Consider the following 227,272-nt stretch of genomic DNA (forward strand, 5'->3'; position numbering starts at 1 on the left):
CCCGCGTTGGTGATCCACCGCTTCACACCGTTCAGCACCCAGAAGTCCCCGTCCCGCACCGCCCGGGTCTTCATCCCCGCCGCGTCCGAACCCGCTTCCGGCTCCGACAGGCAGTACGAGAACATCCCCTCACCACGCGCCAGCGCCCCCAGATACCGCGCCTTCAGCTCCTCCGAACCCGACAGCTGCACCGGCAGCGACCCCAGCTTGTTCACCGCCGGGATCAACGAGGACGACGCACACACCCGCGCCACCTCCTCGATCACGATCACCGTCGCCAGCGCGTCCGCCCCCGCACCGCCGTACTCCTCCGGCACGTGCACCGCATGCAGGTCACTGCCCTGCAGCGCGTCCAACGCCTCCTGCGGGAACCGCCCCTGCTCGTCCACCTCCGCCGCGAACGGAGCGATCTTCGCCTCGGCCAGCGAACGCACCGCCTCACGGAGCATCTCGTGCTCCTCGGAGATCCGGAAGAGATCGAAGTCAGCCGCCCCTGCGCTGCCCGCCATGATGCCTGCCTCGTCGTTCAGTGACCAACGCCCGAGCGAGGTCCGATCGACGCCCGGTGCGAGTCGAATCCGCGGTTAACTACCGTTCAGTAGAGATCCTAGGGCGCGGGCCTGCGGCTGCCTAGCGTCCCAGCCGTGCAGGTGATCCGTGCGTGCTCCCCGCGGGCGGATAGCATCAGGGCATCTGTACTGGTCGCGTCCGCATCCAAGGAGAACCCGTGACCCTCCGCATCTCCGTGATCGGCACCGGCTACCTCGGCGCCACGCACGCCGCCGCGATGGCCGAGTTCGGCTTCGAGGTGCTGGGTCTGGACATCGACCCGGACAAGATCGCCATGCTGACCGCGGGCCGCGTCCCGATGTACGAGCCCGGGCTGTCCGAACTGCTGCTCAAGCACGTGGCCGGGCACGAGGGTTCGACCGGACGGCTGCGCTTCACCACCTCCGCCCAGGAGGCCGCCGAGTTCGGCGACGTGCACTTCGTCTGCGTCAACACCCCGCAGCGCAAGGGCGAGTTCGCGGCCGACATGTCGTACGTCGACACCGCGATCGACGAGCTCGCGCCGCACCTGACCCGCCCCGCCCTGGTGGTCGGCAAGTCCACCGTCCCGGTCGGCTCGGCGGCCCGGCTGGCCGAGCGGCTGGCCGCGCTGGCACCGGTCGGCGAGGGCGCCGAACTCGCCTGGAACCCGGAGTTCCTGCGCGAGGGCTTCGCCGTGCAGGACACCCTGCGGCCGGACCGGATCGTGGTCGGCACCCAGAGCGAGCGGGCCGAGCGGCTGCTGCGCGAGGTGTACGCGGAGCCGATCGCGGCCGGGGTGCCGTTCATGGTCACCGACTTCGCGACGGCGGAACTGGTCAAGGCGGCCGCCAACTCCTTCCTGGCCACCAAGATCTCCTTCATCAACGCGATGGCCGAGGTCTGCGAGGCGGCCGGCGCGGACGTCACCCAGCTCAGCAAGGCGCTCGCCTACGACGAGCGGATCGGCGGCAAGTTCCTCAACTCCGGCCTCGGCTTCGGCGGCGGCTGCCTGCCGAAGGACATCCGCGCGTTCATGGCCCGGGCCGGCGAGCTCGGCGCCGACCAGGCGCTGACCTTCCTGCGCGAGGTCGACTCGATCAACATGCGGCGCCGCTCCCGGATGGTCGAGCTGGCGCGCGAGCAGTGCGGCGGCGGCTTCCTGGGCCGCCGGGTCGCCGTCCTCGGCGCCGCCTTCAAGCCCAACTCGGACGACATCCGGGACTCCCCCGCCCTCAACGTGGCCGCCCAGATCCAGCTCCAGGGCGCCCAGGTCACCGTCTACGACCCGAAGGCCGTGGACAACGCCCGCAAGATGTTCCCGTCCCTCACCTACGCCCACTCCGCCCTGGAGGCCGCCGAGGGCGCCCATGTCGTCCTCCACCTCACCGAGTGGTCCGAGTTCCGCGAGCTGGATCCGGCCACCCTCGGCTCCGTGGTCGCCGAGCGCCGCCTGCTCGACGGCCGCAACGTCCTGGACGCCGACGCCTGGCGTGCCGCCGGCTGGACCTACCGCGCCCTGGGCCGCCCGAGCTGAGGCGCCCGCCCGCACACCACGGAAGCGCCCGTCCCCGACCTCGGGGGCGGGCGCTTCCGCGTTCCCTGGCACAATTATTTGAACATGTTCAACTCTCGTGCGAGGATCGGGCCGTCCGCCATGCACGGTGGTCCGGAGACCGGGGGGCCTTCATGCGCAAGCTGCTCGTCGGCCCGGGTCGAGCTCCAGGCCTTCGACGTCCGACCGGCCGGAATCCCACGCGCCCGGGCGTCGTTGGTAGCGGCATGACGAGCTACGGCGACGAAGCGACGGTCCGCGGGATCCTCACCGGCGCGGGCGACACCTGGGCCGTGGTGGGCCTGTCCAACAACACCGCCCGGGCCGCCTACCGGGTGGCCCGGGTCCTCCAGCAGTACGGCAAGCGGATCGTGCCCGTGCACCCGAAGGCCGAGACGGTCCTCGGCGAGCAGGGCTACGCCTCGCTCGCCGAGATCCCCTTCCAGGTCGACGTCGTGGACGTGTTCGTGAACAGCGCGCTGGCCGGCGAGGTGGCCGACCAGGCGGTGGCCGCCGGGGCGAAGGCGGTCTGGTTCCAGCTCGGCGTCGTCGACGAGGCCGCCTACGAGCGGACCAGGGACGCCGGGCCGGCCATGGTGATGGACCGGTGCCCGGCCATCGAGATCCCGCGGCTCGGCTGAGGCTCAGCCGTCCAGCCGCGCGATGGTGGCGATGGACGGGCGCCGCTCGGCACGCAGCCGGGCGGCCACCGACTCGGCGTCGCGCAGGACGCGGACGGCGTTGTGCCAGGTGAGCTTGGCCAGGTCGGCCTCCGACCAGCGGCGGTCGAGGAGTTCGGCGACCAGGTTGGGGTAGCCGGCCACCGAGTCCAGGCCGTCGGGCAGGAAGGCGGTGCCGTCGAAGTCGCCGCCGATGCCGATGTGGTCGATGCCGGCCACCTCGCGCATGTGGTCGAGATGGTCGGCGACGGTGGCCGGGGTGGCGATCGGGCGCGGGTTGGCGGCCTCGAAGGCGCGCTGGCGCTCCATGGCCGGCGGGGTGGTGTCCAGCGGGTGGAAGCCGTGGGCGCGCATGTTCTCGTCGGCCTCCCGGGTCCACTCGATGGCGGCGGGCAGGATGAACTTCGGCACGAAGGTCGCCATCGCCACGCCGCCGTTGGCGGGCAGCTGGGCGAGCACGTCGTCCGGGATGTTGCGCGGGTGGTCGCAGACCGCGCGCGAGGAGGAGTGCGAGAAGACGACGGGCGCCTCGGTGACCTGCAGGGCGTCGCGCATGGTGTCGGCGGAGACGTGCGAGAGGTCGACCAGCATGCCGAGCCGGTTCATCTCCCGGACGACCTCCTCGCCGAACCGGGTCAGCCCGCCGGCCACCGGCTTGTCGGTCGCGGAGTCCGCCCACGGCACGTTGTCGTTGTGGGTGAGCGTCAGGTACCGCACGCCCAGTTCGTACAGGGCGCGCAGGGTGGCCAGCGAGCAGTCGATGGAGTGGCCGCCCTCGGCGCCCATCAGGGAGGCGATCCGGCCCTCGGCGCGGGCGGCCTCCATGTCGGCGGCGGTACGGGCCAGGCGCAGCCGGTCCGGGTAGCGCTCGACCAGGGCGTGGACGAAGTCGACCTGCTCCAGGGTGGCGCTCACCGCGTGGTCGCCGGCCAGCGAGGAGGGGACGTAGACGGACCAGAACTGCGCGCCGACCCCGCCCTCCGCGAGGCGGGCGAGGTCGGTGTGCAGGCGGTCGCTCTGGTCGGCGGCGAGGTCGAGCGCGCCGAGGTCGTACCCGGCCTGCTCGCGCATCGCCCAGGGGAGGTCGTTGTGGCCGTCCACCACGGGGGCGGTGCGCAGCAGGGCGCGGGCGCGGTCGAGCGGGGTGGGGGAGGAGTCCGTCCGAGAAGTCATACGGGCTGTTCTACCCCACCCCCACCAGCGGGATTACTTGCCGAATCCGAAGGAGGAGGAACCGGCCACCTTGGCGCGCAGCTTGGCGCCCTTCTCGGTGGCCTGGTTGTTCAGCTCGGTCTGGAAGTCGGTCATCTTCTCGGTGAGCTCGGGGTCGAAGGCGGCGAGCATCCGCACCGCGAGCAGGCCGGCGTTGCGCGCGCCGGCCACCGAGACGGTCGCCACCGGAACGCCGGCCGGCATCTGGACGATCGACAGCAGGCTGTCCATGCCGTCCAGGTAGCGCAGCGGCACCGGCACGCCGATGACCGGCAGCGGGGTGACGGAGGCGAGCATGCCCGGCAGGTGGGCCGCGCCGCCGGCGCCGGCGATGATCGCCTTCAGTCCGCGCTCGTGGGCCCGCTCGCCGTACGCGACCATCTCGCGGGGCATCCGGTGGGCGGAGACGACGTCCACCTCGTAGGGGACCTCGAACTCGTCGAGCGCCTGGGCGGCGGCCTCCATGACCGGCCAGTCGGAGTCCGAGCCCATCACGATGCCAATGAGCGGAGAGGTCATTCGGTGATCGTTCCTCGCAGGTAGGCGGCCGCGTGGCGGGCGCGCTCGCGGACGTCTTCGAGGTCGTCCCCGAAGACGTTGACGTGGCCGACCTTGCGGCCGGGCTTCACGTCCTTCCCGTACATGTGGATCCGCAGCCCGGGGTCGCGGGCCATGCAGTGCAGGAAGGGGTGGTACATGTCGGGGTAGTCGCCGCCGAGGACGTTGACCATGACGGTCCACCTGGCGCGCGGGCGGGGGTCGCCGAGCGGGAGGTCGAGGACGGCCCGCAGGTGGTTCTCGAACTGCGAGGTGACGGCGCCGTCCTGGGTCCAGTGCCCGGAGTTGTGCGGGCGCATGGCCAGCTCGTTGACCAGGATGCGGCCGTCCCGGGTCTGGAACAGCTCGACGGCGAGGTGGCCGACGATGCCGAGGTCGCCGGCGATCCGCAGGGCGAGCTGCTGGGCCTCGTCGGACAGGGCCGGGTCGAGGTCCGGCGCGGGGGCGGTGACCTCGGCGCAGACGCCGTTCTCCTGGACGCTCTCCACCACCGGGTAGGCGACGGCCTGGCCGCTGGGCGAGCGGACCACGTTGGCGGCCAGCTCGCGGACGAAGTCGACCTTCTCCTCGGCCAGCACCGCGACGCCGGCCAGGAACGGGGCCTGCGCCTGCTCCTCGTCGTCGACGACCCAGACGCCCTTGCCGTCGTAGCCGCCGCGGACGGTCTTCAGGACGACGGGGTAGCCGGAGCCCTCGTTCGCGAAGGCGGTGACGTCGGCCGGGTCGGCGACGATGCGGTGCCGGGGGCAGGGCACGTCGATGGAGTCCAGCTTGGCCCGCATCACGCCCTTGTCCTGGGCGTTGACCAGCGCGTCCGGGCCGGGGCGGACGGCGATGCCGTCGGCTTCCAGGGCCCGTAGGTGCTCGGTGGGGACGTGTTCGTGGTCGAAGGTGATCACGTCGCAGCCGGCGGCGAAGGCGCGCAGGGTGTCGAGGTCGCGGTAGTCACCGAGGACGACGTCGGAGACCACCTGCGCGGCGGAGTCCTGGGGCGTGTCGGCGAGGAGTTTGAACCTGACCCCGAGCGGGATGCCCGCCTGGTGTGCCATGCGGGCCAGCTGCCCGCCACCGATCATGCCCACCACTGGAAAATTCACATTGCCCGGGGAAGTCACGCGGCCCAGGATATCCGGGCCGGTCGGGGGCGGTGGAGCCGCCGGTGGGGCCTCCGGAGCGGACGCGCGTAGATGTCAACCCCCACCCCGGACGGCTGAGCCGTTCGATGGAAGCGGGTAGCCTGAACGGCCAGGTCCTCGTCCGCGCGGTCGGATCATGTGCGTGCACGCAGGGCTCAAGGGGTGTCCCCGGCCCAGTGGGACACCGCTTTTCCCCGCAGGTACATGGAGGCCACCCGGTATGGCGACGACCGCAGCTTCGAACCCCTCGCTCATGCAGAAACTGCGTGGGCTCAGGGGTGAGGTGGTGAAGTTCGCCATAGTCGGCGTGACCGGCGTGATCGTCAACGCCGGGGTCTTCTGGGTCTGCCTCAAGACGACCGGTCCGATCAACTCCTTCTCGGGCTACATCGCCACCAGCGTGGCGATCGGCACCAACTACCTCGGCTACCGCTACTGGCTCTACCGCGACCGGGACGCGGCCTCGCGCAAGCGCGAGATCACCCTCTTCCTGATCTTCAGCGGCATCGGCATGCTGATCGAGAACGGCATCAACGCCTTCTCGGTGCACGTGCTCGGCTACTCCTCGCCCACCAGCCAGCTGATCGCCAAGAACGTGATCGGTCTGATCGCCGGCACCACCTTCCGGTTCTTCTCCTACCGGACGTGGGTCTTCAAGGCGCTGCCGGAGACCGAGCAGGAGGTCACCGCCGACGGCCGGGAGCTGGCCGCCCAGGCCGAGCTGATGCTGGCCACCGAGCGGATCCGCTACGCCCAGGCCGAGTAGCCGCCCCTCCCCTCCCCTTGCCGGGCCCGCCCCCGCGGGCGGCGCCCCGACACGCCCTAACCCTCGTGGCTGCGCCCGAGGAAGAGCGCGAACACCGGCGGCTTCAGCGAGAGCAGTTCGAGCCGCCCGCCGTCCGCCTCCGCGAGATCGCGGGCGACGGCCAGCCCGATGCCGGTGGAGTTGCGCCCGCTGACCGCGCGCTCGAACACCCGGTTGCCGAGGTCCGGCGGCACTCCCGCGCCCTGGTCCTGGACCTCGACCACCACCGAGGTGCCGGACGGCCGTACCCGCAGGGTGATCGTCCCGGCGCCATGCATCAGCGAGTTCTCGATCAGGGTGGCCAGCACCTGGGCCACCGTCCCCGGGGTGCCGACCGCGGTGACCCCGTGCAGCCCCTCCAGGGAGAGCACCCGGCCCTGTTCCCGCAGCGTCGGGCCCCACTCCTCCACCTGCTGTTTGATCACCTCGTCGAGGTCGAAGGCGACGGCGGTGGGGCTGCGCGGGTCGCGCTGGGTGGTGAGCAGCCGCTGGACCACGTCGGTGAGCCGCTCGACCTGCTGGAGGGCGATGGTCGCCTCCTCCTTGACCGTCTCCGGCTCCTCGGCGAGGGCGGTGATCTCCTCCAGCCGCATGGAGAGCGCGGTGAGCGGGGTGCGCAGCTGGTGCGAGGCGTCGGCGGCGAGCCGGCGCTCGGCGGTGAGCATCCGGGCGATCCGCTCCGCGCTGGTGTCCAGCACCTCGGCGACCCGGTCGAGTTCGGGCACCCCGTAGCGGCGGTCGCGCGGGCGCGGGTCGCCGGAGCCGAGCCGCTCGGCGGTCTCGGCGAGGTCGGTGAGCGGCCGGGCGAGCCGCTTGGCCTGCCAGACGGCGAGCGCCACCGCGGCCTGGACGGCCAGCAGGGCGACCACGCCGAGCAGCAGCAGGTTGTTGGCGATCTCGTGGTCGACGTCCTCGCGGGACTGCTCGACGGTGACGGTCTCGCCGCTGTTGCCGCGCTCGACGGCCTTCAGCAGGTGGTTCCCGGCCGGGCGCTCGCCCGCGGAGACCACCGGCTGGCCGGGCACCTGCACCTCGACGTAGCTGCCCTCGGTGACCTGGCTCTCGAAGGCCCGCCCGGTGACCGGCTCCCCCGCGGCGAGCCGGCTCTCGACCAGGGCGAGCACCCGGACGGCGGCCGCGTCCACCCGGTCCTGGGCCGAGTTGACGATGGTCCGCTTCTCGACCAGGGCGAGCGGCACGCAGAACACCACGACCACCACCAGGACGACGCCCAGCAGCGAGTTGATCATCCGGCGTTTCACGCTGCCGCTCCCCGAGGTGTTCCGCTGCCGCGGGCCGAGGGCCCGCCTGGGGCCCGATGTCGTCAGGCGCTAATTCTTCTCGAACCGGAACCCGACTCCGCGCACGGTGGCGATGTAGCGCGGGTTGGCCGCGTCGTCGCCGAGCTTCTTGCGGAGCCAGGAGATGTGCATGTCCAGGGTCTTGGTGGAGGTCCACCAGGTGGTGTCCCAGACCTGCCGCATGATCTCCTCGCGGGTGACCACCCGGCCGGCGTCCCGGACCAGGACCCGCAGGAGCTCGAACTCCTTGGCGGAGAGGGTGAGTTCCTCGTCGCCGAGCCAGGCGCGGTGGGACTCGATGTCGATCTTCACCCCGTGCGCGCCGGTGGTGAGCTGGTCGACGTTGCCGCGGCGGAGCAGGGCCCGGACGCGGGCGAGCAGTTCGGCCAGGCGGAAGGGCTTGGTGACGTAGTCGTCGGCGCCGGCGTCCAGGCCGACCACGGTGTCCACCTCGTCGGCGCGGGCGGTGAGCACCAGGACGGGGCAGCTCTTGCCGTCGGCGCGCAGGCGACGGCAGACCTCCAGGCCGTCCATCTCGGGCAGACCGAGGTCCAGGACGACGAGGTCGACCTCCTCGGTGAGGCCGGCGGACAGTGCGGTCGGACCGTCCTCGCGGACGAGCACCTCATAGCCCTCGCGTCGCAGGGCCCGGGCGAGCGGTTCGGAGATCGCCGGATCGTCCTCGGCGAGCAGCACACAGGTCATGTGGTGATGGTAGTCCGCCCGGGTATGGCCGGACGCCCTGTGAGGTAGTTCACAGAGCGTGATCGTTATATAAGCCCTTGATCACGCCCAACACGACAGGGCAGACCGGCCGTTCAGCGAAGAATCCCCACTTGCATCTTGAATCCGAAGGAAGACACGCCCATCTACCATCGATAGATCGGGCAGATCCGTTGCCAACATGGCCATTCCCACACCTGATTCAAGGCTTTTGTCATCTGATAAAGCCAAATGTCGCCACGTAGAGTGGTTTCGTCCACGTCCGCCGCCACCCCCCTAGGCGGACGCTGTCAGGCAAGGAACAACTATTCATGGCGTCGAAGACCCTGGACGCCGACAAGACGTCGGCCTCTCCCAGCGGCAAGACCTTCCTCGGTCACCCCCGAGGTCTCGCCACCCTGTTCATGACCGAGATGTGGGAGCGCTTCTCCTACTACGGCATGCGCGCCCTGCTGATCTACTACCTGGTCTCCGGTGGCGCCGACGCCGCCGTGGGCAGCCAGGGCGGTGGCCTCGCCAAGTCGGCGGCGCTGGCGACGGCGGTCTACTCCGTCTACGTCTCGATGGTCTACCTCATGGCCTACCCCGGCGGTTGGTTCGGTGACCGGGTCTGGGGTGCCCGCAAGACCGTCGCCATCGCCGGGTTCGTGATCATGTTCGGCCACATCGCGCTGGCGATCCCCGGACAGGCCGCATTCTTCCTCGGCCTGCTCCTGGTCGCAGTCGGCTCCGGGCTCCTGAAGGCCAACATCTCCACGATGGTCGGCCAGCTCTACAACGGCCCCGAGGACCCGCGCCGCGACGGTGGCTTCACCGTCTTCTACATGAGCATCAACCTCGGTGCCTTCGTCGCTCCGTTCATCATCGGAACGATCGGCAAGGAGTACAACTGGCACCTGGGCTTCGGCATCGCCGCCGTCGGCATGGCCTTCGGCCTGGTGCAGTTCCTGCTGGGCAGCCGCCACCTGTCGCCCCGTAGCAGCGAGGTCCCCAACCCGCTGAAGCCCGCGGAGCGCAACAGCCTGCTGAAGAAGGTCGGCCTCACGGTCGTCGGCGCGGCCGTGTTCTACGGCGCCATCGTCGCGATGGGCGTCTACACGCTGAACTGGGCCCTCGTCCCGCTCACCGTGGCCGGCCTGCTGATCCCGGTGACCGTGCTGGTCCGGATCAAGCGCGACAAGGACCTGACCGCCGGCGAGCAGTCCAAGATGTCCGCGTACATCTGGTTCTTCGCCGCGGCCGCCATCTTCTGGATGATCTACGACCAGGGCGGTTCGACCCTCTCCCTGTTCGCGGACAAGAAGACCGCGGACAACCTGTTCGGCTTCGGCTTCTCGGCCACCTGGTACCAGTCGCTGAACCCGCTGTTCGTGATGGCGCTCGCCCCGGTGTTCGCCTGGCTGTGGCTGTGGCTCTCCCGCCGCAACAAGGAGCCGAACACCATCGTGAAGTTCTCGATGGGCCTGCTCCTGGTCGGCGCCTCGTTCTTCATCTTCATCGTGCCGATGAACATGGCGGACGGCGGCACCATGGTCTCCCCGATGTGGCTCGTCTCGATCTACCTGATCCAGACCATCGGTGAGCTGTGCCTCTCCCCGGTCGGCCTCTCGGTCACCACGAAGATGGCACCGCGGAAGTACGCCTCCCAGATGATGGGCGTCTGGTTCCTCGCCGTCACCGCCGGTGACTGCACCACCAGCCTGCTCTCGCTGGCCGGCGTCAGCCTCGACGGCACCGGCATCATCGCGATGCAGGCGTCGCTCGCGGTCCTCGCCGGACTCGCCATCTTCGGGTACCGCAAGCGGGTCCAGGCCCTCATGGGCGACGTGCACTGACCGACCCGCCTCCGGCTCACGACTCCGGGGCCGCCGTGGATTCCTGAGATCCACGGCGGCCCCGGTCGTCTTTTCCGGCCCGGCCGCCCGGGCGTCGGGTGCTCGGACGTCGAACGCTCGACAGAGGCCCGGCGGCCGTGCCTATGGTGCCCGGCATGACGACCCCCTCCTTACCCCGTCAGCTGGCCCGCACCCGGCGGTTCACCCTGGGCGTCCCCGTCCAGCCGGAACCCTCGCCGGACGGCACCACCGTGCTCTTCCTGCGCGGCCGGACCGGCACCGACCCGCTCGCCTGCCTCTGGGCCCTGGACACCGCCACCGGCGCGGAACGGCTGGTCGCCGACCCGGCCGTTCTCGGCGCCGACGAGGGCATCGCCGCGTACAGCACCGACGCCACCGGGACGCTCGCCGCCTTCGCCCTGGCCGGCGCCCTGTGGCTGGCCGACACCGCCGACGGCACCGTCCGCGCCGTCCCCGTCCCCGGCCCGCCGCGGGACCCGAGGCTCGACCCGACCGGCCGCCGGATCGCCTACGTCCTCGGCGGCGCCCTGCGGGTGGTCGGCGCCGACGGCACGGACGACCGCCCGCTCGCCGAACCCGAGGCCGAGGACGTCGCCTACGGGCTCGCCGAGTACGTCGCCGCCGCGGAGATGTACCGGGACCGCGGCCACTGGTGGTCCCCCGACGGCACCGCGCTGCTGGCCACCCGGGTCGACGACCGCCCGCTCACCCGCCTCTTCCTCGCCGACCCCTCCGACCCGCACCGCCCACCGCTCGCCGTCCGCTACCCGCTGGCCGGCACCGCCAACGCCGAGGTCTCGCTGCGGCTGCTCGGCCTCGACGGCACGGACACCGAGGTCCGCTGGGACCGCGCCGCCTTCGAGTACCTCACCGCCGCCGGCTGGGACGCCCACGGCCCGTACGCCGCCGTGCAGAGCCGCGACCAGCGCACCGTCCGCACCCTGGCGATCGGACCGGACGGCACCACCCGGGTGCTGGACGAACGGCGGGACGCGCACTGGATCGAACTGCTCCCCGGCCTGCCGGCCCGCACCGCGGGCGGCGCCCTGGTGGACACCGCCGACCTGGGCGACACCCGGCACCTGACCGTCGACGGCGAGCCGGTCACCCCGCCCGGGCTCCAGCTGCGCGCCGTGCTCGGCACGGACGGCGAGCAGGTGCTGTTCACCGCCTCCGACGAGCCCACCGAGACCCACCTGTGGACGTACGGACCCGACACCGGCCCCCGGCGGCTGAGCGGCGGCCCCGGTCTGCACACCGGGGTGCGGCGCGGCGGCACGCTGGTGCTCACCACCCGCGCCCCCGGCCACCCCGGCGGCCGCTCCACCGTCCTGCGCGAGGGCCGCCCGGCGCTCCCGCTCGCCTCCCGCGCCGAGCCGCCGGCCCGCACCGCGGCACCCGAACTGCTCCGGCTCGGCCCGCGCGAACTGCGCGCCGCGCTCTTCCTGCCCGCCGGCCACCGCCCCGGCGACGGCCCGCTGCCCGTCCTGCTCGACCCGTACGGCGGGCCCGCCCTGCAGAAGGCCACCACCGGCGGCTTCTGGTGGGACCAGGTCTCCCAGTGGTTCGCCGACCAGGGCTTCGCGGTGCTGGTCGTGGACGGCCGCGGCACCCCCGGACGCGGGCCGCGCTGGGACAAGACGATCCACGGCGACAAGGCGGAGCCCGCCCTCGGCGACCAGGTCGAGGGCCTGCGGGCGGCCGACCGGCTGCGGCCCGGGCTGCTCGACCTCGACCGGGTCGGCATCCGCGGCTGGTCCTACGGCGGCTACCTCGCCGCCCTCGCCGTGCTGCGCCGCCCGGACGTCTTCCACGCCGCCAGCGCCGGGGCCGCCCCCACCGACTGGCGGTTCTACGACACCCACTGGCAGGAGCGCTTCCTCGGCCACCCCGACGAGTATCCCGAGCACTACGACGGCGGCTCGCTGATCGCCGAGGCGCCGAAGCTCAGCCGCCCGCTGCTGCTGATCCAGGGGCTCGCCGACGACAACGTCCACCCGGCCCACACCCTGCGGCTGTCCGCCGCCCTGCTCGCCGCCGGCCGCCCGCACGAGGTCCTCCCGCTGCGCGCCACCGGCCACCAGCCCACCGACGAGGCGGTGGTGGAGCACCTGCTGACCCACGAACTGCACTTCCTGCGGCGCTCGTTGGGCCTGGCATGAACGCAGGCCCGCCCCCCGGCCGGGGGGCGGGCCTGCGCGGCCGGGCCGTCAGACCTCGCGGACGCCCGCCCGCCAGACCGCCGCCGTCAGCGGCACGCCCGGCCGGTACGCCAGGTGGACGTGCGAGGGCGCGTCCAGCAGCAGCAGGTCGGCCCGCGCGCCGGGCGCGACCACACCGACGTCCGTGCGCCGCAGCGCCCTGGCGCCGCCCGCGGTGGCCGCCCAGACCGCCTCGTCCGGGGTCATCCCCATCTCCCGCACCGCGACCGCGATGCAGAACGCCATCGAACTCGTGAAGCTGGAGCCCGGGTTGCAGTCGGTGGACAGCGCCACCACCGCGCCCGCGTCCAGCAGCCGGCGCCCGCTCGGGTACTCGGCCCGGGTGGAGAACTCCGCCCCCGGCAGCAGGGTGGCCACCGTCCGCGAGCCGGCCAGCGCCGCCACGTCCTCGTCCGTCAGATGGGTGCAGTGGTCCGCCGAGGCGGCCCCCAGCTCGACGGCCAGCTGCACGCCGGGCCCGTACGAGAGCTGGTTGGCGTGCACCCGGGGGGTGAGGCCGCGCTCGATCCCGGCGGTCAGGATCGCCCGGGCCTGCTCCCCGTCGAAGGCGCCCTGCTCGCAGAACACGTCCACCCAGCGGGCGTGCGGGGCGCAGGCGTCCAGCATCTCGCCGGTGACCAGGTCCACGTACCCGGCCGGGTCCTCGGCGTACTCGGGGGCGACCACGTGGGCGCCCAGGTAGGTGGTCTCCGGGGTGTGCGCGGCGGCGATCCGCAGGGCGCGCGCCTCGTCCTCGACCGTCAGCCCGTAGCCGGACTTGCACTCGATGGTGGTGGTGCCCTGGCGCACCGCCTCCCGGACGAACCGGGCCAGGTTGGCGTCCAGTTCGGCGTCGCTCGCCGCCCGGGTGGCCGCCACCGTGGTCCGGATGCCGCCCGCCGTGTACGACTGCCCGGACATCCGGGCGTTGAACTCGGCGGTGCGGTCGCCGGCGAACACCAGATGGGCGTGCGAGTCGACGAAGCCGGGCAGCAGGGCCCGGCCCTCGGCGTCGAAGCGCTCGTCCGCCGCCGGGGCGTCGGCGGCCGGGCCGACCCAGGCGACGGTGCCGCCGTCGACCACCACGGCCGCGTCGGTCAGCAGGCCGAGCGGCCCGGCGCCCTGCCCGGGGTCGTTGGTGACCAGGCTGCCGATGCCCGTGATCACAGTGGTCCTGGTGGTCCTGGCGTTCAAGGGGAGGCCTTCCGAGGGGAGTTGGGGAATCTCTGGGTCAGCAGTCCAGCGCGCCGATCGCGGAGCGCAGGGCGCCCGGCACGTCGGCCACCAGCCGGTGCTCGCCGTCCCGGACGACGTGCCGGCCGCCGACCACCACGTGCCGCACGTCCGCCGCCGAGGCCGCGAAGACCGCGATCTCGGCGCCGAGCCGGGGCGGCGGTCCGGCCGTCCGGACGGTGTCCAGCGCGATCACCGTGAAGTCGGCGAGCGCCCCCGCCTCGATCCGTCCGGCCTCCGGCCAGCCGAGCGAGGCGTGCCCGTCCTCGGTGCCGGCCCGCAGCAGGGCGCCGGCCGTCCAGTGGCCGCGGGTGCGGGTGCGCAGCCGCTCGTCCAGCTCCAGCGCCCGGGCCTCCTCGAACGGGTCGATCACCGCGTGGCTGTCGCTGCCCAGGGTGATCGGGGTGCCCGCCGAGGCGAGCCGGCGGGCCGGGCCGATGCCGTCCGCGAGGTCCCGCTCGGTGGTGGGGCACATGCAGACCGTGGTGGAGGATTCGGTGAGCAGCCGGACGTCCTCGTCGGTCAGGTGGGTGGCGTGCACGGCCGAGGTGCGCGGGCCGAGCGCGCCGTGGTCGGCGAGCAGCCGGGTCGGGGTGACGCCGTGGGCGGCCAGGCAGGCGTCGTTCTCGGCGGTCTGCTCGGACAGGTGGACGTGCAGCGGCGCCCCGCGCGTCGCCGCCCAGTGCGCGACGGTGCCCAGCTGCTCGGCCGGGACGGCCCGCACCGAGTGGATGGCGGCGCCGATCCGGGCGTGCTCGCGCGGCTTGAGCGCGTCCGCCCGGGCCGCCCAGGCCTGCGCGTCGCCGTCGCTGAACCGCTGCTGCGGCTCGGTCGGCTCGGCGCCGAAGCCGGAGGAGAGGTAGCAGGTGTCCAGCAGGGTGATCCGGATGCCGGCCCGGGCGGCGGCCTCGATCAGCGCCTCGCCCATCGCGTTCGGATCGGTGTACCGGGCGCCGCCGGGCGCGTGGTGCAGGTAGTGGAACTCGCCGACGGCGGTGATGCCGGCCAGCGCCATCTCGGCGTAGACGGCGGTGGCGAGTTCCAGGTAGCGGTCCGGGTCCAGCGCGCCGGCGAACCGGTACATGGTGTCGCGCCAGGTCCAGAAGGTGCCGGAGCCGACCTGGACGTGCCCGCGCAGCGCCCGGTGGAAGGCGTGCGAGTGGGCGTTGGCCTGGCCGGGCAGCAGCAGCCCGTCGAGCCGGACGACGCCGGGCGGGCAGGGGCCGCTGTCCGGGGTGACGGCGGCGATCGTCCCGCCGGGGCCGGTGGTGATCAGCACGTCCTGCCCGACCGCCGGCCCGTCGTCGTGCGGCAGCCAGGCGTACTGCGCCCAGTACGTCGTCGTGGTCACTGACACGCCAGGTCCTCCAGTACGTCGGCGAGGGCGGCGACCCCGGCCAGGCAGTCGTCCCGCTCGGCGTACTCGGCCGGGGAGTGCGAGACGCCGGTGGGGTTGCGCACGAACAGCATGGCGGTCGGGACGGCGGAGGCCAGGATGCCGGCGTCGTGCCCCGCGCCGGTGGGCAGCACCGGGGCGTCCAGCAGCTCGGCCATCCGGTCGCGCAGCGGCCCGTCGAAGTCCACCACCGGGGTGTAGGACTCGCGGGTCAGCTCGACCCGGACGCCGTCGCGTTCGCCGCGCTCGGCGGCGGCCTGCTCGATCTCGGCGACCAGCGCGGTGAGGGTGCGCTCGTCGGCCGCCCGGGAGTCCAGCCAGCCGCGCACCAGCGAGGCGATCGCGTTGGTGCCGTTGGGTTCGACGGCGACCTTGCCGAAGGTGGCCAGCGCGCCCGCCAGCCGGGCCTTCTTGCGGGCGGCGAGCACCGTGTTGGCGTAGGTCAGCATCGGGTCGCGGCGGTCCTCGATCCGGGTGGTGCCGGCGTGGTTGGCCTCGCCGTGGAAGTCGAACCGCCAGCGGCCGTGCGGCCAGATCGCGCCGGCCACGCCGACCGGCTGCCCCTCGGCGAGGAAGCGGCCCTGCTCGACGTGGAGTTCGACGAAGGCGCCGATCCGGGCCAGCCGGTCGTCGTCCGCGCCGATCGCGGTCGGGTCGTAGCCGGCCTTCTCCATCGCGTCGGGCAGCCGGACGCCGTCGGCGTCGCGCAGCCCGTACGCCTGCTCGCGGCCGAGGACGCCGGCGGTCAGCCGGGAGCCGATGCAGGCCACGCCGAACCGGGCACCCTCCTCGTCGCCGAAGTTGACGATCGCCAGGGGCTTGGTGAACTCGGCGCCACGGGAGCGCAGTTCGTCCAGCGCGGCGAAGGAGGAGACCACGCCGAGCGGGCCGTCGAAGGCGCCGCCGTCCGGGACGGAGTCCAGGTGCGAGCCGGTGACGACCGCCCCCTGCCCGTTCGGGTCGCCCAGCCAGGCCCACTGGTTGCCGTTGCGGTCCAGCTCGTACGCGAGGCCGCGGCCGCGGGCCTGCTCCTCGAACCAGGCGCGGCACTCGGCGTCGGCGGAGTTCCAGGCGAAGCGGCGGTAGCCGCCGGAGGAGGCGGAGCGGCCCACGGGGAGCAGCTCCGCCCACATCTCCTCGAACCCGGATGTCACAGCTCGCCCATGGGGCTGTGCTGGTTCATGGGGATGTGGACACCACGCTCGGCGGCGACCTCGGCGGCCCGGTCGTAGCCGGCGTCCACGTGCCGGATGACGCCCATGCCCGGGTCGTTGGTGAGCACCCTGCGGATCTTCTCCCCGGCGAGGGCCGTGCCGTCGGCGACGGTGACCTGGCCGGCGTGGATCGAGCGGCCGATGCCGACGCCGCCGCCGTGGTGGATGGAGACCCAGGAGGCGCCGGAGGCCACGTTGACCATGGCGTTGAGCAGCGGCCAGTCGGCGATCGCGTCGGAGCCGTCCAGCATCGCCTCGGTCTCCCGGTACGGGGAGGCGACCGAGCCGCAGTCCAGGTGGTCGCGGCCGATGACGATCGGGGCGGACAGCTCGCCGGAGGCGACCATGTCGTTGAAGCGCTCGCCGGCCTTGTCGCGCTCGCCGTAGCCGAGCCAGCAGATCCGCGCCGGCAGGCCCTGGAAGTGCACCTTCTCCTGGGCCAGCTTGATCCAGCGGGCCAGCGACTCGTTCTCCGGGAAGAGGTCGAGGACGGCCTTGTCGGTCTTGTGGATGTCCTGCGGGTCGCCGGACAGCGCCGCCCAGCGGAACGGGCCCTTGCCCTCGCAGAACAGCGGGCGGATGTACGCCGGGACGAAGCCCGGGAAGGCGAAGGCACGGTCGTAGCCGGCCAGTTGGGCCTCGCCGCGGATCGAGTTGCCGTAGTCGAAGACCTCGGCGCCGCGGTCCAGGAAGCCGACCATCGCCTCGACGTGCCGGGCCATCGACTCGCGCGCCCGCAGGGTGAACTCGGCGGGCTTGGCGGCGGCGTAGTCCGCCATGTCCTCGAAGGCCACGCCGACCGGCAGGTAGCTGAGCGGGTCGTGGGCGCTGGTCTGGTCGGTGACGATGTCGATCGGCGCGTCCATCGCGAGCAGCTGCGGGACCAGCTCGGCGGCGTTGCCCAGCACGCCGATGGAGAGCGGCTGCTTCCTGTCGCGGGCCGCGGTGGCGAGCTCCAGCGCGTGGGAGAGGTCCTTGGCCTCGACGTCCAGGTAGCGGTGCTCGATCCGGCGGGAGATCCGGGACGGGTCGCAGTCGATGCAGATCGCCACGCCGCCGTTCATGGTGACGGCCAGCGGCTGGGCGCCGCCCATCCCGCCGAGGCCGGCGGTGAGGGTGATGGTGCCCTCCAGCGAGCCGTTGTACCGCTTGTTGGCGACGGCGGCGAAGGTCTCGTAGGTGCCCTGGAGGATGCCCTGGGTGCCGATGTAGATCCACGAGCCGGCGGTCATCTGCCCGTACATGGTGAGCCCGAGGCTCTCCAGCCGGCGGAACTCCTCCCAGTTGGCCCAGTCGCCGACCAGGTTGGAGTTGGCGATCAGCACCCGGGGCGCCCACTCGTGGGTCTGCATCACGCCGACCGGGCGGCCGGACTGGACCAGCATGGTCTCGTCCTGCTTCAGCCCCTCCAGCGTCCTCACCATGGCGTCGAAGGACCGCCAGTCCCGCGCCGCCTTGCCCGTGCCGCCGTACACCACCAGCTTGGACGGGTGCTCGGCCACCTCCGGATCGAGGTTGTTCATCAGCATCCGCAGGGCCGCCTCCTGCTGCCACCCCTGCGCCGTCAGCCCCGTCCCACGCGCCGCGCGCACCTCACGCGGCCCGCTCACCTGCTGCTGCACCATGTCCCGGCCTCCCTGCGGATGGATTCATTCAAGCTTGGTTCGGCTGAATATATCCAAACAATCAATTCTCGACCAGACCCCGAAACAATCCGATCAGCCACGGCGTCGGTCGACTTGCCGCGCTAGCCTGAACCCGGCGAACACCAGCCACTCGGCCCAGCACCAGGGAGCGGAGGACAGGATGACGGCCATCACCATGCGGCCCGGCAGACTCCGGGATGTGGCGGAGGAGATCGAGCGGAGCACAGGACTTCGCGTCCAGATCATCGGAGGAACCCTGGTGATGTCCCCGACACCCCGCGGCAAGCACGCGGGGACCACCAAGCGCCTGTCCCGCCAGCTCGACGCCGGACTCCCCGACAGCCTGGGCGCCTACGAGGTCTCGTCGATCACCATGCCCGACAATGCCGAGGACTATGCGACACCCGACCTCGTCGTCCTGCCGCGTGACTGGGAGGACGACGACGAGTGGCTGGCCGACCCGCACGATGTCGAATTGGCCGTGGAGGTTATTTCGACCTCCGAGCGGGTCAGCCTCATCGCCGCCAAGACCAGCTGGTACGCGGTCGCAGGCGTGCCGACCCTCCTCACGGTCGACCCCCGCAAGGGCGCCTGGACACTCCACACCCGCCCCCGCGACGGCGAGTACCAGGGCGTCCTGCACGGCAAGTACGGCGAGCCCGTCCCGCTGCCCGCGCCACTGCCCGCCGAGCTGGACACCTCCGGCCTTCCGCTGTACGCGCCCCGCGACTGAATCAGGCCGCCGCGCCGCCGTCCCAGTCGATGCCGATCTCGGCGAGCCAGCGGCGGTCGTCGGCGTCCGGGGCGGGCGGGGACGGCGGACGGGGGATGTTCTGGACAGGGCCGAGGCCGTACTTCTCGGCGGCCGCGGCGGCGCGGGCGTCGTGTTCGATGACGCCGACGTGGACGGCCGACTCGTCGCCCGGGTCGAGGACGGTCAGTTCGAGGTCGGGCAGGCGCCGCAGGGTGACGCGGCGGCCGCAGGTGGGGCAGGACCACTCGTCGGCGCCGGAGGACAGGCGGGCGACGAACTTCATCTCGTGGATCACGCGCATGGGTGACACCCCCTGTAGGAGGGGATGCCCGGGTCCGTGACGGCTACTCCCCCGCCCCGCCACTACTCCAGGAACAGCCCGCGCGCCGCCGCGGACTGCTCGATCGCCTCCAACCTGGCTTCGGCGCCCGGGAGTTCGTCGCACATGGACTGCAGCAGCACCCGGCCGAGCATCATCGGCGCGCACGCGGTGTCGAAGACCAGCCCGGTGCCTACGGCGGCCGGCAGCATCAGGTCGGACAGCTTGGCGACCGGCGCGAAGGCGCTGTCGGCCACGGTGAGCACCGTCAGCCCGCACTCGCGGGCGACCGTCAGCGCGTCCATCAGCTCCCGCGGGTAGCGCGGCAGCGCGAAGCAGAGCAGCGCGCTGGCCCCGGCCGCCCGGGCCTGTTCCAGCCGGTCGGCGAGCATGCTGCCGCCCTCGTCCAGCAGCCGGATGTCCGGGTGCACCTTGGCCGCGAAGTAGGCGAAGCCCCGCGCCTGCGCCGAGGCGGCCCGCAGTCCGAGCACCGGCAGCGGGCGGGAGGCGGCGAGCAGCCGGGCGGCCCGGGTGATCGGCTCCGGGTCGGCGAGGAGTTCGGCGAGGTGGCGCAGGTGGGCGATCTCGGCGAGCACGGCCTGCTGGTGCTCGTTGCGCACCGCGTCGTCCGGGCTCTCCGGCGCGCCCTGGTCGCCGCCGCCGAGTTCGCGCAGCTGCTTGCGCAGCGCGGGGTAGCCGTCGTACCCGAGCGCGACCGCGAAGCGGGTGACGGACGGCTGGCTGACGCCCGCGAGTTCGGCGACCTCCACGCTGGACAGGAACGGCGCCTCGGTGGCGTGCCGCACCAGCGAGTGGGCGATCCGGCGCTGGGTCGGCGTCAGCCGGTGCCCTTCGAACAGCTGGAGCAGCCGGGCGGAGGGTCCGACGCTGCCGGTCTCGTCGGTGGCGGTCATCAGCGGTACCTCCGGGTGCGAGCGGTTCGGACGACGACTGTGCAGGAGCGGGCCGCGGCTGGCAAAGACGTCTCGTACGGCGGGACGTCCGGTGAGACGTCCCGCGGTTCGGTTGGTTCGGGAGCCGCGGCGGTCCGGCGGCCCCGCCGGGTTCGGGGCGCCCCTTGGGGGAACCCTGATTTGTCCCTGAGCCCGCCCGGATTCCTCCCGCGAACGGATGGACCGGACGTCCCGGCGGCCTCACGCTTGCTCCATGGACACTCGTCAGGACGAACTGCGGCGCGACCTCGACGCCACCCTCCAGGCCCGCAAGGAGCTCGGCAAGGAGTACGAGGACGCACTCGTCGACTCCTTCGTGAAGCGGCTCGACGCCCGGCTGGACGCCCGGGTCGACCGGTCGGTGGCCGAGCGGATGGACGACTACGAGCCGTCCCACCGGGGCCGGGGCGGGCGCCGGGACCGCGACCGCCCGTCGACCTCCGGCCGGGCCGGCAACCGACTGGCGGTGGTCTCGCTCGCTCTCGGCATCCCGCTGACCGCGATCGCCGGCAACCCCGAGACCGGTGGCTTCGCCGGCCTGCTGGCCTGCTGGGCGGGCATCGTCGGGGTCAACTTCGCGGCCGCGCTGGGCAACCGCCGCGACCGCCGGGACGAGCGGGACCGCCGCCCGCGGGGGGACTGGGACTGAGCCCCGGTCACCCCCGCGGAGGCGGCACCGGCTCAGGCCAGCGGGCCGGTGACCCGCTCGACCGCCCGCACCAGCGCACCGGAGGCGACCAGCTCGGCGGCCGCCTCCAGGTCCGGCGAGAGGAAGCGGTCGCGGCCGGCGCCGCCGACCCCCGCCTCCCGGGCGGCGGCCAGCGCGGCCGCGGTGGCCGGGGCGAGCCCGGCGACCCCGTCGGCCTGCTGACGGATCTCCAGCGCGCGGGCGGACGCGGTGAGTTCGACGGCCAGGATGCGGCCGAGGTTGGCCACCGCCTGGCGCAGCTTGCGCGCGGCCGACCAGCCCATCGACACGTGGTCCTCCTGCATCGCGGAGGAGGGGATCGAGTCGACCGAGGCCGGGACGGCGAGCCGCTTGTTCTCGCTGACCAGCGCCGCCTGGGTGTACTGGGCGATCATCAGGCCGGAGTCCACGCCCGGGTCGTCGGCCAGGAAGGCCGGCAGGCCGTGCGAGCGGGCCTTGTCGAGCAGCCGGTCGGTGCGGCGCTCGGAGATCGAGCCGAGGTCGGCGGCGGCGATGGCGAGGAAGTCCAGCACGTACGCGACCGGGGCGCCGTGGAAGTTGCCGTTGGACTCCACCCGGCCGTCCGGCAGCACCACCGGGTTGTCGACCGAGGCGGCCAGCTCGCGGTCGGCGACCAGCCGGGCGTGCGCCAGGGTGTCCCGGCCGGCACCGGCGACCTGCGGGGCACAGCGGATCGAGTAGGCGTCCTGGACGCGCGGGGCGTCGTCCTGGTGGTGGCCGGTGAGCCCGGAGCCCTTGAGGACGGCGAGCATGTTGGCGGCGCTGAGCGCCTGGCCCGGGTGCGGGCGGATCGGGGCGTGCAGTTCGGGGGCGAGCACCTTGTCGGTGCCGAGCAGCGCCTCCAGGCTCATCGCCGCGGTGATGTCGGCGGTGGTGAACAGCCGCTGGAGGTCGGCGATGGCCATCACCAGCATGCCGAGCATGCCGTCGGTGCCGTTGATGAGGGCGAGGCCCTCCTTCTCCAGCAGCTCGACCGGCGCTATCCCGGCGGCGGCGAGCAGTTCGGCGGCGGGCTTCTCCACGCCGTCCGGGCCGGTGGCGGTGCCTTCGCCCATCAGGACCAGTGCGCAGTGCGAGAGCGGCGCGAGGTCACCGGAGCAGCCGAGCGAGCCGAACTCCCGCACCACCGGGGTGATGCCCGCGTTGAGCAGGGCGGCCATGGTCTGCGCGACCAGCGGCCGGACGCCGGTGCGGCCGGAGGCCAGCGTCTTCATCCGCAGGAACATCAGCGCGCGGACCACCTCGCGCTCGACCGCGGGCCCCATGCCGGCGGCGTGCGAGCGCACCAGCGACCGCTGCAGCTGGGCGCGCAGTTCGGGGCTGATGTGGCGCACGGCGAGCGCGCCGAAGCCGGTCGACACGCCGTAGACGGGACGCGGCTCGGCCGCGAGGGCGTCGATCCGCGCGCGGGCGGCCGCCATCTCGGCCTGCGCGTCGGGGCCGATCTCGACCCGGGCGTCGCCCCGGGCGACGGACAGGACGTCCTCGGCGCTGACGTCGGCCTTGCCGACCAGGACCAGCGGAGCGTCGGGGGCCACAGCACTGTGCATATCCATATACACCATCACATCAGGTGAATGAAGATATGACAACAGGTGCTCGCCATCCGGATTCTCCGCCCTCCGGATCGACATCGCACGCCGTGGCCCCCGTCGGCCCCGCACTCACTTCACGAGTTCCGCCTCGATCAGGTCGACCGCCCGGACGGTGCCGCCCTCGGCCCGCCCGGCGGCGGACAGCTCCCGCAGCCGCTCGGCCACCGCCGGGTCGCCGACCAGCTCCAGCAGCGCCGCGCGCAGCGCCTCCGGGGTGGCCTGCTCGGTGTCCAGCCGGCGGGCGACACCGAGGCCCACCAGAGCGTCCGCGTTGGCGAACTGGTCGACGGCCTGCGGCACCGCGATCATCGGCACCGCATGGAACAGCCCCTCGCTGGATCCGCCCATGCCCGCGTGGGTGACGAAGGCGTCCGCCTGGGAGAGCACGGACAGCTGCGGCACCCACCGGTGCACCTCGACGGTGTCCGGCACCTCGCCGAGCTCGGCCGGGTCCGTGTGCGCGCCGATCTGCAGCATCGTGTGCCAGCCCGGCAGGTCGCCGAAGGCCTGGACGCAGGCGCGGTAGAACGCCGGATGGTGGGTGAACGCCGAACCCAGCGAGACCAGCAGCACCTTCTCCGCGCCGGCCGGCCGCTGCCACCGCCCCTGGTGGGCGCGGTCGCCGAAGCAGGGCCCGACGAAGCTGATCCGCTGTTCGTCGACCCGGTCGGCGTTGGGCTGCAGGGCGCGCGGGACGAGCGCGATCGCCCGCTCCGGACGGCCCTTGAAGGCCTCCACGTCGCGCTGCACCGCGCCGGCCTCGACCAGCCAGTCGGCGAACCGGCGGTGGTGCTCGGGGCCGCCGGGGCCGGTGCGGATCGCCTCGAAGACCTCGGCCATGTCCTCCTCGACGCCCTCCCAGCCGACGAAGGTGGACGACAGCTGCACCACCGGCACCCCCAGCCGCTCGCCGAGCGCCCGGCCGGCGAAGCCCGCGATGTCGTAGAGCACCAGGTCGGGGCGGTCGTCCTCGAAGGCCTCCAGCAGGACGGACCACGCCGCCAGCGTGTCGTCCAGGAAGACGTCCTGGATCGCCACCGGGTCCACCGGCCAGCCGCCGGGGTCGTCGGTGAGCGGCAGCTTCGTCGGGTACGGGACGAGGGCGGCTCCGGTGGACTCGACGGTCTCGCGGAAGGAGGGGTCGTTGAGGTAGCTGACCCGGTGGCCCCGGGCGACCAGCTCGGCGATCACGGCGAGGCTCGGGTTGACGTGCCCGTGGGCCGGTACGGAGACCATCAGGATGTGTGCGGGGCGGTTCACGGGCACCTCCGGGATAGCGAATGAGACGAGACGTTCCGTCTCGCATGTCTTGAGAAGACAATACGTCTCGTCTCGTCATTCCGCATAGACTTTTCCCCATGGCTTCCAGAACCGCCCCCGACCCCGCCCGCCGCAGCGAGCGCGCCCGCGCCGCCGTCCTCGCCGCCGCCACCGAACTCGTCGCCGAAGTCGGCTACGGCAAGCTGACCATCGAGGCGATCGCCGCCCGGGCCGGCGTCGGCAAGCAGACCATCTACCGGTGGTGGCCCTCGAAGGGCGCCGTCGTCTTCGACGCCTTCCTCGCCGTCGGCGAGCACGACGGCGGCCTCGCCCTCCCCGACACCGGCGACCTCGCCGCCGACCTCCGCGCCGTCCTGCGCCCCACCAGCGACGAGCTCCGCGACCCGGGCACCGACCGCACCTACCGGGCGATCGTCGCCGAGATCCTCAACGACCCGGCGCTGCACACCGAGTACCGCACCCGCCTGCTGGACCCCCTGCTGGAGGTCACCCGCGACCGCCTGCGCAGCGCCCGCGAGGCCGGCCAGATCGCCGCCGACGCCGACCTCGACCTGGCCGTCGAACTGGTCTACGGCCCGATCTACTACCGCTGGCAGTACCGGCTCGGCCCGCTCACCCACGAGCACGCCGACCGCCTGGTCGACGCCGCCCTACGGGCCCTCAACCCGCCTGTGAACGGAGCCGGCTCCGACGCCTGAACCAGAACACCGCCAGCACCACGGCCAGCACGCAGAGCAGCAGGACGACGCCGAACCAGGTGAACAGCCCGCCGAACCCGCCGTGGGAGCCGTGCCGCACCGTGCGCTTCCTCGACTTCGACACGGACAGCGTGGACTCCGTGATCCGGTGCGCCGCCTCGGAGGCCCGCGGCTGAGGCGCCCGCTCGGGCGCCGTCCGCACCGCCCCGGCCGTCCGCACCGCCCCGGCCGTCCGCACCGCCCCGGCCGCCCGCACCGCCGGCACCGCCGACGCCGGGGCGGCCCCCGCCACCGCGCCCCCGAGCACCAGCACCCCGGCCACCGCCGCACCCGCCCACCGTCCACCCACGGCCGAACCCCCCGTTCCCCGGAAAACCGTCGCCCCACCTTCCACCACCCCGCCCGCCCCCGGCATCCCCCGGGCGCCGACCGCGACCCGCCCGGGACACCCCCGTCACCGAATCCGCACACGGCGGCGGCCGGACCCGGACCCGGGCCGGGGCCACCGGCCGGCGGGCCTCAGGGCGAACCGCCCGCCTCACACCACCGGCGGCGAGGCCGGCCCCGACAGGGCGACCGAGACCAGGGCGCGCATGGCGCAGGCGGCCTGGCCCAGCGGCAGGGTGGCGTCGTCGGCGAAGAGCTCCACCAGCCAGCCGCCCGCCGGGTTCTGGCCGCCGGCGGCGACCATGCCCCGGTAGCCGGAGACGACCAGCATCGCCTCCTCCGCCGGGTCGTTGCCGGCCGCGCCCGCCCGCAGGGCGAAGGCGCCGCCGCGGACGGCCCGGCGGGTCATCGGGTAGTGCCGGAGGTCGAAGACCGCGTCGGGGGCCTCGATCTGGGCCCGCTGGGTCTCGGCGCGGACGCTGCTGGGGCCGCTGGTCATCCGGTAGACGGCGTGCTGGGAGGTGCGCATCAGGTGGGAGCCGGGCGGGACGTACGAGACCCACCAGCCGACGGCGTCCAGCAGCCGGGCGGAGGCCTCGGCGACCACGACCAGCTTGCCGAGGGTGTCCGCCGGGTGGACGGCCCGGGTCAGGGCGGCCTGGTCGAGGGAGGCGAGCACCGCGGTGAGCAGCTGCCCCGGGTCGGCGCTGCGGGCGGCGCCCCGGAACCGCCGCCGGTCGCCCGCGCCGGCCCGGCCGCCCGGCGCGCGCCGCCCGTCCGCCCGGTGGTGCGGGTCGGCGGCGTCGGCGAGCAGCACCGTGGGGTCGGGCGAGAAGCCGGGGCCGTGGCTGCGCCCGGCGACCACGGGGTGGGCGGCCCGGGCGGCCTTGGCCCGGTACTGGGCGGCGTCGGCGAGCCGGAACAGCCGGTCGGGGGTGGTGACGGGCCCGATCGAGTCCCCGGTGGAGGCGACCCCGCAGGCCACGCCCTCGCCCTCGGAGAGCGCGAGCGCCCGGGCGCACAGCTCCTCGGCGACGGCGACCACCTCGTCGGCCTTCTGACCCTCCACCAGCAGGCAGAACTCGTCGCCGCCGAGCCGCGCGGCGAGGCTGCCGGGGAGCTTGGCGGCGGCCAGCGAGAGCTGGTGGGCGAACCGTTCCAGCAGCCGGTCGCCCATCTCGTGGCCGAGCTGGTCGTTGACCCGCTTCAGTCCGTTGACGTCGCAGACCACCAGCGAGACCACGGTGCCGTCCCGGTTGTGCGCCTCCAGCGCGCTCTCCAGCCGGGCGTCGACGGCCCGCCGGTTGGCCAGGCCGGTGAGCGGGTCGGAGAAGGCGAGCCGGCGCAGGTCGGCGAGGCGCTCGGTCTGCGCCAGCCCGGCCGAGACCTGGGCGGCGAGCAGCGTCGCGTAGTCGGCGTCGGCCTCGGTGAACTCGGGCATCCCGGCGGACCGGGCGAGGTACAGCTCGCCCCAGGCCTGGCCGTGCAGCACGATCGGCGCGACCACGCAGCAGGCCCGCCCGCGCCGGCGCAGCGCCGCGGCGCGCTCCTGGCAGTACGCGCCGGCGGTCGGGTGCGCGTGCCCGGCGTGCGGCTCGCTGTTCTCGGCGCTCTGCAGCCAGGCGCGCGGCAGCCGCCCGGTGGTCCAGCGCTCCTCCAGGTACGTGACGATCTCGGGGAAGTCGGCGACCGGGTACGACTCGTCCTCGGGCAGCTCCTCCTCGCCCGGGGCGAGCTCGCCGTGGTTGACCAGGACCCGCAGCCGGCCGGACTCGCGGTCCCAGACCGAGACGGCGGCCATGGTGGCGCCGAGCGCCTCGGTGGCACGGGCGGCGGCGGCCCGGACGGCCTCCAGCGGGGTGAGTGCGGCGGCCATGTCCTGGGCCAGCTCGACCACGGACTGCAGCCTCAGGTCGGGCAGCGGCTCGGGGTGCCGCGGCCCGCCGCGGTCGCAGTCGCAGCCGCGGTCCGTCATGATCGCCTCACTGCTCACCGGCTCGCCTCGCTCCCTGTGCTCGGTCCTGCCAGACCCCCGTCGGCCGGCCGCACCCGACCGGTCGCTTGCACCAAGACTATGGCGGTTTCATTCGGTTATGCCCTGTTTGCCCGGACGGACCGCGGCGCCGTCGGAACGCCCGCCGCCGGGCCCCACCCGTACGGCGCCCGGAGGACCGAACCCACCACGGGGAGGCGCACCCGCGAACGACCGCACCGCGGACGGCTTCCTCCACCCGCACGCCTTCCCCGCCGGCGGGCCGCTATTCGACCTTCAGCCGCCGGGTGAGCAGCCACGGCTCGACCAGCCCGAGCCCCCGCACCGGCCGTCGCCACATCGGCTGCAGGTGGAAGCGGGCCCCGGTGTCCGGGGCCGGCATCGGCAGTCCGGAGGCGGGCATCCCGGCCGCGGCCGACAGCGCCTCGGCCAGGCCGGGCCCCTCCGAGTCGGCCGGGGCGACGCTGCCGTTCTGCTCCAGCGCGGCGGCGAACTCGCCGTCGATCAGCACGGCGTCCTTGGGCGCGATCGAGGTGAGCCGGCTGGCCAGGTTGACGGTGGTGCCGAAGACGTCGCCCATCCGTGAGGTGACCGTGCCGAAGGCCATGCCGACCCGCAGCGGCGGGATGGTCTCGTCCCCGGCCAGCGCCTCGATCAGGCTCAGCGCGATCTCGGCGGCGGTCGCCGGGTCCTCGGAGACGTAGAGGATCTCGTCGCCGAGGGTCTTGATCACCCGGCCGCCCTGGCCGGCGATCAGATCCGAACAGGTGTTCTCGAAGGTCTCGACCAGCTCGCCGAGCTCCTCCTCCTCCAGCCGCCGGGACAACCGGGTGAAGCCGACCAGGTCGGCGAAGCCGACGGCGAGCCGCCCGCTGGTGATCTCGTTGTCCTCGGCGGCCTGCACCACCCGGCCGGTGACCGCCGCCAGCTGGCGCCGCCAGACGTACACCAGGAACTGCTCCAGCTCCGGCAGCAGCAGCTCGACCAGCGGGTACGCGACGTCGGCGCGGGTCAGCCCGGGCTCGACGGACTGGGTGAGGTTCTCCAGGAAGGTGTCCATCTGCCAGCCGGCCAGCCGGGCCGTGGTCTGGCCGGTGGACCGGGCCACCTGGATCGCCATCGACTCGCTGAGCAGCCCGGACTCCACCAGGCCGGCCAGGCGCCGCAGCGCGATCACGTCGCCGTCGGTGAGCGCCCTGGACTGGCCGATGTCGGGGAAGCCCATGGCGCGCCAGAACCGGGTGGCCAGCTCCATCGGGACGTCGGCGGCACGCGCCGCCTGGTACGGGGTGTAGCGGCGCGGCGCGTCCAGGATCAGGCGTTCCAGTTCGAGCGCGACCGTGGGGTCGTTGCTGCCCGCCGTCGCGCCGCTGCTGCCGTCCTCTGCCACCGGTCCGTCCCCGTGCGCTCGCCGCACTCGCCTCGTGTCCTACGTGTCCGGGCGCGCCGTCCGCCACCCGGGCGGACAGTGGCGCGCCTCACACCGCTGCCAGGTGGAATGTTCGCACGGAATCGTCGGATCCGGGGCATCAGCCCGGGTCAAGGGGAGGTGAAGACTGCCGTTCAGCGGGGCTCGGGGCGCACGTGGACCACGTCGCCCGCGCCGACCGCCCGGCGTACGCCGTCGGGAGTACGGACCACCAGTCGCCCGTCGCCGTCCACCGCCACCGCCTCGCCGACCAGCTCGCGGTCGCCCGGCAGGTGCACCTTCACCTGGCGGCCCAGCGTGCTGCAGCGGTCCACGTAGGCGCGCAGCAGGTCACTGGCGTGCGGGTCGCCCGCGGCGGCCGTCCAGTCCCGGTAGAGCTCGGCGAACTCGCGCAGCAGGGCGCGCAGCAGGGTGCCCCGGTCGGTGGTCGAGGCGCCGGCCAGCGCGAGCGAGGCGGCGGTGGGGACGGGCAGCTCCGACTCGCGCAGCGAGACGTTGAGGCCCATGCCGACCACCACCGCGCCGCCGGCCAGCTCGGTGAGGATGCCGCCGAGCTTGCGCTCCGCGCCGTCGATCTCCACCTGGAGGTCGTTGGGCCACTTCAGCCCGACCTCGACCCCGGCGACCCGGCCCAGCGTGCTCGCCGCGGCCACCCCGACCAGGATCGGCAGCCAGCCGTACCGCTCGACCGGCACCTCCTCGGGGCGCAGCAGCACGGACAGGAACAGCCCGGAGCGGGGCGGGGCCGTCCACCGCCGGTCCAGCCGGCCGCGGGCGGCGCTCTGCGCCTCGGCCACCAGCACCGCGCCCTGCCCGGCGCCCGCCGCGGCCCGGGCGGCGAGGTCACTGTTGGTGGAGCCGGTCTCGGAGACGACGTCCAGGGAGGTCCACAGGCCGCCCGGGACGAGCAGGTCGTGGCGCAGCGCCTCCTCGTCCAGCGGCGGACGGTCCAGGTCGGTCCAGGGCGACGGTCCGGCGTGGCCGAAGCCGCGCAGCCCGCTACGGCGGGGGGTCTCGCGATCGGTCATGGGGAAACCCTAGATCGGGTACGGGACGCAGGCCGCCCCATCGTCCCGGCCGGTCATGGGGAAACTCCTGATCGGGCACGGGACGCAGGCCGCCCCATCGTCCCGCAGAACGGGCGGGGACACACTGTGTTGATGGCCATAACGCCAGGACATGACGTATCGCCCTCCGCGCTGGCTACGCTACCCAGCGGTAGTTCGTAGCGCCGCCCTGCCCTCATGCGCGGGCCCACCACCCGGCCCCGCGCGCACTCGAACAGGTCGCGGCCATGGATCAGGGAGAGCCACCGGATGACCGAGGCGCCGTACGACCCCCACACCACCGCCGGCAAGCTCGCCGACCTGCGGCGCAGGCTGGACGAGGCGGTGCACTCCGGCTCCGCGAAGGCCGTGGAGAAGCAGCACGCCAAGGGCAAGCTGACCGCCCGTGAGCGGGTCGTGGAACTGCTGGACGAGGACTCCTTCGTGGAGTTCGACGAGTTCGCCCGGCACCGCTCGACCAACTTCGGCCAGGAGAAGAACCGGCCGTACGGCGACGGCGTGGTGACCGGCTACGGCACCGTGGACGGCCGCCAGGTCGCCGTGTTCGCCCAGGACTTCACCGTCTTCGGCGGCTCGCTCGGCGAGGTCTTCGGCGAGAAGATCGTCAAGGTGATGGACTTCGCGCTGAAGACCGGCTGCCCGGTCATCGGCATCAACGACTCCGGCGGCGCCCGGATCCAGGAGGGCGTGGTCTCGCTCGGCCTGTACGGCGAGATCTTCCGCCGCAACGTGCACGCCTCCGGCGTCATCCCGCAGATCTCGCTGATCATGGGCCCCTGCGCGGGCGGCGCGGTGTACTCCCCCGCGATCACCGACTTCGTGGTGATGGCCGACCGGACCTCGCACATGTTCATCACCGGCCCCGACGTGATCAAGACCGTCACCGGCGAGGACGTCGCGATGGAGGAGCTGGGCGGCGCGCGCACCCACAACACCAAGTCGGGCAACGCCCACTACCTGGCCGCGGACGAGAAGGAGGCGATCGAGTACGTCAAGAGCCTGCTCTCGTACCTGCCCTCCAACAACCTCAGCGACCCGCCGTCCTACCCCGAGCAGGCCGACCTCACGGTCACCGAGGAGGACCTCGAACTCGACACCATCGTGCCGGACTCGGCGAACCAGCCGTACGACATGCGCAAGGTGATCGAGCACATCGTCGACGACGGCGAGTTCCTGGAGACCCAGCCGCTGTACGCGGGCAACATCATCACCGGCTTCGGCCGGGTCGAGGGCCAGTCCGTCGGCATCGTCGGCAGCCAGCCGATGGACCTGGCCGGCTGCCTGGACATCAACGCCAGCGAGAAGGCCGCCCGCTTCATCCGCACCTGCGACTCCTTCAACGTCCCCGTGCTGACCTTCGTGGACGTGCCCGGCTTCCTGCCCGGCACCGAGCAGGAGTGGGACGGCATCATCCGGCGCGGCGCCAAGCTGATCTACGCCTACGCCGAGGCCACCGTCCCGCTGATCACCGTGATCACCCGCAAGGCCTTCGGCGGCGCGTACGACGTCATGGGCTCCAAGCACCTGGGCGCCGACCTCAACCTGGCCTGGCCGACCGCGCAGATCGCCGTGATGGGCGCGCAGGGCGCGGTCAACATCCTGCACCGCCGGGAGATCGCCGAGGCCGAGGCGGCCGGCACCGTCGAGGAGAAGCGGGCCGAGCTGATCGCCTCGTACGAGGACACCCTGCTGAACCCCTACCTGGCGGCCGAACGCGGCTACGTGGACGCGGTGATCGCGCCGAGCGAGACCCGCCGGCACATCGTCCGCGGCCTGCGGGCGCTGCGCGGCAAGCGCGAGGTGCTGCCGCCGAAGAAGCACGGCAACATCCCCCTGTAGGCCCCGTCCCTGTCGGGAGAGAACCAGCCATGTCCCCGATCCACGTACTGCACGGGCAGCCGACCCCCGAGGAGCTGGCCACCGTCCTGGCGGTGGTCCAGGCCCGGGCCGCCGCCGCGCAGGCCGCCGCCGAGGCGGCGCGCCTGGCCGGTGTCGGCCCGGCCTCCCCCTGGAGCGACCGCGCCCGCCTGCTGCGCCCCGCCGTCCGCCCGGGCGTGAACGCCTGGCGGACCTCGGGCTGGGCGCACTGACGTCCGCCGCGCGGGGCGGGAAGCCGGTCGGCTTCCCGCCCCGCGCGCTGTCCGGCGCCCGCTTTGCCCGGAACCTGAGTACGGATACTCAGGCGCCCGCACCCCTGTGCGACGCACCCTGGACGGGTGCTCTGGTCAGATCCCCGTGACGAGCCCTCGCCCGAGGCCCGTCGGATGCAGGAGCGGATGCAACGGGCCGGCAAGGTGCTCGCCGCGCTGGTGCTCGTCGGCGCCGTGCTGATGATGCTCTCCCGCCCGTTCAGCTGAGCCGTTCACCCGAACGGCGGATAGTGGGACCCCCTACCCTGGTGGGCATGACCGACCAGCGCGCCCTCGTCCTCGCCTCCGCCTCCCCCGCCCGCCTCGGGCTGCTGCGCCAGGCGGGCCTCGACCCGCGCGTGGTGGTCAGCGGCGTCGACGAGGACGCGATCACCGCCGCCACCCCCGCCGAGCTCGCGCTCGTCCTGGCCGAGGCCAAGGCGAAGGCCGTCGCCGCCGAGCTCGCCGACGGCGAGCTGGTGATCGGCTGCGACTCCGTCCTGGAGCTGGACGGCCTGGCCCTCGGCAAGCCCGCCGACGCCGCCGAGGCGCTGGCCCGCTGGCAGTCGATGCGCGGACGCGCCGGGGTGCTGCGCACCGGCCACTGCGTGATCGACACCGCGACCGGCTGGCAGTCCTCGGCCACCGCCTCCACCACCGTCCGTTTCGGCACCCCGGACGACGCCGAGATCGCCGCGTACGTGGCCTCCGGCGAACCGCTGCACGTGGCCGGGGCGTTCACCCTGGACGGTCGCTCGGCGCCGTTCGTCGACGGCATCGACGGCGACCCGGGCAACGTCATCGGCCTCTCCCTGCCGCTGCTGCGCCGGCTGCTCGCCGACCTCGACGTCCGCATCACGGACCTGTGGACCCGTACCGGAAGCTGACCGGACGGTCCGGATCCGACAAAAACCGCGCGGCAGACCTGGGTCAACCGACCGACGACAGCCGCAGCCCTCCCTCCATAAGCTGGCCGAGGTCTCGGACGGGGAAGGAGGACGGCGGTGACCGACAGCGTGCTCAACGTGGTGCTCGGCCTGGTGGCCAGCGCGATCAGCGCCGGCCTCGGCTGGCTGGCCCAGGTGCTGCGGCGGCGCCGCAGGACCGAGCGGGTTCGGGAGTTCTTCGGGCTGCCGGGCGGCAGCGAGTGCCTGATCGTGGTGCCGCGCAGCATCGGGACGGGCTCGCACGAGCACACCGTCACCCGGCGCGACGCCTACGCGCTGATGTGGCTGGCCGGGCTGGTCGAGGAGTGCGGGGCGCGGCCAGAACTGGTCGCCCACGACGCCGCGCACCGCGGCCTGGGCGCCAAGACCGAGCTGTGTCTGGGCGGTCCGGTCAGCAACGAGCGGATGGCCGCGCACGTGGCCTGGGGTCTGCCCGGTGTGCTGATCACCTCCGGTCCCGAGCGGGGCAGCAACGTGATCGTGGTCGGCGAACGGGACTTCACCGCCGACCGCGACCAGACCCACACCCTGCTCGCCCGGCTCGCCACCCCGGACGGCGGCCGCCCGGTGTTCCTGGTCTCCGGCCAGACCGGCACCGCCAACCAGGCGGGGGTGCGCTACCTGGTCGCCCACCACCGCGAACTCGCCCGGAAGTACGGGCAGGACGGCACTTTCGCGCTCGTCCTACGGGTGGTCAACCCGGAGGCGTACGGGCCGGACATGGTCGAGGTGGCGGCGGACGTGACGGCCGAGGCGCTGCGGCGGCCGGCCGCCCGTTCCGGCGCCGCTTGAGCGGCCCGCGCGAGACTGTGTCCCATGCCACTTCCCGCCACGCCGCCGCCCGGTCACCCGCCGTGGCCCCCACCGCTCCGGCCGGACCGGCGCCGACCTGCGGCGTCGTCCGCGGGGCCGCCCGCCGGGCCTCGGTAGCCATCACCGAGCGTGTGGGATAGTTCACAACCTGGGGCTACTCGCCGGTACTGCCCAGGAATCCATAAACTCAACGAGGTTCAAGAAGGGAGCCACAGTGCGCAAGGTGCTCATCGCCAACCGCGGGGAAATCGCCGTCCGCGTCGCCAGGGCCTGCTCGGACGCCGGTATCGCCAGCGTCGCCGTCTACGCCGAGCCGGACCGGGATGCGCTGCACGTCCGCGCGGCCGACGAGGCTTACGCGCTGGGCGGTGACACCCCCGCTACCAGCTACCTGGACATCGCCAAGGTCCTGAAGGCGGCCGCCGACTCCGGCGCCGACGCCGTCCACCCCGGCTACGGGTTCCTGTCGGAGAACGCCGACTTCGCCCAGGCCGTCATCGACGCGGGTCTGATCTGGATCGGCCCGCCGCCGCAGGCCATCCGCGACCTCGGCGACAAGGTGACCGCCCGGCACGTCGCCCAGCGCGCCGGCGCCCCGCTGGTCGCCGGCACGCCGGACCCGGTCTCGGGCGCCGACGAGGTCGTCGTCTTCGCGCAGGAGCACGGCCTGCCGGTCGCCATCAAGGCGGCCTTCGGCGGCGGCGGCCGCGGCCTCAAGGTCGCCCGCACGCTCGAGGAGATCCCCGAGCTGTACGAGTCCGCGGTGCGCGAGGCCGTCGCCGCGTTCGGCCGCGGCGAGTGCTTCGTCGAGCGCTACCTCGACAACCCGCGGCACGTGGAGACCCAGTGCCTGGCCGACAAGCACGGCAACGTGGTCGTCGTCTCCACCCGTGACTGCTCGCTGCAGCGCCGCCACCAGAAGCTGGTCGAGGAGGCGCCCGCGCCGTTCCTGACCGCCGAGCAGAACGCCGAGCTGTACCGCGCGTCCAAGGCCATCCTCAAGGAGGCCGGCTACCAGGGCGCCGGCACCTGCGAGTTCCTGGTCGCCGTCGACGGCACGATCTCCTTCCTGGAGGTCAACACCCGTCTGCAGGTGGAGCACCCGGTCACCGAGGAGGTCACCGGCCTCGACCTGGTCCGCGAGATGTTCCGCATCGCCGACGGCGAGGAGCTCGGCTACGACGACCCCGAGGTGCGCGGCCACTCCTTCGAGTTCCGCATCAACGGCGAGGACCCGGGCCGCAACTTCCTGCCCGCCCCCGGCACCGTGACGCTGTTCGCCCCGCCGTCCGGCCCGGGCGTGCGCCTGGACTCCGGCGTGGAGTCGGGTTCGGTCATCGGCCCGGCCTGGGACTCCCTGCTGGCCAAGCTGATCGTCTCCGGCCGCGACCGCAAGCAGGCCCTGGAGCGGGCCCGCCGCGCGCTGAGCGAGTTCAAGGTGGAGGGCATGGCCACCGCCATCCCGTTCCACCAGGCGGTTGTCACCGACCCGGCGTTCGCGCCCGAGGTCCACGGCAGCGACGAGCCGTTCTCGGTCTTCACCCGGTGGATCGAGACCGAGTTCGACAACACCATCCCGCCCTTCGCCGGCACGGCCGGTGACGGCGAGGAGGCCGAGACCCGGGAGACCGTGGTCGTCGAGGTCGGCGGCAAGCGCATCGAGGTCTCCCTGCCGTCCTCGCTCGGCGTCGCGGCCGCCCCGGCCGCCGGTGCGGCGGGTGCCACCAAGGCCAAGCGCCGGGTCGGTGCCAAGAAGGCCGGCTCGGCCGTCAGCGGTGACACCCTGGCCTCGCCGATGCAGGGCACCATCGTCAAGGTCGCCGTGGAGGAGGGCCAGGTCGTCGCCGAGGGCGAGCTGATCGTGGTCCTGGAGGCGATGAAGATGGAGCAGCCGCTGAACGCCCACAAGGCCGGCACCGTCTCCGGCCTCAAGGCCGAGGTCGGCGCGAGCGTCAGCAGCGGCGCCGCGCTCTGCGAGATCAAGGACTGACACCAGCCCTGACCCTCGGACCGGTCCGTACGCCCTTCGGGGGTGTGCGGACCGGTTCGCGTTTCCGAGGCCGTCCTGCGAGGACCGTACGGGCTCAGCGCCCGCGCGGCAGGCCCATCTCGGCCAGCCGGGCCGGCATGCCGCCCGGGCCGGCCGGACCGCCGTGCGCGCCGGGGCGGCGCTGGCCGGGCAGCGGGGCGCCGCCGGGGGGCGGGCCGCCGCGGCGGGCCATCGGGCCCGGCTGGGTCTGGTGCACCGGGCCGCTGCCGGTGCCGTGCACCGGGGCGTCGCCGCTCGGGCCCGCGCCCAGCGGGGCCAGGTCGACCTGCACCCCGCAGTCGGCGAGCGCGTCCAGTTCGCGGACGGTGCCGTCGTCCGCGGTGGCCTGCTCGTCGGTGACCAGCCGGGTGATGGTCTCGGTGGCGACGGTCTGGAACATGCCGGCCGCGCCGAGCTTGGTGTGGTCGGCGAGGACGATCACCTCGGCGGCCGCCAGCACCATTGCCCGGTCCACGCTCGCGGACAGCATGTTCGCCGTCGACAGCCCTCGTTCGGCCGTCAGCCCGCTGCCGGAGATGAAGGCCTTGGTGACCCTCAGCCCCTGCAGCGACTGCTCCGCGCCGCTGCCCACCAACGCGTAGTTGGAGCCGCGCAGGGTGCCTCCGGTCATCACCACCTCGACCCGGTTGGCGTGCGCCAGCGCCTGGGCGACGAGCAGCGAGTTGGTGACCACCGTCAGCCCGGGCACGCGGGCCAGTCGGCGGGCCAGCTCCTGGGTGGTGGTGCCGGCGCCCACCACCACGGCGTCGCCCTCCTCCACCAGGCCGGCGGCGAAGTCCGCGATGGCGCTCTTCTCCGCCGCGGACAGATGGGTCTTCTGCGGGTATCCGGGTTCGCGGCTGAAGCCGCCGGGGAGCACCGCGCCGCCGTGCCGGCGGTCGAGGAGCCCTTCTGCCTCCAGCGCCCGCACGTCACGGCGCACGGTCACTTCGGAGGTCTGGACGACGCGGGCCAACTCCCGGAGCGAGACGGCTCCGTTGGCGCGCACCATTTCGAGGATCAACTGGCGACGTTCTGCAGCAAACACAGAACCGACGGTAACCTGCGTGACCGTCTGCTTTCAGGCGTTTGCAGCTGGTAGCGGGAATTGCTCACGCACGAGCGGCGCGTGACCGTACAATACGCGCCGTCGGCGCCCCCGGAACTGCGCCCGCCGTCCGGGTGACGGCCGTGCCCACGCGAAGGGCGGCCGCCGATCGGCAGCCGCCCTCAACTGTGCGCCGAACGCTCAGGATTCGCCGTCGGCCCGCTTGCGGACGTGCAGCTGCCGGGCGGCCTCGGCGGTCGAGCCGGAGACGGACGGGTAGACGGTGAAGGCGCTGGCCACCTGTTCGACCGTCAGATTGGCGTCCACCGCGAGCGCGATCGGGTGGATCAGCTCGCTGGCCCGCGGGGCGACGACGACGCCGCCGACCACGATGCCGGTGCCCGGGCGGCAGAACAGCTTCACGAAGCCGTCGCGGATGCCCTGCATCTTCGCCCGCGGGTTGCCGCGCAGCGGGAGCTTGACCACGACGGCGTCCATCTTGCCGCACTCCACGTCGGCCGCCGTGTAGCCGACGGTGGCGATCTCCGGGTCGGTGAAGACGTTGGAGGCCACGGTCTTGAGGTTCAGCGGCTGCACCGCGTCGCCGAGCGCGTGGTACATCGCGATCCGGCCCTGCATGGCCGCCACCGAGGCGAGCATGAAGACGCCGGTGCAGTCGCCCGCCGCGTACACGCCGGGGGCGGTGGTGCGGGAGACCCGGTCGACCTGGATCTGGCCCCAGTCGTTGAGCTTGACCCCGGCCTCCTCCAGACCCATGTCGGAGGTGTTGGGGATCGAGCCGACCGCCATCAGGCAGTGGGTGCCCTCGATCACCTTGCCGTCGGCCAGCATGACCTCGACCCGGTCGCCGATCCGCTTGACGCTCTCGGCGCGCGAGCGGCCCATCACGTTCATGCCGCGGCGGCGGAAGACGTCCTCCAGCACCTCGGCGGCGTCCGGGTCCTCGCCCGGCAGCACCCGGTCGCGGCTGGACACCAGGGTCACCTTGGAGCCGAGCGCCTGGTAGGCGCCGGCGAACTCGGCGCCGGTCACACCGGAGCCGACCACGATCAGCTCGCGGGGCAGCTCCTCCAGGTCGTACACCTGGGTCCAGGTGAGGATCCGCTCGCCGTCCGGCTGGGCGTCCGGCAGCTCGCGCGGGTGGGCGCCGGTGGCGATCAGCACCGCGTCGGCGCGCAGCGACTGCACGGTGCCGTCGGGGGCGTCCACCAGCACCTCGCGGGAGCCGTCCACGGCCTGCCCGCCGCCGCCGAGCCGGCCGCGGCCGCGCAGCACGGTGACGCCGGCCCGGGTGACGGACTGGGTGATGTCGTGGGACTGGGCGATGGCCAGCCGCTTCACCCGTCGGTTGACCTTGCCCAGGTCCACGCCGATCACCCGGGCGGCCTGCTCGACGGGCGGGGTGTCGTCCGCGACCAGGATGCCCAGTTCCTCGTACGAGCTGTCGAAGGTGGTCATCACCTCCGCGGTCGCGATCAGGGTCTTCGACGGAACGCAGTCCGTGAGCACCGCCGATCCGCCCAGACCGTCGGTGTCGACGACGGTCACCTCCGCGCCGAGCTGTGCGGCGACCAGGGCCGCCTCGTAGCCGCCGGGTCCGCCACCGATGATCACGATCCGAGTCACGTTCCCCATTGTCCCGCACGCCGGGACCGCCGCCACGCCGGGGTCCGGGCTTCCGTACCTTCGTCCAGTAGCCGCGGCCCGCCCGCCGCCCGGGCTACGCTGGCCCCCATGCCCCTTTACGCCGCGTATGCCACCAACCTCGATGCCCGGCAGATGACCCGCCGAGCCCCGCACTCCCCGCTGCGCGGCACGGGGTGGCTAGCCGGCTGGCGGCTCACCTTCGGTGGCGAGCAGCTCGGTTGGGAGGGCTCGCTGGCCACCGTCGTCGAGGACGAGAAGGACCAGGTCTTCGTCTCGCTGTACGACGTCGCGCCGATGGACGAGGAGGGCCTGGACCGCTGGGAGGGCGTCCAGCTCGGCATCTACCGCAAGATCAAGCTGCGCGCGCAGACCCTGGACGGGGACATCCCGGTCTGGACGTACGTGCTCAACGACTACGAGGGCGGCCTGCCCGCGGCCCGCTACCTCGGCCTGATCGCCGATGCCGCGGAGAGCGCCGGCGCCCCGCACGACTACGTGATGGACCTGCGCCGCCGCCCCTGCTGAAGGGGTGCGGGTACGGAGGGTGCGTAACACCGTCCGTGGGGAAACCGAAGGACCGGTAGGCCCGGAACCACCGCCGAGCTGTGTTTTCGGGCCAACCGGGTAACGATCCGGCATGCCGCGGCCGAATTTCTACGCGCGTAGCCGATTCCCGTCTATCCTCGGACCCGTGAACGCTTCTCCTCAGTCGGTCGTCTCCGCCGACCCCTACGCCGCCGCCCAGGCCGCCGCCGAGCGCCTGCGCGAGCTGACCGGTGCCGAGCGGCACGACGTCGCCCTGGTGATGGGCTCCGGCTGGGTGCCGGCCGCCGACGCCCTGGGCGAGACCGTGGCCGAGTTCCCGGTCACCGAGCTCCCGGGCTTCCCCGCCCCCGCCGTCGCCGGCCACGCCGGCACGATCCGCTCGGTGAAGATCGGCGACAAGCGCGCCCTGATCTTCCTCGGCCGCAACCACTACTACGAGGGCCACGGCGTAGCCACCGTCGTCCACGGCGTGCGCACCGCCGCCGCGGCCGGCTGCGGCATCATCGTGCTGACCAACGGCTGCGGCGGCCTGCGCCACGGCTGGACCCCGGGTCAGCCGGTCCTGATCAGCGACCACATCAACCTGACCGCCGACTCCCCGATCGTCGGCGCCAACTTCGTCGACCTCACCGACCTGTACTCCAAGCGCCTGCGCGCGCTGTGCCGCGAGGTCGACCCGTCGCTGGACGAGGCCGTCTACGTCCAGTTCCGCGGCCCGCACTACGAGACCCCGGCCGAGGTCAACATGGCCCGGGTGCTCGGCGGCGAGCTGGTCGGCATGTCCACCACCCTGGAGGCCATCGCCGCCCGCGAGGCCGGCGCCGAGGTGCTCGGCATCTCCCTGGTCACCAACCTGGCCGCCGGCATGACCGGCGAGCCGCTCAACCACGCCGAGGTGCTGGAGGCCGGCAAGGCCTCCGCCGAGCGCATGGGCGAGCTGCTGGCGAAGGTCCTTGAGCGGATCTGACGCCCGCGAGGCGCAGAATCATGGCTGACGGGGCCCACGGGCGGCGTGATCCGCTGATCACGCCCTCCCGTGGGCCCCGTCCGCATGTGCACCCCCTTCCGTACGGAACCCTCCGGTCACAGCTGAAACCCCGATGGAGCTGGCATGACGCAGGCACTCAACCCCGACCTCCTCGCCCGGGCCCGGACCTGGCTGGCCGAGGACCCCGACCCGCAGACCCGCGAGGAGCTCACCGCCCTGCTGGCCCGGGCCGAGGGCCCGGAGGCCGAGACCGACAGCAAGCTCGCCTGGGCGGAGATCGCCGAGCGCTTCTCCGACCGCCTCCAGTTCGGCACCGCCGGCCTGCGCGGTGAACTCGGCGCCGGCCCGATGCGGATGAACCGCGCCGTGGTGATCCGGGCCGCCGCCGGCCTGGTCGCGTACGTCAGGCAGCAGGGCCTGGGCGACCTGGTCGTCATCGGCTACGACGCCCGCCACAAGTCGTACGACTTCGCCCGCGACACCGCCGCCGTGGTGGTCGGCGCCGGCCTGCGCGCCGCGCTGCTGCCGCGCCCGCTGCCGACCCCGGTGCTCGCCTTCGCCGTCCGCCACCTGGGCGCGGCCGCCGGCGTCACCGTGACCGCCAGCCACAACCCGCCGCAGGACAACGGCTACAAGGTCTACCTGGGCGACGGCTCGCAGATCGTCCCGCCGGCCGACGCCGGGATCGCCGCCGAGATCGACGCGATCGGCTCGCTGGACGAGGTCCCGCGCGCCGAGGAGGGCTGGGAGGTGCTCGGCGAGGACGTCGTCGAGGCGTACCTGGCCCGGGCCGTCTCCATCGTGGACCCGCACAGCCCGCGCGACCTGGACGTCGTCTACACCCCGATGCACGGCGTCGGCCGCGACACCCTGGTCGCCGCCTTCCGCCGGGCCGGCTTCCCCGCGCCCACCGTGGTCGCCGAACAGGCCGAGCCCGACCCGGACTTCCCGACCGTGGCCTTCCCCAACCCGGAGGAGCCGGGGGCGATGGACCTCGCCTTCCGCACCGCCGCCGCCGTCGGCCCCGACATCGTGATCGCCAACGACCCGGACGCCGACCGCTGCGCGGTGGCCGTCCCCACCAACGGCAACGCGGCCGGCGGCGGCCAGGGCGCGGCCGGCTGGCGGATGCTGCGCGGCGACGAGGTCGGCGCGCTGCTCGGCTCGGCCCTGGTCGCGAAGAAGGCCGAGGGCACCTTCGCCACCACCATCGTCTCCGCCACCCTGCTCGGCCGGATCGCCGAGGCCGCGGGCCTGGACTACGCCGAGACGCTGACCGGCTTCAAGTGGCTCTCCCGCGCCGAGGGCCTGCGCTACGGCTACGAGGAGGCGCTCGGCTACTGCGTCGACCCGCAGGGCGTCCGGGACAAGGACGGCATCACCGCCGCCCTGCTGGTCGCCGAACTCGCCGCCACCCTCAAGAAGTCCGGCCGCACCCTGTCCGACCTGCTGGACGACCTGGCGCTGGAGCACGGCCTGCACGCCACCGACCAGCTCTCCGTGCGGGTCCAGGACCTCTCGCTGATCGCCGACGCCATGCGCCGCCTGCGCGAGCGGCCGCCGACCGTCCTGGCCGGTCTGCAGGTCACCCGCGCCGACGACCTGTCGGCCGGCTCCGCCGAGCTGCCGCCCACCGACGGCCTGCGCTACTACCTGGCCGGCGAGGGCGTCCGCTCCGCCCGCATCGTGGTCCGCCCCTCCGGCACCGAGCCCAAGCTCAAGTGCTACCTGGAGGTGGTCCTCCCGGTCGCCTCGGCCGCCGACCTCGCCACCACCCGCGAGCGCGCCGCCGAGCTCCTCGCCACCGTCAAGCGGGACCTCGCCGAGGCCGCCGGCATCACCGCCTAGGGGGCGTGTACCCGAAGGGCCCGCCGGTCACGACCGGCGGGCCCTTGGCGTACGTGCCGCGGTGTCAGACCGCGATGACGGTGACCAGCGCGACCAGGCCGAGCAGGGTGGGGGCGATGACCCACCAGCACCAGCGGACCTCGACCGGGCCGGCCGCCGTGGGGCGGGCGGCGTTGCGCTCGGCCGCCTCCTGGAGCACGGCGGCGACCTGGTCGGACCAGGCGCGGGTGGGGTCGGGCGAACCCTGGACGACCGGGTTGGTCCGCTTGGCCATGCCCAGCCCCAGACCGGTCCTGGCGGCGTGCTCGGCGGCACCCGAGCGCTGCGCCCGGGTGGCCCGCTTGCGCTGGCGCAGCGACACCGGCACCGCCCAGACCTGGTACTTCTTCCCGCCGGCGAGCAGTTCGACCGAGTACCCCGCGCGCAGCGCGTCCACCGAGGCCCACGGCGCCACGACGGTCCGCCACGGGTTGCGCACGACCAGCCTGTCGCGGCCGGCCGTCACGACCGGGCGCAGCGTGTACGCGATCACCGGGAAGGCGAACACCGGCACCGCCGCGAGCGCGACGTACGGGGTCTTCCCCGTCCCGCTCACCACCGCGTCGCCGATCAGCCAGGCCGCGACGAGCAGCAGCAGCACTCCGGAGATCACACCGGGGACAGAGCGGTACACGCGGTCCGTGTACGCGGGCTCCCCGTCGGGGGCGGCCGGGCCCTGGTGGGGCTTGCCGTCGGAATCGGTCATGGCGTCGATTCTGCCCCATGCCCCTCGCGCCGAGGTCTCGGTCCGGCCACGAATGGCAGGCGCTCTGGCGGCCCACTACGCGCGTAGATATGCTGGTCTGGTGACTATGTCCACTGTTGCAGCCAATGCCCTCGGCGTTGCGGGCAGCGGCCTTCAGGACGTTGCGGCGTCCGAGGCCTCGCTCCGCCGGTTCCTGCACGGCCTGCCCGGCGTCGACCAGGTCGGCCTGGAGGCGCGTGCCGCCGCTCTCGGTACCCGCTCGATCAAGACCACGGCGAAGGCGTACGCCATCGACCTGGCGATCTCGATGATCGACCTGACCACGCTGGAGGGCGCGGACACGGTCGGCAAGGTGCGCGCGCTGTGCGCCAAGGGCAGGACCCCCGACCCGACCGATCCGACCACCCCCCGCGTCGCCGCCATCTGCGTCTACCCGGACATGGTCGCCACCGCGAAGGCCGCCCTGAAGGGCACCGACATCCAGGTCGCCTCGGTGGCCACCGCCTTCCCGGCGGGCCGCGCCGCCCTCCCGGTCAAGCTGGCCGACACCGCCGACGCGGTGGCCGCGGGCGCCGACGAGATCGACATGGTGATCGACCGAGGCGCCTTCCTCTCCGGCCGCTACCTCGACGTCCACAACGAGATCGTGGCCGTCAAGGAGGCGTGCAAGCGCCCGGACGGCACCTCCGCCCACCTCAAGGTGATCTTCGAGACCGGCGAGCTGCAGACCTACGACAACGTCCGCCGGGTCTCCTGGCTGGCGATGCTGGCCGGCGCCGACTTCATCAAGACCTCCACCGGCAAGGTCGCCGTCAACGCGACCCCCCCGGTCACCCTGCTGATGCTGGAGGCGGTCCGCGACTTCCGCGCCGCCACCGGCGTCCAGGTCGGCGTCAAGCCCGCCGGCGGCATCCGCACCACCAAGGACGCCATGAAGTACCTGGTGATGGTCAACGAGACCCTCGGGGACGACTGGCTGACCCCGCACTGGTTCCGCTTCGGCGCCTCCAGCCTGCTCAACGACCTGCTGATGCAGCGCCAGAAGCTGGCCACCGGCCGCTACTCCGGCCCCGACTACGTGACGGTGGACTGATCACCATGGCCAAGAAGAAGAACACCGAGGAGCCCGTGGCCAAGCCCGCCGGCGGCCTCTTCGCCTACGCCCCGGCCCCGGAGTCCCCGGCCGCCGCCGGCGACATCGCCACCTCCTACGGCCACTTCATCGGCGGCGAGTTCGTCGACTCCTCCGGCAACGAGGCCCTGAAGACGGTCAACCCGGCCACCGAGCAGGTGCTCGCCGAGTTCGCCCAGGGCACCGAGGAGGACGTGGACCGCGCGGTCGCCGCCGCCCGCAAGGCCTTCGCCGACTGGTCGGCGCTGCCCGGCAGCGAGCGCGCCAAGTACCTGTTCCGGATCGCCCGGATCATCCAGGAGCGCAGCCGCGAGCTGGCCGTGCTGGAGTCGATCGACAACGGCAAGCCGATCCGCGAGACCCGCGACGTCGACCTGCCGCTGGTCGCCGCGCACTTCTTCTACTACGCGGGCTGGGCCGACAAGCTGGACTACGCCGGCTTCGGCGCCAACCCGAAGCCGCTGGGCGTGGCCGGCCAGGTCATCCCGTGGAACTTCCCGCTGCTGATGCTGGCGTGGAAGATCGCGCCCGCGCTGGCGACCGGCAACACGGTCGTGCTGAAGCCGGCCGAGACCACCCCGCTGACCGCGCTGCGCTTCGCCGAGATCTGCCGCCAGGCCGGTCTGCCGAAGGGCGTCGTCAACATCGTCACCGGTGACGGCCGCACCGGCGCCGCGCTGACCTCCCACCCGGACGTCAACAAGGTCGCGTTCACCGGCTCCACCCCGGTCGGCCGCGCCATCGCCAAGCAGCTGGCCGGCACCCGCAAGAAGCTCTCGCTGGAGCTGGGCGGCAAGGCCGCGAACATCGTCTTCGACGACGCGCCGATCGACCAGGCGGTCGAGGGCATCGTCAACGGCATCTTCTTCAACCAGGGCCACGTCTGCTGCGCGGGCTCGCGCCTGCTGGTCCAGGAGTCGGTCCAGGACGAGCTGCTGGACGCCCTCAAGCGCCGGATGGCCACCCTGCGGGTCGGCGACCCGCTGGACAAGAACACCGACATCGGCGCCATCAACTCGGCCGAGCAGCTGGCCCGGATCACCGCGCTGACCGAGGCCGGCGAGGCCGAGGGCGCCGAGCGCTGGTCGCCGGCCTGCGAACTCCCGGGCACCGGCTTCTGGTTCAAGCCGACCCTGTTCACCGGCGTGAGCCAGGCCCACCGGATCGCCCAGGAGGAGATCTTCGGCCCGGTCCTGTCGGTGCTGACCTTCCGCACCCCCGCCGAGGCGGTCGAGAAGGCCAACAACACCCCGTACGGCCTCTCCGCCGGCATCTGGACGGAGAAGGGCTCGCGCATCCTGTGGATGGCGAACCGGCTCCGGGCCGGCGTGGTCTGGGCCAACACCTTCAACAAGTTCGACCCGACCTCGCCGTTCGGCGGCTACAAGGAGTCGGGCTACGGCCGCGAGGGTGGCCGCCACGGTCTGGAGCCCTACCTGAATGTCGAGGCCCGAGATGTCTGATGTCGCAACGCGTCTTGACGTCCTCAAGACCTACAAGCTGTACGTCGGCGGGAAGTTCCCGCGCTCCGAGAGCGGGCGGGTGTACGAGGTGACCGACGCAAAGGGCGAGTGGCTCGCCAACGTCCCGCTGGGCACCCGCAAGGACGCCCGCGACGCCGTCGTGGCCGCCCGCAAGGCGGTCAAGGGCTGGTCCGGCACCACCGCGTACAACCGCGGCCAGGTGCTGTACCGGGTGGCCGAGATGCTCCAGGGCCGGCGCGAGCAGTTCGCCGCCGAGGTGTCCGTCTCCGAGGGCATCGGCCCGAAGAAGGCCGCCGCGCTGGTGGACGCCGCGATCGACCGCTGGGTCTGGTACGCGGGCTGGACCGACAAGGTCGCCCAGATCGCGGGCGGCGCCAACCCGGTCGCCGGGCCGTACTTCAACCTCTCCACCCCGGAGCCGACCGGCGTGGTCGGGATCGTCGCCCCGCAGGCCGGGTACGGGCACTCGCTGCTCGGCCTGGTCTCGGTGATCGCCCCGGCGATCGCCACCGGGAACACGGTCGTGGTCGCGGCCGCCGCGGACGCCCCGCTGCCCGCGCTGTCGCTGGGCGAGGTGCTGGCCACCTCGGACGTCCCGGGCGGCGTGGTCAACATCATCTCGGGCCGGACCGCGGACATCGCCCCCACCCTGGCCTCGCACCAGGACGTCAACGCGGTGGACCTCACCGGAGCCATCGCCGTCGACGGTCCCGGCGCGGCGCAGGCGCTGGAAGCCGCCGCCGCGGATACCCTGAAGCGGGTGGTCCGTCCGGTACTGGACCCGTTCGCCCAGGACTGGACCAATGCACCCGGTACCGACCGGCTACTCTCGTTCCTGGAGACGAAGACGGTCTGGCACCCGATGGGGATCTGACCTCCCCGCTCCGAGTAACAACTCCACAGACTGGCCGTCCCCAGTGCCCTCACCCCCCCAGGGCCCGGACGGTCACAGGACGGACCCGCGCCTCTCCCCCCCTGGCGCGGGTCCGTCGGCGTTCCGGCGGTTCCCGCCGCGGGAGTTGCGGACCGACCGGTTTCGGCAACCGGCCGGGATGCGTCAGACTGGTGTCCCGTGAGTGACTCCCCCATGAACCCCGCACCGACCGGGCATGCCCGGGTGATCCTGCTCTCCGGGCCCTCCGGGTCGGGGAAGTCCTCGCTCGCCGAGCGCAGCGGCCTGCCGGTGCTCCAGCTCGACGACTTCTACAAGGACGGGGACGACCCGACCCTGCCGCGGCTGCCGGACGGCGCCGTCGACTGGGACTCCCCGCTGGCCTGGCACCGCGACCAGGCGCTCGCCGCGATCCGCGCCCTGCACGAGCGGGGCCGCGCGGACGTCCCGGTGTACTCGATCCCGGACAACGGCCGCACCGGCACCCGCGGCCTGGAGCTGGGCGGGGCGGCCGCGTTCATCGCGGAGGGCATATTCGCCGCCGAGATCACCGCCGACTGCGCCGACCAAGGCCTGCTCGGCGACGCCCTGTGCCTGCGCAACGGCGCGCTGACCACGGCCTGGCGCCGACTGCGCCGGGACGTCCGGGAGGGCCGCAAGTCGCTGCCGGTACTGCTGCGCCGGGGCCTGCGGCTGATGCGGGCCGAACGGTCCATCGTCAGCCGGCAGGTCGCCCTCGGCTCGTACGCGTGCGCCGGCCCCGAGGCCGAACGGCGGATCCGCGCCGCGGCCAGGACGACGGAGCTCTCCGCCGCCTGACCCCCGGTACGACCCGGCCCCGGACACGACGCGGGGCCCGGTGCGTCTCCCCCGCACCGGGCCCGCGCCTTCCCCGAACGATCCTCGGCTCCCCCACGGGCGTGCTCCCCCGAGCTGCTGCCCCCGGACCGTGACCGTCCGCTTCCCGTCCCCCGACGGGAGTCCTCGTTACGCGACCAGCTCGCCGAACGCCCGGACGGTGTCGCCCGACTTGTTCAGGTGCTCGTCCTCGCGCAGCCGGCGCAGGGCGCGCCAGATGCTGCTCTTGACCGTGCCGACGCTGATCCCCAGCACGTCGGCGATCTCCGGGTCGGTCTTGCCCTCGTAGTACCGCAGCACCAGCATGGTGCGCTGGTTCTCCGGCAGCTTCGCCAGCGCCTGCCAGAGCACGGTGCGCAGCTCGGTGCCGCCCATCGCGTCGGTGTCGCCGGCCGTCTCCGGCAGCTCCTCGGTCGGGTACTCGTTGACCTTGCGGCGCCGCCAGGCGGAGATGTGCAGGTTGGTCATGGTGCGGCGGAGGTACCCGCCGACCGCGGCCTTGTCGGTGATCCGGCCCCAGGCCCGGTAGGTGCTGAAGAGCGCGCTCTGCAGCAGGTCCTCGGCCTCGTAGCGGTCACCGGTCAGGTGGTACGCCGTGGCGTACAGGGAGGCGCGGCGCTCGCGCACGTACGCGGTGAACTCCTTGATGTGGTCCTCCGCGACGGCCGGGTGCTCCCCCTGCGCGCCTCCCTGCCCGGCCTCGGTGGTGCGGGCCGCGGCGGGGTTCAACCGCAGCAGCGTCGCACCGGCGGCCTCGCGACCGGTCGGCTCCCCCGAACCGACCGTCCGCAGACCGTTCCCCCCGGTACCCCGGTTGTTCCCCGGGACGTCCTTGCCCTCGACGCGGACGGGGAGGATGCCCCGCAGCGTGAGGGTGTTGGAGGAGTCGGCCGAACTCCCCAGACGGCCGATCCCGTACAGCTCCCCCGTCCTGCCGCCGCCGCTCACCCGACGGGCGCCAGGGTTTCCACCGGTGCTGTGCGCGCACCCCCGCACGGTCACGGCACCGGAGTTCTCGTCGGTCCTGACCTCGTACCGGGTCCGGTGGGACGTGGCTGACGAACGCGCGGTGCGGACAGCCGGGTTGGTCCGGGTCTGAAGCATGGCGTTCATCGTGCGCCCCCTGGGTCGGTACGAGCGGTTCCGGTAGCCGCCCTTCAGCCGGCCTTGCGGCCCGCTGTCCTGCGGCGACATGGAAAATCCTGCCCGCCGGTTGTGATGGCGCTGTCCGCCGACTGTCACAGGGGTGTCACAGGAGCGGGCCGAATGTCCCGGTCCGCCTCCCTCCGTACCGGACGCCGGTGGCGCGCGTTCCGGTTCCCGAGGGGACGGCAGACCCTCCGGGGGGTGATTCGGGGCTGCCGGTGGGCCAAAATGGGGCCGTGCCTTTCCTCCTACTGATCGAGGACGACGACGCCATCCGCACCGGCCTCGAACTCGCCCTCACCCGCCAGGGCCACCGCGTGGCCACCGCCGCCTCCGGCGAGGACGGCCTGAGGCTCTTCAAGGAGCAGCGGCCCGACCTGATCGTGCTGGACGTGATGCTGCCCGGGATCGACGGCTTCGAGGTGTGCCGGCGGATCCGCCGCACCGACCAGCTGCCGATCATCCTGCTGACCGCCCGCTCGGACGACATCGACGTGGTGGTGGGCCTGGAGTCCGGCGCGGACGACTACGTGGTGAAGCCGGTGCAGCCCCGCGTGCTGGACGCGCGGATCCGGGCCGTGCTGCGGCGCGGCGAGCGGGAGAGCTCGGACTCCTCGGCCTACGGCAGCGTGGTGATCGACCGCGCGGCGATGACCGTCACCAAGGACGGGCAGGACCTCCAGCTCACCCCGACCGAGCTGCGGCTGCTGCTGGAGCTCAGCCGCCGCCCCGGCCAGGCGCTCTCCCGCCAGCAGCTGCTGCGGCTGGTCTGGGAGCACGACTACCTCGGCGACTCCCGCCTGGTGGACGCGTGCGTGCAGCGGCTGCGGGCCAAGGTCGAGGACGTGCCGTCCGCGCCGACGCTGATCCGCACCGTCCGCGGGGTGGGCTACCGGCTGGACCCGCCGGCCTGACCGGGGGCGCCCTCGCCCCGCCCCTCCCCGACCTCTGAACTCCCGTACCACGACAGGCTCTTGTGACTGACCATCAGACGACTGCCCGGCGGTTCTCGACGGGCCGGTGGCGTCGGCTGCGCTCCCTGCGGGTGCGGCTGATCGCGGTGTTCGCGGCCGTCGCGCTGCTCGCCGCCGTCTCGGCCTCCGGCATCGCGTACTGGCTGAACCGCGACGCGGTGCTCAAGCGCGCCCAGGACACCGCGCTGAACGACTTCAGGGTCTCGCTCACCCGCAACGTCTCCGAGCTGCCGCTGAACGCGAGCTGCCCGGAGCTGGCGACGCTGGCGTCCAACGTGGCCAGCTCGGGGCTGACGTACGACGTGGTGGTCGTCGACCCGGCGCACCCGGAGTGCCCGGCCTCCTCCGACCCGGCGAACTTCACGCTGGCGGACGTCCCGGCCGCGCTGCAGTCCACCGTCGCCAAGCCGCGCGAGATCACCGAGAACAACCCGTACCCGTACCACCTGTACTGGCAGCGGCAGAACCTGGACGGCCGGCCGTTCGTGATCGGCGGCACCAAGGTGGTGCCGAACGGCCCGACGGCGTACATGTTCAAGTCGCTGGAGAACGAGCGGGCCGACCTCAACACCCTGGGCTGGTCGCTGGCCATCGCGACGCTGCTCGCGCTGATCGGCTCGGCGCTGCTCGCCCAGGCCGCCTCGGCGACGGTGCTGCGGCCGGTCAAGCGGCTCGGGGACGCCGCCCGGCGGCTCGGCCAGGGGCACCTGGACACCCGGCTGGAGGTCGAGGGCTCGGACGAACTCGCCGACCTGGCGCGGACCTTCAACCGGGCCGCGGAGTCGCTGCACGAGCAGGTCGAGGAGCTGAGCGCGCGCGAGGCGCAGAGCCGGCGGTTCGTCGCCGACATGTCGCACGAGCTGCGCACCCCGCTGACCGCGATGACCGCCGTGACGGACATCCTGGAGGACGAGGCCGAGTCGCTGGACCCGATGATCGAGCCGGCCGTCCGGCTCGTGGTCAGCGAGACCCGCCGACTGTCCGACCTGGTGGAGAACCTGATGGAGGTGACCCGCTTCGACGCCGGCACCGCCAAGCTGGTCGCCGACGAGGTGGACATCGCCGACCTGATCATGTCCTGCATCGACGGGCGGGCCTGGTACGACGCGGTCGAGGTGGACGCCCCGCGCGGCATCCTGGCCGTGGTCGACCCGCGCCGGCTCGACGTGGTCTTCGCCAACCTGATCGGCAACGCGCTGAAGCACGGCGGCTCGCCGGTGCGGGTGAAGGTCCGCCAGGACGGGGAGTCGGTCGTGGTCGAGGTCTCCGACAGCGGCCCGGGCATCCCGGAGGACGTGCTGCCGCACGTCTTCGACCGCTTCTACAAGGCGGACCGGGGGCGGGCGCGCTCGGAGGGCAGCGGCCTCGGGCTGTCGATCGCGATGGCCAACGCGCAGATACACGGGGGAACGATCACGGCGGCGAACGGGGAGGTCGGCGCGGTGTTCACCCTGACCCTGCCGTCGGCCCCGCCGCCTCCGCCGTCCGCGGACGAGGCCGAGGGCGGCCCCGTCGGCGACGCCGCCCAGGACAAGGACGCCACGTGACCACCCCCACCGACACCGCTGCCCCCCGCACCGTCCTGCGCCGCGGCGCCGGCGTGCTGCTGCTGATCGCCCTGGCCTCCGGCTGCGGCATCCGGCCGACCGCCGTACCGGTCGACGCCGGCGCGCCCGCCAGCCGGACGGCCTGCCCGACCACCCCGCACATACCGGCGGCGCTGGCCACCCCGCCGGGACCGGCCCCGACCATGACCCCGGCCCGCGGCGCCAAGGCGTCCGCGAGCCCGAGCCCGTCGCCCACCCCGGTGACGCCGGGCAGCCCGCCGCCGGACAACGTGTTCGGCGCGGTGCCGACGGCCTCGCCCTGCAAGTAGGCCGCCGGGAAGGGCGCGGAGAGGGGCGTGGAGCGGTTCGGGGGCGTGTTTGGGAATGTTCACGCCGGGTGTGGAACCGACGTGGCGTCGGACCACGTCCTTCCCCCCGTGCAGCGAGATGGCACCAGGACACGCGACGAGCGTTCCGGCGCGGGGAACGAGAAGAGCCCGGCGGCGGCCGTCCACCGTCCCCTCCGGTGGGCCGGGCTGGCGGGTCTCACCGGCCATCTGGCGCTGGTCCTCTGGCTGGTGCTGAGACCGCTGCCGGTGGCCTGGGTGTACGACGCCAACCTGACGCCGCTCGCCTCGCTCCGCTCCTCCAGCGGCTGGCAGGTGGTCGGCGAGCTCCTGCTGCTGGCCCCGCTCGGGGTCCTGCTGCCGCTGGCCGGCGGCCGGCTCCGGGCCCCCTGGCTGCCGTCCTTCCTGCGCACCACCGGCGTCTCCGCGCTGCTGGCGACCGCGCTGGAGTTCCTCTCCTCCTGGGCGCCCGGGCACGTCCTCAACGTGGACCACATCCTGCTCGCCGTGGCCGGCGTGGCCGCCGTCCACCTCGCGCTCGTCCCCGGCCTGCGGCACCTGCTGCGGGACCGGCGGCCGCGGGCGCCCCGGCTGACGGTGCTCTCCGTGCCGCCGGTGGCCGCCGCGTCGGCCGTGGCCGTGGCCCCGCTCGCGGCCGTCGCACCCGCCGCCCGCCGACGCGCCTACGCGGAGCCGACCCCGCCGGTCGGCTGAGCCGGGCGCGGGGTGCGGACCACCCGGCCGCCGACCTCGACCAGCCCGCCCGGACGCGGTCCGGCCAGCAACTGCGAGCCCCGCCCCTGGGTGACGGTCAGCGCCCGGCCGAGGCGCGCGGCCAGCAGCAGGGCGGCCGCACCCGTCGCCTCGTCCTCGTCGATCCCGTCCCCCCGCCCGGGGAAGGCCCGGGCCCGCACGGTACCGGCCGCCTCGTCCTGCCAGGCCCAGGCGTAGACCCACTCCCCCGGCGGCGGCACCTCCAGGGCCTCCACCTCGGCCGCCGAGCCGTACTGCCGCAGCGTGCGCGGCGGGGCCCACTCCGGGCGGGCCTCGATCCGGGTCAGCCCACCCTCGCGCCGCACCGCCACCTCGCCGGCCGCCGTGACCAGCCGGTCCACCCCGAGCAGCCAGGCGGCGCCCACGCACGGGTGGCCGGCGAACGGCAGCCGCACCGACGGGGCGTAGATGTCGATCTCCCCGCGCTCCGGGTCGTCGACGAACACCGTCTCGCTGAAGCCGAGTTCGTGTGCGATCCGCTGCCGGTCCGCGCGCTCCGGCACGGCGGCGCCGTCGCGCACCACTCCGAGCGCGTTCCCGTGGCTCCCGTCCGGCCCGCAAAAGACCCGCAGCACCTCAAACTCCGTCATTTCCCACCTCGTCCACTCCCGTTCCGGCACAGCGCAATGACACCGTGACGCAAAGGCGGAGGCGAATGTCGGCCGCCTCCAGTACTGTGCGCTCTCGTCCCCGAACGGTGCCCACCGTTTTCCGTCTTCCCCTCCCCAGGAAACCCCCTTGAACAATCTCGACTTCAGCGGCCAGCCGCTCTTCTCCTGGTACGTCGTGCTGCTGGCGCTCAGCGGCGTCATCATGGTGGCCCTCGGGGCCGTCTCCGGCGGACTGAAGGCCGGCCTGCGCGTCCTCAACGTGGTCATCGGCCTCGGGCTCCTGGGGTACGCCTACTACCTGCTGTTCGTCTTCGAGGGCGGCACGTACACCATCTTCTTCAAGGTGTTCATCCTGCCGATCGGCATGATCGTCGCCTCGGTGAAGGCGATCGTCGAGCGCAGCAACGCCAAGCAGCAGCCCGCCCAGGCGGCGGCCCCGTTCGACCCCAACGCGCCGCAGGGGGCGTTCAACCCGGGCGCGCCGTTCAACCCCAACGCCCCGCAGGCGCCGTTCAACCCGGGCGCCCAGCAGGCCCCGTTCAACCCCAACGCCCCGCAGACGCCGTACGCCCAGCAGCCGGGTGCGCCCGTCCCGCCGGTCGCGCCGCAGGCCGCCCCGCCCGCGACGCCGCAGGCCGCCTCGCCGTACCAGCCGGGCGTCCCGCCGCAGCCGGTGGCCGACAACCCGTACGCCCAGCCGCAGCCGCCGCAGAACCCGGTCGGCTGACGCGCCGCACCCTCCGTACGGACGCCGGAAGGCCCGTCCGTCACCCGCTGCCGAGCGGTGACGGACGGGCCTTCCGGCGTCCTCGGGTCAGTTCCCGGTGCCGCGCCGCACGCGGTTGCGGCGCCACGCCACCACCAGGATGCCGAGGCCGAGGGCGATCGCGGTCGCACCGGTGATCGCCATCGGCTCCGTCGAGCCACCGCCGGTGGAGGCCAGCCGGGGGTCCGCGACCGGGGCCGCGGCGGCGACCACCGGCGCGCCGACCGCCGCCGGGCTCGGCGCCGCGGCGGTGGCCTGGGCGACCGGGAGGACCGGGGCGCCCGCGGTCTCGGACTCGGTCGACACCGGGGCCACCGGGGCCGCGGAGGTGGGCCCCGGCGTCTGGGTGGCACTGGGAGCCGCCGCGGTCACGATCGTGAAGTCGGCCTTCTGGCTGGACACCACGGTCGCGCTCTCGCCGGGGCCGGGCAGGCTGCCCGCCATGGCCACCAGCGACTCGAGACGGGCCGACGCGTCCTTGGTGAAGGACAGCCGGACGTTGATCGTGTGGGTAGCGCCCTTCGGCAGGGCGAACTCGTCCGAGCCCGTGTCGCCCGGCCGGAGGTTCATGTAGAGCCAGGTCGGGTGCTCCGAGTTGCCGCCGGGACCGCCCGGCAGCCAGGCCCCGTCCGGCCCCTGGTACTCGAACCGGACCGTCTCGAAGGGGAGTTCGGTCACCCCCTGGAAGACGACCGTGGGCATGACCCGGAGGTTCTTGCCGCTGGTGTTGGTGAAGACCAGCTTGAACGGCTTCGCCTCGCCGCCCGCCGTGAAGGTGGTGGGCACCCCGACGAGCCTGACGTCGGCCGCGGCGGCGGGTGTGGGCGCCGGCGTGGTCGGCGTGACCGCCGGAGCGATCACCGTGTTCGTCCGCTCGCTCTGGGCGAAGCTGCTCCGCTGCTCCCGCGGCAGGGTGGGGTCATCGACGTTGGCGTTGAAGCCCAGACTCACCCGGCCGGCCGGGGCCTCGGCGGCGACGGTGAGCCGCAGCCGGTAGACCGCCTCGACGCCCGCCGCCAGGTGCAGCGTGGCCGACCGGTCGATCTCCCAGAAGGCGCCGACGCTCGCGGCGTTCACCGTGGCGTCCTGCCACTGCGCGCCGCCGAGCGACTGGTACTCCAGCTTGAAGTGGCTCTGCCTGGTGCCGGCGCCGGTGTCCCCGACGACGAAGGCGGAGGACAGCACGTCCACCTGGTGGTCGGCGGTGTTCCTGAGCCTCGCGGTGAACTCCACCGGCGCGCCACCCGCCTTGACGGTGGCGGGCGCGCCGCCGAGCACGACCGTGACCGGCGAGGGCTGGATCTGGGTGCCCCGCACGAGCGCGACGGCCTCCGAGGCGGCGAAGACGGCCGGGGCCTCGACGACGGCCAGGCCGGAGGCCAGCGAGACGGCGGCGGCCGCGGCCAGGAATCTGCGATGCCGCATGCGAAATCCAACCTCACGAGAGAATTCGGACAGAACCCAACAGGACGTGAAATCGCTTGCAGGAGAGGTTTTCCGCAACAAAGTCGGGCTTTTCGTCCGCCCCCCGGCCGACCGCGATCGGCAGCATCCTACCGAGCCCCGTCCGGGGGTCCGGACGGGCCCGGCCGGATATTCGGCCCGCCCCTCGGGGTGACCCTGAGGACGACCCCGACTTCCGGCTACGACTCCCCGGTGACCCTTCGGGGTGGGGAATCACCTGCCGGGCGGAGGATCGGGGGCCGCCGGCGGCGGAGTATGGAAACAGCCCGCCGGACCGGCCGGACCGGGCCGCCACCGCCGCAGGGAGAGAACCATGAGTGCCCGCCTCGCCCGTCCCCGCCACAACCGTGTCATCGCCGGCGTCTGCGCCGGGATCGCCGAACGCTTCGGCCTGACCCCGTGGACCGTCCGGCTGATCTTCCTGCTCTCCTGCCTGCTGCCCGGCCCCCAGTTCCTGCTCTACCTGGCCCTCTGGGTGCTGCTCCCCCAGGAACCGTGAGCCTGGCGGCCCAGCACGCGGCGACGGGCCGCCCGCCCCGGAGATCCCCGGGGTGGGCGGCCCGTCGCCGTGCGGTGGCTCAGCCGGTCAGGCCGGGGAGGGCCGGGAGGGTGCCGGCCAGCCCGCCGAGCGGGGTCTTGTCCAGACCCGGGACGGTCGGGAGGGCGCCGCGCTGCTGGGTGACGCCGGCCACCGCGGTGTCGCCGGCCGGGACGGCCTGGCCGACGCTCGGGGCGAGGGTGCCGAGCGTCTCGGTCACCTTGCCGGTGGCGGGCAGCTTGGCGGCGGTGTCGGCGACCGCACTGCTCACGGCCGGGTTCGTCAACACGCCGGTGGGCAGCCCGAGGCCGCCGGCCGCCTGGCCGTCGACCGCGGAGGCGGTACCGGCGCCGACCGCCGCGATGGCGATGCCGAGCGCCGCGGTGCCCGCGGCCTTGAGAGCCTGCTTCATGGTTGGTCCCCTTTGGGTCCTCGTCGGTGGCCGACTGCACGCTCGGAACCGGCGAACGGGCGACCGCCGCCGTGACGTGTCGGCAATGACGGGCACACCGTAGTGAGCAGGTCGCGTGGGAACCAAAGGGCGTTCACTCACCCGAGTGAGTAGTCGGATGAACGCCAACTCCCTTGAGGGAGCGGGCCGTTCATCCGACCGACCGCGCCGGGAGCGTCGCCCCGACGGCTCAGTTGCCGCCGGTGCCCGCGCTGAACAGCCACTCCGCCTTCAGCTCGGCGTAGCCCGGCTTGATCACGTCGTTGATCATCGCCAGCCGCTCGTCGAAGGGCAGGAACGCGGACTTCATCGCGTTCACCGTGAACCACTCCAGGTCGCCCAGGGTGTAGCCGAAGGCCTCCACCACGTGGCCGAACTCCCGGCTCATGCTGGTACCGCTCATCAGCCGGTTGTCGGTGTTCACGGTGACCCGGAACTTCAGCCGGCTGAGCAGCCCGATCGGGTGCTCGGTGTACGAAGTGGCGGCACCGGTCTGGATGTTGGAGGTCGGGCACATCTCCAGCGGGATGCGCTTGTCGCGCACGTACGCGGCCAGCCGGCCGAGCTCGACCGCGCCGTCCTCGCCCACCGTGATGTCGTCGACGATCCGCACGCCGTGGCCGAGCCGGTCGGCGCCGCAGCACTGCAGGGCCTCCCAGATCGACGGCAGGCCGAAGGCCTCGCCCGCGTGGATGGTGAAGTGGTTGTTCTCGCCCTTGAGGTAGTCGAAGGCGGCCTGGTGGCGGGTGGGCGGGTAGCCGGCCTCGGCACCGGCGATGTCGAAGCCGACCACGCCCCCGTCCCGGTGACGGTTGGCCAGCTCGGCGATCTCGGTGGAGCGCGCGGCGTGCCGCATCGCGGTCAGCAGGGTGCCGACGCGGATCCGGTGGCCGGCCTCACGGGCGTTGGCCTCGCCGAGGCGGAAGCCCTCCTGGACGGCCTCGACGACCTCGTCCAGGCTCAGTCCGGCCTCCAGGTGCTGTTCCGGGGCGTAGCGGACCTCGGCGTACACGACACCGTCGGCGGCCAGGTCCTCGGCGCAGTCCGCGGCGACCTTGACCAGCGCCTCACGGGTCTGCATCACGGCGCAGGTGTGCGCGAAGGTCTCCAGGTAGCGGACCAGCGAGCCGGAGTCGGCGGCCTCGCGGAACCACTCGCCGAGCTCCTTGGGGTCGGTGGTGGGCAGGCCCTGGTAGCCGCAGGCGGCGGCCAGTTCGACCACCGTCTCCGGGCGCAGCCCGCCGTCCAGGTGGTCGTGCAGGAGGACCTTCGGCGCGCGGCGGATCTGGTCGGCGGTGGGGATGCGCGGGCCGGTGCCCGCGGTGGTGACGGGGATCTGCTGTTCCATTGCGGAAATATAGCCCCTACGCGCGTAGACCGACCACCACGAACACCGCCGGATGGTCCAAACTCCATCCGGAATTCCACCGACCGGTCCATACGATCCACCAAAGCGCCGCACCACCGCGGCGACGGCGTCAGTCGTGCTGCAGCAACCGCCCGCGCCGGGACAGCACGAAGTCCCGGAACGCCCGGGCCGGCGGGGTCAGCGGCCGCCCCGCCGCCCAGGCCAGCCCGACCGCCCGCCGGGGGCGCGGCGCCGTCACCTCCAGCTCCACCACCCCCGGCCGCGGCACCAGGGCCGGCGGCAGCAGCGCCACCCCCAAGCCGGCCGCCACCAGCCCGCGCAGCGTCTCCGCCTCCTCCCCCTCGAACGCCAGCCGGGGGACGAACCCGGCCTGCGCGCAGAACCCGTCCGTGATCACGCGCAGCCCGTAGCCCTGCTCCAGCCCGACGAACGGCTCCTCGGCCACCTCCGCCAGCCGGATCCGCCGCCGCCCGGCCAGCCGGTGGTCCGCCGGGACGACCAGGTGCAGCAACTGCTCGTCCAGCGGGCGGGCGGTGAACGCCGGGTCGTCCGGCAGCGGCGCCACCAGGCAGAGGTCCAACTCCCCGGCCCGCAGCCGCTCCAGCATCGCCGCGCCGTAGTCCTGCACCAGCTGGAACCGCACCCGCGGGTGCGCCGCGCGGAAGCCGCGCAGCAGCGCCGGCACCGCGTCCGGCCCCATCGTGTGCAGGAAGCCGAAGGCCACCAGGCCCACCTCCGGGTCCGCCTCCGCCCGGGCCGCCGCCGCACCCCGCTCGACCTCGGCCAGCGCCCGCTCCACCGAGGCCAGCAGCAGCCGACCCGCCCTGGTCAGCCGGACGGTACGGCCCTGACGGGCCAGCAGATCCACCCCCAGCTCCTCCTCCAGCCGGGCCACCGCGCGCGACAGCGTCGGCTGCGGCACCCCAAGCAGCGCGGCCGCCTGGGTCACGTGCTCCAACCGGGCCACCGCCGCGAACTGCGCCAGCCGGGGCGCCAGCAGCACGGCCGGCTCCTCCGGCCCCAACTCGGCCACCCGGTACCGCTGCTCGCCGCCGTCCACCGCTTCCGGACCGGACATCCCGCCACCACCTCGACTCATGCACCAGTGCATCGATCATCCACGCTTCATGCATTGGACGCATCAACGACGGCAGGCCTACGGTCGACGTCATGCAGCCCTCCGATACCAGGGCGTCCGTGACCTCCCCGGACGCCCCCGCCACCGCCCCCTCCCCCGCCGCCACCGCGGACGACCGCCACCGCCCCGGCCAGCGCGCCTTCCGCCGCGCCAACCTCGCCCTGTTCGCCGCCGGGGTCGCGACCTTCGTCCTGCTCTACTCCACCCAGGGCCTGCTGCCGGTCCTCTCGGCCGACCTCGACCTCACCCCCGGCCAGGCCAGCTGGACCGCCTCCGCGGCCACCCTCGGCCTCGCCCTCGGGCTGCTCCCGGCCAGCGCGCTCTCCGACCGCCACGGCCGCACCGCCGTGATGACGGCCTCCACCCTCGCCGCCTCCGCGCTCGCCCTCGCCCTGCCCTTCGCACCGGACCTCACCACCCTCGTCACCCTGCGGGTCCTCCAGGGCATCGTCCTCGCCGGGCTCCCGGCCACCGCCATGGCCTACCTCGCCGAGGAGGTCCACCCCAGCGCGCTGCCCTCCGCGATGGGCCTGTACGTGGCCGGCAACAGCATCGGCGGGATGGGCGGCCGGCTGCTCTCCGGCTGGACCGCCGCCGGGCTCGGCTGGCGCTGGGGCCTCGCCGCCTCCGCCGTCCTCGCCCTGGTCGCCACCCTCGCCTTCCGGCTGCTGATCCCCGCCGCCCGGCACTTCACCCCGGCCCCGGTGGACGCCCGCGCGCTCGCCCGGACCGTCGGACGGCACCTGCGCAACCCGCTGCTGGTGCGGTTGTACGCGCTCGGGATGCTGTTCATGGCGGTGTTCGGCGCGGTCTACAACACCGTCGGCTACCGGCTGATCGCCGCGCCGTTCCACCTGCCGGAGTCGATCGCCGCCTCGATCTTCGTGGTCTACCTGGTCGGCACCGGCACCTCCGCCGCGGCCGGACGGCTCTCCGGTCGGCTCGGCCGGCGCGGCGCCCTCTACGTCTCCATCGGCGTCACCGCGGCCGGCCTGCTGCTCTCCCTCGCCGGGTCCCTGCTCTGCGCGCTGCTCGGCCTGGTCCTGATCACCGCCGGCTTCTTCGCCGGCCACGCCACGGCCTCCTCCGCGGTCGGCCGCACCGCCACCGAGGGCCGCGCCCAGGCCTCCGCCCTCTACCTGATCGCCTACTACCTCGGCAACAGCCTCGGCGGCACCCTCGGCGCCGACGCCTACCACGCCACCGGCTGGCCCGGCGCCGCCACCGTCGGCCTCGCCGCCATGGCCCTGGCCACCGCCGTCACCCTCCACGCCACCCGCCGGGCCCACACGGCCCGACAGGCGGTCGCGAACGCTTGACAGCAGCCGCGGATACACTCCGGAACATGAGCATCGATCCTGCTGCGTATGCCCGGCTGCTCGAGATCGCGGATCAGCTGCCGAAGGTGCCGGGGATAGGGAAGATCGAGATCGCCGACGGCCAGATCGTCATGATGGTGTCGCCCGTGAAGCGCCACGAACTCGCCGTGCTGCGCCTCTCCCGACAGCTCAACGCCCAGTTGCCCGTCACTCACCCCGGCCACATCGCCTACCACGGTGCGGATCTCCAGGATGCGGGGCTCGGCCAACTGCGCGACCCGGACCTGATGGTGTTCCCCGAGGCGACCTTGGAGGGCGAGCAGCGGGCCGTCCTCCCGCACGAGGTTCTGCTGGTCGTGGAAGTCGTCTCCAAGTCCAACCCGGAGAACGACTACCACGACAAGGTCCGCGACTACGCGGCCATGGGGATTCCGTTCTACCTGCTCGTCGATCCCCGTACGGGCACGGGCATCGTGCACTCGGAACCCGGTTACGAGGCCCGGGAGAAGTTCGCCTTCGGCGACCGGATCGCCGTCGGTCCCTGGACGCTCGACACCAGCGGTCTGCTCACGTACGCCTGATCCGGCGTACGTGAGCAGACCTCACCACCCTCAGGCGATGCGGTCGAGGACGATCGGGTTCGGCGTGAACGCCGTGCCCGCCGGGGCGACCACGACGGCGCCGGCCAGGGCCTCGACGGCGTAGTCGAAGCGCTCCGGGGTGTCGGTGTGCAGGGTCAGCAGGGGCTGGCCGGCCACCACGGTGTCGCCGGGCTTGGCGTGCATCTCGACGCCGGCGCCGGCCTGGACCGGGTCCTCCTTGCGGGCCCGGCCGGCGCCCAGGCGCCAGGCGCAGACGCCGACGGCGTAGGCGTCCAGCGTGGTGAGAACGCCGGAGGCGGGCGCCGGGATGACGTGCTGCTCGCGGGCGACCGGGAGCGGGGCGTCGACGTCGCCGCCCTGGGCGGCGATCATGCGGCGCCAGTGGTCCATCGCGGAGCCGTCCCGCAGCGCGTCCGCCGGGTCCTTGCCCTGCACGCCGGCCGCGGCGAGCATCTCGCGGGCGAGCGCGAGGGTCAGCTCGACGACGTCGGCCGGGCCGCCGCCGGCGAGCACCTCCAGGGACTCCCGGACCTCCAGCGCGTTGCCCGCGGTGAGGCCGAGCGGGGTGGACATGTCGGTGAGCAGGGCGACGGTGTTGACCCCGGCGGTGGTGCCCAGGCCGACCATGGTGCGGGCGAGTTCGCGGGCGTCGTCCAGGTTCTTCATGAACGCCCCGGAGCCGACCTTGACGTCCAGGACCAGCGCGCCGGTGCCCTCGGCGATCTTCTTCGACATGATCGAGGAGGCGATCAGCGGGATGGCCTCGACGGTGCCGGTGACGTCGCGCAGCGCGTACAGCTTCTTGTCGGCCGGCGCGAGGCCGTCGCCCGCCGCGCAGATCACCGCGCCGGCGTCGCGCAGCACGTCCATCATCTCGTCGTTGGAGAGCAGGGCGCGCCAGCCGGGGATGGACTCCAGCTTGTCCAGGGTGCCGCCGGTGTGGCCGAGGCCGCGCCCGGAGAGCTGCGGGACGGCGGCGCCGCAGGCGGCGACCAGCGGGGCGAGCGGCAGGGTGATCTTGTCGCCGACGCCGCCGGTGGAGTGCTTGTCGCTGGTGGGCAGCGGCAGCGAGGAGAAGTCCATCCGGACGCCGGAGCGGATCATGGCGTCGGTCCAGCGGCTGATCTCGCGCGGCTGCATCCCGTTCAGCAGGATCGCCATCGCCAGCGCGGACATCTGCTCGTCGGCGACCTCACCGCGGGTGTAGGCGTCGATGACCCAGTCGATCTGAGCGTCGCTCAGCTCTCCGCGATCGCGCTTGGTCCTGATGACGGAGATGGCGTCCATGCGTGCTCCAAGAGGGGTTTCAAAAGCGAAGAGTGTCGCGAGATGACCGGGTTCCGGCCCACTCGCGACACTCTACGCGCGTAACAGAAAGGGAAGCTAGAGCCGCTCCGGCCCGAACGCGTCGGGCAGGACCTCGCTCATCGGCTTGATGCCCGAGGGCAGTTCGACCAGCAGCCCGGGACCGCCGTGCTCGTACAGCAGCTGGCGGCAGCGCCCGCACGGCATCAGCAGCTCGCCGGCGCCGTCCACGCAGGTGAAGGCGACCAGCCGGCCACCGCCGGAGGAGTGCAGCGCGGACACCAGCCCGCACTCGGCGCACAGCGCGAGCCCGTACGAGGCGTTCTCCACGTTGCAGCCGGTGACCACCCGGCCGTCGTCCACCAGCGCGGCCGCGCCGACCGGGAACCCGCTGTACGGCGCGTACGCGTGGCCCATGGCCTCGCGCGCCGCCGAGCGCAGCAGCTCCCAGTCGATCGCGGACGGCACCGCGGCCGCGGAGGCGGTCACTTGCCCTGGCCCTTGCGGTAGATCTGGCCGTCCGCCTTCGGCATCCGCAGTCGCTGCGAGGCCAGCGAGAGCACCACCAGGGTGATCACGTACGGCGTGGCGACGATCAGCGGGCGCTGCACCTCGTCGGTGAGCGAGTACCAGGCGATCAGGCCGCCGGCCACCACGAAGGAGATCACCGTCGCGGTGTACTTGCGGCGGTACAGCTGCCACAGCGCGAGCAGGATCATCGCGATGCCCACGGTCAGGATCAGCACGTGCACCGACTCCGGGTCGCGCAGCTGGAGGCTGTCGGTGAAGCCGAACAGGCCGGCGCCCATGGCGAGGCCGCCGGGCATCCAGTTGCCGAAGATCATCGCCGCGAGGCCGATGAAGCCGCGGCCGAGGGTCTGGCCGTCCTTGTAGAAGTGCGCCGCGACCAGCGAGAGGTACGCCCCGCCGAGGCCGGCGAAGGCGCCGGAGGCGACGACCGCGAGGTACTTGTACTTGTAGACGTTGACGCCCAGCGACTCGGCGGCGGTCGGGTTCTCACCGCAGGAGCGCAGCCGCAGGCCGAACACCGTGCGCCAGAGCGCGAAGTAGCTGACCACGATCAGCGCGCCGGCCAGCAGCACGACCACCGAGATGTTGGTGACCAGGCCGCCGAGCACGCCCGCGATGTCCGAGACGAAGAACCAGTGGTGGCTCTCGATGTCCTTCAGCCAGGAGGACAGGCCCGGGATGGTGATGTACGGCAGCGGGTCCGCCGGCGGGGACTGGTTCTGGCCGGCACCGACCGAGATGTAGTCCTTGTAGTAGATCCGGTTGACGTACGCGCAGATGCCGGGGATCAGCAGGTTGATGCCGACGCCGGAGACGATGTGGTCGACGCCGAAGGTGACGGTGACGACCGCGTGCAGCAGACCGCCGAGCGCCCCGCCCAGCATGCCGGCCAGCAGGCCGACCCACGGGTTGACCAGGTAGCCCGCCCAGGCACCGCAGAAGGTGCCGGCGACCATCATGCCCTCGAGGCCGATGTTGACCACACCGGCCCGCTCGGACCAGAGACCGCCCAGACCGGCCATGCCGATCGGCACGGCGGCGCTGAGCGCGGCGGTGACCTGCCCGGAGGAGGTCAGCGAGTGGTTGCCGGTGGCCATGCCCACGGCGGAGAACAGCACCAGGGCGCCCGCGATCAGCAGGAGCACCACCGGCCAGGACAGCTTGCGCTTCTTCGCGGGTGCGCCCGACGCCTTCGGACGGGCAGCCGTTGCCGTGCTCATGCGGACACCTCCTTCTTCTCGTTGGCCGCGGCAGCCTGGGCGGCGAGCTGGGCGCCGACCTTCTGCTGCTGGCGCTTCAGCCCGTAGCGGCGCACCAGCTCGTACGCGACGACGACGCAGATGACGATGGTGCCCTTCATGACGTCGACGATCTCGAAGGGGAAGCCGCCCTTGAGCGGCAGCTGGGAGCCGGCGGCGTCCAGGAAGGCGAACAGCAGCGCCGCGAAGGCCATGCCGATCGGGCTGTTGCGGCCGAGCAGGGCGATCGAGATGCCCAGGAAGCCCAGGCCGGGCTGGAAGCTCTGGCCGAAGTAGTACGAGTTCTGCATCAGCTCGGGCAGGCCGATCAGACCGGCGATCGCGCCGGAGACCGCCATCGAGATGATGACCATCTTCTTGACGTTGACGCCGGAGGCGGTCGCGGCGGACTCCGAGCGGCCGGTGGCGCGCAGGTCGAAGCCGAAGCGGGTGCGGGTCAGCACGACCTGGAAGACCACGCCGACCAGGGCGGCGACGAAGATGAAGCCCCAGAGGGTGCCACCGTTCGTCTCGAACGCGAAGAAGTGGCTGGACTGCGAGATCGGCTCGGTCTGGATCGAGTTGCTGGTGCCGCTGACCTTCGGCGCGAATATGCCGGGGACGAGCAGCAGACCGATGATCGCGACCGCGATCGAGTTCAGCATGATGGTCGAGATGACCTCGCTGACGCCGCGGTAGACCTTCAGCAGACCGGCGATGCTCGCGTACAGGCCGCCGACCAGCATGGCGGTGACCAGCAGCAGCGGGATCTGGAGGAAGGCCGGCAGGTCGAGCTGGGCGCCGACGAAGGCCGCGAACAGCGCCGCGACCTTGTACTGGCCCTCGACGCCGATGTTGAACAGGTTCATCCGGAACCCGAACGCGGCGGCCGCGGCGGCCAGGTAGTACGTGGTGGAGCGGTTGAGGATGTTCACCTGGCCGTCCGCCTTGGTGGCGTACGTGATCATCACGTCCCAGGCGTCGAACGGGTTCTTGCCCGAGGTCGCCAGCAGGACGGAACAGATCACGACGGACAGCAGGACGGCGAGCACCGGCGCCGCCAGTGCGAGCACGATCCGCTCACCGCTGAACCGCTGCGCCAGGCCGGGCTTGGCCGCGGCGGGGTTGGGACTGGTCATGGGTTACTCCCCCGCCTGCGGGTCGTCGGCGGTGTCGGTGGGCTGGTGCCCGGCCTCGGCCTCGGTGCCCTCGGCCGCGATGGCCTGCGCCTCGGCGACGGCCTCCGGCTCGGACTCCAGGTGGCCGCTGGCGGCACCGGTCATCGCGGTGCCGAGGTCCTCGGCGGTGACGGTGGCCGGGTCGGCGTCGGCGACCAGGCGGCCGCGGTAGATCACCCGGATGGTGTCGGACAGGCCGATCAGCTCGTCCAGGTCCGCGGAGATCAGCAGGACGGCCAGGCCGGCCCGCTGGGCGACCCGGATGTGCTCCCAGATCTGCGCCTGCGCGCCGACGTCCACACCGCGGGTGGGGTGGGCGGCGATCAGCAGCTTGGGCTGGTGGCTCATCTCGCGGCCGATGATCAGCTTCTGCTGGTTGCCGCCGGAGAGCGAGGCCGCGGTGACCTCGATGCCGGGGGTGCGGACGTCGTACTGCTCGACGATCCGCCAGGTGTCCGTACGGGCGGCGGCCGGGTCCAGCAGCACGCCCTTGGAGTTGGGCGCCTCGGTGACGTGGCCGAGGATGCGGTTCTCCCAGAGCGGGGCCTCCAGCAGCAGGCCGTGCTTGTGGCGGTCCTCGGGGATGTAGCCGATGCCGGCCTCACGGCGGGCCCGGGTCAGGCTGCCGGAGAGGTCCTTGCCGTCCAGGGTGACGGTGCCGGCGTTCAGCGGCAGCATCCCCATGACGGCCTCGACCAGCTCGGCCTGGCCGTTGCCCTCGACACCGGCGATGCCGAGGATCTCGCCCTTGTGGATGCGCAGCGAGATGTCGTCCAGGACGACGCGCTCGATGCCCTCGGCGTCGGTCTTGGCGATCCGCAGGTCCTCGACGTCGAGCATCACGGTCTCGGTGACGGTCGACTCGCGGCTCTCCGGGGAGGGCAGCTCGGCGCCGACCATCAGCTCGGCGAGCTGGCGGGCGGTGACGGCCTTCGGGTCGGCGTCGCCGACCGTGGTGCCGCGCCGGATGACGCTGATCGCGTCGGCCACCGCCAGCACCTCGTGCAGCTTGTGCGAGATGAAGATGACGGTGACGCCCTCGGACTTGAGGTCGCGCAGGTTGTCGAAGAGCGCGTCGACCTCCTGCGGGACGAGCACGGCCGTGGGCTCGTCGAGGATCAGGATCTTGGCGCCGCGGTACAGCACCTTGAGGATCTCGACGCGCTGGCGGTCGGCGACGCCGAGGTCCTCGACCAGGGCGTCCGGGCGCACGCCCAGGCCGTACTGGTCGGAGATCTCCTTGATCTTCGCCTTCGCCTTGGCGCCGATGCCGTGGAGCTTCTCGCCGCCGAGGACGACGTTCTCCCACACCGTGAGGTTGTCGGCGAGCATGAAGTGCTGGTGCACCATGCCGACGCCGCGGGAGATGGCGTCACCGGGGGTGTTGAACTCGCACAGCTCTCCGTTGATCGCGATGGTGCCCTCGTCCGGCTTCTGCATGCCGTAGAGGATCTTCATCAGCGTCGACTTGCCGGCGCCGTTCTCGCCCATCAGGGCGTGCACGGTGCCGGTGCGGACGGTGAGGTTGATGTCGTGGTTGGCCACGACACCCGGGAAGCGCTTGGTGATGCCGCGCAGTTCGACGGCCGGTGTCGCCGTCCCCGCGCTGGGGGTGCCGTCCTTGCGCAGGGGGACGGGGTCGGATGCGGTGATGGCGATCTCCTGGTGGTCTGGAGGCGCGTCGTTGCGCACGGAGGGCCAAGGGGGAACGTGGAGACGGAACGGGGCCCGGGGGTACGCGTTGAGCGCACCCTTCCGGGCCCCTCCCGTGAACTGTGTGGTTGCACCGCGCTGCCGGGCAGGCGGCAGGCGCTGCGGCGTCCGGGACGCGCGGTCGTTACTGGGCGGCCGGCGCGGTCGGGATCGTGGTGGCGCCGGACTTGATCGCGTCGGCGGCGGCCTTCAGCTTGTCCTGGATGTCGTCGATCTTGCCGCCGGTGGTGGCGAGCGAGACGCCGTCGGCCTTCAGGTCGAACAGCTTGACGCCGGTCGGGCTCTGGCCCTGCTTGACCGACTGGACGTACGAGAACACCGCGGTGTCGACGTTCTTGACCATCGAGGTCAGGATGCTGCCCTTGTACTTCGCCAGGGCCGGCTGGCTGGCCTGGTCGGAGTCGACACCGATGGCCAGGGCGCCCTGCTTGTTGGCGACGGCCTCGATGGCGCCGTTGCCGGAGGAGCCGGCGGCGGTGTAGATGACGTCCGCGCCCTTGTCGAGCTGGCCCTGGGCGGCCTCCTTGCCCTTGTCGGGCGAGGAGAAGCCGGTGAAGTCCGGCGGGGTGGTCAGGTAGGTGGTCTCGACCGCCATGTTCGGGTCGACGGACTTCACACCCGCCTTGAAGCCGGCCTCGAACTTCTTGATCAGCTCGGACTGCACACCGCCGATGAAGCCGACGTGCTTGGCCTTCGACTTGTTCGCGGCGGCGACACCGGCCAGGTACGAACCCTCCTGCTCGGCGAAGAGCAGCGAGGTGACGTTGGCCGGCTGGTCCTTGTCGTTCGAGTCGATGATCGCGAACTTGACGTTCGGGTTGTCCTTGGCGACCTTGTTGACCGCCGGCTGGTACACGAAGCCGACCGCGATGATCGTCTTGTAACCCGCGTCGATCAGGTTCTTGAGGCGGGTCTCCTTGTCGGCCTCGGCCTCGCCCTGCTTGGCCTCGGCCTCGGTCACACCGACGCCCAGCTCGGACTTGGCCTTGTCGAGGCCACGGGCGGCGGAGTCGTTGAACGACTGGTCGCCACGGCCACCGATGTCGTAGGCCATGCCGACCTTGAGCGAACCGTCGCCCGAGCCGGAGGAGGAGGTGTCGGTGCTCTTTGCGCCGCAAGCGGCGAGCGAGGCCATGCCCAGGGAACCCGAGAGCACAACCGCGGCGAGCTTCATTGAACGGCGCAAGGGGATATCTCCTTCTACACGCAACCGTTTGGCGTGGTCGGACGCCACCGTAACGCGCGTAGAACACGGTTGTGTTACGGGGTGCCAGAGCATTCGGGTTGTTATCAAACCGTGGTCTGATGTTCTTCCTGAGGCTCTATCCCATGCGCGGACGGTGATCCGGGGGGTCGGTTCGCCCAGTTTACGGAACCGTTCCTGCACCCCCGGATCCGGCCGTTTCCACCCCCCTCGCGGGCCGCGCCGACCCCGGATCCGCCGTCAGCTGCCGTCCGCCTCCAGGGCCAGCGCCGAGAACAGCTCCACGCCGATTCCGATCGCCCGTTCGTCCACGTCGAACCGCCCCTGGTGCAGGTCCCGGACGGTGGGGTCGCCGGGGGCGCGGACGCCGAGCCGGGCCAGCGCGCCCGGGGCGTGCTCCAGGTACCAGGAGAAGTCCTCGCCGCCCAGGCTCTGCTCGGTGCCCTCCACCACCACGGCGCCGTCCCCGCCGAAGCGGTCGTTCATCGCCTCGTCCAGCAGGGCCACCGAGACCGCCTCGTTGACCACCGGCGGCACCCCGCGGTGGTAGTCCAGCGTCCACTTGGCCCGGTAGGTCTCGGCCAGCTTGGCGATCAGCTCGTGCAGCAGGTCCGGCGCCTCGCGCCAGCCGTCCAGCTCCAGGCAGCGGACGGTGCCCTCCAGCTCGGCGTGCTGCGGGATCACATTGGGCGCGGAGCCGGAGGCGATCCGCCCCCAGACCAGGCTGACGCCCCAGCGCGGGTCCATCCGGCGGGCCAGCGCGCCCGGGAGGTCGGCGGCCGTCTTGGCGACCGCGGTGACCAGGTCGGTGGTCAGGTGCGGACGGGCGGTGTGCCCGCCGGGGCCGTCCAGGTGGAGCACCAGGCGGTCGCAGGCCGAGGTGATCGCCCCGACCCGCAGCGCGATCCGGCCGACCTCCACCTTCGGGTCGCAGTGCACCGCGAAGATCCGTCCGACGCCCGCCATCCCGCCGGCCTTGATCACGTCCAGCGCACCGCCCGGCATGACCTCCTCGGCGGGCTGGAACACCAGCCGGACGGGGCGGCGCAGTTCGCCGGTGCGGACGGCCTCGGCCAGCACCAGTCCGGTGCCGAGCACCACCGAGGTGTGCACGTCGTGGCCGCAGGCGTGGGCCCGGCCGGGGACGGTGGAGCGGTACGGCACGTCGGTCTTGGCGTCGTCGATCGGCAGCGCGTCGATGTCGGCGCGGAAGGCCAGGAACTCCGTCCCCGGGGTGGTGCCGGGCGGGACGATGTCGACGAGCAGACCGGTACCGCCGGGCAGCACCCGGGGTTCGAGGCCGGCGGCCACCAGCCGGTCGCGCAGCAGCCCGGTGGTACGGAACTCCTGGCGGCCCAGCTCCGGGTGCCGGTGCAGATCACGGCGGAAGGCGATCAGCTCGGGCTCCAGCGCCCGGACCCGCTCGCGCAGATCGGCGGCGGGACGTGCGACGGCGAGAGTGGCGCCCGGCTGAGCGGGCTCAGGACGGTTCATCTCCCCAATCGTAGGCCTGTTGGGGGGATTTGGCCCGACTTCCGGAAAATTAGTCCCCGGATGGGCGCATACCGGCCGGACACGTGGGTATGACATCTTGTTTCAGCCGCCTTCCCCGGGTTGCGTGCCCTGTGCAACGACCGCCCGCGCCGACGGTCACGGCCACCATCCCCGGGGCGAAACCGGCAGGTTGACGGCCGTTCAGCGGGACGTCAGAAACGCTCCACCGGGGAGTACGTCCCCCACACCCCGCGCAGCGCGTCGCACACCTCGCCGACGGTGGCCCGGGCGGCCAGCGCCTCCTTCATCGGGTACAGCACGTTCCCCGTTCCCTCGGCGGTGCGGCGCAGCCCGTCCAGCGTCCGGGTGACGGCGCCGGCGGAGCGCTCGGCCCGCAGCCGGGCCAGCCGCCGCGCCTGCCGCTCCTCGATCGCCGGGTCCACCCGCAGCGGCCGGTACGGCTCCTCGGTGTCCGACCGGAAGCGGTTGACGCCGACCACGGTCCGCTCCCCGGAGTCGGTCTCCCGCTGGAGCCGGTAGGCGGTGCGCTCGATCTCGCCCTTCTGGTAGCCGCGTTCGATCGCGGCCACCGCGCCGCCCTGCTCCTCGATCCGGTCCATCAGCGCCCGGGCGGCGGCCTCCAGCTCGTCGGTGAGCGACTCGACCGCGTAGGAGCCGGCGAACGGGTCGACGGTGGCGGTCACGTCGGTCTCGTACGCGAGCACCTGCTGGGTGCGCAGGGCGAGCCGGGCGGCCTTCTCGGTGGGCAGCGCGATCGCCTCGTCGAAGCTGTTGGTGTGCAGCGACTGGGTGCCGCCGAGCACCGCGGCGAGCGCCTGCACGGTGACCCTGGCCAGGTTGACCTCGGGCTGCTGGGCGGTGAGCTGCACCCCCGCGGTCTGGGTGTGGAAGCGCAGCATCTGCGAGCGCGGGTCCCGGGCGCCGAATCCGTCCCGCATGATTCTGGCCCAAATCCTGCGCGCGGCGCGGAACTTGGCCACTTCCTCGAGAAGGGTCGTGCGGGCCACGAAGAAGAACGAGAGCCGCGGGGCGAAGTCGTCCACGGCCATCCCGGCGGCGAGCGCGGTGCGGACGTAGGCGATGCCGTTGGCCAGGGTGAAGGCGACCTCCTGCGCGGGATCGGCCCCGGCCTCGGCCATGTGGTAGCCGGAGATGGAGATGGTGTTCCAGCGCGGGATCTCGGCCCGGCAGTACCGGAACACGTCGGCGACCAGCCGCAGCGAGGGCTGCGGCGGGAAGATGTAGGTGCCGCGGGCGATGTACTCCTTCAACACGTCGTTCTGGACCGTGCCGGTGAGCGCCGCCGGCGCCACCCCCTGGGCCTCGCCGACCAGTTGGTAGAGGAGCAGGAGCAGCGCGGCGGGCGCGTTGATGGTCATCGAGGTGGACACCCCGCCGAGCGGGATGCCGTCGAACAGCTCCGCCATGTCCTCGACGACGTCCACGGCGACGCCCACCCTGCCCACCTCCCCGGCGGCGAGCGGGGCGTCCGAGTCGTAGCCCATCTGCGTGGGCAGGTCGAAGGCCACCGAGAGGCCGGTGCCGCCGCCCGCGATCAGCTGCCGGTAGCGGGCGTTGGACTCGGCGGCGGTGCCGAAGCCCGCGTACTGGCGCATCGTCCAGGGGCGGCCGGTGTACATCGTCGGGTAGACGCCCCGGGTGTAGGGGTACTCCCCCGGCCGGCCCAGCCGGGCGCCGGCGTCCCAGCCGGCCAGGGACTCGGGGCCGTACAGCGGCTCGATCTCGAAGCCCGACTCGGCGCGGCGCGGTTCGGCTGCCATGGGGGTCCTCCGGAGATGGGGATCGGGTCCTCGCACTATCGGGGTCCCCGCGGCGCGGAGGGCGACCGGCCCGCCGGGGCGGCGGCGCGGTTGAGATGATCGGGTGAACGACCGACGAGCCCCAGGGAGTGGCAATGACCGAGCAGAAGGTGGCCGTGGTCACCGGTGCCAGCAGCGGAATCGGCGCGGCGACCGCCCGCCGGCTGGCCGCCGAGGGCTTCGACGTGGTGCTGACCGCCCGCCGCACCGACCGCGTCGAGGCGCTGGCCAAGGAGATCGCCGACCGGGGCGGGTCCGCCCGGGCGGTCACCCTGGACGTCACCGACCGGGCCGCGGTGGACGCCTTCGCGGCCGCGGTCGGCCGGGTGGACGTCCTGGTGAACAACGCCGGCGGCGCGATCGGCGCGGAGACCGTCGAGCAGGGCGACCCGGCCGACTGGCGGGCGATGTACGAGGTGAACGTGCTCGGCGTGCTGCACGTGACGCAGGCCCTGCTGCCGGCCCTGCGGGCGACCGGCGACGGCACGGTGCTGGTGCTCTCCTCGACCGCCGCGCTGGCCGCGTACGAGGGCGGCGGCGGGTACGTCGCCGCCAAGCACGCCGCGCACACCATCGCGGCCACCCTGCGGCTGGAGCTGTGCGGGGAGCCGATCCGGGTGATCGAGATCGCGCCCGGGATGGTGAAGTCCGAGGGCTTCGCGGTCACCCGGTTCCGCGGCGACGAGGAGAAGGCCGCCGCGGTGTACGCGGGCGTGGCCGAACCGCTCACCTCGGAGGACATCGCGGACACCGTGGCGTGGGCCGTCACCCGGCCGTCGCACGTGAACATCGACCTGCTGGTGGTCCGCCCCCGGGCGCAGGCCGCCAACCACAAGGTGCACCGCGGCTGAGCCGGACCGGGCGGGCGGCCCGGGGCCGGGGGGGGTCAAGATCGAACACGTCACCCCCCGGTGGTACACACGTGCGATGAGAACCTTCCGGGCCGCCCGCCCACGGGTGCTGCTGACCGCCCTGGCGGCAGGCACCCTGCTCCTCACCTCCGCCTGCGACGACGCCGCCAAGCCGGCCCGGGAGCAGGCCGCCGGCACCACCGCGCCCGCCGCCGCGACCCCCGCGGCCGCCCCCACGCCGACGCCCAAGCCCACCGGCGAGGCCGACCCGGCACTCAAGCCCTTCTACGGCCAGCAGGTCGCCTGGGCCGACTGCCCGGCCGACCCGCAGGCCCAGAAGGCCAAGATCGACATATCCGGGATGCAGTGCGGCAAGCTGCACGTCCCGCTCGACTACGCCAACCCCGCCGTCGACGCGCTCGACATCGCGCTGATCAAGTACCCGGCCGCCAAGCCGGAGCAGCGGATCGGCTCGCTGATGGTCAACCCCGGCGGCCCCGGCGAGTCCGGCGTCGGAATGGTCAAGTTCGGCGCCAAGCAGTTCGCCGGCACCGTGCACGACCGCTTCGACGTGATCGGCTTCGACCCCCGCGGCACCGGCGACAGCTCCCCGGTCGTCTGCTACGACGACAAGCAGCACGACGCCCTCAACCAGACGGACGCCCCGCTCGACCCGGCCACCCGCAGGGCCGAGCACGTCAAGCAGGCCACCGAGCACGCCGCCGCCTGCCAGGCCAAGGCCGGCAAGCTGCTGCCCTTCGTCGGCACCCGCAACACCGCCCGCGACCTGGACGTACTGCGCGCCGCGGTCGGCGACAAGCAGCTCAACTACCTCGGCATCTCCTACGGGACGTACCTCGGCGCGCTCTACGCCGAGGAGTTCCCGAAGAACACCGGCCGGCTGATCCTGGACGGCGCCGTCGACCCCGGCCAGGACCGGCTCGACCACGGGGTCGACCAGCAGGTCGGCTTCGAGAAGTCCTTCGAGCGCTTCGCCGTCGACTGTGTGGAGAACCACGCCGACACCTGCCCGCTCGGCAAGGACGAGACCAAGGCCGCCAAGAAGGCCGCCGACTTCCTCGACGGGCTGTACGACCACCCGCTGACCACCAAGGACGGCCGCAAGCTCGGCCGCGACCAGGCCTGGACGGGCACCATCTCGCTGCTCTACGGCGACGAGAAGACCTCCTGGGAGTACCTGCGCAACTCCCTCGGCTGGGCGATGATGCGCGGCAAGGGCGACTACCTGCTGGCCTTCGCCGACGACTACAACGGCCGGGACGAGAACGGCCACTACAGCCCGCTGGACGAGGCCAACAGCGCGATCAGCTGCGCCGACTCCGCCCGCCCCGCGCCCACCCCCGAGCACGCCAAGGCCGCCGTGGACCGGCTGCTCGCCGAGGCGCCGCTGATCTCCAAGGGCGTCACGGTGGACGACTACAGCGAGGCCGGCTGCGCCTACTGGCCGTTCAAGACCACGGAGACGCCGCACGCCGTCCGGGCCGAGGGCAGCGCGCCGATCCTGGTGGTCGGCACCACCGGCGACCCGGCCACCCCGTACGCCTCCGCCGAGGCGCTGGCCAAGGGCTTCGCCAACGCCACCCTGCTCACCCGGGTCGGCGAGGGCCACGGCGCCTTCAGCCGGGGCAACTCCTGCGTCGACGAGGCCCTGGCGGCCTACCTGACCGCGGGCACGATGCCGGCCCCGGGCACCCGCTGCGGCTGAGCCTGCGCAGGTGGGGGAGGGCGCGCTGACGCAAGAGCGTCAACGTCACAACTTGATAGCTCGTCCGGATGAATTCGGCGCGCGCCCTCCCAAACTGATGACGGCTCAACTACCTTTGAGGCGCTGACCGACCGACGCCCGCGCGCCCCTCGCCAGCCCCCATTCCGCCTGTTCACCACCCACTCCACCGGCACCTTCCCGCCCTCACGAGGAGGACCCGCTGGCCAGCGAGATCCCGTCACAGCGGCTCGACGTCAGAACCGAGCCGACACTCCTCGGGTTGCACCGCTTCAACGAAGCCGACGCCGGCGCCGCCGAGGAGGCCCTGCTGGCCTGCTGCGGCAGCCACCGCTGGGCCCTGCGACTCACCGCGCACCGGCCCTACCCCGACATAGAGTCCCTGCTGGCCGCCGCCAGCGAGGCCTCCTACGACCTCCGCCCGGCCGACCTGGCCGAGGCGCTGGCGGACGAGAGCTGGATGCCGCAGCCGCTGGTCGGCATGCGGGCCCCCGGCAGCCAGGCCGCGCACACCGCGCTGCGGGCGGCGCACGCCGCGTACGAGGCCAGGTTCGGCCACGTCTTCGTGGTCTGCCTGGAGGGAATCGCCCCGGAGGAGATGCTCGACACCGTGCTCTCCTCCATCCGCACCCGCCTCGCCAACGACCCGGACGAGGAGCGGCTGATCTCGGCCGACGAACTCCGCCGGATCGCCCTCAGCCGGCTGGAGCACCTGGTCGCCACCCACACGGCGGCCGCGGCCCACTAGAACTCACCCGTCCGGGTGGCTTCGCCCGCGAATCCGCCCGGACGGGTGAGTCCGGCCCTCCCGCGCCCCGCACCGCCCGGTGCGGGGCGCGAGCATGCCGTCACCCATCGTGATGATCTCGGGCTTGGTTCCCGCCCCGCTAGGCCAGAAGTGCCTGATTGATCACACCTGGGGCCCCCGGAGGCGGTTCGCAACGAGGCGTCGATAGGATGCTGGCGGCCGGTGGACCGTACCCGGCCGGGCTGACCGACACCGAAGCCGGCCGAGCCCCCAATCGCTTCCGGAGGGTTTTTCCGTGCCGGCTGGAACGCTGTACCGCGGCCGGGAAGGCATGTGGAGCTGGGTGGCTCATCGAGTCACCGGCGTCCTCATCTTCTTCTTCCTGTTCGCCCACGTCCTGGACACCGCCCTCGTGCGAGTGTCGCCGGAGTCCTACGACACCGTCATCCAGACGTACAAGACTCCCCTCGTGAACCTGATGGAGTACGGCCTGGTGGCCGCCATCCTGTTCCACGCCCTGAACGGCCTGCGGGTCGTCGCGGTGGACTTCTGGGCCAAGGGCCCGAAGTACCAGAAGCAGATGCTCTGGACCGTCGTCGGAGTCTGGGTCGTCCTGATGGCCGGTTCCTTCTACGGGATCCTCCAGCACACGCTGATCTCCTGGTTCGGGAAGTGAGCCGAGACATGTCCACGGAAATCTCCGACGCCATCGTCGTCCCGTCCAAGCAGGCGCACACCGGCAAGGGACTGGGCACCGGCAACCCGGCCGACGCGTTCGTCATCGAGCCTCCGCGCCAGCGGACCAAGAAGACCCCGCGCCGCACCCGCACCAACTTCGAGATGCTGGCCTGGCTCTTCATGCGCCTGTCCGGCATCGTCCTGGTCGTGCTGATCCTCGGCCACCTGCTGATCATGCTGGTGCTCGACGGCGGCGTCTCCAAGATCGGCTTCGCCTTCGTGGCCGGCCGCTGGGCCTCGCCGTTCTGGCAGGGCTGGGACCTCCTCATGCTCTGGCTCGCCATGCTGCACGGCGCGAACGGCATGCGTCAGGTCATCAACGACTACGCCGAGAAGGACTCGACCCGGCTCTGGCTGAAGGGCCTCATGGGTACCGCCACGGTCTTCACCGTGCTGCTCGGCACCCTGGTGATCTTCACCTTCGACCCGAACATCTAATCGGAAATCGACAGAGGCCAGAGGCGAGTTAACCCCCCATGCAGATTCACCAGTACGACACCGTCATCGTCGGCGCCGGCGGCGCCGGCATGCGCGCGGCCATCGAGTCGACGCAGCGCAGCCGCACCGCCGTCCTGACCAAGCTCTACCCGACCCGGTCCCACACCGGCGCGGCCCAGGGCGGCATGTGCGCCGCCCTCGCCAACGTCGAGGAGGACAACTGGGAGTGGCACACCTTCGACACGGTCAAGGGTGGTGACTACCTGGTCGACCAGGACGCCGCCGAGATCATGTGCAAGGAGGCCATCGACGCCGTCCTCGACCTGGAGAAGATGGGCCTGCCCTTCTCCCGCACCGAGCAGGGCCGGATCGACCAGCGCCGCTTCGGCGGTCACTCCCGCAACCACGGCGAGGCCCCGGTCCGCCGCTCGTGCTACGCGGCCGACCGCACCGGCCACATGATCCTCCAGACGCTGTTCCAGAACTGCGTCAAGCACGGCGTCGAGTTCTTCAACGAGTTCTACGTCCTCGACCTGCTGATCAACGAGGGCAAGACGGCCGGCGTCGTCGCCTACGAGCTGGCCACCGGCGAGATCCACGTCTTCCAGGCCAAGTCGGTCGTGTTCGCCTCCGGCGGCACCGGCAAGTTCTTCAAGGTCTCCTCCAACGCCCACACCCTCACCGGTGACGGCCAGGCCCTGGTCTACCGCCGCGGCCTGCCGCTGGAGGACATGGAGTTCTTCCAGTTCCACCCGACGGGCATCTGGCGCATGGGCATCCTGCTCACCGAGGGCGCCCGCGGCGAGGGCGGCATCCTGCGCAACAAGGACGGCGAGCGCTTCATGGAGCGCTACGCCCCCGTCATGAAGGACCTCGCGTCCCGTGACGTCTGCTCCCGCGCGATCTACACCGAGATCCGCGAGGGCCGCGGCTGCGGTCCTGAGGGCGACCACGTCTACCTGGACCTCACCCACCTGCCGCCGGAGCAGCTGGACGCCAAGCTGCCGGACATCACCGAGTTCGCGCGCACCTACCTCGGCATCGAGCCCTACACGGACCCGATCCCGATCCAGCCCACCGCGCACTACGCCATGGGCGGCATCCCGACCAACGTCGAGGGTGAGGTCCTGCGCAACAACACGGACATCGTCCCGGGCCTGTACGCGGCCGGCGAGGTCGCCTGCGTGTCCGTGCACGGCGCCAACCGCCTGGGCACCAACTCGCTGCTGGACATCAACGTGTTCGGCCGTCGCGCGGGCATCGCCGCCGCCGACTACGCCAACGAGCACGAGTTCGTCGAGCTGCCCGAGAACCCGGCCGAGAAGGTCCAGGCCCTGGTCGACGGCCTTCGCGAGGGCACCGGCACCGAGTCCGTGGGGCAGATCCGCAAGGAGCTGCAGGAGAGCATGGACGCCAACGCCATGGTCTACCGCACCGGCGCCACCCTGAAGCAGGCGGTCGAGGACATCGCCGCGCTGAAGGAGCGCTACAAGAACGTCTCCATCCAGGACAAGGGCTTCCGGTACAACACTGACCTGCTGGAGGCCGTCGAGCTGGGCAACCTGCTCGACCTGGCCGAGGTGCTGGCCGTCTCCGCGCTGGCCCGCGAGGAGTCCCGCGGCGGCCACTACCGCGAGGACTTCCCGACCCGTGACGACGTGAAGTTCATGCAGCACACCATGGCGTACCAGGAGGTCGCCGCCGACGGCAGCACCTCCATCCGCCTCGACTACAAGCCGGTCGTCACGACCCGCTACCAGCCGATGGAGCGTAAGTACTGATGAGCACTCCGACCGTGGAGAAGCACTCGGCCGCTCTGGACGCGGTCGAAGCCGGTGCCGTCCAGCCGATCACCGTCACCTTCCGGATCCGCCGGTTCAACCCGGAGGAGCACCCGGACCCGGTGTGGGTGGACTACCAGCTGACGATGGACCCGAAGGAGCGCGTCCTGGACGCGCTCAACAAGATCAAGTGGGAGCAGGACGGCACCCTCACCTACCGCCGTTCCTGCGCCCACGGCATCTGCGGCTCCGACGCCATGCGGATCAACGGCCGCAACCGGCTGGCGTGCAAGACCCTGATCAAGGACGTCAACCCGGAGAAGCCGATCACGATCGAGGCCATCAAGGGCCTGACGGTCCTCAAGGACCTGGTCGTGGACATGGACCCGTTCTTCCAGGCGTACAAGGACGTCATGCCGTTCCTCATCACCAAGGGGAACGAGCCGACCCGCGAGCGCCTGCAGTCCGCCGAGGACCGCGAGCGCTTCGACGACACCACCAAGTGCATCCTGTGCGCCGCGTGCACGTCGTCCTGCCCGGTGTTCTGGAACGACGGCCAGTACTTCGGCCCGGCCGCCATCGTCAACGCGCACCGCTTCATCTTCGACTCGCGCGACGAGGGTGCCGAGCAGCGCCTGGAGATCCTCAACGACCGTGAGGGCGTGTGGCGCTGCCGCACCACCTTCAACTGCTCCGAGGCCTGCCCGCGTGGCATCGAGGTCACCAAGGCGATCCAGGAAGTGAAGCGGGCGCTGGTCACCCGCCGCTTCTGATCCCGGCCTGACGACGCGAAGGCCCCCGCCCGATCCTCCGATCGGGCGGGGGCCTTCGCGCGTCTCAGCGCAGGGCGCCGAGGTCGGTCGGCGCGGACCAGCCGCTGAAGGTCACCAGGTGGCGGTCGGGGGTGACGGCCCACAGGTCCGGCTTGCCGTCCCCGTCACCGTCGCCCGAGCTTCCGAGCGTCGGGTAGGCGGCGGTGGTGAAGCCTGTGGCGACCACGTTCGCCGAGGGGTCGGCGAGGGCGGAGAAGTCGAGCAGGCCGTTGTCCTGCCTGACGACCGGGTAGGCGTGCAGGGCACCGGTGGCGCGCTCGCGAGCCCACACGGTGAGGTTGCCGGCGGCGTCCTGACCGGGGGCGATCAGGTCGTAGCCGCTCCAGTCACCGCTGGTGGCGACGGGCTGGGCGACCTGGTAGCTGCGCAGGGCCTCGACGTACGCGTAGAGCTTGCCGTTCTCGACCGCGAGGAGCCCCGGCCAGGCGGGCGTGCTCCCCTTGTGCCGGCTGCCGACCGCGACGATCTGGTCGACGCCCGACCAGTCCTCGTCGTTGTAGCCCTCGGGGCAGGGGATGGTGTTCGCGGCGGCGTCGATACACCTGGACGGCTTGTACACCAGGGTCGGATACTCGCCGCTGAAGTCGCCCTTCTGCCAGTTGGCGTAGGAGTACAGGACCTGCGGGTTGCCCTGGGAACGCACCAGCAGGTCGTCGCCGGGGCCGTGGACGTTGGCCCAACCACGGTGCAGCACGAGGTCGTCCTGCCAGCCGGCATGCAGCGGGGCGAGCCGGGCCGGGACGACCGAGGTCGGGGTGGTGTCCTCGGCAGCGGCGCTGATGATCTGCAGGTTGCCCTGCGCGTCCGGGAGCAGGATGTCCGGCACGGCATCGCCGTCGACGTCGCCGGGAACGGCCGGCTTGGGGCGCGAGTCCCAGGGGGCGTAGAAGGAGTAGCTGACGGGCTGGCTGACATTGCCCGCGTCGTCCATGGCCTGGACGGTCAGGATGTTGGTGCCCCAGTCCTTGGGCTTGAGGGTGAGCTGGGCAGTGCCGTCGGCGCCCGCCTTGACGGTGTGCCCGGAGGCGCAGTCCCAGCCGACGCCGAGCGTGCCGTTCAGCACGTACTGGTAGCAGGCCACACCGGAGGCCTGGCCGCCGGCCGGGGCGGCGTCGAGGCCCTGGATGGTGAAGACCCCGTTCTCACCGGCGTACTTGCCGGGAGTGGTGCCGGAACCGCTCTCCGGGAAGTCGGTGGAGGAGACCGACAGGCCCGGGTGCGTCAGGTCGACCCGGAAGTGGCAGGTCGGAGTGGGCTTGCCGCTGCCCGGGTCGTAGGCGGGCCAGGTCTGCCACGAGTAGGAGTGGCCGTCCGCCAGACCGCTGGTGGCCAGCCGAGCGGTGCCGCCGGTGACGTCCACGGCCGTGTCGACGACCTTGTCGTGCTCCGGGGTCGAGTCGTCCCAGACCTTGAATCGCACCTGCGGCGAGGCCGCCGACACGGTCAGCACCGGGTTCGCGACCTCCAGCCAGCCGGGGGCGGTGGTGTCGTCGCAGGCGTCGGTACGGACACCGGTGGCGGCGGAGCCCGGTGTGGGCAGCGCCTTCGGGTCGGTGACCGCGTTCCCCGGTACGGCGGCGGCACCGGGCGCCGCGAGCAGACCGACGGCGAGCGCCGCCGCGGTGGCCCCGCCGATTCGACGGGCATGCCGAAGTGTCATGAAGATTCCCCACCCTTGTGTCCAACGGATCAGCTTCCGGTGGAAGCGGTGAGGATCCTGCCAGTGGGGACCGACAGCGGCAATGGATTTCAGTCGGTGGCCGGGGTGCGGCGCGCGGCGCGCAGGCCGCGCACGCCGATGCCGCCGACGGCGATGCCGAGGACGAAGGAGGTGACGGCGAGGAGGAGGTGGATCCAGAAGAACGCCGTGGGCTGGGAGTGGTCGCCGTCGGTGAAGGCCTGGCCGCCGGAGTCCTTCCAGAGGTTCTTCACGAAGGTCGTCCAGATGATGATCGACCAGACCCCGAAGGCGGTCAGGAACCAGGAGGTGCGACGGCTGAGCTTCATGGGGGTCCTCGGCGTGTGAAGGCGGTGTGCGTCCCCAGTATGCGCGGGCCGCCGATCGGCGTAGGGCGGGCCCCTCCTGCGGAGGACGGGCCGCGGGGGGCGGGCACCGGAGGCCGGGAGTGGGTACGGTCACCTGGTGTCCACACCCCGACTGACGTTCGCGCGCCTGTGCGCCGCGGTCACCGCGGCCTTACCGGTACTGCTCGCCGCCCCGGCGGGCGCGGCTCCGCAGCAGCCGCCCCCGTCGGCCGCGATCGGCGGCGAGCGGCTGGGGCTCCCCGGGGTGCAGGTCGCCCCGATGGCGGGCGCCCCGTCGCTGCCCGGCGATCTCACCGGGCAGTCCTGGATCGTCTCCGACCTGGCGTCAGGGGACGTCCTGGCGGCCAGCAACCCGCATCTGCGGCTGCCCCCGGCGAGCACCCTGAAGATCCTCTTCGCGGACACCGTGCTGCCCAAGTTCGACCGCAACGCGGTGCACCGGGTGGCCGACGAGGAGATCCAGGGGATCGGCCCCGGCAGCAGCCTGGTCGGTATCAAGGAGGACCTGGACTACCGGGTCGAGGACCTGTGGCGCGGGGTGTTCCTGAGCTCCGGCAACGACGCGGTGCACGTCCTGGCGCACATGAACGGCGGCATCCGGCAGACCGTCACCGAGATGCAGGCCCGCGCCGACACGCTCCAGGCACGCGACACCAGGGTGGTCTCCCCGGACGGCTACGACATGGATGGCCAGGTCTCCTCGGCCTACGACCTGTCGCTGTTCGCCCGGGCCGGCCTGCGCAACGCGGACTTCCGGACGTACTGCGCGACCCGGGACGCGATGTTCCCGGGCGCCGTCGACCGCACCACCGGCCGGCGCGGCAGCTTCGGGATCGCCAACACCGACCGGCTGCTGGGCAAGTACCCGGGCCTGATCGGCGTGAAGAACGGCACCACCACCAACGCCGGCTCGACCTTCGTCGGCGCCGCCGAGCGGGGCGGCCGCACCCTGCTGGTGACGGTGATGCACCCGGCGAGCTACCAGAAGGTCTACGACGAGACGGCGGCCCTGCTGGACTGGGGCTTCGCCGCGGCCGGCAAGGTCCAGCCGGTCGGCAGGCTGGTCGACGAGGTCCCGCCCGTCGGCGCCGCGCCGACCGCCCGGGCCGATGGCGCCGCGCCGACCGCCCAGGCCGGTGGCGCCGAGGAAACGCCCGCGCCGCCGCCCGCCGCCGCGGTAGCCGCCCCGGCGGCCGCGGCGCCCGCGGCGACGGGCGGCGGCGACGGGCTCGCCCTCGGCGGCTGGACGGCCGTGGTGCTGGCCGGGGTCGCGCTCGGGTACGGCGCGGTGGTGCTGTGGCGGCGCTCCGTCGGCTGATCCGCGGAGCCGCGAGAGGGTCCGGTCTCAGTCCTGGGGCCGGACCTCTCCGTTCGCCTTCCCGTTCCCCTTCTTCCGCCGCTCGGCCCGGGCGGCCTGCTCCGCCGCGTCCGCCTCCGCCGCCCGCTGTGCCTCGTCGGCCGCCTCCAGCAGTGCCCGCCCGTGCGCCCTGGTCCGTTCCCGGGCCGCCACCGGGTCGGCCGTCGCCGTCCAGGCCACGCAGTACATCAGCAGCCGGGAGACGAAGTTGATCCACAGCAGCAGCGCCACCGGAGTGGCGAACGCCCCGTACACGCTCCGTCCGGCGATCGAGCCCAGGTAGGAGGCGAGCAGGAGCTTCAGCAGTTCGAAGCCGACCGAGCCGATCAGCGCGCCCTGCACCAGGTCCCGGCGGCGCTGGTCGGTGATCCCGGGGAAGGGCGCCAGCAGGTAGGCGAAGAGCAGCATGTCGCACGCTATGGCGATCAGCACGCCGACCGCGGTCAGCAGGTATCCGCTGTTGAGGCCGATCGCGTCGGCGATCCGGCCGGCCAGCGTGGTCCCGGCGGCGGAGGCGGCCAGCGAGAACAGCGAGACCAGGCCGAGGCCGGCCAGCACCGCCACGTCCCAGGCCTTGCGCAGCACCGGGTTGCCGTCCTCGTGGGGCAGCTGCCACAGGTCCCGGATGGAGGTGCGCATGGTATCCACCCAGCCGAGGCCGGAGACCAGCAGCAGCGCCCCGCCGACCAGGCCGACGGTGCCCGCGTTGGACACCAGGGCGGGCAGGTCGACCGCGTCGGAGATCCCCGGCAGCTGGTCGGAGACGTGCTCCTGCAGCTCGTGCACCCGGCTGTCGCTCAGCGCCGCGGCGGCGATCGCCAGACCCACCGTGAGCAGCGGGAAGAGGGCGAGGAAGCCGAAGAAGGTGACGGCGCCGGCCAGCCGGTTGCCCCGGGCGGCGGTGAGGTACTCGTACACCAGGTACGGGCGGCTGCGCAGCACCCGGGCCACGAGCGGGCCGACGACCGGCAGGCGGGTCAGGAAGTCCACCCACCGGTTATACCGGCATGTCCCCCGAACGGGCGTCAGATCGGGTCTACCGCTTGACGAGTCGACGGGCCTTGGCGAGGGCGCGGACCGCCTGGTAGGCGCCGTAGCGGCCGTGGCTGAGCAGCTCGGTGCGCACGCCGTCCACGCCGGACGGCGGGCGGTAGCCGGCCGGCCGCAGCCGGGCGCAGTGCTCGGCGGCGCGGCGGAAGTACTCGCGGCGGTCGCCGGACGGGACCCGGCCGGGCTTGGAGACCACGGTGTTGAGGTGGTGCAGCATCCGGCCGTAGACGACCGGGCGCCAGCGCTCCAGGTCGGGGCGGCGGTCGAGGAAGGCGAAGACCAGGTCGTACTGGTCGAACACGTCGAAGTGCTTGCGGCTGGCGGTGGCCAGGATGTTGCCGCCCTCCTGGCGCTGGCGATAGTGCACGCCGACCCGGTCGAGCAGGGTGATCCGGGCGGCGGCGAGCAGCGCCGGGTACGTCCAGGGGGTGTCCTCGTAGTAGCCGGCCGGGAAGACCAGCCGCTGCTCGGTGACGAAGCCCCGGCGGTAGGCCTTGTTCCAGACGACCTGGAGCAGGTCGAGCAGGTCGGGGCGGGCGTCGAGGTCGAAGACGTCCGGGGAGGCGGCGCCGAAGACGTGCGCGGAGGCGGCCCGGGTGATCCGGCCGTCGGCGTAGGTGCGGGCGTAGTCGTAGACCAGGACGTCCGGGTCACCCGTGGCGGTGAGCCGCTCGTCGACGTGCTTCAGCAGTCCGGGGGTCAGGGTGTCGTCGCTGTCGAGGAAGATCACGTAGTCCCCGGTGGCGACCTCCAGGCCGGCGTTGCGGGCCCGGCCGAGGCCGACGTTCTCCGGCAGGTGCAGCACCCGGATCCGGGCGTCGGCGGCGGCCGCCTCGTCCAGTATGGCGCCGCAGCGGTCCGGGGAGCGGTCGTCCACCGCGATCAGTTCGAAGTCCGGGCCGTCCTGGGAGAGCACCGAATCGAGGCATTCGCCGAGGTAGTCCTGGACCTGGTATACGGGGACGATCACGCTGAAACGGGCCACGGGCCCAGCGTAGTGGTCCCCCGGTGGGCGAGGTCCCCGGAGGTAGGATCGGGGGCGCACGTACGCACCGATCCAAGTGCGGCCAGGCCCCGTACGGGCTGCCACGCTCCTCCAGAGAAAGGCCTGCGTAGCCGATGGCTCCCCGCCTCTCCATCGTCGTCCCGATCTACAACGTCGAGCGCTACCTCGTGGAATGCCTCGACTCGATCGCCGCCCAGACCTTCACGGACTTCGAGTGCGTCATGGTCGACGACGGTTCGAAGGACGGCAGCGCGGCGCTCGCCGAGGCGTACGCGGCCAAGGACTCCCGGTTCCGGCTGGTCCGACAGGTGAACAAGGGCCTCGGCGCGGCCCGCAACACCGGCATCCGGCACATCGACCCGGACTCCGAGTTCCTGTGCTTCGTGGACAGCGACGACTCGATGCCGCCCAGCGCGTACGAGCTGATGATCAACACGCTGGACGAGACCGGCTCGGACTTCTGCACCGGCAACGTGCTGCGCTTCCGCGCCGTCGGCTACTACCCGTCGACCGGCCACCTGAAGCCGTTCAAGGAGACCAGGCTCAAGACCCACATCACCGAGATCCCGGCGCTGGTCACCGACCGCACCGCGTGGAACAAGGTGTACCGCCGCTCGTTCTTCGACGCGGCCGGCCTGCTCTACCCCGAGGGCATCCTGTACGAGGACGCCCCGGTCAGCGTGCCGCACCACTACCTGGCGAAGAGCGTGGACGTGCTCTCCGAGCCGATCTACCACTGGCGCGAGCGCGAGGTCGGCGAGATGTCGATCACGCAGATGCGCACCAACCCGAAGGGCCTGATCGACCGGGTCGCCTCGGTCGAACTGGTCCGCGCCTGGCTGCTGAAGCAGACCGAGCCGCGCTTCGCCGAGTACCTGCGCTCCTACGACGAGAACACCCTCGTCGAGGAGATCCCGATGTTCTTCTGGTCCCTCGTGGAGGGCGACAAGGAGTACCGGGACGCCTACCTCCAGCACGTCGGCCGGCTGCTCCGGGCGATCGGCGCCGAGCAGGTCGCCAAGCTGCGCGCGCCGGTGCGGCTGAAGTACCACCTGACCCTGTCGGGCCGGATGGACGAGCTGGTCGAGCAGATCACCTACGAGCGCGAGAGCGGCGGCGGCGTCCAGGCCCGCGGTCTGCTGCGCCCGTACGCCGACTACCCGTTCCTGCGCGGTGGGCGCAAGAGCGTGCCGGCCGGGGTGCTCAAGCTGGACAACTCGCTGGTCATCCGCAGCCGGCTGTACGACAGCTCCTGGGTGGACGGCAAGCTCCGGTTGACCGGGCACGCGTACCCGGAGCAGCTGGGCGCGGCCGGCAAGCACGACATGGTCCGCACCCTGGTGCTGCGCGAGGCCAAGGGCCGCCGGGTCATCGCGGTGCCGATGAAGACCACGTACGCCCCCCAGGCCACCGCGAGCTGCCGGCACGACCTGTACAGCTGCGACTGGTCCGGCTTCACCGTGTCCGTCGACCCGAGGAAGCTCCGGCACCGCGGCCAGTGGAAGGACGGCAACTGGCGCGTCCTGGTGGCCGGCGCGGGCAAGGGCGGGGTCTACAAGGGCCGGATCTCGGCGGGCCGGAACGACAGCGCGCTGTTCCTGCCGTGGCACTGGGTCGAGCCGGACGTGCGGATCGTGCCGTGGGTCCGGGACAACTTCGTCTACCTCCGGGTGGAGACGGTCAAGGCCCGGGTGACCGGCCTGGCCGCGCAGGGCGACCGGGTGGAGGTCTCGGGCGCGGCCCGCTCCGGCCCGAGCTTCGCCGGGGCGCGGCTGCGGCTCACCCACGCCGAGTCGGACCGCCACGTGACCTTCCCGCTGGAGCTGGGCGCTCCGGTCGGCTCGCTCCAGCCGTTCACCGCGGTCTTCCCGGTCGCCGAGCTGACCGCCGTCCGCGAGGCCTGGGCCGAGCTGGACCCGGTGGCCGCCGAGCGCAGCCGCGACCACTGGACCGGCGCGCTGCTGCTGGCCGACGGCGGCACCGTCCCGCTGGCCTGGGACGACCGCAACGCCCCCGAGCGGCTGCACCTGGCGCTGAACCCGCAGGCCCCGGTCGCCGAGCGCCGGGCCCTCTACTCCAAGCCCTCCCCCGAGGGGCACCTCCAGTTCGCCGACCAGGTGCTCCAGCCGCTGGTGGACGAGGTCTCCTCGCGCGGCGCCGACGGCTTCCTGCTGAGCGGCTCGTTCCCGCTGCCCGGCGCGCACCGCTGGGAGCTGGTGGTCCGTCACAAGTGGCGCGAGGAGGAGCACGCCTACCCGGTGGAGATCTCGGACGGCCGGTTCCGCACCGCGCTGCCCGCCGTGCCGACGGCCTCCTTCGCCGGCCGGGTGCCGCTCTCCCGGGGCATCTGGCACGTCGTGTTCCGTCCGGTCGGGGTGCCGGTGCCCGAACTGCCGGACGCCGCCGCGCTGGTCGCCCCGGACTGCTTCGACGCCCTGCCGGTCGTGGTGGAGTCCCGCGGCAAGCGGATACTGCTGGAGCGCCGCCGCCACGACGGCCTGTCGCTGCTGTCGGACTCGGTGCTGCTGCCCGAGGAGCGGGCCCGCTACCGCCAGCGCCAGCTGCAGAGCGTGGACTACCCGGCCGCCCGCCGGCTGCCGCTGCGCGACGCGGTGGTGTACCACACCGGCAAGTACGGCGCGTACGCCGACTCGCCCCGGGCGGTCCACGAGGAGCTGGTCCGCCGCGGCCTGCCGCTGGAGCACCTGTGGGGCACCGACGACATGCAGGCCGAGCTGCCGCGGACCGCGAGCGCGCTGCGGTACCGCGGCCCGGAGTGGTACGAGGCGCTGGCCACCGCCAAGTACATCGTGGCCGGCACCCACCTGCCCGACTTCTTCGTCCGCCGCCCCGACCAGGTGGTCGTCCAGACCTGGCACGGCAGCCCGCTGAAGCAGATCGGCTTCGACTTCGAGAAGGTCTGGTTCACCGACTCCAAGTACCTGAAGAGCCTGGCCCGGGAGGTCCCGAACTGGAGCCTGCTGGTGGCCGGCAACCGCTGGTCCGCCCCGGTGCTGCGGCGCGCCTTCGACTTCAAGGGCGAGATCCTGGAGAGCGGTTCGCCCCGGAACGACCTGCTGTTCGCGGCCGACCGGGAGAAGACCGCCGAGCAGGTCCGGGAGCGGCTCGGCCTGCCCGAGGGCAAGAAGGTCGTGCTCTACGCGCCGACCTGGCGCGAGGACCGGCGCCGGCCCGACGACGGTTACCAGATCGACCTGCGGATCGACCTGGCGGCGGCCAGGGCCGCGCTCGGCGACGACCAGGTGCTGCTGGTGCGCCGGCACCACCTGATGTGCGGCCAGATCCCGGGCGCCGGCAACGGCTACGTCTGGGACGTCGGCAGCTACCCCGACATGGCGGAGCTGCTGCTGATCGCCGACGTCCTGGTGACCGACTACTCGGCGAGCGTCTTCGACTTCGCGTCGACCGGCAAGCCGATCGTGCTCTTCACCTACGACCTGGAGCACTACCGGGACAACCTGCGCGGCTTCAGCCTGAACTTCGAGGCCGAGGCGCCCGGCCCGATGCCGCCCACCTCCGAGGAGCTCGTCTCCGTGCTCGGCCGGTTGGACGAGGTCGCGGCGGAGTACGCCGACCGGGCCACCGCGTTCCGTGAGGCGTACTGCGACCTGGACGACGGCAAGGCCGCCGCCCGGGTGGTCGACGCGATGCTCCGCAAGGAGTAGTCCTCCGCGTGCGCTCGGGCGGGCGCCCGGCACCGGACGGTGCCGGGCGTCGGGCCGGGCACCGTGCGCCGGACTACGGCTGCGCGGCCCGCCGGACGGTCGAACTCGGCGGGCAGGGAGGCCGGTTCACCCTCCGGCCCACACTCCGGTCCGTGCTGCGGCGCACGCCCCGGTTCACCCGAACGGGTAGCTCCGCCAGGGCCGCCAGACCTCGTCCGCACCGAAGCGGGAGAGGCCGAAGCCCGGCACCGGGAAGTCCGCCCGGAAGTCGCGCGCCTGCTCGTACGCCTGGTCCAGCACGTCGTCCGGCAGACCGTGGGCGACCGTCACGTGCGGGTGGTACGGGAAGGCCAGCTCGCGGGCCAGCGGGCCGGAGCGGACGTCCGCCTCCAGCAGCCGGCACTCCTGCGCGCCCTCCTCGACCCGGACGTACACCACCGGGGAGACCGGGCGGAAGGTCCCGCTGCCGTGCAGCAGCATCCGGAACGGCCGGTGCGCGGCCGCCACCGCCGCCAGGTGCTCCTCGATCTTCGGCAGCAGCTCGGCGGCCACCTCGGTCGGCGGCAGCAGGGTGACGTGCGTGGGTATCGACCGGGCCAGCGGGTCGCCGTGCCCGGCCCGGGCGTCCTGGACCGCCGTGCCGTACGGGTCCGGGACACTCACGGACACGCCGATGGTGACGACCTCGGGGAGGTCGCCACCATCGGGCAGGCGTGTGAGGGGAGTCACCGCTTGGCGGCCGGGAGGAAGCCGATCCGGTCGTACACCGTCTCCAGCGTCGCCGACGCCACCTCACGGGCCTTCTCGGCGCCGATCGCCAGTACCCGGTCCAGCTCCGCCGGGTCGTCCAGGAAGCTGCGGGTGCGCTCCTGGAACGGGGTCACCCACTCGGTGAACAGCTCGGCCAGCTCGGTCTTCAGGGCGCCGTACATCTTGCCCTCGAAGTGCTCGACCAGCTGGTCCACCGACTGGCCGCTGAGCGCGGAGTGGATGCGCAGCAGGTTGGAGACGCCCGGCTTGCCCTCCTCGTCGTAGGAGACGACGGTGCCGGTGTCGGTGACGGCGCTCTTGAACTTCTTGGCGCTGGCCTTCGGCTCGTCCAGCAGGCTCACCAGACCCTTGGGCGAGGAGGCCGACTTGCTCATCTTGACGGCCGGGTCCTGGAGGTCCTGGATCTTCGCCGTCTCCTTGAGGATGTACGGCTTCGGGACCGTGAAGGTCGGGCTGTAGCGGGTGTTGAAGCGCTCGGCGATGTCGCGGGTGATCTCCACGTGCTGGCGCTGGTCCTCGCCGACCGGGACGGCGTCCGCCTGGTAGAGCAGGATGTCCGCGATCTGCAGGATCGGGTAGGTGAACAGGCCGACCGTGGTGCCCTCGGCACCGTAGCGGGAGGACTTGTCCTTGAACTGGGTCATCCGGGAGGCCTCGCCGAAGCCGGTGAGGCAGTTCATCACCCAGGCGAGCTGCGCGTGCTCGGGCACGTGCGACTGGACGAACAGGGTGCAGTTGTCCGGGTCCAGGCCCGCGCCGAGCAGCTGGGCGGCGGAGACCCGGGTGTTCTCGCGCAGCGTCACCGGGTCCTGCGGCACCGTGATCGCGTGCAGGTCGACGACCATGTAGAAGGCGTCGTTGGCCTTCTGGAGGTCCACCCACTGGCGCACCGCGCCCAGGTAGTTGCCGAGGTGGAACGAGCCGGAGGTGGGCTGGATGCCGGAGAGCACCCGGGGACGGTCCTTGACCGGACCAGTGACCGCTGCGTTGACCATGCGCGCCATTGTTCCAGTTCCACCACTCGCTCAGGAAACCTCCGCCCCCGGAGGCTCGGCCAGTGTGACCGCACTCACCCCCACCCGGGCGATCCGCCGGCCCTCGACCTTGGCCACCGTCAGCAGCACCTCGCCGCCGCCCTCGACCGTGACGCGCACCTGGTCGCCGTCCCTGGGCAGCCGGCCGAGCACGGCCACCAGACAGCCCGCCACCGTCTCGTACGGGCCCTCGGGCAGGACGACGCCGGTCTCCTCGGCGAAGTCGCCGAGGTTGAGCAGGCCGTCCAGCTCCATGCCGCCGCCGGCCAGCCGGCGGGTGGGGGCGGACTCCGGGCGGTCGTACTCGTCCCGGATCTCGCCGATCACCTCCTCGACCAGGTCCTCCAGGGTGACGATCCCGGCGGTGCCGCCGTACTCGTCCACCACGATGGCCAGGTGGTGGCCCTCCCGGCGCATCTCGCCCATCGCCTCCAGCACCAGCTTGGTGCCGGGCAGCAGCTTGACCGGGCGGGCGAGGTCGCGGACCTTGACGGCCTGCTCGCCGCGCGCGCCGTACAGGTCGCGGACGTGGACGAAGCCGACCACCGCGTCGGCGCTGCCCTCGACCACCGGGTAGCGCGAGTGCGGGGAGGTGTCGGCCTGGTGCCGGACGGCGGCCAGCGGGCGCTCGGCGTCCAGGAAGGTCACCTCGGTGCGCGGGACCATCACCTCGCGCAGCTGGCGCTCTCCGGCGGAGAACACGTCGGCGATCAACGCCCGTTCGTCGCTCCCGAGTTCGGTGTTGGCGGCGACCAGGCCGCGCAGCTCCTCGGAGCTCATCGAGCCGCGGCCCGCCGTCGGGTCCCCGCCGAGCAGCCGGACCATCAGGTTGGTGGAGTGGCCGAGCAGCCAGATCACCGGCCGCAGCACCACCGACATCACGTCCACCACCGGGGCGGCGACGACCGAGATGGACTCGGCGCGCTGCAGGCCGATCCGCTTGGGGGTCAGCTCGCCCAGCACCAGCGAGGCGTAGCTGATCGCCAGGGTGAGGCCGACCAGGGCCACCGCGTCGGCCATGCCCTCGGACAGCCCGGCCCGGACGAACAGCGGGGCGACCTTGCCGGCCAGGGTGTCCGCGCCGAAGGCGGCGGACAGGAAGCCCATGCAGGTCACCCCGACCTGGACGGCGGCCAGGAAGCGGTTGGGGTCGGCCGCCAGGTGCGCGGCGCGGGCCGCGCGCCGGGTCCCGCGCGCTTCCAGCGTCCGGATCTGGCCCTCGCGCAGCGAGATCAGCGAGATCTCGGCGACGTTGAACAGCCCGCCCAGCAGGATGAAGACGAGGACGAGCGCGGCGTCCCCGAGTGTTTCGCTCACAGCGGGCCAGTGTAGGGCGGCCGGAACCCGCCGGAGCCGGACACGACGGCGGCCCCGGGCGGACGCGGCGGCGGATCAGGGGCCGGACACGGCGGCGGCCCGCCGCTTCCGGGAGGGAAGCGGCGGGCCGCCGGTGAAGCCGTGCGGGGCGGGCTCAGATGAGGCCCAGCTCCTGGACCGCGTCGCGCTCCTCGACCAGCTCCTGGACCGAGGCGTCGATGCGGGCGCGCGAGAAGTCGGAGATCTCCAGGCCCTGGACGATCTTGAACTCGCCGTCCTTGGTGGTGACCGGGAACGAGGAGATCAGGCCCTCCGGAACGCCGTAGGAGCCGTCGGAGACGACACCCATGGAGGTCCAGTCGCCCTCGGCGGTGCCGTTGACCCAGGTGTACACGTGGTCGATGGCGGCGTTGGCGGCCGAGGCGGCCGAGGAGGCGCCACGGGCGTCGATGATGGCGGCGCCACGCTTGGCGACGGTCGGGATGAAGTCGTTCTCCAGCCAGCCCAGGTCGCTGCCGACGGCCTCGAAGGCCGGCTTGCCGGCGATCTCGGCCTGGAAGACGTCCGGGTACTGGGTCGCGGAGTGGTTGCCCCAGATGGTGACGCGCTTGATGTCGGAGACCAGGGCGCCGGTCTTGGCGGACAGCTGGCCGACGGCGCGGTTGTGGTCCAGGCGGGTCATCGCGGTGAAGCGCTCGGCCGGGACGTCCGGGGCGTTGCGCTGGGCGATCAGGGCGTTGGTGTTGGCCGGGTTGCCGACGACCAGGACCTTGATGTCGTCCGCGGCGTGGTCGTTGATGGCCTTGCCCTGCGGGCCGAAGATGCCGCCGTTGGCCTGGAGCAGGTCGCCGCGCTCCATGCCCGCGGTGCGCGGACGGGCGCCGACCAGCAGCGCGACGTTGGCGCCGTCGAAGGCCTCGGCCGGCTTGTCGGTGATGGTGATGTCGCGCAGCAGCGGGAAGGCGCAGTCGACGAGCTCCATGGCGGTGCCCTCGGCGGCCTTGAGGCCCTGCGGGATCTCCAGGAGGCGCAGGTTCACCGGCACGTCGGCGCCGAGCAGGTGGCCCGAGGCGATGCGGAAGAGCAGCGCGTAGCCGATCTGACCGGCCGCTCCGGTGATGGTGACGTTGACGGGGGTGCGAGTCATTTCTACCTTCTCCAGCAAATCGCCAGGCGCCCCAGGCACACCGGCGCTGGAGCCAGGATGATCTCTCGACATCGAGAGACCGGCGTCAGGTTATCGCAAAGGGAAGCGTACGCCGGGTGTCCCGGCATGGCTGATGCATCACAGAAGAGAAGAAAGGCGGCCCCCGCCCGCGCCCTGGGTTTCCATGGGCGGGCGGGGGCCGTCACGGGCCCGCGGAGCGGTGCCCGGGGCGCACTCGGCGTCCGGGGCTCAGCACCCGGGGCCTGAGTGCCCGGGGCCTCAGCGCCTGGGGCCTCAGCGCCTGGGCCGGCCCATCAGCTGGCCGATGTTGTCGAGCAGCGGGATCTGCAGCCACGGGTTCGGCTGCGCCACCAGGGTCAGCAGCACGATCGAGATGCCCAGGAAGCTCAGCACGATCACGTCGGTGAAGCGGCTGCGCACCGCCAGCATCCCGACCTCGGGCAGCACCAGTCGCAGCACCGCGCCGAGCAGCACGCCGGCGCCGAGGATCAGCAGCCCGTACTTGAACCCGTCCTTGAAGTCGGCGAACCAGGTGACCGCGAGGCCGGCGCCGACGACCAGCAGGACCAGCGTGATCGGCCACTGCCGCACCGGCAGGGCGTGCTCGCGTCCGAGGGCCGCGGCCGAGCCCTCGGGCGGCAGGGTGCCGGTGGTCTTGACCGGCCTGCGGCGGGACCGTGCCGGTCGCGGTTCAGTCATGCTCGCCGTCCCTGGGGTGTCAGATGCCGGCGCGGCGCTCGGCCGCCTCGACGATGTTGTTGAGCAGCATCGCGCGGGTCATCGGGCCCACGCCGCCGGGGTTCGGGGAGATCCAGCCGGCCACCTCGGCCACGCCCGGGTGCACGTCGCCGACGATCTTGCCCTCGCTGCGGCTGACGCCCACGTCCAGCACCGCGGCGCCCGGCTTGACGTCCTCCGGCTTGACCAGGTGCGGCACGCCGGCGGCGGCCACGATGATGTCGGCCTTGCGCAGGTGGGCGCCGAGGTCCCGGGTGCCGGTGTGGCACAGGGTGACGGTGGCGTTCTCGCTGCGGCGGGTCAGCAGCAGGCCGATCGAGCGGCCGACGGTGATGCCACGGCCGACCACGACCACCTCGGCGCCGTTGATCTCGACGTCGTGGCGGCGCAGCAGCTCGACGATGCCGAGCGGGGTGCACGGCAGCGGGCCGTCGATGCCCAGGGCGAGCCGGCCGAGCGAGGTCGGGTGCAGGCCGTCGGCGTCCTTGTCCGGGTCCATCAGCTCCAGGACCGGGTTCTGGTCCAGGCCCTTGGGAAGCGGCAGCTGGACGATGTAGCCGGTGCAGGACGGGTCGGCGTTGAGCTCGCGGACGACGTTCTCGACGTCCTCCTGGGTGGCGGTGGCGGGCAGCTCGCGCTGGATCGAGGCGATGCCGACCTCGGCGCAGTCCTTGTGCTTGCCGTTCACGTACCAGCGGCTGCCCGGGTCGTCGCCGACCAGGACGGTGCCGAGGCCGGGCGTGACGCCCTTCGCCTTGAGGGCCGCCACGCGGGCGGCGAGTTCGGACTTGATCGCGGCGGCGGTGGCCTTGCCATCGAGAATCTGGGCAGTCATGACCCCATTCTCCCGGATCGCCGGGGGTCTCCGTACCGAGGGCGGCGGTCCGCTCCGACGAGCGGTCCGGGACGGTGGGGCGGTCCGCCCGGACCGGTACGGGAGGGCGTCCCGGCCGGGGCGGGAGGACGCCCGGCGCCGGGGCGGGAGGACGCCCCGCGAACGGGCGCACGGGCGTCCGGCGAACGGGCGCACGGGTGGGAGCGCAGGTGAACGCGAGGGTGAACGGACGGGTACGAAGGTCCGCCGCACATTGCGGTTGCGCCACAGTCTGGGCCCGGCGCGCGGAACCGGCTGGACACGGCCCCGTCGTCCGGATGACGATAAGCGGGCATTCCCGCCGCGTACCGGCCCGGTGACGGGCCGACGGATCACCGCGGCGGGGCGTACCCGGGGGAAAGAGTCAGTGAGCCGATCACAGCAGAACGAGCAGTCCGACCGCGGCGGCACCGTCCCGCCCGCACCGTACCCGTCGGCCGTCTCGCGCCCCTGACGCTCACCACACCGCCGAGCCGCGGCGCCCGTCACCGCCGCCGGGCTGTCACCCCTCTCCGCTAACGTCCCCTTCGGTCGGTGGCCCTACCGACCGACCGCACCGGGCCGTCAGCGTCCCGTCCCCGCGTCCCCGCAACTGCCCGGAGGCATCCATGAGTTACCCGCCCGACCCGAACAACCCGTACGGCCAGCCGCCGGCCGCCCCGCCCGGCTACGGCTACCCGCAGCAGGCCCCGCCGCCGCAGGCCGCCCCGGGCTACGGCTACCCGCAGGCCGCCCCGGCCTACGGGTACGCGCCGGTGGCCCCGGTGTCCATGCCGAGCCTGATGACGGCCGCCCGGGTGCTGCTGTTCATCGTCGGCGGTGTGCAGACGCTCGCCGCGTTCGGCTACGTGATCCTCGGGGCGGTCGCCAAGGACGCCACCAACCAGGTCAGCAAGACCACCAGCGACGACTCGTTCCTCGCGCTGGGCGACGCCGTCGGCGGTGTCCTGATCGTCGTCGGTGTGGTGTTCGGGCTGTTCGCCGCGCTCTCCATCACGCTCGGCGTGAAGTTCGGCAAGGGCGGCAACGCCGTCCGGATCACCACCATCGTGTACGGCTCGCTCGGCGGCCTGGTCGGCCTGCTGATCCTGCTGGGCGCCCTCGGCAGCGGCTCCGCGACGGGTCTGATCGCGGGCCTGCTCTGGCTGGCCGTCAGCATCATCTGGATCACCGCCATGTGCCTCCAGGACAGCGTCAAGTGGTTCAACCGGCCCCGGTACTGACCGGCCGGAACGGCAGAGCGGCCCGGCTCCCTCCTCGGAGGGGGCCGGGCCGCTCTGCCGTTCCGTCACGCCGTCCCGCCGTCGGCGGGACCGGTGTCAGTGGAAGAAGTGCCGCGCACCGGTGAAGTACATGGTCACGCCGGCCTCGGCGGCCGCCGCGACGACCTCCTCGTCGCGGATCGAGCCACCGGGCTGGACGATCGCCTTGACGCCGGCCGCGATCAGGATCGCCGGGCCGTCCGCGAACGGGAAGAAGGCGTCCGAGGCCGCGTAGGAGCCCTTGGCGCGCTCGCCGGCCCGCTCGACCGCGAGCTTGCAGGAGTCCACCCGGTTCACCTGGCCCATGCCGACGCCGACCGAGGCGCCGTCCTTGGCCAGCAGGATCGCGTTGGACTTGACGGCCCGGCAGGCCCGCCAGGCGAAGGCCAGCTCGGCCAGCTCGTCGGCGGACAGCGCCGCACCGCTGGCGAGGGTCCAGTTCGCCGGGTCGTCGCCCTCGGCGTGCACCCGGTCGGCGTCCTGGAGCAGCACGCCACCGGAGATCGGGCGCACCTCCTGGCGGTTGGCCGGGGCCTCGGGGGCGAGCAGCACCCGCAGGTTCTTCTTGCGGGTGAGCACCTCCAGGGCACCCTCCTCGTAGCCGGGGGCCACGACGACCTCGGTGAAGATCGGGGCGATCTGCTCGGCCAGCGCGACGGTGACCGGGCGGTTGACGGCGATCACGCCGCCGTACGCGGAGACCGGGTCGCACTCGTGCGCCTTGCGGTGCGCCTCGGCGACGTCGGCGCCGGTCCCGATGCCGCACGGGTTGGCGTGCTTGATGATCGCGACGGCCGGCTCGGCGTGGTCGTAGGCGGCGCGGCGGGCGGCGTCGGTGTCGACGTAGTTGTTGTACGACATCTCCTTGCCGTGCAGCTGCTGCGCGCCGGCCAGGCCGCCGGTGCCGTCGCTGTACAGCGCGGCGCCCTGGTGCGGGTTCTCGCCGTAGCGCAGCACGTTCTGCCGCTCCCAGGTCGAGCCGAGGAACTCGGGGAAGTGCGCGTCGCTCGGGGCGTAGCCGTCCTCGAACCAGGAGGCGACGGCCACGTCGTAGGCGGCGGTGTGGGCGAACGCGGCACCGGCCAGGCGCTTGCGGGTGGCCAGGTCGAAGCCGCCCTCCCGGACGGCCGTCAGCACGTCGCCGTAACGGGCCGGGTCGACCACCACGGCCACCGAGGGGTGGTTCTTGGCGGCGGCGCGGACCATGCTCGGGCCGCCGATGTCGATCTGCTCGACGCACTCGTCCGGGGTGGCGCCGGAGGCGACGGTGGCCTTGAACGGGTAGAGGTTCACCACGACCAGGTCGAAGGGCTCGACGCCCAGCTCGGCCAGCTGCGCGCGGTGCGACTCCAGCCGCAGGTCGGCCAGCACGCCGGCGTGCACGCGGGGGTGCAGCGTCTTCACGCGCCCGTCGAGGCACTCCGGGAAGCCGGTCAGCTCGGAGACCTCGGTCACCGGGACGCCGGCGGCGGCGATCCGGCCGGCGGTCGAGCCGGTGGAGACGATGGCGACCCCGGCGGCGTGCAGGCCCTGGGCCAGCTCCTCCAGACCGGTCTTGTCGTACACGCTGATCAGCGCGCGACGGATCGGACGGACGTTCTCCGAAACGGGCGTGGTGGAGCTGGCACTCATGCCGGGATCCATACCTTTCGGTCCTCGATGCGGTGACCTTCGCGGGCCAGCCGGCCCACGACGTCGACGAGCAGCTTGCGCTCGACAGTCTTGATGCGCTCGTGCAGCGCGTCGCCGCCATCGGCGTGGTCGGCGTCGACGACCTCGACGACGCCCTGCGCGATGATCGGCCCGGTGTCCACGCCGGAGTCGACCAGGTGGACGGTGCAGCCGGTGACCTTCACCCCGTACGCGAGCGCGTCCGTGACGCCGTGGGCGCCGGGGAAGGAGGGCAGCAGTGCGGGGTGGGTGTTGACGATCCGCCCGGCGAAGGCGGCGATGAACTCGGGGCCGAGGATCTTCATGAAGCCGGCCGTGACCACCAGGTCGGGCCGGTACTCGGCGACGGAGGCGGTCAGCGCGCGGTCCCACTCGGCCCGGTCGGGGTGGTCCTTCACCCGGTGGACGAAGGTCGGCAGGCCGGCCTTCTCCGCGCGGTCCAGGCCGACGATCCCGTCCCGGTCCGCGCCGACGGCGAGGATCTCGGCGCCGTACGCCGGATCGGCCGCGGCATCGATCAGCGCCTGCAGATTGGTGCCGGAGCCGGAGACCAGCACCACCAGGCGGGCCGGTCCGGGCGTACGGGGCGGGAAGTGCTGGGCGGGGGCGGCGGCCACTGCGCGTTTCTCCGTAGGTCGGGCGCCGTCCGCTGGTACGTCCACCGGCGGTGGGGCCACTACGAACGGCAGGTCGAGCGAGGGGGAACTCCGGGGAAACCCGCCGCGACGCGGGCCCGGGGAACCTCTGTGGGCTGCTGACCGTCACCACGATAACGGCTGGTCGGACGGCCTCCGCACCCTCCCGGCGGCGCTACGCGCGTAGTTGAGACGGGGATCTCCTCCGGCCCGCCGCACCGGAGTTGCCCCGGCCCGCACCGGCCCGCCGACGACCCCGTCCGGTCCCGCCCGGCCCTTCGACACGGGCCGCCGGTGGCCCGGTGGACGGCTGCGGGATCATTGGGGGCGCGGGAGACCGCTCCGACGCGAGAACCTCCGAACGAGCTCCGACCGAGAAGGAATGGCTGAACCCATGAGCAGCGGCGACGACACCGGTGAGCGCAACCCCTTCGCGCCGCCGCCGGCGGATGCCCCGGACCAGCCGTGGCAGCCGCGCAGCCCCTGGGCCGGCCCAGGCCCCGGCACCGACGGACAGGGCGGCCCCGACGGCCAGGGCGGCGAGCGTCCGGTTCTGCCGCCGCCGTGGGGCCCCGGCGACGACGGCCGACCCGGCCAACGGCCGCCGGCCCCGCAGCCGCCCCGGCTCGACCTCGCCGACCCGGCCCACCGCAAGGCGCGCAACGCCGCGCTGGCCGGACCGTTCGCGCTGGTCTGCCTGTTCATGGGGTTCCACTGGATCGCGCTGCTGATCGGGGCGCTCGGCATCGTCTGGGGCGTCGGCGCGCTGCGGACCCGGCGGTCCGCCCCGGCCGCCACCGCCGCCGGTCCGGGCGGCCCGCTCCCCGCGGCGCCGGCACCGAACCCGCTCACCCCGGCCGCGCTCGCCGGCATCCTGACCGGCGCGATGACCATCGTGGTCGCCACCTCGGTGATCGGCCTCGGGTACCACTACCGCGACTACGTCACCTGCGTGCAGGACTCGCTGACCAGCGTCGGCGCCCAGAACTGCGACCGGTACGCGCCGCAGTGGTACGTGGACTTCACCGGGAACGCCGAGTAGCCGGGCCGACGTCCGGGGCCGGTCGGTCGTCCGGCCGGTCGGCCCCGGTCAGTCGTCCTGATCCACCCGGTCGACCGGGTCCCGCTCGTCGGGGCCCGGTCCGCCGACGCTGCTGACACCCACTCCGGAGAGCCGCAGCACGAGGGCGTACGTACCGGCGCGCAGCGCCAGCGCGCCCCGGCGGACGTGCCGCGCGAGCCGGGCGTACACGCCCACGCCGTCCGCCGGGCCCAGCGTGCGGTACCGGACCAGCAGCGCGCCCGGGACCGCGACCAGCGCGATCCAGCCCGCCGCCGCCGGACCCGTCCACGGCACCGGCCCCACCCAGGCCAGCCGCTCCCCCGCCAACGCCCCGCCGGAGAGCCAGCCCAGCACCGCCGCCCCGGCCCCGACCGACAGCGCCGCCGCCAGCGCGGCCACCGCCGTGGCGGCCGGCGGCCAGGGCTCGGGCCGCTCCCCGGCCCTGGCCGGCAGCCGCCGGCCCACCGGCCGCCGGCCCGCCGCCGCGCGGCCCAGCAGGACCGCCGGCACCACCCCGGCCAGCAGCGGCAGGGCCGACACCACCAGCCGCCAGCCGCCCGGGCCGTCCGCCGGCAGCAGCGCGAACAGCGGGAACTCGGGCACCGGGCCCAGCGCCGTAGCGGCCGGCGACACCACCGTCCCGGTGCCGACCCCGAAACCCGGGCCCAGCGCGTACGCCGTGCCCCACAGCACCGCGTTCGGCAGCAGCACCAGCGCGAGCAGCACCAGTCCCACCAGCGCGGCGGGCCCGCCCCCCAGCAGCGCCATGCCGCGCCCGCCGCCGGCCACCGCGTCCAGCACCGCCGAGGACACCACCAGGAGGCCGCCCACCGCGACCAGTCCGGCTCCGGCCGCCAGCGCCGCGGCCCGTACCGTCGGCACGGCGTCGACCGGGCGGTACGGCGGCGGGAGGCGGTCCAGCGGGGAATCGGCCGGCCCGTCGAGGACGGCCACCGAACGGGCCCCGGAGGCCGTCGCCAGGCCCGCCACCAGCGCCACCGCCAGGACGTCCGGCAGCACCCGGCTGCGGAACAGCCCGCCCCCCGCGCAGTGCAGCGTCACCCCGACGGCCACCGCGCAGTACCCCGCCCAGACCGCCACCGGACCGCTCCAGCGCGAGCGCGGCCCGCGCCGCGCCGCCACCCCGGCGGCCACCCGGTGGAGCCGGGCCACGGCCAGGACGCCGAGCAGCAGCGGAGTGACGGTCAGCGGGGCGTCCGTCGGGCCGCGCAGCACCGGTGCGCCGTGCCCGAGCAGCCAGAGCACCCCCGCCAACCGGGTGACAGCGGCCGCGCCGTCCTCCGCGTACGGCGACGCCACCCAGAGCGCCAGCACCGGCGCCCCGACCACGGCCAGGCCGACCAGCGCCGTCCGCACTCCCGTCAACAGGTCGGCCAGCGCGGGGCGTCCACCCGATTCGCCGGGCGATTCCAGGATCGGACGGCCCATCAGCTGCGTCATGGGCCACATGGTGCCAAGGCGACTCGCCATGCTCCGTGAAGCGCCAAACCGCCGCCGTGTCCCAGATTATTGGCTTATGCGCATTTTCAGACCTTGCCCCCAAGCCGCCGGCGCCCCGGCCCGGAGCGTCTGATGACCACGCCACCCACCGCCGACTCCCCCACACCGGAGCGCCACCGCAAGCCCGCCCGCGCCGGAACCGACGCGGGCCGCCCCCGGCGGGAACTGACCCCCCGTGAGGTCCAGGTCCTGGCCCACCTCGCGGCCGGCCACGACCTCCCCCGCACCGCCGTCGCCCTCGGAGTCACCCCCGCCACCGCCCGCAGCTACCTCCAGCGCGCCCTGCGCAAGCTCGGCACCCGCACCGAGGCGGAGGCCCTCGCCCTGCTGGCCGACGCCCTGCCGCGCCCCGAGGAACCCGCCCCTGCCTGCGGGGCCGGGCGTCCGTCGGCCGATGTGGCAACGGGTGGGGACGCGCCAATGAAGCGGCGCCGCTCCCGAGCCGGGAAGCCCACCCCACGCACCTCCGACGACGCCCGGAAGGCGGCCCGCCCGGCGCGGGACGCGGACGGCGGCGCGGCGCGCCGGGCTCCGGCCGAGAAGCCGCGCCAGGCCTCCGGCAGGCCGCCGGCCCCCGCGAAGAGCGCCGCCCCGGGGCGCGCGCACGAGGGTCGCGCGCCCGGGGGCCAGGCAAGCGGCGCCACCGTGCCACGGGCGCCGCTGGCCGCACCGGCGACGGTCGGCGCGCGGCGTCAGCCGACCGCCGGGAACCACGAGCCGGCGGGCCGCACCGACGGCGGAGGCGGGCCGACGCTTCCCGCGGCCCCCGGGAGGCACGGCGGCGCCCCCGGCGCCGAACAGGCGCGGGCCCGGGGCGCGGACGGCGGACGTGGGCCGACGACGCCCACTGACCCCGGCGCCGAACAGGATCGGCCGGAGAACGTCCCCACCTCAAGCGGCCGTCCGTCCCCGGGCAACGGCAACGACAGCGGCGACGGCCGTGGGCCGCAGGCCCCCGCAGACACGGCCGCCCGCCCCGGCGACACGTCACGCCGGGTCCCGACCGCGCAGGGGTCCGACGGCAGGAAGCCACAGGCCGCCGAGCCCGACCAGGCGCGGGAGGCCCCGGCGGAACACGCGGGACACGGCGCCACGGCCGGGCGGCGGGCTGACGGCGGGCGGTCGAAGGCAGCCGGCCCCGACCGGACAAGCGACGCCACCGCCACGCCCACGGCCCGCCTCCACGACCCGGCCGAGCCCCGTCGCGCCACGTCCCCGAGCACGGGCCCCGGGCCGAACACCCCCACGGGCGGCACCGCCGCCGACCGCGGCGAGCCCCCGTACCCCGCCGCCGCCCCGGCCGGGCCCGGTTCCGCCAGTCCCGGCCGGGTGGCGCTGGCCGCCGCGCCCTCGGTCGGGGACGACGACCTCGACGCGGAGCCCCCGGCGGTGAGCTTCGAGGAGCTGTACGAGACCGCGCACACCCGGCTGGTGCAGCAGGTGTTCCTGCTGACCGCCTGCCGGCACCGGGCGGTGCACTGCGTACGGCTGGCGTTCGGGGAGGCCCGGCGGCGCTGGGGCGCGGTGGCCGCTTCGGGGAACCCGGAGGGGTGGGTACGGGCGCGGGCCTGCGAGCTGGCGCTGTCCCCGTGGCACCGGGGCGGACCCCGCCGCTCGCACGTGTGGGCGCTGCCGCACCGGCGGATCAGGGTGCGGCCGGCCGACGAGGCGCAGGCGGTGCTGCCGGACCACGACCGGCTGACCGACCGGGACCGGGCGCTGCTGAAGGCGCTCAAGCGGCTGTCCCGCCCGCAGCGCCGGGCGCTGGTGCTGCACGACGGGCTGGGGCTGCCGGCCCCGGCGGTCGCGGTGGAGATGGAGTCCACGCGGGTGGCGGCCGAGGGCCGGGTGTGGGCCGCCCGGGCGGCGCTGGCGCAGTGGACGCCGGAGCTGGTCGGGCCGGACCCGGCGGCGCCGGGCTTCGCGGACGGGCTGAGCGGGCAGCTGTACCGGGCGGCGGTGCGCGGCTGCCCGCAGCCGCACCGGGCGCCGGTGCCGGTGCTGCGGGCCTGGCACCGGCTCTGGACGGCGAGCCGCACGGGTGCGGCGGCGCTGCTGACGTTCGCGGTGGCCGGGGCGACGCTGGCGACCCTGTCGGGGATGCGCCCGGCGGTGCTGTTCCGGTCGGTCGACCCGCCGGCGCCCGCGGTGTGCCTGCCCGCCGCCCTGTCCGCCGGGGCGCGGGAGGCGGAGCCGAGCGTGCCGCTGCTGCCCGGTGGGGTGCCGAACGGCATCACCAGCTTCTGGTGCAGCCCGGCGCCCGGCCTGGAGGCCGTCCTGGTGGAGCCGCAGCCGCGGGCGGCCGCGCGCTGGGAGCTGCCGGCGGCGGGCCGGGCGGCCGCTCCCCCGCCGCAGGGCCCGGTGGTCTGCCGGCTGTGGTCGCCGCTGCCCTGCACGACGGGGCCAGGGGCGCACTGAGCCGCCCGGGGCGTGCCGGAACGGCGAGCGCCCCCGCCCGGGAAGGGCGGGGGCGCTCGTCACGCGCGGGGCGGGATCAGGCCTGGGCGGCGATGATCTCGCGGGCCAGGCGGGCGGTCTCGGACGGCGTCTTGCCGACCTTGACACCGGCGGCCTCGAGGGCCTCCTTCTTCGCCTGGGCGGTGCCCGAGGAGCCGGAGACGATGGCGCCGGCGTGGCCCATGGTCTTGCCCTCGGGGGCGGTGAAGCCCGCGACGTAGCCGACGACCGGCTTGGTGACGTGCTCGGCGATGAAGGCCGCGGCACGCTCCTCGGCGTCGCCACCGATCTCACCGATCATGACGATGAGCTCGGTCTCCGGGTCCTCCTGGAAGGCCTTGAGCGCGTCGATGTGGGTGGTGCCGATGACCGGGTCACCACCGATGCCGACGGCCGAGGTGAAGCCGATGTCCCGCAGCTCGTACATGAGCTGGTAGGTCAGGGTGCCGGACTTCGAGACCAGGCCGATCTTGCCGGAGCTGGTGATGTCGGCCGGGATGATGCCGGCGTTCGACTGTCCGGGGCTGATCAGGCCGGGGCAGTTCGGGCCGATGATGCGGGTCTTGTTGCCCTTGGCACCGGCGTGCGCCCAGAAGGCGGCGGTGTCGTGCACCGGGACGCCCTCGGTGATGACGATGGCCAGGCCGATCTCGGCGTCGATGGCCTCGATCGCGGCGGCCTTGGTGAACGCCGGCGGCACGAAGAGGACGGTGACGTCGGCACCGGTCTTCTCCATCGCCTCGGCGACGGAGCCGAAGACCGGGATCTCGGTGCCGTCGACGTCGACCGTGGTGCCGGCCTTGCGCGGGTTGACACCGCCGACGATCTGGGTGCCGGAGGCGAGCATGCGGCGGGTGTGCTTCATGCCCTCGGCGCCGGTCATGCCCTGGACGATGACCTTGCTGTCCTTGGTAAGGAAGATAGCCATGGTGTGTAGTCCCCTTCCTTACTTGTTGGCCAGCTCGGCGGCGCGGTCAGCGGCGCCGTCCATGGTGTCCACACGCTGCACCAGCGGGTGGTTGGCGTCGTCGAGGATCTTGCGACCCAGCTCCGCGTTGTTGCCGTCCAGGCGGACGACCAGCGGCTTGGTGACGTTCTCGCCCTTGCTCTTCAGGAGCTCCAGGGCCTGCACGATGCCGTTGGCGACCGCGTCGCACGCGGTGATGCCGCCGAAGACGTTGACGAAGACCGACTTGACGTCGGGGTCGCCCAGGATGATCTCCAGGCCGTTCGCCATGACCTCGGCGGAGGCGCCGCCACCGATGTCGAGGAAGTTGGCGGGCTTGACGCCGCCGTGCTTCTCACCGGCGTAGGCGACCACGTCGAGGGTGCTCATGACGAGGCCCGCGCCGTTGCCGATGATGCCGACCTGGCCGTCGAGCTTGACGTAGTTCAGGCCCTTGGCCTTGGCGGCGGCCTCCAGCGGGTTGGCCGCGGCCTTGTCCTCCAGGGCCTCGTGCTCGGGCTGGCGGAACTCGGCGTTCTCGTCCAGGGAGACCTTGCCGTCGAGCGCGATGATCTTGCCGTCACCGGACTTGATCAGCGGGTTGACCTCGACGAGGAGGGCGTCCTCCTTGATGAAGACGGTCCACAGCTTCTGCAGGACCTCGGCGACCTGGTCGGCGACCTCGGCCGGGAACTTCGCCGCGGCGACGATCTCGGCGGCCTTCTCCGGGGTGCAGCCCTCGTTGGCGTCGACCGGGATCTTGGCGAGCGCCTCGGGGTTCTGCTCGGCGACGACCTCGATCTCCACGCCGCCCTCGACGCTGGCCATGGCCAGGAAGGTGCGGTTGGTGCGGTCCAGCAGGAACGAGACGTAGTACTCGTCCTTGATGTCCGCGGTCTGGGCCAGCATCACCTTGTGAACGGTGTGGCCCTTGATGTCCATGCCGAGGATCTGCTCGGCCTTGGCGACGGCGTCCGCCGGGTCGGCGGCGAGCTTGACGCCGCCGGCCTTGCCTCGGCCGCCCACCTTCACCTGAGCCTTGACGACGGCGCGGCCGCCGAAGCGCTCCGCGATGGCGGCAGCGTCTGCGGCGGTCTCGATGACATCGCCGTCAAGCACGGGTACACCGTGCTTGGCGAAGAGGTCCCTCGCCTGGTACTCGAACAGGTCCACGTGTTTGTCCTTGTTCGTGGTCGCGGATTGTGTCTCTACGAGCGTGCCACGGCAGGATCTTCGCTGCGGGTCGTCGGGGCGGTGCGGGTACGCAGAGGTACGGCCTTGCGGCCCACACAGCCACGGGCGCACACGTCAATCAACACGCGCGTCACGTCCGTCTGGCAGGTTATCCCCGTGGGACGGGACTGTTCCGCCCGGGAGCCTGCCCGCCTTGGGTGAGAACCGTCACAGAATGCCCGGAAGGCCGGTACGGGCGGCCGGTCCACCGATCGGTCGGATTACCGCGTTCGGGTGAATCCTCACGCCCTCTGGTCCGGCACGGGGATCGGACGCTTCTCGATGGCCGCCGCCATGATCTCCGGGAACGCGTCCGGGGTGCAGGCGAAGGCCGGCGCGCCGAGCGAGGCCAGGGCGGCGGCGTGCGCGTGGTCGTACGCCGGGGCCCCCTCGTCGGAGAGCGCGAGCAGGGCGATGAACTGGACGCCGGCCGCCTTCATCGCGGCGACCCGCTTGAGCATGCCGTCCCGGATGCCGCCCTCGTACAGGTCGCTGATCAGCACCACGACGGTCTCGGAGGGCCGGGTGATCTTCGACTGGCAGTAGGCGAGCGCGCGGTTGATGTCGGTGCCGCCGCCGAGCTGGGTGGCGAACAGGACGTCGACCGGGTCGGTGAGCTGTTCGGTGAGGTCGACCACCGAGGTGTCGAAGACGACCAGCCGGGTGTCCAGGGTGCGCATCGAGGCGAGCACCGCGCCGAAGACCGCCGAGTGGACGACCGAGGGCGCCATCGAGCCGGACTGGTCGATGCAGAGGATGACGTCCTTCTTCACGGCCTGCTGGGCGCGGGCGTAGCCGACCAGCCGCTCGGGGACGACGGTGCCGTGCTCGGGCAGGTAGTTCTTCAGGTTGGCCCGGATGGTGCGGTCCCAGTCGATGTCCCGGTGGCGCGGCCGGTTGACCTTGGCGCTGCGGTCGAGGGCGCCGCCGAGGGTGGCCCGGGTGCGGTCGGCGAGCCGGCGCTCCAGGTCGGCGACCACCTTGCCGACCACCGCCCGGGCGGTCTCCCGGGTGGTCTCGGGCAGCGCGTGCTTGAGCGACAGCAGGGTGCCGACCAGGTGCACGTCCGGCTCGACGGCCTCCAGCATCTCCGGTTCCAGCAGCAGCCGGTCCAGGCCGAGCCGGGTGATCGCGTCCTGCTGCATCAGCTGCACGACGGTGGACGGGAAGTACTCGCGGATGTCGCCCAGCCAGCGGGCCACCTGCGGGGCCGAGCCGCCCAGCCCGGCGCTGCGGCGGCCGCCGCGACCGCCCCGGGCGCCCTCCTCGGGGGCGCCCCGGTAGAGCGCGGCGAGGGCGCCGTCCATCGCGGCGTCGCGGCCGCGCAGGGTGCAGCCGGTGCCGTCGGCCTCGCCGCCGAGCACCAGCCGCCAGCGGCGCAGCCGTTCGTCGGTCGTGGGCGCTGCCATCTCGTCCTCCTCTTCAGCGGGTCCTGCGGTGGGGCAGGCGTTCGGTACGGCGGTGCGGCGGTACGGCGGTGCGGCGGTACGGCAGTGTGTTCGGTGCGGCGGTGTCAGGTGTCGCGGCCGGCGGCCTGCCGGGGGATCGTCGGACGGAGCCCGAGCAGCAGGGCCACCACGGGGACAGCGGCGTCGGCGCGGACCCGGTCCAGCTCGCCGGACTCGGCCCGGGCGGCCGGGAGCTCGCCGAGCGGGCCGGCCGCGACCCGGCCGCCGATGGTGGTGCGCACGCCCGCCTCCAGTCCGGCGAAGGTGCGGCGCAGCAGCGGCAGGACGTCGGTGAAGACCTCGCCGCTCACCCCGGTCAGCCACTCGTCCAGCAGGGCGAGCAGCCGGGGGTCGTGCAGCAGCAGGGCGCCGCCGCCGGTCAGGAAGCCCTCGACCCAACCGGCCGCGTCCGCCGGGGCGTTGGCGACGGAGAGCACCAGTCGCAGCCGTCGGCCGGCCTCCTCGGAGTCGAGCCGGCCGTCGTCCAGCAGCAGTCGCACGGCGCGACCGCGCAGCAGCCCGGGGGCGCCGGTGGCCGGTCCGCCGGCCGGCTCGCGGCGGGCCAGCGAGCGCAGGGCGGCGGCCCAGCGGTCGGCCAGGCCGGCCAGGCCGTCGGGGTCCGGCGCGGTGCCTTCGGCGGCCTCTTCGACGGCGGCGTCCTCCGTGGTGGCGGAGGCGGCGGGACCGGCGGCCAGCAGGCCGATCGCGCCGTGCACCTCGTCGAGCCGGCCGCGCATCGCCTCCGCGCCCTGCGCGTCCAGGCCGACGCAGGCGGGCGGCAGTCCGACGCAGATCCGCTCGGCCAGGCCCGAGGCCGCCTCGGCGAGCGCCCCGTGGTCGGTGCCGCGCACGTCGCCGTAGCGCAGCGCGCGGACCAGCGCGGGCAGCGCGCCCGCGAGGTGCGCGACGTCGGTGTCCAGGGCCGCGCAGTCGGCGAGCACCCGCATCACGGCGGGCAGTGCCCCGGACAGCCCGGCCAGCAGGCAGGTCTCCACCAGGCCGGTCAGCTCGGCGAGTTCCTCGGCGGCGCGGGCGGTGCCGACGGCCTTGTTGACCGCCGCCTCCTCGACCGTGGTGCCCCACTGGGCGGCCTCGGCGATCCGGACCGCGAACTCGGGCTGCCAGCACAGCCGCCAGCTCTCCCGGAACGTCCCGGTCGAGTTCACCGAGGACCGCGCGGGCACGCCCCAGTCCACGCCCAGCAGCCGCAGCCGGTGCAGCAGCCGGGAGCGGGCCGCGTCGGTGTCCTTGCGCAGGTCGAGGTCGACGTCCTTCGGCGCGGCCTCGGGCTTGAGCCGCAGCGAGCGCTGCAGCCGGGTGAGGTCGCGCTGGAGCGGCACCGCCGGCGCGGCGTCCGGGACCTCGCCGAGCGCGTCGCCGACCACCAGGCGGTCCCGGACCAGCTCCAGAGCGACGTCCGAGCCCTCGCAGAGCACCGCGCGCACCGCGTCCAGGGTCTCGGTCAGCCCGGCGAGCGGGCGGCCGCGCAGCACGGCCAGCGTCTCGGCGAGCCGGACCGCCTCGATCACGTGCGCGGAGGAGACCGGGTGGTCCTCGGCGCGCAGCAGCTCGGCGGCCCGGGTGAGCCAGCGCGGGACCGGGTCCCCGTCGGTGGTGAACAGGTGGTGGTACCAGCCGGGCGACTGCACGCCCGCGCCGTAGCCGGCGGACCGGGAGAGCCGGCGGTGCGTCCACGGCACCCAGGTGATGTCCGTGCGCACCTTCTTCGGCAGCCCGGCGAGCAGCGCCCGGTCGTGGGCGACGGTGGGCATCCGCTCCAGCGCGGGGACGTGGAAGGCCCCGCAGACCACGGCGATCCGCCGGTGCCCGGCGCGGCGGGCGGCGCGGATCTGCTGGCGCATGTGCGCCTCGCGCAGCCGGTCCCGGCGGGACTCGCCGAGGCCCTCCGCGCGCAGCGCGCCCATCGCCTCGGCGACGGCGGCGAACGGCGCCAGCGCGTCGCCGCCGGGCGCGCGGTGCTCGACCACGTCCTCCCACCAGCGCTCGGCGTCGTCGTGCCCGGCCGCCTCGGCGAGCAGCGCCAGCGGGTCGGCGACCGGCTCGGCGCCCTCCCGCGCGCCGTCCTCCTCGGTGCTCTCCGCTTCGGTGCCCTCCTCCGGCGCGAAGCCGTACCCGGCGGGCAGGTCGATGAAGCGGACCGGCAGGTCGTGGTCGACGGCGTGCCGGATCGCCACCCACTCCGGGGAGAACTCGGCGTACGGCCAGAAGGCGGCCCTCGCCGGGTCGTCCACCGCGTGGGCGAGCAGCGCCACCGGCGGGACGAGGTCCTTCTCGGCGGCCAGGTGGACGATCGCGTCGGCCTCCGGCGGGCCCTCGATCAGCACCGCGTCCGGCCGCCACCGCGCCAGCGCGGCGGCCACCGCCCGGGCCGAGCCGGGGCCGTGGTGGCGGATGCCCAGCAGGGCGACCTCGGATGTCACGCCGTCACCTCGCGGGCGGCGCGGTAGAAGTCCTTCCAGCCGTCGCGCTCGCGCACCACCCCTTCGACGTACTCGCGCCAGACCGCCCGGTCCGCCACCGGGTCGCGGACGACGGCACCGAGGATGCCGGCCGTCACGTCCCCGGCGCGCAGCACGCCGTCGCCGAAGTGGGCGGCCAGGGCCAGCCCGTTGGTCACCACCGAGATCGCCTCGGCGGTGGAGAGGGTGCCGCTCGGGGTCTTGACCTTCGTCCGGCCGTCCACCGTGATCCCGGCCCGCAGCTCGCGGAAGACGGTGACCACGCGCCTGATCTCCTCGGCGCCGCCGGGCAGTTCGGGCAGGTCCAGGGAGCGGCCGAGCTGGTCGACCCGGCGGGTGACGATGTCGACCTCCTCGTCCAGCGAGCCCGGCAGCGGCAGCACCACGGTGTTGAAGCGGCGGCGCAGCGCGCTGGACAGCTCGTTGACGCCGCGGTCGCGGTCGTTGGCGGTGGCGATCACGTTGAAGCCGCGCACCGCCTGGGTCTCGGCTCCCAACTCCGGTATCGGGAGCGTCTTCTCGGACAGGATGGTGATCAGACTGTCCTGTACGTCGGCGGGGATGCGGGTGAGCTCCTCGACCCGGGCGATCTTGCCGTCGGCCATCGCCCGCATCAGCGGCGAGGGCACCAGGGCGTCCCGGCTGGGCCCGTGGGTGAGCAGCTGGGCGTAGTTCCAGCCGTACCGGACGGCCTCCTCGGGGGTGCCGGCGGTGCCCTGCACCAGCATCGTGGAGTCGCCGCTGATCGCCGCCGCCAGGTGCTCGGACACCCAGGTCTTCGCGGTGCCCGGCACGCCGAGCAGCAGCAGCGCGCGGTCCGTCGCCAGGGTCGTCACGGCGACCTCGACGACCCGGCGCGGGCCGATGTACTTGGGGGTGATCTTGGTGCCGTCGGGCAGTTCACCGCCGAGCAGGTACGTCGCCACGGCCCACGGCGAGAGCTTCCAGCGCTCGGGGCGCGGACGGTCGTCCTGCGCGGCCAGCGCGGCCAGTTCACCGGCGAACGCGTCCTCGGCGTGCTGCCGCAGAACGTCGGCCATCTCGGGCTCCTTCGGGTCGGCCCCGGGCACACGGGTGCCCCGGGCGCAATGGTGATCGGGGAGTCAGGACCTGTTGGGAACAACCCTGCACCGAGCCACTGACAACCCGGCGGAGCCCGCGGACGGCCCGTCAGCCGCTGTCAGTGCCGCCGCCTACGGTCGGTCGCATGGAGGAACGCTGGAGCACCGAACACGTCCTGTCCCTGGCACCTGACGTCGCCTCGCAGAAGGCGGCGGGCAAGCTCTCCGCGCCCGCGCCGTGGTCCGGCACCGGCACCGACGGCACCGCGCTCTGGGGCGAGTGCAAGGGCAGCGGCCGCACGCCGTACCGCACCGCGATCGAACTCGCCACGCCCGCCTACCAGTGCAGCTGCCCCAGCCGGAAGTTCCCGTGCAAGCACGCGCTCGGGCTCCTCCTGCTGTGGAGCGGCACCCCGGAGGCCGTCCCGGCCGGCGAGCCCGCCGACTGGGTCGCCGAATGGCTCAAGTCCCGCCAGGAGCGCACGGAGAAGCGCGCGGCGGAGCCGGTCGACCCGGAGGCCGCCCGGCGGCGGGCCGAGAAGCGCGGCGCCCGGGTCACCGCCGGGGCCGCCGAGCTGCGGCTGCGGCTGGCCGACCGGGTCCGGCACGGCCTGGCCGACCAGTCCACCGCCGGGCCCTGGGAGGAGGTCGCCGCCCGGATGGTCGACGCGCAGGCCCCCGGCCTGGCCACCCGGGTCCGCGAACTGGACGCGCTGCCGCAGGAGCGGCTGCTGGAGGAGTACGCGATGCTGCACCTGCTCGCCACCGCCGCCACCCGGATGGACGAGCTGCCGCCCGAACTGGCCGCCACCGTCCGCACCCGGGTCGGGTACCCCGCGGACGACAGCACGCTGGGGACCGGCGTCCGCGACCGCTGGCTGGTGCTTGGCAGCCGGGACACCACGGTCGAGCGGCTCACCACCCGCCGGGTCTGGCTGCGCGGTGCCAAGACCGGCCGCCCGGCCCTGCTGCTCGCCTTCGGCCACTCCGGCCAGGCACCCGCCCTCGCCCTGCCCACCGGCCACCTGGTGGAGGCCCAGCTCGCCTACTACCCCGGCGCCCATCCGCTGCGCGCCACCCTCGGCAAGCGCTACGGCGCCCCCGAACCGGGCCCCGCCGGGCCGCCCGCCGGGCTGACCGTCGCCGAGGCGGTGGCCGGCTACGGCACCGCCGTCGCCGACGACCCGTGGCTGGAGAGCCGGCCGACGGTGCTCGGCGACGTCGTCCCGGTCCGCACCCCGGACGGCTGGTTCCTGACGGACGGCCACCACACCGTGCCGGTCCGCACCTCGACCGTCCCGGAGGCCGCGCTGTGGCGGCTGGCCGCGGTCTCCACCGGCCGCCCGCTCACGGTCTTCGGCGAGTACGGCCACCTGGGCTTCGCCCCGGTCACGGCCTGGGCTGCCGGCCGACGCCCGGTCGGCCTCACCAACGCTTAGGAGCACCGAGAATGACGACCACCCAGGACCCGTGGGAGACCCTGCAGACCAGCGCCCTGCTCGGCACCGACCGCCGACCGCTCCCGGCCACCGCCCTGCCGCTCGCCGACGCCGTGGACCGGGGCGACCAGGCCGCCGCCCTGCTGGAGCTGGCCGCGCTGGCCGCCGTCCGCCGCCGGGCCGGCGCGCTGCCCGTACCGGCCGCCGAGCCGCCCGGCCCGCCCGCGGCCGAGGACGCCCGCCCGGAACTGCCGGAGCCCGCCGCCCGCCGACTGGCCGTCCTGCTCTCGGGCCGGACCGGCTCCGGCGGCGGCACCCTGGCCAACCTGGCCGAGCTGCTGCCCCAGTGGCTCACCACCGCCCGGGCGAGCGGCCTGCGCCCGCCCGCCGCGCTGGTGCCCGGCCTGCTCGACGCCGCCCGCGCCCGCAGCGAACTGCGCCCCGACGCCGTGGCGTTGGCCGGTCCGCTGGGCCGCTGGCTGGCCGAGCAGAACCCCGACTGGCGGTTCGTGCTGCGCACCACCACGCCCGAGCTGCCGCAGGAGTGCGCGGACGACCGGCTCTGGCACGAGGGCCTCTTCGCCGAGCGGGTCACCCACCTCACGCTGCTGCGCCGCCGCGATCCCGCGGCCGGCCTGGAACTGCTGCGCGGCACCTGGGCCACCGAGCGCGCCGAGGACCGCCTGCTCTTCCTGGACGCCCTCCAGGAGGGCCTCTCCCCCACCGACGAACCGTTCCTGGAGGCCGCCCTCGGCGACCGCAGCAAGAACGTCCGGGCCACCGCCGCCGAGCTGCTCTCCGCCCTGCCCGACTCGGCGCTGGCCCACCGGATGGCCGAGCGGGCCCGGGCCGCCGTCCGGCTCGCCGACACCGGCACCCACCTGCTGGTCACCCCGCCCGCCGAGTGCGACGCCCGGATGCAGCGCGACGGGATCGCCCCCAAGTCGCCCACCGGGCGCGGCGAACGGGCCTGGTGGTTCGGCGAGGTGGTGGCCGCCGCGCCACTGGCGATCTGGTCGACGGGCACCGGGCTGACGCCCGAGCAGCTGCTCGCCCTGCGGGTCGGCGACAGCCTCGACGAGACCAGCAGCAGCTGGGCCGACGACCTGCGGGAGGCCTGGGCGCGGGCAGCCGTCCGCCAGCAGGACGCCGACTGGGCCCGGGCGCTGCTCGGCCCGGCCCCGGCCCCGCCCGGCCGCGGCGCCCGGACCCGCTCGCCGCGGGCCACCGGCGCCCCGGCCAAGCTGCTGGCCGTCCTCCCGCCGCAGGAGCGGGCCGCCTGGACGGCCGCGTTCATCACGGTGCACGGACTGGGCGAGGCCTTCCAACTGCTCGGCGCCTGCGCCACCCCGTGGACGCCGCCGCTGTCCACCGCGGTGGTGACGGCGCTGGCCCGGGCGGCGGCCTCCGGGGCGTACCCGTGGAGCCACAGCGGGGTGCTCGGGATGACGGAGCGCGCGCTCGCCCCGGAGACGGCCGCCGCGGTGGAGGAGCTGGCCGCCGGGGCCGCCCCGGACTCCGCGTGGTCCGAGACCTTCGCCCGACTGGCCGGCACCCTGCGCTTCCGGGCGGCGATGCTCGCGGAGCTGTCGGGCTGAACCCGGCGGAGCGCCGAGCACGACGGAGCGGGCCGACCCCGGGAGGGGCCGGCCCGCTCGACGCCCGGTGGCTCAGCCGGCCCGCAGGTTCGACTCGACCCAGGCGACCACGTCCCGGGTCGGCGTGCCCGGGGTGAAGATGTCCGCGACACCCATCGCCTTGAGCTCGGCGATGTCCTCGTCCGGGATGATCCCGCCGCAGAAGACCTTGATGTCCTCCGCGTCGCGCTCCTTCAGCAGCTCCAGCACCCGCGCGCACAGCGTCATGTGGGCGCCGGAGAGGATCGACAGCCCGATGCCGTCCGCGTCCTCCTGGATCGCGGTGTCGACGACCTGCTCGGGCGTCTGGTGCAGTCCGGTGTAGATGACCTCCATACCGGCGTCGCGCAGGGCGCGCGCGATGACCTTGGCACCACGGTCGTGACCGTCGAGCCCGGGCTTGGCGACCACCACACGGATCGGCCCCGACACACTCATGACTGCCTCCTGGACATCGTCGTCCACCATCCGACCGGGCCTCGTGGGCCGCCGGCGCGGTTAACGGTCAATAACCAATCTGAGGGGAGGTTAGCGCCACCCGGCACGGTTGACCGTGCCACCCCCGAAGAGGAGGGCAAAGTCACAGCTCCCGGCCTTGCTACCAGCGGGTATACCCCTCCTTCCCGCAACCTCCGCACAGACCCCCCGGCCGCCCCCTTGACATCCGGAGGGTTTTCCGGAGCGTCGACCTTGCGGTTACAGTCACGGCTGTCTTCCCCTCGCCCGACGACGTCCGAGGCCCACCGAGGAGGCAGCCCCCGATGGCTCCCGATGCAGCCGCCCGTCCGACCCGTGCGGAGCTGCGCCTCGCGGCCCGCGAACAGTCCCGCGCCCAGCGCCGCGGCGCCGCCAAGGCGGCCACCCGGACGGCGCTGCTGCGGGTCGCGCTGCCGTCGGTGGCGGCGCTCGGCGTGGCCGCCGCGGCGGCGGTCACCGTGCAGGGCGAGGCCGACCAGCAGCGCGCCCAGGCCGCCGGGCGAGTGCCGCAGACGGCGACGGAGAACGCCCCGGACACCGCGGCCGCGCAGACGGCGGCCGCCCACGCGGTCGCGGCCGGCGCACCGGCCCAGGCCTCGCGCGGCGACGCCCGCCAGCCGCTGGCCGGCGCCCAGCCCACCGACGCCCCCGCCGAGGCCCCCACCGCGCAGCCCACCGCCGAGCCGGCGCCCGAGCCGGTCAAGCCCAAGGTGGTCATGCCGGTCGCCCGGCACGGCCTCGGCGAGGTGTTCGGCGAGGCCGGCACCCACTGGGCCAACCGGCACACCGGCATCGACTTCCCGGTGGACGGCGGCTCCGAGGTCTACGCCGTGGCCGACGGCACCCTCCGCACCCAGTGGAACCCGTTCTACGGCTACATGACGATCATCAAGATGTCCGACGGCACCGAGGCCTGGTACTGCCACCTGCGGGCGTACAAGGTGCGCAAGGGCCCGGTGAAGCAGGGCGACGTGGTCGCCTTCGTCGGCAGCAGCGGCAACAGCACCGGCCCGCACCTGCACTTCGAGATCCGGCCGCAGGGCAGCGGGCCGATCGACCCGCTGCCCTGGTTCCTCTCGAACGGCCTGGACCCGCGCTAGGGCGGACGCCCTACAGCTTCTCGACCGGCGCGTAGCGCAGCAGCAGCTGCTTGCGCCCGTCGGTGCCGAAGTCGACGGTGGCCTGCGCCCGGTCGCCGACGCCCGTGACGGCCACCACGGTGCCCAGCCCGAAGCTGTCGTGGGTGACCCGGTCGCCGACCGCGAGCGAGACGGCCTCGCGCTCCACCATCTGGCCGCCGCGCCGCGCCGACTGCCCCCAGCCGGCCTTGGGCGACGCCGCCGACGACGACGAGGAGCGCGAACTCCCGCCGCCGGACGAGGACTTGCCCCAGGACGCGCCCGAGGAGTAGCCGCGCTGGACCGGCGCCTGGGCCGCCCCGGTGCGCTTCCACTCCACCAGCGCCTCCGGGATCTCCTCCAGGAAGCGCGAGGCCGGGTTGTAGGCCGGCTGCCCCCAGGCGCTGCGCAGCACCGAGCGGGTCAGGTACAGCCGCTCGCGGGCCCGGGTGAGGCCGACGTACGCGAGCCGGCGCTCCTCCTCCAGCTCCTTGACCTGGTTGAGCGCCCGCATGTGCGGGAAGATCCCGTCCTCCATGCCGGTCAGGAAGACCACCGGGAACTCCAGGCCCTTGGCGGTGTGCAGGGTCATCATCGTGATGACGCCCTGCCCGTCCTCGTCCTCGTCCGGGATCTGGTCGGAGTCGGCGACCAGCGCGACCCGCTCCAGGAAGTCGGCCAGCGAGCCGACCGGCGGCGTGCCCTCCTCCCCGGCGTCCGGACGCTCGCCCGGGTCCTGCTCGTACTCCAGGGCGACGGAGGCGAGCTCCTGGAGGTTCTCCACCCGGGTCTCGTCCTGCGGGTCCGTCGACGCCTGGAGCTCGGCCAGGTAGCCGGTCTCCTCCAGGACGGCCTCCAGCACCGCCGCCGGGCCCGCGCCCGACTCGACCACCTGGCGCAGCCCGGCCATCAGGGTGTTGAACTTCTTGACGGCGTTGGCCGAGCGCGCGGCCATCCCGTACGCCTCGTCGACCCGCACCAGCGCCTGGGCGAAGGAGATCCGCTCCCGCGCGGCGAGCGCGTCGATCATCGCCTCGGCCCGCTCGCCGATGCCTCGCTTGGGCACGTTGAGGATCCGGCGCAGCGGCACGGTGTCCTCGGGGTTGGAGAGCACCCGCAGGTACGCCAGGACGTCCCGGACCTCCTTGCGCTCGTAGAAGCGCACCCCGCCGACCACCTTGTACGGCAGGCCGACCCGGATGAACACCTCCTCGAACACGCGGGACTGGGCGTTGGTCCGGTAGAAGATCGCGACGTCGCCGGGCTTGGCCTCACCCTTGTCGGTGAGCCGGTCGATCTCGTCGGCGATGAACTGGGCCTCGCCGTGCTCGTCGTCCGCGACGTAGCCGACGACCTTCTCGCCGTGGTCCCCGGCCGTCCACAGCTTCTTCTCGCGGCGGTTGGCGTTGCGCTCGATGACGGCGTTGGCGGCGCTCAGGATCGTCTGGGTGGAGCGGTAGTTCTGCTCCAGCAGGATCGTGGTCGCGTTCGGGTAGTCCTCCTCGAACTGGAGGATGTTGCGGATCGTCGCGCCGCGGAAGGCGTAGATCGACTGGTCCGCGTCACCGACCACGCACAGCTCGGCCGGCGGCACCTCGGCGAGGTGCGCGGCCGCCGGGTTCACGAAGTCCCCGTCCGCGGTGCGCTTCGGCGCGGCCGCGACGGATCCGCCGCTCAGCTCCCGGACGAGCATGTACTGGGCGTGGTTGGTGTCCTGGTACTCGTCGACCAGGATGTGCCGGAACCGGCGCCGGTAGTGCTCGGCGACGTCGGGGAAGGCCTGCAGCAGGTTCACCGTCGTCATGATGATGTCGTCGAAGTCCAGCGCGTTGGCCTCGCGCAGCCGCCGCTGGTAGAGCGCGTACGCCTCGGCGAGCTTCTTCTCCATCGGGTTGGCGGCCTGGTCGGCGAAGGTCTCCTCGTCGATCAGCTCGTTCTTGAGGTTGCTGATCTTCGCGGTGAAGGACTTCGGCGGGAACTGCTTCGGGTCCAGGTCGAGGTCGCGGCAGACCAGCGACATCAGCCGCTGCGAGTCGGCCGAGTCGTAGATCGAGAAGCTGGAGGTGAAGCCCAGCTGCTTGGACTCGCGGCGCAGGATGCGCACGCAGGCGCTGTGGAAGGTGGAGACCCACATCGCCCGGGCGCGCGGGCCGACCAGCGCCTCGACGCGCTCGCGCATCTCGCCGGCCGCCTTGTTGGTGAAGGTGATCGCCAGGATCTCCCCCGGCTGCACGCCGCGGGCGCCCAGCAGGTGGGCGATCCGGTGGGTCAGCACCCGGGTCTTGCCCGAGCCGGCGCCGGCCACGATCAGCAGCGGGGAGCCCGCGTGCAGCACCGCCTCGCGCTGCGGGTCGTTCATCCCCTCCAGCAGTTGCGCCGGGTCGATCACCGCCCGGGCGGCGCCGTTGCGGTACCAGGCGTCCCGCTCCGTCTCGGCGGCGTGGTCGGTCTGGAACAGCCCGTCCGGGATGGCCTCCTCGTACGCGTCGTACGGAAGGTCGTCCTCGTACGGCGGGGGCTCCTCGTCCACGGGAGCGGCGGGCTGCTTCGACCCGGCGGCGGGGGCCTCGAAACCGGGGAGCGGAAGGTCGTCAAAGAGGCTACTCATGGCACATCGAGTCTATGGCCACCCGCCGACAAGCCCGCCCGCCCCGGAGGATCCGGGGCGGGCGGGCTTCGGCTCCGGGACCTGTCAGACCAGGCGACGGGCGGTGGCCCAGCGGGTCAGCTCGTGGCGGTTGCTCAGCTGGAGCTTGCGCAGCACGGCGGAGACGTGGCTCTCGACCGTCTTCACCGAGATGAAGAGCTGCTTGGCGATCTCCTTGTAGGCGTAGCCGCGGGCGATCAGCCGCAGGACCTCGCGCTCGCGCTGGGTGAGCCGGTCCAGGTCCTCGTCCACCGGCGGGGTGTCGGTGGCGGCGAAGGCGTCCAGCACGAAGCCGGCCAGCCGGGGCGAGAACACCGCGTCGCCGTCGGCGATCCGGAAGACCGCGTTCACCAGGTCGGTGCCGGTGATGGTCTTGGTGACGTAGCCGCGCGCGCCGCCGCGGATGACGCCGATGACGTCCTCGGCGGCGTCCGACACCGACAGCGCCAGGAACTTCACCCCTCCCTGCTCCCCCATCACGCCGACCGAGCGGCGCAGCACCTCGACGCCGCCGCCGCCCGGCAGGTGGACGTCGAGCAGCACCACGTCCGGCCTGGTCTCGGCGACCACGCGGACCGCCGAGTCCACGTCGTCGGCCTCGCCGACCACGTCGATGCCGGTCACCTCGGTACGGCCGATCTCGGCCCTGACCCCCGTCCGGAACATCCGGTGGTCGTCCACCAGTACGACCCGCGCGGTCCTCCCCCGGCCTTCGGCTGCGGGTACCCCCATCGGAGCTGCCTCAGTCATCCGTTCTCTCCATCTCCAGCTCGACCTCGGTACCGCCGCCCGCCGCCGGCCGCACCCGAGCGGTGCCGCCGTTGCGCTTCATCCGGCCGATGATCGACTCCCGTACGCCCATCCGGTCCTCGGGCACCGTGTCGGGGTCGAAGCCGGGGCCGTGGTCGCGGACGAACACCGACACCGTCCTCCCCTCCACCTCGGCGTAGACCTGGACCGGTCCCCCGCCACCGTACTTGGCCGCGTTGACGGTCGCCTCCCTCGCGGCCTGCATCTGTGCCGCGATCCTCTCGTCCATCGGGCAGTCGCCGACGATCACCAGCTCGACCTGGACGCCGTGCCGGTCCTCGACCTCGGCGACGGCGGCCCGCAGGGTCTCCGCCATGGTGTCCGGCGCGGCCTCCGCCGCGGCCTCCGGGCGGTACAGCCACAGCCGCAGCTCGCGCTCCTGCGAGCGCGCCAGCCGCAGCACCTCCTTGGGGTCCTCGGCCCTGCGCTGGATCAGGGTCAGGGTGTGCAGCACGGAGTCGTGGATGTGCGCGGCGATCTCGGCCCGCTCCTGGGCGCGGATGCGGGCGGTGCGCTCGGCCCCGAGGTCCTGCCAGAGCCGCAGGCCGTACGGGCCGAGCAGCACCAGCACGCCGACCAGCACCGCGAGCGAGGCCTCGATCACCGAGCCGAGTGTGGAGCCGCTGCCCTGCATGGCGAGCAGCGCGATGGTGCCGGCCACCGCGAGCAGCACGCCCGCGCCGACCCGGGTGTAGGCGCCGCGCCGCTTCTCGCCCTCCTCGATGCCGAACCAGCGCTGCCAGCGCGAGTCGTCGGCCTGCCGCCAGACCAGCGCCACGCCGACGCCGATCGCCAGCAGCGGCCAGGTGTACGGCTTGGCGGTCTGCCAGCCGAGCACGTTGAGCAGCGCGATCACGCCGATCACGGTCATCACCAGGGCGGCGAGCTGGCCGAGGCCGCCCTGCCCGGCCTTGCCGGCCGGCCCGGCCTCCTCCCCCTCCACGGGGGCGGTCACCGGCTCGCCCTGCAGGGTGTGCTGGAGCAGCCGGCGCATCCGGCCCACCCAGCCGGTGGCCTGGCCGCCCTTGTTCAGCAGCCCGCCCTGCACCCCGGGCGAGGCCGGGACGAACGCCCCGTTGACGTACACCCACTGGGCGCCGCCGCGCTGCGAGGGCTCGCCGATGCCGATCGGCACCACGAACCAGAACGCGGCGTACAGCAGCGCGCCGATCCCCTGCGCGAAGAACAGCACGACGAAGGCGATCCGCACCCACCGCACCGGCAGCCCGAGGTGCACCGCCAGGCCGTGCGCGACACCGCCGAGCATCCGCCCCCGCGGGCTGCGGTAGAGCCGCCGGTAGGGCGGCCGACCGCCGTCGGGCGCACTCGGGTCGGCGCCGGCCGACGGCGCGGCGTCGGGGGCGATGGTTCGGGGATCGGTACCGGGGGCTGCCACGCCACCGATGGTTCCACGCGGGCGCCCGCGGGCGCATCAGGGTGTGTCCCCATCCCGTATCAGGGACAAGTCAGGGTACGGACAGGGATCGACCCGGTTGGGCCGGGCCGTCCCCTGCCGGAAGGATGGTGCCCATGACCGAGGACCCCCGCATCGAGGAGGCCGGGCCCGCCGCCCCGCCGGAACCGGACCGCCCGCCACTGACCCGGGCCGAGCACCACCGCGTGGTGGCCGGCGTCTGCGGCGGCCTCGGCCGGCACCTGGACATCGACCCGGTGGTGTTCCGGATCGTCACGGTGGTGCTCTGCCTCTCCGGCGGCCTCGGGCTGTTCCTGTACGGCCTGGCCTGGCTGATCGTCCCGACCGACGGCGAGCCCAAGGGCCGCGGCGGGCGCACGGAGCTCCAGCGGGTGCTCACCGGGCGGGTGGACGGCCAGTCGGTCGGCGCGGTACTGCTGACGGTGATCGGCACCGGGGTGTTCTTCTCCTCGATGGGCGACGGGGAACAGATGTTCCCGCTGCTGCTGCTCGCCGCCCTGGTCTTCCTCGCGGTGCGCTACGACCCGGAGCGCCGCCGGGGCCGGGGCCGGGGGCGCGAGCGCCGCCGCGGCGGCCCGTACGACCGCCACTTCCCCGGGCAGGAGGGCAGCGGGGTCACCGGCGGCGCCGCGGGCGCCGACGGCACCGGGGCCTACCGCTGGCCGCGGCCGGAGCAGGACGAGGCCGCCCGGCCCGACGGCCCGGCCCCCGGCCCCGGCGGCTACCTGTGGGACCCGCGCCACCCCGAGCGCAACCCGTACGGGGGCGCCTCCCCGGCCGGCCCGACCCCGCCGTACGGCACCCCCGTGCCCCCGGTCGGCGGCCCGGCCCAGCCCTGGTGGCAGCGCGCCGACCTGCCCGAGGGCGACCCGCTGCGCAAGGAGAACGGCCGGCGCCGCCCCGCGCCCGCCGCCGTGCGGCACCCCCGGGAGCGCTCGGCGCTCGGCTTCTTCGGCTTCCTGCTGGCGGTCGGCGCCGGCGCCACGGTCTGGGCCGCCTCCACCGACCGCCACAACCCCACCGTGCTGGGCGCGACGATGCTGGCCACCGCGCTGCTGGTGGTGGGCCTGACCCTGCTGGTCGGCGCGAAGTTCGGCCGGGCCCGCCGGCTGGCGGTGACCGGCATGCTGCTCACCCTGGCGCTGGCCTTCGTCGGCCACGCGCCGGACTCCATGCGCAACGCCGTCGGCGACCGCGAGTGGACCGTCGCCTCGGCGGCCGACCTGCACGACCGGTACAACCTGGGCGCCGGGAAGCTCAACCTGGACCTGTCCGCGGTCGACCCGGCCGGGGCCACCCTCGCCACCAAGGTCGACCTCGGCGTCGGCGACATCACCGTCACCGTGCCGGACGACGTGACGGTGAACGTGGTGGCCAGGGTCGGGCTGGGCAACGTCTCCGTCCCCGGCGAGCAGAGCGACAGCACCGGACGGCACACCTACCTGATCGGCCCTGCCAACGGGCAGCCGGCCAAGGGCACCGTCAATCTCGAACTCGGACTCGGGCTCGGCAACATCAAGGTGGTCCAGCAGTGAGGAAGCACCGGCTCGACCTGTTCTCGCTGATCGCGGGTGCGCTGTTCACCGTGATCGCCGTGGTCTACCTGGTCGCGGCGCTCAACGACCGGTCGGTGAACGGGCGGATCGTCATCCCCGTCGCCTTCATCGTGCTCGGCGTCGGCGGCCTGGCCGGCGCGGTCGCGGCGGTGGCCCGGCGCGGCCGGCCCGACCGCGAGGAGTGACCGCCCCCGGAGCGCCCTGAGCGCGCCCGCCCGGCCCCGGGTCCTCAGCTCTGCTGCGGGCCCAGGGTCAGCTGGTCCCCGTTCTTGCTGACGGCGTACTTGGGCAGCGGCTTGACCGCCGGCCCGTTGACCACCGCACCGGTCGCGGCGTCGAACCGGGAGCCGTGGCAGGGGCAGTACAGCTGGCCGTTCTTCGGCGCGTCCACGGCGCAGCCGGAGTGGGTGCACACCGCGGAGAAGGCGCAGTACTGGCCGGCCTTGGGCTGCACGATGTAGACGGCGTCCCCGGTGGTCGGGTCCTTGACCTGGGCCGCGCCGCCGACCGGCACGCTCGCGGCGGGCACCGCGGGGGCCTGTGCCGGGGCGTTCGGGACCGCGGCGCCGGGGGCCGGCGCTTCGGCGACCGGGGCCGCCGACTGCGCGGAGGCCGCCGACTGCGTGGAGGCGGCCGACTCGTCCCGGCCGAAGGTACGGGTCAGCGAGCCGGTGAGCAGCCCGGCCCCGCCGATCGCGACGGCCGCGATCCCGCCGTCCACCAGGGCCCGGCGCTTGACGTGGTCCTCGCCCAGCCCGCGCTCACGGTCCCGCGCGGCCCGGCGGGCCAGGTAGCCGTCCACCGACAGGTCCGGCGTGCCGGCCAGCAGCAGCGGGGTCCAGGCCATCAGGTAGGCCAGGTCGTTGCCGAGGTAGTACGGCGAGACGCTCCAGCTGACCGTCAGCCACAGGCTGAGGTTGAGCAGCGCGCCGCCGAGCGCGGCGACCCGGCCCCAGAGGCCGAGCAGGGTGCCGAGGCCCACCGCCAGCTCGCCGAAGGCCACGGCGAGCGCGAACAGGGTCGGGTGGCCGAGGGCGGGGCCGAGCAGGAAGGAGATCGGGCTGCCGCCCGCCTTGGCGGCCTGGGTCTGCGAGACGAAGGACGCCGGGTCGCCCGCCCCGGCCAGGAAGTGGGCGTCGGAGAGCTTGTCGAGGGCGGCGTAGACGAAGGTGACACCGAGGAAGAGCCGCAGCGGCAGCAGCGCGTACCTGGACGCGAGCGCCCTCAGCTGCGCCGCCCGGGCGGCCGGACCGGCCGCTCCCCCGCCTGCCGGCACCGGGTTGCTGGCCTCCGACATCCCTCACACCTTCCCTCGCCGCCTGCCACCGCCTGACAGGTCCGGTCCGCATTCTGCCCGCTCCCGGCCGCTTTCGGTGGGAGGTCCCTCCCGACGAGCGGCGCCCGCACCGCAAACGGCCGCGCCGTCGCTCCCTCCGTTACGGGAACGACGGCGCGGCCGTTCAGGCATCGGCCTCGGGACGAGCAAACGTCCCGGCGGCCGGTGGGAGTGCTACTCCCACTCGATGGTGCCCGGCGGCTTGCTGGTGACGTCGACGACGACGCGGTTCACGTCGCGGACCTCGTTGGTGATCCGGGTGGAGATCTTCGCCAGCACGTCGTACGGCAGGCGCGACCAGTCGGCGGTCATGGCGTCCTCGGACGAGACCGGGCGCAGCACGATCGGGTGGCCGTAGGTGCGGCCGTCGCCCTGCACGCCCACGCTGCGGACGTCGGCGAGCAGCACGACCGGGCACTGCCAGATCTCGCGGTCCAGACCGGCCGCGGTCAGCTCCTCGCGGGCGATCGCGTCGGCGTCGCGGAGCAGGTCCAGGCGCTCCTTGGTGACCTCGCCGACGATCCGGATGCCCAGGCCCGGGCCCGGGAACGGCTGGCGCTGGACGATCTCCTCCGGCAGGCCCAGCTCCTGGCCGACCATCCGGACCTCGTCCTTGAACAGCTTGCGCAGCGGCTCGACCAGCTGGAACTGGAGGTCCTCGGGCAGGCCGCCGACGTTGTGGTGGGACTTGATGTTGGCGGTGCCGGTGCCGCCGCCGGACTCCACCACGTCCGGGTACAGGGTGCCCTGGACCAGGAAGTCGACCGACTCGCCCTGCTCGCCGGCCTCGGCGACGATCTCGGCCTGGGCCTGCTCGAAGACCCGGATGAACTCCCGGCCGATGATCTTGCGCTTCTCCTCGGGGTCGGTGACCCCCTTCAGCGCGTTCAGGAAGCGCTCGGAGGCGTCGACGACCTTCAGCTGGACGCCGGTGGCGGCCACGAAGTCCTTCTCGACCTGCTCGGTCTCGCCCTTGCGCATCAGGCCGTGGTCGACGTAGACGCAGGTCAGCCGGTCGCCGATGGCCTTGTTGACCAGGGCGGCCGCGACCGCGGAGTCCACGCCGCCGGACAGGCCGCAGATCGCGCGCTTGTTGCCGACCTGCTCGCGGATCAGGGCGATCTGCTCGTCGACCACGCTGCCGGTGGTCCAGGTCGGGGCGATGCCGGCGCCGCGGTAGAGGAAGTGCTCCAGGACCTGCTGGCCGTGGTCGGAGTGCAGCACCTCGGGGTGGTACTGGACGCCGTAGAGCCGGGCCTCGTCGTTCTCGAAGGCCGCGACCGGGACCAGGTCGGTGGAGGCGGTGACGGTGAAGCCCTCCGGGGCGGCGGAGCAGGCGTCGCCGTGCGACATCCACACCGAGTGCTGCGCCGGGACGCCCTCGAACAGGGTGGAGCCGGTGCGGGAGACGGTCAGCGGGGTGCGGCCGTACTCGCGGGCGCCGTTGTTGTCGACGGTGCCGCCGAGGCTCTTGGCCATCAGCTGGAAGCCGTAGCACATGCCGAAGACCGGGACACCGGCCTCGAAGATCGAGCGGTCGATCTGCGGCGCGCCCTCTTCGTAGACCGACGACGGGCCACCGGAGAGGATGATCGCCTTGGGGTTCTTGGCGAGCATCTCGGCGACCGGCATGCTGCTCGGCACGATCTCGCTGTAGACCCGCGCCTCACGCACCCGACGGGCGATGAGCTGGGCGTACTGGGCGCCGAAGTCGACCACCAGGACGGGGTCGTTGTCCGGCGCGGACTGGACGGGAATTGCAGAGGACACGGACGGCCTTCCGGCAGCGGTATCGAGGTGTCGCGCGTGGCCGCCTCCCCGGCGGGGCTGCGGCTGCGGCGGACGGTGTGGGGTGTCTGGACACCGATTCTACCGGGCTGTCCGGTTTCACTCGTCTGCACGTCCAATGGACCGTGACCGCACGGGGCGGCGGTTCGTTGCTTCTGACGAACGTACGGCCGCGCCGCGTCCGCCAGACGCGCCGCCGCCCCCGCGGGGGCACCGCCGTACGGCAGCAGGACCACGCGTGGAGCTCCACCCCAGTCCACCGGCGCACGTGGTGCCGCCGCCCGGCCCGCCGGGCGCACGGCTCCGTGGGACCGTGCGCGGGTGCCGCGGCCGGCCAGCAGGGGACAGCGAACCCGGCCGCGACTGGGCCGAGAGGTGGGACGGCCGGGGTCCGGGGACGCCCGGGACCGGCCGTCACACCCCCGGTCCGATCCGGTGCGCGCCCGGGCGCACTCCCCCTCCCGCCCAGCGCCGCTACGCGCGTCCCCGTGCGCCACAACCACCCGAACCGCTACTCACCGTGATCATCAGCGGCGGGCTCGACGGGAAATGCTCTGTGCCGAACTGTGCCGAACCGGTTGCAGAGCGAGCCCCTCGTCCAGCACGATGCTCGTTGTAAGCGGTTCTCCCGGCGTCTCACGGCTCGCCGAGGAGGCCCGCGACGGCGTTCTCCGCAGCCGCGCCGCAGGGAGGCGGCAACGGTTTACCGTTCACACTCCGTGAGCACGGGCCCGGCGCAGACCTGCGCACCGAGCCGCCGCCCACGGACGTCCGCGCCCCGCGCGACCGGCCACCCACGCCGGAGCCTCATGGCGCACCCCGAAGCCAACCGACACGACGGCGCTCCTCCCCCGGCGCCGTCACCGCAGCACCGGCGCGGCCCTGACGCCGAGTGCTGAACGACAAAGGGCCCCGTTCCCCCGCGGGGCCCTTTGCCCTTTTCGGGGGCGCCCGGAGTCAGGGGTGCCCGAAGTCAGGGGTGCTCGCGCCAGACGCTCGGGTCGACCGGCTCCTGGCCCGGGGGCGGCGGCACCGCGCCGGGCGCCGACGTCCCGCCGGCCGGAGCGGGCGGCGCCGGGTGCGAGTCCAGCACCTCGCTCGGCCCGCCGGACTGCGGCGGCACGCCGTGGCCCGGCACCACCGGCGCCCCCGGTGTCGCGTACGGCACCTGCGGCGGCACCTCCGCGTACGGCCCGCCGGCCCGGGCTCCGGCACCCTGCACGCCGGCGCCCTGGGCTCCAACGCCCTGGGCGGAGGCGAACGGCGACTCGGCGTACGGCACCGCGGTCTGCGGCGCGCCCACACCCCGGCCGCGGACGGCCGCCAGCAGCGGCGGCACCAGCACCGCGCCGACCACCGACCAGACCAGGTTGGCCAGCAGCACGCTGAGGAACACCAGGCCGACCGCGGTCTCCTGGGACATGTCCACGCGGGCCGAGGAGGTCCAGCCCCGCATCGACATCGTCCTGGTCATCTGCGCACCGGCCACCGTCATCAGCACGGTGAGCGCCACCCCGTACACGGCCGCCAGCCGGAGCCGGTCGGCCGCGTCCAGCCGGCGCCGGTACGCGGACCAGCCGAGCAGGCCCGCCGCGGCGAGCGCCAGCAGGCCGCACCAGCGCCAGTCGGCGGCCGCGTCGTGCAGGTCGAAGAAGGAGATCTCCGCGTCGCTGCTGCGGTCGCCCCAGCTCTCGCCCTGGCCGGACAGCCCGGAGTGCACCCGCCAGGTCGACCCCGAGCCGAAACCGAGCAGGAGGAGGCCCAGGTTGGGCAGGAACGCGAGCGAGACCGCCGTCTCCACGCCCTCCTTGCTGTTCGCCGCGACCAGCACGAAGGCCACCAGCGCGGCCAGCCCGACCGCCAGCGCCAGCGCCTGGCCCGCCGTGAGCGCGGCCACCGCCCAGCCGCGCACCGACCGGTTGCGCCAGGCCGCCCAGCGCAGGGCGTCGGTGCCGTGGACGGCGAAGGCCAGTGCGGCGGCCAGCAGGGCCGTCCACCCGACCGCCTCCAGCCAGCCCGAGTCCGCGCCGAAGCTCATGCCGGTGCTCCGCAGGGGGTAGCCGGACTCGTCGTCGAACCGGTCCGCCGGCTGCCAGGTCGTCCCTCCGACCAGCCCGATCAGCAGCGTCACCCCGGCCAGCACCACGGCGGTGCGCAGCGCTTCGCCACCGGCCTGGCCGCGGGTCAGCTGGGCGCCGACCGCCTTGCGCCCGCGGGCCCCGGCCCGCAGGCCGAGCCAGAGCGCCAGCGCCCAGAGCACGGTGACGGTCATCGGCAGCACCCGGAACGCGAGCTCCAGGTCGTCCAGGGTGTCGCGGCTGGACGCGGGGTGCCCGGTCAGCCGGAACGGCGCGCCGAAGGCGTTCAGCGTCATCGCCAGCGCCGCGCCGAACCGGTCGCCGTAGCCGGGCGAGGCGATGAACGCGTCGTAGTCGTAGCCGCTCGGGACAGCCGTGATCAGCGCCGCCACGAGCAGCACGCCGGTCGGGGCGATCGCGGCCCGGAGCGCCGGGCGCCAGTCCGATCCGGTGAGCCAGCGCATCACCGGCGAGGGCCCGCGCTGCGGCTCGTACGGGTTCCCGCCGCCCCAGCTGCCCACCGCGGGCGGCCCGGCGACGGGCGGCGGCGGCGGGTACCCGGGGGCACCGGGCGGCGGACCGTACGAGGGCGGGACGGGCGGTGCGGCGGGCGGGGCGTCCGCCGGCGGGGGCGGGGGCGGCGGCGCCGACGGCCGCCCGCACGAACCGCAGACGACCGCCCCCTCCTGCGAAGTCGCGCCGCACGATGCGCAGTTGGCCATGGCCCGCGCTCCCCCCGATCGACGAGTCCCTGGCGGCCCCAGGGAGCCCGTTTATCCCATCGGACCCGAACGGATGTCAACCGGGAACCGGGGCAGGCGGATTGGCCCGCCGGACGGGTTCAGTCGCGCTTCTTCGGGACCTCCGGGACGGGCAGCAGCGGCAGCCGCAGCGCGCCGAACGCGCCCTCCGGCACGGCCGGCCGCACCGGCGCGACCGCCGCGACCCGCCGGTACTCCTCGCCCTGGGCCGGGCGCGGGTCCGCCTCGCCCTTGTTCGGCCACATCGACAGGGCGCGCTCGGCCTGCGCAGTGATGGTGAGCGAGGGGTTGACGCCCAGGTTGGCGGAGACGGCCGAACCGTCCACCACGCTGATCCCGGGGTAGCCGTACAGCCGGTGGTACGGGTCCACCACGCCGGTCTCGGGGGCGTCGCCGATCGGGCAGCCACCCAGGAAGTGCGCCGTCATCGGGATGTCGAAGATCTCGCCGACGGTGCCGCCGGCGAAGCCGTTGATCTCGTCGGCCAGCGCCTGGGCGCCCCGCTCGGCCGCCGGGATCCAGGTCGGGTTGGGTTCGCCGTGGCCCTGGGTGGAGGTGAGCCGGGCCTTGCCGAGCGGGCCCTTCTTCAGCGAGACGGTGATCGAGTTGTCCAGCGACTGCATCACCAGGCCGATGATCGTCCTCTCGGACCAGCGGCGCTGGTCCATCGAACGGGCGAAGGTCAACGGGTGGAGCGCCGAGTTCGCCAGGTAGCGCAGCCAGCGCGGAATCGTTCCGCCGCCCTTGACCTGGGCGATGGACAGCGCGCCCATCGCGTTGGAGCCCTTGCCGTAGCGGACCGGCTCGATGTGGGTGTTGGAGTCCGGATGGATCGAGGAGGTGATCGCCACGCCCTTGGTGAAGTCCGCCTTGGTGCCGTAGCGCCGGTCGGTGGTCTGCGCGCCCACCAGGGCCTCGGAGTTGGTGCGGGTCAGCTCGCCCAGCCGCGCCGAGATCCGGGGCAGGTGGCCGCCGTCCCGCATCCGGTGCAGCAGCGACTGGGTGCCGTAGGTGCCGGCCGCGACGACCACCCGGGCCGCGGTGATCGTCCGCGCGCCCGCCTTCACCCGGTCGGTCTTCGAGCGCGCGTCGGTACGGCGCACGTCCACCGCGTAGCCGCGGCTCCCGTCGGCCCCGCCGATCTCCCGGATCCGGGCCACCGTGGTCAGCGGGTGGATCTGCGCGCCGCCCTTCTCGGCCAGGTGGAGGTAGTTCTCGGTGAGCATGTTCTTGGCGCCGTGCCGGCAGCCGGTCATGCACTCGCCGCACTCCACACAGGCCTTGCGGGCCGGGCCGGCGCCGCCGAAGTACGGGTCGGCGACCTCGCCGCCGGGCGCCGCCTTGGCACTGCCCCCGGCGTCCCCGCCGTCGCCGAAGAAGACCCCGACCGGCGCCATGTGGAAGGTGTCGCCGACGCCCATCCGCTCGGCGGCCGCCTTGAGGTGGACGTCCGAGGGGGTGAGGGTCGGGTTGAGCCGGACCCCGAGCATCCGCTGCGCCTGGTCGTAGAACGGCGCCAACTCCTGCTGCCAGTCGGTGATGTGGCGCCACTGCCGGTCCTCGAAGAAGGCCTTCGGCGGCACGTACAGCGTGTTGGCGTAGTTTAGCGAGCCGCCGCCGACCCCGGCGCCGGCCAGGATCAGCACGTTGGCCAGCAGGTGGATGCGCTGGATGCCGTACAGCCCGAGCTGCGGCGCCCACAGGTAGTTCGGCAGGTCCCAGGAGTTCTTGGGCAGTTCGTCCCGGTCGAAGCGCCGCCCGGCCTCCAGGACGGCGACCCGGTAGCCCTTCTCGGTCAGCCGCAGGGCCGCGACCGAACCGCCGAAGCCGGACCCGACTACCACCACGTCGTAGTCGAACTCCGCCGCACCGCCGGACTGCACCATCTGCCACCGCTCCTTCGCCGGGTGAACCTGCCTGTGGGTGCCGCGAACCGGGCCCCACCGGTCCGGCGGGGCCCGGTTCGCGGTCGGGTCCTACTTGAAGCGCAGCGCCTTGAGCGCCCGCAGCCCGCCGGTCATCACGGCGGCGAACTGCTTGTCGTCCAGGCCGAACGAGGGCGCGAGCGGCACCAGCCGCTGGGTCGCGATGGTCTGTGCCTCGGTGAAGCGCAGGATGCCCTCGGCGCCGTGCCGGCGACCCAGCCCGGAGTCGCCCATGCCGCCCATCGGCGAGCCGACCGAGCCGTACGCGGCGGCGTAGGCCTCGTTGACGTTGACCGTGCCGGTGCGCAGCCGGGCCGCGACCGTCCGGCCGCGCCGCAGGTCCCTGGTCCAGACGCTGGAGTTCAGTCCGTACGGCGTGGAGTTGGCGGCGGCGACCGCCTCCTCGTCGGTGTCGAAACGGTAGAGGGAGACGACCGGCCCGAAGGTCTCCTCGGCGCAGACCGCCATGTCCGGGGTGACGCCGTCGAGGATGGTCGGCTCGAAGAAGAACGGTCCGAGGTCCGGCCGGGCGCGCCCGCCGGCCACCACGGTGGCGCCCGCCTTGACCGCCTCGTCCACGTGCCGGGTGGTGGTCTCCAGCTGACGGGCGGAGACCAGCGAGCCCATGTCCGCGCCGTACGCGAGGCCGCCGCCCAGGCGCAGCGCCCGGGTGCGGGCGGCGAAGCGCTCCAGGAACTCGTCGGCCACCGAGCGGTGCACCAGCAGCCGCTCGATCGAGATGCACAGCTGTCCGGCGGAGGAGAAGCAGGCCCGGACGGCGCCCGCGGCGGCCGCGTCGAGGTCGGCGTCGGCGAGCACCAGCATGGCGTTCTTGCCGCCGAGTTCGAGCGAGGCGCCGACCAGCCGGGCGGCGGCGCGCTGGGCGACGTCGCGGCCGGTGCGGGTGGAGCCGGTGAACGAGACGTAGTCGGCGTGCTCCACCACGGCGGGGCCGATCACCGGTCCGTCGCCGATCACGATCTGCCACAGGTCGGCCGGCAGCCCGGCCTCGACCAGCAGCTCCCGGGCCCACAGCGCGGTCAGCGCGGTCTGGGTGTCGGGCTTGTTGACCACCGCGTTGCCGGCCGCGAAGGCGGGCAGGGCGTCGCCGATGGACAGCTCCAGCGGGTAGTTCCACGGCGAGATGTGGCCGACCACGCCCTTGGGGCGGCGGGCCTCGACGGCGTGGGTGAGCACCGGCAGCGCGCCGCCGCGCCGCTTGTCCTTGAGGTAGCCGTGCGCGGCCCGTCCGTAGTGCCGGGCGGCCATGGCGACGGCCAGCACCTCCTCGAAGGCGTGCAGCCGGGCCTTGCCGGTCTCCGCCTGGATGAGGTCCAGCACCTCGTCCTGCCGCCGGAGCAGCAGGTCGTGGAAGCGCAGCAGGACGGCGGCCCGGCGGCGCACCGGCAGCGCGGCCCAGGCGGCCTGGGCGCGGCGGGCCAGCTGGAAGGCGACCTCGACGTCGGCCGGGGTCGACCGCGGCAGGCTGGCCAGCCGTTCGCCGGTCAGCGGGGCGACGGTCTCCACCAGGTCGGGTTCGCCGGTGGCGGTGACGCCGGCGGCCAGCCTGGCGACCAGGGACCGCGGAACGGCCGCGGTGACGGTCCGGCCGCCGCCGGGGGCCGCCGGGTTGCCGGCGCCGGGGTGTTCGGTGGCCACTGCATCTGCTGTGAGGTCCGACATACGGCGCAGCCTAGGCGCTCGGCGGCCGGTCCGGTACCCGTCGGTAACAAGAATCTGCCCCAGTCGGGCGAAAGCGGGCACCGCCCGGCCCGGTCAGCGGATCGGGGTGAAGCTGTTGAGCACCGCGTAGAAGCGCTGCTCGGCCTCGTTCCACTCGCTGCCCTTCTCCGGGCTGGACGAGTAGATCGCGTAGCTGGTGCCGTCCTGGCCGATGAACTCGGTCTCGATCGCGCGCCGGCGGCCGCCCTCCTTGGCCGCGTAGCTGAACTCCCAGACCGCCGCCTCCTGGCCCTTCACCGCCGTGCCGGCCATCCGGTGCTGCTTGTAGTCCTTGAGCGACTTGGAGAGGCTGGCCTCCATCTGCCGCATGTGCTCCAGCGGCTTGACCGACTGGCCGACGGTGACGGCGAACTGGAGGTAGTGCACCTTGCCGTCGGGGGTGTAGTAGATCTGGTTGTCCCCGGAGCTGATCCGCTGCCAGGACGGGGTCCCGTTCGGCAGCGGGAAGCGGAAGCCGGCCGGGTCGTCGACCCAGTGGTAGCCGTTGGGCGGCACCACCGCGGGGGACGCGTCGCTGGTGGGCTCGGGCCCGGTGGACTCGACCGCGGTGGGCGTCGGGTCCTCGACAAGGCCGCCGCCGCCCACCACGTGCCGGGTGACGAGGAAGGTGCCCGCGGCGGCCAGCAGACCGACGCCCACGGCTATGCCGACGATCTTCAGCAGGTTGCGGCGCTTGGCCGGTCCGCGCGCGGGCGCGTATGGGTGCGGCACCGGCGCGACGGGCGCGGTGTGCGCCCGGGCCACGTCCTGCGCGCCCCCGGTGGTGTCCGGTTCGGCGGGGGCGGGGGCGGGGGCCTTCGGTTCGGTCGGCTCCTCGGAGCCCTCGACCGGCTCCGCGGCGGGCGTCGGCCCCTCGCTGCGGTCCACCACCGGCACCGACTGGGTGGGCGTGCGCACCGACGCCACCGACTTCAGGCCCATCGTGTGCCCGGCCTGAACCTCGGCCAGCATCCGGGCCACCTCGTCCGCGGTCGGCCGCTCCGCCGGGTCCTTGGCCATCAGCGCGGCCAGCACCGGGCCCAGCGGCCCGGCCCGCCGCGACTCCGGCAGCGGCTCGTCCACCACCGCGGCGAGCGTGGTGATCGGCGAGTCCCGCCGGAACGGGGACTGGCCCTCGACCGCCGCGTACAGCGTCGCCCCGAGGCCCCACAGGTCCGAGGCCGGCCCGGGCCGCTCGCCCTGGGCCCGCTCGGGCGCCAGGTAGTCCGGCGAGCCGACCAGGTCGCCCGGCCGGGTCAGCTCGGTCGAGCCCTCGTACTTCGCGATGCCGAAGTCCAGCAGCACCACCCGCCCGGTGCCGCGCTCCAGCAGCACGTTGGCCGGCTTCACGTCCCGGTGCAGCACGCCCAGCTGGTGGCCGCGGTGCAGCGCCGCCAGCACCTGGCTGCCGACCTCGGCGGCGGCGCGCGGCTGCAGGGTGCCGTCCTGGCTGATCACGTCGGCCAGCGAGCGGCCGTCGACCAGCTCCATCACGATCCACGGCCGGCCGTCCTGCTCCAGCACGTCGTGCACGGTGATCACGCCGGGGTGCTTGATCCGCGCGGCCGCGCTGGCCTCGCGCTTCATCCGGGTGTGCAGGATCTGCAGGTCCTCCTCGGGCAGGTGGTTGACGGTCAGCTCCTTGACCGCGACCTCCCGGTCGAGCATCCGGTCCCAGGCCCGCCAGACGGTGCCCATGCCGCCCCGGCCGAGCCGCTCGCCGAGCTCGTACCGCCCGGCCAGCAACCGCTCCGCCTCGGCCGCCTCCGGCCGGTCCTGCACGCCCATCTGCGCCCGCTCCCCCACACATTCCGCCTGCCGTCACCGCGACGGAGGGCCTGGTGCAGACCACTGTTCGAACAAATCCCACGCACACATTAGGCGCACCTTGCCGCCCCCGGTAATCACGCCCACCCCCTGGACCGCAAGACCGGAATCCGAGCGGATCGTCAGCCCGCGAACAGCACCACCGCGACAATTCCCAGCGCGAGCAGCACAAACACCCCGCCCACCAGCAGCGGCCCCAACAGGGAGGGGGGTATCCGGGGCGGCTTCGCCCCGTTTCCTGCCCCGAAGTCCCCGCCGTCACCGCCCTTTCGGGCACTCCCCCGCGCACCGGAGCGCCCGGCCCTCCCGCCCCGCACCCGCGGCTGCCGCGGCACCGCCGGCGCCGCCTGGTCCAGCGCCACGACCGCCGCCGCCCGCTCCTCGTCGACCGGCTCCGGTGCCCCCGCCAACAGCTCCGCCAGCTCCCCGCGCACCGCCTCCGCCGTCGGCCGCCGCACCGGATCGGGCTGCAGCAGCCGCTCCACCAGCGGCCCGAGCGGCCCGCACACCACCGAGGGCTCCCGCCGCCCGTCCCGTACGGCCGTCACCAACTCCGGCACGTCCCGCTCCGGGTACGGCGCACGGCCGGTGACCAGTCGCTGCGTCAGCACCCCGAGCGCCCAGCAGTCGCCCGCCGGGCCGCCGTCCAACGGCCAGCGCTCCGCCACCGGGCCGACCAGGGTGGCCCGCACCTCGTACCGCTGCCGCCCGCCCGGCCCGCCGAGCTCCTCGGCCAACGCCTCCTCCGCCACCCCGGCGAGCAGCCCGCCGAGCATCGCCGCGCCGTCCTCGCAGACCAGCACCGACTCCGCGGTCAGGGCGCCGTGGGTCAGCCCGGCCGCGTGCAGCGCCCGCAGGGCCCCGGCCAGGTCCGCCGCCAACTCGGCCGCCCGGTACGGCGGCAGCGGCCCCTCGGCGAGCAGCTCGGCCACCGTCCACCCGGCCGGCCGCTCCTCCACCGTCCACAGCAGGTCGTCCTCGACGAACGCGCCGACCCCGCGCAGCAGCCGCGGGTGCGCGACCGGCGCGGTCGAACCGACCGCCGCCACCCGCCGCACCAGCCGGTCCGCCCGCGCGGCGGCGGCCTCGTCCGGATCCTGGCCCACCGTCAGCACCCCCGGCAGTTCCAGGGCACTCAGCAGCACCGACTCACCGGTCCGCTCGTCCACCGCGTGGGCGCGCAGCGGTTCGGGACGGTCCGTCAGCCGGTACCGCCCCGCCAGCAACAACCCGGGGCCGCCTCGCATGCCAGTTCCTCTCGCTCGCCGACCAGCCTACTGAGCGGCTCCCTTAGGCTCGATCCCATGGACTGGACCGATCTGATCGACACCGCCTTCGAGGCGTCCGGAAACAGCAGGGCCAACCGCGCCGAGGCGGTCCGCGACGTCGAGGCGAACGTCATCGACGGCGAGAAGCCGGTCGCCTCGACCGCCGGGCGCCACCCCGACCACTTCCGCAAGGGAGTGCTGGTGCTGACCACCCATCGACTGCTCTTCCTGAAGGACGGGAAGCCGCCGGTCCCGGTTCCGCTCGCCGCCGTCACCGACGTCACCGTGACCCGTACCAAGCTCAACGGCGAAGTGCTCATGGTGGTGGCGCTCACCGGCTCGCACCGCTTCGAGGACGTGGTCAAGGCCGACTTCTTCGCCGAACAGCTCCGGGCCGCCGCCCGGAGCGCCCGCAACACCCCGAAGGCCCTCCCCACCGCACCGGCCGCGGACACCACCGGCGAACAGCTGATCGGCCAGCTGGAACGGCTGGCCGCCCTGCGCGGCTCCGGCGCCCTCACCGAGGACGAGTTCACCCGCGCCAAGCAGCGCCTGATCGGCTAGGGCCCGTCGTCGACCGGCCCTAGGGCGCCGGCTGGAAGCTGTTGAACACGACGTCCCGGACCGGGGCCTGCGCGGCCCACTCGGTGTCCGGGACGATCCAGTAGATCGAGTACCCGTACTTGGCCGGGGTGCCGGTCACGAAGCCGCGGTTGAGCGAGTGCGTCTTCGGCGTGCCGTTGGTCCACTCCCAGTCCGCCGCGTTGGACCACTGCCGGTAGGTGATCGCCGCCAGGTTCAGCCGCTGGTAGTTGCTGACCTGACCGCGGACGTTCGGCTCCGACTCCTGCCAGTCCGCGACCGCGCTCGCCCCCGGCGACGTGGTCCACTCGATCCGCAGCTGGCTGCCGTCGGCCGCGTTCTTGAAGATCCGCCGGTTGGCGTCCGACCCGGTCGGCTGCAGTCCGTCCGGCAGCACGACCGAGAAGCCGCTCGGGTCCTTGTACTCGTGGTACCCGGCCGGCACCCCCGCCGGTGCGGGCTGCGCCGGCGCGGGCTGGGCCGGCGCCGGGGGCTGCGCGGGAGCCGCCGGCGAACCGGCGGACTGCACGGGCGCGTCCGGCACCGCGGCCGGGTCACCGGTCGGTTGGGCCGGCGCCGGGGTCGGCTGGGCGGGTGCCGGCGCGGGTTCGCTCGCCACCGGCTCCGTACCGGCCACCACCGGCGCGGTGGCCCCCGCGCTCCGCGTGGCCCCGCCGCCCGACCCGGCGTCCCCGTTGCCGACCATCCGGATCACCGCCACCACGCCCGCGATCAGCAGCAGCACCACGATCACGGTGGCGATGGCCAGCCGCCGCCGGCCGGTGCGCGGATCGGCCCCGGCCGCCTGGGTCGCACCCATCGTCCACGCGCTGGTCACCGGACGGATCGACTCCGGCTCCGGGTCCTCCGACGGCTTCTCGGCGGGTTCCCCGTCCTGTGCCCGGCTACCGACCCGGACCGTCCCCAGCAGCCCGCCCACGGGGCGCTTGCGGCCGTCCCCGGCCTGCTCCGGCTCCTTCTCCTTCTCCTTCTCCGCGGGCTCCGGAACCTCGACCGGCTTCTCCAACGGCACCGCGTGCTCGGTGGTCGACTCGGCCCGCGAGGTCGACTCCGCGACCACCCGCTTGAGCATCGACCGGGTCTGCGAGGCGTCCAGCCGCTCGGCCGGGTCCTTCGCCAGCAGCCCCTCGATCACCGGCAGCAGCGGCCCTGCGTTCACCGGCGCGACCAGGTCCTCGGTCATCACCGCGGTCAGCGTGGCCAGCGCCGAACCCCGGTCGTACGGCGGCCGTCCCTCGACCATCGCGTACAGCGTGCCGCCCAGCGACCACAGGTCGGCCGGCGGCCCGGGCTTCTGCCCGCGGGCCCGCTCCGGCGAGATGTACGAGGGCGCGCCGACCAGCATCCCGGTCGAGGTGACCGAGGCGTCGCCCTCCACACTGGCGATGCCGAAGTCGGTGAGCACCACCCGGCCGTCCTCGCCGATCAGCACGTTGGACGGCTTGACGTCCCGGTGCAGGATGCCCAGCGCGTGCGCCGCGCTCAGCACACCCAGCACGTCCAGCGCGATCTCCGCGGCCCGGCCGGGCGACAGCGGCCCGTCCTCCCGCACCACGTCGGCCAGCGAGCGGGACTCGACCAGCTCCATGACGATCCACGGCCGGTCGTCCTCGTCGACCACGTCGAAGACCGTCACCGCCGAGCTGTGCCGGATCCGCGCGGTCGCCTTCGCCTCGCGCAGCGTCCGGGTGATCAGCCGGTGCTTCTCCTCCTCGTCGACGCTGGCGTTCATCCGCAGTTCCTTGACCGCGACGGTCCGGCCCAGCATCTCGTCCTCGGCGCGCCAGACCGTACCCATGCCACCGCGCCCGAGCACGCCGTTCAGGCGGTAGCGGCCCGCCAGGAGGCGGCCGGTGGAACCCTGCGCCTGGGTCATTCGGAACGTTCCCCCATGTGCTGCCGGCGGTCGTGGTGACGGCGCGTCGGCCCGACCTGGGTCCCGAACGCCCAAGCCTCCATCATCCCCTGTCCCGGGGGCCCTCGACCACCCACCCCCCACCACAAGCCGGGACGAACCGGAACGGGTGCGGCGCTCCGTGCCCGATCTGTGATCGAAAACTCGCCAAGATCTGCCCCGGTCACTGCTACCGTTCGGCAGCTCATCGTCTTTCCGGGGGGATTCGACGCCCATGACCGCACCCGCACCGGGCACTGACGGCCCATCGACCCGGCCGCGCACCGCCCAGCACTACTCGGTCGCCCCGCTCCCGGCCGCCCCCGAGGGCTACATCGCCCCCGGCATGCCCGGCGCCCACGTCCCCGGATTCGAACCCGCCGAACCCGCCCCCCGCCCCGTCCCCCGCCGCCGCACCGCCCTGGCCGTGGCCCTGGCCCTGCTCGCCATGCTCCTCGGCGGCCTCGCCTACGGCAGCGCTCCCCTGCGCGCCGCCGACAGCCTCGGCTGGCTGGCCATCGCCCCCGCCGGCCTGGTCGCCCTCCCGCTCGGCCGCCTCGGCGGCCAGGGCCGCTTACTCCCCCCACTCGGCGCCCTCCTCGCCGCCGGCGCCCTCCTCCTCGGCCAACTGATCGAACACCTCCGCCGCGTCCACCCCGAGGCCCCCACCCCCCACGGCCTCCTGAACGACACCCTCACCACCTGGCGCGACGACCTCCGCCCCCTCGACGCCGCCTTCTACGCCATCGCCCTCATCGGCGGCTACCTCCTCACCCGCCGCACCGCCACCCGCGGCTGACCACCCCACACCCGGGAAGGCCCACGGGCGCGCGGGCCGAAAGCCCGCGCGCCCGAAAAGCCCGAGGGCCCCCACCACCGGCAGGGGCCCTCGTCACCACACCTCGACGTCAGCGGTGGTCCAGCGCCGGGTTCACCGTCACCTCGACCCGCTGGAACTCCTTGAGCTCCGTGTACCCCGTCGTGGCCATCGCCCGCCGCAGCGCGCCGAACAGGTTCATGGTCCCGTCCGGAGTGTGCGAGGGCCCGGTCAGGATCTCCTCGGTACTGCCGACCGTCCCGAGGTCCACCCGCTTGCCCCGCGGCAGCTCCTCGTGGACGGCCTCCATCCCCCAGTGGAAGCCCTTGCCCGGAGCGTCCGTGGCCCGCGCCAGCGCCGCACCGATCATCACCGCGTCCGCCCCGCAGGCGACGGCCTTCGGGATGTCCCCGCTGTACCCGACCCCACCGTCGGCGATCACGTGCACGTAGCGCCCACCGGACTCGTCCATGTAGTCACGACGGGCCGCCGCCACGTCGGCCACGGCGGTGGCCATCGGCACCTGGATGCCCAGCACGTTCCGGGTGGTGTGGGCCGCGCCCCCACCGAACCCGACCAGCACACCGGCGGCGCCGGTCCGCATCAGGTGCAGCGCCGCGGTGTACGTGGCGCACCCGCCGACGATCACCGGCACGTCCAGCTCGTAGATGAACTGCTTGAGGTTGAGCGGCTCGGCGGCGCTGGAGACGTGCTCGGCCGAGACGGTGGTGCCGCGGATGACGAAGACGTCGACGCCGGCGTCCACCACGGCCTTGGAGAACTCGGCGGTGCGCTGCGGCGACAGCGCGGCGGCGGTGACGACGCCGGAGTCGCGGACCTCCTGGATCCGCTGCTTGATCAGCTCGGCGCGGATCGGCGCGGCGTAGATCTCCTGGAGCCGGCGGGTCGCGGTGGACTCGTCGGTGATCGCGGCGATCTCGTCCAGCAGCGGCTGCGGGTCCTCGTAGCGGGTCCACAGGCCCTCGAGGTTCAGCACGCCCAGACCGCCGAGGCGGCCGATCCGGATGGCCTGCTGCGGCGAGACCACGCTGTCCATCGGGGCGGCCAGGAACGGCAGCTCGAAGCGGTAGGCGTCGATCTGCCAGGCGATCGAGACCTCCTTCGGGTCACGCGTACGCCGGCTGGGGACGACGGCGATGTCGTCGAAGGCGTACGCCCGTCGGCCGCGCTTGCCTCGCCCGATCTCGATCTCAGTCACTTCGAGCCCTTCTGCTTTGTTGCTCATGCCCACCGGGTCACCCCGGCCGCACCCCAGTATCCCGTACTACCGCTGGTCCCGCCCCGACGCCCCACGGCCGGACGCCCCCACGCCCGGCGGCCGCGACAGCGCGAGGGGCCCGCCACCGCAGTGCGGCAGCGGGCCCCTCGGTCGTTCACACCGTTCAGCGGGTCGAGTAGTTCGGCGCCTCGACGGTCATCTGGATGTCGTGCGGGTGGCTCTCCTTGAGGCCCGCCGAGGTGATCCGGACGAACCGGCCCTTGCTCTCCATCTCGGCGACGGTGGCGGCGCCGACGTAGCCCATGGTCTGGCGCAGGCCGCCGACCAGCTGGTGCAGCACGGCCGACAGCGGGCCGCGGTAGGGCACCTGGCCCTCGATGCCCTCGGGGACGAGCTTGTCGTCCGAGGCCACCTCGGCCTGGAAGTAGCGGTCCTTGGAGTAGGAGCGGCCCTGGCCGCGGGACTGCATGGCGCCCAGCGAGCCCATGCCGCGGTAGGACTTGAACTGCTTGCCGTTGATGAACAGCAGCTCGCCCGGGGACTCCTCGCAGCCGGCCAGCAGCGAGCCGAGCATCACGGTGTCGGCACCGGCGGCCAGCGCCTTGCCGATGTCGCCCGAGTACTGCAGGCCGCCGTCGCCGATGACCGGCACGCCGGCCGCCTGGCAGGCCACCGCGGCCTCGTAGATGGCGGTGATCTGCGGGACGCCGATGCCGGCGACCACGCGGGTGGTGCAGATGGAGCCGGGGCCGACGCCGACCTTGACGCCGTCCACGCCGGCGTCGATCAGCGCCTGGGCGCCGTCCCGGGTGGCGACGTTGCCGCCGACCACGTCGATCTTGACAGCCGACTTGATCTTCTCGATCCAGGCCAGCGCGTTGTGGCTGTGGCCGTGCGAGGTGTCCACCACGAGGAAGTCCGCACCGGCCTCGACCAGGGCCTGGGCCCGGTCGAACGCCTCGGCGCTGGCACCGACGGCGGCACCGACCAGCAGACGGCCCTCGGCGTCCTTGGCGGCGTTCGGGTACTGCTCGGCCTTGACGAAGTCCTTGACGGTGATCAGGCCCTTGATCCGGCCCTCGTCGTCGACCAGCGGCAGCTTCTCGATCTTGTGGCGGCGCAGCAGGGCCATCGCGTCCACACCGGAGATGCCGACCTTGCCGGTGATCAGCGGCATCGGGGTCATGATCTCGCGGACCTGGCGGCTGCGGTCCGACTCGAAGGCCATGTCACGGTTGGTGACGATGCCGAGCAGCTTGCCCGCCTCGTCGGCGATCGGCACGCCGGAGATGCGGAACTTGGCGCACAGCGCGTCGGCCTCGGCCAGGGTGGTCTCGGGGCCGACCGTGATCGGGTCGGTGACCATGCCGGACTCGGACCGCTTCACCAGGTCGACCTGGTTGGCCTGGTCCTCGACCGACAGGTTGCGGTGCAGCACGCCGACGCCGCCCTGGCGCGCCATCGCGATGGCCATGCGCGACTCGGTGACCTTGTCCATCGCCGCGGAGAGCAGCGGGATGTTGACGCGCACGTTCCGGGAGACCCGCGAGGACGTGTCCACCTGGTTGGGCAGCACCTCGGAGGCCCCGGGCAGCAGCAGCACATCGTCGTACGTGAGCCCGAGCATGGCGAACTTCTCGGGTACGCCTGCGGCGTTGTAAGACATTTGGGGGGTACCTTCCGTGGCCGGCCTTATCCGCTCACGCCCTGAGGGTGGGGGCGCATTCATCGCTCACTCGCGCAGACCGCCGAAGCCGGGTGCAATGGGAGGATCCTCCAAGGGGACCCCGCGCGCACCCGTCAAACTTTGGCAACCCGCCCAGGCGCCGATACCCAATGGTACTGGCACCGCGAATGTGTCCTCGTGTGCCCTTGACAACATCCCCACCCTGGGGCTCATTCCCCCCGCAACCGGAGGAACCGGCCCGAACCCGGACGGCCGGACGGCCCGGGCCACCCGGTCAGGAGGACTCCTCCGCGAGCGCCCGCAGCCGGCTGAGCGCCCGGTGCTGGGCGACCCGGACGGCACCGGGCGACATCCCGAGCACCTCCCCGGTCTCCTCCGCCGAGAGCCCGGCGGCCACCCGCAGCAGCACCAGCTCGCGCTGACGGGCCGGCAGGTTGGAGAGCAGCTCCTTCGCCCAGGCCGCGTCGCTGCTCAGCAGCGCCTGCTCCTCCGGGCCGAGCGCCTCGTCCGGCACCTCGGGCAGGTCGTCCTGCGGCACGACGGTCGAACCGGGCCCGCGCATCGCGGCCCGCTGGAGATCGGCGATCTTGTGCGCGGCGATCCCGTACACGAAGGCCTCGAACGGGCGCCCCTGGTCCTTGTACCGGGGCAGCGCGCAGAGCACCGCGACGCAGACCTCCTGCGCGACGTCGTCCACGTGGTGCCGGGCCCCGCCGGGCAGCCGGACCAGCCTGGCGCGGCAGTACCGCAGTGCCAGCGGGTGGACGTAGGCGAGCAGCGCGTCGATCGCCGGGCCCTCGCCGCGCACCGCGGCCGCGACCAGCTCGCCCACCAGCGGCGAGCCGCCCGTGCCGAGCACCGGCGGGCGGCCCGGCCCGGTCTCCTCGGCGGGACCGCCGGGATCGGCGTACGACGGATCGTGGCCCGGACCGGAGGGCTCGGCCTCCACCGGGTCCGCCTGGCCGGTCGCACCGGCGACGTCGTCACGCATCGGTCCATGGTGCCTGGTCGAGCGGGAAAACGCGGCACCGCGTCCGGAGTTGTGCACCGGAACGTTATGCGCTGCGGCACCGTACGGCGTACCGCGCACCACCGGCCCCTCCTGCACCGTGCCGCCTCCCGCCCCGCCGCCGTCGGTGGTCCCGTCCGTCGTGCCGTCCGCCGAGTGTCCCGCGGCCGTGTGGTTCGCCGCAGTGCCTGTCCGCTGGTCCCCGAGGTGCTCCACTCCTCCATGGTGCAACCTCGGGACCGTAACGTCACACGCCCGTGCGGGACCCGCTCCGGGAACCTCCGGCGGCACGCCGCAACCGGCGGCGCCACCGGTGGTCAGCGGACCAGGCCCCAGCGGAAGCCCAGCGCCACCGCGTGCGCCCGGTCGGAGGCCCCGAGCTTCTTGAACAGCCGTCGGGCGTGGGTCTTGACGGTGTCCTCGGAGAGGAACAGCTCGCGGCCGATCTCGGCGTTGCTGCGGCCGTGGCTCATGCCCTCCAGCACCTGGATCTCACGCGCCGTCAACGTCGGCGCGGCACCCATGTCGGGGCTGCGCAGCCGGCGCGGGGCGAGCCGCCAGGTCGGGTCGGCGAGGGCCTGGGTGACGGTGGCCCGCAGCTCGGCGCGCGAGGCGTCCTTGTGCAGGTACCCGCGGGCACCCGCGGCGACCGCCAGCGCGACCCCGTCGAGGTCCTCGGCGACGGTGAGCATGATGATCCGCGCGCCCGGGTCGGCGGACAGCAGCCGCCGGACCGTCTCGACCCCGCCGAGGCCGGGCATCCGGACGTCCATCAGAACGAGATCGGAGCGGTCGGCCACCCAGCGGCGGAGGACCTCCTCCCCGTTCGTCGCGGTGGTGACCCGGTCCACACCGGGTACGGTCGCGACCGCGCGGCGAAGCGCCTCGCGGGCGAGCGGGGAATCGTCGCAAACGAGAACGGAAGTCATGACCGTCGTCCTCCGCAGCTGATCCGCGTCACGTTGAGCCTCCTGGCTGGTACGAACCTCTCCGACACGGCCGATCGGCGACAGACTCCGTGCGATCGCCCCAACCTGCCCGCGATCGTTCCCGACGTCCGGCGCCCGCTAACCGCCTCCGCACTTCCAACGACCGTCACTCGAATGAGTTACGGCCTTCGGGGCCATCTCCACCACTGTACGTGGCCAATCCATTACCGATCAGCCGCATCGCGGTGCACACGCCGCACTTTTGCGCAGCTCGCGCGCGGTCGGCGTACGACCCGCACACCGATTCGGCACGTCGCGCGCCCGTCGGCCACCCGATTGCCACGCCCGCGCCCGGCGGAGCCCTTGCCCACTATGCCCGCTTTTATAGCTTTCGTATGGTCATTGACTGTTGTGCCAGTGTGTGGGTGACTTGTCCATGGAGTTGCCTTAAGTCATATTTCCAGGTGTCCACACCAGTGCAGAAGCCCGCCGCACCGCTCGGCAGCAGACCCGCCGAACGCCCGGCCCACGGCCGACAGCCTCTGAAGGGAATGAGCCATGGCAGATTTCTCCCGCCTCCCCGGTCCCAACGCGGACCTCTGGGACTGGCAGCTCTCCGCAGCCTGCCGTGGCGTGGACAGCTCGCTCTTCTTCCACCCCGAGGGCGAGCGCGGGGCCGCGCGCAGTTCGCGCGAGGCCAGCGCCAAGGAGGTCTGCATGCGCTGCCCGGTGATCGCCGAGTGCGCGGCGCACGCGCTGGCGGTCCGCGAGCCGTACGGCGTCTGGGGCGGGATGACCGAGGACGAGCGCGAGGAGATGCTGGGCCGCTCACGACACCGGCTGGTCGAGGTCCCGCTCACCCCGCCGGTGGTCGCCCAGCGCTAGACCCGCCCCTACGAGCGCAGTGAAGAAACGTTTCTTCGCGGCGCTTCAGCCTGTCGGCCCACCGTACGCCCGTCAGTTCACCCTGGGTGCGGCGCCACGGCGGCTTCGTCACCCACCGTCAGCGATCGGCGGCCGCCCCCGCCAGCCGCTCCAGCATCAGCGCGACGGCCGGCACCTCGGCCAGGTCCGGCAGGGTCAGCGCGACCACCTGGCGCACCGCCGGCGCCCCGGAGGCCGTCCGCACCGGCACCGTCGACACGCCGTCAGGACGCACCGACCGGAGCGCCAGCCGCGGCAGCACCGCCACCCCCAGCCCGGCCGCCACCAGGCCGACCACCGCCGGGTAGTCGTCCGTCGCGAAGTCGATCCGGGGCTCGAAGCCCGCCCCGGCACACAGCTCCACCAGGTGCCCCCGGCACTGCGGACAGCCGGCGATCCACTGCTCCCCCGCCAGCTCGGCCAGCCCCACACCCTGCCCGGCCAGCGGGTGGGCGGCGGGCAGCAGGCCCACCAGCGGGTCGTCCAGCAGCGGGGTGACCACCAGGTCGGACCAGTCCGTGCCGGCGGTCAGCTGCTGCGCCTCCAGGTTGGCCTCGGCCCGCGCCTCGCGCGGCGTTCCGTGGGCGGGCGCCGGGAGCGCGACGGCGCCGTCGGACTGCGGGTAGCGGAAGGCCAGCGCGATCTCGCACTCGCCCCCGCGCAGCATCGCCAGCGACTCCGGCGGCTCCGCCTCGACCAGCGACACGCGCACCCCCGGATGGCTGTCCCGCAGGCGGGCGACCGCGGGCGGCACCAGGGTGGAACTCGCGGTCGGGAAGGAGACCAGCCGCACCCGCCCGGCCCGCAGCCCGGCGATCGCGGCCACCTCCTCCTCGGCCGCGGAGAGCCCGGCCAGGATTCCGGTGGCATGCTTGAGCAGGACCCGCCCGGCCTCGCTGAGCTGCATCCCGCGGCCCGAGCGGACCACCAGCGGGGTGTCCACCGACTTCTCCAGGGCCTTCATCTGCTGGCTGATGGCGGGCTGGGTACACCCCAGCTCGCGGGCGGCGGCGGAGAAGGAGCCGGTGCGGGCGACGGCACGCAGGACGCGCAGGTGGCGGGCCTCGATCATGCCTTAGTTATAAGGCAAACTTTGCATTCTGCAAAATTCTACTGATAGTTGAAGCGTGAAGGTGAACGCCGGAGGCCCGGCCCGCCTCCCCTCGCGGGGCGCGGACCGGGCCTCCGGTCAGGCGTCGGAGCCTCAGTGCGAGTGGCCGTGGCCGTGCGAGTGGCCGTGACCGCTGTCGGCCTCCTCCTCCTTCTTCTCCACCACGAGGGTCTCGGTGGTGAGGAGCAGGGAGGCGATCGAGGCGGCGTTCTCCAGGGCGGAGCGGGTGACCTTGACCGGGTCGATGACGCCGGCCTTCAGCAGGTCGCCGTACTCGCCGGTGGCCGCGTTGTAGCCGTGACCGGTCTCCAGCTCGGCGACCTTGTGGGTGATGACGTAGCCCTCCAGGCCGGCGTTCTGGGCGATCCAGCGCAGCGGCTCGTGCAGCGCCTTGCGGACCACGGCGACACCGGTGGCCTCGTCGCCCGACAGGCCCAGGCCGTCCTCCAGCACCTTGGCGGCGTGGACCAGGGAGGCGCCACCACCGGCGACGATGCCCTCCTCGACCGCGGCGCGGGTCGCCGAGATGGCGTCCTCCAGGCGGTGCTTGCGCTCCTTCAGCTCCACCTCGGTGGCGGCGCCGACCTTGATGACGCAGACGCCGCCGGCCAGCTTGGCCAGGCGCTCCTGCAGCTTCTCGCGGTCCCAGTCGGAGTCGGTCGCGGCGATCTCGCCCTTGATCTGGGCGACGCGGCCGGCCACGGCCTCGGCGTCACCGGCACCGTCGACGACCGTGGTCTCGTCCTTGGTGATGGTCACGCGGCGGGCGGTGCCCAGCACGTCCAGGCCGACCTGGTCGAGCTTGAGGCCGACCTCCTCGGAGATGACCTGGCCACCGGTCAGGACGGCCAGGTCGCCGAGGATCGCCTTGCGGCGGTCGCCGAAGCCCGGGGCCTTGACGGCGACGGCGTTGAAGGTGCCACGGATCTTGTTCACGACCAGGGTCGACAGCGCCTCGCCGTCGACGTCCTCGGCGATGATCAGCAGCGGCTTGGAGGCACCGCCCTGGAGGATCTTCTCCAGCAGCGGCAGCAGCTCCTGGATGGAGGAGATCTTGCCCTGGTTGATCAGGATGTACGGGTCCTCCAGGACCGCCTCCTGCCGCTCCGCGTCGGTGACGAAGTACGGCGACAGGTAGCCCTTGTCGAACTGCATGCCCTCGGTGAAGTCCAGCTCCACGCCGAAGGTGTTCGACTCCTCGACGGTGATGACACCGTCCTTGCCGACCTTGTCGATCGCCTCGGCGATCAGCTCGCCGACCTGGGTGTCCTGCGCGGAGAGGGACGCGACGGCGGCGACGTCGTCCTTGCCCTCGATCTCGCGGGCGATGGACAGCAGGTGCTCGGAGACGGCGGCGACGGCCTTGTCGATGCCCTTCTTCAGGGCGGCCGGGCCGGCGCCGGCGGCGACGTTGCGCAGACCCTCGTTGACCAGGGCCTGGGCCAGCACGGTGGCGGTGGTGGTGCCGTCACCCGCGACGTCGTTGGTCTTGGTGGCGACCTCCTTGACGAGCTGCGCGCCAAGGTTCTCGTACGGGTCGTCCAGCTCGACCTCACGGGCGATGGTGACACCGTCGTTGGTGATGGTCGGGGCGCCGAACTTCTTGTCGATGACGACGTTGCGGCCCTTGGGGCCGATGGTCACCTTGACGGTGTCGGCCAGCTTGTTGACACCGCGCTCCAGCGAGCGGCGGGCGTCCTCGTCGAACTGCAGGATCTTCGCCATGTTCCCTATTCCCTCGGGGCTGCGGCCGGCCCACCGGCCGCCGAACTACGTGAACCAACAACCACGCCCCGGGCCACTGTCACGGAGGACACGGATCCGGGGCGGGTCGGGACGTCTTTACTTCTCGATGATCGCGAGAACGTCGCGGGCGGAGAGCACCAGGTACTCCTCGCCCTGGTACTTCACCTCGGTGCCGCCGTACTTCGAGTACAGGACGATGTCACCCACGGCGACGTCGAGCGGCAGACGCTGGCCGTCCTCGAAGCGGCCCGGGCCGACGGCCAGGACGACGCCCTCCTGGGGCTTCTCCTTGGCGGTGTCCGGGATAACCAGGCCGGAGGCCGTGGTGGTCTCGGCGTCGAGCGGCTGGACCACGATGCGGTCCTCGAGCGGCTTGATGGCAACCTTGCTGCTGGTGGTCACGTCCGAGCTCCCCTTCGGAGATTACGGGGTTTTCTAACGGGTAGGGGCGATCCTGCGGGCCTGCCGTCGCGGGGGTCAGACACGCGTCGTCGCGTTAGCACTCTCCTGGTGGGGAGTGCCAAGGACGACCATAGGGCCGTGTTAGCACTCAGTCAACCAGAGTGCCAACGGCGCGCCCTGGGGCCCCCGGTTCCGCGGATGAGTAGCCGTACTCATGTGCGACGCCGCCCGCCCCGACAGACTCCCTGCCATGACTCCGATCCCGGCCCGCATCGACCCGTCCAGGCTCAAGGACGCGGCGCTCTCCCTGCTGGCACTGCCGCTGCTGGGAGCCGCGCTGCCGTTCGTCGTCTTCTCCTTCGTCGTCTGCCTCGGCAGCGGCCCCGGCCACGGGGACGACGGGGACGGGCTCATCTGGGCCTTCCTCGGCATCGGGATGCTGGCCGCCCCGGTCGTCACCCTGGCCGTGGGCCTCGCGGTCGCCTTCCGCACCCGGCGGTCCGGCTACCGCCTCCTCCCCGCCACCGCAGCGCTCTCCCCGCTCATGCTGCCGGCGGTCTTCTCCTCGGGCGTCCTGTGGCGGTGACGACGCCCGGCGCGATCGTGATCGCGTTCCTCCCCGGCCGACCGGCGAGAATGGCCCCGTGGACACCGAGAACCTCCAGCCGCTGCTGACCCCCGAGGGCCAGGCCCTGCTCGCCGAGCTGCGCGAGTTCACCCCCGAGGAGGAGCTGGCGCTGGCGACGCGCCTGCGGCGGGAGCACCCGGCGGAGCTGGTGTCGGCGGCGTTCGGGCAGGCGCGGCTGCGGCAGCGGGCGCGGGCGAAGTTCGGGGCGGACGCCGACCTGATGTACTTCACGCCCAACGGAGTCGAGCAGTCCACCCGGCGCAGCGTCGCCGAGTGGCGGGCGCGGCGGTTCGCCGACCTCGGCGTACGGCGGCTGGCGGACCTGTGCTGTGGCATCGGCGGCGACGTGCTGGCGCTGGCCCGGGCGGGCATCGAGGTGCTGGCCGTCGACAAGGACCCGGCGGCCTGCGCCGCCACCGCGGCCAACGCCGCCGCGCTGGGCCTGGCCGAGCTGGTCGAGGTGCGCTGCGCGGACGTCGCCGAGGTGGACGTCACCGGCTACGACGCGGTGTTCACCGACCCGGCCCGGCGCACCTCGCGCGGCCGGGTGTTCGACCCGGAGGCGTACGCCCCGCCGCTCTCCTGGGCGATCGAGGCGGGCCGGCGGACCCCGATCGGCGCCCTGAAGGTGGCCCCTGGCATCCCGCACGAGGCCGTGCCCGAGGACGCCGAGGCCGAGTGGGTCTCCGACCACGGCGACGTCAAGGAGGCGGTGCTCTGGTTCGGCACCCGGGCCGCGAGCCCGCACCGCGCCACCCTGCTGCCGCAGGGCGCCAGCCTGACCGGCGGCGACCTGCCCGACCCGCCGGCCGGCCCGGTCGGGCGCTACCTGTACGAGCCGGACGGCGCGGTGATCCGGGCCCACCTGGTGGCCGAGGTGGCCGGGCAGGTGGGCGGCCGGCTGATCGACCCGAAGATCGCCTACCTGACCTCGGACGAGCTGGTCGCCACCCCGTACGCGCACGCCTTCGAGCTCACCGACGTGCTGCCGTTCAACATCAAGAAGCTGAAGGCGCTGCTGCGCGAGCGCGCGGTCGGCACGGTGGTGATCAAGAAGCGCGGGATGGCGATCACCCCGGAGGAACTGCGCCGCCAGCTCAAGCCCTCCGGGCCGAACACCGTCACGGTGATCCTCAGCCGCACCGACCACGGACCGCTGATGATGCTGGGGCAGCCCGTACGGGCTCCTCAGGACGCGGGCGCCTGGACGTAGTCCTCCAGCCGGGCCACCGAGAAGCCCTGCTCCTGGATCCGGGCCAGCAGGTCGCCGAACATCTGGGTCATCGTGGCGCCCTTGAGCTCCTTGGGGCCGCGGAAGTGCGCCAGGATGATGTCGCCGGGCTTCAGCTTCTTGTCCCCCGACTGGTACTGCATGTCGTGGATCTGCATCGACTCGCGCCACAGCACGATCGCCCGCGGGCCGCACTGCTGGACGGAGGTGTTGAGCGTCGGGGTGTTGGCGCCGTCGCCGAACGGCGGGCGGAACAGCAGTGGGGCGGTGCCGTACTGCTGGGTGAGCGCGGACTGCGCGTCGCAGATCTCGGACTTCTGCTTCTCCGCCGGGATCTTGCTCATCACCGGGTGGTCGACGGTGTGGTTCTGGACGTGGTTGCCGAGTGCCTGGAGCGGCTTGAAGTAGCCGTAGTCGTTCTTGACGATGTCCCGGGTCAGGAACATCGATATCGGCACCTTGAGGTCGGTGAGCATCTCGACGAACTTCGGGTCCTTCTCGGCTCCGTCGTCGATGGTGATGAAGACGACCTTGTCGCTCGTCTTCACCTCGCTGAACACCGGTACGGGGCCGGTCCGTTCGAGCTTGATCGGCTTGTCGGCGGGCGGCGCCGGGGCGGGGGCGAGCGGGGTGAGGTTCCACTTGGCCCAAGCCGCCGCGGCCGCTCCCGTGGAGGCGCCGGCCGAGGGGGTCGCGGCCGCGCCGATCGGCGCCGGCGCGGCGCTCTGGGGTGCGGTCGGCGCGCTCGTGGCGGCCGGGGCGGCGCTGCCGCCGCTCCCGTTACTGCCGCACGCGGTGGCGAGGGCCAGCACCGCCAGCGCCCCCACCGCGTACGTCCTGGTCCTGCTCCGCCCGTCCCTGATCACCGCAGCCGCTCCCGGTTCCCGTTCAGCCTTCTATCAGCTAAGCACGGTAATGACCGGGCCCGCGGTTCCCGACCGGGGGCTACTCGACGGACTACTCGGAGGGCTGCCCGACGGGCTGCTCGACGTGCTCGCTGGTGAAGGCCCAGCGGTGCACCGGGCGGCCGAGCAGTTCGGCCGGCGGGTCGGCGACGGGCACCGGCTCACCGTTCCACCAGGCGATCAGCAGCACCCGCTCCCCCGGGGCGGAGAGCAGTTCGAGGCGCTCCAGCCCGGCCGCGCCACGGAGTCCGGGCAGCGCCGACTCCCGTACCCAGGCGGCGAGTTCGGCCGCCCGGCCGGCGGCCGCCCGGGCCTCCCACATCGCGGCGACGGTCATGCCGCGCCACCGCCGAGGGCCTCGTAGGCCTGGCCGTGGAAGTCCGTGTGCGGCACGTGGACCTCGGTGACGGGCAGCGAGGAGTCCGCCGACAGGTCGAAGGCGGACGGCGTGCGGTCGCGCCACACCATCTCGGAGCCCAGCGCCGCGACCATCGCGCCGTTGTCGGTGCACAGGCCCGGCCGGGGCACCCGCAGCCGGATGCCGGCCCGGTCGCAGCGCTGCTGGGCCATCTCGCGCAGCCGCGAGTTGGCCGCCACGCCGCCACCGATCATCAGGTGGTCGACGCCGTTGTCCTTGCACGCCTTGACGGCCTTGCGGGTGAGCACGTCGGTGACCGCCTCCTGGAAGGACGCCGCCACGTCGGCGATCGGCACCTCCTCGCCGGCCCGGCGCTTGGCCTCGACCCAGCGGGCGACGGCGGTCTTCAGACCGGAGAAGGAGAAGTCGTACTCCGGGTCGTTCCTGCCGCTCAGGCCGCGCGGGAAGGCGATCGCCTTCGGGTCGCCCTCGCGGGCCGTGCGGTCGACGATCGGGCCGCCGGGGAAGCCCAGGCCGAGCACCCGGGCGACCTTGTCGAAGGCCTCGCCGGCCGCGTCGTCGATGGTCGCGCCGAGCGGGCGGACGTCGCTGGTGATGTCCTCGCTGAGCAGCAGCGAGGAGTGCCCGCCGGAGACCAGCAGGGCCATCGTCGGCGAGGGCAGCCGGCCGTGCTCCAGCTGGTCGACGCAGATGTGCGAGGCGAGGTGGTTGACCCCGTACAGCGGCTTGTCCAGCGCCCAGGCGTACGCCTTCGCGGCGCTGACGCCGACCAGCAGCGCGCCGGCCAGGCCGGGGCCGGCGGTGACGGCGATGCCGTCCAGGTCGGTCGCCTTGATCCCGGCGGTGTCCAGCGCGCGCTGGATGGTCGGGATCATCGCCTCCAGGTGCGCCCGGCTGGCGATCTCCGGGACGACGCCGCCGAAGCGGGCGTGGTCGTTGACGCTGGAGGCGACCGCGTCGGCCAGCAGCGTGGTGCCGCGCACGATGCCGACGCCGGTCTCGTCGCAGGAGGTCTCGATGCCGAGGACGAGCGGTTCGTCAGCCATGGCGGGTGTCCTCAATGTCCTTCGGGTCAGTGCTGTCAGTGCTCGGGTGGTCGAGGCGCATCACCAGCGCGTCGACGTTGGCGGGCTGGTAGTAGCCGCGCCGGATGCCCACCGGTTCGAAGCCGTGGCGCTCGTACAGCCGCTGGGCGCGCGGGTTGTCCACCCGCACCTCCAGCAGCAGCTCGGCGCACTCGCGCCGGGCGGCCTCCCGGATCAGGTCGGTGAGCAGCGCCGCGCCGAGGCCGGCGCCCTGGTGGCGCTCGTCGACGGCGATGGTCTGGACGTCGCCCTCGCCGGCGATCGCCATCAGCCCGGCGTAGCCGACGATCCGGCCGTCCGGGGCGGTCGCGACGGTGTAGTGGCGGGTGCCGCCGGGGTGGGACTCGGCCAGCTCGGACCAGAACATCCCGGCGGACCAGGCGTCCTCGGGGAAGAGCCGCAGCTCCAGCTCCAGCACCGGCGCGATGTCCCACCAGCGCATCGGGCGCAGGGTGGTGCCGTGGTTCACGCCGGGAGCACCGCCTTGCCCCCTAGAACGGTCTTGTAGGCCGCGGGGACCTGGGCGTCCGGGCGGCGCAGGTACAGCGGGTGGTTCGGCAGCAGCTCGCGCCCGGCGGCCAGTTCGGCGGCGGCGAAGCCGGCCAGCGCGCCGGCCGAGACGTGCGCGGGGCCGTGGGCGCCGGGGAAGGCGTCGGGGTAGAGCAGCGCGCCGGCGCCGACGGAGCGTTCCTGCGGGGTCAGCTCGGCCGGGCGGTCCACGCCGGGGCCCTCGGTGCGGCGGCCCTCGGCGTCGTACGAGGCCCAGTAGACCTCCTTGCGGCGCGCGTCGGTGGCGACCGTGAACGGCTGCCCTTCCAGCCCCTCGGCGCGGGCCTGGAAGGCGATCGCGTCCAGGGTGCAGACGCCGTGCACCGGCAGCCCGAGCGCGTGGCCGAGCGCGGCGGCGGTCACCAGGCCGACCCGCAGGCCGGTGTACGGGCCGGGGCCGACGCCGACCGCGATGCCGGTCAGCCGGTGCTTGTCCACACCGGCGGCCCGCAGCACCTGGTCGATCGCGGGCAGCAGCAGTTCGCCGTGGCGCCTGGCGTCGACCTGGTGGGTCTCGGCGAGAACGGCCGTGCCGTCGTGGACGGCGGCGGTGACGGCGGGGGTAGCGGTGTCGAACGCGAGCAGCAGCACGGGTCAAGGTTAGACCGACGTTGGGCCGACCGGCCGATCGGCAAGGTGTACCACCCAGGAACACACATCCGAGGCACTGCGACCCGCGCGGATGAACCTGGCACGATGGGGCCGTACGTAAAGGGACGGCGGCGGGAGCGGCAACGTGGCGAAGATGGGTCCTGGAGTGGTGGTCACGGGGTTGACCCTGGGGGCCCTGGCGGTGGTGAGCCTGCTGGCCTTCCAGGCCAACGGCGCCCAAGACCGGGCGGGCGGCGCCAAGCCCACCGCCACCACCACGGCGACCGGCACGGCCACCGCCGCGGCGCCGACCGCCGCACCCACCCCGACCGTCCCGACACTGCCGACCGGCGCCGTCTCGGGCACCGGCATCCGGGTGGTGTACTCGATCGGCAGCCACTACGTCTGGCTGGTCGACCCGAAGAAGACCCCGCAGGTCGCGGCCGCCTTCCCGGTCACCCCGGGCTCGGTCGAGCCGGCCCCCGGCAGCTACGCGGTGTACAGCCGCACCCAGACCACCACCGGGTCGGACGGCAAGCAGATCGAGCACGTGGTGCGCTTCGCGCAGCAGAACGGCGTGGTGTTCGGCTTCAGCGCGGCGGTGGACGGCGCGACGCCGACCGTCGACCCGAGCGCCAAGACCGGCGGCATCCGCAGCGGCCGCCCGGAGGGGCAGCTGCTCTGGGACTTCGCGCCCAAGGACACCAAGGTGGTCGTGATCGCCTGATCCGGGCGGCCCGCTCAGGGCCCGGGAGGACCGGCCTCACGCGGCCCGGGGCGTCCGCGCCTCGGGCCGTTCGTGCTGCCCGGGCCGGGGTTCGGGCGGAGTGGACACCGCCTCGGCGGCCGCGCAGGCGGCCAGCAGCGCCCGCATCGGCTCTCCCGGAGCGCGGCGGGCGGAGTCTCCGGCCCCGGCGGCGGGGACCGCGCGCTTCGGGACGGGGGTGGGGCTCGACATGGCGCCTCCCTAGTTAGGCAGACCTAACCGCAGCACCCATCCCACCACGCCCGGCACCCCGCCCGCAACATCTTGCCGACAGCTTGTCGGCAACGTGTCGGCAACACGTCGGCTATCCGAGGTCCGCCAGCGCCGCGTCCGCCCAGCGCGGGCCGATGCCCGTCAGCACCACCCGGCGCGGGTCCTGGTCGTCGCCGTCCGCGGTGTCACCGATGGCACGCTCGATCCGGACCTCCAGCCGGTCCTCGGACAGCCGCTCGACCTTGCCCTCGCCCCACTCGACCACGACCACCGACTCGGGCAGCGAGACGTCCAGGTCGAGGTCCTCCATCTCGTCCAGGTCCCCGCCCAGCCGGTACGCGTCCACGTGCACCAGCGCCGGGCCGCCGACCAGCGAGGGGTGCACCCGGGCGATCACGAAGGTCGGCGAGGTCACCGCCCCGCGGACCTGCAGGCCCTCCCCCAGGCCGCGGGTCAGCGTGGTCTTCCCCGCCCCCAGCTCGCCGGAGAGCAGCACCAGGTCCCCCGGCCGCAGCAGCGCGGCCAGCTCCCGGCCGAGCCGGCCCATCCGCTCCGGGGTTGGGACGGTGAGAGTGGCGTGCGAGCCCATGCGCGTGTCTTGCCCTTCGGTCCGTACCGGCGCACCGACCACCGGCCGCCACCGCTACCGTGCCACATCCGCGCGCCCCTGTGCGGTGGGCGGGGCCCTGAGTCACACCGGATCGGCGACGCTCTCCGCGGCCCGCTCCCGGGCCAGGTCGAGGACGGCCGCGGGCAGCGGCGCCGCCCCGGCGAAGCCGGCGGCCCGGCGCAGCAGCCGCGCCAGCTCGTGGTCGACCAGCTCGGGGCGCTCCAGCATCACCAGGTGCCCGGCGCCCTCGGCCGGCACCAGCTCGGCGCCGGGCAGCCGCTCGGCGATCGCCTCGCTGTGCGTCGAGGGCGTCAGCAGGTCCTTCGTCCCGGCCAGCACCAGCGCGGGCAGGCCGCGCAGGGCGACCAGCGCCTCGTACTTCTCGTGCGCCCCGAACACCGGGTAGAACTCGGCGACCACGTCGATCGGGGTGGCGTCCAGCAGCTGCTCGGCGAAGCGCACCACGCCGGGGTCGACGTCCCGGCCGCCGAAGGAGAACCTCCGGTAGAACACCGCGGCCACGTCCGAGCCCAGCCGCCTGGTCGCCTCGACCAGGTCGACCTGGCGGCCCAGCAGCTTCACCATCCCGGGCGCGACCTTCTTGAACAGCTTCGCGCCGGCCTTCGGCAGGCCCAGGCTGACGTCGTTCCAGTCCCCGGCGAGGGTCCCGATCAGCGCCACGCCGGCGACACGCTCGCGGAACAGCTCCGGGTGCTGGTCGGCCAGCGCCATCACCGTCATGCCGCCCATCGAGTGGCCCACCAGCACCAGCGGCCCGGTCGGGGCGACGGCGTCGATCACCGCCTTGAGGTCGCCGCCCAGCTGGTCGATGCCGGCCGGCTCCCCCGCCAGGTAGGAGCGGGAGCGCTCGGAGCGGCCGTGGCTGCGCTGGTCCCAGAAGACCAGCCGCATGCCGTCGCGCAGCGCGGCCCGCTGGAAGTGCCAGCTGTCCTGGTTGAGGCAGTAGCCGTGGCAGAACACCACGGTCAGCGGTTCCGGGCGGTGGCTCGCTGCGCGGCCGTCGCCGTCCGGCTCGCTCCAGCCGGTGCCGTCCAGCTCGACGTACAGCTCGGTGCCGTCCGGCGCGGCCACCGTCCGCGGACGGCCGCGCAGCGAGCCGTACGGGGCGTTCGCGTCCAGCTCGGCCCGGGCCCTGCGGCGCATCGCCCGGCCGACGGTCAGCCGCTCTATCGCGACGCCCGCGGCCGCCCCGGCCGCCAGCACGCCGACCGAGATCCCGATCACTCCCGCCCGGCTCACCCCGGCGGCGCCGGCCGCCTTGGCGACCGCCGCGACCGGACCTCGCTCGGCCGGTGCGTCGGTCATGCCGACGGGCCCTCGGCGTGGCTGCCGCCCAGGTAGCGGCGGGGCACCCGGGCGCCGATCCGGGTGATGATCTCGTACGAGATGGTGCCGCAGGCGCGGGCCCAGTCCTCGGCGGTGGGCTCGCCGCGCTCGCCGTTGCCGAACAACAGCACCTCGTCGCCGATCTCCGGGGTGTCGCCGCCGAGGTCCACCACGAACTGGTCCATCGCGACCCGGCCGGCCACCGTGCGCCACTTGCCGCCGATCTGCACCGGGCCGGTGCCGCTGGCGTGCCGGGGGATGCCGTCGCCGTAGCCGAGCGGCACCAGGCCCAGGGTGGTCTCGCCCGGCGTCGTGTAGTGGTGGCCGTAGCTGACCCCGTGTCCGCCGGGGACGTGCTTGACCAGCGCCAGCCGCGCGGTCAGCGCCATCACCGGGCGCAGCCCGAAGTCCGCCGGGGAGCCCACCTCGGGCACCGGCGACAGCCCGTACGCGGCCAGGCCGGTGCGGACCAGGTCGAAGTGCGCCTCGGGCAGCAGCAGGGCGGCCGGGGAGTTCGCCAGGTGCCGGACCTCGGGGCGCAGCCCGGCGGCCTCGGCCGTGGCCAGCGCGGTGCGGTAGGAGTCCAGCTGGGCCTGGATCGACGGGTGGCCGGGCTCGTCCGCCGCGGCGAAGTGCGACCAGACGCCGACGACCGTCAGCAGTCCCTCCGCCTCGGCCCGGCGGGCGGCGGCCACCAGCTGCGGCCAGTCGTGCGGCTGGCAGCCGTTGCGGCCGAGGCCGGTGTCGGCCTTCAGGTGCACCCGGGCCGGGATGCCGGTCTCGCGCACGGCGGGCAGCAGCTCGTCCAGCGCCCACTGGCCGCTGACCGAGATGTCCAGGTCCGCGCGCAGCGCCTCGCGCCACGGGCCGCCCGGCGTCCACAGCCAGCACAGGATGCGGGCCTGCTCGGGGCGGATGCCCGCGGCCCGCAGTGCCAGCGCCTCGTCCGGGGTCGCGCAGCCGAGCCAGCCGACGCCGTTCGCGACCGCCTCCCGGGCGCACTCGACCGCGCCGTGGCCGTAGGCGTTCGCCTTGACCGCGAGCATCACCGCCGCGTTGCCGACGCGCTCGCGCAGCGCCGCGAGGTTGCCGCGCAGGGCGGCGAGATCGATGGTCGCCTCGGCCCGTACGCCGTCGGTGAGGGTGGCCGTGCCGGTCGTGTTCGCAGTTGTCATCAGGGTCAGTCTCCCAGACGTCCCGGAGTCCTCGCCGAACGGCCCGTCGGGCACGACGGCCCCCTACGACGCGCCGACGTGCGGCGGACCGCCCGTTCACCCCGTTCAGGACGCCGCGACCGGACGTTCCGGTTCCGGCGCCCACCCCTCGCGGACCGCCCGCCACACCGCCGGCAGCGCCCCGGCCACCGCGAGCGCCGTCGTCGGGGCGCCCGGCGCGCCCGCCGCCTCGCGGCCGGCCAGGCCGTGCAGGTAGGCGGCCACCGACGCGGCGTCCAGCGGCGCGAGGCCCGCCGCCAGCAGGGAGCCGGCCAGCCCGGCCAGGACGTCGCCGCTGCCGGCGGTGGCCAGCCAGGAGGTGCCGGTCGGGTTCACCCGGACGGCCCCGCCCGGGTCGGCGACCACCGTGGTGGAGCCCTTCAGCAGCACCGTCGCGTGGTAGTGCGCCGCCAGTCGGCGGGCGGTGGCCAGCCGGGCCGCGGCCAGGTCGTCGGCGGCCGGCGGCGCGCCGCCCTCGGCGCCCGCGAGCAGCCGGGCGGCCTCGCCGGTGTGCGGGGTGAGCAGGGTGGGCGCGGTGCGGCCGGCCAGCGCGTCCGGACCGAGCCGGCCCAGCTCGGTCAGGCCGTCCGCGTCCACCAGCACCGGGACGTCGCTCGCCAGCGCCTCGGTCAGCGCCTGCCGCGCCCCCTCGCCGCCGCCCGGCCCGACCACCCAGGCCTGCACCCGCCCGGCACCGGCCGGGCCGCCCTCGGTGACCAGCGTCTCCGGGAAGCGCCGCACCACCTCCTCGGCCGCCGTGCCGACGTACCGGACGGCGCCCGCGCCGCCGTGCAGCGCCCCCGCCACGGCCAGCAGCGCCGCCCCCGGGTAGGTCGCCGAGCCGGCCGCCACCCCGACGACGCCGCGACGGTACTTGTCGCTCTCCGCGCCCGGCGCCGGCAGCAGCGCCGCCACGTCCGCGTGCTGGAGCGCCGTCACCTCCGCGGCGGGCGGCTCCAGCCCGATACCGACCAGCTGCACCACGCCCGCATACGAGGCCCCCGGGTCGACCAGCAGCCCGGGCTTGTACGTGCCGAAGCAGACCGTGACGTCCGCCCGCAGCGCCGCGCCCGGCACCTCGCCGGTGTCGGCGTCCACCCCGCTCGGCAGGTCCACCGCCACCACGGTCCCGGACCGCGAGGCCCGCGCGTACGGCTCCGCCTCGGGGCGCAGCCCGCCCCGGCCGCCGATGCCGACGATGCCGTCCAGCACCAGGTCCGCGCGCGAGAAGTCGGCCAGGCCGACTTCCTGCTCCACCGTCACCCGTCCGCCGGCGGCCCGCAGCGCGGCCAGCCCGCCCGGGTGCGCCTTCTCCGGCGCCAGCAGCACCGCCGTCACCCGCGCCCCGCGCCGGGCCAGCGCGGCCCCGGCGTACAGGGCGTCACCCCCGTTGTCCCCGCTGCCCGCCAGCACCGTCACCCGACTGCCGTACACCCGCCCCCGACGCCGCGTCAGCAGCCGCGCGCAGGTCGCCGCCAACCCCGCCGCCGCCCGCTGCATCAGCGTGCCCTCCGGCAGCCGCGCCATCAGCTCCGCCTCCGCGGCCCGGACGGTTTCCACAGGGTGTGCATGGCGCATGGCGGGTCTCCCTCGGCGATCGGCGTACCACCGACGCTAGCCCGCGCCGCGGCCCCACGGCAGGCCGGACTGCGGCACACTTTCGAGTGACACCCACTTCGATGCCCCGCCGGTGTCGGTCCGTACGCCTACCTTGTGGCTCGGCACGGACCCACAGGAGGGAGAAGGGCCATGGTCGCCATGCCAGCCGTCGAGGGCCCGCTGGGCCGGGACAACCTCCTCCAGGCGTTCCTGGAGCTGGAAACGCCGCCCGGCTACAAGGCCGAGCTCGTCGAAGGGGAGATCGTTGTGACGCCACCACCGGACGGAGAGCACGAGGCCGCGTTCTCCCTGTTGAACCGGCAGTTCATGCGCAAGGCCGAGGCCGAGTTCGACCTGTCCGGCAACAAGGGGCTGGTCGTGCCGTCCGGGCGGTTCATCCCTGACGGAACCGTCAGCCCGGTCGGGCATTTCCTCAACGCCGATTCGTGGGCGGACGCCGCCGGCGTACTGCTCGTCTTCGAGGTCACGTCCACCAGCCCGGGCAGGGACCGCGAACAGAAGCGCCGCGGGTACGCCGCTGCCGGCATCCCCTGCTACCTGCTGGTCGACCGGGGCAAAGGCACGGTCACCCTGTTCACCAAGCCCGAGGGCGACGACTACACCGAGAAGGAGCCGGTCCCGTTCGGCAAGCCGATCGACCTGCCCGCCCCATTCTCCTTCACCCTCGACACGGCGCCCCTGCGGTAGGGCACAGCCACCGCAGGGGCGTCGTGGTCGTCACTTACTCGACGGTGACCGACTTCGCCAGGTTGCGCGGCTGGTCGACCTCGTGGCCCTTGGCCGTGGCCAGCTCGCAGGCGAAGACCTGGAGCGGGACGGTGGCGACCAGCGGCTGGAGCAGGGTCGGGGTGGCCGGGATGCGGATCAGGTGGTCCGCGTACGGGACGACGGCCTCGTCGCCCTCCTCGGCGATCACGATCGTGCGGGCGCCGCGGGCCCGGATCTCCTGGATGTTGGAGACGATCTTGTCGTGCAGGATCGACCGGCCGCGCGGCGAGGGCACGACCACCACGACCGGCAGCCCCTCCTCGATCAGGGCGATCGGGCCGTGCTTGAGTTCGCCCGCCGCGAAGCCCTCGGCGTGCATGTACGCCAGCTCCTTGAGCTTGAGCGCGCCCTCCAGGGCCACCGGGAAGCCGACGTGGCGGCCGAGGAACAGCACCGAGCGGGCGTCGGCCAGCGAGCGGGCCAGCTCGCGCACCGGCTCCATGGTCTCCAGGACCTGCTCGACCTGCTTCGGCGCGTCGCCGAGCTCCTTGATGACGGCGAAGATCTCGTCGCCCCACTTGGTGCCGCGCACCTGGCCCAGGTACAGGGCGACCAGGTAGCAGGCGACCAGCTGGGTCAGGAACGCCTTGGTGGAGGCGACCGCGACCTCCGGGCCGGCGTGGGTGTACAGCACCGCGTCCGACTCGCGCGGGATGGTGGAGCCGTTGGTGTTGCAGATCGCCAGCACCTTGGCGCCCTGCTCGCGGGCGTGCCGCAGGGCCATCAGGGTGTCCATGGTCTCGCCGGACTGCGAGATGGCGATGACCAGCGTGCCCGGGCCCATGATCGGGTCGCGGTAGCGGAACTCGGAGGCGACCTCGACCTCGCAGGGGATGCGGGTCCAGTGCTCGATCGCGTACTTGGCGATCATGCCGGCGTGGAAGGCCGTGCCGCAGGCCACGATGACGACCTTGTCGACCGAGCGCAGGTCGGCGTCGGAGATCCGCAGCTCGTCGAGGGTGAGCCGGCCGTCGGTGCCGATCCGGCCGAGCAGGGTGTCGGCGACCGCCTTCGGCTGCTCGGCGATCTCCTTGAGCATGAAGTAGTCGTAGCCGCCCTTCTCGGCGGCGGAGGCGTCCCAGTCGACGTGGTACTCGCGCACGTCGGCCGGGGTGCCGTCGAAGTTGGTGACGGTCACGCCCTCGCGGCGCAGCTCGACCACCTGGTCCTGGCCCAGCTCGATCGCCTCACGGGTGTGGGCGATGAAGGCGGCGACGTCCGAGGCGAGGAAGTTCTCGCCCTCGCCGCGGCCGACCACCAGCGGCGAGTTGCGGCGGGCGCCGACGACCACGTCCGGCGCGTCCGCGTGCACGGACACCAGGGTGAAGGCGCCCTCCAGCTGACGGCAGACCACCCGCATGGCCTCGGCGAGGTCACCCGCGTAGGCCTCGCCCAGCAGGTGGGCGACGACCTCGGTGTCGGTCTCGGACCGGAGGGTGTGGCCGCGCTCGGCGATCTCGGCGCGCAGCTGGGCGAAGTTCTCGATGATGCCGTTGTGCACCACGGCCACCCGCTGCCGGTCGTCCAGGTGGGGGTGGGCGTTGGCGTCCGTCGGGCCGCCGTGGGTGGCCCAGCGGGTGTGGCCGATGCCGGTGGTGCCGCCGGGCAGAGGGGACTCGGCGAGCGACTTCTCCAGGTTGGCGAGCTTGCCCGCCTTCTTGTCCGTGGCCAGGCTCCACTGCCCCTCGGAGTCCTGGACCTGCACCGCGACACCGGCCGAGTCGTAACCCCGGTACTCCAGGCGCTGCAAGCCTGCGATTACTACGTCGAGGGCGGACTGAGCGCCCACGTATCCAACAATTCCGCACATGCGTGCCAGCATAAGGGCGGTTCTGTGGCCGTTTTCCCGCCGCGCGCGAACGCTGCGTGACCGACACCACAGCAACCGTGAACGGCGCGACGGCTCACAATGGAGCATGTGCTGACCGAACTCTGTACGCGGGGCGCCGCCACGCCCGGCCCGTCCCCGTCTCCCTACGTGGACCTCAGCCGGGCCGAGTGGAGCGCACTGCGCGAGCGTACGCCGCTGCCGCTGAGCGCCGAGGAGGTGGAGCGGCTGCGCGGCCTCGGTACCGCCCTCGACCTGGACGAGGTCCGCGACGTCTACCTGCCGCTGTCGCGACTGCTGAACCTGTACATCCACGCCACGCACGAGCTGCGCGGCGCGCTGGGCACCTTCCTGGACACCCCGGACACCGAGCGCACCCGCACCCCGTTCATCATCGGCGTGGCCGGCTCCGTCGCGGTCGGCAAGTCGACCACCGCCCGTCTGCTCCAGGCGCTGCTCGCCCGCTGGCCCGAGCACCCCCGGGTCGAACTGGTCACCACCGACGGCTTCCTGCTGCCCAACGCCGAGCTGCGCCGCCGCGGCCTGATGGCCCGCAAGGGCTTCCCGGAGTCGTACGACCGCCGGGCGCTGATGCGGTTCGTCGCGGACGTGAAGGCGGGCAAGGAGCGGGTCAGCGCGCCGGTCTACTCGCACCTGGTGTACGACATCGTGCAGGGCGAGCGGCTCACCGTGGAACGCCCGGACATCCTGATCGTCGAGGGCCTGAACGTGCTCCAGCCGGCCCTGCCCGGCACCGACGGCCGCACCCGCCTCGCGGTGGCCGACTACTTCGACTTCTCGATCTACGTCGACGCCCGGACCGACGACATCGAGCACTGGTACCTGGACCGCTTCCGCAAGCTGCGGCAGACCGCCTTCCAGGACCCGAACTCCTACTTCCGCCGCTTCACCGAGGTGCCGGAGGAGGAGGCGATGGAGTACGGCCGGCAGGTCTGGCGCACCATCAACAAGCCCAACCTGCTGGAGAACGTCCTGCCGACCCGCGGCCGGGCCACCCTGATCCTCCAGAAGGGCCAGGACCACAAGGTCCGCCGGGCGCTGCTGCGCAAGCTCTGAGGCGTCATCGGAGCAACACCGACGGCCCCCACCGGAACCCGGTGGGGGCCTCGTGCCGTACGGGGGCTCAGCCCAGGTGGGTGCGCACCGCCTCGGCCAGCCGCTGCGCGACCGCCTCGGCCTGCGCCGGGTCGGCGGCCTCGACCATCACCCGGACCAGCGGCTCGGTGCCCGACGAGCGCAGCAGCACCCGGCCGGTGGAGCCCAGCTCGGCCTCGGCGCCGGCGACCGCGGCGGCCAGCTCGGTGCTGGTCCGCACCCGGGACTTGTCGACGCCCTTGACGTTGATCAGCACCTGCGGCAGCCGGGTCATCACGGCGGCCAGGTCGGCCAGCGGCTGCTTGGTGGCGGCCAGCCGGGCGCCCAGCATCAGGCCGGTCAGGGTGCCGTCACCGGTGGTGGCGTGGTCCAGCAGGATCACGTGGCCGGACTGCTCGCCGCCCAGCGCGAAGCCGTGCTCCTTCATCGCCTCCAGCACGTAGCGGTCGCCGACGGCGGTCTCCACCAGCTCGACGCCCTCGCGCTCCATCGCCAGCTTGAAGCCGAGGTTGGACATCACGGTGGCCACCGCGGTGTTGCGGCGCAGGGTGCCGGCCTCCTTCATGGCGACGGCGAGGATGGCGATGATCTGGTCGCCGTCCACCTCGTTGCCCTCGGCGTCGGCGGCCAGGCAGCGGTCGGCGTCGCCGTCCAGGGCGATGCCCAGGTCGGCCTTGTGCTCCTTCATCGCGACGCGCAGCCGGTCCAGGTGGGTGGAGCCGACGCCGTCGTTGATGTTGAGGCCGGTGGGCTCGGCCCCCAGGGTGTGGACCACCTCGGCGCCGGCCCGGGCGAAGGCCTCGGGGGCGACGTAGGCGGCCGCGCCGTGGGCGCCGTCGATGACGACCTTGACGCCGTCCAGGCGGTTGGGCAGCACACCGATCAGGTGGGCGACGTACTTGTCGAAGCCCTCGGTGTACTCGCGCACCCGGCCGACGGCCGCGCCGGTCGGACGGTTCCAGTCCTCGTCGCCGAGCGAGTGCTTGCGGTAGTGGGTCTCGATCGCGTCCTCGATCCGGTCGTCCAGCTTGTGGCCGCCGCGGGCGAGGAACTTGATGCCGTTGTCCGGCATGGCGTTGTGGCTGGCGGACAGCATCACGCCGAAGTCGGCGCCGAGCGCGCCGGTGAGGTACGCCACGGCCGGGGTGGGCAGGACGCCGACCCGCAGGACGTCGACGCCCGCGCTCGCCAGACCGGCGATGACGGCGGCCTCGAGGAACTCGCCCGAGGCGCGCGGGTCACGGCCGACCACCGCGACCGGCCGGTGGCCGTCGAAGGCGCCGGCCTCACCGAGCACATGGGCCGCCGCGACCGACAGGCCGAGGGCCAGCTCCGCCGTCAGGCCCTCGTTGGCCACCCCGCGCACGCCGTCCGTACCGAAGAGTCGTCCCACTGTCCCGTCCTCCATCACCACTGCTCGGAACCCAACCGATGATCCCGGCCGCCGCACAGTAGCCGGGGAACACGTCGCCCCGGAGTACGCGAGGTACTCCGGGGCGACGGTTTCGCGCAACCAGGGGGTGCGCCGCCAGGGCGGACCGCACCCCCGGGGAGGCGATTAGCGCTTGCTGTACTGCGGCGCCTTGCGGGCCTTCTTCAGACCGGCCTTCTTGCGCTCGACGGCGCGGGCGTCACGGGTCAGGAAGCCGGCCTTCTTCAGCGCGCCGCGGTTGTTGTCCACGTCGGCCTCGTTCAGGGCACGGGCGACGCCGAGGCGCAGCGCGTAGGCCTGGCCGGAGACGCCGCCACCGCTGATGCGGGCGACGACGTCGTAACGGCCGTCCAGCTCCAGGAGCTTGAAGGGCTCGTTCACGGTCTGCTGGTGCACCTTGTTCGGGAAGTAGCCCTCGAGGGTGCGACCGTTGATCTTCCACACGCCGGTGCCGGGGACGATGCGCACGCGGGCGATCGCCTCCTTGCGACGGCCCAGGCCGGCGCCGGGGACGGCCTCGCCGAAGCGGCCGGCCAGCGACTCGGAGGTGTAGCTCTCCTCGGAGGTGTACTCGCCCTCGACGACGGTCTCGTCGAAGTCGACCTCAAGGGTTTCAGTGGTCTCGGCCACGGTGTTCCTCAGCTCTTTTCAGTGTTGGGGGGCTTGGTGGCCGAATTACTGCGCGACCTGGGTGATCTCGAACGGCACCGGCTGCTGGGCAGCGTGCGGGTGCTGGTCGCCCGAGTAGACCTTCAGCTTCGAGAGCATCTGGCGACCCAGGCTGTTCTTGGGGATCATGCCCTTGATGGCCTTCTCGACGGCCTTCTCCGGGTTGTTCGCCAGCAGGTCGTCGTAGCGCACCGAGCGCAGACCACCCGGGAAGCCCGAGTGGCGGTAGGCCAGCTTCTGGGTCTTCTTGTTACCGGACAGGTGCACCTTGTCGGCGTTGATGATGATGACGAAGTCACCAGTGTCAACGTGCGGCGCGTAGATCGCCTTGTGCTTACCCCGGAGGAGGTTGGCGGCCTGGGAGGCCAGGCGGCCCAGCACGACGTCGGTCGCGTCGATGACGTGCCACTGACGCTGGACGTCGCCGGGCTTGGGGCTGTACGTACGCACGGTCGTAGCCTTCGCTTTTCAGTGAGTGAGTCCTGACAGGAGCACCCGGACGGAAGAGCAGCCTGGCCATCCTTGGACGCAATTCAAGGGGGACCGCTGGTCGACGACCTGATGTCTCCGGCGTACCGACCTCTCACGTGAGATAGAGCGAGCCAATACGCACATCAAGCGTCCAGGTTACCGGCAGGGCGGGGACGGGTCAAAAATGCCCGGGACCGACCCCCGCCGTCACTCAGCGTTCGCGCTCCACCCGGGTCACGTCCCAGACCGGCTCCGGCGACTCGTACACCCGGCCGTCCGCGCCGAACACCAGGAAGCGGTCGAAGGTCTTGGCGAACCAGCGGTCGTGGGTGACGCACAGCACGGTGCCGTCGAAGGCCTCCAGGCCGGCCTGCAGGGCCTCGGCGCTCTCCAGGTCCAGGTTGTCGGTCGGCTCGTCGAGCAACAGGGCCGTCACGCCGGAGAGTTCGAGCTTGAGGATCATCAGCCGGGCCTGCTGCCCGCCGGACAGCGACTCGAACTTCTGCTCCTCCTGGCGGTCCAGCTCGTACCGGCGCAGCGCGCCCATCGCGGCGCCACGGCTGAGCGCGTGCTCCTCCTCGACGATCGACCGCACGGTGCGGCCGAACAGCTCCGGGTGGGCGTGGGTCTGCCGGAAGTGGCCGGGCACGACCCGGGCGCCGAGCTTCCAGTCGCCGGTGTGCGCGACCGACCCGTCACCGGCCAGCAGCCGCAGGAGGTGTGACTTGCCGGCGCCGTTGGCACCCAGCACCGCGACCCGCTCGCCGTAGAAGACCTCCAGGTCGAAGGGCTGCATCAGGCCGGTGAGCTCCAGCTGCTCCATGGTGAAGGCGCGCACGCCGGTGCGCCCGCCCTTGAGCCGCATGGTGATGGTCTGCTCGCGCGGCGGCGCCTCCGGCGGACCGGCGTCCTCGAACTTCTTCAGCCTGGTCTGGGCGGCGGCGTAGCGGGAGGCCATCTCGTGGCTGACCGCGGCGGCCTGGCGCAGGGTGACGACCAGCTTCTTGAGCTTGGCGTGCTCCTCGTCCCAGCGGCGGCGCAGCTCCTCGAAGCGCTCGAAGCGGGCCTTGCGGGCCTCGTGGAAGGTGTCGAAGCCGCCGCCGTGCACCCAGACGCTGCTGCCGGTGGCGCCGGTCTCGACGGCGATGATCTTGTTCGCGGTCTTGGAGAGCAGCTCGCGGTCGTGCGAGATGAACAGGACGGTCTTCGAGGTGGCCTTGAGGGCCTCCTCCAGCCAGCGCTTGGCCGGGACGTCCAGGTAGTTGTCGGGCTCGTCGAGCAGCAGCACCTCGTCGGGGCCGCGCAGCAGCGCCTCCAGCACGAGCCGCTTCTGCTCGCCGCCGGAGAGGGTGTTCAGCCCGCGCCACTGGGCCTTGTCGAAGGGCATCCCCAGGGCCGCCATGGTGCAGACGTCCCAGTCGGTCTCGTAGTCGTAGCCGCCGACGTCGGCCCAGTCGGAGAGCGCCTGGGCGTAGGCCATCTGCGTCTTCTCGTCGTCCTGGGCGATCATCGCCAGCTCGGCGGCGTCCACCGCGCGGGCCGCCTTGGCGATCCGCTCCGGAGCGACGGACACCAGCAGGTCGCGCACCGAGGCGTCGGCCGGCAGCGCGCCGGGCGTGGCCTGCTGGTCCTCGCGGCCGGTGGTGCCGACGAACTGGCGCATCACGCCGAGCCCGCCGCTGATCGTCACCGAGCCGCCGTGCGGCTGGATGTCCCCCGCGATCATGCGCAGCAGCGTGGTCTTGCCGGCGCCGTTGGCGCCGACCAGGGCGACCGCGGCGCCCTCGCCCACCCGGAAGGACGCGTCGTCGAACAAGACGCGCCCGTCCGGCAGGTAGTACTCCAGGTGCGAAATCTCGACGTGTCCCATGGGAGCGATTCTCCCAAGCGGACGCGCCGGGCCAAAACGGATTACCTCACTACGCGCTCTGCCCGGGCAGGGTGCGCATCCGCCGGGCCGCGCGGTTGCGCTCGGCCAGCTGGTCGTCCGGCGGGTAGCCGACCTCCTCCAGCGTGAGCCCGTACGGCCGGATCACGTTGACGGCGGAGTTGCGCACCCCGCCGGCCAGCACCTCGCCGGGGAACTCCACCGGCCGGTGCCCGTCGCCGACCAGCAGCATCGCGCCGACCAGCGCCCGGACCATGTTGTGGCAGAAGGCGTCGGCCCGGACGGTGGCGACCGCGAGGGAGCCCTCCTGGGCGGCGTAGGAGTCCACCGGGACGCGGTCCCAGTGCAGCTCCAGCAGGGTGCGGATGGTGGTGGCGCCCTCGCGCTTCTTGCAGTACGCGGCGAAGTCGTGCTCGCCGAGCAGCAGCTCGGCCGCCCGGTTCATCCGGTCCACGTCCAGCGGGCGGTCGTGCCAGAGCACGTGGCCGCGCAGCAGCGGGTCGACCCCGCCGGGGTGGTCGGCGACCCGGTACGCGTACCGGCGCCAGATCGCCGAGAAGCGGGCGTCGAACCCGGCCGGCGCCTCGCCGACCCGGTAGATCCGGACGTCCCCGGGCAGCCGGCCGGCCAGCCGGCGCAGCAGCTTCTCCCGGTGCGCCTCCCACAGCTCGGCCGGCAGGTCGACGTGGGCGACCTGGCCGCGGGCGTGCACCCCGGCGTCGGTGCGCCCGGCCACGGTCAGCGGGAACAGCTCCGAGCTGCGGGTGACGATCTGGAGCGCGGTCTCGATCTCCTCCTGGACCGTCCGGCGGCCGCCCTTCTGGCGGGCCCAGCCGGAGAACTCGGCGCCCTGGTAGGCGAGGTCCAGCCGGACCCGGACGTACCCGTCGGCCGGGCCGTCCTTCACCGGCGGCCGCTCGGCGCAATCGTTGACCACTGCTCTTCACTCCCTGGACATGAGGAACGGGCCCGCTCCCCCATCGCTGGGGAAGCGGGCCCGCAACAACACCTAGTGGTGTCAGGCCTGCTCGGCGGCCTCGGTCTCGGTGGCCTCGACCTTGGCGTCGGCCTCCTTGACGGCACGCTTGGTGGCGGCCTCGGCCTCGCCGACGGCGGTCTGCGCGACGGTCAGCGCCTCGACCAGCTCGATCACGGCCATCGGGGCGTTGTCGCCACGACGGGGACCGATCTTGGTGATGCGGGTGTAGCCACCCGGGCGGTTCTCGTAGCGCGGCGCGATCTCGGTGAAGAGGGTGTGCAGCACCGACACGTCGGTGATGGTCTTGCGCACCAGGCGACGGTTGTGGATGTCGCCCTTCTTCGCCTTGGTGATCAGCTTCTCCGCCAGCGGGCGCATCCGACGGGCCTTGGCCTCGGTCGTGGTGATGCGGCCGTACTGGAACAGCTCCCGGCACAGGCCGGCGAGCAGCAGCGGCTCGTGGTGCGGGCCACCGCCCAGGCGGGCACCCTTGGTGGGACGCGGCATGGAATTACTCCTCGAATCTCCGACTGCGGCCGTACCAGGTACCGCAGCGGGCGTACGGGCACTGTGCCCGTACGGCTTTCAGGACGACGGGGGCGGTTCCGTGGAACCGCCCCCGCGGCCAATTCTCTTAGTACTGCTCGGTCTCGGCGAAGTGCGAGTCGTCGAGGTCGTCGGCGCCGAAGGCGTCGGCGGCAGCGGTCGGGTCGAACCCGGGCGGGCTGTCCTTGAGGGCCAGGCCCATGCCGGCCAGCTTCGCCTTGACCTCGTCGATCGACTTCGCACCGAAGTTGCGGATGTCGAGCAGGTCGGCCTCGGAGCGGGCAACGAGCTCACCCACGGTGTGGATGCCCTCGCGCTTGAGGCAGTTGTAGGAGCGGACCGTGAGCTCCAGCTCCTCGATCGGCAGCGCCAGGTCGGCGGCCAGGGCGGCGTCCGTCGGGGACGGGCCCATGTCGATGCCCTCGGCGTCGATGTTCAGCTCGCGGGCGAGGCCGAACAGCTCCACCAGGGTCTTGCCGGCCGAGGCCATGGCGTCGCGCGGACGCATGGCGGGCTTGGTCTCGACGTCGACGATCAGCTTGTCGAAGTCGGTCCGCTGCTCGACACGGGTGGCCTCGACCTTGTAGGTGACCTTCAGCACGGGGCTGTAGATCGAGTCGACCGGGATGCGGCCGATCTCCTGGCCGGAGGCCTTGTTCTGGACGGCGGAGACGTAGCCGCGACCGCGCTCGACGGTCAGCTCCATCTCCAGCTTGCCCTTGCCGTTCAGCGTGGCGAGGACCAGCTCGGGGTTGTGCACCTCGACACCCGCCGGCGGGGCGATGTCGGCGGCGGTGACGACACCCGGGCCCTGCTTGCGCAGGTACATCACGACCGGCTCGTCGTGCTCCGAGGAGACGACCAGCTGCTTGATGTTGAGGATGAGGTCGGTCACGTCCTCCTTGACGCCCGGCACGGTGGTGAACTCGTGCAGGACGCCGTCGATGCGGATGCTGGTGACAGCGGCACCCGGGATCGACGACAGGAGCGTGCGGCGCAGGGAGTTGCCGAGGGTGTAGCCGAAGCCCGGCTCCAGCGGCTCGATCACGAACCGCGAGCGGAACTCGTCGACGACCTCTTCGGTCAGCGAAGGACGCTGAGCGATAAGCATGGGGGAAATCCTCCGGTTGTCTTCGGCACCCACTATTTGATGCCGACAGGACCAAGCGTACGGGGTCCCGCCGCGAAGCAGGACCCCGTACGAGGTTTACAGCAGGTACTGCGAGCCCGAAGGCGCTGCGTCAGACGCGGCGGCGCTTCGGCGGGCGGCAGCCGTTGTGCGGGGTGGGGGTGACGTCCTGGATCGAGCCGACCTCCAGGCCGGTGGCCTGGAGCGAACGGATCGCGGTCTCGCGGCCGGAGCCCGGACCCTTCACGAAGACGTCAACCTTGCGCATGCCGTGCTCCTGCGCGCGACGGGCAGCGGCCTCGGCGGCCATCTGCGCGGCGAACGGGGTGGACTTGCGCGAGCCCTTGAAGCCGACGTGGCCGGCGGAGGCCCAGGAGATCACGTTGCCCGCGGGGTCGGTGATCGAAACGATGGTGTTGTTGAACGTGCTCTTGATGTGCGCGTGGCCGTGAGCGACGTTCTTCTTTTCCTTGCGGCGGATCTTCTTCGCGCCGGCAGCCTGACGACCCTTGGGGGGCATAAGTCTGTTCTCCTACTGAGGTGGTCGGTCCGCTGACCCGCGGGCCGGAGGGATGTCCGGTTACGGGACGGACTACTTCTTGCCCGGCTTCTTCTTGCCGGCGATCGCGCGACGCGGGCCCTTGCGGGTACGCGCGTTGGTGTGGGTGCGCTGGCCGCGGACCGGCAGGCCACGGCGGTGACGCAGACCCTCGTAGCAGCCGATCTCGACCTTGCGGCGGATGTCGGCGGCCACCTCACGGCGGAGGTCACCCTCGACCGTGTAGTTGGCGTCGATGTACTGGCTCAGCTTGACGAGGTCGTCCTCGGTGATGTCGCGAACGCGGACATCCGGGTTGACACCGGTCTCGGCCAGGGTCTGCTGGGCGCGGGTACGGCCGATGCCGTACACGTAGGTGAGGGCGATCTCGATCCGCTTCTCACGGGGGAGATCAACGCCGGCGAGGCGTGCCATTCAAGGCTCCTGTGGTTCTTCAGAGGTCTTGCGTGCTACCTACTCCTTCGCCTCTCGACGATGGAGCCCCGGCCTCTGACCGGGGGTGGCAGTCCGTCCACGAGGGGACGGATCGGGTAGCCCGCTTATGACGTTTTCGCGTCGCGCGAAGTACTACGAGAAATGCTGGAGAGCGATCAGCCCTGGCGCTGCTTGTGGCGCAGGTTGTCGCAGATCACCATGACCCGGCCGTGGCGGCGGATCACCTTGCACTTGTCGCAGATCTTCTTGACGCTCGGCTTGACCTTCATGCTTCAGGTTCTCCGGGTCTAGATCTGACGTTCTTACTTGTAGCGGTAGACGATCCGCCCGCGCGTGAGGTCGTAGGGGCTGAGCTCCACGACGACCCGGTCGTCCGGCAGGATGCGGATGTAGTGCATGCGCATCTTGCCACTGATGTGCGCGAGGACCTTGTGACCGTTCTGCAGCTCGACCTTGAACATCGCGTTCGGAAGAGACTCGATCACGGTGCCCTCGATCTCAATGGCGCCTTGCTTCTTAGCCATGAACTGCGAGATCCACCTTCCGGGACCGGCTACCGTATGCGGAACGCTCGTGCGAACCTGGGTTCACCCCTCCCCCGGAGGGAAGAGGGCGCGCTGAAGCACGCTACGAGTGAGCCGACGGTCCATCCTACGCCAGCGCGTGCGGTGGACCAAAACGGGGGCCCCGGAAAGCGGTAGCCGTCACACCCGCTCCGTCAGGCCCGGGTGGTGACGGTCAGCGGCTCGACGTGGGCGGTGCAGGCCGAGCAGCGGCGGGCGGCCTCGGGGATCTCGGTCAGGCACTCGGGGCACGGGCGCTTCGGCGTCTTCGGCTTCTTCGGCATGTAGCGCGCGGTCGCCTTGGTGATCGGCAGCACCACGCAGAAGTACAGCACCGCGGCGGTCATGAAGAACGCGATCAGCACGTTGAGGAACTGCCCGTACGGGAAGGTCACTCCGGCGATGTGCGCCTTGTACGAGCTGAAGTCGCCGGCCGCGCCGACCACCACACCCACCAGCGGGGTGAGGAAGGCGGACACGAAGCCGGTCACCACCGCGGTGAACGCGGCACCGATGACCACACCGACCGCCATGTCGACGACGTTGCCGCGCATCATGAAGTCGCGGAATCCCTTGAGCACGTGTTGTCTCCTGCTCGCTCGTAAGCCACTGCTGACCACTGCCAGCCGATAAAAATAGGACAAAAGCCCTGGAGGTCCAAACCTCCAGGGCTCTGATCCCTTGTCAGCGGCGGCAGTTGGGCGCCGCCGTGACTACGCGAGGGGGTCCGGAGCTGCGGTGATGCCCAGCTTGGCCAGTTCCGCCTTGCCGCCGTCGAAGGCGGTCAGCACCAGCGGGCCCTGCTCCGTGATGGCCACCGAGTGCTCCCAGTGCGAGGCCCAGGTGCCGTCGTTGGTGACGACCGTCCAGTCGTCCTCCAGCACGGTGGTGTGCGGGGTGCCGAGCGAGACCATCGGCTCGATCGCCAGCACGGTGCCCGGCACCAGCTTCGGGCCCTTGCCGCGGCCGCGCTCGACGTAGTTCAGCACGTGCGGCTCCATGTGCATCGCGGTGCCGATGCCGTGGCCGCCGTAGCCCTCGGTGATGCCCCACTTGCCCTTCGGCGGAAGCGGCTGGCGGCGGATGAAGCCCTCGATGGCCTTGGAGACGTCGACCAGACGGTTGTTCTTCTTCATCTGGGCGATGCCGGCCCACATCGAGCCCTCGGTGACCCGGCTCAGCATCTCGACCTCCGGGCGGACCTCGCCGACCGCCACCGTGATGGCCGAGTCGCCGTGCCAGCCGTCCAGGATGGCGCCGCAGTCGATCGAGATGACGTCGCCCTCCTGGAGCACCCGCTCACCGGGGATGCCGTGCACGACCTCGTTGTTCACCGAGGCGCAGATGACGCCCGGGAACCAGAGCCCGCCGTGGTGGGCGCGGAAGTTCGAGGTGGCGCCGTGGTCGGTGATGACCTTGTCCGCGATGTCGTTGAGCTCCTGGGTGGTCACCCCCGGGACGACCGCCTCGCGGCAGGCCTTCAGGGCCTCGGCGACGACCAGCCCGGCCGCTCGCATCTTCGCGATCTGCTCGGGGGTCTTGATCTCCACCATCTGGTCACGCCTTCCAAGTCCGGATTACCACTGCTACCACCGTACGACGCCGAAACGGCCGGGCCACCCGCTTCACGGGCGACCCGGCCGTACCGTCGTACGTTCGCCGAGAGACTCAGCTGTCCTGCTTCAACGCCTCGATCGAGCGGGCGGTGACCTCGTCCACCTTGCCGAGGGCCGAGATCGTCGCCACCAGGCCCTGCTGGACGTAGTAGTCGATGATCGGCTCGGTCTCCGTGTGGTAGACCTCCAGGCGCGTGCGCACCTTCTCCTCGGTGTCGTCCGAGCGCTGGTACAGCTCGCCGCCGCACTCGTCGCAGACGCCCTCGGCCTTCGGCGGGTTGTAGTCCACGTGGAAGACGTGGCCGCCGTCGTTGCGGCACAGGCGACGGCCGGCGATCCGGCGGACGACCTCGTCCTCGGGGACCTCCAGGTCCAGCACACCGTCCAGCTTTATGCCCTGCTCGGCGAGGAACTCGTCCAGCGCCTTGGCCTGCCCCAGGTTGCGGGGGAAGCCGTCGAGCAGGAAGCCGTTGGCTGCGTCCTCCTGGAGCATTCTGTCCTTGGCCATCCCGATGGTGACCTCGTCCGGCACCAGGTGTCCCGCGTCCATGTAGCTCTTGGCCTCGAGCCCCAGCGGGGTGCCCTGGCTGATGTTCGCACGGAACAGGTCGCCGGTGGAGATGTGGGGGATGGACAGGGTCTTGGCGAGCAGGTGCGCCTGAGTACCCTTCCCGGCCCCGGGAGGACCAACGAGGACGATACGCATCAGCGGAGGAACCCTTCGTAATTGCGCTGCTGGAGCTGGCTCTCGATCTGCTTCACAGTTTCGAGTCCGACGCCGACGACGATGAGCACGCTGGTGCCGCCGAACGGGAAGTTGGTCTGCTGTCCGAAGGCGACCAGGGCGATCATCGGGATCAACGCGATCAGGCCCAGGTAGAGCGAACCCGGCCACGTGATTCGGGTCAGCACGTAGTTCAGGTACTCGGCCGTCGGTCGGCCGGCCCGGATACCCGGGATGAACCCACCATACTTCTTCATGTTGTCGGCAACTTCTTCGGGGTTGAAGGAGATGGCGACGTAGAAGAAGGCGAAGAAGACGATCAGCAGGAAGTAGGTGGCCATGTAGATCGGGTGGTCACCCTTGACGAAGTTCGTCCGGATCCACGTGGCCCAGCCCGCCTGGCTGTTGGTCAGCTGGACCACGAGGGCGGGGATGTACAGCAGCGACGAGGCGAAGATGACCGGGATGACACCGGCCTGGTTCACCTTGAGCGGGATGTAGGTCGAGGTCCCACCGAACGCCCGGCGGCCGATCATCCGCTTCGCGTACTGGACCGGGATCCGGCGCTGGGCCTGCTCGACGAAGATGACCAGCATCACGACGATGATGCCGACCGCGACCACGGAGAGGAACTCGACCCAGCCGTCGCCGATGGTGCCGGACTGCTTGATCGCCCACATCGAGGACGGGAACTGGGCCGCGATCGAGGTGAAGATCAGCAGCGACATGCCGTTGCCGATGCCGCGGTCGGTGATCAGCTCGCCCAGCCACATGATGACCGTGGTGCCCGCGGTCATGGTGAGGACCATGACGGCGATCCGGAACACGCTGGTGTCCGGGACGATCTGGTTGGCCAGCGGGCAGCCGGAGAACAGCGCGCCGCTGGAGGCCGTCGCCACGATGCCGGTGCCCTGGAGCACGGCGAGGGCGATGGTCAGGTACCGGGTGTACTGGGTGATCTTCGCCTGGCCGGCCTGTCCCTCCTTCTTCAGCATCTCCAGTCGCGGGATCACGACGGTGAGGAGCTGGAGGATGATGCTCGCCGTGATGTACGGCATGATGCCGAGGGCGAAGATCGTCAGCTGGAGGAGCGCGCCACCGCTGAACAGGTTGACGAGTCCGAAGAGGCCACTGTTCTTGGTCTCCTTCACGCACTCGTTCACGGCCGTGAAACTCACGCCCGGAATCGGGATGTGCGAGCCCAGCCGGAACAGCACCATGATGCCCAGCGTGAACAGCAGCTTCTTGCGCAGGTCGGGCGTCTGGAACGCCCGCGCGAACGCACTGAGCACGGTGCCTCCTGCGCCTCCCGCGCGTCGTCGGCGGGAGGGTCGGTCCTGAATGGGGAGTTTTGCGGTACGGGCTCCCGTACAGACGGCACAGGCGAGCCTACGCGCAGCCTACAAGGGAACTCCACGGACTCTAACAGTGCGCGGCCACTCGGAAGAAGCGTGTACCGCCGCTCCCCCACTCACGGGGTACGGGATGCCCGGTTTTGCCACACAAAAGAACGAGCACCGTCCGGCCGGAAATCCCCGGGAACAGCACGAGCCCCGCACCTCCCGAAGGAGGTGCGGGGCTCGTGGGCGGAATTCAGCGGGCTCAGATGAGCTCGGTGACCGTACCGCCGGCGGCCTTGATCTTCTCGGCGGCCGAACCGGAGACGGCGTCCACCGCAACCTGGAGGGCGACCGAGATCTCGCCGGTGCCGAGCACCTTGACGAGGGAGTTCTTGCGAACCGCGCCCTTGGCGACCAGGTCCTCGACGGTGACCTCGCCACCCTGCGGGTAGAGCTCGGCCAGCTTGTCGAGGTTGACAACCTGGAACGTGATCTTGAACGGGTTCTTGAAGCCCTTCAGCTTCGGCAGGCGCATGTGGAGCGGCATCTGGCCACCCTCGAAGCGCTGCGGAACCTGGTAGCGGGCCTTCGTGCCCTTGGTACCACGACCAGCGGTCTTACCCTTGGAACCCTCACCACGACCCACGCGGATCTTGTCGGTCTTGGCACCCGGGGCGGGACGCAGGTTGTGGATCTTGATCGGGTTGTCGCCCATGATCAGTCCACCTCCTCAACCGTCACCAGGTGACGGACCGTGTGGGCCATCCCGCGGATCTCGGGACGGTCCTCCTTCACCACGACGTCGTGCATGCGCTTGAGACCAAGCGAACGCAGGGTGTCACGGTGATTCTGCTTGCTGCCGATGTACGACTTGGTCTGCGTGATCTTCAGGCGAGCCATCAGGCGCTCACCCCAGCAGCACGCGCCCGCAGCAGAGCCGCGGGGGCCACGTCCTCCAGCGGCAGGCCACGACGGGCGGCGATCTCCTCGGGGCGCACGAGGCCCTTCAGAGCGGCCACGGTGGCGTGCACGATGTTGATCGCGTTGTCCGAGCCGAGCGACTTCGACAGGATGTCGTGGATGCCGGCGCACTCCAGGACGGCGCGCACCGGACCACCGGCGATAACACCGGTACCGGGGGCGGCGGGCTTCAGGAGCACGACGCCGGCGGCCTTCTCACCCTGGATCGGGTGGGGGATGGTGCCCTGGATACGGGGGACCTTGAAGAAGCTCTTCTTGGCCTCCTCAACACCCTTGGCGATGGCGGCCGGAACCTCCTTCGCCTTCCCGTAACCGACACCCACGGTGCCATCGCCATCGCCCACCACGACGAGCGCGGTGAAGGAGAAACGACGGCCACCCTTGACAACCTTGGCGACACGGTTGATCGCGACAACGCGCTCGACGTAAGCGGTCTTCTCGACGGCGGGGGCGTTGCCCCGGTCGTCACGCTTACGGTCGCGCCGCTCGCCACCGGTGCCGCCACCGGCGCCGCTACCGCGGCGCTGGGGTCCAGCCATTGGATTTACCTCTCTCGTTTACGTCCGTCGACAGAGTCGACGAGCGGCTTAGAAGTCGAGCCCGGCCTCGCGAGCCGCGTCCGCCAGGGCGGCGATGCGGCCGGCGTACCGGTTGCCCGCGCGGTCGAAGACGACCGACTCGATGCCGGCAGCCTTGGCGCGCTCGGCGACCAGGCTCCCGACCTTCTTGGCCAGCTCGGTCTTGTCGCCCTCGGCGCCCTTGATGGACACGTCGAGGGTGGACGCCGACGCCAGGGTGTGACCCTTGGCGTCGTCGATGACCTGGGCGACCATGTGACGGTTCGAGCGCGTCACGACGAGGCGCGGACGCACCTCGGTGCCGACGACGCGCTTGCGAACACGGATCGCGCGGCGCTTGCGAGCGGCGCTCTTGTAGGCGTTGCCCTTGCCGATCTTGACAGAGACACTCATCGCTTACTTACCACTCTTTCCGACCTTGCGGCGGATGACCTCGCCCGCGTACTTGACACCCTTGGCCTTGTACGGGTCGGGCTTGCGCAGCTTGCGGATGTTCGCGGCGACCTCGCCGACCTTCTGCTTGTCGATGCCGTCCACGTGGAACTTGGTGGGCGACTCGACGACGAAGGAGATGCCCTCCGGCGCGGTGATCAGAATCGGGTGGCTGTAACCGAGCGCGAACTCCATGTCGGAGCCCTTCGCGGTCACACGGTAACCAACACCGCTGATCTCCAGCGACTTGCGGTAGCCCGCGGTCACGCCGGTGATCATGTTCGCCACCAGCGTGCGGGTCAGGCCGTGCAGGGCCTTCGAGCGACGCTCGTCGTTCGGACGAGAGACGAGCACAGTGCCGTCCTCGGCCTTGCCGATCCCGATCGGCTCGGCGACGACGTGGGTGAGCGAGCCCTTCGGGCCCTTCACCGAGACCGCCTGGCCATCGATGGTGACGTCCACGCCAGCGGGGACCTGGATGGGCAGCCGTCCAATGCGCGACATTGCTGTACCTCCGTTTCCCGAATTACCAGACGTAGGCGAGAACTTCTCCGCCTACGCCCTTCTTGGCGGCCTGCTTGTCGGTCAGGAGACCCGAAGACGTGGAGATGATCGCCACGCCCAGGCCACCGAGGACCTTCGGCAGGTTGGTGGACTTTGCGTAAACGCGCAGACCCGGCTTGCTGATGCGCTTGATGCCGGCGATGGAGCGCTCACGGTTGGGGCCGAACTTGAGCTCGATGGTCAGCTTCTTGCCGACCTCGCCCTCAGCAGGCTCCTCAACCTTGTAGGAGGAGATGTACCCCTCCTGCTGCAGGATCTGGGCGACGTGCGCCTTGATCTTGCTGGCCGGCATCGCCACGGAGTCGTGGTACGCCGAGTTCGCGTTACGCAGACGCGTGAGCATGTCTGCGATGGGGTCGGTCATGGTCATGATGGCCTCAGGCCTCTCTCGCCGCGGTTTCTCCGCGCCAGGTCCCCCTTCCGCACTCTTTCGAGTGCGGCAGAGGCACAAGCGCAGGGGACCTGCGACGTCGTAAGACTGGGTGCGAGCCCTCCCGTAAGAGGGCCACGGACGTCCATGGGGAAGCCGTGGCAGGGGGCCCGACCCCACTACCTTACGGGAATCCGTACGGCAGCCCAAAAATGGGCGGTGTGGGATCGGGCACCTCTGCTTCGCTGGCGGTGCCTAAAGCTCTGGCCGTCTTCCGAAAGGAAGAGGACTACCAGGAGCTCTTGGTCACGCCCGGCAGCTCGCCGCGGTGCGCCATCTCACGAAGGCAGACACGGCAGAGGCCGAACTTACGGTACACCGAGTGCGGACGGCCGCAGCGCTGGCACCGGGTGTAGGCCCGGACGCCGAACTTCGGCTTCCGCTCGGCCTTCGCGATGAGGGACTTCTTCGCCATTGGCTCACGCCTCCTTGAACGGGAAGCCCAGAGCGCGCAGGAGCGCCCGGCCCTCGTCGTCGGTCTGAGCGGTGGTCACGACGGTGATGTCCATACCGCGCTGACGGTCGACCTTGTCCTGGTCGATCTCGTGGAACATGACCTGCTCGGTCAGACCGAAGGTGTAGTTGCCACGGCCGTCGAACTGCTTCGGGGAGAGGCCACGGAAGTCACGGATACGCGGCAGGGCCAGCGACACCAGACGGTCCAGGAACTCCCACATGCGGTCACCGCGGAGGGTGACGTGGGTGCCGATCGGCTGGCCCTCGCGCAGCTTGAACTGCGCGATGGACTTGCGAGCCTTGGTCACGGCCGGCTTCTGACCGGTGATCGCGGTCAGGTCGCGGATCGCGCCCTCGATCAGCTTGCTGTCACGGGCAGCCTCGCCGACGCCCATGTTGACCACGACCTTGACCAGGCCGGGGATCAGCATGACGTTCTCGTACGAGAACTCCTCCTGCAGCTGACCCTTGATCTCGGAGTTGTAACGCTCCTTGAGACGGGGGGTCACCTTCTCAACAGTCGTCTCAGACATCAGATGTCCTCACCGGTTCGCTTGGCAACGCGGATCTTGTTGCCCTCGTCATCGAAGCGGTAGCCAACGCGGGTGACGACCTTCTTGCCGTCCTTCTCCACGACCAGCTGGACGTTGGAGACGTGCACCGGGGCCTCGACGGTGACAATGCCACCCTGAGTGCCCGGGCCCGGCTTGGTGTGCTTCTTGACCCGGTTCACACCCTCGACCAGGACCTTGTTCTCAGCCGGCATGGCCTGGATGACCTTGCCCTGCTTGCCCTTGTCCTTGCCGGTGATGACCTGAACCAGGTCACCCTTCTTGATCTTCATGCTGTTCGCCATGAGTTAGAGCACCTCCGGCGCAAGCGAGATGATCTTCATGAACTTCTTGTCACGCAGCTCGCGGCCCACCGGGCCGAAGATGCGGGTGCCACGGGGGTCACCATCGGTGTTCTTCAGAACAACCGCGGCGTTCTCGTCGAAGCGGATGTACGAGCCATCCGGACGACGACGCGACTTCACGGTACGGACGACGACGCACTTGACGACGTCACCCTTCTTCACCGAACCGCCGGGGATCGCGTCCTTGACGGTCGCGACGATGACGTCCCCGATACCGGCGTAGCGGCGACCGGAGCCACCGAGAACGCGGATGCAAAGGATTTCCTTCGCGCCCGTGTTGTCGGCGACACGCAGTCGCGACTCCTGCTGGATCACAGCTTTCTCCTGATCGTCAACGAGAGCTGACCGGCCGGCCGCTGCTCACACCAGCGCCCCCGGAGGGGCCTGGTGCACATACGGCCGTACCGCATCAACTTCGTTACTTGGCCTTCTCGAGGATCTCGACGACGCGCCAGCGCTTCGTCGCGGACAGCGGGCGGGTCTCCGCGAGGAGCACCCGGTCGCCGATGCCGCAGGCGTTCGCCTCGTCGTGCGCCTTCAGCTTGTTCGTACGGCGGATGACCTTGCCGTACAGAGCGTGCTTGACGCGGTCCTCGACGGCGACGACGACGGTCTTGTCCATCTTGTCGCTGACGACGAGACCCTCACGGGTCTTGCGGAAACCGCGCGTCTCGTTGGTGTTCTCAGTCATCAGGCGCTCTCCACCGTCTCGATGCCCAGCTCGCGCTCGCGCATCAGGGTGTAGATCCGCGCGATGTCCTTACGGACGAGCTTGAGCCGTCCGTGGTTGTCGAGCTGCCCGGTCGCCGCCTGGAAGCGGAGGTTGAACAGCTCCTCCTTGGCCTCGCGGAGCTTGGCAACGAGACCCTCGTTGTCCAGCTCGCGGAGGTCAGCAGCCTTGGTGCCGGCCGACATCAGCTCTCACCTGCCTCGCGCCGGATGATCCGGCACTTCATCGGGAGCTTGTGAGCAGCGCGGGTCAGCGCCTCACGAGCCACCTTCTCGTTGGGGTACGACAGCTCGAACATGACCCGACCCGGGTGCACGTTCGCGATCCACCACTCGGGCGAACCCTTACCGGAACCCATGCGGGTCTCGGCCGGCTTCTTGGTGAGCGGACGGTCCGGGTAGATGTTGATCCAGACCTTGCCGCCACGCTTGATGTGACGGGTGACGGCGATACGAGCGGACTCGATCTGCCGGTTCGTCACGTAGGCCGGGGTGACGGCCTGGATGCCGTACTCGCCGAACGCGAGCTCGGTGCCACCCTTGGCAGCGCCGCGGCGCTTGGGGTGGTGCTGCTTGCGGTGCTTGACCCTACGGGGGATCAGCATTGGGGTCAGGCCTCCGTTCCGGTGTTCTCGGCAGCCGGCGCCTCGGCGGCCGGGGCCGCGGGGGCCTCGGCAGCGGCGGGACGACGGCCACGGCCACCGCGCTCGCCACCACGGCGCTCGCCACCGCGGGCGGGACGACCACCCTCGGGACGGGCCGGGCGGTTGCCCGAGCGGGCAGCGGCGTTCTCAGCGCGGACCTCGGCGATGTTCTTGACGTCGCCCTTGTAGATCCAGACCTTCACGCCGATGCGGCCGAAGGTGGTCTTGGCCTCGAAGAAGCCGTAGTCGACGTTCGCGCGCAGGGTGTGCAGCGGCACGCGACCCTCGCGGTAGAACTCCGAACGGCTCATCTCGGCGCCGCCGAGACGACCGGAGCACTGGACCTTGATGCCCTTGGCGCCGGACTTCATGGTGCCCTGCATCGACTTGCGCATGGCACGACGGAAGGAGACGCGGGAGGACAGCTGCTCCGCGACGCCCTGAGCCACGAGCTGGGCGTCCAGCTCGGGGTTCTTGACCTCGAGGATGTTCAGCTGGACCTGCTTGCCGGTCAGCTTCTCGAGGTCGCCGCGGATGCGGTCGGCCTCGGTGCCACGGCGACCGATGACGATGCCGGGGCGGGCGGTGTGGATGTCGACGCGGACGCGGTCGCGGGTGCGCTCGATCTCGACCTTGGAGATGCCGGCGCGCTCCATGCCCTTCGTCATCATGCGACGAATGGCAACGTCTTCCTTGACGTAGTCCTTGTACAGCTTGTCGGCGTACCAGCGGGACTTGAAGTCCGTGCTGATGCCGAGGCGGAACCCGTGCGGGTTAACCTTCTGGCCCATTACCGGGTCCCTTCCTTGCTGCTGACGACCACGGTGATGTGGCTGGTCCGCTTGCGGATCCGGTAGGCACGACCCTGGGCACGCGGACGGAACCGCTTCAGGGTCGGGCCCTCGTCAACGTACGCCTCGCTGATGACGAGGTCGTCCACGTTGTTGTGGTTGTAGTTGTGCACGGCGTTGGCAATGGCGCTGTCGAGCACCTTGCCGACCGGCACGGTGGCGGCCTGCGGAGCGAAACGCAGGACCGCCTGGGCCTCCGTGGCGTTCAGGCCACGGATGAGGTCCACCACGCGGCGGGCCTTCATGGGCGTGACGCGGATGTACCGCGCCTGGGCCCTGGCTTCCATGGTTGTCCCCTTGCTGGTGTAAGTCATTGAGTCGGTAATCTCGCTGGCGACTAGCGACGCTTCGACTTGCGGTCGTCCTTGACGTGACCGCGGAACGTGCGCGTCGGCGCGAACTCGCCGAGCTTGTGGCCGACCATCGACTCGGTGACGAACACCGGGACGTGCTTGCGGCCATCGTGAACCGCGATCGTGTGGCCGAGCATGGCCGGGAAGATCACGGAACGACGGGACCAGGTCTTGATGACGTTCTGGGTACCCGCCTCGTTCTGAGCGTCCACCTTCTTGAGAAGGTGGCCGTCGATGAAGGGGCCCTTCTTGAGACTGCGCGGCATCTGACCTGCTCCTAGCGCTTCTTGTTGGTCTTGCGGCGGCGCACGATGAGAGCGTCCGACGCCTTCTTCGGGCGACGGGTACGACCCTCCTTCTGGCCCCACGGCGAGACCGGGTGGCGACCACCGGAGGTCTTACCCTCACCACCACCGTGCGGGTGGTCGATCGGGTTCATGGCCACACCACGCACGGTCGGGCGAACGCCCTTCCAGCGCATACGGCCGGCCTTGCCCCAGTTGATGTTCGACTGCTCGGCGTTGCCGACCTCGCCGACGGTCGCGCGGCAGCGCGCGTCGACCAGGCGGATCTCACCGGAGGGCATGCGCAGGTGCGCCATCTTGCCCTCACGCGCCAGCAGCTGAATGCCGGAACCGGCGGAGCGGGCCATCTTGGCACCGCCACCGGGACGCAGCTCCACCGCGTGGATGGTCGTACCGACCGGGATGTTGCGAAGCGGCAGGTTGTTGCCCGGCTTGATGTCGGCGCCAGGGCCGTTCTCAATCCGGTCACCCTGCGTGATGCCACGCGGCGCGATGATGTAGCGCTTCTCGCCGTCCGCGTAGTGCAGGAGCGCGATGCGCGCGGTGCGGTTCGGGTCGTACTCGATGTGCGCGACCTTGGCCGGCACGCCGTCCTTGTCGTGACGACGGAAGTCGATCACGCGGTAGGCGCGCTTGTGACCGCCACCCTGGTGGCGAACGGTGATCCGACCGGCGTTGTTACGGCCGCCCTTGCTGTGCAGGGGGCGAACCAGCGACTTCTCCGGGGTGGACCGCGTGATCTCTACGAAGTCGGCCACGCTGGAGCCACGACGGCCCGGCGTAGTCGGCTTGTACTTGCGGATGCCCATTTGGCTCTCTCGTCCTCGTCCTTATCGACGATCACGACCTCCGTTAGGAGACCGGACCACCGAAGATGTCGATGCGGTTGCCCTCAGCCAGCGTCACGATGGCGCGCTTGGTGTCCTTGCGCTTGCCAAAGCCCGTCTTGGAGCGCTTGCGCTTGCCCTGACGGTTGAGCGTGTTGACGGACTCGACCTTGACCGAGAAGACCGCCTCGACGGCCTGCTTGATCTGGGTCTTGTTGGCACCGGGCGACACGACGAACGTGTACTTGTTCTCGTCGAGGAGCGAGTAGCTCTTCTCGGAGATGACCGGCTTCACCAGGACGTCACGGGGGTCCGTGAACGTCTTGCTCGTGATCTCTGCAGCCATCAGGCGGCGCTCCCTTCGAGCTCGCCCTCAGCAGCCACGGCCTTGGCAGACGCGGCGGGACCCGCCACGAAACGCTCGAAGGCGGCCTGGGTGAAGACCACATCGTCGGAGACGAGCACGTCGTAGGTGTTCAGCTGGCCAGCGTCCAGGATGTGCACGTGCGGCAGGTTGCGGGCGCTCTTGAGACCCAGCTCGTCGGCACGCTCGACGACGAGGAGGATGTTCTTGCGCTCGGTGATCTTGCCGAACAGACCCTTGGCGGCCTTGGTCGACGGCGCCTCGGCCGCGACCACGTCGGTGACGACGTGGATGCGGTTGTGGCGGGCCCGGTCGGTGAGCGCACCGCGCAGGGCGGCGGCGATCATCTTCTTCGGGGTCCGCTGCGAGTAGTCGCGCGGCACGGGACCGTGCACGACGCCACCGCCGGCGAACTGCGGCGCACGGGTCGAGCCCTGACGGGCGCGGCCGGTGCCCTTCTGGCGGTACGGCTTCCTGCCGCCACCGCGGACCTCGGCACGAGTCTTGGTCTTGTGGGTGCCCTGACGGGCCGCAGCGAGCTGCGCCACGACGACCTGGTGCATCAGCGGAACGCTGACCTTCGCGTCGAAGATCTCGGCCGGCAGCTCGAGGCTGCCGGTCTTGTCGCCCGAGGGCGACAGGATGTCAATGGTGCTCATATCCTCACAGCCCCTTCGCCGCGGTGCGGACGAGGACGAGGCCGCCGTTCGGGCCCGGGATTGCGCCCTTGATCAGGAGCAGCCCCTTCTCCGCGTCAACGGCATGGATGGTCAGGTTCTGGGTGGTCACGCGCTCGTGGCCCATCCGGCCGGCCATCCGTACGCCCTTGAACACACGACCCGGGGTGGCACAGCCACCGATCGAGCCGGGCGAGCGGTGCTTGCGCTGCACACCGTGACCGGCGCCGAGGCCCCGGAAGTTGTGGCGCTTCATGACACCGGCGAAGCCCTTGCCCTTGGAGGTGCCGGTCACGTCGACCTTGACACCCGCCTCGAACAGCTCGGCGGTGATCTCCTGGCCCAGGGTGTACTCGGACGCGTCCGAGGTACGCAGCTCGACCAGGTGACGGCGCGGGGTGACACCGGCCTTGGCGAAGTGGCCCGCGAGGGGCTTGTTCACCTTGCGGGGGTCGATCTCGCCGAAGCCGATCTGGACGGCGTCGTAGCCGGCCGGGCTGTCGGCGGTGTGGACCTGGGTCACGACATTCGGCCCAGCCTTGACGACGGTCACCGGGACGACCCGGTTGTTCTCGTCCCAGACCTGGGTCATGCCGAGCTTCTCGCCCAGGATGCCCTTAATCTGCTTAGCCATCTTCGGTGCGCCTCTCAGAGCTTGATCTCGATGTCGACGCCCGCCGGCAGGTCGAGACGCATGAGCGAGTCAACCGTCTTCGGCGTGGGGTCGAGGATGTCGATCAGACGCTTGTGAGTACGCATCTCGAAGTGCTCGCGCGAGTCCTTGTACTTGTGCGGCGAGCGGATGACGCAGTACACGTTCTTCTCAGTGGGCAGCGGCACCGGGCCCGCGACCTGCGCACCAGTACGAATCACCGTCTCGACGATCTTCTTCGCCGAGGAGTCGATGACCTCGTGGTCGTAGGCCTTGAGCCGGATGCGGATCTTCTGTCCCGCCATGGCTACTCAGTAGTCCTTTGTCCTTAGTCACTGCACGACCCCCTCCGACCCCCGCGCTCGGGCGTGTCGCACTCGCGCTTGCAAAAAACCGGCGAAGTACTTCGTCGGTTTCGAACTTTCGGGGTGGGGGTGCCGGATCGAGGCCCCGCTCACGCTTCCCGGAAGATTCCCGTACTTTCGCCCCGCAGCTGCCGTGGCGTAGAACTCACGCTTGACGGCCATCACGGGAACGACGAGTACATGGGACTCGCTTCCGGTCCTCCCGGCGGGAGGCGCGCAGCATCGGCACTCAACCGAGCAACTTGGACATACTGCCACATGGAGCAGCCCGGATGCCAATCGGGGCCGGTGAGGCGCTCCTCACCGGCCCCGACGGGGTGACGCCCGGGTCAGTCCCTGCGCCAGAGCACCCAGCCCTTGTCCTTGTTGAACTTCGCGATGCGCCAGCCGGGCCTCGCGTCCGGCCAGCTGGCCTGGGGCAGGGCGCCCTTGGCCCAGCCGGCCAGGTACGCGGTGGCCTCCTGCGGCGGGTTGGAACCGTCCTTCAGGTCGTCCGACCAGACCCGGCCCCAGTAGACCTCGTAGGCCATCGACATCCGGGCGTCCCAGTCGAGGTCCATGTCCAGGACGACGTTGTCGTCCTTGCGCAGGCCCGCCTCCTTGGCCATTCCGACCGCCTGGTACTTGCGCTCCTTGGCGTGCGGTTGGGCGACGTTGCCGGTGACGGCGACCGTCGCGTAGGCGGCGAACAGCGTCACGCACCCCACCACGGCGGCGACCACCCGGCGCCCGCCGGCCACCCGCAGCAGCAGGCACGCGGCCAGCACCGCCAGCGCCCCGAAGGTCGTCCGGATCATGTGCAGGCCGTCCCAGGTGGAGGCCAGGAACATCGCGTCCGGCACCGTCCACGGACTGACCCAGAGCTTGAGCGCGGAGCCCGCGTACGCGCCGACCGACAGCTGGATGACCCCGATCAGCACGGTGCCTGCCAGCGCCGACCACAGCAGCGCCCGGACCCCGGCCCGCCACAGCGCGGCCAGGCCGACCACCAGGAACAGCGGCACCAGCACCGCGCAGTACCGGGCGTACACCCAGTTGTCGGTCCGGTCGTTGTCCGCCAGGCCGGCCGCGGACGCCAGCGCGGTGCCGAACAGCAGCGCCACCATGGTGAAGGCCACCACCCGCTCGGCCACCGTGTACCGGCGCCGGAACACCACCACCACGCACAGCACCAGGGCGATCGCCCCGAAGCCGTACGTGGAGGTCATGAAGTACCACAGCTGTCCGAACGTGCGGGCGATGATCGTGCCGATGTACTTGCTGTCCCCGAGGTTCTCGAAGACCTTGTTGCCGACGTCGCTCGGCGGCACGTCCTTGAACCGGCTCCTGACGAAGCCGGCCAGCAGCTGCGCGCCCAGGTACGACACCCCGAGCGCGCCGACACCGGCCAGCGAGGCGAGTCTCGGCGCCCAGCCGAAGGCCAGGACCACGACCAGGACCAGCGCGGTCAGCGCCACGACCACGCCGCCGCGGTCGTGGGTGGCCAGCGAGTAGCCGGCCGCCAGGCCCATCCCCACCGCGTACAGCGCGCGGCGGCCCGTCGTACCGGGCGAGAGCCAGCCGTGCATCGCGAGCAGCCAGGCCAGCAGGAGCACCGGGAGCACGGTGTCCGACATGGCGAACTGGGAGTAGAAGACCACCGGCGGCACCAGCGCCACGGCGGTGCCCACCAGGTAGGAGTGCGGCCGGGACAGGCCCAGCCGGCGCGCCGCCACCACGGCCAGCGGGAACACCAGCGCGTTGAGCACCGCGTTGATGCCCATGACCAGGTGGTACGCCATGGCCGGGCTGTCGGCGATCCGCAGCGCCGGCGATATCAGCAGCGGGTACCCGCCGGGGATCACCACCCCGACCGGCAGCTCGGTGGCCGACCGGCCGGCCAGCACCCGCGCGATCACCAGGTAGGAGTCCTCGTCGGCGTGCACCGACGGGAAGTAGTTGTGGATCGACAGCACCAGGCGGAACACCACCTGCCCGCCGTACCCGAGCAGCAGGGCCGCCGGCCAGAACCAGCGGTGGGCGGCGAGCGCCCGCAGCCGGGCCGGCACGACCGGGGTGTCGGGCGCGTTCGTGCCGCCGTCCTCACCCCGGTCCGGACCGTCGGACGTGTGGGCAGAGTCGATCAGCGGCTGCACCGGGACACTTCCCTACTTGTATGAGTTTGACGATCTCGTCGTGACCGGCTCCGGGCGGCGCGCCTCGATTCCCGCCACCACTCGTCGAAGCGCATCGGCAGTGTGCCACGCGGCGATCTGCCGGAGCCAACGCGCTCCGCCCTCGTGGACGACAACGTCCTACTGGGGCAGGGTGGTTCGGCCCCTGATGATCCCGTGCCCGGGGTGCTGGCAGAATCGCGGTGTCCGGCACCGAAACCACACACCGCCTCCGTACCGAATCGCTGCGGAAGGCAGAAGGACCGAACAGTGACGACGAGCGTGCAGCCCGCCTCCACCCCGGGCATGCAACAGGGCATACCGTCCAGCCGAACAAGACGGGCAGCCCTGCGCCGCCCCGCAGTCCTCTGGGCCGCGGAGATCCTGACCGCGGTCACGGCGGCCCTGCTCATGACGGGCCTGGCGACGTCCGTCCAGCTCAACCCCATGTCGCGGATCGGCCAGGTCAGCGGCCTCGCCGCGCTGCAGCTCCGGCTCCTGCTGCTGCTCGGCGTCATCGTCGTGGTCCTGGTGCCGGCGATGCGCCGCTGGGCGGACGTCCCGGTCCGGTTCGCCGCCGCCGCGGTCGCGGGCCTGTCCTCCGGCGTCCTGGCGGCCGGCGTCTCGCTCGCGCTGCGTGGCACCGACTGGCCGCTGTACGCCCAGTCGGGTGACTCCGGCAACCTCCAGGCCTGGGTCAGCGCCCTGATGGACGGCAAGCCCCTCGACGGCGCCTACCCGCCGATGTTCCCGCACATCGTCGCCTTCGTCGCCGAGCACCTCACCCACGGCGAGATCGGCCACGCGCTCAAGCTCGTCGACCTGGTGTTCGTCGCGCTGCTGGGCCCGCTCGCCTACCTGTCCTGGCGGCTGCTGCTGCCCCCGCTCTGGGCGCTCGGGATCGGCGTCACCGCCGCGCTGCCGATGGCGCAGCCGTACAAGCCGTACACCACCTTCGTGCTCGTCGCCTTCGTCCCCGTGCTGGCGAAGCTGATGCAGCTCCTGCAGCGCGCCCCGGAGCTCCCGCGCCGCACCGTCGCCGTCCGCGGCGCCGTGCTCGGCCTCGGCATCGCGCTGCTGTTCAACCTCTACTCCGGCTGGTTCGTGTGGTCCGCCGTCGGAGTGGTGGTGCTCACCGTGGCGCTGCTGCTGCGTGCCCGCCGCACCGGCGGGACCCCCGGCCTGCTCAACGCCCTGACCGCGATCGGTGCCGCCTCCGGGGTCTTCCTGGCCGCCTCCTCCCTCTACTTGGTCCGGCTGCTCGGGTCCGCCGGAAGCACGGTCGACCGCTACTGCTACTTCGACACCTACACCGAGCCGACCTACTTCGCGATGTGGCGCGACGACCTTCCCGGCACCGACGGCCAGAGCACCTGGCCGCTGCCCGGCGAGCTCGGCGGGGTCGGTCTCTTCACGATCCTGCTGCTGGTCGGCCTGGGCGTGGCGCTGGCCCTCGGGATCGGCCGGGCCGCCGTCCTGACCGCCGCCGCCTGCTCGGCGAGCGCCCTGCTGATGCGCTACTGGTACGCCTCCCACATGGAGCGCGACCAGGCCGTCATGCTCTACCCGCGCACCAGCGCGCAGCTGCTCTACTGCCTGCTGGTCCTGGTCGGCCTGGCGTGCTACCTGATCGCCCGCCGCCGTCGGAGCGCCGTTTCGGCCGCCGCCGAGACGGCCGAGGAGACCGGCCGCCGGCTCCCGCTGGGCCTCAACCCGCGCGCCGTGGCCATCGGCGCCATCTGCGCGCTGGGCCTGCTCTTCGGCATGGCGGGCTCCGCCACCGCCAGCAAGTACATGCCCGACCCGCACGAGGGCACCGGCATGCTGGCCTGGATCTCGCAGACCACCGCCGACACCAAGGGGCACTGCTCCCCCTACGCGCCCAAGTGCAACGAGGCCCCGGGGCTCCTGAACCCGTCGGACCCGAAGGTCGACCTCGGGAAGCTGATCTGCCCGAAGGTCAACCCGTACCCGCGCAAGGGTGAACTGCTCCCCGGATTCTCCGCGGACCTGCCCGAGTGACCCTCACCCGACCCTGATACGGCACTGGGCCGGTAGTCCGATCGGACTACCGGCCCAGTGCCGTATCAGGACTCGCGTGGCGTCAGTGTCGCTCTCCGCCGGTCAGCGCGTGGCGGACCAGCACCTTGGCGCCGGCCCGCTGGCCGCGCTTCAGCGCGCCCGGCAGCATGGTCAGCGCGTGCAGCCGGGAGGCGCTGCGGAACCGGGCCGCACGGGCGGCCTTCGGCCAGCCGCGGGCGTCCATCCGCTCGGCCACCGCGTTGAAGTACCGCTCCGCCTCGGTGAACCGGGTGCCGGAGAAGGCCTGCACCGAGGACTCGCTGACGGCGTGCCGGCGGTACTGGAAGACGACGGTGGTGTTGTCCACCATCATCTGCTCGCCCCGCTCCAGCAGGTCGACGACCAGGGCCAGGTCCTGGATCACCGAGTACTCGTCACGGAAGTTGACCGCGCGCAGCGCCTCGCCCCGCCAGCAGATCGACGGGAAGTAGAGCCAGTTGCCGCGCAGCACGCTCGCGGCCAGCTCCTCGCCGCCCATCAGCCGCCGGCCCTTGACGGTCGGCGCGTAGATCTTCTCCTTGACGTTGTCCGCCAGGCCGGAACGGCTGACCTCGCCGTTGCCGTCGATGACCTCGACGCCCGGCTGGACCATGCCCAGGTCCGGGTTGGCCTTGAGGACCGAGCGGACGGTCTCCAGGTAGTGCGGGTGCAACAGGTCGTCGCAGCCCATGATGACCACGTGGTCGGCCGTGGACAGCTCCACGCACTTCTGGAAGTTCTTGGTGATGCCCAGGTTCTGCTCGTTGCGCAGGTACGTCACCCGGTCGTCGCCGAGCGAGGCGAACCAGCCCGGGACGTCCGGCTCCTTGCCGTCGTCGATGACGGTCAGCCGGAAGTCCCGGTCGGTCTGCGCGAGGATGCTCCGCACCGCGGCCTGCATCAGCGCCACGTCGCCGTAGTACGGCAGCATGAACTCGAAGGTCGCCACGGGATCAGGCCTTGCTGCCGTCGACCGGCGCCGAGACCGGCAGGTCCAGGTCGAAGCGCTCCTCGTTCAGGCGGGCACCCTCGTTGATCGCCACGGTGCGCGCCAGGTCGGTGAGCTTCTTCTCCAGCGAGCGGAAGCGCAGGAAGGTGTTCAGGGTCAGGAAGCCCATCCCCAGCACCATCACGTACAGCACCAGGTCGGTGCCGCGGCCGACGCCGAGCTGGTGGGCCAGCCAGGTCACGTCGGTGGGACGCAGCACCGCGTAGATGTTCACCAGCACGAAGACCGAGAACGCGATGCGCTTCCAGGCGCGGGTGTTGGCACGGTCCCAACGCCGGATGAACATGAAGGCGAGAGAGACCGAGCCGAGAATGAGAACCAGCTGGATCCAGAAGAATTTCATCGGCGGCTACGCTCCCGCAGCGAGATGTCGAAGATGATGTTGACGCCGTTGATCAGGGACTGACCCTTGGCGCGTGAGTAGTCGGTGTACAGGATGTCCACCGGGAGTTCGGCGACCCGGAGGTCCGAGCCGGCGAGGTAGCTGACGATCTCCGACGCGTGCGCCATGCCGTTCATGGTGATCCGCAGCCGACCGGCGGCCTCGCGGTTGAGCACGCGCAGGCCGTTGTGGGCGTCGGTCAGCTTGAGCTTGCGAGCGGTCGGGCTGACGGTCGCCGCGGTCCGCAGGACGACCCGCTTGATCCACGGCACCTGCCCGTTCTGCTCGATGAAGCGCGAGCCGAGGACGACGTCCACGTCGCCCTCCCGCAGCAGGGCGACCATCTTCTCGACGTCGGCGGTCTGGTGCTGGCCGTCGGCGTCGAAGGTGGCGAAGTACTTGGCACCGGGCTGGGCCAGGGCGTAGGCGAGGCCGGTCTGGAGGGCGGCACCCTGGCCGAGGTTGACCGGGTGGCGCACCAGGTGCGCGCCCGTCTCCATGATGTGCTTGGCCGAGTCGTCGCCGCTGCCGTCATCGACCACCACGATGTTCGGGAACGTCTTTCGCGCCCCCTCCACAACGTCGGCGATCACCTGGCCCTCGTTGTAGGCCGGGATCACCAGCCAAACATCGTCGTACTGGGACACGGAGGCTCCATCAATGGGGTCTGGCCCGCGCTGCTGCGCGGCGATCTGAAGATGAGGGGCGGACACGGTCACTCACCGGCCGTCCGGCTGCTCAACACCGCGGCGTTCGAGTCCCCCGGCTGCTGGACGAGGCCTGCGGAATTCGTCGCCGAACGGGCGAAACTCTGCCTCAGGACCGCCAGCATACCGAGGACCGTGGCCACGGAACCCGCGGTGTACGCGAGGATCACGCGGGTGGACACGTCGCCGGGCAGGAAGGTCACCCCGGCGAGGACCACGGTGCCGACCGCCCAGCAGAGCAGCTGAAGGTTGTGACGCTTGAATACCATCAGCGCCTGGCCGAGCACCATCGCGAACATGTACGCCACGGTTCCGGCGGACAACCAGAAGAAGTCGAGGCAGCCGAGCACCGGCTTGGCGTGGAACAGCACCTGGATCAGCCACGGGCCGAGGGCGACCGCCGGGATCCCGCCGAGCAGGCCGAGCGCGCCCACCACGGCGCCGATCTTCTTGAGCATCCCGGTGAACGCGGCCCGGTCCCCGACCGCGATCGCGGCGGAGAGGCCGTTCAGCAGCGAGGCCTGGAGCGAACCGAAGACGAACAGCGGCACCCGGGCCAGCACCAGCGCGTTGAGCAGGGCGGCGATCAGCGCGGAGTCGGACGGCGCGAGCAGCTTGGTGCTCACCACGGCCGCGTTCACCACGACCTGCGAGAGCAGCGTCGAGCAGATCAACAGGCCGAGGCCGGAGCAGAGTTCGGACCAGCCGATCTGCTCGCCGGGCTTCACCGCGCGCAGCAGCGGCGGCAGCGTGACGATCGCGGCCAGGATCGGCGCGACGGCCAGGATCAGGCTGAACGCGAGCGCCGAGTGCACCCCGGCCACGCCGCAGGCGAAGGCCAGGCCGATCCGCAGGCCGCCGTCCAGGCCGAGCTGGGTGCCGTACGCGCCGAAGCGGCCGAGGCCGGCCAGCACGCCGCGGGTGAGGTAGCAGACGGCCATGCCGGTGAAGGCGCCGCCGAGGGCCAGCACCAGCGAGCGGTCCCCGTGGAACATCGCCCGGGCGATCGGGCCGGAGGCGGCGCCGAGGACGGCCAGGGTCGCCGCGAGGATCCCGCCGGTGAGCAGGGTCGCCCGGCGCAGTACCGGCGCGGCACCGTGGCCGAGCGCCGCCCGCGCCGCGACGATCCGGGTGAGCTCCTGCTCGATCGGGAAGAAGACGCCGATGCCCACCGACATCACGATCGTCCACAGCAGCGAGACGTTCGCCATGTCGTCGACGGACAGGCTGTGGCCCGCCACCCCGAGGTGGATGTAGGAGGCGGCGCCCAATACGACGGTGCCGCCGGCCACCGCCAGGGTTCCCGGCGGTAGCGCGGCAGCCACCTTCGTCAGTGCGTTCTTCACTGAGGTCTGTCGCTCTCCGTGGTCCGGGCCGTGGCGGCCAGTTCGGCGAAGACGGGCCGGGCCAGGGCCTCGGCCAGCATGGCCCGCCACTCGGGCAGCGGAGCCAGCCCGGCGGCGGCCCAGCGGTCGTGCGCCAGGACGCTGAAGGCCGGACGGGCGGCCGGGCGGACGAAGGCCTCCGACGTGGTCGGGCGGATCCGCTCCGGGTCCAGCCCGCTCAGCGCGTAGCTCTCGCGGGCCAGCCCGCACCAGGTGGTGCGGCCGCTCGCGGTGCCGTGGTAGATCCCGGCCGGGGCCTGCCCGGCGAGCGCGGCCCGGCCGAGCTCGACCAGGCGGCCGGCCAGCGCGTACGACCAGGTCGGCTGGCCGTGCTGGTCGTCCACCACGTCCAGGGTGTCCCGCTGGGCGGCGAGCTTGAGCATGGTGGCCACGAAGTTCGGGCCGTGCTCGCCGTACAGCCAGGCGGTGCGCACCACGTAGCCGTGCTCGGGGAGGAGTTCGGCGACCGCCTGCTCCCCCACCAGCTTGCTGCGGCCGTACGCGTTCACCGGCGCGGTCGGGGCGTCCTCCGGGCATGGCTCGGTGGCGTCACCCGGAAGGACGTAGTCGGTGGAGACGTGCAGCAGCCGCGCGCCGGCCTTGGCGCACGCCGCGGCGAGGAGGCGCACGCCGGTGCCGTTGACGGCGGTGGCGGCGTCCTCCTCCGTCTCCGCGGCGTCGACGTTCGTCCAGGCGGCGCAGTTGACCACGATGTCGTGGCCCTCGACGGCGGCCTGGACGGCCGCCGCGTCGGTGATGTCGAGGTCCGCCCGGCGCAGCGCGGTGACCTCGGCGGCCCCGTCGGCGCCCAGCACCGACAGCAGGTCCTGCCCGAGCATCCCGGCCGCGCCGGTGACCAGCCAGCGCACGGGCGCGGCGGCGTTCGCGGTCACTTGGCCAGGGCCGCCTTCTGCTTCAGCGGCTCCCACCAGGCGCGGTTCTCGCGGTACCAGGCGATGGTCGCGGCGAGGCCGTCCTCGAAGCGGACCTGCGGCTCGTAGCCGAGCTCCTCGCGGATCTTGCTGATGTCGATGGAGTAGCGGAGGTCGTGGCCCTTGCGGTCCTCGACGTGCTCGACCATGTCCCAGCCGGCGCCCGCGGCCTCGAGCAGCAGGCCGGTCAGCTCCTTGTTGGTGGCCTCGGTGCCGCCGCCGATGTTGTAGACCTCACCGGCCCGGCCGCCGCGCATGACCAGCTCGATGCCCCGGCAGTGGTCCGAGACGTGCAGCCAGTCGCGGACGTTGCCACCGTCGCCGTACAGCGGCACCTTCTTGCCGTCGATCAGGTTGGTGGTGAACAGCGGGATGACCTTCTCCGGGAACTGGTAGTGCCCGTAGTTGTTGGAGCAGCGGGTCACCACGACGTCCATGCCGTGGGTGCGGTGGTAGGCCAGCGCCAGCAGGTCGGAGGAGGCCTTCGAGGCGGAGTACGGGGAGTTCGGCTCCAGCGGCCAGGTCTCGGTCCAGGAGCCCTCGTTGATCGAGCCGTACACCTCGTCGGTGGAGATGTGCACGAAGCGGCCGACGCCGTGCTTGCGGGCCGCGTCGAGCAGCACCTGGGTGCCCACGACGTTGGTCAGCACGAACGGGCCCGCACCGGCGATCGAGCGGTCCACGTGGGACTCGGCGGCGAAGTGCACCACCACGTCGTGACCCGGCATGACCTGGTCGACGGCGTCCACATCGCAGATGTCGCCCTGGACGAAGGTGTAGCCCTGGTGCCCGGCCACCGGGGCCAGGTTCTCCAGGACACCCGAGTAGGTGAGCTTGTCAAAGACCGTGATCCGGGCATTCTCGTCAGCCCCGAGGAGCTGACGGACGAACTCCGAACCGATGAATCCGGCGCCGCCGGTCACGAGGATGCGCATAATGCGCGTAGTCTACCGCCGCCCGAACACCCTCCCGACCCGGCCCCTCCCGCGTTCACCGATCTCGAATAAGGTGCACCCATGCGTGGAATCCTCCTGGCCGGCGGCACCGGCTCGCGGCTGTGGCCGCTGACCCGTGCGGTGTCGAAGCAGCTCCTCCCGGTCTTCGACAAGCCGATGATCTACTACCCCCTCTCGACCCTCGTGATGGCCGGGATAAGCGAAATCCTGATCATCACCACCCCGAACGACCGGGACCAGTTCGAACGGCTGCTGGGCGACGGTTCCCAGTTCGGCCTGAAGCTCCAGTACGCCGTCCAGGAGAAGCCCGAGGGCATCGCCCAGGCCTTCGTGCTCGGCGCGGACTTCATCGGTGACGAGCCGGTGGCCCTGATCCTCGGCGACAACATCTTCCACGGCAGCGGCCTGGGCACCCGGCTCACCGAGCACTCGGACATCAAGGGCGGCCGGGTCTTCGCCTACCCGGTGGCCGACCCGACCGCGTACGGCGTGGTCGAGTTCGACGAGAGCGGCCAGGTCCTCTCCATCGAGGAGAAGCCGACCGAGCCCAAGTCCCGTTACGCCGTTCCGGGCCTGTACTTCTACGACAACCGGGTGGTCGAGATCGCCCGCAACCTGCAGCCGAGCGCCCGCGGCGAGCTGGAGATCACCGCCGTCAACGACGCCTACCTGCAGACCGGCGACCTGCACGTGACGATCCTCGACCGCGGCACCGCCTGGCTGGACACCGGCACGTTCGTGTCGATGGTCCAGGCCTCGGAGTTCGTCCGGGTCATCGAGGAGCGCCAGGGCTTCAAGATCGGCTGCATCGAGGAGGCCGTCTGGCGGGCCGGCCTGATCGACGACGCCCAGCTGCGCGAGCTCGCCGAGCCGCTGCTGAAGAGCGGCTACGGCCAGTACCTGCTGGGCCTGCTCGAAGAGGCGGCCGCCAAGTGAAGTTCCGCGAGCTCTCCATCGAGGGCGCCTTCGAGATCACCCCGCAGGTGCACGGCGACGCCCGCGGCCACTTCACCGAGTGGTACCGCTTCGACCGGCTCGCCGAGGTCGTCGGCCACCCGCTGAACCTGGCCCAGGCCAACCTGTCGCTCTCCGCCAAGGACGTCGTCCGCGGCATCCACTTCGCCGACGTCCCGCCCGGCCAGGCCAAGTACGTGGCCTGCACCCGCGGCGCGGTGCTGGACGTCATCGTCGACCTGCGGGTCGGCTCGCCGAACTTCGGCAAGTGGGAGTTCGTCCGGCTGGACGACACCGAGCGCAAGGCCGTCTACATCCCCGAGGGCCTCGGCCACGGCTTCTGCGCCCTCACCGACGACGCCACGCTGACCTACCTCTGCTCGGCGACGTACAACCCGACCGGCGAGCACGGCGTGCACCCGCTGGACCCGGACCTCGGCATCGAGTGGCCGACCGACGCCCCGCAGCTCTCCGCCCGCGACGCGGTGGCGCCCTCCCTCTCGGAGGCCCTCGCCACCGGCCTGCTGCCGGACTACCAGGCCTGCAAGGCCTACACGGACTCGCTGAAGCAGCAGTAGCGGAGCCCGACCGGCCGAGGGGACGAGCGCAGGTGCACCCGTCCCCTCAGCCGTTCCCCCTGCCCCCCCCTCACAGGCCCATTCCCAGGCCGCTCCCCAGCCGGCCGGATCGGACGGACCATGACCCACCCTGCGGGACCCTCACACGGCATACGTGGGGGCGTCGACACCCGACGCCCCGCGTGGCTGAGGGGAGGCAGTCTGTCCGGCCGCGTGAACAGCTTCGGCGCGATCCGGACGACCCTCGCGGTAGCCGTCGTCTACTCCCACGCCTACCCGCTCGGGTTCGGCCGGCCCGCTCCGCTCTCCCAGTTCAGCGGCGGCCAGATCGACCTCGGCCGGCTCTCGGTGGTCGGCTTCTTCGCGCTCTCCGGGTTCATGATCACCGGAAGTGCCATGCGCAGCACGATCGGCCGCTACTCCTGGCACCGCGCCCTGCGCATCCTGCCCGGGCTCTGGGCGTCGCTCCTGGTCTGCGTCCTGCTGGTGGCACCCGCCCTGTACTACCGGACCCACCACTCGCTCGACGGCTACTGGTCACACTCGCACGGGCCGCTGAGGTACCTGAAGGGTGCCTGGAACGCCTCGCTCTCCACCGGGTTCGACATCTCGAACGTGATCGACGACGGCGTGAAGGCCGGCACCAACCACGACCCCGGCATCAACGGCTCCCTCTGGTCGCTCGACTACGAGATGCTCTGCTACGTCATGATGGGCCTGCTGGCCGCCGGCGGCGTGCTGCTGCGCGCGAAGAAGACGGTGCCGCTGCTGACCCTGGTCGGCTGGATCCTGGTCTTCGAGGACTGGCGGACGACCCCCGGCTTCGTCAACAACCCGCACCACATGGGCTTCTACATCCATGTGCCGGTCTTCGGCCAGGTCTACACCCAGTACTTCGTCTACCTGGCGTTCGTCTTCCTGCTCGGCGCCACGGTGCAGCTGTACAAGGAGCGGATCCCGATCCACGCCGGGCTGGCGCTGCTGTCGGCCGTCGTGCTCGTCGCCAGCCTGCGCTACGGCGGGCTGTTCGCGTTCGGCTACCCGGCCTTCGCGTACCTGCTCTTCTGGCTGGCGGTCCGGCTGCCCCGGCCGTTCCAACGGATCGGCGTCAAGCGGGACCTCTCGTACGGCATCTACGTGTACGGCTTCACCGTCGAACAGGCCGTCGCCGCGCTCGGGGGCAACACGCACGGCATGAAGGTCTACCTCCTGCTGTCCCTCGGCGGGACGGTCCTCCTCGCGGCGCTCTCCTGGTACCTGGTCGAGAAGCCCGCGCTGAAGGCGAAGGACTGGACGCCGCGGCCGGTGCGCGCGCTGGCCGAACGCCGGGCCCGCAAGGCGGCCCCGGTGCCGGCCGAGCCGGCCGCGGAGCCGGTCGCCGCGCCCTGACGACCGTACGACGCCAGGCCCCCGGTGGCCCGGTTCGTCCCCCTCAACGGGTCCTGAAGACCCACACCTTGAGGAGGACGAACCGGACCACCGTCGCGAGGCCGTTGGCCACGATCAGGCCGGCCACCTCGACCACCCGCGAGGCGTGCGGCGCGAGCAGGGCCAGCAGGGCGAGCGCGCCGCTGCTCAGGCCCAGGCCGATCAGGAACGCGACGGCGCCCTGGAGCTGGTGGCGCACCGCGCCCTCCGAGCCGGTGATGCCGAAGGTGAAGCGCCGGTTGGCGGCGGTGTTGGCGACCGCGCTCACCGCCAGGGCGATCAGGTTGGCCGCCTGCTGGTCGACGACCTGGCGGGCCACCACGTACAGGCCGAGGTAGAAGAGCGTGCTGAGCACGCCGATGACCAGGAACGACGGCAACTGCCGCTTGGCGGTGCCGGCCGGTGCGGCGGCCCGGCCGTCGGGGGCCGGCGCCGGCGCGTTGTCGGTGGAGACCATGGGTTGCCCACTGCTTCGTTCGTCGGGTCAGGAGAGCTCGTACACGGCCACCCGGCCGTTGTCGAACACCTGCTTGGCGAGGTTCCTGAGCTGCGGCGACTCCTCGCCCGCCTTCCGCTGGACCACCAGGTAGCGGACCTTGTGATCGCGGTGCAGCCGCTTCAGGATGTCCGGCGTCGGCGCGTAGAACGCGGCCTCGTTGAGCTGGAACAGCTCGGCGTCCCAGAACGGCGAGCCGGAGGCCGACGCCCCGTTCGCGGTGGCCATCAGCCTCGGCGCGTAGGCCCAGCCCTCGATCAGGACCGAGCGCTCCGAGTAGCCGCTGAGCCAGTGCGAACGGTAGTTGGCGCACGGCAGGCCGTCCGCGTAGTCCTCGTACTGCCAGCAGTGGCTGTTCGTCGCCAGGATGTCCGAGGGCTCGCTGTGCGAGCGGATCCAGCGGGCGGCGTTCACCTGGCTCGCCGGCATCACCCAGCTGCCGTCCCACATCATCTCCTGGGCCTGGACGGCGTCGAGGGCCAGGCCCGGGGTGCCGAGCGTCAGTCCGGCGGTCAGCAGGACGACCCCGCCCCGGCGCCGCAGGCCGCGCGCCCCCCGGGAGAGCAGCCGCCAGAGCAGCCCCAGGAGGAGCGCCAGCACCGCGAACGCGGCCGCCACGCTCAGCGCCGGCAGCAGCGGCGTGTACGGCTCGGTGCCGGTGCCGTCGCCGGTGTGCTCGTGGAGGAAGGTCTCCCAGGTCGCCGAGTACCGGTACGAGAGCCAGGTGAGCAGCCCGGTCAGGGCCACCGCGCCGACGGCCAGGGCGGTCTTGCCGGCCCTGGGCAGCCTGGCCCGCTCGAAGGCCTCGCAGTACCCCCAGGCGGACAGCACCGCCCCGAAGGGCATCGCGGAGATGGTGAAGTAGCTGGCGTTGTAGCCGTTGACCACCAGGTAGGCCGCCGGTCCGGCCACCGCCGCGCCGAGCAGGAACCACTGCGCCGGCTCCAGCCGGAGCCGGCGGCGCCACAGCAGCGGCACCGCGCCCAGGAGCTTGATCTGGTGGTTCAGGAGGAAGGCGATCAGGACGGCCACGACCAGGCCGCTCTGGGCCAGCACCGGCCGGCCCTCCAGGGGTTCGGCCCAGTACTTCTGGATGTTGCCGAAGGGGATGACCTCCAGGCCGTAGCTCTCGAAGTCGAAGATCACCGCCGTCGCGAAGAGCTGCGCTCCCGCGATGGCCCCGCCCAGCCCGACGACCGTCCAGGGGATGCACCTGCTCCTGATCACGACCGCCAGACCGGCGACGGCCAGACCCGCGAGGGCCACCGGGAGGGTGCTCGCCTTGGCCGCGCTGGAGGCGGTCGCGAACATCGCCGTCAGGACGAAGACGCCCCGCCCGAACTGCGGTGCCCGGAACGGCCCGTCCTCGCCGCCCGGACCGGCGACCCGGCGGAGCCCGTCGGCGACCACGCCGACCAGTGCGATCAGCAGCGGCTGGCTGTACGTCAGCGACATGCTCGACCAGGACATCAGCCGGACGGCCGGCGCACCGAAGGTCCAGCTCATCACGGTGTTCGGGTAGACCGCGGTGAACTCCCCGACCGCGAAGAGCAGCAGCGCGGCCAGCGGTCCCGCCCACGCCCGGCCGGTGACCCGCTGGGCCACCACGGTCATGATCAGCACACCGAGCGCGGCGAACGCGGGGACGAGCAGCCTGGTCTCGACCACCGGCAGGTCGATGTGGCCGACCATGTCGGTCATCGCCATGTGCGCGAACGTGAACCAGTGGTAGTGGAGCGGCTCCCCCGCCACCTGCGGCACGGTCAGCGGCACGTGCTGCTTGGCATCGGCCGCCAGCGACAGCATGTACGGCATGTCGCCGAACAGCCGGGACCGCTCGTCCGTCGCCAGGACCGGGAACTTCGACAGGAAGACCTGGTAGTAGTACAGGCTGGTCAGACCCACCACCGCGGCCGTCGACCAGGAACAGCCCGGGGACAGCCGCCGGTAGCCACTGGGGCGCCAGTGCCGGCGCAGGCCCGGGACGAGCGCGAACGGGACGACCACCGCGAGCGGCCAGCCGACGGCCACCGACTGCAGGCCGGCGCGGACGAGGACCGCCCACGCCGCCAGTTCCAGCACCAGCCCGGTCACCGCGCCGAAGACGAGGTCCTCCAGCAGGGTGTGTGGACGCCTGCGCAGGGCCCGGAAGACCAGGGTGCCCGGGAGCACCACGCCCCAGCCCGCGTAGAAGGTGTACCGGGCGATGTCGCCGACCCTGGTGTCCGCGGCCAGCAGCAGCCCCACCAGGAGCAGGTAGGCCGAGACGGCGGGCAGGAAGCGCCAGAGGGCGTGCGCCCGGGAGCCCCCGTCCGTCGCGCCGCCGGACAGCCCGCCGGACGGCGCCGGGACCCCCGGACGTCCTCCGGTGGCCGGGGCGGCTCCGGTCGCGGTGCTGTTCGTATGCATGGTGTCCGTTCTCTCGTCCGAGCTCACAGCTCGCAGCACGGCAGCCTGGCGGAGGCCGGCCGCGGTCCGTCGACCGGCGGCGGAACGACTCCGGGTCAGCCCGTGTAGGAGGCGCTGCGACGAGCCGTCGCGGGGTCGGGCCCGTCCGCCGAGTCGTAGCCGACGAAGTACGCCGGCCTGGCCTGGGCCGCCGAGTAGATGCGCCCGACATACTCACCCAGCAGACCCATGCAGACGAGCTGGACGGCGCCGAGGAACAGCATGCCCATGAACAGCGAGGACCAGCCGGGGACGGTCTTGTCGAGCGCGTACGCGACCACGGTGTAGACACCGAGGGCGAAGCAGACCAGGAAGCTCAGCAGGCCGAGCCAGGTGGCGAGCCGCAGCGGGCTCGCCGAGAAGTTGGTGACGCTGTCGACGGCCAGGCGGACCATCTTGGACAGCGGGTAGTGGGTCGAACCGGCGACCCGCTCCTCGCGCACGTAGACGACCTCGCCGCTCGGGAAGCCGAGCCACGGCACCAGCAGCCGGTAGACCGGCTGGTGCTCGGGCATCGCCTTGAGCGCGTCCACCGCGGCACGGCTGAGCAGGCGGAAGTCGCCCGCCTGGTTCGGCATCTTCTTGCCGACGAGCTTGCGCATCAGCCAGTAGTAGCCGCCGGCGGTGCGGCGCTTGAAGACCGTGTCGGTGCCGCGGTCGCCGCGCACGCCGTAGACCACGTCGAGGCCCTGCTCGCGCGCGAGCGAGAGCATCTCGGGGATCTTCTCCGGCGGGTCCTGGAGGTCGGCGTCGATGGAGACGACGTAGTCGCCGAAGGCGCGGTGGATGCCGGCCGTGAGCGCGGCCTGGTGCCCGGAGTTGCGGGCGAAGCGGACGATGCGGAACTCCGGCCAGTCCTGGCGGATCTTCTGCATCAGCACCGGGGTGGCGTCCGTGCTGCCGTCGTCGATGCCGACGACCTCGTACGTGATTCCCAACCCGTCGAGGATCGGGCGCAGGCGGTGCACGGTCAGCGGCAGCGCCTCCTGCTCGTTGTAGATCGGCATGACGACCGACAAGAGCGGCGCCGGCTCGCCGGCCGACCCGACTCCCTGATCTCCTGCGTTGAGCATCCTTCTTCGCCTGTCCCCATGTGATCCGAAAGCGGTTGGGAGGCTTGGACCGCCGAGTCGACCCCACCGGCCGGAACCTTCTCCCTCCGCACCCGGAGCATCGCGGACGGCGGCGAGGGAGAGCCAATGAGCGGCAGGATAGCAGTCTGCTCTGAGCACACTCTCAACGGACCTGTTACCTGATCGCCGTCGATTCGATATCCCGACACGCCGAAGGGCCCCGCTCACTCGGAGTGCGCGGGGCCCTTCGGACCGAGCCTGTACGAGGCAGGCAGGTCAGAGCATCAGACTACTTGATGATCTTGGTGACCTGGCCGGCGCCGACGGTGCGGCCACCCTCACGGATGGCGAACTTCAGGCCCTCCTCCATGGCGATGGGCTGGATCAGCGCAACGGTCATGGCGGTGTTGTCGCCCGGCATGACCATCTCGGTGCCCTCGGGGAGGGTCACGACGCCGGTCACGTCCGTGGTACGGAAGTAGAACTGCGGGCGGTAGTTGTTGAAGAACGGGGTGTGGCGGCCACCCTCGTCCTTCGACAGGATGTAGGCCTGGGCCTCGAAGTCGGTGTGCGGGGTAACCGAACCCGGCTTGATGATGACCTGGCCGCGCTCGACGTCCTCGCGCTTGATGCCACGGAGCAGCAGACCGACGTTCTCACCGGCCTGGCCCTCGTCGAGCAGCTTGCGGAACATCTCGATGCCGGTGACCGTGGTGGTGGTCTTGGTCTCCTTGATGCCGATGATGTCGACAGTCTCGTTGACCTTGAGGATACCGCGCTCGATACGACCGGTGACGACGGTGCCACGACCGGTGATCGTGAAGACGTCCTCGATCGGCATCAGGAACGGCTGGTCCACGGCGCGGGCCGGGGTCGGGATGGCCTCGTCGACGGCGTGCATCAGGCCGAGGAGCTTCTCGCCCCACTCCTTGTCGCCCTCCAGCGCCTTCAGCGCGGAGACGCGGACGACCGGCAGGTCGTCGCCCGGGAACTCGTACTCGGAGAGCAGCTCGCGGACCTCGAGCTCGACGAGCTCCAGGATCTCCTCGTCGTCCACCATGTCGGCCTTGTTCAGGGCGACGACGATGTACGGAACGCCGACCTGGCGGGCCAGGAGGACGTGCTCCTTGGTCTGCGGCATCGGGCCGTCGGTGGCGGCGACCACGAGGATGGCGCCGTCCATCTGGGCGGCACCGGTGATCATGTTCTTGATGTAGTCGGCGTGACCCGGGCAGTCGACGTGGGCGTAGTGGCGCGCCTCGGTCTGGTACTCGACGTGCGCGATCGAGATGGTGATACCGCGCTGACGCTCCTCCGGGGCCTTGTCGATCTGGTCGAACGGCGTGAAGGGGTTGATCTCCGGGTACGCGTCGTGCAGCACCTTGGTGATGGCCGCGGTCAGCGTGGTCTTGCCGTGGTCGATGTGACCGATGGTGCCGATGTTGACGTGGGGCTTCGTCCGCTCGAACTTCGCCTTCGCCACTGAGTCCTCCTGAGGACAGTTCCTGTACGCCGTGCTGACGCCAGTTGGTCTGAAATCGGTTTTGGTGCGGGTTGTCCGGAGGACATCCCGTGCCGTCCCGCTGCTGGGGGGGCCGGAGGCCCCGGGAAGATCCGACCGGATCCTCCCGGGTTGCCTCCTAATAGCCTAAGGCTTCGTAATCGTCCCGATTATCGGGACGTCACTCGCCCTTGGCCTTGGCGATGATGTCGTCCGCCACGTTCTTCGGAACCTCGGCGTACGAGTCGAACTGCATCGAGTAGCTCGCGCGACCAGAGGTCTTGCTGCGCAGGTCACCGACGTAGCCGAACATCTCGGAGAGGGGCACCAGCGCCGAGACGACGCGGGCACCGTGACGCTCGTCCATGGACCGGATCTGGCCACGACGAGAGTTGATGTCGCCGATCACGTCGCCCATGTAGTCCTCGGGCGTGGTGACCTCGACGGCCATCATCGGCTCGAGAAGGACCGGCTTGGCCTTCTTCGCGCCTTCCTTGAAGGCCATCGAACCGGCGATCTTGAACGCGAGCTCGGAGGAGTCGACGTCGTGGGCCTGGCCGTCGAGCAGGCTCACGCGGACACCCTGCAGCGGGTAGCCGGCGAGGATGCCGAACTCCATGGCCTCCTGGCAACCGGCGTCGACCGACGGGATGTACTCCCGCGGAACGCGGCCACCGGTGACCTTGTTGACGAACTCGTAGCCCTCGGCCTGCTCGAGCGGCTCGATCGCGATCTGCACCTTGGCGAACTGACCGGAACCACCGGTCTGCTTCTTGTGGGTGTAGTCGATGCGCTCGACCGCCTGGCGGATGGTCTCGCGGTACGCGACCTGCGGCTTGCCGACGTTGGCCTCGACCTTGAACTCACGGCGCATACGGTCGACCAGCACCTCGAGGTGCAGCTCGCCCATACCCGCGATGATGGTCTGGCCGGTCTCCTCGTCCGTGTTGACCTGGAAGGACGGGTCCTCCTCGGCGAGACGCTGGATGGCGACACCCAGCTTCTCCTGGTCACCCTTGGACTTGGGCTCGATCGCGACGCGGATGACCGGGGCCGGGAAGTCCATGGACTCCAGGATGACCGGGTTCTTCTCGTCGGACAGCGTCTCACCGGTGGTGGTCTGCTTCAGGCCCATGACGGCGATGATGTCGCCGGCGCCCACCGAGTCGATCTCCTCACGCTTGTTCGCGTGCATGCGGTAGATCTTGCCGATGCGCTCCTTCTTGCCCTTGACGGCGTTCAGCACCGAGGTGCCGGACTCCAGGCGGCCCGAGTAGACCCGGACGAAGGTGAGCTTGCCGAGGTGCGGGTCCGACATGATCTTGAACGCGAGCGCGGCGAGCGGCTCGTCGTCCGAGGCCTTGCGGGAGATCTTGACGGTGTCGTCGCCCGGCTTGGTGCCCTCGATGGACTCGATGTCCAGCGGGGACGGCAGGTACTTGACGACCGCGTCGAGCAGGGGCTGAACGCCCTTGTTCTTGAAGGCGGTACCGCAGAAGATCGGGGTGAAGTCCGAGTTCAGGGTGCCCTTGCGGATCGCGTCCTGCAGCAGCTCGACCGGGATCTCCTCGCCCTCGAGGGCGAGCTCCATGATCTCGTCGCTGACGTTCGAGACCGTGTCGATGAGCGCCTCGCGGTACTCGTCGGCCTGCTCCTGCAGGTCGGCCGGGATGTCGACGACGTCGTACATCTCGCCCTTGGCGGCCTCGGCGGACCAGACCAGCGCCTTCATGCGGACCAGGTCGACAACGCCCTGGAAGTCCGACTCGGCACCGATCGGGAGCTGCATGACCAGCGGGGTGGCGCCGAGGCGGTCCACGATGGTCTGCACGCAGAAGAAGAAGTTCGCGCCCGTGCGGTCCAGCTTGTTGATGAAGCAGATGCGCGGAACGCCGTAGCGGTCAGCCTGCCGCCACACGGTCTCGGACTGGGGCTCGACACCGGCGACACCGTCGAACACCGTCACGGCACCATCGAGGACGCGCAGCGAACGCTCCACCTCGACGGTGAAGTCGACGTGACCCGGGGTGTCGATGATGTTGATGGTGTTGTCGACGTCGTCGACCGTCCAGTGACAGGTCGTCGCGGCCGACGTGATCGTGATGCCGCGCTCCTGCTCCTGCTCCATCCAGTCCATGGTGGCAGCGCCATCGTGGACCTCACCGATCTTGTACGAGACACCGGTGTAGAACAGGATCCGCTCGGTGGTGGTGGTCTTGCCCGCGTCGATGTGCGCCATGATCCCGATGTTGCGGACCCTGGCGAGGTCAAGGGAGGTTGCAGCCATGGTGGCTCGTTCTCTCTCTGTCTAGTGACGGGGTACGGACTACCAGCGGTAGTGCGCGAAGGCCTTGTTGGACTCGGCCATCTTGTGGGTGTCCTCGCGACGCTTCACGGAAGCGCCCAGGCCGTTGCTGGCGTCGAGGATCTCGTTCATCAGGCGCTCGGTCATGGTCTTCTCGCGACGGGCGCGGGAGTAACCGACCATCCAGCGCAGCGCCAGGGTGCTGGCGCGGCCCGGACGGACCTCGACCGGAACCTGGTAGGTCGCGCCACCGACACGGCGGGACTTGACCTCGAGGGCCGGCTTGACGTTCTCCAGCGCGCGCTTCAGCGTCACGACCGGGTCCGAGCCGGTCTTCTCACGGACGCCCTCGAGGGCGCCGTAGACGATCCGCTCGGCGGTGGAGCGCTTGCCGTGCAGCAGGATCTTGTTGACCAGCTGGGTGACGACCGGGGAGCCGTAAACCGGGTCGATGATGACCGGGCGCTTCGGGGCGGGGCCCTTACGAGGCATTCTTACTTCTCCTTCTTGGCGCCGTAGCGGCTGCGAGCCTGCTTGCGGTTCTTGACACCCTGGGTGTCGAGCGAACCGCGGATGATCTTGTAGCGGACACCAGGAAGGTCCTTCACACGACCACCGCGCACCAGCACGATGGAGTGCTCCTGCAGGTTGTGGCCCTCGCCCGGGATGTAAGCGGTGACCTCGATCCCGCTGGTGAGGCGCACACGGGCGACCTTGCGGAGAGCCGAGTTCGGCTTCTTCGGGGTGGTCGTGTACACACGCGTGCAGACCCCACGGCGCTGCGGGGAGCCCTTCAGCGCGGGAGTCTTGTTCTTCTCGACCTTGTCCTGCCGGCCCTTTCGGACCAGCTGCTGGATCGTAGGCACCGTTTCTCCGTTTTCTGTGTGCCAAGGCTTGGTGAAACTAACCTGCGGTGTCTCCCTCGCACCCGCCCCCGTGGTCGACCCACGCGGTCGGGTGTGTTGGGCTTGTTACGACACGGAATCCCATGGCTGATGTACAGCGACGGCGCTCTACGCGCGGCGCGCTGGGAGGCGCTCCGGCTCGGCGCGGCGACCGGTGTGCATGCACGCACAAGGACCCGGGGACACCCCAGGCACAAGGTCAGAGCGTACCTAGCGCATCGGGCGCGGTCAAAACAAATGCAACGCCGCAGGTCGCGGGGCCTGGCCTCGAAACGGGACGGGAACCGGCGCCGGTGCCGCCCATATCACGGCCGAGAGCCCCCCGCAGGGCGAAACCCTACGCCTCCGCGCGGGCGGCGGCGAGCGGGGTGCTCCCGTCGTCGGCACCGTCCCCGGACGTCCCGGCCGACGCCGACTCGTCCTGTGGCCGGTCCGTCCCCTTCCGGTCCGACAGGGCGACGAGCAGCCCCAGCGCCAGCACGCCCACCCCGTACACCAGCACCCAGGGCTGCCAGCCCACGAACGGCGGCGACCAGTGGGCCGGGCTGATGAAGAACGAACCGCCGGTACCGACCGTGTTGCGGCGCAGCGCCCAGATGAACCCCGCGAAGTCGGCCAGGGCCAGCGCGAGGGAGCAGAGCACCATCAGCCGGCGCCAGGCGAAACCGCCCCGCGGCAGCCGCTCGTGGCAGATCGCGGCGCACACGATCGGCAGCCCGACGGCGAACGGCAGCAGGTAGCGGCCCTGCCAGATCATGCCGACCTCACGCGCCTGCATGGCCTGGGCCACCAGCGGTATGACCACGATCCCGGCCAGGATCCCCAGGACGGCCAGGGTGTCCCTGAGCCGCGCGTAGCAGAGCGCCAGCAGCACCAGGGCGATCGCCACGGCGCACCACAGCAGCAGCGTCGCGGCCGGGGGTTCGGCGTCCAGCCAGCCGAAGTAGCCGATCATCTGCTTCATGTACAGCAGGCCGTTGTCGAAGGTCTGACGGGCCGCGGACAGCGGGGTGAGGTTGCCCGGGGCGTTGATGGTCGAGTGGTCCGGATGGGTCGAGGACCAGACGAGGGCCACGACGGCCGAGACCGCGGCCACGGCGCCCCAGGCCCAGGTCGCCCGATGACGCAGGATCTGACCCAGGACGCCCCTGCGCCCGAGCAGCAGGGCGAAGAAGACCGCCCCGCTGAGCCAGATCAGGCCCAACGGCCGGATGCTCATCAGCACCACCGCGCCGATGCCGAGCCGGGCGACGCGGCGGCTCAGGAGCTGTGGGTCCGGGTTCATCAGCAGCGCCACGGCGGAGCTCCAGACCAGGATGCCCGCGGCGATCTCCGGGCCGCTCGGGTTGACCACGCCGAACATGAACAGCGACATCGGGGTGGCGGCCGCCACCACGCCGAGGATGCTGAGGGAGCGCCGGCGCCACTCCGCCGCCGAGACCACGGCGCTCGCCACCAGGGCGGAGCAGATCGCGGCCGAGATCAGGCGCATCAGGTAGAAGGCCGTCTTGCCCGGGAGCAGCAGGCTGGGCCAGCCGACGGCGAAGTAGTACGCCGGGTGGTAGCGGCCCGCCGAGGTGGTCACCTCGGCCGTCCCGGAGCGCTGCTTGAGCGGGGGCGCGCAGTCGGCCGACTGCCAGGACTTGAAGGCGTAGCACCAGTGGGTCTCCGCCAGGTCCTCGTAGATCCGCGGGAGCTCCACCCCGCTCTCGGCCCAGTAGCCCTGGATCCCGCCGACCGTGTGCGGGGTCATGACCTCCACGCCGTTGACCTGGCCCCGGGCGACCGCGCCCGCCCGGATGATGTGCGCGGGTTCGTCGGGCGCGCCGCCGATCGGAGTCGTCAGCGACCAGGAGGCGCTCAGCGCGAAGAGGATCGCGAACGCGACCGCCCACAGCCGCCGGGGTGAGGACGCGAGCCGCTCGGCGATGCTCTTGACGGCAGTGATCATCATCTGGAAATGGGCCTTCGGGGTCGGTCCGAACTCGGCGTGCGACGCCCACGGCCGGGCGCGGTGGGTGCTCGCATCGACGAGATGTAACAGGCAACGGTCAGCCATGGACGAGAAGACCGTACCGAACCGAGCCCTGAGGGACTAATGGCACCCTCCCGGTGGAGGCCCGCCGAGTCGGTCCGGCCCGGTGCGGTCCACCGACGACGGAGGCGGTACCAGCGGGTCAGACGGTACCCAGCAGGATCAACAAGGTCCAGAAAGCGGTGCCCATGTAACCGATGACCAAGCCGAGGACGGCCGCCCAGTCGCCGTCCATGTTGCGTTGGCGGATCTGCGACCGGGCGATGTGGCCGGTCACCACGGCGGGCAGCGAGAAGCAGACCAGGCCGAGCACCAACGACGTGACCGCGAGCACATTGGTGGGGCGGGGCGGCGGCGGGGGCGGGGGCGGCGGGAGGAAGGTCGCCGGGACCGGCTGCGGCGCGGTCATCGGTGGCGCCGTCATCGGACCGGAGGGCAGGTCGGCCACCAGGGCGGCCAGCTGGCCGTAGGTCTGCGCTCCGGCCGCCGCCTCGTGGCGCTGCTCGTACTCCTGGATGGTGAGCCGTCCCTCGGCGAACGCGGCCTTGAGGACGTCCAGCGTGCGGTCCCGGTCGGCGTGGCCCGCCCGCATCACGGCCTGCGGGGACACCGGGGGCGCCGGCTGCCAGCCCGCCGCCGGCTGCTTGGCCGGCGGATGGCCGGAACCGGGCTCGCCCCATGGTTGTACGGACATCCGCCACCTCCCGGTAGCGCGGCACCCCCGCGCACGTCACTGCTCACTCATAGTGCAGGACGAACGACAGGACCGGGTAGTTGCCGAATCGGACCAGTGGTCGGGAAGAGGATGTCGGGCGGCGCGCCTGGGCCGTTCGGCGGACGGTCTCAAGGGATGCTCAACTCGGGCGACAGCCCGTTCGAGCAGTGCCAGGCTGGTCTCCAGCCACGACGATGTCCCACCACGAGCAGAGAAGGCCGCCATGCAGGCGTCAGCGCCGCCGTCCTCCGACCTCCCCGGGCCGGGAACCCCGTCCGCCGTCAGCATCCAGGGGCTCTGGAAGCACTTCGGCACCCAGGCAGCCGTGGCCGGGCTGAGCCTGGAGCTTCCGGCCGGGGCGTTCGTCGGCCTGGTCGGGCCGAACGGCGCCGGCAAGACCACCACGCTGTCGATGGTCACCGGGCTGCTCCGGCCCGACCAGGGCACCGTCCTGGTCCACGGCACCGACGTGTGGGCGGACCCGGTCACGGTCAAGGCCCGAATAGGCATCCTGCCCGAGGGCCTGCGGATGTTCGAGCGGCTCAGCGGGCGCGAGCTGCTCCAGTACACCGGGCGGCTGCGCGGCCTGCCCGGCGCCGAGGTGGACCGGCGGGCCGAGGAGCTGCTGGCCGTCCTGGACCTCGGCCGGGACGCCGACAAGCTGGTCGCCGACTACTCCACCGGCATGCGCAAGAAGATCGGCCTCGCCGCCGCCCTGCTGCACAACCCGGACGTGCTGTTCCTGGACGAACCCTTCGAGGGCGTCGACCCGGTCTCCGCCCAGACCATCCGCGGCGTGCTCAAGCGGTACGCGGCGGCCGGTTCCACGGTGGTGTTCTCCAGCCACGTGATGGAACTGGTCGAACAGCTCTGCGACTGGGTCGCGGTGGTCAACGCCGGCCGGGTGATCGCCCAGGGCCCGCTGGACTCCGTCCGGGGCGGGCGCAGCCTGCACGAGGCCTTCCTGGAGCTGATCGGCGTGCGCGAGGACGACGGGCAGGTGCTCGGCTGGCTCGGCGGCGGCCAGGCCGGAGGCGACCGGTGACCGGACGGGACGGGGTCACGGCTCCGGTGCCGGACGGGCGGACGGTGGTCCGTGCCCTGGTGGCGCTCAAACTGCGGCTGCTGCGCAACGGGCTGCGGCGCAGCCCCGGCCGGACCACCGTCTACGTGATCGGCGGCGTCGTGGGCCTGGCCTTCGCGGCCGGCGTCGCCGTCGCGATGGCCGCGCTGAACGGGCGGTACGCCGGCTCCGGGGACGCCGGGGTGATGCTGCTCGGCGTGCTGACCCTCGGCTGGGCCGCGCTGCCGCTGTTCCTCTTCTCCAGCGACGAGAGCGCCGACCCGACCCGGCTGACCATGCTGCCGCTGCGGCCCGGCCCGCTGCTGCGCGGCTCGCTGCTGGCCGCCCTGATCGGGCCCGGGCCGCTGATCACCCTGGTGCTGGTGACCGGCGCCGTGCTGGCCGGCGCGGCGGGAGGCGCCTCGACCGCGGTCGCGGTGGCGGGCGTGCCGCTCGCGGTGCTCTGCCTGGTCACGCTCTCCCGGGCGGTCGCGGCGGGCAACGCCCGGATGCTCTCCAGCCGCCGCGGCAAGGACTTCGCGATCTTCGGCGGGCTGGCCTTCGCCCTGCTGGTGCAGGTCGCCAACGTCGGCTCGCAGAGCATCCTCGGCCGCCGGGGCGGGCCGATCGACCTCACCCCGCTGAAGCCGATCGCCTCGGTGCTGCGCTGGATCCCGCCGATCAGCGCGGCGGACGCGCCGCGCACCGCGGGCGAGGGCCGGTACGGGCTCGCGCTGCTCCAGCTCGCCGCGACCGCCGCGCTGCTGGCGCTGCTGCTGCGCTGGTGGCGGCGGAGCCTCCAGGAGCTGATGGTGACGGCCGACTCCTCCACCCTGGAGGTGGCCCGCGGGGTGCGGAACGCGCGCGGGTGGGGCTTCCTGCCCCAGGGGCGGACCGGCGCGGTGATGCAGCGCCACCTGCGGTACGCCTGGCGCGAGCCGCGGGCCAAGGCGGCGCTGTTCACCAGCATCGGGATGACGCTGGTGATCTGCGTGCTGTCGATGGTCCAGGGCTGGGCGAGCGTGTACCTGCTGGCGATGACCGGGGTGTTCCTCGGGCTGCAGATGCTCAACCTGTTCGGCATGGACGGCTCGGCGTTCTGGATGGTCGCCGCCACCCTGCGCACCCCGGCCGACGCCCGGTCCGAGCTGCGCGGCCGGGCGTACGCGGTGCTGTCGTACGCCGTCCCGGTGACGGTGGTGCTCGGGCTGGTGCTGGCGACCGTCACCGGCCGGTGGGGCGAGCTGCCGTCGGCGCTCGGCCTGGCGCTGGCGCTGCTCGGCTGCGGGATCGCGCTGGGCTCGATGTTCAGCGTGCTGGCGCCGTACACCATGCCGGCCGACAGCAACCCGATGCGCAACGCCGCCCCGGGGCAGGGCGGGCTGATCCTGCTCAACCAGTTCGGCTCGATGTTCGGCGTCACGGTGCTGGCGCTGCCGGTCGGCGGCTACCTCGCCTGGGCGCTGGCCTCGGACGGGCCGAGCTGGCCGGTGCTGCTGATCGGCCCGCTGTACGGCGCCCTGGTCGCGGCGCTGGGCGTGCGGATGGCGGCGAGCCGGCTGCTGAAGCGCACGCCGGAGATCCTGGCCAAGGCCATCGAGCGCTGAGCCGGGCCGCCGCACCGGCCCGGCCCGCTCCCCGGCGGGTTCCCGCCGCGGCTCCGGCATCATGGGCAGGAGGCCGGACCGTCGAGGAGAGCAGGGACAGACCGTGGGCGAGCGCGCGCAGCAGGCCGGGACCGCCGGACCGCTGCTGGAGCAGGCGGTGCGGTCGGTGCTGACGGCCCCCGAGGACGCACTGGACCTCGCCCTGGACACCGGGGCGTCGCTGCTGGCCGCCTCGGCCGGGCAGTGGCCCGAGGTCGGCCGGGCGCTGCTCGGCCACGCGGACACCGCCGTCGGCCGCTGCTGGTCCGCCGGGTGGCGGCCGGCCGACCTGGTCCGGGTGGTGCGGCGCGAGCTGAAGCCCGTCCACCTGGCCCTCGCGGTGGACCTGATCGCCGCCGAGGGCCGCCGCCACCCGGCGGCCGCCCTGGACCGGCGCTGGCTGGAGCAGCTGCGCGAGCTGGAGGCCGAGGTGTGGTGGTCCGGCGACGAGGAGTACCTCGGCGCCTTCACCGACCGGCACCGGCTGGACCGCTTCGCGCTCGCCACCGCCGTCCTGGAGCTGCTGCGCACCTGGGGCCGGCTGCCGCCGATCGCCCCGGTGGGGCCCGCCCCCGGGCAGGCCGTGCGGCCGCAGCGCTCGGCGCCTGCGGCCGGCGAGCCGCGGATGCTGGCGCGGATCCGGGCGCTGCTGGCGAAGGCCGAGTCCACCGAGTACCCGGAGGAGGCCGAGGCGCTGACCGCCAAGGCCCAGCAGCTGATGGCCCAGCACAGCATCGACGAGGCACTGCTGGCCGTGGACGGCACCGACCGCGACACCCCGGCGGCGCTGCGGATCGGGGTGGACAACCCGTACGAGGGCCCCAAGACGATGTTGCTGGACGCGGTCGCGGCGGCCAACCGGTGCCGGGTGGTGTGGGCGAAGGAGTTCGGCTTCTGCACCGTGGTCGGCTTCGACGGCGACCTGGACGGCGTCGAGCTGCTCTACACCTCGCTGCTGGTGCAGGCTACCCACGCGATGAACAAGGCGGGCTCCCGCAGGGACTCGCGCAGCAAGGCGTTCCGGCAGTCCTTCCTGGTCGCGTACGCGGCGCGGATCCGGGAGCGGCTGACCGCCGCGACCGAGCGCGCCACCAGCGCCGCCGCGGCCGGGCGGCACCTGCGCGAGGACGGCACCGAGGAGCAGTTGCTGCCCGACGAGCGGCTGCTGCCCGTGCTCGCCGCCCGCTCCGAGGCGGTGGACGAGGAGGTCGGCCGGCTGTTCCCGAAGCTGGTCTCGCAGCGGGTGCGGGTCAGCGACGGGGTGGGCTGGGCGGCCGGACGCGCCGCCGCCGACCGGGCCACGCTGCACGGGCGCGCCGGGGCGATCCGCCGCTGAGGGCGCCGGGCGGGCCCGGCCGGCCCCACCGGTCCCGTCCCGACCCGCGCAAGATCCACAAGAGCCGCCCCGCTTCCCGGGGACCTGATAGAACGTAGTCCGCCAGGAACGAAGGGGGACTCGACGTGACGGAACCGGCGGCGGAATCGGGGTACCGGGACCGGGTGCGCGGAGCACTGCTCGGCGGAGCGATCGGCGACGCGCTGGGCTGGCCGGTGGAGTTCCAGCAGCTCCACCAGATCCAGGACCGGTACGGGCCGCAGGGCGTGACCGCGCTGCCGGCCGGGCCCGGACCGGTCGAGGTGACCGACGACACCCAGATGACGCTGTTCACCGCCGAGGGCCTGATCCGCGGCTTCGTCCGCGGCTGGACGGGCGGCGGCGGCTCGGTGCCGGAGGCCGTGCACGGCGCCTACCGCCGCTGGCTGCGGACCCAGTACCAGGGCGCTCCGGACACCGAGCCGCAGCCCCACCCGTACGACGGCTGGCTGCTGAGCCGGCCCTTCCTGTACGCGCGGCGGGCGCCGGGCAACGCCTGCCTGAGCGGGGTGTCCGAGCACCCGGTGTTCGAGGCGCCGTCGGCGATCGGGCTGACCGGGCCGATCAACCCGGGCTCCAAGGGCTGCGGCACCGTGATGCGCTCGGCGCCGTTCGGGCTGGCCCGGCTGGGCGTCGAGCAGTCCTTCGGACTGGCGGTGCAGTGCGCCCAGCTCACCCACGGCCACCCGACCGGCTACCTCGCGGCGGGCGCCTTCGCGGCGCTCGTCGAGCGGCTCGCGAACGGCACCGAGCCGTGGGCGGCGGTCGGCGAGACGGTGGAGCAGATCCGCGAGCTGCCGAGCTCCAAGGAGACCGTCCAGGCGCTGGCCCGGGCGGTGCGGCTCGCCCAGGAGGCCGAGCCGGCCGCGGAGACGGTGGAGCGGGTCGGGCTCGGCTGGATCGCCGAGGAGTGCCTGGCCATCGCGGTGTACTCGCTGCTGGCGGCCACCCTGGACCCCGACCCGGTGCGCACCGCGCTGCTGCTGTCGGTGAACCACTCCGGGGACAGCGACTCGACCGGCGCGGTCTGCGGCAACCTGGTCGGGGCCGCGTACGGCGCGGCGGCGCTGCCCGCCGAGTGGGCCGGGGCGGTCGAGGGCCGGTCGGAGCTGCGGCAGGTCGCGGACGACCTGCTGGTGCTGTTCGGCAGCCGCGACCCGCTGCACCCCGGGCTCGGCGGGCGCTACCCGGCCTGGTAGCGCGGGCGCGAGTGTGAAGACGGGCGCTACGGCGCCTGCGGGTCGGTGACCTGGCCGAGGAACAGCGGCGCCCCGCTCCGGGTGTCCCGGATCAGGAACAGGAACGGCCGGTCGAGGTGCATCTCGACCGGCCGTTCGACGTTCGGCGCCGCCGCCACGTCGATCCCGGCACCGCTGCCGGCCGCCGCGACCGTGCCCTGCTCGCCGACCTCGATGGTGGCCTTCTGCACGACCGTGCCGACGGCCAGCGGGTCCTTGGCGATGCCGCCGAAGTCGGCCCGGTCGAAGGCCGCCTCCACCCCGAGCGAGCGCAGCGCGGGGGTGAGCTCCTTCGAGGTGCCGAAGTGGAAGCGCGGCAGCCGGAGGTCGACCGGCCGCTCGGCGAGCGCGCCGAGGATGCGGTCCAGCTGGGGCTGGTCCAGGCCCTTGGCGAAGGCGGTGAAGCCGCCCTGCCCGGGGAGGATCAGGTCCATCGCCAACCCGCCGTCCGTGTATGGCAGTTCGACGGCCTGCCAGGGCTCGCCGACGATCCCGCCGGAGCCGTCGGCGTACTTGAACTCCCCGGTCTGCCCCATCGTGGGGACGGCCGGGGTGGAGCCGTCGAGCTTGTGGAACGGGCGGTCGGCGGTGTGCGAGGGCTTGAAAGCGGAGGCCCACTCGGCCTTGAGGTACAGCGCGTCGGTGAGCACCAGCCGGGTGTTCGAGGTGATCGCGTCCCGGCCGAACAGGTCCTTGATCCGGCCGTCGGTGGCCTTCTCCACGGCCGCGTTGACGGTTCTGCGGGCCCCGTCCGGGTCCTTGGCGAAGTCGGTCTGGTGCACGCCGGTGTCGAAGGCGGCGGCGAGGGTGGCCAGGTAGTCCGGTTCCACGGCCAGACCCTGCTGCGTCCAGAGGTCGTCGCTGCGGCGCAGGGTGAGCTTGCCGGTGGCCGGGACCGGCCGGTTCAGCGCGCCGGTGGCGTAGGCGTACTGCCGCGGGTCGAGCCCGGTGTGCAGGGCCTTGGCCAGTTCCCCGGCGGTGGTGCCGCGGGCGCCGGGCAGCAGCATGGCGAGCAGGGTTGCCAGGCCGGACGGGGAGACCACCAGGTTGCTCCCGGCGGCGTCCGGCTGGGCGGTCAGGGCGTGCAGGAGGTCCAGGCCGAAGGCGTCGGTGGCCGCCGCGGTGGCGGCCACCTGGGCCGGGTCCACGGCCGGCCGGCTCGCGGGCGCGGACGCCCGGAGCTCCACGGGCGCGGCGGCTCCGGTGCTGCCGCAGCCGGCGAGCAGCGGCGCGGCGAGCGCGGCCGCGAGGAGCAGCGCCGCCGGGCGGCGGAGGGTGCGACGGGGTGCGGTGCTGCGGTTCGTCATGGCCCTTCGACGCGCCGCCCCGCCGACCGGTTCCGCCCGGCCCGCCCCGCCCGGCGGGCCCGAATCAGTCCCAGAGCGCCCCGAACTCCAGCAGTTCGTCCCGGTGCTCGATCCGCTCCACCCAGTCGGCCGGCCAGGCCGCCTCGCCGTGGTGGGCGCCCGCGAAGGCGCCGGTCAGACAGGCCAGCGAGTCGGAGTCGCCGCTGGAGTACGCGGCCCGGCGGACGGCCGCCACCGGGTCGTCGGGCAGCAGCAGGAAGCAGAGCAGGCCGGTGCCGAGGGCCTCCTCGGCGATCCAGCCCTCTCCGGTGGCCAGGCACGGGTCGGCCTCGACGTCGGGCGCGGCGAGCGCGGCGTCCAGTCGGTCGAGCACCGTGAGGCACTCCTCCCAGCCCCGGGCCATGCCGGCCTGCGGGGAGGGGTCGTGCCAGCGGTCGGCGAGGTCGCCGAGCCAGAACCCGTCGTACCGCTCCCGGCTCGCCAGCGCGTACGCCCGCAGCGCCGCGGGCAGGTCGGCCGGCCGGACGCCCTCGGCCAGCCGCCGCACGGCGTACGCGGTGAGGTCGCCGGCGGCGAGGGCGGTCGGGTGGCCGTGGGTGAGCGCGGACTGCAGCTGGGCGGCGCCGGAGAGCTGCCGGGCGTCCAGGCCGCGGACCAGTCCGACCGGGGCGACCCGCATGTTGGCGCCGCAGCCCTTGGAGCCGACGTCGCTGGCCTGCTGCCAGCGGTACTCCGGGTGGCTGAGCCGCTGACAGGCGCGCAGGCAGGTCATGCCGGGGGCGCGGTTGTTCTGCGGGGAGCGCCACCAGTCGACGAACTCCTCGCGGACCGGCCGCTCCAGCCGCAGCGGGGTGAGCGGCCCGCGCTCCAGGGCGGTGCGCAGGCCGCGGGCGAGGGCGAGCGTCATCTGGGTGTCGTCGGTGACCAGCGCCCGCTTGGGCAGCGGGAGTCGCCGCCAGTCGGGATGGATCCAGGCGATCTCCTCGACCTCGTGGAACTCGGTCTCCTTGCCCAGCGCGTCCCCGATCGCCAGACCCAGCAGCGCCCCCGTCGCCTTGCCCACGGCAGCTCCCCCTCCTCCGTCACACCTCGACCAACAGCTCCTTGAGCCCGCGGATCACGTAGCCCGGGTTCCACTCGGGCTCGCGGACCAGCCGCAGGCCCGGGGCCCGGCGCAGCAGCGTGCCGTAGGACTCGGTGAGTTCCAGTCTGGCAAGCGGGGCGCCGAGGCAGAAGTGGATTCCGGCGCCGAAGGTGATGTGCGGGTTGTCGGTGCGGCCGAGGTCGAGGCGGTCCGGGTCGGCGAAGCGCTCGGGGTCGCGGTTGGCGGAGCCGAAGAGCAGGGCGATCTCGGCGCCGCGCGGGATGGTGACGCCGCGGACCTCGATGTCCTCCAGCACCCAGCGCTCGAACATCTGCAGCGGGGTGTCCCAGCGCATCAGCTCCTCGACGGCGGTGGGCAGCAGCTCGTCGACCGAGCCGCGCAGCCGGGCGAGCTCCCCGGGGTTGCGGAACAGCGCCCACCAGCCGTTGCCGGTGGTGTTGACGGTCGCCTCGTGGCCGGCGTTGAGCAGCAGCACGCAGGTGGAGATCATCTCCTGCTCGCTGAGCGCGTCGGAGCCCTCCTGGGCCTGGATGAGCGCGCTGATCAGGTCCGTCCCCGGGTTCGCCCGGCGTTCGCGGATCAGGGTGCGCAGGTAGTCGGAGAACTCGATGCTGGCGGTGACGGCCCGGCGGGCGACCTCCTCGCTCGGGTTGAGCTCGAACATCCCGGTGATGTCGGCGGACCACGGCCGCAGCAGGTGCCGGTCGCCCTCCGGCACGCCGAGCATCTCGGCGATCACGGCGACGGGCAGCGGCTCGGCGACGGCGGCGATCAGGTCGCCGCCGCCGGCCGCGAGCAGCTCGTCGACCAGTTCCCCGGCCAGCCGGCGCACGGTGGGGCGCAGGCCCTCGACCATGCGCGGGGTGAAGGCCTTGGAGACCAGCCGGCGCAGCCGGGTGTGGTCCGGCCCTTCGAGGTCCAGCAGCCCGTGGTCGTTCAGGGTGTGGAAGGGCTCGTGCGCCGGGTCGGGCGCGGTGCGGCCGAACTCCTCGTGGCTGAAGCGGTGGGTGTAGGTGCGGCCCAGTCGCCGGTCGCGCAGCAAAGCGCTGACGTCCTCGAAGCGCGAGACGAGCCACTGGTTCGTCGGCTCGAAGTACGTCACCGGCGCGTGCTCGCGCAGTTCGGCGTACGCGTCGTACGGGTGGGCCACGAACTCCGCCGACCAGGGGTCGAACTTCGCCGTCGTCGTCATCGGTCGATCACTCCAGGCCAGAAGGGGGAAGCCGGAACGATCATCGTACGCACGCGGTACATCCGGGAATACGACCTTCCGGCCCCTGATCAGGCCCGTTCCCGTACAAGTCGGCGCACCAGCTTCGGCAGCGCCTCCGAGATCGACTCCCGGATCACCTCGGCCGCGGCCTCGTCGTACGGGGTGGGCTCGCCGTTCACGATGATCAGCTTCGCCCCGGTCTTCACCGCGTTGTACGGCAGCGCCGCCACCGGGAACACCTGGAGGCTGGTGCCGACCGCGATGAAGACGTCGCAGGCCCGGACGATCGAGTCGGCCTGCCCGAGCACCTCCGGGTCCAGGTTCTCGCCGAACATCACGATGTTCGGCTTGAGGATCCCCCCGCACTCCCGGCACTCCGGGTCCGGCTCCCCCGCCTCGACCCGCGCCAGCGCCTGCGCCATCGGACCGACCACCCGGCAGCGCAGGCACTGCGTCTCCCGGAGGTTGCCGTGCAGCTCCAGCACCTTGCGGGCGGTCAGCCCGGACTCCTGGTGCAGCCCGTCGATGTTCTGGGTGAGCACCCGCGTCGGCAGCCCGGAGCGCTCCAGGTCGACCAGCGCGCGGTGCCCGGCGTTCGGCTCGGCGGCCAGGGCGGCCGTCTCCAGCCGCATCCGCCAGGCCCGCCGGCGCACCCGCGGATCGTCCCGGTACGGCTCGATGGTGACCAGCTCCTGCGCCGACGGGTCCTTCTGCCACAGCCCCTTCGGGCCGCGGTAGTCGGGGATGCCGGAGTCCGTCGAGATGCCCGCGCCGGTGAGCACGGCGACCAGGGGGCGCTTCGCGTTCATACCCCGGACGGTACGGCCGACGGCCCGTCGGCGGCCACCGAAAATCCGGCGGGGGCCGTTTCGGGCCGAAGGGCGCACATCAGGCCAGCGCGGCCCGCGGCGCGGCGGCCGGGCGGGCCAGCGGGGCCAGGGCGAGCAGGTAGCAGGCGGCGGCGAGCGGGATGAGGGCCAGGTCGACGCCGGTGGCCAGGGTGCCGAGCAGCACCAGCGCCGGGCTCCACCACGGCAGCGCCCGGGAGCGGCCCGCCGCGGCGGCGGTCAGCAGCGCCAGCAGGCCGACGTAGAAGAGCAGCGGCCCGACCTGGTAGACGGCCGGCAGCACGCCGGGGACGCCCTGCACCCGGTCGAACAGCCGGGACTGCTCGGCCTTGTCCGCCGCCACCAGCCCGACGACCAGGTCGACGCCGATCTGCGCCAGCGAGCAGAGCAGCCCCGCGAAGGCCGCCCCCAGGGCCGCCCCGGCCCCGACCCGCCCGGCCGTGCCGCGCGGGGCGAGCCGCCGGTACAGGGCGAGCAGGACCGGGACGAACAGCAGCAGCCCGGCGAACATCGCGGCGTGGCCGGCCGTCCAGCCGGGGCCCGGCGCCCGGGAGCCCGGCACCAGCCGGATGCCGCCGTAGAGCGCCATCAGCGCGGGGGCGCCGACGACGGCGTACGGGGTGAGGCGGGCGATGCGGGTGGTTCGGGCGTCCGAGGTGGCGTTCATCCTGACCTCCGGTGGTGTGGTCCGTTCCGACACCGCAGAGCCTGGCCGCCCGGGCCCTCGTCCCGGATCACCCGCACCGGCGAAAGGGCCGCCTCCCCCGCACGGGGGAGCCCGTCAGGACTCCCCCGCCACCACCGCCCCGGCCTCGTACGCGAACACCACCGCGTGCACCCGGTCCCGCAGCCCGAGCTTGCTCAGCACATTGCTGACGTGCGTCTTCACCGTGTGCTCGCTGACCACCAGCTCGGCCGCGATCTCCGCGTTGGACAGCCCGCGGGCGATCAGCCGCAGCGTCTCCTGCTCGCGCAGGGTCAGCTGCTCCAGCAGCCGCGACGGCGGCCGCACCGCCCGCTCCGGCGCCCCCGGCCGGCGGGCCGCGAACTCGCCGATCAGCCGCCTGGTCACCGAGGGCGCGAGCAGCGCCTCTCCCGAGGCGACCATCCGCACCCCGTGCGCCAGGTCGTCCCGCCGGACGTCCTTGAGCAGGAAGCCGCTGGCGCCCGCGTACAGCGCGTCGAAGACGTAGTCGTCGATGTCGAAGGTGGTCAGCATGATCACCTTGGTGGCCGGGAACTCGGCGCACACCCGGCGGGCCGCCTCCAGCCCGTCCATCACCGGCATCCGGACGTCCAGCAGCAGCACGTCCGGGCCGTGCGCGCGCACCGCCTCGACCGCCTCGGCGCCGTCGCGGGCCTCGGCCACCACCTCGATGTCCGGCTGCGCGTCCAGGATCATCCCGAACCCGGCCCGCACCAGCTCCTGGTCGTCCGCGACGACCACCCGGATCGGCGTCATCCGCCCACTCCCTCCACCACTTCGCCCGTGCCCAGCGGCAGCCGGGCGCTCACCAGGAAACCCCTGCCCTCCGGGCCCGGCCCGGCCTCGGCCCGCCCGCCGCAGGCCGCCGCCCGCTCCCGGATGCCGACCAGCCCGCGGCCGCCGGACCAGCCGACCACGGTACGGCCGGCGGGCGCCGGCACCCCACGGCCGTTGTCCGAGACCACGACCTCCAGCACCTCCCCGGCCCGCCGGACCCGGATCGCCGCCCGGTCCGCCCCGGCGTGCTTGACCGTGTTGGTCAGCGCCTCCTGCACGATCCGGAACGCCGCCGCCTCCACGTCGGCCGGCAGCGGGTCCTGCTCCGCCGGGAGCTCGAGGTCCACCCGCAGCCCCGCCGCACGCACCCGATCGGCCACCCCGGCGAGCTCGGCCAGCCGGGGCTGGGGCGCCAGCTGCCGGCCCGCCTCCGGGTCCTTCAGCACCCCGAGCACCCGCCGCAGCTGGACCATCGCGTCCCGGCCCGCGTCGGCGATGGTGTCGAACGCGCGGATCGCCCGGTCCGGATCGCCGCGCACCACCACCGGCCCGGCCTCGGCCTGGATCACCATCAGCGAGACGGCGTGCGCCAGGATGTCGTGCATCTCCCGGGCGATCCGGGCCCGCTCCTCCGCCACCGCCCGGGCCGCGTCGCTCGCCGCCCGCTCCCCGGCCTCCCGGGCCCGCTCCGCCTGTACCCGGGCCAACTGCCGCTGGGCGCGCACCAGCGAGCCGAACACGAAGGAGCCGCCCGAGGTGAGCACGCTGAACAGCGCGCCGTTCGGCGAATGGGTGCCGATCACGTTGGCGACCACCACGAACGCCAGCACCGGCCAGCGCTGCCAGTCCGGAAAGCGCTCCGCCACGGTGTACATCCCGATCACCGCGTACAGCGGCATCTGCGGGTTCGCCGAGTGCGCGAGCACCGTCACCAGCACCGCGGGCACGCTGCCCACGACCATGAGGGGCAGCGTGATCCGCCGCCGCCAGGGCAGGAACAGCGCGGTGGACACCGCCAGCAGGTAGACCCACCAGGGCCAGTCCGTGTCGTCGTGGTAGACCGACCAGACCGACACCGCCGCCGAGCAGACCGCCAGGAAGGTGTCCAGGACGTACGGGCTCGGGCCGGTCGCCCACTCCCGCCGGATCCGCCCCGTCCGCCACCGCGCCGCGCGCTCCACCACCGCACCTCCCCCGTAGCCGGGGACGCCGCCCCCGCGGAGAAGATCATGCCCCAGCGGCAGGACCTCCGGAACGGCCCGGTCAGGCACCGGTGACCGTCACACCGCCGGTGTCCGCCCGCGCGGTGATCCGGCGCTCCGCCCCCGGCTTCGACGGGATGCCCACCTCCACCCCGCCGACCGAGGCCCGGGCGTCCACCGCGTAGGCCTCCCCGACCGGCACCCGCAGCCGCACCCCGCCGTTCGTGGTGCTCGCCTCGACCGTCGACGGCGCCACCGCGAAGTCGGCCCGCACCCCGCCGTTCACCGCGGTCAGCCGCACCTTCGGGGACCGCAGCCCGTCGGCCTCGACGCCGCCGTTGGTCACCTCGGCCTCCGCCTCGCCGGCCAGCCCGGACAGCCTGACGCCGCCGTTGCCCTCCTTGACCCGCACCTTGGTCCCGGCCGGCACCTGCACCGTGTAGCCGATCCCGCAGTGACCGCAGTCGTACGTCAGCTTCAGCACGCCGTCCGCCACCTCGTGGCTGCTCTTCGGTACGTCCCCCGAGTAGTTCTGCCGCTCGACCACGTGCACGCCGTCGCCGCCGCCGTTCACCACCACGCCGCCGTCGAGCCCCTCGACGACGAGTTCCCGGACCGGCTCCGCCACCCCGTAGCTCAGCGTCCGGTGCTCGTCCTCGCCCCCGAACGGCAGGCACCCCTGCATCCCCAGCACGACCCCCGCCGTGATCGCCACCGCGCCCAGCACCCGCTTCATCCCCGGCCCCTTCGAAAACCCTCGTCCCGACGCCGAGAACCCTCCCGCGGCCGCCTCCCCCACCGCCTCCCCCGCCGGAGCGGTTCCCGCCCCTCCCCCGCACGACGGAGCCGCCCGCCCCGGGAACGCCGAAGGGCCCGGAGGCTGAATGCCTCCGGGCCCTTCGTACTGAGTAGCGGGGACAGGATTTGAACCTGCGACCTCTGGGTTATGAGCCCAGCGAGCTACCGAGCTGCTCCACCCCGCGTCGGTGAACAGAAGCTTACGCGACTTCGGCCGTATGACCTAATCGGATTCCGTCCGCCACCCGCGCAGCCTCGAAAGGGGCCCGGGAACGCCGCAGGGCGGCCACCCGTGAGGGTGACCGCCCTGCGGTCGGTGCTACGCGACTCAGCCGGTGTACGGGCCGTAGTCGTAGTCGTCCAGCGGGACCGCCTGGCCGGAGCCGGCGCCGAAGGGCGACAGGTCGTAGTCGTCGTAGCCGACGGCCGAGTACATCGCGGCCTTGGCCTCCTCGGTCGGCTCGACCCGGATGTTGCGGTAGCGGGGCAGACCCGTACCGGCCGGGATGAGCTTACCGAGGATGACGTTCTCCTTGAGGCCCAGCAGCGGGTCCGACTTGGCGTGGATCGCCGCGTCGGTGAGGACCCGGGTCGTCTCCTGGAAGGAGGCGGCCGACAGCCAGGACTCGGTGGCCAGCGAGGCCTTGGTGATACCCATCAGCTGCGGACGGCCGGAGGCGGGGTGACCGCCCTCGGCGACGACGCGGCGGTTCTCCTGCTCGAAGCGACCGCGCTCGACCAGCTCGCCGGGCAGCAGCTCGGCGTCGCCCGACTCGATGATCGTCACGCGGCGGAGCATCTGCCGGATGATGATCTCGATGTGCTTGTCGTGGATCGACACACCCTGCGAGTTGTAGACCTTCTGGACCTCGGCGACCAGGTGGATCTGGACGGCACGCTGGCCCATGATGCGCAGGACGTCGTGCGGGTTGGTGGCACCCATGGTCAGCTTCTGGCCGACCTCGACCGCCTCGCCCTCGCTGACCAGCAGCTTCACGCGCTTCGAGACCGGGTAGGCGATCTCCTCGCTGCCGTCGTCCGGCGTGATGACCAGCTTGCGGGTCTTCTCGGTGTCCTCGATGCGGACCCGGCCCTGCGCCTCCGAGATCGGGGCCACACCCTTGGGGGTACGGGCCTCGAAGAGCTCGACGACACGCGGCAGACCCTGGGTGATGTCGTCACCGGCCACACCACCGGTGTGGAAGGTACGCATGGTCAGCTGGGTACCGGGCTCACCGATGGACTGGGCGGCGATGATGCCGACCGCCTCACCGATGTCGACCAGCTTGCCGGTGGCCAGCGAGCGCCCGTAGCACATGGCGCAGGTGCCGACGGCCGACTCACAGGTCAGGATCGAGCGGGTCTTGACCTCGCCGATGCCGTGGCGGATCAGCTCGTCGATCAGGACGTCACCGAGGTCGGTGTTGGCGGTGGCGAGGAGCTTGCCGTCCACCGTGATGTCCTCGGCCAGCATGCGGGCGTAGACGCTGGTCTCGACGTCGTCGGCCTTGCGCAGGACGCCGTCCGCACCCACGGAGCCGATCGCCAGCTTCAGGCCGCGCTCGGTGCCGCAGTCCTCCTCGCGAATGATGACGTCCTGGGAGACGTCGACCAGACGACGGGTGAGGTAACCGGAGTCGGCGGTACGGAGGGCGGTGTCGGCCAGACCCTTACGGGCACCGTGGGTGGAGATGAAGTACTCCAGCACGGACAGACCCTCACGGAACGACGCCTTGATGGGTCGCGGGATGGTCTCGTTCTTGGCGTTCGACACCAGACCACGCATACCGGCGATCTGGCGCATCTGCATCATGTTTCCACGTGCACCCGAGTCGACCATCATGAAGATGGGGTTCGTCTTCGGGAAGTTCACGTTCATGGCCTCGGCGACCTCGTTGGTCGCCTGGGTCCAGATGCCGATGAGCTCCTGCTTGCGCTCGTCGTTGGTGATCAGGCCGCGCTCGTACTGACGCTGGACCTTCTCCGCCTTCGCCTCGTAGCCCTCCAGGATCTGGGGCTTGCTCGGCGGGACGACGACGTCCGAGATCGAGACGGTGACACCCGAGCGGGTCGACCAGTGGAAACCGGCCGCCTTCAGGTTGTCCAGGGTCGCCGCGACGACGACCTTGGGGTAGCGCTCCGCCAGGTCGTTGACGATCGCGGAGAGCTGCTTCTTGCCCACCTCGTAGTCGACGAACGGGTAGTCCTCGGGCAGCAGCTCGTTGAAGAGCGCGCGGCCCAGGGTGGTGGTCAGGCGGAAGGGCTCGCCGTCGAACCAGCTCGACTGGCCGTCCTCGTCCACCGGGGCGGTCCAGCCGCGCGGCGGGACGGTGCCGGCCGGCAGGCGCAGCTCAATCGGGGCCTGGACGTCCAGGTCGCGGGCGTCGAAGGCCATGATCGCCTCGGCGGTCGACGAGAAGGTGCGACCGGCGCCCTTCACGTTCTCGCGGTCCGAGGTCAGGAAGAACAGACCGAGCACCATGTCCTGGGTCGGCATGGTGACGGGGCGACCGTCGGCCGGCTTCAGGATGTTGTTCGAGGACAGCATCAGGATGCGGGCCTCGGCCTGCGCCTCCGCGGAGAGCGGCAGGTGGACGGCCATCTGGTCACCGTCGAAGTCCGCGTTGAACGCGGTGCAGACGAGCGGGTGGATCTGGATGGCCTTGCCCTCGACCAGCTGCGGCTCGAAGGCCTGGATGCCGAGGCGGTGCAGGGTGGGCGCACGGTTCAGCAGGACCGGGTGCTCGGCGATGACCTCTTCGAGCACGTCCCACACGACCGGACGGGCACGCTCGACCATGCGCTTGGCCGACTTGATGTTCTGCGCGTGGTTCAGGTCGACCAGGCGCTTCATCACGAACGGCTTGAAGAGCTCCAGCGCCATGGCCTTCGGCAGACCGCACTGGTGCAGCTTGAGCTGCGGGCCGACGACGATGACCGAACGGGCCGAGTAGTCGACTCGCTTGCCGAGCAGGTTCTGACGGAAACGACCCTGCTTGCCCTTCAGCATGTCGCTGAGGGACTTCAGCGGGCGGTTGCCCGGGCCGGTGACCGGACGGCCGCGGCGGCCGTTGTCGAACAGCGCGTCGACGGCCTCCTGGAGCATGCGCTTCTCGTTGTTCACGATGATCTCGGGGGCACCGAGGTCGAGCAGGCGCTTCAGGCGGTTGTTGCGGTTGATCACGCGGCGGTACAGGTCGTTCAGGTCGGAGGTCGCGAAGCGGCCACCGTCCAGCTGCACCATCGGACGCAGGTCCGGCGGGATGACCGGGACGCAGTCCAGCACCATGCCGTTGGGCTTGTTGGTGGTCTGCAGGAACGCGGAGACGACCTTGAGGCGCTTGAGCGCACGGGTCTTCTTCTGGCCCTTGCCGGTGCGGATGATCTCGCGCAGGCGCTCGGACTCCTCCGCCAGGTCGAAGGTCTCGAGGCGGTCCTTGAGGGCCGCCGCGCCCATCGAGCCGGAGAAGTAGGTGCCGAAGCGGTCGCGCAGCTCGCGGTAGAGCAGCTCGTCGCCCTCGAGGTCCTGGACCTTGAGGTTCTTGAAGCGGGCCCACACCTCGTCGAGGCGGTCGAGCTCGCGCTGCGCGCGGTCGCGCAGCTGCTTCATCTCGCGCTCGGCGCCCTCGCGCACCTTGCGGCGCACGTCGGCCTTGGCGCCCTCGGCCTCCAGCTCGGCCAGGTCGGTCTCGGCCTTCTTGGCACGGGCCTCGAGGTCGGAGTCGCGACGGTTCTCGATCTGCTGGCGCTCGACCGAGACGTGCGCCTCCAGGGACGGCAGGTCGCGCTGGCGGCGCTCGTCGTCGACCCAGGTGATCATGTAGGCGGCGAAGTAGATGACCTTCTCGAGGTCCTTCGGCGCCAGGTCGAGCAGGTAGCCCAGACGGGACGGCACGCCCTTGAAGTACCAGATGTGGGTGACCGGGGCGGCCAGCTCGATGTGGCCCATCCGCTCGCGGCGCACCTTGGCGCGGGTCACCTCGACGCCGCAGCGCTCGCAGATGATGCCCTTGAAGCGGACGCGCTTGTACTTACCGCAGTAGCACTCCCAGTCCCGGGTGGGGCCGAAGATCTTCTCGCAGAAGAGGCCGTCCTTTTCGGGCTTCAGGGTGCGGTAGTTGATGGTCTCCGGCTTCTTGACCTCGCCGTGCGACCACTGGCGGATGTCGTCGGCGGTGGCCAGGCCGATGCGGAGCTCGTCGAAGAAGTTGACGTCAAGCACTGGTCGTCAAGCCCTCTTTCGTAAGTCGAGAGTCGTTCATGTGGTCTGAGGGGGGCCTGGGGGCGGGCCGGCCGCTGCTGCGGCCGGCCCAGCCTCCGTCAGACCTCTTCGACGCTGCTCGGCTCGCGCCGGGACAGGTCGATGCCGAGCTCCTCGGCGGCGCGGAACACGTCCTCGTCGGAGTCCCGCATCTCGATGGACTGGCCGTCCGAGGACAGCACCTCCACGTTGAGGCAGAGCGACTGCATTTCCTTGATGAGGACCTTGAAGGACTCGGGAATGCCGGGCTCGGGGATGTTCTCGCCCTTGACGATGGCCTCGTAGACCTTGACTCGGCCGAGGACGTCGTCGGACTTGATGGTGAGCAGCTCCTGGAGCGCGTAGGCCGCGCCGTACGCCTCGAGGGCCCACACCTCCATCTCACCGAAGCGCTGACCACCGAACTGCGCCTTACCACCGAGCGGCTGCTGGGTGATCATCGAGTACGGACCGGTCGAACGGGCGTGCAGCTTGTCGTCGACCAGGTGGTGCAGCTTGAGGATGTACATGTAGCCGACCGAGACCGGCATCGGGAACGGCTCGCCGGAGCGGCCGTCGAACAGGCGGGCCTTGCCGGTGGAGTTCACCAGGCGCTCACCGTCACGGGTGAGGGTGGTGTTGTCCAGCAGGCCGGTGATCTCGTCCTCGCGGGCGCCGTCGAAGACCGGGGTGGCGAGGTTGGTGCCGCCCTGGACGGTGTCGGCGCCGATCGCCTGGAGTCGCTGGGCCCACTCGTCGGCGAGGCCGGAGACGTCCCAGCCCTGCTTGGCGAGCCAGCCGAGGTGGATCTCCAGGACCTGTCCCGGGTTCATTCGGGACGGGACACCCAGCGGGTTGAGGATGATGTCGACCGGGGTGCCGTCCTCGAGGAACGGCATGTCCTCGACCGGGAGGATCTTGGAGATGACACCCTTGTTGCCGTGACGGCCGGCGAGCTTGTCACCGTTGGTGATCTTGCGCTTCTGGGCCACGTAGACGCGGACCAGCTGGTTGACACCCGGGGGAAGCTCGTCGCCCTCCTCGCGGTCGAACACGCGCACGCCGATGACCTTGCCGGACTCACCGTGCGGGACCTTCAGCGAGGTGTCGCGGACCTCACGGGCCTTCTCGCCGAAGATCGCGCGGAGCAGGCGCTCCTCCGGGGTCAGCTCGGTCTCACCCTTCGGGGTGACCTTGCCGACCAGGATGTCGCCGGTGACGACGTCGGCGCCGATGCGGATGATGCCGCGCTCGTCGAGGTCCGCCAGGACCTCCTCGGAGACGTTCGGGATGTCCCGGGTGATCTCCTCGGGGCCGAGCTTGGTGTCACGGGCGTCGACCTCGTGCTCCTCGATGTGGATCGAGGAGAGGACGTCGTCCTGCACGAGGCGCTGCGACAGGATGATCGCGTCCTCGTAGTTGTGACCCTCCCACGACATGAACGCCACGAGCAGGTTCTTGCCGAGGGCCATCTCGCCCTCGTCGGTGCACGGGCCGTCGGCCAGCACCTGGCCGGACTCGACCCGGGCGCCCTCGTCCACGAGCACCTTCTGGTTGAAGGCGGTGCCCTGGTTGGAGCGGGTGAACTTGGCGGCGCGGTACGTGGTGTACGTGCCGTCGTCGTTGGCCACGGTGACGTAGTCGGCCGAGACCTCCTGGACGACACCGGCCTTCTCGGCGGTGATGACGTCCGCGGCGTCGACGGCGCAGCGGTACTCCATGCCGGTACCGACCAGCGGAGCCTCGCTCTTCAGCAGCGGCACCGCCTGGCGCATCATGTTCGAGCCCATGAGCGCGCGGTTGGCGTCGTCGTGCTCGAGGAAGGGGATCATGGCGGTCGCGACCGACACCATCTGGCGCGGCGAGACGTCCATGTAGTCGATCTCGGTGCCCGGGATGTAGTCGATCTCGCCACCACGGCGGCGGACCAGGACGCGCGGCTCCGCGAAGTGCAGGTCCTCGGTCAGCGGCGCGTTCGCCTGGGCGATGACGTAGCGGTCCTCCTCGTCGGCGGTGAGGTAGTCCACCTTCTCGGTGACCACACCGTCGACGACCTTGCGGTACGGCGTCTCGATGAAGCCGAACGCGTTGACCCGGCCGTACGAGGCCAGCGAGCCGATCAGACCGATGTTCGGGCCTTCGGGGGTCTCGATCGGACACATACGGCCGTAGTGCGAGGGGTGCACGTCACGGACCTCGAAGCCGGCCCGCTCACGGGACAGACCACCGGGGCCCAGCGCGGACAGACGACGCTTGTGGGTCAGGCCCGACAGCGGGTTCGTCTGGTCCATGAACTGCGACAGCTGGCTGGTGCCGAAGAACTCCTTGATGGAGGCGACGACCGGCCGGATGTTGATCAGGGTCTGCGGCGTGATCGCCTCGACGTCCTGGGTGGTCATGCGCTCGCGCACGACGCGCTCCATACGGGCGAGACCCGTACGGACCTGGTTCTGGATGAGCTCGCCGACGTTGCGCAGGCGGCGGTTGCCGAAGTGGTCGATGTCGTCGACCTCGACCACGATGTCGCGGCCTTCGTCGTCACGCCACTCGGTCTCGCCCGCGTGCAGCTTCACCAGGTACTTGATCGCACCGATGATGTCGGGCTCGGTGAGCACGCCGGAGTCCAGCGACTCGGCGTTGCCCAGCTTGCGGTTGACCTTGTAACGGCCGACCTTGGCGAGGTCGTAGCGCTTCGGGTTGAAGTAGAGGTTCTCCAGAAGCGTCTGCGCGGCCTCGCGCGTGGGCGGCTCGCCCGGGCGCAGCTTGCGGTAGATGTCCAGCAGCGCGTCGTCCTGGCCCTGGGTGTGGTCCTTCTCCAGGGTGGCGCGCATCGACTCGTACTCGCCGAACTCCTCGAGAATCATCTCGTTGGTCCAGCCGAGCGCCTTGAGCAGCACGGTGACGGACTGCTTGCGCTTGCGGTCGATGCGGACGCCGACCATGTCGCGCTTGTCGATCTCCATCTCCAGCCAGGCACCACGCGAGGGGATGACCTTGCAGGAGTAGATGTCCTTGTCGGACACCTTGTCCAGGGTGGAGTCGAAGTACACACCCGGGGAGCGGACCAGCTGCGAGACGACGACACGCTCGGTGCCGTTGATCACGAACGTGCCCTTGTGGGTCATGAGCGGGAAATCGCCCATGAAGACCGTCTGAGACTTGATCTCACCGGTCTCGTTGTTGGTGAACTCGGCCGTGACGAAGAGCGGGGCCGCGAACGTGAAGTCGCGGTCCTTGCACTCGTCAATGGAGTTCTTCGGCGGCTCGAAACGGTGGTCGCGGAAGGTCAGCGACATCGACCCACTGAAGTCCTCGATCGGGGAGATCTCCTCGAAGATCTCCTCCAGACCGGACTTGGTGGGGACGTCCTGACCACTCTCCAGGGCCGCCTCGACCCGGGCCTTCCAGGCCGCGTTGCCGAGCAGCCAGTCAAAGCTCTCGGTCTGCAGGGCCAGGAGGTTCGGGACCTCGAGGGGCTCCTTGATCTTCGCGAAGGAGACGCGGAGCGGGGCGGTGGATGCGGCGGAATTGTTCGAGGCGTTGCGCGGCGCGGCCAAGAGGGGGGTCCTTCCGAGGGCTCGGAGCTCACTACGCGCGTACCAGCCGGGCCTGCTTGGGCTTGGTGCCGCCTCCCTCGCCACTGGCCTCTGCCGGAGTCGAAACCCCAGGTCAGAGCCGCTTTGCGGAGGCGGTGCCAGACCCCTTCAGGGCAACGCAAACTCCGGGCGACGAGTCACGGAGCAGCTAACAGGCAGCGCAAAGGGACAGTGTAGCCAAAGGCGACACTGCTGTCCAGCTCTGATTCGGAGACCGAATCGGAGACTCCTCCCGGTAGCCGGCGAGCGCAGGCGCCCACCGGGTACTGCTCTAACTCACGTGGAGTCATTTCCCGCCGGAGCCACTGGTTATGCATCCAGCAGCGGACCAACCGGGCGGACTCGCGCCTTGAGAATCGCGCGCCGCGCCGGGTTCGTCAAGGGCCCACCGGCGGTGCGGGCCTCGATCGGTCTATCGGTCCGGAGCCCCTCCGCGTTACAGAAACCGTGGTGGGGCCGCCCTCGACGACGGTGATCACCATACCCCCCGGCACCGACGCTGCCGAGTGGGCCGCCGGCCGCACCGGCGGGCCGGACCGGCCGGTCGGGGGAACCGGGCCGTGGACGGCCCGACGGGGCCCGGCCCCGGCCCGGAAACGCGAAAAAGCCGGGCCGACCACCCACAAGGGTGATCGGCCCGGCTTCAGGCCCCCTCAGAGGGGGCGAGAAGTCACTTGACGGTGACCTTGGCGCCGGCACCCTCGAGGGCGGCCTTGGCCTTCTCGGCAACGTCCTTGGCAACCTTCTCCAGGACCTTGGCA

At 72.3% G+C, this 227,272-nt stretch carries 207 protein-coding genes, 1 tRNA gene and 2 pseudogenes (1 of these 210 cut by a window edge); 62 read left to right on the plus strand and 148 right to left on the minus strand.

Going from position 1 to position 227,272, the window contains the following annotated elements:
• The coding region (locus ACGF13_RS00005; protein ID WP_392866995.1) for an acyl-CoA dehydrogenase family protein at positions 1-509 on the minus strand (509 nt) is incomplete at its 3' end.
• A gap of 218 nt (positions 510-727) precedes the next feature.
• Between ACGF13_RS00005 and ACGF13_RS00010 the strand changes: the two genes are divergently transcribed.
• On the plus strand, positions 728-2,065 hold the full coding sequence (locus tag ACGF13_RS00010; protein ID WP_392866998.1) for a UDP-glucose dehydrogenase family protein: 1,338 nt from the start codon (positions 728-730) through the stop codon (positions 2,063-2,065).
• Between the two features lie 245 nt (positions 2,066-2,310).
• Positions 2,311-2,724 carry a CoA-binding protein gene (locus ACGF13_RS00015; RefSeq protein WP_392867001.1) on the plus strand — a complete coding sequence of 138 codons (414 nt, stop codon included), beginning with the start codon at positions 2,311-2,313 and terminating at the stop codon, positions 2,722-2,724.
• Between the two features lie 3 nt (positions 2,725-2,727).
• Here the strand turns inward: ACGF13_RS00015 and ACGF13_RS00020 are convergent, their stop codons facing one another.
• The 3 genes from ACGF13_RS00020 to ACGF13_RS00030 are packed head-to-tail and all read right to left on the minus strand — an operon-like array spanning position 2,728 to position 5,630.
• Positions 2,728-3,936 carry a dipeptidase gene (locus ACGF13_RS00020; RefSeq protein WP_392867004.1) on the minus strand — a complete coding sequence of 403 codons (1,209 nt, stop codon included), beginning with the start codon at positions 3,934-3,936 and terminating at the stop codon, positions 2,728-2,730.
• A gap of 33 nt (positions 3,937-3,969) precedes the next feature.
• Entirely contained in the window at positions 3,970-4,494 is a 525-nt protein-coding gene (gene purE, locus ACGF13_RS00025) for a 5-(carboxyamino)imidazole ribonucleotide mutase (protein ID WP_392867006.1), read from the minus strand.
• A complete protein-coding gene (locus ACGF13_RS00030) occupies positions 4,491-5,630 on the minus strand; it encodes a 5-(carboxyamino)imidazole ribonucleotide synthase (protein ID WP_392867009.1) in 1,140 nt (379 codons plus the stop codon). Before ACGF13_RS00030 ends, purE begins: the two co-directional genes overlap by 4 nt.
• A 325-nt stretch (positions 5,631-5,955) precedes the next feature.
• On the opposite strand from ACGF13_RS00030, the gene ACGF13_RS00035 reads away from it, so the two are divergent.
• The gene (locus ACGF13_RS00035) at positions 5,956-6,435 is read left to right on the plus strand and encodes a GtrA family protein (protein ID WP_392867011.1); all 480 of its coding nucleotides are present in this window, start codon (positions 5,956-5,958) and stop codon (positions 6,433-6,435) included.
• 56 nt (positions 6,436-6,491) lie between these two features.
• Here ACGF13_RS00035 and ACGF13_RS00040 read toward each other — a convergent pair whose 3' ends face one another.
• The gene (locus ACGF13_RS00040; protein WP_392867014.1) at positions 6,492-7,736 is read right to left on the minus strand and encodes an ATP-binding protein; all 1,245 of its coding nucleotides are present in this window, start codon (positions 7,734-7,736) and stop codon (positions 6,492-6,494) included.
• A gap of 69 nt (positions 7,737-7,805) precedes the next feature.
• Complete coding sequence (locus ACGF13_RS00045) at positions 7,806-8,480, minus strand: response regulator transcription factor (protein WP_392867016.1); 675 nt, start codon at positions 8,478-8,480, stop codon at positions 7,806-7,808.
• 329 nt (positions 8,481-8,809) lie between these two features.
• On the opposite strand from ACGF13_RS00045, the gene ACGF13_RS00050 reads away from it, so the two are divergent.
• Positions 8,810-10,333 carry a peptide MFS transporter gene (locus ACGF13_RS00050; protein WP_392867018.1) on the plus strand — a complete coding sequence of 508 codons (1,524 nt, stop codon included), beginning with the start codon at positions 8,810-8,812 and terminating at the stop codon, positions 10,331-10,333.
• A 155-nt stretch (positions 10,334-10,488) separates the two neighbouring features.
• Complete coding sequence (locus ACGF13_RS00055; protein WP_392867021.1) at positions 10,489-12,516, plus strand: prolyl oligopeptidase family serine peptidase; 2,028 nt, start codon at positions 10,489-10,491, stop codon at positions 12,514-12,516.
• A 48-nt stretch (positions 12,517-12,564) separates the two neighbouring features.
• Here ACGF13_RS00055 and hutI read toward each other — a convergent pair whose 3' ends face one another.
• The 4 genes from hutI to hutU are packed head-to-tail and all read right to left on the minus strand — an operon-like array spanning position 12,565 to position 18,008.
• Positions 12,565-13,749 (minus strand): imidazolonepropionase, encoded by a 1,185-nt coding sequence (hutI, locus tag ACGF13_RS00060; RefSeq protein ID WP_392867024.1) that lies wholly within the window; start codon positions 13,747-13,749, stop codon positions 12,565-12,567.
• 37 nt (positions 13,750-13,786) lie between these two features.
• The gene (locus ACGF13_RS00065; protein ID WP_392868728.1) at positions 13,787-15,139 is read right to left on the minus strand and encodes a formimidoylglutamate deiminase; all 1,353 of its coding nucleotides are present in this window, start codon (positions 15,137-15,139) and stop codon (positions 13,787-13,789) included.
• Positions 15,136-16,317, minus strand: a complete 1,182-nt coding sequence (locus ACGF13_RS00070) for an allantoate amidohydrolase (protein WP_392868730.1) — start codon at positions 16,315-16,317, stop codon at positions 15,136-15,138. The genes ACGF13_RS00065 and ACGF13_RS00070 overlap by 4 nt, the downstream gene beginning before the upstream one ends.
• Before the next feature lie 17 nt (positions 16,318-16,334).
• Entirely contained in the window at positions 16,335-18,008 is a 1,674-nt protein-coding gene (gene hutU / locus ACGF13_RS00075) for a urocanate hydratase (RefSeq protein WP_392868732.1), read from the minus strand.
• Positions 18,009-18,219: 211 nt separating this feature from the next.
• On the opposite strand from hutU, the gene ACGF13_RS00080 reads away from it, so the two are divergent.
• Positions 18,220-18,777 carry a Uma2 family endonuclease gene (locus ACGF13_RS00080; RefSeq protein ID WP_392868734.1) on the plus strand — a complete coding sequence of 186 codons (558 nt, stop codon included), beginning with the start codon at positions 18,220-18,222 and terminating at the stop codon, positions 18,775-18,777.
• Between the two features lies 1 nt (position 18,778).
• Here the strand turns inward: ACGF13_RS00080 and ACGF13_RS00085 are convergent, their stop codons facing one another.
• Both ACGF13_RS00085 and ACGF13_RS00090 read right to left on the minus strand, forming a co-directional pair.
• Positions 18,779-19,099, minus strand: a complete 321-nt coding sequence (locus tag ACGF13_RS00085) for a hypothetical protein (RefSeq protein ID WP_392867027.1) — start codon at positions 19,097-19,099, stop codon at positions 18,779-18,781.
• Between the two features lie 62 nt (positions 19,100-19,161).
• Positions 19,162-20,031 carry a MurR/RpiR family transcriptional regulator gene (locus ACGF13_RS00090; RefSeq protein WP_392867030.1) on the minus strand — a complete coding sequence of 290 codons (870 nt, stop codon included), beginning with the start codon at positions 20,029-20,031 and terminating at the stop codon, positions 19,162-19,164.
• Positions 20,032-20,284: 253 nt separating this feature from the next.
• Between ACGF13_RS00090 and ACGF13_RS00095 the strand changes: the two genes are divergently transcribed.
• A complete protein-coding gene (locus tag ACGF13_RS00095) occupies positions 20,285-20,719 on the plus strand; it encodes a hypothetical protein (protein WP_392867033.1) in 435 nt (144 codons plus the stop codon).
• Positions 20,720-20,751: 32 nt separating this feature from the next.
• Here the strand turns inward: ACGF13_RS00095 and hutH are convergent, their stop codons facing one another.
• Entirely contained in the window at positions 20,752-22,329 is a 1,578-nt protein-coding gene (hutH, locus tag ACGF13_RS00100; RefSeq protein ID WP_392867035.1) for a histidine ammonia-lyase, read from the minus strand.
• Between the two features lie 114 nt (positions 22,330-22,443).
• The gene (locus tag ACGF13_RS00105; RefSeq protein ID WP_392868736.1) at positions 22,444-23,610 is read right to left on the minus strand and encodes a macrolide family glycosyltransferase; all 1,167 of its coding nucleotides are present in this window, start codon (positions 23,608-23,610) and stop codon (positions 22,444-22,446) included.
• 122 nt (positions 23,611-23,732) lie between these two features.
• On the opposite strand from ACGF13_RS00105, the gene ACGF13_RS00110 reads away from it, so the two are divergent.
• Positions 23,733-24,353 (plus strand): TetR/AcrR family transcriptional regulator, encoded by a 621-nt coding sequence (locus ACGF13_RS00110; RefSeq protein WP_392867038.1) that lies wholly within the window; start codon positions 23,733-23,735, stop codon positions 24,351-24,353.
• Here the strand turns inward: ACGF13_RS00110 and ACGF13_RS00115 are convergent.
• The 4 genes and pseudogenes from ACGF13_RS00115 to ACGF13_RS00130 form a co-directional block, all read right to left on the minus strand.
• Positions 24,316-24,702, minus strand: coding sequence for a hypothetical protein (locus ACGF13_RS00115; RefSeq protein ID WP_392867041.1), 387 nt, complete (start codon positions 24,700-24,702; stop codon positions 24,316-24,318). The two genes, ACGF13_RS00110 and ACGF13_RS00115, sit on opposite strands and share 38 nt — an antisense overlap.
• 756 nt (positions 24,703-25,458) lie before the next feature.
• Positions 25,459-26,616: pseudogene (locus ACGF13_RS00120) on the minus strand (diguanylate cyclase domain-containing protein); the annotation flags it as partial.
• A gap of 382 nt (positions 26,617-26,998) precedes the next feature.
• Entirely contained in the window at positions 26,999-28,123 is a 1,125-nt protein-coding gene (locus tag ACGF13_RS00125) for an adenylate/guanylate cyclase domain-containing protein (protein WP_392867044.1), read from the minus strand.
• Between the two features lie 173 nt (positions 28,124-28,296).
• Positions 28,297-29,190, minus strand: coding sequence for a biotin--[acetyl-CoA-carboxylase] ligase (locus ACGF13_RS00130; protein ID WP_392867047.1), 894 nt, complete (start codon positions 29,188-29,190; stop codon positions 28,297-28,299).
• A gap of 288 nt (positions 29,191-29,478) precedes the next feature.
• Here ACGF13_RS00130 and ACGF13_RS00135 point away from each other — a divergent pair, with 288 nt between their 5' ends.
• The 6 genes from ACGF13_RS00135 (at position 29,479) to ACGF13_RS00160 (ending at position 35,108) form a co-directional block, all read left to right on the plus strand.
• Positions 29,479-31,068 (plus strand): acyl-CoA carboxylase subunit beta, encoded by a 1,590-nt coding sequence (locus ACGF13_RS00135; protein ID WP_392867050.1) that lies wholly within the window; start codon positions 29,479-29,481, stop codon positions 31,066-31,068.
• Between the two features lie 29 nt (positions 31,069-31,097).
• Positions 31,098-31,319, plus strand: a complete 222-nt coding sequence (locus tag ACGF13_RS00140; RefSeq protein WP_392867052.1) for an acyl-CoA carboxylase subunit epsilon — start codon at positions 31,098-31,100, stop codon at positions 31,317-31,319.
• A gap of 126 nt (positions 31,320-31,445) precedes the next feature.
• Entirely contained in the window at positions 31,446-31,586 is a 141-nt protein-coding gene (mmpB, locus tag ACGF13_RS00145; protein ID WP_392867055.1) for a morphogenic membrane protein MmpB, read from the plus strand.
• Positions 31,587-31,633: 47 nt separating this feature from the next.
• The gene (locus ACGF13_RS00150; RefSeq protein WP_392867058.1) at positions 31,634-32,245 is read left to right on the plus strand and encodes a nucleoside triphosphate pyrophosphatase; all 612 of its coding nucleotides are present in this window, start codon (positions 31,634-31,636) and stop codon (positions 32,243-32,245) included.
• Between the two features lie 117 nt (positions 32,246-32,362).
• The gene (locus ACGF13_RS00155; protein WP_392867060.1) at positions 32,363-33,097 is read left to right on the plus strand and encodes a hypothetical protein; all 735 of its coding nucleotides are present in this window, start codon (positions 32,363-32,365) and stop codon (positions 33,095-33,097) included.
• 235 nt (positions 33,098-33,332) lie between these two features.
• Complete coding sequence (locus ACGF13_RS00160; RefSeq protein WP_392867063.1) at positions 33,333-35,108, plus strand: acetyl/propionyl/methylcrotonyl-CoA carboxylase subunit alpha; 1,776 nt, start codon at positions 33,333-33,335, stop codon at positions 35,106-35,108.
• Positions 35,109-35,202: 94 nt separating this feature from the next.
• On the opposite strand, the gene ACGF13_RS00165 is transcribed toward ACGF13_RS00160, so the two are convergent.
• Positions 35,203-36,159: a DeoR/GlpR family DNA-binding transcription regulator gene (locus ACGF13_RS00165; RefSeq protein ID WP_392868737.1), complete on the minus strand. Its 957-nt coding sequence runs from the start codon at positions 36,157-36,159 to the stop codon at positions 35,203-35,205.
• A gap of 237 nt (positions 36,160-36,396) precedes the next feature.
• Positions 36,397-37,851 carry an NAD(P)H-quinone dehydrogenase gene (locus ACGF13_RS00170; RefSeq protein WP_392867066.1) on the minus strand — a complete coding sequence of 485 codons (1,455 nt, stop codon included), beginning with the start codon at positions 37,849-37,851 and terminating at the stop codon, positions 36,397-36,399.
• A gap of 99 nt (positions 37,852-37,950) precedes the next feature.
• Between ACGF13_RS00170 and ACGF13_RS00175 the strand changes: the two genes are divergently transcribed.
• From ACGF13_RS00175 to ACGF13_RS00185, 3 genes are all read left to right on the plus strand, one after another.
• The gene (locus tag ACGF13_RS00175) at positions 37,951-38,388 is read left to right on the plus strand and encodes a gamma-glutamylcyclotransferase (RefSeq protein ID WP_224284955.1); all 438 of its coding nucleotides are present in this window, start codon (positions 37,951-37,953) and stop codon (positions 38,386-38,388) included.
• 166 nt (positions 38,389-38,554) lie between these two features.
• On the plus strand, positions 38,555-39,376 hold the full coding sequence (locus tag ACGF13_RS00180; RefSeq protein ID WP_392867069.1) for a purine-nucleoside phosphorylase: 822 nt from the start codon (positions 38,555-38,557) through the stop codon (positions 39,374-39,376).
• Between the two features lie 144 nt (positions 39,377-39,520).
• On the plus strand, positions 39,521-41,245 hold the full coding sequence (locus tag ACGF13_RS00185) for a phospho-sugar mutase (protein WP_392867072.1): 1,725 nt from the start codon (positions 39,521-39,523) through the stop codon (positions 41,243-41,245).
• Between the two features lie 64 nt (positions 41,246-41,309).
• Here ACGF13_RS00185 and ACGF13_RS00190 read toward each other — a convergent pair whose 3' ends face one another.
• Positions 41,310-41,990, minus strand: a complete 681-nt coding sequence (locus ACGF13_RS00190; RefSeq protein ID WP_392867075.1) for a PH domain-containing protein — start codon at positions 41,988-41,990, stop codon at positions 41,310-41,312.
• A gap of 106 nt (positions 41,991-42,096) precedes the next feature.
• On the opposite strand from ACGF13_RS00190, the gene deoC reads away from it, so the two are divergent.
• The 4 genes from deoC to ACGF13_RS00210 all read left to right on the plus strand — a co-directional run bounded on the left by deoC (position 42,097) and on the right by ACGF13_RS00210 (position 46,317).
• The gene (deoC, locus tag ACGF13_RS00195; protein WP_392867078.1) at positions 42,097-43,083 is read left to right on the plus strand and encodes a deoxyribose-phosphate aldolase; all 987 of its coding nucleotides are present in this window, start codon (positions 42,097-42,099) and stop codon (positions 43,081-43,083) included.
• 5 nt (positions 43,084-43,088) lie between these two features.
• Positions 43,089-44,585, plus strand: a complete 1,497-nt coding sequence (locus ACGF13_RS00200) for an aldehyde dehydrogenase family protein (protein ID WP_392867081.1) — start codon at positions 43,089-43,091, stop codon at positions 44,583-44,585.
• Positions 44,578-45,480: an aldehyde dehydrogenase family protein gene (locus tag ACGF13_RS00205; protein WP_392867084.1), complete on the plus strand. Its 903-nt coding sequence runs from the start codon at positions 44,578-44,580 to the stop codon at positions 45,478-45,480. Before ACGF13_RS00200 ends, ACGF13_RS00205 begins: the two co-directional genes overlap by 8 nt.
• Positions 45,481-45,678: 198 nt before the next feature.
• Entirely contained in the window at positions 45,679-46,317 is a 639-nt protein-coding gene (locus tag ACGF13_RS00210) for an ATP-binding protein (protein ID WP_392867087.1), read from the plus strand.
• A 168-nt stretch (positions 46,318-46,485) separates the two neighbouring features.
• Here the strand turns inward: ACGF13_RS00210 and ACGF13_RS00215 are convergent, their stop codons facing one another.
• A complete protein-coding gene (locus ACGF13_RS00215; RefSeq protein ID WP_392867090.1) occupies positions 46,486-47,460 on the minus strand; it encodes a SigE family RNA polymerase sigma factor in 975 nt (324 codons plus the stop codon).
• Between the two features lie 278 nt (positions 47,461-47,738).
• On the opposite strand from ACGF13_RS00215, the gene ACGF13_RS00220 reads away from it, so the two are divergent.
• The 4 genes from ACGF13_RS00220 (at position 47,739) to ACGF13_RS00235 (ending at position 51,084) form a co-directional block, all read left to right on the plus strand.
• Positions 47,739-48,416: a response regulator transcription factor gene (locus ACGF13_RS00220; RefSeq protein WP_030257458.1), complete on the plus strand. Its 678-nt coding sequence runs from the start codon at positions 47,739-47,741 to the stop codon at positions 48,414-48,416.
• Between the two features lie 62 nt (positions 48,417-48,478).
• Positions 48,479-50,023: an ATP-binding protein gene (locus tag ACGF13_RS00225; protein WP_392867093.1), complete on the plus strand. Its 1,545-nt coding sequence runs from the start codon at positions 48,479-48,481 to the stop codon at positions 50,021-50,023.
• Positions 50,020-50,352 carry a hypothetical protein gene (locus ACGF13_RS00230; protein WP_392867096.1) on the plus strand — a complete coding sequence of 111 codons (333 nt, stop codon included), beginning with the start codon at positions 50,020-50,022 and terminating at the stop codon, positions 50,350-50,352. Before ACGF13_RS00225 ends, ACGF13_RS00230 begins: the two co-directional genes overlap by 4 nt.
• Positions 50,353-50,460: 108 nt before the next feature.
• Complete coding sequence (locus ACGF13_RS00235) at positions 50,461-51,084, plus strand: VanZ family protein (RefSeq protein WP_392867099.1); 624 nt, start codon at positions 50,461-50,463, stop codon at positions 51,082-51,084.
• Here ACGF13_RS00235 and ACGF13_RS00240 read toward each other — a convergent pair.
• Positions 51,054-51,734, minus strand: a complete 681-nt coding sequence (locus ACGF13_RS00240) for a PhzF family phenazine biosynthesis protein (RefSeq protein ID WP_392867102.1) — start codon at positions 51,732-51,734, stop codon at positions 51,054-51,056. The two genes, ACGF13_RS00235 and ACGF13_RS00240, sit on opposite strands and share 31 nt — an antisense overlap.
• 148 nt (positions 51,735-51,882) lie before the next feature.
• On the opposite strand from ACGF13_RS00240, the gene ACGF13_RS00245 reads away from it, so the two are divergent.
• A complete protein-coding gene (locus ACGF13_RS00245; protein ID WP_392867105.1) occupies positions 51,883-52,482 on the plus strand; it encodes a hypothetical protein in 600 nt (199 codons plus the stop codon).
• An 87-nt stretch (positions 52,483-52,569) separates the two neighbouring features.
• On the opposite strand, the gene ACGF13_RS00250 is transcribed toward ACGF13_RS00245, so the two are convergent.
• Positions 52,570-53,946: a hypothetical protein gene (locus ACGF13_RS00250; RefSeq protein ID WP_392867107.1), complete on the minus strand. Its 1,377-nt coding sequence runs from the start codon at positions 53,944-53,946 to the stop codon at positions 52,570-52,572.
• Positions 53,947-54,298: 352 nt separating this feature from the next.
• Between ACGF13_RS00250 and ACGF13_RS00255 the strand changes: the two genes are divergently transcribed.
• Positions 54,299-54,484 carry a PspC domain-containing protein gene (locus ACGF13_RS00255; RefSeq protein WP_350735952.1) on the plus strand — a complete coding sequence of 62 codons (186 nt, stop codon included), beginning with the start codon at positions 54,299-54,301 and terminating at the stop codon, positions 54,482-54,484.
• 79 nt (positions 54,485-54,563) lie between these two features.
• Here the strand turns inward: ACGF13_RS00255 and ACGF13_RS00260 are convergent, their stop codons facing one another.
• The 3 genes from ACGF13_RS00260 to ACGF13_RS00270 all read right to left on the minus strand — a co-directional run bounded on the left by ACGF13_RS00260 (position 54,564) and on the right by ACGF13_RS00270 (position 57,421).
• On the minus strand, positions 54,564-54,935 hold the full coding sequence (locus ACGF13_RS00260) for a hypothetical protein (RefSeq protein WP_392867110.1): 372 nt from the start codon (positions 54,933-54,935) through the stop codon (positions 54,564-54,566).
• A 229-nt stretch (positions 54,936-55,164) separates the two neighbouring features.
• Positions 55,165-56,322 carry an adenosine deaminase gene (locus tag ACGF13_RS00265; RefSeq protein WP_392867113.1) on the minus strand — a complete coding sequence of 386 codons (1,158 nt, stop codon included), beginning with the start codon at positions 56,320-56,322 and terminating at the stop codon, positions 55,165-55,167.
• A 130-nt stretch (positions 56,323-56,452) separates the two neighbouring features.
• Entirely contained in the window at positions 56,453-57,421 is a 969-nt protein-coding gene (locus tag ACGF13_RS00270; RefSeq protein WP_392867116.1) for a LysR family transcriptional regulator, read from the minus strand.
• Between the two features lie 92 nt (positions 57,422-57,513).
• Here ACGF13_RS00270 and ACGF13_RS00275 point away from each other — a divergent pair, with 92 nt between their 5' ends.
• Both ACGF13_RS00275 and ACGF13_RS00280 read left to right on the plus strand, forming a co-directional pair.
• Complete coding sequence (locus ACGF13_RS00275; RefSeq protein ID WP_392867118.1) at positions 57,514-58,800, plus strand: MFS transporter; 1,287 nt, start codon at positions 57,514-57,516, stop codon at positions 58,798-58,800.
• 26 nt (positions 58,801-58,826) lie between these two features.
• The gene (locus tag ACGF13_RS00280) at positions 58,827-59,381 is read left to right on the plus strand and encodes a Uma2 family endonuclease (RefSeq protein ID WP_392867121.1); all 555 of its coding nucleotides are present in this window, start codon (positions 58,827-58,829) and stop codon (positions 59,379-59,381) included.
• A gap of 30 nt (positions 59,382-59,411) precedes the next feature.
• Here the strand turns inward: ACGF13_RS00280 and ACGF13_RS00285 are convergent, their stop codons facing one another.
• From ACGF13_RS00285 to ACGF13_RS00320, 8 genes are all read right to left on the minus strand, one after another.
• On the minus strand, positions 59,412-60,689 hold the full coding sequence (locus ACGF13_RS00285; RefSeq protein WP_392867124.1) for a thymidine phosphorylase: 1,278 nt from the start codon (positions 60,687-60,689) through the stop codon (positions 59,412-59,414).
• A gap of 96 nt (positions 60,690-60,785) precedes the next feature.
• The gene (locus ACGF13_RS00290) at positions 60,786-61,196 is read right to left on the minus strand and encodes a cytidine deaminase (RefSeq protein ID WP_392867127.1); all 411 of its coding nucleotides are present in this window, start codon (positions 61,194-61,196) and stop codon (positions 60,786-60,788) included.
• Positions 61,193-62,458, minus strand: coding sequence for an ABC transporter permease (locus ACGF13_RS00295; protein ID WP_392867130.1), 1,266 nt, complete (start codon positions 62,456-62,458; stop codon positions 61,193-61,195). The genes ACGF13_RS00290 and ACGF13_RS00295 overlap by 4 nt, the downstream gene beginning before the upstream one ends.
• The gene (locus tag ACGF13_RS00300) at positions 62,455-63,615 is read right to left on the minus strand and encodes an ABC transporter permease (RefSeq protein WP_392867132.1); all 1,161 of its coding nucleotides are present in this window, start codon (positions 63,613-63,615) and stop codon (positions 62,455-62,457) included. Before ACGF13_RS00300 ends, ACGF13_RS00295 begins: the two co-directional genes overlap by 4 nt.
• Before the next feature lie 3 nt (positions 63,616-63,618).
• Positions 63,619-65,145 (minus strand): ABC transporter ATP-binding protein, encoded by a 1,527-nt coding sequence (locus tag ACGF13_RS00305; protein ID WP_392868739.1) that lies wholly within the window; start codon positions 65,143-65,145, stop codon positions 63,619-63,621.
• 346 nt (positions 65,146-65,491) lie between these two features.
• A complete protein-coding gene (locus ACGF13_RS00310; protein WP_392867135.1) occupies positions 65,492-66,553 on the minus strand; it encodes a BMP family protein in 1,062 nt (353 codons plus the stop codon).
• 258 nt (positions 66,554-66,811) lie between these two features.
• Positions 66,812-68,065 (minus strand): amidohydrolase, encoded by a 1,254-nt coding sequence (locus ACGF13_RS00315; protein ID WP_392867138.1) that lies wholly within the window; start codon positions 68,063-68,065, stop codon positions 66,812-66,814.
• A 212-nt stretch (positions 68,066-68,277) separates the two neighbouring features.
• The gene (locus ACGF13_RS00320) at positions 68,278-69,867 is read right to left on the minus strand and encodes a methylmalonyl-CoA mutase (RefSeq protein ID WP_392867141.1); all 1,590 of its coding nucleotides are present in this window, start codon (positions 69,865-69,867) and stop codon (positions 68,278-68,280) included.
• 134 nt (positions 69,868-70,001) lie between these two features.
• On the opposite strand from ACGF13_RS00320, the gene ACGF13_RS00325 reads away from it, so the two are divergent.
• The 7 genes from ACGF13_RS00325 to ACGF13_RS00355 all read left to right on the plus strand — a co-directional run bounded on the left by ACGF13_RS00325 (position 70,002) and on the right by ACGF13_RS00355 (position 76,979).
• Positions 70,002-70,757 (plus strand): SDR family oxidoreductase, encoded by a 756-nt coding sequence (locus ACGF13_RS00325; RefSeq protein WP_392867144.1) that lies wholly within the window; start codon positions 70,002-70,004, stop codon positions 70,755-70,757.
• 76 nt (positions 70,758-70,833) lie between these two features.
• Positions 70,834-72,483: an alpha/beta hydrolase gene (locus ACGF13_RS00330; protein ID WP_392867147.1), complete on the plus strand. Its 1,650-nt coding sequence runs from the start codon at positions 70,834-70,836 to the stop codon at positions 72,481-72,483.
• Positions 72,484-72,763: 280 nt separating this feature from the next.
• Positions 72,764-73,249, plus strand: coding sequence for a 2-oxo-4-hydroxy-4-carboxy-5-ureidoimidazoline decarboxylase (locus ACGF13_RS00335; RefSeq protein WP_392867150.1), 486 nt, complete (start codon positions 72,764-72,766; stop codon positions 73,247-73,249).
• Between the two features lie 295 nt (positions 73,250-73,544).
• On the plus strand, positions 73,545-73,925 hold the full coding sequence (sdhC, locus tag ACGF13_RS00340; RefSeq protein ID WP_316523755.1) for a succinate dehydrogenase, cytochrome b556 subunit: 381 nt from the start codon (positions 73,545-73,547) through the stop codon (positions 73,923-73,925).
• An 8-nt stretch (positions 73,926-73,933) separates the two neighbouring features.
• A complete protein-coding gene (gene sdhD / locus ACGF13_RS00345) occupies positions 73,934-74,425 on the plus strand; it encodes a succinate dehydrogenase, hydrophobic membrane anchor protein (protein WP_392867153.1) in 492 nt (163 codons plus the stop codon).
• Between the two features lie 38 nt (positions 74,426-74,463).
• Positions 74,464-76,206 (plus strand): succinate dehydrogenase flavoprotein subunit, encoded by a 1,743-nt coding sequence (sdhA, locus tag ACGF13_RS00350; protein WP_392867155.1) that lies wholly within the window; start codon positions 74,464-74,466, stop codon positions 76,204-76,206.
• Complete coding sequence (locus ACGF13_RS00355; RefSeq protein WP_224277932.1) at positions 76,206-76,979, plus strand: succinate dehydrogenase iron-sulfur subunit; 774 nt, start codon at positions 76,206-76,208, stop codon at positions 76,977-76,979. Before sdhA ends, ACGF13_RS00355 begins: the two co-directional genes overlap by 1 nt.
• A 64-nt stretch (positions 76,980-77,043) precedes the next feature.
• Here ACGF13_RS00355 and ACGF13_RS00360 read toward each other — a convergent pair whose 3' ends face one another.
• Entirely contained in the window at positions 77,044-78,699 is a 1,656-nt protein-coding gene (locus ACGF13_RS00360; RefSeq protein ID WP_392867158.1) for a hypothetical protein, read from the minus strand.
• Between the two features lie 89 nt (positions 78,700-78,788).
• Positions 78,789-79,046, minus strand: a complete 258-nt coding sequence (locus ACGF13_RS00365) for an SCO4848 family membrane protein (RefSeq protein ID WP_392867160.1) — start codon at positions 79,044-79,046, stop codon at positions 78,789-78,791.
• A gap of 136 nt (positions 79,047-79,182) precedes the next feature.
• On the opposite strand from ACGF13_RS00365, the gene ACGF13_RS00370 reads away from it, so the two are divergent.
• On the plus strand, positions 79,183-80,403 hold the full coding sequence (locus ACGF13_RS00370; protein ID WP_392867163.1) for a D-alanyl-D-alanine carboxypeptidase family protein: 1,221 nt from the start codon (positions 79,183-79,185) through the stop codon (positions 80,401-80,403).
• A gap of 27 nt (positions 80,404-80,430) precedes the next feature.
• Here the strand turns inward: ACGF13_RS00370 and ACGF13_RS00375 are convergent, their stop codons facing one another.
• Entirely contained in the window at positions 80,431-81,432 is a 1,002-nt protein-coding gene (locus tag ACGF13_RS00375) for a YihY/virulence factor BrkB family protein (protein WP_392867166.1), read from the minus strand.
• Between the two features lie 46 nt (positions 81,433-81,478).
• The gene (locus ACGF13_RS00380) at positions 81,479-82,477 is read right to left on the minus strand and encodes a glycosyltransferase family 2 protein (RefSeq protein ID WP_392867169.1); all 999 of its coding nucleotides are present in this window, start codon (positions 82,475-82,477) and stop codon (positions 81,479-81,481) included.
• Between the two features lie 134 nt (positions 82,478-82,611).
• Between ACGF13_RS00380 and ACGF13_RS00385 the strand changes: the two genes are divergently transcribed.
• Complete coding sequence (locus ACGF13_RS00385) at positions 82,612-86,184, plus strand: CDP-glycerol glycerophosphotransferase family protein (RefSeq protein ID WP_392867172.1); 3,573 nt, start codon at positions 82,612-82,614, stop codon at positions 86,182-86,184.
• Positions 86,185-86,358: 174 nt separating this feature from the next.
• Here the strand turns inward: ACGF13_RS00385 and ACGF13_RS00390 are convergent, their stop codons facing one another.
• The 6 genes from ACGF13_RS00390 to ACGF13_RS00415 form a co-directional block, all read right to left on the minus strand.
• A complete protein-coding gene (locus ACGF13_RS00390) occupies positions 86,359-86,847 on the minus strand; it encodes a 2'-5' RNA ligase family protein (RefSeq protein WP_392867175.1) in 489 nt (162 codons plus the stop codon).
• Between the two features lie 62 nt (positions 86,848-86,909).
• On the minus strand, positions 86,910-87,905 hold the full coding sequence (gene trpS, locus ACGF13_RS00395; protein ID WP_392868741.1) for a tryptophan--tRNA ligase: 996 nt from the start codon (positions 87,903-87,905) through the stop codon (positions 86,910-86,912).
• Between the two features lie 75 nt (positions 87,906-87,980).
• Positions 87,981-89,306, minus strand: a complete 1,326-nt coding sequence (locus ACGF13_RS00400; protein ID WP_392867178.1) for a hemolysin family protein — start codon at positions 89,304-89,306, stop codon at positions 87,981-87,983.
• Positions 89,307-89,460: 154 nt separating this feature from the next.
• The gene (locus tag ACGF13_RS00405) at positions 89,461-90,453 is read right to left on the minus strand and encodes a malate dehydrogenase (RefSeq protein ID WP_392867181.1); all 993 of its coding nucleotides are present in this window, start codon (positions 90,451-90,453) and stop codon (positions 89,461-89,463) included.
• A 294-nt stretch (positions 90,454-90,747) separates the two neighbouring features.
• Positions 90,748-91,173 carry a DUF3017 domain-containing protein gene (locus ACGF13_RS00410; RefSeq protein WP_392867184.1) on the minus strand — a complete coding sequence of 142 codons (426 nt, stop codon included), beginning with the start codon at positions 91,171-91,173 and terminating at the stop codon, positions 90,748-90,750.
• 19 nt (positions 91,174-91,192) lie between these two features.
• Positions 91,193-92,047: a bifunctional methylenetetrahydrofolate dehydrogenase/methenyltetrahydrofolate cyclohydrolase gene (locus ACGF13_RS00415; protein ID WP_392867187.1), complete on the minus strand. Its 855-nt coding sequence runs from the start codon at positions 92,045-92,047 to the stop codon at positions 91,193-91,195.
• 647 nt (positions 92,048-92,694) lie between these two features.
• Between ACGF13_RS00415 and ACGF13_RS00420 the strand changes: the two genes are divergently transcribed.
• Positions 92,695-93,309, plus strand: coding sequence for a hypothetical protein (locus tag ACGF13_RS00420; protein WP_392867189.1), 615 nt, complete (start codon positions 92,695-92,697; stop codon positions 93,307-93,309).
• 96 nt (positions 93,310-93,405) lie between these two features.
• On the opposite strand, the gene purH is transcribed toward ACGF13_RS00420, so the two are convergent.
• Entirely contained in the window at positions 93,406-94,980 is a 1,575-nt protein-coding gene (gene purH / locus ACGF13_RS00425; RefSeq protein WP_392867192.1) for a bifunctional phosphoribosylaminoimidazolecarboxamide formyltransferase/IMP cyclohydrolase, read from the minus strand.
• Positions 94,977-95,636: a phosphoribosylglycinamide formyltransferase gene (gene purN, locus ACGF13_RS00430; protein ID WP_392867195.1), complete on the minus strand. Its 660-nt coding sequence runs from the start codon at positions 95,634-95,636 to the stop codon at positions 94,977-94,979. The genes purH and purN overlap by 4 nt, the downstream gene beginning before the upstream one ends.
• A 412-nt stretch (positions 95,637-96,048) precedes the next feature.
• Here purN and ACGF13_RS00435 point away from each other — a divergent pair, with 412 nt between their 5' ends.
• Positions 96,049-96,696: a hypothetical protein gene (locus tag ACGF13_RS00435; protein ID WP_392867198.1), complete on the plus strand. Its 648-nt coding sequence runs from the start codon at positions 96,049-96,051 to the stop codon at positions 96,694-96,696.
• A gap of 48 nt (positions 96,697-96,744) precedes the next feature.
• On the opposite strand, the gene ACGF13_RS00440 is transcribed toward ACGF13_RS00435, so the two are convergent.
• Positions 96,745-98,178: a DUF6350 family protein gene (locus tag ACGF13_RS00440; protein ID WP_392867200.1), complete on the minus strand. Its 1,434-nt coding sequence runs from the start codon at positions 98,176-98,178 to the stop codon at positions 96,745-96,747.
• Between the two features lie 132 nt (positions 98,179-98,310).
• On the opposite strand from ACGF13_RS00440, the gene ACGF13_RS00445 reads away from it, so the two are divergent.
• Positions 98,311-100,656, plus strand: a complete 2,346-nt coding sequence (locus tag ACGF13_RS00445; RefSeq protein WP_392867203.1) for a LuxR C-terminal-related transcriptional regulator — start codon at positions 98,311-98,313, stop codon at positions 100,654-100,656.
• Positions 100,657-100,732: 76 nt separating this feature from the next.
• Here the strand turns inward: ACGF13_RS00445 and sucD are convergent, their stop codons facing one another.
• From sucD to ACGF13_RS00470, 5 genes are all read right to left on the minus strand, one after another.
• A complete protein-coding gene (sucD, locus tag ACGF13_RS00450; protein WP_359831103.1) occupies positions 100,733-101,623 on the minus strand; it encodes a succinate--CoA ligase subunit alpha in 891 nt (296 codons plus the stop codon).
• Between the two features lie 18 nt (positions 101,624-101,641).
• Entirely contained in the window at positions 101,642-102,814 is a 1,173-nt protein-coding gene (sucC, locus tag ACGF13_RS00455) for an ADP-forming succinate--CoA ligase subunit beta (RefSeq protein WP_392867206.1), read from the minus strand.
• 302 nt (positions 102,815-103,116) lie between these two features.
• Entirely contained in the window at positions 103,117-104,283 is a 1,167-nt protein-coding gene (locus ACGF13_RS00460; protein ID WP_392867209.1) for a VWA domain-containing protein, read from the minus strand.
• A 104-nt stretch (positions 104,284-104,387) separates the two neighbouring features.
• Entirely contained in the window at positions 104,388-106,802 is a 2,415-nt protein-coding gene (locus ACGF13_RS00465) for a DUF5682 family protein (RefSeq protein WP_392868743.1), read from the minus strand.
• Entirely contained in the window at positions 106,760-107,842 is a 1,083-nt protein-coding gene (locus tag ACGF13_RS00470) for an AAA family ATPase (RefSeq protein ID WP_392867212.1), read from the minus strand. The genes ACGF13_RS00465 and ACGF13_RS00470 overlap by 43 nt, the downstream gene beginning before the upstream one ends.
• A 167-nt stretch (positions 107,843-108,009) precedes the next feature.
• On the opposite strand from ACGF13_RS00470, the gene ACGF13_RS00475 reads away from it, so the two are divergent.
• Positions 108,010-109,302 (plus strand): SWIM zinc finger family protein, encoded by a 1,293-nt coding sequence (locus tag ACGF13_RS00475; RefSeq protein WP_392867215.1) that lies wholly within the window; start codon positions 108,010-108,012, stop codon positions 109,300-109,302.
• An 11-nt stretch (positions 109,303-109,313) separates the two neighbouring features.
• Positions 109,314-110,900: a DUF5691 domain-containing protein gene (locus tag ACGF13_RS00480; RefSeq protein WP_392867217.1), complete on the plus strand. Its 1,587-nt coding sequence runs from the start codon at positions 109,314-109,316 to the stop codon at positions 110,898-110,900.
• Between the two features lie 72 nt (positions 110,901-110,972).
• Here the strand turns inward: ACGF13_RS00480 and ACGF13_RS00485 are convergent, their stop codons facing one another.
• Positions 110,973-111,377, minus strand: coding sequence for a cobalamin B12-binding domain-containing protein (locus ACGF13_RS00485; protein WP_224285525.1), 405 nt, complete (start codon positions 111,375-111,377; stop codon positions 110,973-110,975).
• 323 nt (positions 111,378-111,700) lie between these two features.
• On the opposite strand from ACGF13_RS00485, the gene ACGF13_RS00490 reads away from it, so the two are divergent.
• Positions 111,701-112,516: a M23 family metallopeptidase gene (locus ACGF13_RS00490; protein WP_392867220.1), complete on the plus strand. Its 816-nt coding sequence runs from the start codon at positions 111,701-111,703 to the stop codon at positions 112,514-112,516.
• 10 nt (positions 112,517-112,526) lie between these two features.
• Here ACGF13_RS00490 and pcrA read toward each other — a convergent pair whose 3' ends face one another.
• The 3 genes from pcrA to ACGF13_RS00505 form a co-directional block, all read right to left on the minus strand.
• Positions 112,527-115,142: a DNA helicase PcrA gene (gene pcrA / locus ACGF13_RS00495; protein ID WP_392867223.1), complete on the minus strand. Its 2,616-nt coding sequence runs from the start codon at positions 115,140-115,142 to the stop codon at positions 112,527-112,529.
• An 84-nt stretch (positions 115,143-115,226) separates the two neighbouring features.
• A complete protein-coding gene (locus ACGF13_RS00500) occupies positions 115,227-115,931 on the minus strand; it encodes a LuxR C-terminal-related transcriptional regulator (RefSeq protein WP_392867225.1) in 705 nt (234 codons plus the stop codon).
• Positions 115,924-117,258, minus strand: coding sequence for a PspC domain-containing protein (locus tag ACGF13_RS00505; RefSeq protein WP_392868745.1), 1,335 nt, complete (start codon positions 117,256-117,258; stop codon positions 115,924-115,926). Before ACGF13_RS00505 ends, ACGF13_RS00500 begins: the two co-directional genes overlap by 8 nt.
• Positions 117,259-117,521: 263 nt before the next feature.
• On the opposite strand from ACGF13_RS00505, the gene ACGF13_RS00510 reads away from it, so the two are divergent.
• Together ACGF13_RS00510 and ACGF13_RS00515 are read left to right on the plus strand one after the other, a co-directional pair.
• A complete protein-coding gene (locus ACGF13_RS00510; RefSeq protein ID WP_392867228.1) occupies positions 117,522-118,961 on the plus strand; it encodes a PspC domain-containing protein in 1,440 nt (479 codons plus the stop codon).
• Positions 118,958-119,167 carry a hypothetical protein gene (locus ACGF13_RS00515; RefSeq protein WP_392867231.1) on the plus strand — a complete coding sequence of 70 codons (210 nt, stop codon included), beginning with the start codon at positions 118,958-118,960 and terminating at the stop codon, positions 119,165-119,167. Before ACGF13_RS00510 ends, ACGF13_RS00515 begins: the two co-directional genes overlap by 4 nt.
• A 44-nt stretch (positions 119,168-119,211) precedes the next feature.
• On the opposite strand, the gene ACGF13_RS00520 is transcribed toward ACGF13_RS00515, so the two are convergent.
• The 8 genes and pseudogenes from ACGF13_RS00520 to ACGF13_RS00555 form a co-directional block, all read right to left on the minus strand.
• The gene (locus ACGF13_RS00520; protein ID WP_392868746.1) at positions 119,212-119,703 is read right to left on the minus strand and encodes a ubiquinol-cytochrome c reductase iron-sulfur subunit; all 492 of its coding nucleotides are present in this window, start codon (positions 119,701-119,703) and stop codon (positions 119,212-119,214) included.
• A 48-nt stretch (positions 119,704-119,751) separates the two neighbouring features.
• Positions 119,752-120,279: pseudogene (locus ACGF13_RS00525) on the minus strand (DoxX family membrane protein); the annotation flags it as partial.
• Positions 120,280-120,492: 213 nt separating this feature from the next.
• A complete protein-coding gene (gene guaA, locus ACGF13_RS00530; RefSeq protein ID WP_392867234.1) occupies positions 120,493-122,088 on the minus strand; it encodes a glutamine-hydrolyzing GMP synthase in 1,596 nt (531 codons plus the stop codon).
• 991 nt (positions 122,089-123,079) lie between these two features.
• The gene (locus ACGF13_RS00535; protein ID WP_392867237.1) at positions 123,080-124,906 is read right to left on the minus strand and encodes a hypothetical protein; all 1,827 of its coding nucleotides are present in this window, start codon (positions 124,904-124,906) and stop codon (positions 123,080-123,082) included.
• Between the two features lie 119 nt (positions 124,907-125,025).
• Positions 125,026-126,831 (minus strand): GMC oxidoreductase, encoded by a 1,806-nt coding sequence (locus ACGF13_RS00540; protein WP_392867240.1) that lies wholly within the window; start codon positions 126,829-126,831, stop codon positions 125,026-125,028.
• A 90-nt stretch (positions 126,832-126,921) separates the two neighbouring features.
• The gene (locus tag ACGF13_RS00545; RefSeq protein WP_392867242.1) at positions 126,922-128,553 is read right to left on the minus strand and encodes a succinic semialdehyde dehydrogenase; all 1,632 of its coding nucleotides are present in this window, start codon (positions 128,551-128,553) and stop codon (positions 126,922-126,924) included.
• A gap of 93 nt (positions 128,554-128,646) precedes the next feature.
• Entirely contained in the window at positions 128,647-130,380 is a 1,734-nt protein-coding gene (locus ACGF13_RS00550; protein ID WP_392867245.1) for a serine/threonine-protein kinase, read from the minus strand.
• A 161-nt stretch (positions 130,381-130,541) separates the two neighbouring features.
• Entirely contained in the window at positions 130,542-131,666 is a 1,125-nt protein-coding gene (locus tag ACGF13_RS00555; protein WP_392867248.1) for a protein kinase, read from the minus strand.
• A gap of 57 nt (positions 131,667-131,723) precedes the next feature.
• Between ACGF13_RS00555 and ACGF13_RS00560 the strand changes: the two genes are divergently transcribed.
• On the plus strand, positions 131,724-132,251 hold the full coding sequence (locus ACGF13_RS00560) for an SHOCT domain-containing protein (protein ID WP_392867251.1): 528 nt from the start codon (positions 131,724-131,726) through the stop codon (positions 132,249-132,251).
• A gap of 19 nt (positions 132,252-132,270) precedes the next feature.
• Here ACGF13_RS00560 and ACGF13_RS00565 read toward each other — a convergent pair whose 3' ends face one another.
• Complete coding sequence (locus tag ACGF13_RS00565) at positions 132,271-134,166, minus strand: serine/threonine-protein kinase (RefSeq protein ID WP_392867254.1); 1,896 nt, start codon at positions 134,164-134,166, stop codon at positions 132,271-132,273.
• 253 nt (positions 134,167-134,419) lie between these two features.
• On the opposite strand from ACGF13_RS00565, the gene ACGF13_RS00570 reads away from it, so the two are divergent.
• Positions 134,420-134,983, plus strand: a complete 564-nt coding sequence (locus tag ACGF13_RS00570; RefSeq protein WP_392867256.1) for a hypothetical protein — start codon at positions 134,420-134,422, stop codon at positions 134,981-134,983.
• Positions 134,984-135,092: 109 nt separating this feature from the next.
• On the opposite strand, the gene ACGF13_RS00575 is transcribed toward ACGF13_RS00570, so the two are convergent.
• The 4 genes from ACGF13_RS00575 to ACGF13_RS00590 all read right to left on the minus strand — a co-directional run bounded on the left by ACGF13_RS00575 (position 135,093) and on the right by ACGF13_RS00590 (position 139,866).
• On the minus strand, positions 135,093-136,220 hold the full coding sequence (locus ACGF13_RS00575) for a GuaB3 family IMP dehydrogenase-related protein (RefSeq protein WP_392867258.1): 1,128 nt from the start codon (positions 136,218-136,220) through the stop codon (positions 135,093-135,095).
• Positions 136,221-136,404: 184 nt separating this feature from the next.
• Positions 136,405-137,907 carry an IMP dehydrogenase gene (guaB, locus tag ACGF13_RS00580; protein WP_392867260.1) on the minus strand — a complete coding sequence of 501 codons (1,503 nt, stop codon included), beginning with the start codon at positions 137,905-137,907 and terminating at the stop codon, positions 136,405-136,407.
• A gap of 295 nt (positions 137,908-138,202) precedes the next feature.
• The gene (locus tag ACGF13_RS00585) at positions 138,203-138,919 is read right to left on the minus strand and encodes a sigma-70 family RNA polymerase sigma factor (protein WP_392867262.1); all 717 of its coding nucleotides are present in this window, start codon (positions 138,917-138,919) and stop codon (positions 138,203-138,205) included.
• A gap of 335 nt (positions 138,920-139,254) precedes the next feature.
• A complete protein-coding gene (locus tag ACGF13_RS00590; RefSeq protein ID WP_014136228.1) occupies positions 139,255-139,866 on the minus strand; it encodes a response regulator transcription factor in 612 nt (203 codons plus the stop codon).
• Positions 139,867-140,424: 558 nt separating this feature from the next.
• Here ACGF13_RS00590 and ACGF13_RS00595 point away from each other — a divergent pair.
• Positions 140,425-140,751: a WhiB family transcriptional regulator gene (locus ACGF13_RS00595; protein WP_392867264.1), complete on the plus strand. Its 327-nt coding sequence runs from the start codon at positions 140,425-140,427 to the stop codon at positions 140,749-140,751.
• A gap of 118 nt (positions 140,752-140,869) precedes the next feature.
• Here the strand turns inward: ACGF13_RS00595 and ACGF13_RS00600 are convergent, their stop codons facing one another.
• The 3 genes from ACGF13_RS00600 to groES form a co-directional block, all read right to left on the minus strand.
• Positions 140,870-141,862 (minus strand): LysR family transcriptional regulator, encoded by a 993-nt coding sequence (locus tag ACGF13_RS00600; protein ID WP_392867266.1) that lies wholly within the window; start codon positions 141,860-141,862, stop codon positions 140,870-140,872.
• Positions 141,863-141,994: 132 nt separating this feature from the next.
• Positions 141,995-143,626, minus strand: coding sequence for a chaperonin GroEL (gene groL, locus ACGF13_RS00605; protein WP_392867268.1), 1,632 nt, complete (start codon positions 143,624-143,626; stop codon positions 141,995-141,997).
• 117 nt (positions 143,627-143,743) lie between these two features.
• A complete protein-coding gene (gene groES / locus ACGF13_RS00610) occupies positions 143,744-144,049 on the minus strand; it encodes a co-chaperone GroES (RefSeq protein WP_014136232.1) in 306 nt (101 codons plus the stop codon).
• Positions 144,050-144,299: 250 nt separating this feature from the next.
• Here groES and ACGF13_RS00615 point away from each other — a divergent pair, with 250 nt between their 5' ends.
• Together ACGF13_RS00615 and ACGF13_RS00620 are read left to right on the plus strand one after the other, a co-directional pair.
• Positions 144,300-144,635 carry a hypothetical protein gene (locus tag ACGF13_RS00615; RefSeq protein ID WP_392867271.1) on the plus strand — a complete coding sequence of 112 codons (336 nt, stop codon included), beginning with the start codon at positions 144,300-144,302 and terminating at the stop codon, positions 144,633-144,635.
• A 58-nt stretch (positions 144,636-144,693) separates the two neighbouring features.
• Complete coding sequence (locus ACGF13_RS00620; protein WP_392867274.1) at positions 144,694-145,890, plus strand: SAM-dependent methyltransferase; 1,197 nt, start codon at positions 144,694-144,696, stop codon at positions 145,888-145,890.
• On the opposite strand, the gene ACGF13_RS00625 is transcribed toward ACGF13_RS00620, so the two are convergent.
• The 5 genes from ACGF13_RS00625 to tsaB all read right to left on the minus strand — a co-directional run bounded on the left by ACGF13_RS00625 (position 145,866) and on the right by tsaB (position 149,417).
• On the minus strand, positions 145,866-146,774 hold the full coding sequence (locus tag ACGF13_RS00625) for a polysaccharide deacetylase family protein (RefSeq protein ID WP_392867277.1): 909 nt from the start codon (positions 146,772-146,774) through the stop codon (positions 145,866-145,868). The two genes, ACGF13_RS00620 and ACGF13_RS00625, sit on opposite strands and share 25 nt — an antisense overlap.
• A gap of 91 nt (positions 146,775-146,865) precedes the next feature.
• Positions 146,866-147,150 (minus strand): hypothetical protein, encoded by a 285-nt coding sequence (locus ACGF13_RS00630; protein ID WP_392867280.1) that lies wholly within the window; start codon positions 147,148-147,150, stop codon positions 146,866-146,868.
• Positions 147,147-148,238: a tRNA (adenosine(37)-N6)-threonylcarbamoyltransferase complex transferase subunit TsaD gene (tsaD, locus tag ACGF13_RS00635; RefSeq protein WP_392867283.1), complete on the minus strand. Its 1,092-nt coding sequence runs from the start codon at positions 148,236-148,238 to the stop codon at positions 147,147-147,149. Before tsaD ends, ACGF13_RS00630 begins: the two co-directional genes overlap by 4 nt.
• Entirely contained in the window at positions 148,231-148,719 is a 489-nt protein-coding gene (gene rimI / locus ACGF13_RS00640; RefSeq protein WP_392868748.1) for a ribosomal protein S18-alanine N-acetyltransferase, read from the minus strand. Before rimI ends, tsaD begins: the two co-directional genes overlap by 8 nt.
• A 23-nt stretch (positions 148,720-148,742) precedes the next feature.
• Positions 148,743-149,417, minus strand: a complete 675-nt coding sequence (gene tsaB, locus ACGF13_RS00645; RefSeq protein WP_392867285.1) for a tRNA (adenosine(37)-N6)-threonylcarbamoyltransferase complex dimerization subunit type 1 TsaB — start codon at positions 149,415-149,417, stop codon at positions 148,743-148,745.
• A 154-nt stretch (positions 149,418-149,571) separates the two neighbouring features.
• On the opposite strand from tsaB, the gene ACGF13_RS00650 reads away from it, so the two are divergent.
• Complete coding sequence (locus ACGF13_RS00650; protein WP_392868749.1) at positions 149,572-150,144, plus strand: hypothetical protein; 573 nt, start codon at positions 149,572-149,574, stop codon at positions 150,142-150,144.
• 36 nt (positions 150,145-150,180) lie between these two features.
• Here the strand turns inward: ACGF13_RS00650 and ACGF13_RS00655 are convergent, their stop codons facing one another.
• The 5 genes from ACGF13_RS00655 to ACGF13_RS00675 all read right to left on the minus strand — a co-directional run bounded on the left by ACGF13_RS00655 (position 150,181) and on the right by ACGF13_RS00675 (position 155,145).
• Positions 150,181-150,375, minus strand: coding sequence for a hypothetical protein (locus ACGF13_RS00655; RefSeq protein WP_392867288.1), 195 nt, complete (start codon positions 150,373-150,375; stop codon positions 150,181-150,183).
• A gap of 112 nt (positions 150,376-150,487) precedes the next feature.
• Complete coding sequence (gene tsaE, locus ACGF13_RS00660) at positions 150,488-150,985, minus strand: tRNA (adenosine(37)-N6)-threonylcarbamoyltransferase complex ATPase subunit type 1 TsaE (RefSeq protein ID WP_392867290.1); 498 nt, start codon at positions 150,983-150,985, stop codon at positions 150,488-150,490.
• Between the two features lie 102 nt (positions 150,986-151,087).
• Complete coding sequence (locus ACGF13_RS00665) at positions 151,088-152,332, minus strand: alpha/beta fold hydrolase (RefSeq protein WP_392867293.1); 1,245 nt, start codon at positions 152,330-152,332, stop codon at positions 151,088-151,090.
• Complete coding sequence (alr, locus tag ACGF13_RS00670; protein WP_392867296.1) at positions 152,329-153,528, minus strand: alanine racemase; 1,200 nt, start codon at positions 153,526-153,528, stop codon at positions 152,329-152,331. The genes ACGF13_RS00665 and alr overlap by 4 nt, the downstream gene beginning before the upstream one ends.
• Before the next feature lie 105 nt (positions 153,529-153,633).
• Positions 153,634-155,145 (minus strand): NAD(P)H-hydrate dehydratase, encoded by a 1,512-nt coding sequence (locus ACGF13_RS00675; protein WP_392867299.1) that lies wholly within the window; start codon positions 155,143-155,145, stop codon positions 153,634-153,636.
• A gap of 171 nt (positions 155,146-155,316) precedes the next feature.
• Between ACGF13_RS00675 and ACGF13_RS00680 the strand changes: the two genes are divergently transcribed.
• Complete coding sequence (locus tag ACGF13_RS00680) at positions 155,317-155,874, plus strand: Uma2 family endonuclease (protein ID WP_392867302.1); 558 nt, start codon at positions 155,317-155,319, stop codon at positions 155,872-155,874.
• A gap of 34 nt (positions 155,875-155,908) precedes the next feature.
• Here ACGF13_RS00680 and glmS read toward each other — a convergent pair whose 3' ends face one another.
• Positions 155,909-157,765, minus strand: coding sequence for a glutamine--fructose-6-phosphate transaminase (isomerizing) (gene glmS, locus ACGF13_RS00685; RefSeq protein WP_392867305.1), 1,857 nt, complete (start codon positions 157,763-157,765; stop codon positions 155,909-155,911).
• 99 nt (positions 157,766-157,864) lie between these two features.
• Here glmS and coaA point away from each other — a divergent pair, with 99 nt between their 5' ends.
• Positions 157,865-158,860: a type I pantothenate kinase gene (gene coaA / locus ACGF13_RS00690; RefSeq protein WP_392867308.1), complete on the plus strand. Its 996-nt coding sequence runs from the start codon at positions 157,865-157,867 to the stop codon at positions 158,858-158,860.
• 67 nt (positions 158,861-158,927) lie between these two features.
• On the opposite strand, the gene glmM is transcribed toward coaA, so the two are convergent.
• From glmM to ACGF13_RS00875, 37 genes are all read right to left on the minus strand, one after another.
• The gene (glmM, locus tag ACGF13_RS00695) at positions 158,928-160,292 is read right to left on the minus strand and encodes a phosphoglucosamine mutase (protein ID WP_392867310.1); all 1,365 of its coding nucleotides are present in this window, start codon (positions 160,290-160,292) and stop codon (positions 158,928-158,930) included.
• Between the two features lie 165 nt (positions 160,293-160,457).
• A complete protein-coding gene (gene rpsI, locus ACGF13_RS00700; RefSeq protein WP_392867313.1) occupies positions 160,458-160,961 on the minus strand; it encodes a 30S ribosomal protein S9 in 504 nt (167 codons plus the stop codon).
• Positions 160,962-161,006: 45 nt separating this feature from the next.
• Complete coding sequence (gene rplM, locus ACGF13_RS00705) at positions 161,007-161,450, minus strand: 50S ribosomal protein L13 (protein WP_030055846.1); 444 nt, start codon at positions 161,448-161,450, stop codon at positions 161,007-161,009.
• Positions 161,451-161,682: 232 nt separating this feature from the next.
• On the minus strand, positions 161,683-163,341 hold the full coding sequence (locus tag ACGF13_RS00710; protein ID WP_392867316.1) for an ABC-F family ATP-binding cassette domain-containing protein: 1,659 nt from the start codon (positions 163,339-163,341) through the stop codon (positions 161,683-161,685).
• A gap of 49 nt (positions 163,342-163,390) precedes the next feature.
• Entirely contained in the window at positions 163,391-164,296 is a 906-nt protein-coding gene (gene truA / locus ACGF13_RS00715; RefSeq protein WP_392867319.1) for a tRNA pseudouridine(38-40) synthase TruA, read from the minus strand.
• A gap of 81 nt (positions 164,297-164,377) precedes the next feature.
• Positions 164,378-164,845, minus strand: a complete 468-nt coding sequence (gene rplQ, locus ACGF13_RS00720; RefSeq protein WP_392867322.1) for a 50S ribosomal protein L17 — start codon at positions 164,843-164,845, stop codon at positions 164,378-164,380.
• 127 nt (positions 164,846-164,972) lie between these two features.
• A complete protein-coding gene (locus ACGF13_RS00725) occupies positions 164,973-165,995 on the minus strand; it encodes a DNA-directed RNA polymerase subunit alpha (protein ID WP_049649049.1) in 1,023 nt (340 codons plus the stop codon).
• A 130-nt stretch (positions 165,996-166,125) separates the two neighbouring features.
• Positions 166,126-166,533: a 30S ribosomal protein S11 gene (gene rpsK, locus ACGF13_RS00730; RefSeq protein ID WP_030232513.1), complete on the minus strand. Its 408-nt coding sequence runs from the start codon at positions 166,531-166,533 to the stop codon at positions 166,126-166,128.
• Positions 166,534-166,605: 72 nt separating this feature from the next.
• A complete protein-coding gene (gene rpsM, locus ACGF13_RS00735) occupies positions 166,606-166,986 on the minus strand; it encodes a 30S ribosomal protein S13 (protein ID WP_316523629.1) in 381 nt (126 codons plus the stop codon).
• 176 nt (positions 166,987-167,162) lie between these two features.
• Positions 167,163-167,276, minus strand: a complete 114-nt coding sequence (rpmJ, locus tag ACGF13_RS00740) for a 50S ribosomal protein L36 (protein WP_003956441.1) — start codon at positions 167,274-167,276, stop codon at positions 167,163-167,165.
• A 33-nt stretch (positions 167,277-167,309) separates the two neighbouring features.
• Entirely contained in the window at positions 167,310-167,531 is a 222-nt protein-coding gene (gene infA / locus ACGF13_RS00745; RefSeq protein ID WP_003956442.1) for a translation initiation factor IF-1, read from the minus strand.
• Positions 167,532-167,725: 194 nt separating this feature from the next.
• Positions 167,726-168,151, minus strand: coding sequence for a large conductance mechanosensitive channel protein MscL (gene mscL, locus ACGF13_RS00750; protein WP_392867325.1), 426 nt, complete (start codon positions 168,149-168,151; stop codon positions 167,726-167,728).
• A 132-nt stretch (positions 168,152-168,283) separates the two neighbouring features.
• Positions 168,284-169,123, minus strand: coding sequence for a type I methionyl aminopeptidase (gene map / locus ACGF13_RS00755; protein WP_392867328.1), 840 nt, complete (start codon positions 169,121-169,123; stop codon positions 168,284-168,286).
• Between the two features lie 115 nt (positions 169,124-169,238).
• Complete coding sequence (locus tag ACGF13_RS00760) at positions 169,239-169,892, minus strand: adenylate kinase (protein WP_363380951.1); 654 nt, start codon at positions 169,890-169,892, stop codon at positions 169,239-169,241.
• Complete coding sequence (gene secY / locus ACGF13_RS00765; RefSeq protein ID WP_392867331.1) at positions 169,892-171,202, minus strand: preprotein translocase subunit SecY; 1,311 nt, start codon at positions 171,200-171,202, stop codon at positions 169,892-169,894. Before secY ends, ACGF13_RS00760 begins: the two co-directional genes overlap by 1 nt.
• Positions 171,203-171,512: 310 nt before the next feature.
• On the minus strand, positions 171,513-171,965 hold the full coding sequence (gene rplO / locus ACGF13_RS00770; RefSeq protein ID WP_392867334.1) for a 50S ribosomal protein L15: 453 nt from the start codon (positions 171,963-171,965) through the stop codon (positions 171,513-171,515).
• Between the two features lie 2 nt (positions 171,966-171,967).
• Positions 171,968-172,150, minus strand: coding sequence for a 50S ribosomal protein L30 (gene rpmD, locus ACGF13_RS00775; protein ID WP_030055835.1), 183 nt, complete (start codon positions 172,148-172,150; stop codon positions 171,968-171,970).
• Positions 172,150-172,770, minus strand: a complete 621-nt coding sequence (gene rpsE / locus ACGF13_RS00780) for a 30S ribosomal protein S5 (RefSeq protein WP_392867337.1) — start codon at positions 172,768-172,770, stop codon at positions 172,150-172,152. The genes rpmD and rpsE overlap by 1 nt, the downstream gene beginning before the upstream one ends.
• 48 nt (positions 172,771-172,818) lie before the next feature.
• The gene (rplR, locus tag ACGF13_RS00785; RefSeq protein WP_030280785.1) at positions 172,819-173,202 is read right to left on the minus strand and encodes a 50S ribosomal protein L18; all 384 of its coding nucleotides are present in this window, start codon (positions 173,200-173,202) and stop codon (positions 172,819-172,821) included.
• Positions 173,203-173,205: 3 nt separating this feature from the next.
• Positions 173,206-173,745, minus strand: a complete 540-nt coding sequence (rplF, locus tag ACGF13_RS00790; RefSeq protein WP_392867340.1) for a 50S ribosomal protein L6 — start codon at positions 173,743-173,745, stop codon at positions 173,206-173,208.
• A 22-nt stretch (positions 173,746-173,767) separates the two neighbouring features.
• Positions 173,768-174,175: a 30S ribosomal protein S8 gene (rpsH, locus tag ACGF13_RS00795; RefSeq protein WP_030280781.1), complete on the minus strand. Its 408-nt coding sequence runs from the start codon at positions 174,173-174,175 to the stop codon at positions 173,768-173,770.
• 289 nt (positions 174,176-174,464) lie between these two features.
• Positions 174,465-174,650, minus strand: coding sequence for a type Z 30S ribosomal protein S14 (locus ACGF13_RS00800; protein ID WP_030393303.1), 186 nt, complete (start codon positions 174,648-174,650; stop codon positions 174,465-174,467).
• Positions 174,651-174,654: 4 nt separating this feature from the next.
• Positions 174,655-175,224: a 50S ribosomal protein L5 gene (gene rplE, locus ACGF13_RS00805; RefSeq protein WP_363427433.1), complete on the minus strand. Its 570-nt coding sequence runs from the start codon at positions 175,222-175,224 to the stop codon at positions 174,655-174,657.
• A complete protein-coding gene (rplX, locus tag ACGF13_RS00810) occupies positions 175,224-175,535 on the minus strand; it encodes a 50S ribosomal protein L24 (protein WP_030232484.1) in 312 nt (103 codons plus the stop codon). The genes rplE and rplX overlap by 1 nt, the downstream gene beginning before the upstream one ends.
• Positions 175,536-175,550: 15 nt before the next feature.
• Complete coding sequence (gene rplN / locus ACGF13_RS00815) at positions 175,551-175,922, minus strand: 50S ribosomal protein L14 (protein WP_030393301.1); 372 nt, start codon at positions 175,920-175,922, stop codon at positions 175,551-175,553.
• A gap of 103 nt (positions 175,923-176,025) precedes the next feature.
• Entirely contained in the window at positions 176,026-176,298 is a 273-nt protein-coding gene (gene rpsQ, locus ACGF13_RS00820) for a 30S ribosomal protein S17 (RefSeq protein ID WP_030055826.1), read from the minus strand.
• Positions 176,298-176,522 carry a 50S ribosomal protein L29 gene (gene rpmC, locus ACGF13_RS00825; protein WP_049649042.1) on the minus strand — a complete coding sequence of 75 codons (225 nt, stop codon included), beginning with the start codon at positions 176,520-176,522 and terminating at the stop codon, positions 176,298-176,300. The genes rpsQ and rpmC overlap by 1 nt, the downstream gene beginning before the upstream one ends.
• On the minus strand, positions 176,522-176,941 hold the full coding sequence (rplP, locus tag ACGF13_RS00830) for a 50S ribosomal protein L16 (protein WP_030055824.1): 420 nt from the start codon (positions 176,939-176,941) through the stop codon (positions 176,522-176,524). The genes rpmC and rplP overlap by 1 nt, the downstream gene beginning before the upstream one ends.
• A gap of 5 nt (positions 176,942-176,946) precedes the next feature.
• Positions 176,947-177,771, minus strand: a complete 825-nt coding sequence (rpsC, locus tag ACGF13_RS00835) for a 30S ribosomal protein S3 (protein WP_030263494.1) — start codon at positions 177,769-177,771, stop codon at positions 176,947-176,949.
• Positions 177,771-178,118: a 50S ribosomal protein L22 gene (rplV, locus tag ACGF13_RS00840; protein WP_033824229.1), complete on the minus strand. Its 348-nt coding sequence runs from the start codon at positions 178,116-178,118 to the stop codon at positions 177,771-177,773. Before rplV ends, rpsC begins: the two co-directional genes overlap by 1 nt.
• A 50-nt stretch (positions 178,119-178,168) precedes the next feature.
• On the minus strand, positions 178,169-178,450 hold the full coding sequence (gene rpsS / locus ACGF13_RS00845; RefSeq protein WP_030055821.1) for a 30S ribosomal protein S19: 282 nt from the start codon (positions 178,448-178,450) through the stop codon (positions 178,169-178,171).
• Positions 178,451-178,461: 11 nt separating this feature from the next.
• Complete coding sequence (gene rplB / locus ACGF13_RS00850) at positions 178,462-179,298, minus strand: 50S ribosomal protein L2 (protein WP_031063050.1); 837 nt, start codon at positions 179,296-179,298, stop codon at positions 178,462-178,464.
• Between the two features lie 43 nt (positions 179,299-179,341).
• Positions 179,342-179,662 carry a 50S ribosomal protein L23 gene (gene rplW, locus ACGF13_RS00855; RefSeq protein WP_063348967.1) on the minus strand — a complete coding sequence of 107 codons (321 nt, stop codon included), beginning with the start codon at positions 179,660-179,662 and terminating at the stop codon, positions 179,342-179,344.
• On the minus strand, positions 179,662-180,339 hold the full coding sequence (gene rplD, locus ACGF13_RS00860) for a 50S ribosomal protein L4 (RefSeq protein ID WP_392867347.1): 678 nt from the start codon (positions 180,337-180,339) through the stop codon (positions 179,662-179,664). The genes rplW and rplD overlap by 1 nt, the downstream gene beginning before the upstream one ends.
• A gap of 4 nt (positions 180,340-180,343) precedes the next feature.
• Positions 180,344-180,991, minus strand: a complete 648-nt coding sequence (gene rplC, locus ACGF13_RS00865; protein WP_030055817.1) for a 50S ribosomal protein L3 — start codon at positions 180,989-180,991, stop codon at positions 180,344-180,346.
• Positions 180,992-181,005: 14 nt separating this feature from the next.
• Positions 181,006-181,314 carry a 30S ribosomal protein S10 gene (gene rpsJ / locus ACGF13_RS00870; RefSeq protein ID WP_012785157.1) on the minus strand — a complete coding sequence of 103 codons (309 nt, stop codon included), beginning with the start codon at positions 181,312-181,314 and terminating at the stop codon, positions 181,006-181,008.
• 389 nt (positions 181,315-181,703) lie between these two features.
• Positions 181,704-183,509, minus strand: coding sequence for a hypothetical protein (locus ACGF13_RS00875; protein ID WP_392867350.1), 1,806 nt, complete (start codon positions 183,507-183,509; stop codon positions 181,704-181,706).
• Positions 183,510-183,797: 288 nt separating this feature from the next.
• On the opposite strand from ACGF13_RS00875, the gene ACGF13_RS00880 reads away from it, so the two are divergent.
• Entirely contained in the window at positions 183,798-185,549 is a 1,752-nt protein-coding gene (locus ACGF13_RS00880) for a hypothetical protein (RefSeq protein ID WP_392867353.1), read from the plus strand.
• Between the two features lie 82 nt (positions 185,550-185,631).
• Here the strand turns inward: ACGF13_RS00880 and ACGF13_RS00885 are convergent, their stop codons facing one another.
• The 6 genes from ACGF13_RS00885 to rfbB all read right to left on the minus strand — a co-directional run bounded on the left by ACGF13_RS00885 (position 185,632) and on the right by rfbB (position 190,938).
• Positions 185,632-186,537, minus strand: a complete 906-nt coding sequence (locus ACGF13_RS00885) for a glycosyltransferase family 2 protein (RefSeq protein WP_392867356.1) — start codon at positions 186,535-186,537, stop codon at positions 185,632-185,634.
• A 4-nt stretch (positions 186,538-186,541) separates the two neighbouring features.
• A complete protein-coding gene (locus ACGF13_RS00890; RefSeq protein WP_392867359.1) occupies positions 186,542-186,940 on the minus strand; it encodes a DUF2304 domain-containing protein in 399 nt (132 codons plus the stop codon).
• Positions 186,937-187,626, minus strand: coding sequence for a glycosyltransferase family 2 protein (locus ACGF13_RS00895; RefSeq protein WP_392867362.1), 690 nt, complete (start codon positions 187,624-187,626; stop codon positions 186,937-186,939). The genes ACGF13_RS00890 and ACGF13_RS00895 overlap by 4 nt, the downstream gene beginning before the upstream one ends.
• Before the next feature lie 68 nt (positions 187,627-187,694).
• Positions 187,695-189,032: a lipopolysaccharide biosynthesis protein gene (locus ACGF13_RS00900; RefSeq protein WP_392867364.1), complete on the minus strand. Its 1,338-nt coding sequence runs from the start codon at positions 189,030-189,032 to the stop codon at positions 187,695-187,697.
• Positions 189,029-189,964: a dTDP-4-dehydrorhamnose reductase gene (gene rfbD, locus ACGF13_RS00905; RefSeq protein ID WP_392867367.1), complete on the minus strand. Its 936-nt coding sequence runs from the start codon at positions 189,962-189,964 to the stop codon at positions 189,029-189,031. Before rfbD ends, ACGF13_RS00900 begins: the two co-directional genes overlap by 4 nt.
• Complete coding sequence (rfbB, locus tag ACGF13_RS00910) at positions 189,961-190,938, minus strand: dTDP-glucose 4,6-dehydratase (protein WP_392867370.1); 978 nt, start codon at positions 190,936-190,938, stop codon at positions 189,961-189,963. Before rfbB ends, rfbD begins: the two co-directional genes overlap by 4 nt.
• 81 nt (positions 190,939-191,019) lie before the next feature.
• On the opposite strand from rfbB, the gene rfbA reads away from it, so the two are divergent.
• The 3 genes from rfbA (at position 191,020) to ACGF13_RS00925 (ending at position 193,880) form a co-directional block, all read left to right on the plus strand.
• Positions 191,020-191,895 carry a glucose-1-phosphate thymidylyltransferase RfbA gene (gene rfbA, locus ACGF13_RS00915; RefSeq protein WP_392867373.1) on the plus strand — a complete coding sequence of 292 codons (876 nt, stop codon included), beginning with the start codon at positions 191,020-191,022 and terminating at the stop codon, positions 191,893-191,895.
• Positions 191,892-192,491 (plus strand): dTDP-4-dehydrorhamnose 3,5-epimerase, encoded by a 600-nt coding sequence (gene rfbC, locus ACGF13_RS00920; protein WP_392867377.1) that lies wholly within the window; start codon positions 191,892-191,894, stop codon positions 192,489-192,491. Before rfbA ends, rfbC begins: the two co-directional genes overlap by 4 nt.
• Positions 192,492-192,704: 213 nt before the next feature.
• The gene (locus ACGF13_RS00925; protein WP_392867380.1) at positions 192,705-193,880 is read left to right on the plus strand and encodes an acyltransferase family protein; all 1,176 of its coding nucleotides are present in this window, start codon (positions 192,705-192,707) and stop codon (positions 193,878-193,880) included.
• Between the two features lie 43 nt (positions 193,881-193,923).
• Here the strand turns inward: ACGF13_RS00925 and ACGF13_RS00930 are convergent, their stop codons facing one another.
• The 9 genes from ACGF13_RS00930 to ACGF13_RS00970 all read right to left on the minus strand — a co-directional run bounded on the left by ACGF13_RS00930 (position 193,924) and on the right by ACGF13_RS00970 (position 205,376).
• Complete coding sequence (locus ACGF13_RS00930) at positions 193,924-194,376, minus strand: GtrA family protein (RefSeq protein WP_392867383.1); 453 nt, start codon at positions 194,374-194,376, stop codon at positions 193,924-193,926.
• A 27-nt stretch (positions 194,377-194,403) separates the two neighbouring features.
• Positions 194,404-196,824 (minus strand): hypothetical protein, encoded by a 2,421-nt coding sequence (locus tag ACGF13_RS00935; RefSeq protein WP_392867386.1) that lies wholly within the window; start codon positions 196,822-196,824, stop codon positions 194,404-194,406.
• A 95-nt stretch (positions 196,825-196,919) separates the two neighbouring features.
• The gene (locus tag ACGF13_RS00940; protein ID WP_392867389.1) at positions 196,920-197,870 is read right to left on the minus strand and encodes a glycosyltransferase family 2 protein; all 951 of its coding nucleotides are present in this window, start codon (positions 197,868-197,870) and stop codon (positions 196,920-196,922) included.
• 355 nt (positions 197,871-198,225) lie between these two features.
• On the minus strand, positions 198,226-199,419 hold the full coding sequence (gene tuf / locus ACGF13_RS00945; protein ID WP_380608275.1) for an elongation factor Tu: 1,194 nt from the start codon (positions 199,417-199,419) through the stop codon (positions 198,226-198,228).
• A 199-nt stretch (positions 199,420-199,618) separates the two neighbouring features.
• Positions 199,619-201,724 (minus strand): elongation factor G, encoded by a 2,106-nt coding sequence (gene fusA, locus ACGF13_RS00950; protein ID WP_392867392.1) that lies wholly within the window; start codon positions 201,722-201,724, stop codon positions 199,619-199,621.
• Positions 201,725-201,763: 39 nt separating this feature from the next.
• On the minus strand, positions 201,764-202,234 hold the full coding sequence (gene rpsG, locus ACGF13_RS00955; RefSeq protein ID WP_030055803.1) for a 30S ribosomal protein S7: 471 nt from the start codon (positions 202,232-202,234) through the stop codon (positions 201,764-201,766).
• A 2-nt stretch (positions 202,235-202,236) separates the two neighbouring features.
• Positions 202,237-202,608, minus strand: a complete 372-nt coding sequence (gene rpsL / locus ACGF13_RS00960) for a 30S ribosomal protein S12 (RefSeq protein WP_014144289.1) — start codon at positions 202,606-202,608, stop codon at positions 202,237-202,239.
• 376 nt (positions 202,609-202,984) lie between these two features.
• Entirely contained in the window at positions 202,985-204,601 is a 1,617-nt protein-coding gene (locus ACGF13_RS00965; protein WP_392867395.1) for a DUF2142 domain-containing protein, read from the minus strand.
• 223 nt (positions 204,602-204,824) lie between these two features.
• Positions 204,825-205,376: a DUF1707 and DUF4190 domain-containing protein gene (locus ACGF13_RS00970; RefSeq protein WP_392867398.1), complete on the minus strand. Its 552-nt coding sequence runs from the start codon at positions 205,374-205,376 to the stop codon at positions 204,825-204,827.
• A 244-nt stretch (positions 205,377-205,620) separates the two neighbouring features.
• On the opposite strand from ACGF13_RS00970, the gene ACGF13_RS00975 reads away from it, so the two are divergent.
• The 4 genes from ACGF13_RS00975 to ACGF13_RS00990 all read left to right on the plus strand — a co-directional run bounded on the left by ACGF13_RS00975 (position 205,621) and on the right by ACGF13_RS00990 (position 210,680).
• Positions 205,621-206,442: an ABC transporter ATP-binding protein gene (locus ACGF13_RS00975; RefSeq protein ID WP_392867401.1), complete on the plus strand. Its 822-nt coding sequence runs from the start codon at positions 205,621-205,623 to the stop codon at positions 206,440-206,442.
• Positions 206,439-208,067 (plus strand): transporter, encoded by a 1,629-nt coding sequence (locus tag ACGF13_RS00980; protein WP_392867404.1) that lies wholly within the window; start codon positions 206,439-206,441, stop codon positions 208,065-208,067. Before ACGF13_RS00975 ends, ACGF13_RS00980 begins: the two co-directional genes overlap by 4 nt.
• A gap of 103 nt (positions 208,068-208,170) precedes the next feature.
• Complete coding sequence (locus ACGF13_RS00985) at positions 208,171-209,442, plus strand: DUF2786 domain-containing protein (protein ID WP_392867407.1); 1,272 nt, start codon at positions 208,171-208,173, stop codon at positions 209,440-209,442.
• Between the two features lie 125 nt (positions 209,443-209,567).
• The gene (locus tag ACGF13_RS00990; RefSeq protein WP_392867409.1) at positions 209,568-210,680 is read left to right on the plus strand and encodes an ADP-ribosylglycohydrolase family protein; all 1,113 of its coding nucleotides are present in this window, start codon (positions 209,568-209,570) and stop codon (positions 210,678-210,680) included.
• A 26-nt stretch (positions 210,681-210,706) separates the two neighbouring features.
• Here the strand turns inward: ACGF13_RS00990 and ACGF13_RS00995 are convergent, their stop codons facing one another.
• The 12 genes from ACGF13_RS00995 to rplL form a co-directional block, all read right to left on the minus strand.
• Entirely contained in the window at positions 210,707-212,026 is a 1,320-nt protein-coding gene (locus tag ACGF13_RS00995; protein ID WP_392867412.1) for a serpin family protein, read from the minus strand.
• A 64-nt stretch (positions 212,027-212,090) separates the two neighbouring features.
• Complete coding sequence (locus ACGF13_RS01000; RefSeq protein ID WP_392867415.1) at positions 212,091-213,089, minus strand: ADP-ribosylglycohydrolase family protein; 999 nt, start codon at positions 213,087-213,089, stop codon at positions 212,091-212,093.
• 19 nt (positions 213,090-213,108) lie between these two features.
• The gene (locus ACGF13_RS01005) at positions 213,109-214,323 is read right to left on the minus strand and encodes a cytochrome P450 (RefSeq protein ID WP_392867418.1); all 1,215 of its coding nucleotides are present in this window, start codon (positions 214,321-214,323) and stop codon (positions 213,109-213,111) included.
• Positions 214,324-214,412: 89 nt separating this feature from the next.
• Entirely contained in the window at positions 214,413-215,153 is a 741-nt protein-coding gene (locus ACGF13_RS01010) for an NAD-dependent deacetylase (protein WP_392867420.1), read from the minus strand.
• Between the two features lie 79 nt (positions 215,154-215,232).
• Positions 215,233-215,859 (minus strand): hypothetical protein, encoded by a 627-nt coding sequence (locus tag ACGF13_RS01015; protein WP_392867423.1) that lies wholly within the window; start codon positions 215,857-215,859, stop codon positions 215,233-215,235.
• Positions 215,860-215,973: 114 nt separating this feature from the next.
• The gene (locus ACGF13_RS01020) at positions 215,974-216,654 is read right to left on the minus strand and encodes a response regulator (RefSeq protein ID WP_392867426.1); all 681 of its coding nucleotides are present in this window, start codon (positions 216,652-216,654) and stop codon (positions 215,974-215,976) included.
• The gene (locus ACGF13_RS01025; RefSeq protein WP_392867429.1) at positions 216,651-217,859 is read right to left on the minus strand and encodes a sensor histidine kinase; all 1,209 of its coding nucleotides are present in this window, start codon (positions 217,857-217,859) and stop codon (positions 216,651-216,653) included. Before ACGF13_RS01025 ends, ACGF13_RS01020 begins: the two co-directional genes overlap by 4 nt.
• Positions 217,860-217,938: 79 nt before the next feature.
• Complete coding sequence (locus tag ACGF13_RS01030) at positions 217,939-218,613, minus strand: DUF4097 family beta strand repeat-containing protein (protein WP_392867431.1); 675 nt, start codon at positions 218,611-218,613, stop codon at positions 217,939-217,941.
• A 173-nt stretch (positions 218,614-218,786) separates the two neighbouring features.
• Positions 218,787-218,860: transfer RNA gene (locus ACGF13_RS01035), tRNA-Met, on the minus strand.
• A 143-nt stretch (positions 218,861-219,003) separates the two neighbouring features.
• On the minus strand, positions 219,004-222,897 hold the full coding sequence (locus tag ACGF13_RS01040; protein ID WP_392867434.1) for a DNA-directed RNA polymerase subunit beta': 3,894 nt from the start codon (positions 222,895-222,897) through the stop codon (positions 219,004-219,006).
• Between the two features lie 98 nt (positions 222,898-222,995).
• Positions 222,996-226,472: a DNA-directed RNA polymerase subunit beta gene (gene rpoB, locus ACGF13_RS01045; RefSeq protein WP_392867437.1), complete on the minus strand. Its 3,477-nt coding sequence runs from the start codon at positions 226,470-226,472 to the stop codon at positions 222,996-222,998.
• 709 nt (positions 226,473-227,181) lie between these two features.
• A protein-coding gene (rplL, locus tag ACGF13_RS01050; protein WP_359823749.1) for a 50S ribosomal protein L7/L12 crosses the window boundary here: on the minus strand, positions 227,182-227,272 show its final stretch. The gene runs 293 nt beyond the window's last position; the window shows 91 of its 384 coding nt (coding positions 294-384); the start codon falls outside the window, past its right edge; the stop codon is at positions 227,182-227,184.

This window comes from Kitasatospora sp. NPDC048286 (assembly GCF_043201735.1).
GTDB lineage: Bacteria > Actinomycetota > Actinomycetes > Streptomycetales > Streptomycetaceae > Kitasatospora.

What these genes read in the sequence shown, in the direction of transcription:
- ACGF13_RS00015 (WP_392867001.1), top strand. Translation starts at nt 2,311, where the DNA reads ATGACGAGCTACGGCGACGAAGCGACGGTCCGCGGGATCCTCACCGGC.
- ACGF13_RS00020 (WP_392867004.1), bottom strand. Translation starts at nt 3,936, where the DNA reads ATGACTTCTCGGACGGACTCCTCCCCCACCCCGCTCGACCGCGCCCGC.
- purE (WP_392867006.1), bottom strand. Translation starts at nt 4,494, where the DNA reads ATGACCTCTCCGCTCATTGGCATCGTGATGGGCTCGGACTCCGACTGG.
- ACGF13_RS00045 (WP_392867016.1), bottom strand. Translation starts at nt 8,480, where the DNA reads ATGACCTGTGTGCTGCTCGCCGAGGACGATCCGGCGATCTCCGAACCG.
- ACGF13_RS00050 (WP_392867018.1), top strand. Translation starts at nt 8,810, where the DNA reads ATGGCGTCGAAGACCCTGGACGCCGACAAGACGTCGGCCTCTCCCAGC.
- ACGF13_RS00055 (WP_392867021.1), top strand. Translation starts at nt 10,489, where the DNA reads ATGACGACCCCCTCCTTACCCCGTCAGCTGGCCCGCACCCGGCGGTTC.
- ACGF13_RS00070 (WP_392868730.1), bottom strand. Translation starts at nt 16,317, where the DNA reads ATGTGGGCGGAGCTGCTCCCCGTGGGCCGCTCCGCCTCCTCCGGCGGC.
- ACGF13_RS00080 (WP_392868734.1), top strand. Translation starts at nt 18,220, where the DNA reads ATGCGGCCCGGCAGACTCCGGGATGTGGCGGAGGAGATCGAGCGGAGC.
- ACGF13_RS00085 (WP_392867027.1), bottom strand. Translation starts at nt 19,099, where the DNA reads ATGCGCGTGATCCACGAGATGAAGTTCGTCGCCCGCCTGTCCTCCGGC.
- ACGF13_RS00090 (WP_392867030.1), bottom strand. Translation starts at nt 20,031, where the DNA reads ATGACCGCCACCGACGAGACCGGCAGCGTCGGACCCTCCGCCCGGCTG.
- ACGF13_RS00095 (WP_392867033.1), top strand. Translation starts at nt 20,285, where the DNA reads ATGGACACTCGTCAGGACGAACTGCGGCGCGACCTCGACGCCACCCTC.
- hutH (WP_392867035.1), bottom strand. Translation starts at nt 22,329, where the DNA reads ATGCACAGTGCTGTGGCCCCCGACGCTCCGCTGGTCCTGGTCGGCAAG.
- ACGF13_RS00105 (WP_392868736.1), bottom strand. Translation starts at nt 23,610, where the DNA reads ATGGTCTCCGTACCGGCCCACGGGCACGTCAACCCGAGCCTCGCCGTG.
- ACGF13_RS00110 (WP_392867038.1), top strand. Translation starts at nt 23,733, where the DNA reads ATGGCTTCCAGAACCGCCCCCGACCCCGCCCGCCGCAGCGAGCGCGCC.
- ACGF13_RS00130 (WP_392867047.1), bottom strand. Translation starts at nt 29,190, where the DNA reads ATGACCGATCGCGAGACCCCCCGCCGTAGCGGGCTGCGCGGCTTCGGC.
- ACGF13_RS00135 (WP_392867050.1), top strand. Translation starts at nt 29,479, where the DNA reads ATGACCGAGGCGCCGTACGACCCCCACACCACCGCCGGCAAGCTCGCC.
- ACGF13_RS00140 (WP_392867052.1), top strand. Translation starts at nt 31,098, where the DNA reads ATGTCCCCGATCCACGTACTGCACGGGCAGCCGACCCCCGAGGAGCTG.
- ACGF13_RS00150 (WP_392867058.1), top strand. Translation starts at nt 31,634, where the DNA reads ATGACCGACCAGCGCGCCCTCGTCCTCGCCTCCGCCTCCCCCGCCCGC.
- ACGF13_RS00165 (WP_392868737.1), bottom strand. Translation starts at nt 36,159, where the DNA reads ATGGTGCGCGCCAACGGAGCCGTCTCGCTCCGGGAGTTGGCCCGCGTC.
- ACGF13_RS00170 (WP_392867066.1), bottom strand. Translation starts at nt 37,851, where the DNA reads ATGGGGAACGTGACTCGGATCGTGATCATCGGTGGCGGACCCGGCGGC.
- ACGF13_RS00175 (WP_224284955.1), top strand. Translation starts at nt 37,951, where the DNA reads ATGCCCCTTTACGCCGCGTATGCCACCAACCTCGATGCCCGGCAGATG.
- ACGF13_RS00185 (WP_392867072.1), top strand. Translation starts at nt 39,521, where the DNA reads ATGACGCAGGCACTCAACCCCGACCTCCTCGCCCGGGCCCGGACCTGG.
- ACGF13_RS00190 (WP_392867075.1), bottom strand. Translation starts at nt 41,990, where the DNA reads ATGACCGATTCCGACGGCAAGCCCCACCAGGGCCCGGCCGCCCCCGAC.
- deoC (WP_392867078.1), top strand. Translation starts at nt 42,097, where the DNA reads ATGTCCACTGTTGCAGCCAATGCCCTCGGCGTTGCGGGCAGCGGCCTT.
- ACGF13_RS00200 (WP_392867081.1), top strand. Translation starts at nt 43,089, where the DNA reads ATGGCCAAGAAGAAGAACACCGAGGAGCCCGTGGCCAAGCCCGCCGGC.
- ACGF13_RS00205 (WP_392867084.1), top strand. Translation starts at nt 44,578, where the DNA reads ATGTCTGATGTCGCAACGCGTCTTGACGTCCTCAAGACCTACAAGCTG.
- ACGF13_RS00215 (WP_392867090.1), bottom strand. Translation starts at nt 47,460, where the DNA reads ATGCTTCAGACCCGGACCAACCCGGCTGTCCGCACCGCGCGTTCGTCA.
- ACGF13_RS00240 (WP_392867102.1), bottom strand. Translation starts at nt 51,734, where the DNA reads ATGACGGAGTTTGAGGTGCTGCGGGTCTTTTGCGGGCCGGACGGGAGC.
- ACGF13_RS00250 (WP_392867107.1), bottom strand. Translation starts at nt 53,946, where the DNA reads ATGCGGCATCGCAGATTCCTGGCCGCGGCCGCCGCCGTCTCGCTGGCC.
- ACGF13_RS00255 (WP_350735952.1), top strand. Translation starts at nt 54,299, where the DNA reads ATGAGTGCCCGCCTCGCCCGTCCCCGCCACAACCGTGTCATCGCCGGC.
- ACGF13_RS00260 (WP_392867110.1), bottom strand. Translation starts at nt 54,935, where the DNA reads ATGAAGCAGGCTCTCAAGGCCGCGGGCACCGCGGCGCTCGGCATCGCC.
- ACGF13_RS00265 (WP_392867113.1), bottom strand. Translation starts at nt 56,322, where the DNA reads ATGGAACAGCAGATCCCCGTCACCACCGCGGGCACCGGCCCGCGCATC.
- ACGF13_RS00270 (WP_392867116.1), bottom strand. Translation starts at nt 57,421, where the DNA reads ATGTCCGGTCCGGAAGCGGTGGACGGCGGCGAGCAGCGGTACCGGGTG.
- ACGF13_RS00275 (WP_392867118.1), top strand. Translation starts at nt 57,514, where the DNA reads ATGCAGCCCTCCGATACCAGGGCGTCCGTGACCTCCCCGGACGCCCCC.
- ACGF13_RS00280 (WP_392867121.1), top strand. Translation starts at nt 58,827, where the DNA reads ATGAGCATCGATCCTGCTGCGTATGCCCGGCTGCTCGAGATCGCGGAT.
- ACGF13_RS00285 (WP_392867124.1), bottom strand. Translation starts at nt 60,689, where the DNA reads ATGGACGCCATCTCCGTCATCAGGACCAAGCGCGATCGCGGAGAGCTG.
- ACGF13_RS00295 (WP_392867130.1), bottom strand. Translation starts at nt 62,458, where the DNA reads ATGAGCACGGCAACGGCTGCCCGTCCGAAGGCGTCGGGCGCACCCGCG.
- ACGF13_RS00300 (WP_392867132.1), bottom strand. Translation starts at nt 63,615, where the DNA reads ATGACCAGTCCCAACCCCGCCGCGGCCAAGCCCGGCCTGGCGCAGCGG.
- ACGF13_RS00305 (WP_392868739.1), bottom strand. Translation starts at nt 65,145, where the DNA reads ATGGGCGAGAACGGCGCCGGCAAGTCGACGCTGATGAAGATCCTCTAC.
- ACGF13_RS00315 (WP_392867138.1), bottom strand. Translation starts at nt 68,065, where the DNA reads ATGAACCGTCCTGAGCCCGCTCAGCCGGGCGCCACTCTCGCCGTCGCA.
- ACGF13_RS00320 (WP_392867141.1), bottom strand. Translation starts at nt 69,867, where the DNA reads ATGGCAGCCGAACCGCGCCGCGCCGAGTCGGGCTTCGAGATCGAGCCG.
- ACGF13_RS00325 (WP_392867144.1), top strand. Translation starts at nt 70,002, where the DNA reads ATGACCGAGCAGAAGGTGGCCGTGGTCACCGGTGCCAGCAGCGGAATC.
- ACGF13_RS00330 (WP_392867147.1), top strand. Translation starts at nt 70,834, where the DNA reads ATGAGAACCTTCCGGGCCGCCCGCCCACGGGTGCTGCTGACCGCCCTG.
- sdhD (WP_392867153.1), top strand. Translation starts at nt 73,934, where the DNA reads ATGTCCACGGAAATCTCCGACGCCATCGTCGTCCCGTCCAAGCAGGCG.
- sdhA (WP_392867155.1), top strand. Translation starts at nt 74,464, where the DNA reads ATGCAGATTCACCAGTACGACACCGTCATCGTCGGCGCCGGCGGCGCC.
- ACGF13_RS00355 (WP_224277932.1), top strand. Translation starts at nt 76,206, where the DNA reads ATGAGCACTCCGACCGTGGAGAAGCACTCGGCCGCTCTGGACGCGGTC.
- ACGF13_RS00360 (WP_392867158.1), bottom strand. Translation starts at nt 78,699, where the DNA reads ATGACACTTCGGCATGCCCGTCGAATCGGCGGGGCCACCGCGGCGGCG.
- ACGF13_RS00365 (WP_392867160.1), bottom strand. Translation starts at nt 79,046, where the DNA reads ATGAAGCTCAGCCGTCGCACCTCCTGGTTCCTGACCGCCTTCGGGGTC.
- ACGF13_RS00385 (WP_392867172.1), top strand. Translation starts at nt 82,612, where the DNA reads ATGGCTCCCCGCCTCTCCATCGTCGTCCCGATCTACAACGTCGAGCGC.
- ACGF13_RS00405 (WP_392867181.1), bottom strand. Translation starts at nt 90,453, where the DNA reads ATGACTCGCACCCCCGTCAACGTCACCATCACCGGAGCGGCCGGTCAG.
- ACGF13_RS00410 (WP_392867184.1), bottom strand. Translation starts at nt 91,173, where the DNA reads ATGACTGAACCGCGACCGGCACGGTCCCGCCGCAGGCCGGTCAAGACC.
- ACGF13_RS00415 (WP_392867187.1), bottom strand. Translation starts at nt 92,047, where the DNA reads ATGACTGCCCAGATTCTCGATGGCAAGGCCACCGCCGCCGCGATCAAG.
- ACGF13_RS00420 (WP_392867189.1), top strand. Translation starts at nt 92,695, where the DNA reads ATGAGTTACCCGCCCGACCCGAACAACCCGTACGGCCAGCCGCCGGCC.
- purH (WP_392867192.1), bottom strand. Translation starts at nt 94,980, where the DNA reads ATGAGTGCCAGCTCCACCACGCCCGTTTCGGAGAACGTCCGTCCGATC.
- ACGF13_RS00435 (WP_392867198.1), top strand. Translation starts at nt 96,049, where the DNA reads ATGAGCAGCGGCGACGACACCGGTGAGCGCAACCCCTTCGCGCCGCCG.
- ACGF13_RS00440 (WP_392867200.1), bottom strand. Translation starts at nt 98,178, where the DNA reads ATGACGCAGCTGATGGGCCGTCCGATCCTGGAATCGCCCGGCGAATCG.
- ACGF13_RS00445 (WP_392867203.1), top strand. Translation starts at nt 98,311, where the DNA reads ATGACCACGCCACCCACCGCCGACTCCCCCACACCGGAGCGCCACCGC.
- sucD (WP_359831103.1), bottom strand. Translation starts at nt 101,623, where the DNA reads ATGGCTATCTTCCTTACCAAGGACAGCAAGGTCATCGTCCAGGGCATG.
- ACGF13_RS00460 (WP_392867209.1), bottom strand. Translation starts at nt 104,283, where the DNA reads ATGGCAGCGCCCACGACCGACGAACGGCTGCGCCGCTGGCGGCTGGTG.
- ACGF13_RS00470 (WP_392867212.1), bottom strand. Translation starts at nt 107,842, where the DNA reads ATGGCCGACGTTCTGCGGCAGCACGCCGAGGACGCGTTCGCCGGTGAA.
- ACGF13_RS00475 (WP_392867215.1), top strand. Translation starts at nt 108,010, where the DNA reads ATGGAGGAACGCTGGAGCACCGAACACGTCCTGTCCCTGGCACCTGAC.
- ACGF13_RS00480 (WP_392867217.1), top strand. Translation starts at nt 109,314, where the DNA reads ATGACGACCACCCAGGACCCGTGGGAGACCCTGCAGACCAGCGCCCTG.
- ACGF13_RS00485 (WP_224285525.1), bottom strand. Translation starts at nt 111,377, where the DNA reads ATGAGTGTGTCGGGGCCGATCCGTGTGGTGGTCGCCAAGCCCGGGCTC.
- ACGF13_RS00490 (WP_392867220.1), top strand. Translation starts at nt 111,701, where the DNA reads ATGGCTCCCGATGCAGCCGCCCGTCCGACCCGTGCGGAGCTGCGCCTC.
- pcrA (WP_392867223.1), bottom strand. Translation starts at nt 115,142, where the DNA reads ATGAGTAGCCTCTTTGACGACCTTCCGCTCCCCGGTTTCGAGGCCCCC.
- ACGF13_RS00500 (WP_392867225.1), bottom strand. Translation starts at nt 115,931, where the DNA reads ATGACTGAGGCAGCTCCGATGGGGGTACCCGCAGCCGAAGGCCGGGGG.
- ACGF13_RS00505 (WP_392868745.1), bottom strand. Translation starts at nt 117,258, where the DNA reads ATGCTCGGCGGTGTCGCGCACGGCCTGGCGGTGCACCTCGGGCTGCCG.
- ACGF13_RS00510 (WP_392867228.1), top strand. Translation starts at nt 117,522, where the DNA reads ATGACCGAGGACCCCCGCATCGAGGAGGCCGGGCCCGCCGCCCCGCCG.
- ACGF13_RS00535 (WP_392867237.1), bottom strand. Translation starts at nt 124,906, where the DNA reads ATGGCCAACTGCGCATCGTGCGGCGCGACTTCGCAGGAGGGGGCGGTC.
- ACGF13_RS00540 (WP_392867240.1), bottom strand. Translation starts at nt 126,831, where the DNA reads ATGGTGCAGTCCGGCGGTGCGGCGGAGTTCGACTACGACGTGGTGGTA.
- ACGF13_RS00545 (WP_392867242.1), bottom strand. Translation starts at nt 128,553, where the DNA reads ATGTCGGACCTCACAGCAGATGCAGTGGCCACCGAACACCCCGGCGCC.
- ACGF13_RS00550 (WP_392867245.1), bottom strand. Translation starts at nt 130,380, where the DNA reads ATGGGCGTGCAGGACCGGCCGGAGGCGGCCGAGGCGGAGCGGTTGCTG.
- ACGF13_RS00555 (WP_392867248.1), bottom strand. Translation starts at nt 131,666, where the DNA reads ATGCGAGGCGGCCCCGGGTTGTTGCTGGCGGGGCGGTACCGGCTGACG.
- ACGF13_RS00560 (WP_392867251.1), top strand. Translation starts at nt 131,724, where the DNA reads ATGGACTGGACCGATCTGATCGACACCGCCTTCGAGGCGTCCGGAAAC.
- ACGF13_RS00565 (WP_392867254.1), bottom strand. Translation starts at nt 134,166, where the DNA reads ATGACCCAGGCGCAGGGTTCCACCGGCCGCCTCCTGGCGGGCCGCTAC.
- ACGF13_RS00570 (WP_392867256.1), top strand. Translation starts at nt 134,420, where the DNA reads ATGACCGCACCCGCACCGGGCACTGACGGCCCATCGACCCGGCCGCGC.
- guaB (WP_392867260.1), bottom strand. Translation starts at nt 137,907, where the DNA reads ATGTCTTACAACGCCGCAGGCGTACCCGAGAAGTTCGCCATGCTCGGG.
- ACGF13_RS00585 (WP_392867262.1), bottom strand. Translation starts at nt 138,919, where the DNA reads ATGCGTGACGACGTCGCCGGTGCGACCGGCCAGGCGGACCCGGTGGAG.
- ACGF13_RS00590 (WP_014136228.1), bottom strand. Translation starts at nt 139,866, where the DNA reads ATGACTTCCGTTCTCGTTTGCGACGATTCCCCGCTCGCCCGCGAGGCG.
- ACGF13_RS00595 (WP_392867264.1), top strand. Translation starts at nt 140,425, where the DNA reads ATGGCAGATTTCTCCCGCCTCCCCGGTCCCAACGCGGACCTCTGGGAC.
- ACGF13_RS00600 (WP_392867266.1), bottom strand. Translation starts at nt 141,862, where the DNA reads ATGATCGAGGCCCGCCACCTGCGCGTCCTGCGTGCCGTCGCCCGCACC.
- groL (WP_392867268.1), bottom strand. Translation starts at nt 143,626, where the DNA reads ATGGCGAAGATCCTGCAGTTCGACGAGGACGCCCGCCGCTCGCTGGAG.
- ACGF13_RS00615 (WP_392867271.1), top strand. Translation starts at nt 144,300, where the DNA reads ATGACTCCGATCCCGGCCCGCATCGACCCGTCCAGGCTCAAGGACGCG.
- ACGF13_RS00630 (WP_392867280.1), bottom strand. Translation starts at nt 147,150, where the DNA reads ATGACCGTCGCCGCGATGTGGGAGGCCCGGGCGGCCGCCGGCCGGGCG.
- tsaD (WP_392867283.1), bottom strand. Translation starts at nt 148,238, where the DNA reads ATGGCTGACGAACCGCTCGTCCTCGGCATCGAGACCTCCTGCGACGAG.
- rimI (WP_392868748.1), bottom strand. Translation starts at nt 148,719, where the DNA reads ATGCGCTGGTGGGACATCGCGCCGGTGCTGGAGCTGGAGCTGCGGCTC.
- ACGF13_RS00650 (WP_392868749.1), top strand. Translation starts at nt 149,572, where the DNA reads ATGGGTCCTGGAGTGGTGGTCACGGGGTTGACCCTGGGGGCCCTGGCG.
- ACGF13_RS00655 (WP_392867288.1), bottom strand. Translation starts at nt 150,375, where the DNA reads ATGTCGAGCCCCACCCCCGTCCCGAAGCGCGCGGTCCCCGCCGCCGGG.
- tsaE (WP_392867290.1), bottom strand. Translation starts at nt 150,985, where the DNA reads ATGGGCTCGCACGCCACTCTCACCGTCCCAACCCCGGAGCGGATGGGC.
- ACGF13_RS00665 (WP_392867293.1), bottom strand. Translation starts at nt 152,332, where the DNA reads ATGACCGACGCACCGGCCGAGCGAGGTCCGGTCGCGGCGGTCGCCAAG.
- alr (WP_392867296.1), bottom strand. Translation starts at nt 153,528, where the DNA reads ATGACAACTGCGAACACGACCGGCACGGCCACCCTCACCGACGGCGTA.
- ACGF13_RS00675 (WP_392867299.1), bottom strand. Translation starts at nt 155,145, where the DNA reads ATGCGCCATGCACACCCTGTGGAAACCGTCCGGGCCGCGGAGGCGGAG.
- ACGF13_RS00680 (WP_392867302.1), top strand. Translation starts at nt 155,317, where the DNA reads ATGGTCGCCATGCCAGCCGTCGAGGGCCCGCTGGGCCGGGACAACCTC.
- glmS (WP_392867305.1), bottom strand. Translation starts at nt 157,765, where the DNA reads ATGTGCGGAATTGTTGGATACGTGGGCGCTCAGTCCGCCCTCGACGTA.
- coaA (WP_392867308.1), top strand. Translation starts at nt 157,865, where the DNA reads ATGGAGCATGTGCTGACCGAACTCTGTACGCGGGGCGCCGCCACGCCC.
- ACGF13_RS00710 (WP_392867316.1), bottom strand. Translation starts at nt 163,341, where the DNA reads ATGGGACACGTCGAGATTTCGCACCTGGAGTACTACCTGCCGGACGGG.
- rplQ (WP_392867322.1), bottom strand. Translation starts at nt 164,845, where the DNA reads ATGCCGCGTCCCACCAAGGGTGCCCGCCTGGGCGGTGGCCCGCACCAC.
- ACGF13_RS00725 (WP_049649049.1), bottom strand. Translation starts at nt 165,995, where the DNA reads ATGCTTATCGCTCAGCGTCCTTCGCTGACCGAAGAGGTCGTCGACGAG.
- rpsK (WP_030232513.1), bottom strand. Translation starts at nt 166,533, where the DNA reads ATGCCCCCCAAGGGTCGTCAGGCTGCCGGCGCGAAGAAGATCCGCCGC.
- rpsM (WP_316523629.1), bottom strand. Translation starts at nt 166,986, where the DNA reads ATGGCACGCCTCGCCGGCGTTGATCTCCCCCGTGAGAAGCGGATCGAG.
- rpmJ (WP_003956441.1), bottom strand. Translation starts at nt 167,276, where the DNA reads ATGAAGGTCAAGCCGAGCGTCAAGAAGATCTGCGACAAGTGCAAGGTG.
- infA (WP_003956442.1), bottom strand. Translation starts at nt 167,531, where the DNA reads ATGGCTAAGAAGCAAGGCGCCATTGAGATCGAGGGCACCGTGATCGAG.
- map (WP_392867328.1), bottom strand. Translation starts at nt 169,123, where the DNA reads ATGGTGGAGATCAAGACCCCCGAGCAGATCGCGAAGATGCGAGCGGCC.
- ACGF13_RS00760 (WP_363380951.1), bottom strand. Translation starts at nt 169,892, where the DNA reads ATGCGTATCGTCCTCGTTGGTCCTCCCGGGGCCGGGAAGGGTACTCAG.
- rplO (WP_392867334.1), bottom strand. Translation starts at nt 171,965, where the DNA reads ATGGGCGACAACCCGATCAAGATCCACAACCTGCGTCCCGCCCCGGGT.
- rpmD (WP_030055835.1), bottom strand. Translation starts at nt 172,150, where the DNA reads ATGGCTCGCCTGAAGATCACGCAGACCAAGTCGTACATCGGCAGCAAG.
- rpsE (WP_392867337.1), bottom strand. Translation starts at nt 172,770, where the DNA reads ATGGCTGGACCCCAGCGCCGCGGTAGCGGCGCCGGTGGCGGCACCGGT.
- rplR (WP_030280785.1), bottom strand. Translation starts at nt 173,202, where the DNA reads ATGAGTGTCTCTGTCAAGATCGGCAAGGGCAACGCCTACAAGAGCGCC.
- rplF (WP_392867340.1), bottom strand. Translation starts at nt 173,745, where the DNA reads ATGTCGCGCATTGGACGGCTGCCCATCCAGGTCCCCGCTGGCGTGGAC.
- rpsH (WP_030280781.1), bottom strand. Translation starts at nt 174,175, where the DNA reads ATGACCATGACCGACCCCATCGCAGACATGCTCACGCGTCTGCGTAAC.
- ACGF13_RS00800 (WP_030393303.1), bottom strand. Translation starts at nt 174,650, where the DNA reads ATGGCGAAGAAGTCCCTCATCGCGAAGGCCGAGCGGAAGCCGAAGTTC.
- rplE (WP_363427433.1), bottom strand. Translation starts at nt 175,224, where the DNA reads ATGTCTGAGACGACTGTTGAGAAGGTGACCCCCCGTCTCAAGGAGCGT.
- rplX (WP_030232484.1), bottom strand. Translation starts at nt 175,535, where the DNA reads ATGAAGATCAAGAAGGGTGACCTGGTTCAGGTCATCACCGGCAAGGAC.
- rpsQ (WP_030055826.1), bottom strand. Translation starts at nt 176,298, where the DNA reads ATGACTGAGAACACCAACGAGACGCGCGGTTTCCGCAAGACCCGTGAG.
- rpmC (WP_049649042.1), bottom strand. Translation starts at nt 176,522, where the DNA reads ATGTCGGCCGGCACCAAGGCTGCTGACCTCCGCGAGCTGGACAACGAG.
- rplP (WP_030055824.1), bottom strand. Translation starts at nt 176,941, where the DNA reads ATGCTGATCCCCCGTAGGGTCAAGCACCGCAAGCAGCACCACCCCAAG.
- rpsC (WP_030263494.1), bottom strand. Translation starts at nt 177,771, where the DNA reads ATGGGCCAGAAGGTTAACCCGCACGGGTTCCGCCTCGGCATCAGCACG.
- rplV (WP_033824229.1), bottom strand. Translation starts at nt 178,118, where the DNA reads ATGGAAGCCAGGGCCCAGGCGCGGTACATCCGCGTCACGCCCATGAAG.
- rpsS (WP_030055821.1), bottom strand. Translation starts at nt 178,450, where the DNA reads ATGCCGCGCAGTCTCAAGAAGGGCCCCTTCATCGACGGCCACCTTCTC.
- rplB (WP_031063050.1), bottom strand. Translation starts at nt 179,298, where the DNA reads ATGGGCATCCGCAAGTACAAGCCGACTACGCCGGGCCGTCGTGGCTCC.
- rplW (WP_063348967.1), bottom strand. Translation starts at nt 179,662, where the DNA reads ATGGCTGCAGAGATCACGAGCAAGACGTTCACGGACCCCCGTGACGTC.
- rplD (WP_392867347.1), bottom strand. Translation starts at nt 180,339, where the DNA reads ATGAGCACCATTGACATCCTGTCGCCCTCGGGCGACAAGACCGGCAGC.
- rplC (WP_030055817.1), bottom strand. Translation starts at nt 180,991, where the DNA reads ATGGCTAAGCAGATTAAGGGCATCCTGGGCGAGAAGCTCGGCATGACC.
- rpsJ (WP_012785157.1), bottom strand. Translation starts at nt 181,314, where the DNA reads ATGGCGGGACAGAAGATCCGCATCCGGCTCAAGGCCTACGACCACGAG.
- ACGF13_RS00890 (WP_392867359.1), bottom strand. Translation starts at nt 186,940, where the DNA reads ATGAAATTCTTCTGGATCCAGCTGGTTCTCATTCTCGGCTCGGTCTCT.
- rfbB (WP_392867370.1), bottom strand. Translation starts at nt 190,938, where the DNA reads ATGCGCATCCTCGTGACCGGCGGCGCCGGATTCATCGGTTCGGAGTTC.
- rfbA (WP_392867373.1), top strand. Translation starts at nt 191,020, where the DNA reads ATGCGTGGAATCCTCCTGGCCGGCGGCACCGGCTCGCGGCTGTGGCCG.
- ACGF13_RS00930 (WP_392867383.1), bottom strand. Translation starts at nt 194,376, where the DNA reads ATGGTCTCCACCGACAACGCGCCGGCGCCGGCCCCCGACGGCCGGGCC.
- ACGF13_RS00935 (WP_392867386.1), bottom strand. Translation starts at nt 196,824, where the DNA reads ATGCATACGAACAGCACCGCGACCGGAGCCGCCCCGGCCACCGGAGGA.
- ACGF13_RS00940 (WP_392867389.1), bottom strand. Translation starts at nt 197,870, where the DNA reads ATGCCGATCTACAACGAGCAGGAGGCGCTGCCGCTGACCGTGCACCGC.
- fusA (WP_392867392.1), bottom strand. Translation starts at nt 201,724, where the DNA reads ATGGCTGCAACCTCCCTTGACCTCGCCAGGGTCCGCAACATCGGGATC.
- rpsG (WP_030055803.1), bottom strand. Translation starts at nt 202,234, where the DNA reads ATGCCTCGTAAGGGCCCCGCCCCGAAGCGCCCGGTCATCATCGACCCG.
- ACGF13_RS00965 (WP_392867395.1), bottom strand. Translation starts at nt 204,601, where the DNA reads ATGATGATCACTGCCGTCAAGAGCATCGCCGAGCGGCTCGCGTCCTCA.
- ACGF13_RS00970 (WP_392867398.1), bottom strand. Translation starts at nt 205,376, where the DNA reads ATGTCCGTACAACCATGGGGCGAGCCCGGTTCCGGCCATCCGCCGGCC.
- ACGF13_RS00975 (WP_392867401.1), top strand. Translation starts at nt 205,621, where the DNA reads ATGCAGGCGTCAGCGCCGCCGTCCTCCGACCTCCCCGGGCCGGGAACC.
- ACGF13_RS00995 (WP_392867412.1), bottom strand. Translation starts at nt 212,026, where the DNA reads ATGACGAACCGCAGCACCGCACCCCGTCGCACCCTCCGCCGCCCGGCG.
- ACGF13_RS01005 (WP_392867418.1), bottom strand. Translation starts at nt 214,323, where the DNA reads ATGACGACGACGGCGAAGTTCGACCCCTGGTCGGCGGAGTTCGTGGCC.
- ACGF13_RS01010 (WP_392867420.1), bottom strand. Translation starts at nt 215,153, where the DNA reads ATGAACGCGAAGCGCCCCCTGGTCGCCGTGCTCACCGGCGCGGGCATC.
- ACGF13_RS01015 (WP_392867423.1), bottom strand. Translation starts at nt 215,859, where the DNA reads ATGAACGCCACCTCGGACGCCCGAACCACCCGCATCGCCCGCCTCACC.
- ACGF13_RS01020 (WP_392867426.1), bottom strand. Translation starts at nt 216,654, where the DNA reads ATGACGCCGATCCGGGTGGTCGTCGCGGACGACCAGGAGCTGGTGCGG.
- ACGF13_RS01030 (WP_392867431.1), bottom strand. Translation starts at nt 218,613, where the DNA reads ATGAAGCGGGTGCTGGGCGCGGTGGCGATCACGGCGGGGGTCGTGCTG.